This window comes from Chromobacterium sp. W521, from assembly GCF_052805975.1.
Map to the genome: position 1 here is coordinate 57,672 of NZ_JBRBAF010000001.1, position 219,898 is coordinate 277,569.

Genomic DNA, 219,898 nt, shown 5'->3' on the forward strand with positions numbered 1-219,898 from the left:
ACGGTTGATCGGGTCCACCGCGCCAAAGGGTTCGTCCATCAGCAAGACCGGCGCGTCGGCCGCCAGCGCGCGGATCACGCCGATGCGCTGTTGCTGGCCGCCGGACATCTCGCGCGGATAACGCTGCAGGAAGCGGTTGGGATCCAGGGCCACCATACTCATCAGTTCGCGCGCGCGCTCGCGGCAGCGCTTCTTGTCCCAGCCCAGCATCCGCGGCACCACGGTGATGTTGTCCTCAATGGTCATATTGGGGAACAGGCCGATTTGCTGGATCACGTAGCCGATCTGGCGGCGCAGCGTCACGCTGTCGATGCCGGCGGTGTCCTCGCCGTTGATCAAGACCTTGCCGGACGTGGGTTCGATCAAGCGGTTGATCATTTTCATCGTGGTGGTCTTGCCGCAGCCGGACGGGCCCAACAACACGCAGATCTCGCCTTCCGGCACATGCAGATTGACATTGTCCACCGCCTGGAAGACCTGGCCGTTTTTCTGGGTAAATTGCTTGCAGAGGTTTTGCAGTTCAATCATCAACGAATTCCTTTCGGGGTCAGCGCGCGCTGAGCGCGCAGCAGCAACCAATCCATCGCGACGGCGAGCACGCTCACCGCCACCGCGCCGGCAATCAGCTTGCGAATGTCGCTCTGGCTGATGCCGTGCAATATCAGAGTGCCCAAGCCGCCGGCGCCGACGATGGCGGCTATCGCCATCACGCCGATGTTCAGCACCACCGCGGTGCGGATGCCGGCAAAGATCAGCGGCGTGGCCAGCGGCAGTTCCACCCAGCGCAAGCGCTGCCAGAAGGTCAGCCCCAAGCCGCGGCCGGCCTCGCGCACGCCGGGTTCAAGATGCGTCAGCGCGGTATGGGTGTTGCGCACGATGGGCAACAGGGAATACAGGAAGGCGGCGGTGATGGCCGGCACCGCGCCAATGCCCTGCCCGATCATGGAAAACAGCGGCACCATCAAGCCGAACAAGGCGATGGCCGGAATGGTCAGCACCACGGTGGCCAGGCCCAGCACCAGGCCGGCCAGCGCCTGGAAGCGCACGATCAGCACGCCCAAAGGCACGCCCAGCAGCACCGCCAGCCCAACGGCGATGCCCACCAGTCTCAGGTGCTGCTCGGCCAAAATCGCGATTTGCGGCAGGTTTTGCCAGATGAACTGGCAGGTTTGCAATAGGGTTTCCATGCGGCCTCCTTTAGATCAGGCCGCGCTGGCGCAGGAACTCGCTGGCGACTTCCTTCACCGGACGGTGTTCGATGTCCACCTTGGCGTTGAGCTCGGACATGGTGTCGTTGTCCAGCAACGCCGCCAGCTTGTTCAGTTCATCGGCGAGGCCGGGGTTGCGCTCCAGCGTGTCGCGGCGCACCACCGGCGTGGCGGCGTAGGCCGGGAAATAACCCATGTCGTCCTGCAGCACCACCAGATCAAAGCCTTTTACGCGGCCGTCGGTGGTGTAGACCAGGCCGGCGTCGACGAAGCCGTCGCGGATGGCGTTGTACACCAGGCCCGGATCCATCTGGCGGATTTGCGGACGGCTCAACTCCATGCCGTAGAGCTGCTCCATCGGCTTGAGGCCGTCAGGACGTCCGGCGAACTCCATGTCGAAACCCAACTGCCAGCGCTTGGAGCCGCCGTTGTTTTCATTGACCCGCCGCGCCAGATCGGACAGCGTGCGCACGCCCTCGGCCTCGGCGCGCTCGCGTTTCATCGCCAGCGCGTAGGTGTTGTTGAGCGGAGCCGGGTTCAGCCAGATCAACCCCAGGGGCTCGTCCAGCTTCTTGACCGTGGCGTAAGCCTCCTCGTTGCTCATTTTCTTCTGGATGCCGTGATGAATGATCAGGCCGGTGCCAGTGTAGTCCCACACCAGATCCAGTTGGCGGTTCTCCAGCGCGTTGCGCAGGATCACCGTCGCCAGGTCCGCCTTTTGCGTGACCTGGTAACCCTTGCTGCCCAGATACTGCGTGGTGATATCGGACAGCAGGTGCTGTTCGGTGAAGTTCTTGCTGCCCAACACCAGGCCGGCGGCAAAGGCCGGCGCGGCGCTCAGCAAGGCCGCCAGCGTCAGCGCGCGGCGCGCCAGCTTGCGCCAGGGCGAGAAGAAAAGTGCTTGTGTCATAGATGTCCTCCGTGCGAGCGCCCGCCGGAACGGGCGACAGGGGGGTATTCGAATCAGGCCAGGCCGCGGGCGGCGGCCAGACGGCCCAAACCGGCCAGCGTCATGTCCAGCGTCAGCGCGATCAGCGCGGTGCCGCCGGCGCCCAGCAGCAGCGCGGTATGGTTGTTCAGATAGATGCCTGGGAAGATCAGCTCGCCGTAGCTGCTGGCGCCGATCAGGAAGGCCAGCGGCGCGGTGCCCACGTTCAAGGCCAGCGCCACCCGCACGCCGGTCAGTATCACCGGCAAGGCGTTGGGCAGTTCCACCCGCCACAACCGTTGACGCGGGGTCATGCCCAGCGCGTCGGCGGCTTCCAGCAGCGCCGGCTGCAGGCCGGCCAGGCCGGCGTAGGTGTTGCGCACAATGGGCAGCAATGACGCCAGGAACAGCGCCACGATGGCCGGCGCGTCGCCGATGCCGATCAGGGCCATCGCCAGCGCCAACACCGCCATGGGCGGCAACGTGTTGCCGATATTGAAAATCTGCATCCAGTGCTCGGCGCTGCCCCGCAGCCGCTGGCGGCTGAGCAACACGCCGCTGGGCAAGCCCACGGCCAGGGCCAGCGCCATGGAGACGCCCACCAGATAAAGATGTTGCCGGCCCAGGTAGATCAGATCTTCCCGGTACTCGGTCCATACGGCTGGGCTTACACCGTAAATCAATCCCGCCGCCGCTACGGCGACCAGGATCAGCCCGATCATGCTGCGCTTGCTAAACGCTCTTTTGTGCATCTGCGTCCTCCTTGGCGAAAGCAATGGCCGGCAAGGCCACGGCGATCCGCTGTAATGATCGCGACAACTAGAGAGCTGCCAGTAAATAGACATCCGGCGCGGGCCGGACATGAGGTGCGTTTAAACGCGAGGCTCGACGGCGCGAAACCGTCGATTTTGAGTGGCGCGGTGTGCGCCTGATGAAAAACCTAATAAGTTATAACACTGTTTGTATCGAACATGCAAATTTTCTAATGTTCACGACAACACTTAAAGAGCAAGGGCAAAGCATTGAAAAAGCAATCTTTCTTTTTGTTCACATCAAACAAAATAGATAATTTGGCCGCTCTCCTTCGCCCAGCCCTATAAGGTACGCGCGCGTTGGCCCGCCCGCGCCGTCCCAACGGCCACTTGCCGCCGCCCGGCCCCGAAGCCAGAATGCGCTGTTTCGTCCGTTGCAACAATCACGGCAAAAAATATGGATCGATTGCATTTGATGACTGTATTCATCGCGGTGGCGGAAGCGGAAAGCTTCGCCGGCGCGGCGCGTAAACTGGGCATGTCGCCGCCGGCGGCTACGCGCGCGGTGGCGGCGTTGGAGGCGCGGCTGCAAGCCCGCCTGCTCAACCGCAGCACGCGGCATGTGCGCGTTACCGAGGCCGGCCAGCGCTATCTGGAAGACGCTCGCCGTGTGATCGCCGCGGCGGACGAGGCCGACGAAGCCGCCTCCGGCGGGAATGCGCCGCCGCGCGGCTTGCTGACCATCACCGCGCCGGCGCTGTTCGGCCTGCGCTACGTGATGCCTGGGATCAACGACTACCTGCTGCGCCATCCCGAGGTGACGGTGGACGCCTTGCTGCTGGACCGCGTGGTCAACCTTCTGGAAGAAGGCGTGGACGTGGCCGTCCGCATCGGCGATTTGCCGGACTCCAACCTGAACGCTCTGCGCGTAGGCCAAGTGCGGCGGGTGGTCTGCGCGGCGCCGGCCTATCTCGCTGAACGCGGCGCGCCGCGCTCGCCGGCGGACTTGCTGCGGCACTCGCTGATCGCCTCTCGCGGCGTGGGCTCCAGCCACGAATGGCGTTTCAGCGACGGCGGCAAACCGCTGAGCGTGCGTCTCAAGCCCAGGCTCACCGTCAGCAACAACGAGGCGGCCATCGCCGCGGCGGTGGCGGGCCTGGGCCTTATCCGCCTGCTGTCTTACCAAGTGGCGCCGCAATTGGCCGCCGGCCAATTGCAACAGGTGCTGGCCGAATACGACGACGCCAGCCAGCCCATCCACATCCTGCATCAAGAAGGCAGACTGGCCTCGGCCAAAACCCGGACCTTCATCGACTTGATGGCGGAGCGGCTGCGCGGCCACCCCGAGCTTCGCTAAGAGCCTGTTCAAAGCCTCGCGAGCAAGGGTGAGACAAGGCGAAAACGGCTGAGAAAGCGGAATGTACAAGTGGTACATCAGCATTTCGAAGCGGGTTTCAACGCCGTATCGCCGACGCGCAGCAGATTGAAAACAGGTTCTAACATACGCCATCGCCTCTCTTCTCACTCGTTCAAGGAGACCTACCCATGTTGACCCCGCTTAAGGATAAAAGCGTACTCATCACCGGCGGCACCGCCGGCATCGGCCTGGGCCTGGCCCGGGCTTTCGCCCGCGCCGGCGCGCGCGTGGCCATCAGCGGCCGCAGCCGGGACAAGCTGGACGCCGCGCTGGCCCTCCTGCGCGCCGAAGGCCTGAACGCGTCCGGCCATATCGCCGACGTGGGCCGCCCCGAGGATGCCGCCCGCCTGATGGCGGACACCGCGACGCAAAACGGCTTGGACGTGCTGTGCTGCAATGCTGGCGTGTTCCCGTCCGCGCCGCTGGAGAGCATGAGCGCGGAGGAGTGGGACCAGGTGCAGCACACCAATGTGCGCGGTAACTTCCTCTGCGTGCAGGCGGCGCTGCCCTATCTGCGTCAAGCTGAATACGGCCGCGTCATCCTGACCTCCTCCATCACCGGCCCGGTCACCGGCTACGCCGGCTGGAGCCATTACGGCGCCAGCAAGGCGGCGCAACTGGGCTTCATGCGCAGCGCGGCGCTGGAGCTGGCGCGTGACGACATCACCATCAACGCGGTGCTGCCGGGCAATGTGCTGACCGAAGGTTTGCGCGAGCTGGGCGAGGACTACCTGGACAAAATGGCCGCGGCGGTGCCGCTGCGGCGGCTGGGCAGCGTCGACGACATCGCCAACGCCGCGCTGTTCTTCGCCAGCAAGGAGGCGGGATTCATCACCGGGCAGACCCTGATCGTTGACGGAGGCCAGGTCTTGCCGGAGTCGCTGGACGCGCTGGCCGGCTAGCCCTGATAGACATCCGGCCGGTGCAGCTCCATATAGCGTTCCGGATGCTCCAGCGCGGCGAAGCCGAACGGCCGGTACACCGGATGCGCGTTGGAAGTCACCAATACGATGCGCCGCAGCCTGGCCAAGGCCGGCTCGGCGGCGACGCATTGCATCAACTGGCGCGCATAACCCCGCCCGCGGCATTCCGGCACCACGAACACATCGCATAGATAACCGAAGGTGGCCAGATCGGTCACCACGCGGGCAAAGCCCACCTGCCGTCCGTCCAGATACGCGCCGAAGCACAGCGAGCCTGCGATCGCCTGCTCCACGGTGGCGCGAGGAATGCCCTTCGCCCAGGGGGCGTGATCATGCAGAAAAGCGTGGATCAGCGCCACGTCCAGCCTGTGCTTGTCGGTGGAGATGTCCAGTTCCGGCTTTCTCATCGCGGCGCGGCTCCCTTGCTCAGGTGGACCCGCGCCAGCCAAGCGCGCAAGACGCCCAGTTTGCCCGCGTAGGTGTTCAGCGCCAGCGCCGCCACGATCAAGGCCGACGCGACGATGCTGAGCGCGTCGTAGCGCTCGTTCAGGATCAGATAGCCGCCCAGCAGGCCGAACACCGGGCTGAGCAGCGAAAACGGCGCCACCAGCGTGGCCGGATACAGGCTGAGCAGTTTGCCCCAACTGCCCAGCGCGAACAGCGTGCCGATCAAGGCCAGGAACAACAGCGCCAGCGTGGCGGTCCAGCCGAAGCCGGCCAACGCGGCCCAAGCCGCCGCCGGGCCGCCCTCCAGCGCGAAGGACAGCAGCAGCAGAGGCAGCGGCGGCACCAGGCTCATCCATACGGTAAAGGCGAACATGTCCACTTTACCGGCCCGCTTGAGCTCCACATTGCCCCAGGCGAAGCCGGCCGAGCCGATCAAGGCCAGCGCCAGCGGCAGCAAGGGCAAGGCGTCATGATAACGAGCGTAGCCCAATAGCAGCACGCCCAGCAGCGCCAGCGCCATCACCGCCTTTTGCAACCTGGATCGCGTCTCGCCCAGCAACAGGCTGGCCAACAGCAAAGTGATGAACACCTGCAACTGGGCCAGCACTGACACGATGCCGGCCGGCATGCCCAGCTTGATGGCGGAGAACAGACAGGCGAACTGGATCACCCCCAGGCACAGCCCGGCTCGCAAATACCAGCGCCAGGGCAAGGGCGGCCGCGAAAACCACCAGGCCCCGGCGGCGAACACCACCACGAAGCGCAAGGCCGCCAGCAAAAGCGGCGGGCACTCGGTCAAGCCTATCTTCACCACGATGAAGCTGAGGCCCCAGATGGCCGCCACCAGCACCGCCAGCAATACGTGTCCTATCTTCATGATGTCGTCGCCTCTTGCTCCAGCGCGGCGATCGCGCGCCGGCAAGCTTTCAGGAAAAAATCCAACTCCGTCTCCGCCACGTTCAGCGGCGGCAGCAAGCGCAACGCGGCGGCGTCGTGGGCCGCCGGCGCCGTCAGCGCGCCTTCTTGCAGCAATTGCAACCACAGCAGGCCGGCCGCGCCCTCGCCCAGCCGCTCTTGCGCCGCCGGGCCGGCGCGCAGCGCCAGCATCAATCCCACGCCCTCCAGCTCAAAGCCCTCCAGCCCGGCTCCGCGCCAGCGTCGCCGCAAAGCTTCGCCGCGCTCCCGCGCCCGCGCCGGCGCGTCCAATTGGCGCAGCAGGCTCAGCATGCGCAGTCCGCAGCACAACGCCAGCCGGTTGCCCCCAAAGGTGGAACCGTGGATCTTGGCGCAGCCGGGCCGGGCGAACACCGCCTGGTAAATATCTTCGCGAAACAACAGCGCCGACACCGGCAGCACGCCGCCGCTCAGGCCCTTGGCCGCAATCAGCATATCCGGCGCCGGCGCGCCCAGCGCCTGGTAAGCAAACCAGGCGCCGCCGCGGCCCAGGCCGGACAAGGCCTCGTCGTAAATCAGCCGCGCGCCGTGGCGGCGGCACAGTTCAGCCAGCTCCGACAAGGCCTCGCCGCGCCAAGCGCGGGCCCCGGCACTGCCCTGCACCGGCTCCAACAGCACCGCGGCCACGTCGCCGCGCGCCAGTTCGGCAGCAGCCGCGGCCAGATCGCCCCAGGGCAGCACCGCGCAGTCCTCGCTCCTTGGCAGCCCCTGCCGCCAGAAATCGCTGCCCGCCAGGCTGGTGGCCTCCAGCGTAAGACCGTGAAAGCCGCCGTCGAAACTCAGCGCGCGCCGGCGGCCGCTGGCCATGCGCGCCAGCTTCAGCGCGCCCTCAACCGCCTCGGCGCCGGTGCTGGCGAACAGGGCCTTGCCGTCGGCGAAGCCTGCTAGCGCCAGCAGTTCCGCCGCCAGATCGCCGGCCAAGGCGGAAAACCCCAGCGGATGGAGATTGGGCGCGGGATCGAACAGGTCTTCGGCCAAGCCGGCCAGCAAGGCTTGCGGCCGATGGCCCAATACCGCCGCGCCGTAGCCGGCGACGAAGTCCAGCCAACGCCGGCCGTCCTCCAGCCGCAGCCAGCAGCCCTCTGCCTCCAGCGGCCGGGCGTCCAGCCCGCATTGCCGCAACACGTCCAGCCAAGCCGGGTTGACGCTGGCCGCGTAGGCCGTTTGCGTCGCCTCGCGCTCAGCCGGCGACGGCATAACTGTCCAGCGAGCAGACGGCCAGTTGCGACTGCGGGCCGTAAAAATCCGCCACCTGGTCCATCGCCCGCAGATTGAGCTCCAGCAGATACGCCAGATTGGCTAGCGCGCGCTGCTGCGTCAGCGGCGACAAGGCGCTGATTTCGCGGAAAAACAGCCGCGACAACGCCGCGTGATTAAGCTCGACGTTGAGATCGTCGTGGCGCTTGGCCACGCGCTGGTAATCGGCGCGAAACTCCACCAGCGATTCCAGCCGCTCGTGCACCGGGTTGTCCACGCCCAGCATGCCCTCGGTCACCATGATGGAGCTCAGATAGCCGATGGGATCGTAGCGGCCCAGCACGGTGAAGGCGTCGACATAGGCCTGAAACAGCGGCAACGGCAATGCCTGATCCAGCCAGGCCGGCGGCACCCCCAACGCTTCGCAGGTGGCGCGCTCGTAGACCTCGTGGCCCAGCTCTTCCTGGAAGTAACGGTAAACGCGTTGCTTCAGCGGGCTGCGCAGCCGCTTGGTCATCAACGGCGCGATGATTTCGACGAAGCGCTGAGTGACATGGTATTGCTCGATGAACAAGCCTTGCACCAAGGGACCGAAGCCGGCGTCCTCGGCGTTCACCCGGCTTACGTAGCGCGATTCGCCCAGCTGAGCCAGGCCGTCCAGCGCAAACTGCTCGGCGCGACGCATGAAGTTGACGCCGCTGTCCACCGTGGACGCCGGCTCCCGGCTGAGCAGCCTACGCCGCGCCTGAGACTTGGGCGCCAGCAGCAGCAAGTCCGCCAGGCACAGCAAATAGGCTTCCAGGTGCGCCGGGCAGTAGAAGCCGTCGCTGGCGGGGTCTTCCTCCGCGCGAGCCTCCCGGCGGCTGAGCCCGACAAAGCCGGCGCCGTCGGCAAAGCCGTTGAGCACCCGCCGCCACAGCGTCAGCGCCTGCGGCAGGTTTTCGGCCAGATACAGCTTTTGCAGGTAGAAGGTTTGCAGCGCGAAATTGTCACGCCACTCCGGCGCGCCCACATCGTCAATGCAAAAAGCGTCGGCCCGCGGCGCCGGCTCATCCAGCAAGCGCAGCATGCTCAGCACCACCGGCGCGTAAGCGCCGCGCGCGTCCGCGGCGGTGGCCGCCAACAACTTGTCTACGCAGCGCCGGATCATCTCGCTCCACTGCCTGCGCTGCCGCTCCAGCGCCGCCGGGTCCGCCGGCGCGTCCCGGATCAGCGACAAGGCGTCCAGTTGCTCCGCCAGCGACAGCTGCCAGGACGGCGCCGAACCGGCGTGGATGTCAAACCAAATCTCCGCGTCCGGATTGGCCATGGCCAGCACGCTGTCCAGCACCCGGCCGCCTTCCACGCCGGAAAACTGGATTTCGTACTCCTTGGCGTCCGCCGCCAGCACCACGGTCTGGCCGTCGTCGGCCAGGTGAGCGCTGAACGGCACCAGATGCGGCGCGCGATAATGGGTGACTTGCCAGGCTTCCATCGCTCTCTCCTTGACTGCCGTCTCGGGGGCTACTGCGGGGGCTTACAAATACAGCCGCGGCATCAAGGCGTCCGGCCGGCTGTAGTAATCAACGATTTCCTCATCCTGCAACGCCATGGTTTCTATGGTCAGCACCAGGTTTTTCTCCACTACCAGCTGCTCCTCGCGGCTGATGGCGCTGATGTCCTGCAACAACTCTGCGGTGATGTCGTCGTGCCCCAGCGTGTCGTTTAGGTAGGCGTGGCGCAGCAGCGGCTCCCAAAAGCCCTTGTCCAGCCCGGCGCGCTCGCAGCAACGCACCAGCGCGCGGTTGAACTCGTCGCCGGGCATTTCGAACAGAAACAACACACTCTTGAACGACAACAAATGCTGACGCGCGAACACGCCCAGCGCCGCGCACAAGGCGAAGGTGGACGGCAGCGGCTGCAGGTGGTCCAGCCCTTCCACCTCCATATCCACGCTCGCCAGGCTTTCCGCCAGCATCTGGTCGTGATCCAGTTCCGACACCAGGAAGCGCTGGATGCTGCGCTGATTCTGCCGGCTGTCCGCGTGCGACAGCGCCGAAGCGATCAGGCCCGGCGCCGCGCGCACCAGATAGTAATACTCCAGCGCGTAGCCGATCAGCACATTGCGCGGCGCGCTGCCGTCGGACAACATGCCGTAAAGCCGGGAATGGCCGCGCTTGCGCATCGCCCGCTGCGCCAAGTTGCGCAGCCGGGTGTTGAATTCGCAGCCGGACAGCGCGTCGTCCGGCAATTCAAAGCTCGCCTCGGTCACCAGGCCCAGGCGGTCCAGCTCTTCCAGCAGACCGGGGATCGTCCCCGCCAGTTCGGGATGCGCGGCGCGCAACGCGGCCATGCTGGCCGGCGCGCGCTGCAGGTCGTCTAGCAAGGCCAGTAATTGCAGACGGCCTTCGTCGGCCACTTGCAAATCGCAGGACTGCTCGCGGTACAGCAAGGCCACGCCGCCGTCCTGCTGCTGGATTTCCACCCCAGGCCGCAGCGCCGGAAAGCGGAACAGGTCATGGGTGCCGGGTCCGTGCATATTGCCTCCTCAGTAGTGCTCGATGCGGCGCAGCAAGGTGTCGGCGTGCAGATAGTGCCGCCAGACCGCGCTGTAGAAAGCGTCGTAAAGTTCGACGAACAAATGGGTTTGCGCCAACAAGCGCCGTGCCGTTTCCTGATCCACCACCGGAATCTGCGCGAATATCTTGCGGGTCAGGCTGCCGTGCTCGCCCTTCAGATTGATGTCCGAGTGCGCCTTCACCGGGCGCAGAAACTCCGCGTCCACGCCCAAACGGTAGGCGGCGTCCAGGAAGGAGTCCTGACGAATGTCCTTGCCTTCCAGAATGCCCAGCGTGGTGAAGAAGAACAGCGGATCGTTGTGCGACCAATACGCCAGCGCGTTGCACAGCGCCATGGTCTGCGGCAGCGGCACGGTGTGCGCCAGATCCTCGCGGCTGACGCCGATGCGGTTCAAGGCCTGCAACAGCAGCTCGTCGTGGCCATATTCCTCGGCGAAGAAAGCGTTCATCGCCAGCCGCACCTGAGTATTGGGCACATAGGACAGCACCGGCGCGTCGAAATAGCTTTCGCGGAACAAAAAGTGATAGTTTTCAATCACCATGCCATGGAACACCCGCTCCGGGATGTCCCCCGGCTGGCTGGCGTTCTGGCAGTGAGTCCAGAATGGATTGCGGTACAGCGTTTGGTACAACAGGCGGTTGGACAGGTCCTCCACCTCCAGCAGCACCTCCAGCCCAGTCTTGCCTCGGGCCGGCGCCAGCGGGCGGATGACACCGTAGTTTTCCAGGCTAACCAGCAGACGCCGCACTTCGTCGGCGGATTGACGCGGCAGAAGGCGCTCCGCGTCCAACTGGCTGCAGCCCCCGGCCAGCCTAGCCATCAGCGCGCTGACCTCCTCCGCGTTGGCTAGGCCCGCGGAAATTTCCAACTCCTCGTCGCCGGCGGTCTTGACCACCAGCGGCGTCTGCGAAATGACCTCGCCGTTCAGGCAAAAATGGAGATCGGACGGATGGGACACGAGGACGTCTCCTCTGAAAGATAAGCGCGGCCGCCGGCAAGCCGGCGGCGCGGAATCCGGGTCGGTCAGGGCTTTACGCCTGAAACGGCAGCCCCGCGATACCCGATTACAAGTGAACCGGTACCAGGACCGGACGCGGATTGCGGGGTTTGACCACGACCACCGCTTCTTGCGTGCTGGCTTGCATTTGGCTCTCCTTGGCTTAAGAGAAAACAAAAACGCCCTTTTGCAGGCTCTCCTATCTTATGCCTGTCGCCGCACCGCAGAAACGGCAAAAAACTGACACAAATAACTGTTTTTAAATGAGGTTTTTAAAATAAAGCGACGCCATCGAAACGGCGCATTGCGAATGCGGACGCGCCCGCGCCGCAGCGCACGATTGACGCCGGGCGAACAATCTATATGCTGGCAAAGTCTTCCGTTCCCTCCTCGGCCGCCGTTCCCTGCGTTGAACTCCACCCAAACGCATGTCGGTTCGCCAAACGGCGGGAATTGGACAGATAAACAAATAGAAAGCCCTAAAGGGCCTGCCAAGCACTCTCGAAGAAGGCGCTCGCCGCCCTTCATCGCTCTGCAAATAGGGAAATAGAAATGAAAATGACCCAACCGAAACTGTTGGCCGCGGCCTGCTGCGCCGCTTTCGCCGTATCCGTTCAGGCCGCCGGCACCCTGGTTTACTGTTCCGAAGCCAGCCCGGACGGTTTCGATTCCGCCCAGTTCACCTCCGGCACCACCTTCGACGCCGCCGGCCACGCCATGTTCGACCGCCTGGTGGGCTTTGAAAAAGGCTCGACCAAGGCCATTCCCAGCCTGGCCACCTCCTGGAGCGCCTCGCCGGACGGCAAGATCTACACCTTCAAGCTGCGCCAGGGCGTGAAGTTCCACACCACCGACTATTTCAAGCCGACGCGCGACTTCAACGCCGACGACGTGGTGTTCACCTTCATGCGCATGTTCGACAAGAACCACCCCTTCCGCAAAGCCTACAACACGGAATTCCCTTACGCGGTGGACACCGGCCTGGCCAGCAACGTCAGCGCGGTGGAAAAAGTGGACGCGCAAACGGTGCGCTTCGTGCTGAAGGAGCCGGACGCCGACCTGGCGATCAAGATCGCCATGCCCTTCGCCTCCATCCTGTCCGCGGAATACGCCGACCAACTGCTCAAGGCCGGCCGCGCCGCCGACATCAACCAAAAGCCGGTGGGCACCGGCCCCTTCATCTTCAAGCGCTACCAGAAAGACGCGCAAATCCGCTACGCCGGCAACAAGGCGTACTGGGACAAGGGCGCGGTCAAGGTGGACAATCTGGTGTTCGCCATCGCCACCGATCCCTCGGTGCGCTACCAGAAGATGAAAGCCGGCGAGTGCCAGATCATGTCCTACCCGCGCCCCAGCGATCTGGCGGTGATGAAGACCGACCCCAAGCTGAAGATGCTGACCGCGCCCGGCTTCAATATCGGCTACCTCAGCTACAACATGGACAAGCCGCAGCTGAAAAAACGCGAGGTGCGTCAAGCGCTGGACATGGCGATCAACCGCCAGGCCATCATAGACGCGGTCTACCAGGGCCAAGGCCAGGCCGCCAGCAATCCGTTCCCGTCCTCGCTGTGGTCCTACAACAAGAGCCTGAAGAACGCGCCCTACAATGTGGCCGCCGCCAAGGCGCTGCTGGCCAAGGCCGGTTACCCCAACGGCTTCGAGCTCAGCCTATGGGCGATGCCGGTGCAACGGCCGTACAACCCCAACGCCAAGCTGATGGCGGAGATGATCCAGTCCGACTGGGCCAAGATAGGCGTGAAGGCCAAGATCGTGTCCTATGAATGGGGCGAATACCTGAAGCGGATGAAGCGCGGCGAGCACGACGCCGGCCTGATGGGCTGGACCGGCGACTACGCCAGCCCGGACAACTTCCTGGGCGTGCTGCTCAGTTGCGAGGCGGTGAACGGTTCCAACTACTCGCGCTACTGCGACAAAGAGTTCGACACGCTCGTGGTCAAGGCGCGCACCCTGAACGATCAGGCCGAACGCGCCAAGCTGTACTCGCAGGCGCAAACCATCTTCAAACGCGACCTGCCGTGGACCACCATCGCCCACTCCATCGTCAACCAGCCTATGCGCAAGGAAGTGACCGGCTTCAAGATCAGCCCGTTCGGAGACTATGAGTTTACCGGCGTTAGCGTGAAGTAAGCCTCTACAGGGCGCCGCCGGGCGGCGCCCTAAAACTCATCTAGGCCACGCTTACATGCCGGCCGCTGCCAACAACTCCGATAACGTCAAACCGCTCAACTGCATCATCGCGGCGATGATGGCGATCAATACCGCAAGCAGCGCCAGCGCGAACAAGAGGCCAATTCCGGCTGCCCGCCATTTGGAAAACACCAAGCCGCCGCTTGCGCCGTGCGCGGCCAGCGTCGTCTCAAAACGTTGCTTGGCCAGCATTTGCATGACCACCGTCTGCGCAACGGTAAAAACCATGCCAGGCACACTGTCGGGCAAAACCAGGCTAAGCGCCAGCATCGCAAACAGCAGGCCGACACCCAAACCCCAGACCTTCTTTAACTGATCGCGCTGCCCCAGCATCTTGCAGTTTTCCGCCATCAGCCAAGCGCCTGCCAAGCTGGAGCCAATAAAAGTAGCAATCGCTACCCCCGCCGGACTGTTCAATTTATATGTCGGCGCGGTGTGGTCAGCGGTGAAGCCAATATCTGTCATGTCTTTTCCTCTTAAAAAATGACGAGAATATTAACAGTTTCTTGGCTACGCCGTGGCGGCTCATGCAGGCAAGCAGAATTTGAACTTGGCACTCGACATGCGAACTCCACTGCGCGTCGAAGACAAGCACTTCCACGCCTTCAACCTGGGCAATCCACACCACGTTAGTGTCCGCGTTGGCGCAACCACGTCTGCTGCCACGCTGTGTCCATTCGGATAGGCCGTGGCAGGGAACGCCTAGTGAGTTACCGGTCTTTAATCGAGTGCGCCCGTCTTCCAACCTTGTCACGCGCCTGTCCAAGCATCGCCGGACAGGTTTCCAAGCGCTGACTTGGAGACCGCAATGACTCCCTTTTCCCCATCGACTTTCGTCCCCCCTGCCGCCCAACTTCGCCAGCTGTCCCAAACCCTTGACGCTCCCTCACGGCCAGCACAGAGTGTCGCTGGCCGTTGCCGGGACAGCCGCTAGCGGACGCGCGGCAGGAACAACTCGGCCAGCATGCAGCGGCAGCTGCCTCCGCCCACCGCTTCAATGGTGGGGATGGGGTTCACCACCGGCTGGCCGTGGCGCTCCAGCACTTTTTGCTGCGCAGGCGTGAAGCCCTTCCAAGCCTGCTCCGACATCGCGATCAGCGGCTGGCCGCCGGCCCCGCGCAGCTGCAGGATATTGCCGCAGAAGCTGCGTTCCACCTGGGCCAGGCTGATATCTATCACCTCGTGATGCTCACCCAGCGCGCTCAGCACTTGCCGCCGCTGCTCCGGCCGGTGCAGGCTTTCGGAACAGATCACCGCGAAGCCCTCGCCCACGCTCATCATCACATTGGTGTGGTAGATGGGGACGCCGCGGCTGTCCACGGTATCGAACAGGTGTACCGCCTCCAGTCCGCGCCGGCGCGCGTAACGATACAAGGCGCTCGGGTGGCAGCGCTGTGAACGCGCCGCGTACACACGCTTGCGCGGGTGATCGAACACCATCACCCCGGTGCCCTCCAAAATCAACTCCTCTTCCAGCGCATGGCCGGCCCACACCACTTGCTCCACGTCGTAACCATGGTTCAACAGCAACTGGCACAGCTCTTCCACTCGCCGCTCCCGACGGCGGTTCAGCGTGTGCATCGGATAGACGTGCAGGCTACCGTCGGCGCTGGTGGTGAACCAGTTGTTGGGAAACACGGCGTCCGGCGTCGGATAGCCGTCCGGGCTTTTCTCCAGCACCAGCACTTCGACGCCGTGATCGCGCAGCCGCTGCGCCATGGCGTCGAATTCGGCCAGCGCCAGCGCGGTGATCTGGGCCGCCGGCAGTTGCAGCCGGTGCTGGAACACGTTGTCTGCCCCGGTTTGTTCATTGAAGGCGAAGTCGTGAGGACGCACCATCACAACGGCGCGGGCCAGTTGGCCTTGTCTCGCGCGGAGCCAGAGCGGCTCCAGATTTTCTTGCGGCGCCGCATCTGCGGCGGCGATAGCTTGGGCTTGCATGGTGGGCGACTCTTGGGTGGGTGGTTGCATGGCCGCCCGCGGGCGGCAAATCATTCTACTGACAGTACGCGTTCCGGCCATGCCGTAAACATGACGCTAACGTTCAAGCAAGCGACACGCGCGCGCCGGCGTCTGCCCGGCCCAGAATGCGGCACAACTCCATGCCGGCCTGGGCGTAGCGCAGCGGGTGACTGACGTAGAGCAGGCCCACAGCCGGGCTGAGCACCGGCGTGACGCGGTTTTCCAGCGGGTCTATCAGTTCCAGCAGCGGTTGGCCGCGCTTGACCTCCGCCCCAACCGCGCAATGGCGCAGCACCAGGCCGGGCGTGGGCGCGCTCACGCTGGCCATGCCTCGCCAGGTCCACGGCTCGGGCACCGGCGGCGGCACAGCCGGCGCGACGCCGCCGATGTGGCCCCGGAGTTGAAGATAGGCGTACAGCGCCTCCGCGTCCCGCCGCGCCTGGCCGTGGTCCAGATCGCCTTGCCCGCGCAGCTCCACCGTGGCCGCCACGCAGCCTAGCGGCAGCGGTTGCGCCGGCCCCAGTTCGCCGGCCAGCCGCCACCAACTCTGCCCGCAGGATTCCTCAAAGGTCGTGCCGCCCGGCGCCTCATTCAACACCACCGCGGCCACGCCCAGATAACGCGCCAGCGGCTCCAGCGCCGGCCAAAACGGCGCGTCGGCGTATAAATGCAGCAACGCCTGGCTGTCGCAATGCAGGTCCAGCACCAGATCGCTGTCCAGCGCCAGCCGGCTTAGCTCCAGACGCAAAGCGTCCAGCTCCGTGACAGGCGTTTGCGCGTCCAGCGCGGCGCGAATCCGGGCGCGCACCGTCCGTAGATTGGCGTCGGCATCGCGACCCAGCCCGGCTTCCAAACCGGCGCGCAGCAGCGGGTGGAAATCGGTGAAACGGCGATTGAAGTTTTCGCCGCTGCGCAGTTCGAAACGCCCCGGCTGCTGCTGTAACAAGGCCTGGGCCAGGCCGATGGGATTGGCCGCCGGCACCAGCACGATTTCGCCGCGCAGCAGGCCGGCCGCCTCGGCCTGGTCCAGCAGCCGGCGCAGATGGTGGATCACCAGCATGCCGGGCAGCTCGTCGGCGTGCAGGCTGGCCTGCAAATAAGCCTTCGGCCCGTCGCCGCGCCGGCCGTAGTGCAGACTCAGCAGTTCGCGCCGCATGCCTATGCTGGCCTGCGGCAAAACCCGGCTGACGATTTCCATAAAGCGCCTTCCTTTTTCATGCCGTTCAATTGAAAAACCCATGGTGGTCGCGCCGCCTTGACACCACCGCCCGCCAAGGCTCAAATCAACGGACAGCCCCACCCATCCCTAAGCCCGCCATGAATGAGAAGAAACCGAGCCTGGACCGCATAGACCTGAAAATTCTCGCCGCCCTGCAAGAAGACGGCCGCATGTCCTTTCAACGGCTGTCCGAGCAGGTCAACCTGACGCCGCGCCCCTGCCTGGAGCGCGTTCGCCGCCTGGAAAAAGCCGGCGTGATCCGCGGCTACCGCGCCGTGGTGCAATTGCCGGCGCCGGTTTACCCCGTCATCGTGGCGGCCCAGGTGGCGCTGGCCGATCACGCCTTGTCGCAACAAGCCTTCATCAAGGAGCTGCAGCGCAGCGAGGCCGTGCTGGATGCCTGGCTGGTGGCGGGCAGCTTCGATTTTCAGGTTCGCATCGGCTGCCGCGACATCCAGCAGTACCGCGAGCTGGCCGAACAATGGCTGGCCAGTTCCGCCTTCAAGATCGACAAGATCATCACCATCACCGAGCTGCAGGAGATCAAGCGCAGCGCCGGCCCTCTAGGCTGAGCGCGGCTGCAGGAATTTCAGCCAGCGCCGCTCCGCCTGGCGGAAGCTCGCCAGCAGCGCGAAGGTGCAGCCCAGGTAGATCGCCGCCGCCATCAGGAACGGGAAAAACGGCGCGTAAGTGGCCGCGTACAAGGCGCGCGCCACACCGGTGACGTCCAGCAGCGTCACCGTGGACGACAAGGCGGTGGCGTGCAGCAGAAACACCATTTCATTGCTGAGCACCGGTATCGCGCGCCGTAGCGCGCCGGGCAGAACGATGCGGCGTATGGTTCGCGCCCGCGACATGCCGAAGGCCTCCGCCGCCATGATTTCCTCCCGCGGATAGGCCGCGAGCGCGCCGGCCAGAATCTCCTGGGCGTAGGCCGCGGTGTTCAACACATAAGCGAGCACGGCGCAGAAGGTGGCGTCGCGAAACAGCAGCCAAAACGGGTCTTCCGCCTGCCAGCCGTCTATCACCCAACTGAATTGCGACACGCCGTAGTAGATCAGCATCAATTGCATGAACAAGGGCGTGCCGCGAAAGAAATAACTGAACGCGGCCACCGCCCATCGCAACGGCACCGGGCCGTAGACCCTGAGCAAGGCCAGCAGCACCGCCAACAGCATGCCCAAGCCGCCGGAGATCAGGAACAGCTTTGCGGTAACCGCCAAGCCGCTCCATTGGCCGCCGTCTCCCCACAGATAGCCGGGCAAAGCGCGCAGGATTTCGTCGAGCGTCATTGTTTTCCCCTCAGAGCAAGCCGCGGCTGTAACGCAGCCCCAGCCAGCGGAACACGCCCCCGGAAGCGGCGGTGAACAGCAAATAGACCAGGCAGACCAGGAAATAGAACAGGAAAGGCATCTGGGTGGCGCGGCCGGCCTGCTCGGCGAGCCAGGCCATGTCTTCCAGGCCAATCAACGACACCAGCGCCGCCGACTTCATCAACGCCAGCCAGTTGTTGTTGATGCCGGGCAAGGCGTGGCGCAGCATCTGCGGAAACAGGATGCGCCGGAACAGCTGCCACGGCCGCATGCCGTAAGCGACGCCGGCCTCCAACTGGCCGCGCGGCACCACCAGGAAAGCACTGCGGAAAGTTTCGGTGTAATAAGCGCCGAAAATGAAGCCTATGGTCAGCACCCCCGCCAGGAATTTGTCGAACTCCACCGCGGGCAACCCCAACACTGCCAGCAACAGATTGAAGACCTTCTCGCCGCCATAGAACAGCAGCAACATCATCACCAGCTCCGGAATGCCGCGAATCACCGTGGTGTAGGCGATGGACGCCGCGCGCAGCCAGCGCGGGCCAAACAGCTTGACGCAAGCGTTGGCGAGGCCAAACAGCAGCGCCAGCCCCAGCGCGGCCAGCGCCACGCGCAGGCTGAGCCAGGCCCCGGTCAGCAATAGGGGCAAATAGGACGCCACCATGGCCGCCCTCCTTGTGAAACGGCCGGCGAACGCCGGCCGGGGAAACGGACGTATGCACGCGGCTCAAAGCCTAGCGAGCAAGGGGGAGACAAGGCGAAGACTGCGAAGAAAGCGGGATGTACAAGTGGTACATGAGCATTTCGAAGCTGCCCTCACCGTTGCAAGTCTCACGAAGCGCCGCAGACCTTGAACAGGCTCTTAGTGGTAAATATCGAAACCGAAGTACTTCTTGCGCACGCCTTCATACACCCCGTTGGCGCGGATGGCGGCGATGGCGCGGTTGATCGCCGCCTTCAGTTCCGGATCGCTCTTGCGCACCGCGATGGCCACCGGGTTGGATTCGCCCAGTTTGGAGCCGGCGAAAGCGAACTGCTTGCCGCGCTCGGTGCGTAGAAAGCTGGTTTCGGCCTGGATATTGTCCTGCAAGGCGGCGTCGATGCGGCCGGAGGCCAGATCCAGATAGACGTTGTCCTGATTGGCGTAGGTAACAATCTTCACCTTGCCGCCGCCCCAATTGGCCTTGGCGTACTGCTCATGCACCGAGCCGGACTGCACGCCCACCGTCTTGCCGGCCAGCGACTGCGGCGTGGGCCGCAACGGACTGCCCTTGCGCGCCACCAGCTGAGAGGCGGACGCGTAGTATTTATCGCTGAAGTCCACCTGTTTTAGCCGTTCCGCCGTTACGTTCAACGAGGCGATGACGGCGTCGAACTTATTGGCGTTGAGCGCGGCAATCATGCTGTCGAACGGCTGCTTGACGAAGACGCAACGAGCCTTGAGTTCGGCGCAGACGGCTTTGGCGATGTCCGGATCGAAACCGGTGATCTCCCCGTTGGGCGCCAGCACGTCGAACGGCGGGTAGCCGCCGTCCACGCCCCAGCGGATCTGCTTGATGTCCTTGGCCAGTACAGGGCCTGCGCTCAGCGCCAGCAAAAGCGCAATCTTGATGGTTTTCATCTTTTTCTCCTTGAGAGCCTGTTCATGGCCGGCTACGCGTCGGCGACAGGTTCTGAATCTCCCCGGCTCTGCGGCCAGTGGCGAATGAAACGACGCTGCTTTTAGAACGTGTTTACGATCTCGCGAGCTAGAGCGCGACAAGGCGAAAATGGCTGAAAAAGCGGAGTGTACACACGGTACATGAGCATTTTGAATGCCGCTTTCAACGCCGTATCACCGACGCGCAGCAAATCGTAAACAGGTTCTTAGAAACGCAGGGACATGCAGGTCAAGCCCCCGTCCATCTTGCGGATTTCGCTGGTGTCGGTCTCGATGATGGGCAGGCCCAGCGTCTTCAGCTTACGCAACGTGTCGGGGTAACCGCTTGGCGTGATCAGGGTGTCGTTGATCCACAAGGTGTTGCCGGCGTATTCCTCGTCCTTGGCCAGCACGATCTGCTGATAACCGTGGAATACCGGATCGTCTGCGCGGTCCTCGGACAAGATCAACGTGTTGCGGCCCACGTAGTTGACGATGGACTTCAAATGCAGGCCGGCGCTGACTTCCACCGCGGTGACGACGTAACCGAACTTTTCCACCGCGGCGGCAAACTGGCTGATCCCGGCCTCGTTGGTGCGGCTGGTCAGGCCGACGAAGAAACGCTTGTCTATCATCAAGACATCGCCGCCGTCCATGCGCGCGTCGCCGTTCATCCACACCGCGTGGCGGAAGCGGGACACCAAGGGCGCGATGCTGCTCACCTCGCCGCGGCGGGCCGGCGCGCCGGGCTGGGTGATCACCGCCAGTTCCGGCATCAACACCGCGGTGTCTTCAACGAAATGGGCGTCGGGGAAATCGGGCTGTGCCGGCAAGGTGCTGACGGTCAAACCCAGGCGCAACAGGATATCCACGTAATCGCGGAATTGGGAGCGCGTCAGCGCCGGGTCCGGCGCGCCGATATTGGCGGTGGTCAAACCGCCGGCCACGGTGTCGGCAGGCAGGCGGGTGATCGCATGGGTGAAATGCATGGGCAGGCTCCTTGGTCAGGCGGCCCAGCAACCGGATGGTTGATGGGGACGGCACGGGGCCGTTCTCGCTCGAACCATTCTAGGCAGCGCCCTGGGCCCGCGTCGGTCGTATGGGGCGACGGCGGCAGCCGGTTTCGGCTGTTTTGGAGCGGAGGGCAGCCGCTTTGCGTGGCGACCGCCAAACCTGGTCATATCCTACTCAACTAAACCAATGGCCAGTCGTTTAAATTCTGTTTTTGTTTGAAATTAAGCATATTATTTCAAGGGCTAGAGCAAAAATGCCGTACATCAAACTATCCATCCTCCTTCTTTTTGCGCTCTGCACCGTCTACATCCATTATCGCGGCTGTCAACGCTTGGGGTTCTGGCGGCAGTTGACCGACCACTCTACCTTCATGGCGCCGATCAACTGCTTCTGCTACCTGTTCTCCACCCTACCCGCGCGCCCCTATTTGCCGCTGCAGCGCTTTCCGGAGCTGCGGACGCTGAACGATAACTGGCAACGTATCCGCGCCGAGGCGCTGGCCTTGTCCGACGACGGCGCGATCAAGGCATCCGATCGTTACGACGACCTGGGCTTCAATTCATTTTTCAAGACCGGCTGGAAGCGTTTCTACCTGAAATGGTACGACCAGCCGCACCCGTCGGCGGCCAAGCTGTGCCCGTACACCACCGGGCTGCTGCAAAGCATTCCCTCGGTCAAGGCGGCGATGTTCGCCAGCTTGCCGCCGGGCAGCCGGCTAGTGCGCCACCGCGACCCCTTTGCTGGTTCGGTGCGCTTCCATTTGGGCTTGTCCACACCGCAAAACGAGGCCTGCTACATAGAGGTGGACGGCGAACGCTACAGCTGGCGCGACGGCGAGGCGGTGATGTTCGACGAAACCTATCTACACCACGCGGAAAACGCCACCACTGAGCAGCGCATCATCCTGTTCTGCGATATCGAGCGCCCAATGCGCTTCCGGCTTGCGGCGTGGGGCAACCGCCTGATCAGCCGCCTGCTGCTGGGCGCCGCCAGTTCCCCCAATCAGGACGGTGACCGCACCGGCGCGCTCAACCGCCTGTTCCGCTATGTGCAGGCGGTGCGGCTGTTTGGCAAGCGCATCAAGGCGCAGAGCCGTCTTGGCTATTACGCGCTGAAATGGCTGTTGTTCGGCGGCTTGTTGCTGGGCTGGCTGCTGAGCTGAGCCACGCTATAGATGGAAGAAGGCCCGCGCGTTGCCGTCCAGCAGTCGCTGGCTGTCCTCCTCGTCCGTCACCGTGTCGCGGATCAGGCCGCCCAGCATCTGTTCGCCCAAGGGGAACGGCGCGACCAAGCCCAGGAGCATTTTCAGCGCTCTGCTGTTTTCCGGCGGCTGTCATCGCCGTCGCCCTACTGCTGGACCTGAACCAAGGCAGGTTCCGCTAACCGCTGCCTTGTAGAACCTGTTTACGGTCTGCTGCGCGTCGGCGGAATGAATAGAAAGGCGCATTGAAAACCGCTTGGAAATGCTCATGTACCAGGCGTACATTCCGCTTTCTCAGCTGCTTTCACCTTGTCTCGCTCTTGCTCGCAAGATCGTAAACAGGTTCTCATCGCGCCGGCGCGGCGCCATCCGCTCCAAACCCCAAATCTCCCTCATTGAAACTCATTTCCATCATCTCCCCGGCGCCGTCCCGGCAGCTTACCGCGAAGTCCGGTTGCTCCGGACTCTTGCTGCCAGGGTGCAGTCTGATCGCCGTGACTTCCATGCAGTCGCGCACCAGTGTCGCTTTGCGCCCTACCTCTGCCAACGCTGGCGCCCAGCGGCAGAAAGCGCCGCCCGAGAAAGACTCGGCGCCGCACAGCTCTCCTGCCGCTTGCTCGGCGCCCGGCAACACCACGCCGGCAATGTCCTTGAGCTCCGTCTCATGCCTGGCGGCTGCCATCTGCTGATTGGGCCAAAGCGTGTACGCCAGCCCCGCCGTACCGGTCAGCAAAACGCCCAGCACCACGCCCACATGCGTCCATTGCAAAGGGGAAGCGGGCTCCGGCTCCTTCCGCGGCAGCGGCTGCGGATACATTTCCAGATACGGCGTCTAGCACAGCGGACATGCGTAGTCCGGCGCCCGCTGGTCGCGCGGCGAATCCCCGCGCAAGTATCCGCAGTGTAGGCACTGTTTCTTTTCCATTGGCACTTCTCCCCAGGTGGAGGTCAGCCACGCTCGCCGGCGCTTTTAGAGCTGCTTCCCAAATGATTGACGCTCCCCATGCGTACGTCCTGACATGCTAACAAAGAAATGCCATTGCAGTTTCACATCGCCGTCGCGACTCTTGCACTAGCGCTTTGGCCAGGTGCAATCCAATGGAATTGCCTGCCGGCGCGCACTCGCCTGGCCGGGGCGCAATGGCGCTCCAGCAGGCTTGTGAATGGTGCTCCAACGCACGCCAATATTAAACCGTTTAATTAAAACAAATATTTAACTTTATTTCTTATAGGAGGTGTGCTACTTTAATTTAAACAATATGAAATAGTAGTTTTAACAAAACAAACAAAGTCAAGCTCCGCTAAGTGCTTGTGAATAGCCGTGATAGATATGATATGGCTGCCGTACTATAGTGGTTTTAACAAAACAAACAAAACCAAGCCCTGCTGTGTGCTCGTGAATCGTTGTGATGGAGATAATATGTTTACCGTACTAACAATTTTTGGCACCCGTCCGGAAGCCATCAAGATGGTGCCTGTCATCCACGCGCTGCAAGACTGCCAGGGCGTGGCGTCCAAGGTATGCGTGACCGGCCAACACCGCGAGATGTTGGATCAGGTATTGGACTTTTTCGAAATTCACCCGGACTTCGACCTGAAGCTGATGCAACAGGGACAGAGCCTGGCGTCTTTGACCGCCAGGCTGGTGGACGCTGTCGACAAAGTCTTAGAGGAAGCCCAACCCGATGTCGTGCTGGTGCATGGCGATACGGCCACCACGCTTGGCGCCAGCCTGGCCGCGTTTTACCGCCGGATTCCGATTGGGCATGTTGAAGCGGGATTGCGCACCGGAGACCTGTATTCGCCTTGGCCTGAGGAAATGAACCGCCGCGTCACCGGCATTCTGGCGTCCTGGCATTTCGCTCCAACGGAGGAGTCCCAGCTCAACCTGCGGAATGAAAAGGTTGACCCGGATAGGATCTTCATCACCGGCAACACCGTTGTCGACACCTTGCTGTTGGCGGTAAAGAGGCTGGAGCAACAGCCGGATCTCAAGGCCGGCATCGCCTCCCAGTTTGCCTTCCTGCGCCCGGAGGCCAGAGTGATACTGGTCACCGGCCACCGCCGGGAAAATTTGGGGGAGAGGTTTGAAAGCTTCTGTCGCGCGCTGGTGCAGCTGGCCGAGCGCTACCCCGACGTGGACATCGTCTACCCGGTGCACCTCAATCCCAATGTGCGCAAGCCGGTGTACGCGCTGCTGTCCAAGGTGAACAACATTCATTTGATCGACCCGCAACAATACCTGCCCTTCGTCTATCTGATGGCCCGCTGCCACCTCATCATCACCGACTCCGGCGGCATACAGGAAGAGGCGCCGGCGCTGGGCAAACCGGTGCTGGTCACCCGGGACACAACGGAAAGACCGGAGGCGCTTGCGGCCGGCACCGCCATGCTGGTGGGCACGGAGACAGCGCTCATCGTCCAACACGCCAGCGCCTTGCTCGATGACGAGGCGGCTTATCAACGCATGTCTCAAGCCCATAACCCCTATGGCGACGGCGACGCTGGCAGACGCATCGCCGGCATTCTCTCGTCGCTGCCGCGTCAGCGGCAGGCGGCGAACACAGCCAGTCGGACCGTCGATGCGTTCGCTCCCGTACCGGGGAGATAAGCATGCCCCCGCGATTCCTACTCTGGTTGATCCTGCTGATGTGCTGCTACCCCGCCTGGTCCGCCGTGGATCCGTCCAAACCGGTCGCCAGCCACCCGCATCGCCACGGCGCGGCCACGTCTAAGGAGAGCCAGGCCGCCATGGCGGCTCTGCCCATAGACCCAGACGAACGCCCCTCCTCTGTCAGCCCCACCGTGAGCATCAAGGGGGCCTCGGACAACGCCGATCTGCGCCATACCCAGCAGTTGATTCTGGATCAGATCGAAGAAGCCCGTCACCGTACCGTCAGCCAGGAGGACGACCCCCTGCTGCGGCGCGAAACCGCAACGCCGTTCATCTGGCCTTTGCGCGCGCTGAGCTTCGTGCTCTACGGCGTGGTTCTCTTGGTCGTGGTGTACGCGGCGCGGCATATGGCGTTCACTTTGAACCGGCTGTTCGGCCACCAGCGCCATCCTTATCTGGACATTGAAACCGCGCAATGGCCCAAGGTCACAGTCTTCATCGCCGCGCACAACGAAGAGGCCGTGATTGCCGATGCAATGGAGGCGCTGCTTGAGTCCGACTATCCGCCTGGGCAAATGATCATCATGCCCGTCAACGACCGCTCCACGGACGGCACTCGCGCCATCATAGACCGCATCGCGGCGCGCAGACCGGACGCGATCAAGCCGTTTCACCGCACCCAGGGCAAACCCGGCAAAGCCGCGGCGCTGAAGGATGCGACGGCCTTGATCGACACCGAGATTTTCATCGTCTTCGACGCCGACTACCTGCCAAGCCGCGGCCTGCTCAAACAATTGATCGCGCCGTTCTTCGATCCGGAAGTCGGCGCCGTGATGGGCCGCGTGGTGCCCTTGAACCCGGGCGCCAACCTATTGACCCGCATGCTGGACATGGAACGCGCGGGCGGTTATCAGGTGGACCAGCAGGCCAGGATGAATATGAAGCTGGTGCCGCAGTACGGCGGCACGGTCGGCGGCATACGCGTCGCCGCGCTCAACAGCGTCGGCGGCTGGCACGACGACGTGCTGGCGGAAGACACCGATTTGACCTACCGCCTGCTGATCGGCGGCTGGCTCACGGTCTACACCAATCGCTCCGAGTGCTACGAGGAGGTGCCGGAGAGCTGGCCTGTTCGCATCCGGCAATTGATGCGCTGGACGCGCGGCCATAATCAGGCGCTGGCGCGGCATGTCGGCCGTCTGCTGAGCACCCGAGGAGTGCAGCGGCGGGAAAAACTGGACGGGCTCCTGCTGTTGGGCACTTACGCCATGTCTCCGCTGCTGCTGCTCGGCTGGGCCATCACCTTGGTGCTGTTCTTTTTCGACAGCATGCTGCCATCCCCTGGCCTCCTGCTGATCCTGGCCCTGGTCTGCTACAGCGCGATGGGCAATTTCGCCGCCTTTTTCGAGATCGGCGCCGCCTGCTATCTGGACGGCAACGGCAAAAGACTGCGTATTTTGCCTTTCGCCATTCTTGGCTTTTTGGTCAGCCTGGTCACCATTTCCCGCGCCACGCTGCAGCAGTCGCTGGTCGAGCCCTTCAAGAAAAACAGAACGCTGCATTGGGATAAAACCAAGCGGTATCGGAGACAGCCGGGATGATGGCCATACTTTACGTGCTTGGCGTGGCGCCGCTGATCGCGCTGCCGCTCTTGCCCGGTCTATTGGAGTTGCTGCGCAAGACCGACGCCTCCGCGCTGGGCATCAACCGGCTGCACACCGGCACCGCCGACGTCTTCGCCCGCAACTACCGGCAACGGCTGGAAACGCTGGACTTGGGCGAGCGGCGGCAGGACTGGAACGCTCGCCTGGACGCCATCGGGCCGGAAAACCGCCCGGTTGTGGACGAGGAGGTCTTGGCCGCGGGCGAGTTGCGCATTCCGGCGCGCTTCAGTTTCCTGAAAGAAATCCATTGCGACGACAATGTCGTCACCGGTCCTGGCGTGATCCTGCGCAGCGTCTTGGCCGACGGCGATCTGAACCTGGGACGGAGCAGTTCGATTCTGCGTTGGGCCGGCGCCCGGAACGTCCGCATCGAGCCGGACAGCCTGTTGTTCGGGCGCACCGTGGCGGAGGACACTCTGGATATTTCGGGACCTGTCCGCTTCCAACGCCTCCAGGCGGCAACCATCCGCATGGGAGAAACCCCGCGCCATCAGCCCCCGGCCACGCCGCTGCGTGAGGTGGATATCGAAAGTTTGGAAACGCCCCACCCCTTTAACGCGGAAATGCGCCGCGCGGTAATGGACGGCGATTTCCTGCTGCCGGAAAACAGCTTGCTACGCGGACACTTGGTGGTGCGCGGCGGCTTGAGCATCGGCCCCGGCTGCCGGATTGAGGGCAGCGTCAAAGCCAGCGGACCCGTCCGCCTGGCCAGAGGAGTGGTCGTGGACGGCGCCGTTGTTTCCGATGACTCCATCATCTGCCGCGAGAACTGCCTTTTGCTGGGCCCGGTTGTTGCCGACCGGATTGTCGTCATTGGCGCCCATTCCGTATTGGGCGCGCCGGACTCGCCCAATACCGTTTCCTCGCGCTTGGTGCTGCTCACGCCGCCCCTGATCGCTCACGGCACTATCTGGGCTCGCATCCGCGGCAAGGTGCGCGGCCGATGAAGCATCTATGTTTACTGCTGGCCTTGTGTTGCGGAACAAGTCAAGCCGCGGACAGCGCATTCAAGCTGCCGGGCTACCAGGAAGAGGACGGCGCCATTCTGCTGCAAGCGCATGGACGCCATGTCGACCCCTATTTCGCCATGAAAGCCTTGCTGACGGCCGAGGAGCTGGGGCTGTCCATCGCTCCGGCCACGGACGCTTGGGTGGCGTGGCTGGCGCCCAGGCAGGAGCGCAACGGCAGCTTTCCCCGCTTCGAGCGCCAAACGGACGGTGCCTGGCGCCGAACGGCCGACGCCGACGCCGACGACTCCACGCTGGCCATGTGGATTTCCCTGCTGAGCCGGCGGTATGGGCAACAGGAGATGCCCCCGCCGCTTCAGGCATCGCTGGCGCGCGCCAGGCGGGCGCTGTGGCGGCTAAGGCAAACCCGCAGCGGCATTTATGACTATGCCGCGGGCGTCAAGCTGGGCTACCTGATGGACAACGTCGAAGTTTACGCCGCGCTGCGCGACGACTGCGCCAGAACAGGCGCCAGTTGCCGGAGGATGCGGCAGTTGGCCGCAGCGCTTCCCAAAGCGTTTTGGGAGACGAAAACCCGACGCTGGCGCGTAGCCAGCCGCGACCTTCCCCCTGTCGCCTTCTACCCGGAAGCCGCCGCGCAACTGTTCCCCAAAATGGAGGGCATGCCGGCGATGCCGGGGCAAGCCTCCTTCGACGCCTGGCTGCAGGGCGAAGGCCGGCCCTGGCTTGCTCAGGACAAGGCGCATCTGGACTTCCCATGGGGCGTGCTGGCCCTGGCCGCGTTAAGAGACGGCCGGGAGGACGCAGCGCGCGCCTGGTTGCAGAAGGCGGCACCCGCGCGAGGAACGCCGCGCTGGAATGTGCTGGAGGAGGCGGTTTTTCAAGGATTAGAGCGCCGTCTGGCCACAACGGCGGAGCAAGAACAAAGGTTGGAAAAATGAATAAGATTCGATCCAGTCCCCGCTGGGTGTTCATCATCCTGCTGCTGGGGCTAATACTGGCGGCAAGCGCGATCTGGCACAGCTTGCGCGCAAAACAAACGCCACCGCCTCAAGCCTTCATCGCCTTGCTGCTGCCGGACAAACCGGCCAGCGGCAAATACTCGCTGGCATGGCAAGACGCCGCCAGCGAAGGCGGCGTGGCGATGATGCAAATCACCGCCAGCCAACTGGTGGACATGGAACCGGAGCAACGCGCCCGTCTCCGCGGCATCATCTTGCCGGACACGATACACCGCTATGTCGATGCGGCGCTGACCGGAGTGCTGGAGGAGTACGTGCAGGCCGGCGGCGCTCTATGGATCAATTACGACGCCGCCAGCGAAAACGCCGGCGGCCGCTTTTTGGACAAACCGGCGCTCTCGCGCCTCGTGGGCGTGGACTATCTGCTGTACCGGGAGCTGGGCAAGCAGATGGTGCGCAGAGATTTGATGTTGATGCCGCCCTCCGCCGTTGCCGAGCTGGGCATCACGCCCGGCCGCTTCCAGCCCTATCCGGACGGCAAATCCGCCTTGCTGCAAGCCTCGACCTACGGTTACGACCAGGCGGCGTTCAGCTACCTGGCGACCCGCGGCAGCTTCCCGGGACGCGTGCTGGCTCAAGGGCCGGACGGCACCTTGATTGCCGGCGTGCGCGCTTATGGCCGCGGCAAGGTCTTGTTCGTCAACCTGCCGGTCACTTTTCTCAAAATACGCACCGACGGTTTGTGGCTGCAGTCCTACCTGCACTTCTTCAATAGCCAAGTTCTACATCTGCCCCAATTGGCCTCCGTGCCGGACGGCGTGGGCGGGCTGGTAATGAACTGGCACGTCGACGACGCCAACGCCATACCCTATCTGGACTTGCTCAAAAAACTGGGTTTTCTTGAGCAAGGCCCTTATTCCGTCCATTTCACCACCGGGCCGGACACCAATCAGCCCGGAGACCACCGAGGCATGGACCTCGCCCATAACCCGAAGGCTCAGGACTGGGTTCGTCGCTTGAGCGAGCGGGGTTACGAAATCGGCGCGCACGGCGGCTGGGCGCACAACTACTTCGCCTTCAACATCAATGAACATAACGGCAAACGATGGGAACCCTATCTCGCCAACAACAAGAAAGATCTTGAAAAGCTCACCCAACAACCTCTCACCGAGTATTCCGCGCCCAACGGCCACCATCCGGACTGGGTAACCGCTTGGCTGCGCCAACACGGCGTGCTGGCTTATTACTACGTGGGCGACCTGTCCATGGGGCCCACTCGAGCCTATATCGATCCGGCCAACATGCATGGCCGGCCCTGGGCCTTCCCGGTATCGGCCAACGGCGGCATCGCCTCCTTCGAAGAAGCCGTGCGCAATAAACTGCCCAGCGCCCAGATGACGCTTTGGCTGCAGGACATGACACGCTTCGCGGTGCAACAGCGTGTGGCGCGCCTGGTTTATTTTCACCCCCCGGGTGTCTATTTCTATCAGCAAACCGTCCGCGAATGGCTGGCCCAAACCCGGACTTTGGGCAAACAGGGCGTGTTTCATTGGTACACGATGACCGAGCTGTCCCGTTTCCTGTCCCAACGAGAACTGACCCAATGGCAAGCCGCGCCGGCGGAAGGCCGGGACGCGTCCTGGATCAGCGTAAGCGCGCACAACCCAAAGACCTTGGCGCGGCAAAGCTGGCTGCTGCCCAAAACCCCAACCCCGCCCGTGCTGCGGTCCGGCCAGGCCGATATCGAAGCGCTGCCGGACGCTTGGCGAGTCACCGCCCGATCCGGGCAGGACCTTAGATTTGAATACGTGCAAACAGCGAGCAACACTTTGGAGAGCCGCCATGCTCAGTAAACGACTAGCGCAAATCTGCCTTTGGGCACTGTGTCTTACCGGCCAAGCGCACGCCGACGAGATGGCGGCCCCTGATGCGCCGGAAACGGCGCCCGCTCCCGCAGATGTCGAGACAGAGTCCCCGCCGTCAGCGCCGGAGCCGTACTCATGGGCGCGCAGCATCGAGATCGGCGCGCAACACTCCCGTCTCACCGGAAACAACCCTGCCTGGGACGGCGTTTATCTGTCCGGCGTCTGGCAAACCGACGCCGGCAACGTCTTCGATTGGACCGCAGAGCAGGACAGCCGCTTCGGCGAACGGGGCATGGCCTTGAACGGCGGCTGGAACCACGACATCAACCCGGACTGGTACGGCAGGCTGGAGTTGGGGCGCAGCAGCAGCGGCACCTTCTGGCCCGGCACCCACTACGGCGCGGCCATCAACCGGAAATGGCTGCCCAACCGCAATCTGGTCACCACCTTCGGCCTGGCCTACAACGACAATCGCCAAGGCTATAGCGACCGCATTCTGACCTTGGGCATGGCCTATTACTTCGACGCGCCCTGGGTCGTGGAAGGCGGCGTGCACCGCACCTTGAGCAACCCCGGCAGCGTAAGCTCCATGCAGGGTTACGGCGCGGTGACTTATGGGCGCGACCGCTGGCGCCTGATCACCCTGGCCGTCAACGCCGGCGGCGAGGGTTATATGCCAATCGGGGTCAATCAGCCCAAGCAGAGCTTCGACAGCCAGCTCTATCAACTGAGCTGGAGGGAGTGGATAGGCACGCATTGGGGCATCCATGCCGCCGTTGAACGCTACCACAGCCCCTACTACGAGCGTACCGGCATCACTACCGCCGTGTTCTGGAACCTGCCATGAGCCTTCAAGAACGTCTGAAACATTTCAAGGCGCTGCGCCACACCGGCCATGGGGGCGAACTCATCTCCCTGCACCGGGCCATGCGCACAGAATCCTTCCAACGTCTTCGCTGGCTGGAGATCCTCGGCATTCCGCTGCTGTTCAACCTGTTGCTGCTCGCCTTCCTGCCGCAAACGCTTGCGCTATGGCGGCTCGTCACGCAATGGAGCATAGAGGTTACCGGCGTGCCGGCCCAGCTCTCCAGCCTGGAGATACTGAACGGGCAAATACCGGGCTTATTGTTGCCGTGGCTGGATCTGCCGGCCTCGGTGCCCTCGTTCTGGCAATGGTGGGGCAACGGTCTCGCCGGCCTGCTGCTGCTGTTGCTGTCGTTTTTGATCAGCCCGGAAAACATGCCGATGCGCTACTTGCTGCGCTTGTTCGTCATCATCCATGGCTGTTCCTGCGTTTACTTTGCCCTATTGCCGGCGGCCTTCAACCACTCCCTTCCCGAATATCACAGCTCCTGCCTGACATTTGTGCTCACCTTGCTGTTTTTGATGCCCTGGGTGCACGCGCTGACCTTTCACGTGCTGGAAAAACCGCTCTGGCACAAGTTTGCCCTCACCGGGGTCTCCCTGGCCTATTTGCTGCTTGAGGCTCCGCTGCATTACTTCGCCGCCGCCCTGGTGCTGCACTACGGCTCGCTGCTGTTCATGCCCCTGCTGTTCATACTGGGCAGCCTGATGATGGAGGTCATGATGATGATTGCGCTATACGCCTGGGCGATGAGTTGGGAGTAAGAACGGCAAATCCCCTGATGCGAAATATATCCGCGGCCTCTCATTCAAACCGCGCGGCGCGTGTATCCTGTGGCGTGGATCGCAATCAAGACAGGGAGGACGCATGGGTTTCAGCGCAGATGAAAAAAACAAGATGGTGGCTTTGAAAGGCGTGGGCGCCACCGTTGTGTCCAGACTGGAGCAAATCGGCTTTTCTTCCTTGGCGCAGTTGGCGGACCAGGACCCGGCCTTGCTGACGCGCCAGATCGCCGACATGATGGGCTCCAGCTGCTGGCACAACAGCCCGCAAGCCAGGGCCGCCATCCAGGCCGTTGTCGATCTGGCCCGCGCGGAGCGCCGCCTGGCCGCGGCGATGGACCTTGACCCGATTGCCCGATAGACGGGCGGCAGTTTGAGTCGACAACGTGGATGCTATGGCGGAGGAGTCATTGCTGCGGGTTGCGATATTAAAGAGAGGTATAAGACGGTGCTGGGCGGCAGGCCGGCCAAGCCGTTTTGATGAGGTGCTGCGAACAGCCTGATCATCCGGTATAGTCTTTTTATTCAAAGCCGAAGACGTGGCAAAGACTAGCGGAGTAAAAACCGGGTATAAAACCGGGTACAAAAAACAAACATCAAAGCTCACGTCAAGCAAATTCAAGGACTTAAGCCAATCATGCTGTTGATGATCGATTATTGCCATTAGCAGATCACTTCAGATCACCTCATATCACACACCCAATCAAGCCGTTGCTATATAAAGCGTTTTCATATCATGCATGATCAAATCAGATCATGACAGCTCAGAAAAAAGGGGGTATTTTGTGGGGTATCAAATCCCAGTACCCCCTTTTTCATGGCACTAACCGACGTCAAAGCCCGACAGACAAAGCCAGCCGAGAAACAGTTCAAACTCAGCGACAGCAATGGCCTGTACCTACTGGTCAAGCCAAACGGCTCAAAGCTCTGGCGGTACAAGTACCGCATGCGCGACGCCGAGGGTGTGGTGCGGGAAAATGTGTTCGCCATTGGCGAATACCCTGCCATGTCACTGTCTGAGGCAAGGGCGGAACGCGACAAGGCCAAAGAGCTAATCAAGTCTGGCAAGCATCCATCTCAAGTTCGGCGCGCCGAAAAGTCTTCCCAGATTGCCGAGGACGCCCATACTTTCGAAGTCATCGCGCGCGAGTGGCTTGAAAAGAAGAAGGCTACTTGGAAGCCATATACATACAAGCAGGCCACATACGCGCTAGAAAAGAATGCATTCCCAGCGTTCGGCGCCCTTCCCTTGCGCGACGTGTCATCGGCCATCCTGTTGGGGGTGCTCCAGAAGATGGAAAAGCGCGGAGCGGTCACATTGGCTATTCAGGTCAGACAATGGTGCTCTGCTATTTTTTGCTACGGCGTGGCGACACTGAGAGCAGACTTTGACCCAGCATATGCACTCAAGGGAGCTTTGCACCGGCCACCTGTCACACACAGCCGCGCACTCACCGAAGAAGACATAGCTGATCTGAAAGCAAAGCTGACGAAATATGGCGGCAATCAAACCACTATCGCCGCAATCAGATTGCTGATGTACTGCTTCACCCGGACGGCAGAAATCCGGATGGCAACATGGGAAGAGTTTGATCTGGATCGAGCGGAGTGGCGCATCCCTGCAGGTCGAATGAAGATGAAGCGGATGCACGTCGTGCCGCTCTCGCGGCAGGTGGTAGAAATTCTCAGGGGGTTGAACGGGATTACTGGCGCTGGGCAGATTCTTTTTCCGAATCTGCGACGGCCAAGCGAGCCCATCAGCGCGACGACCATAAACCGCGCGCTAGAGCATATGGGATACAGTTCAGGTGAGGTGACCGGGCACGACTTCCGAGCCACGGCCTCCACGCTGCTGCATGAGAAGGGATTTTCTGCATTGGCTATTGAGCGCCAGCTGGCGCATGCAGAGAGAAATAAAGTGAAGGCGGCGTACAACCATGCAGAGTACATGGATGAGCGCCGCCAGATGATGCAGTGGTGGGCCGACTATATCGACTCGATAATACCGAAAGAAATACCAGCCGTTGGTCAAGCGGCCCTGGCCTGACTCGTCTCGGAGATCCACGCGTTAACCTCACTCTCCAGCCAGCCGCTTGCCCTGCCGCCAAGCTTTACCTGCTTTGGAAATCCCCCCTGCCGAATGCGCCGGTAAATCGTTGGCAAAGACAGACCTGTCCTGGCCACAACTTCCTGAATTCTCAAATATCGATCAACCATTTCTTCTCTCCAAATAGTTAGGGCCGCCATCTGGCAGCCCTCAAAACACAATTTCCGGATCGGCCCACCGGCCGCCCCACTCCGCCGTTTTGTCCGGTAGCCACTCGCTACGGGTGCAGCTCGTTCCCGGCGTTGGCTCAGGCCGCTCCGGGCCCAGGTAGATGACCTCAGCGCCACGGCGCTGGGTGTAGCGGTAGATGGGCGGTTGCGGGTCAGCGATTAGCTTGTTTAACGACTTCACGGGCAATTCCGTCATCAATGATCCTGTCTGCGCAAGCTTCGAACTTGCGCTGAGACCCGCCATCGTCAAAGTCGTACCGTTCAAATGCTTGCTGAAACCATGCCTTCTTCAGCAGCCAGCGATATCGCGCCGCGTCCTGCTCCAGCTCGGCGATGCGGTCGAGAAGCGCCAGGACTGTGGCCGGGTTGGCTGCAGCAGCAAAAGCCGCATCTCGCTCGCCATCCGCAATGAAGTTCGAGTTGCCGGACAGCAGTACTTTGGGCCCGATGTCGGTATCGACGCAGACATCATATGGCCCCACAACTTGCCGACGTTTTCCTGTTTTCCACGGCCCGGGCGTTGCCGCGCGCGCCAGGCTGGCCAGCTCGGCCAGTTGTTCATTGGTGATCATGCCGCCTCTCCTTTCTTAATGGGTGCCCACCACCCGCTCCGGCATCGGCCGGTGTAGCCGCACTCTCTGCAACCAGAGCCGGTTCCGTTATAGTGGTCGCGCCCGTGGTAGCATCCGCTGCATGCCTGACTCCACCTTGCGGATTCGCGAACCTCGCCGTCGATAATCGCGTAAGCCTTCCGACGGTCCAGTCGCTGGCCCGCAATCCTGTCTGCTTCTTCGAAGGTGCTTGGGCGGTCGTCACACTTGATTAACCCGTTCTCCACCGTGGTACTGAAGCGCTTGATTACGCTGCCGGCCATCACTCACCCCCTCTCGCATGCGATTGAATAAGAGCAACAAAGCCGCCTGCTTCATCGCGCGCTTTTTTGCAGCCCGGGCAGTGGCAACCAAGAAACCAGTTATCCTTCTGATATTCGTGCTGCGGCTGTCCTGGCCTCCATCCTTCGCAGTCTTTGTGGCCGCAAATGCAAGCCTTACTCTTCATCAATCGCCCCCTTTCGCCTCGGCCGGAGCCTTAGCCTGTGAAAAGATCGCGATCATTGTAGTTTTCTCCCAATTGATTCGATTGCTGCGACCGCTTGGGCTAAGTCTTCCGGTATCGGCGCATTACCGTGGGCTTCACAGCGCCAGTGCGGATTTACTCCCGGCCCTTTCCCTCCGGTACGAAAAACTGTCGCGCCGTTCATTGGACCTTGGCCGCAAACCTCGCATACCATTGTGAATTTAGTCGCCATGGCTTCTGTCCTTCGCCTCGGCCAGCAAACGCGCCCCAGCCTTGCGGATGTTGACGCTAACATCGCCAATATCGATGGTGTCGTCCGGGTCTTCCTTGTCCCACTCCTGAGCAAGCAACTCGACGATCTGCTCAGCTGTGATGGCCGGCGCTTGCTGAACTATCAAGGAATCCTTGACGGTTGCCGCCTGCGCGGCCTTGGCGGCTGCGATGGCGGAATTAACGGTCCGCAGATGGTCTTCATCGTGGGCTTCCCATGTGTTGCTCTGCCCCGGTACGAACTTGAATGCCACCAAGCTGTTCCTTGCCAACTTCAACGCCTCCAGCAGCTGCTTTTCCAGTTCAGTCATTGATTTTTCTCCGATTCGGCCCGTACTTCGGCAATAAAGTCCGGCTCCAAGCCCGTGTTTATCATCAGGCAGAAAGCCACGGCGGCGCATCCACACAGCACGGCCACGCCGGCCAAAGCTAGGACTATGAGCTTAAGAAGCATCTGCCGCTTCTATCTGCGCGTTGATCAGTTCGTCCGTCAGCTCGCCGGCGCGGTCGGCCGCTATCACCGCGCGCGCGGCGTCGATCAGGTTCTGTTGCATCACGCAATCTCCTTGAAAAGGTCGTTCTGATGTAGCGCGGCGCTGCATGCGGGGTTGAGCCATAGAACCTCGGTGCGCTCCAGTGCGCCGTCGGCGAGCGCGCGCCTTGTGGAACGCTCCCAGCCGGCGTACAGCTCGTTGTAGAGCGGCGAGTCATAACCGCTTAGCACCACCATGCCGGCGCATTCATGCAGGACCTGCGCCAAATGGGCGTGATCTGCATCAGTCATTTCGTGCCGGTAGCCCTTGCCGCTTCTTGTTACCGAGTTCGAGCGGGTGTCAAGCACATACGGCGGGTCGCAGTAATGTAGGGTCTGCGGCGAGTCATGCTGCAGAATGACGTCAGTGGCCTGGCGGTTCTCAATTACGACGCCGGTCAGACGTTCCAGCATCCCGGCCAGTGCCGCGGGGTAGTTCGACCAATCGCGCGCAGGGTGGGCTGATTTCCGGTTGCCATTGGCGCGAAATCCACTAGCTGCGCCGCTGGCTGTGTCTGACCCAAATCCCATGAACGATCTGGCGCAGGTCCTCCGCGCTTGCTCTACCGGATCTGCCGACGGCTCGTATGAAAGCTCAAACTCGGCGCGGGCGTATGGCGTGAGCCGGAGAAGATGCTGTAGCTGCGCGGATTGTTCCGGGTCACGCAGCACGCGGAACAGGCCGGCAATCTCCGGGTCCAGTTCGTTGTAAATCTCGACCAGCTTCGCGCGGGGCTTGCGCATGAGAATGGAGCCGGCGCCGCCGTATGGCTCGGTGTAGACCCGATGTTCTGGGAAGTGTTGGATGATCCACGGTGCTAGCATCCATTTGCCGCCGTGGTAGCGCAGCGCTGGGCGGGTGACGGCCATGGTCACGCCTCCACTTTCTTGAACGAGATTCGCCACACATATGGGTTCGCATCCCAGCTGCCGGCTCCGTAGAGCTCTTCCCATAGCAGCTTGAACCATGTGATTGGGTCGTGAGGATTGGGCTTGCCGTCTACCATTGGCGGCCAGCCTTCGTCCTGCGCGTCGCCGTAAGTGATGTCCTGCAGCCGCTCGACCCTGATGTCAGTTATCTCCAGAACCAAGCGGCAGGCTGCCCGCGGCATGTGGATCGATGGAATCCACTTTTCAACAACGCAGTGCGCGCCGTCGTCTTCGTCGGCACGGTATGTCAAACGGCAGCCGGCATCGGCGTAAGTCTCCCGCACCCAAATCCTGTCGCCGGGCTGGCCGTAGGGGCACACGAGGCCAAACTCACCATCACCCCAGTGCGCGCCAAACACTTCCGGGCCTGGCACCAACTCACCGTTTCGGGAAACGATGGCCGGCTCGTATCGCTCAACCGTGACTGTAGAGCCTTCGCTGGGCTGCACCTTCATCATCCGCCGCGTCATGGTCTTTGCATCCGCCAGGACTGCGCGAACCATCGCGCCGGTGTACAGCATCGGGTGTTCTTTCATGCTCACTCCCAATAAGTAAGGGCCGCCGCGGCGACCCATCGAAGAACAATCCGGCCATCTCGATAGCCGGTGTGGACTCAGCGGCCGGTCACGTGGTGGTCTTCTTCAGCGCTTGCGAGCAGTTGGCGTCGTACCAAGCCTGGGCGTTCTGGCTGTTCGGCGCGTCCTCGCTGGGGATCAGGTCAGGACCGTCAAGAGAGTTCTCGATCCATTCCATTGCCGCATCCGCGCCTTCTCCGTGCTTCCACTCAATCCACGCGGCTTGCATCGCCGCGAGGTTGTCGTGAAGTAGCCACTGCCATTTTTCGGATTCTTCCTGGTGCCGTTTGGCGGCAAGCTTTGCACCGGCAATAAGCGCAGTAATTGCGATGGACATGCACTCGGGGCTGCAGTCTGTACTAGCCGCCCGCTCTACTTCTTCGGCCAATTGGATCAGAGGGTTCATGGTTAAAACTCCGTCGATGCAAACAGGTTCGGAACCGCCTCGCCGTTGTCCACGATCTGCTGCAAGCGCGCGCGGAAGCTGATGGTCGGGCTACGCATGCTGTCCTCAATGTGATATTGCAGGCTGTCCAGCTCCCTGGCTGTCAATGCGCGCGGAGCATCGTCCTCGCCATTCAGATCCCTGTAGTAGGCCTGCGCCTCTTGCTCGGAGCGCGCGACAACCCAGTCGCAGTCGTTCATCTCGAAGATTCGGATGCCGTTGATGCTGTTGTTCATGGTCTGCTCCTCGGAGGGGTTAAAAAGCCCGCTAGCGTGGGCTTCGTTCAGGCCGGCCAGGGCAGCGCCGGTGTCGGGTGCTTCAATCAGGTGGGACATTTCCATTCCTCCGGGCCTTCGTTGTCTTCGTTCATCTCGATGTTGGTCTTCTCCCAATCGCCGGTCCGGTAGAACGCGGTCGAGTGCTCCAGCTCCTCGCCCAGTCGGCGGATAGCCCACGCGATGGCCTCATGCGTTGCCGTGCGGCAGTCGTGGCCGTGGCCTGGCTCCGCCGGCCGGTCAAAGTGGAAAATCTCGACTTTGTCAGCGGTGATGACGATGCGTAGCGGCTCGTCGGGCGGATCTTGCGTTTGCTGCGGGTCCATACACTCACCCCAAAAGCAAAGCCGCCCACTTGGGCGGCTGGTTGATCGGCTGGTTGATCGGAGCGCCGGGATTGAGCCGGCGCCAGGCAGCGAGGTCGTCTTCGGTCATGGGCTCACCTTCTTGTAGATCTTGAGCTGCCGCTCCCTCCGCACAATCCGCAGCAACCCAGCGTTGACAGCATCAGTGCAGATCAGCCGGGCGGACTCGATGCTCAGACACAGCAACTTAGCCACGTCCGCGCTCGTGAACTCGCCGCGCGGCATGTCTTCGACCCGGTGCTCAACACGATCCAGCGAGTACCGCGCACCCGCGGGCCGCCGCTTCTTCGGCTCAGGCTTATAGAAGAGGTGTGCGAGGCCGGGCACGATCCGGGGCTCGCTCTTGATGTCGGGGTACATCACGCCGCCCTCCCCAGCCGCAATGCCAGGTTTTCAGCCATCAGTTGCATGGCATGACGATGCAGCAACATGTTTGCAAGCATCAGGTTGTCGCACAGCAGCGTTTTCTCGACGAGCGCACCGTCCATGCGTTTGGCTTCTTCAACGCTGTCCCGAAAATCACGGGTAATAGCATCGCGTTGCTCGGTCATCACAGCCAGCGCGCGGCGCTCCAGATGCAGGGTCATGTCCACTGCAGCGAGCTTTGCCTTCACAATTTCCAGTTCATCCAGATCAACCATGATCAATCCTCCAGGCCGCCCAGAACACGGACAACGTCCGCGATCAGGCTGCCGAGTTCTTCCGACATGATGGTGAGCGTCCCTTCAAGCAGGGACTCGCGGTCTTCGCCGGCCTGGCTGGCCTGGTCTTGCAGCAGATCCAGGAACTGGATGCGCCGCAGTTGCAGGGTGTCGGTCAGCTGAAAGCGGATCTTCTCCTGCCAGATCAGATCTATCCGGGTCACTTGCTTACCGGTGTCGATGTGCTGGCGGATCTCGTCCGCGGTCAGGTCGATGTGACTCACCTTCACCGTTGCTCCGTTCTCGCCGCAATCCTTCAGCACCGCATCGCTGCCCAGCTCGAAGCCCTGCGGCGCCGCGCCGGCGGCCAGCCAATCCGTCATCGCGGTGTGCGGTGCGATCCTGGTGCGCGGCAGCGTGGCGGGGAACGGTGGCAAGGCCTCGCGCAGCTTGCTGACAAAGCCCTCGGCGCGCGCCGACGTCGCCGACGCCACCACCAGAATCTTGCTGGTGTTGTCGGCATAGCCCATCAGGCTTGACTGGCGTGTGAACGCCCGCGGCAGCAGGTCATCGGTGATCTGTTCTTTCAGCGCCAGCTTTTCCTTGCGGTCGACCGTGCGCAACTCCTTGGCCTCGATCTCGGCCACCTTGGTATCGACGGCCTTGCGGATCACCGCCGTCGGCAGAACCTTGTCTTCTCGCTTCAGCCGAACGAAATGCCGCTGTTGGAGACTCATCACCGGCACGCTGTGGAACGATGCGATCTCGCCCCAGCCCTCGCCAAACCAATCCAGGCCTGCAGGCTGTGTGAAGGGGCGCTTCTCCAGCGCGGCAGTCAACAGCGCGCTGTCGACACTGGCACCGAGGCAGTAGAACGATGCTTGTTTAAACCAGGTCATTCGAATTTCCTTGATGGGCGGCGATCAGCCGCATGAATTAAGACGCGGCGACCTCGATCGCCAGCTTCGGCCCGCCGGCGCCGGTCGCTACCAGCAACCAGCCTTCGGTGCCGTTACGTGCAACAGCTAGACCAAGAGTTGAAGCAACCGATTTGAGTCGCGTCTCGACATCTGCAACACCCCATCCGTTAACACGCAAGAACGGCGTGGCCGGCGGGTGGAATGCCGCCGAGGCATCAACACCCACGGCCACTAGTTCTAAGGCGATGGTTTCGACCAGTTCGAAGTCCTCGCGTCGGTCCTCCAACTGCTGCAGCGACTTGATCAGCTGCTGGCTGGTGTGCTTCAGCGCAGCAGAGAACAAACATTTGCGGAACATGACTACCCCCACTGCCCGGCCACGGCGAGGACAACCACCACGGCGGAGCAAACAAGCAGGTTGATGAAGGCTGATCTCACAGCGCGACCCGGCGGATGGTGTGAACCGGCTGACCGTGCCGGCTCACGAATTCGAAATGCAGGCGCTTGCCCTGGCGGCGGAGATGCGCGGCAACTTCGTCGCTGATCCAGCCAATGATGATTTCGGTGAAGCGCATACCACCTCCCGTTAAGCGGCCTCGGCCTGTTTCTGCTCTTTCCAGAAGCCTGAAACCAAGTTCTCCGGCTTCGCACCGGCAGAAACTGTTGCGTGGATACTCCAGTCCAAAAGACGAATCCGAATGCCGGCGAATATCCCGTAGCCCTCGCCAGCCTCGATGCCCCGGCCAGCCTCGATGCCCCGGCCAGCCTCGATGCCCCAGCCAGCCTTGATGCCCCAGCCAGCCTTGATGCCCCGGCCAGCCTCGATGCCCTCGCCAGCCTTGATGCCCCGGCCAGCCTCGATGCCCTCGCCAGCCTTGATGCCCCAGCCAGCCTCGATGCCCTCGCCAGCCTCGATGCCCCAGCCAGCCTCGATGCCCCGGCCAGCCTCGATGCCCCAGCCAGCCTCGATGCCCCGGCCAGCCTCGATGCCCTCGCCAGCCTTGATGCCCCGGCCAACCTCGATGCCCTCGCCAGCCTTGATGCCCCGGCCAGCCAGCAAATACCCTTCAACCTTCAGATGGCCTTTGATGATGACGTGGCCAGCAAAGAACAAATTCTTCCCAGTCCACTCGCCTTCAATTTCAAGAACAGAATCGACGCTGCCAACCTTCGACATCAACCAGCTTGCATCGCCAGCGTGATCAAGCTCAGCGGCTTTATTGAGCACGTCCTGATATTCAGCAGCGCCCTCCGGGAACGCCTCAATAAATCGATCAACGCCGTCGCGGCACGCGCCCCATTCTTTGAGCATGTCGATAGTGATTTGCATGGTTTCTCCAGCTTGAAAAAGAAGCCCCGCACGAGGCGGGGCTAAACGCAGGGACGATAGGGTTGGGGCCACACTGGCCCCGAGAGCCGTTTTACTCAGGCCGTCCGCGCCTGTTTATTGCGAGTGGCCCAGGTGGGACATTCACGCAATTAGTCGTCGTAGCCGTCTGGGTCTCGGTACTGGAATTCACCGTCAAAGTCGGTGCGGTCGAAGATTACCTTCACCTGCTGGCTGTACAGCTGCAGCAACATGCGGGAAATGCCAAACATGCGACCGGCAATCAGTCCCTCGGTGATCTTCACGTCGTCAACGTGAATGGTGGTGACGTGGCCGTCGCCATCAAAGCACAGCTTGTACTTGCAGGAATAGCGCGACTTGTTTTCCTCTGGGTCAATGCTCACGCTCATGTAGCCGCGCAACGCGCTGCTGTCCGGATAGCTCTGGTTGATGATGAAGGTCGGGTAACTGTTTTTCTCGGCGTAGCTTTCCGACGTGTCATTGAAGTCGTCAAACAGCATCTGCAACAGCTCGCCAATCTTCATTTCGGCCGGCAACGGCTTGGTGATTTCTTCCAGCATGGGGTTGATCACCTTGGCGGCTTGGTCGGCCATCATGCCGTTCAGCTTGGCTACAACAGCCTTGGACACGAAGTCACCGAAATAGCCCATGTCGGCGTAAGTCTTCGGCATGTGGCCGGTAATGTGCTGCTCCAGGCCTTTGCGGAAGTCGCTGTTATAGCGGAACTGCCCTTCGATAGCCGACTGAACAGCCTCGCCCACATGCTTTTCGATGATGGGCTGCAGCGCCTCGGGCGCCAACTTGGCGGCGATGGCATCGGCCACCATTTTTTCGATATCGATGTTCAATTGCATGGTTGATACCTTTTCTTGTCTTGCAAAAAGAAGACGCCCGACTGGAATGAGCACGGGCGGCAAGGAGAAGCAGGGGGAATTTGTGCCGGTTACGTTGTCCGGCGCCAGGTGACTGCCCGGCCGTCTGCGTTGCCCTTTCGCCGCCCTTGTCATCGGGCCTAGCTTCAATAGGGGGCGGTAGCTGCCTGTCCTGCGCTTTCCGTGGGCTACGACTCACCTCCACCCGTTCGCGTCCTTTGCTCGGTTGCCTGGCCGTGGTCACCAGTCTTGCTACTGCACATTGAAGCGGGCCGGTGCTGTGATCTCCGGCATTGTTCCTTCCAGGTGGAAAATCTCGCGGCGGATCGGACACCGCCGGCCACCCTTCTAGTCGCGCATCAGCCTGCGCATTCCGCTTCAATGTGCCGCCTCGTTTAGAAGCGGCTCTTGTTCCGACCACCCTGCTCCCATCCTCTGCGTCTTGGCCACCTTGGGGCCCTCCCGCTCACCGCCTCCGCTTCATCGCGCAGCGCCGCTGGTCGCATCAGTTTGCATGCTGGTCGGCTGCCGCTCGTTTGCAGTTCTCTTGCCAGAGGCCTGCGCCGGCGAGCGGCGTCCGTATTTGTAGGTTGTTTGAGATCGGTGCCCGGTGTGCTGGGCTGGTGACCCAAGTATCACAATCGTGTTAGATGAAGTCAACACATAAGTGTTATTTGCTGACAAAAAAAACTCTCCCCGTGTTGTTAAGATTCCACACAATTGTGTTTAGCTGACGAACGCATCACCCTTGCTTGACGACATTGGGATGGGTTTTACAAGGCTCGGCATGTAAAATGCCAACGTCACACAGGTCATTGAGATGAGTGCTGTGAAGAAATGAAAAGCTGGAAAGACCGTACCCGCGAAGTGATGCTCACCAAGGGGTTGACCCAACGGGTTGTCGCAGCCCACATGAGCCGCTCCCAGAGCACACTCGCGTGCTGGATGAATGGCCGAAACACCCCAAACATCAACGATATGAGCTCTTTGGCAGAAGCTTTGGGGGTTGATGCTGCGTGGCTGACATATGGCATTGAAGCCAGGGAAAATCCGGTGATTTGCAGGGTTTTAGAGGCCCTACACGGGATGAGAACCGCTGATTTAGAAAAGGTAGCGGACATACTTGAAGCCTTGAAGGCAACCTCCCGCTCAAACGAAATCGACAACATGGGAAATTGAGCAATGCTTTTGAAAACCCTTGTAACCGCTTTACTTGCGATACCTGGACAAGACAGCAGCGCTGGGCAGTAGTATGTAGCCAATACGCCATAATTATTACAGTAAAAGGCAGACTAAAATGGCAGAGAGCCGCCAAAAGGGAAAAGCAACAATTAAGGCAACAGGAACGGGGGCCAAAGAGTCAAAAGCCCCATCTGAAAAGTATGGTCATACCAAATTAAGATTTGATCCGTCGTTAGATACAGCAAAACTCGTCGCTGGAGTATCAAGAGAAATGCGCGACGCCCTTAGGGGCACACATTGGCGATTTACCCCCAATCCATCCGGTGAAGAAGCCAAAACACCGCCTCGAAATGAGCCATCATTAGAGCAAAGCCTTGCGTCCACCTCTTACGAGCAACATAATCAAGACATGAGCACCGCACCAACACGTGAAGAACTGGACGCAAAACTCGAGCTGATCGAGACCAGGCTTGACTCTAAAGTCCAACGCATCGAGGACAAGATGGATGGGTTCTTGGCCGCGAGCAAAGAGACCCAAGACTCCATCAAGAGCCTAAAAACGACGATCATTGTGACCGCCCTCTCGACAGTGCTTGCAATTGTTCTTGGGGTTGCTGCCTTCAATTCAACAGTATTGAGCAACATGGTCGCCTCATTCGAGTCCGGCAAGAACACAGCCCAAGCCATCGACAAGGCCCAGACAGAACTTCAGAAGAGAGAGGCGCGGCTTGACGAGATCGACAAGAAGCTGGACAAGCTGATCGCGGCACCTCCGCCGCAGAAGTAACCAAGACAAGCCCGCCGAGTGCGGGCTTTTGCCTGCCCTACAATGTCAATATTACGACCCAACTTGTCAGCATACGAGCAAACCCATAGCCCATCATTTCGGGCATGGAACAGTACGGTGAGCGCATTAGAGCAGCGCGCGAAGCACGCGGGTGGACGCAAGAGCAGTTGGCAAGGAAAGTCGGCATTGGCCGCTCCACACTCTCAACCATTGAAAGCAATGGCCTGGACACCACAACCGAGGTGTTCTTCTCCCTGGCGAAAGCGCTCAACTTGAACCCGAACTGGCTGTACGCCGGCAAGGGCCCCCGAGAACCCGTTGTTCCATCTGAGTCTGCCTATGTCTCCGCAGAGTCCTTGGATGACCTCGCGGAGAAGCTTCTAGACCGCGGGCCCGAAGACGTCGGCCGGCTGATCACGCTGCTTCTTCAAAAACAGGCCGAGCGCCGCAAGCCAATCTGACCGCACTGTTGCGCATTAGCGTCACTCTTTTTGCTACAAAAGTGTGCGCCAGCACTACCTGGCACTGCTATTGTTAAAACTAAGTAAAAACGCTTAACATGCGCACGTGCCAGAAGAGACTTTCCACGCAAGACTGCGGGCAGCCATCGAGTCCCGCGGCACAACAGTCACAGCCGTTGCCTCCCACCTCCAGGTACACCGGTCTACTGTAAATCGCTGGTTAAAATCCCAAATGCCTGACGACGAACAGATTTCCAGACTCGCCGCATACTTGAACGTCAGCGTTGACCACCTCCAGCGCGGGTCTGAGATCGATCACGACCACATGATGCGCTGCCAGATCCTTTTTGCCCTGTCTACTGACCTTGATACCAGCCACGTCAACGCGATGATCACCCTCGCCGAGGGTCTTCTTGCTACAAAAATGTAGCAAAAGTGAACAGCAACAAATCTGTACTGATTTCGCGTTTTGCATGCTTCAGTCGCACACTACTCCCACAGCCTAGGACATGGGCGGCAGATAACGAACGGAGTGGAAATGACTTGTGGAAGCGCGGCAGCACCTTGTATTCATGCTCAGAATTGCCATCACTACCGGGCAGTCATCAACTGCCATGACGATGACGACCGACCGGTTGCTCAGCTGCTGGTCAGCCTGCTCAAGAGTGGGGAGTTCATCGTGCAGAAGGTAGGAAACACCGAATCGATCATGAAGAGGTTCGGGCTGTAATCGTGAGAAGGCGCCGGCCTACGGCGCCTTTTTCTTTGATGCGTGATCCATCACTTTGGCGAGGAAGGCGTGCAGCTTTTCGGTGTCCATGGCGCCAACGGCTTCAGCCAGCTCGTCCAGATTCTTGGCAACGATGGTCTCACCTGCCCCCAGCGCGGGGTCAGTTTTCAGGATCAATTCTTTCTCGCCTTCGCCCGTTTCCAGCCACTCATAGCTGACTCGAAGAGCTTTGGATAGCTCGAGCGTATACCTCGACGATCCATTGCGATTCTCGATATTGCCGATAGTCGACTGGTTCTTGGCCCCGATCAGCTTTGCTAAATCGGTTTGGCTCATGCCGAGCTCAATTCTCCGAGCGCGGACTCTTTCACCGTATGTGTTCATACGCAACATGCTATCCACTTCGCGAAACACGATGGTGTTCAAAAGTGGAGAGAAACTATTGGCGAAATTAACACGTATGTGTTGTAATGGATTCATGGACTGGACCAACATCATTTCATCCCTCGTTTCGTTGGGTGTAGATCGCGAGACGATTGCCAAAGAGGCAGGATGCTCTCTCTCTCTCATTAACGCCTTGGCACAGGGCAAGAGGGGAAAGCGTCTGTCGTTCGAAATAGGCACCAAGTTGATCAACCTGCAAAAGCGGGTCATGTCCGCTGCTGTTGAGTGAAGTATGACAAAAGCCCGTCCCTTAAAAAATGATCATTTTTTAGGAATAAACACAAATGAACGTGAATGACGCTGTTCACAAAACCGTTCATGCCAACGGTGGGGCAAAGGTCATCGCCGAACGCCTGGGCAGCCCGGAGGGGGTTATCCGCGCAAAGGCAAATCCCAACGATGACAGCCGCTGGTTCTACCTGCCTGAGGCCGTGGAGCTGATGAGCCTGACCGGTGACCACCGAATTCTGCAGGCCATGGCCGATGAGTTCGGCTATCTGATCTCCCCCATGCCGGATTCGGTGGACAACGCCGACCGCGCTCTGCTCTCGCTGCTGACGGATGCCACAAAGGGCAATGACTCCGAAAAAGACATCCACCGGTCTGTTGTTCAGCTTCGCAGCTTCATCGGAGCGGATATGCGAAAGAAGATCAACAAGCTGCAGGGCTATTTAGCCAGGCTGGCACATGAAATCGATGACTGACGCCTCGGTCCACTTCCGCAGCGACACCGACGAGTGGCCGACACCGCAGCAGTTGTTCGACGAACTGCACGCTGAATTCCAGTTCACCGTTGATGTGTGCGCCACGCCGAGCAACGCCAAATGCCCGCGTTACTACACCCGGGCGGACGACGGACTCTCACAGTCCTGGGTAAGCGAAACGGTATGGATGAATCCGCCATTCGGGCATGGCATCAAATTTTGGATGGAGAAGGCGTTGAAGAGCGCGCGCGCCGGCGCCATGGTGGTTTGCTTGGTCCCAGCCAGGACAGACACCCGCTGGTGGCACAAATACGCAATGTGGGCGTCCGAGATCCGTTGCTTGGACAAAAGGCTGCAGTTTGATGGCAGCCGCGCCAAAGCTCCATTCCCGGCGGTGGTGGTCGTTTTCAGACCCAATCACCTGGGCGCAGCGAAGTTGGTGGCCTTGAAGGTGCCTGGCGCCCGCAAGTTGAAGCCGGCAACGGTTGAAGCAGTCGCCGGCCGGCGCCGGAACAAGTACGAGGGATAAGCAATGTCGACAAGCAAAGTCTTGGAGCTGCCGGTGTTGGAAAGGGGGGTGTAATGAGCGTAAAAGTGATGAATGCGGTGTTTGACCGCTTCCCCGAGGGTGGCGGCTTGATGGTGTTGGCCTTGAAGCTGGCAGACCACGCCCACGATGACGGATCGCACATCTACCCTTCCGTCCAGAGCCTGGCACAGAAGACCCGTCAGTCTGGCCGAACCGTTCAGCGGCAGCTGGATCGCCTAGTACGCGCAGGCTGGTTGATCCTGATGTCCGAGACGCGTGGCGGCCGCGGCATCACCAACGAGTACTGCATCAGCCCCGATTGGCTAGCCGGCGAGGACATCTCGCTCACTGAAAAGGGTGACATTTTGTCATCGGACGAAAAGGGTGACATTTTGACGCCCTTTCAAAAGGGTGACATTTGCGACAAAAAGGGTGACATCCAGAGCATAAAGGGTGACATCTGCGACAGAAAGGGTGACACAGCTATGTCACCCGAACAGTCAAGAACCAAAAGCAACAGTCAATTAACCACCAATACCGCGCATGAGCTCCCCTCGTGGCTGCCGGTGGATGCCTGGACCGCATTCGTCGAGATGCGCAAGAAACTCCGTAAGCCGATGACCGACCATGCTGCCCGCCTCGCCGTGGACAAGCTGGTGTCGCTCCGCGCAGAGGGCCACGACCCCCGCGCTGTGCTGGAGCAGTCGGTGTTCAATTCCTGGCAGGGGTTGTTCCCGGTGAAGTCCGACTACGCCGAGCCGGCGCACCGCCGCCCCAACGACCTCCCCAAAGACTACGGCAAAAGCGGGAAACTGTGATGAGCGATCTGACCCACATTGGCGCCGCCCTGGGCGCATTGAGCCAGGGGCAGCCGCCCCGCAAGGAAATCTGCGAGCGCCATGGCGAATTCGAGTCCCGGAACCCGATAGGCCGCGTCTGGACCCGCTGCCCGATCTGCGCCGAGGAAGCCAAGACCGCCGAGGAGGCAGCCCAACGCGCCATTGATGCCCGGTTTGCCGAGGAGCGCAAGCGCACCGACTGGCTGCGCGCCATTGGGGACTCTGGCATCCCTCCCCGCTTCCAAGACCGCGGCCTGAAGAACTACCGGCCGGATTGCGAGGGGCAGCAGACCGCCCTCGCATTCTGCGAGGCCTACGCCGCCGAGTTCGAGGCCGGCCACTCCGGACGCTGCGCCATCTTCCTGGGCGAGATCGGCACCGGTAAGACTCACCTGGCCTGCGCTATTGCCCTGCGCATCATGCACCGCTTCAAGCGCACCGCCGTTTTCACCACCCTGGACGACATGGCGCGCCGGATCCGGGAGGCGAAAAGCTTCTCCAGCGCTATGAGCGAAAGCGCCACGATTGGGCTGTTCACCTACCCCGACTTGCTGATTATCGACGAAGTAGGCATCCAGTCCGGCACGGAAACGGAACACCGCTCGCTATTCGCCGTGGTGAATGGCCGCTACGAGGCGCGCAAGCCAACGATATTCCTGAGCAACCTGGACCGCGACGGCATCAAGGACTGCATCGGCACTCGCCTCTTCAGCCGCCTGAAGGAAGATGGCTGCGAGGTACTGGTGTTCGACTGGGAAGACTACCGCGCGAAGGAAGCCGCATGAGCGCCACCGCCCGCCCCTCCAAAATCGTCCCGCGCCCTGGCTTTGACCCTATCTGCACCGGCCGGCGCCAGGACTTCCGAGAGAACAAAGATTGGCTGGCCGCCGTCGGCACTATCCGCAAGTGCGTGCGCTGCGGCAGCTCCGGGGATGTTCAAGTCGCACACCGCAATGAAGGCAAAGGTATGGGGCTGAAGACACCCGACTGCCTCACTGCGGCGCTCTGCATCCACTGCCACGACTCAATCGACAACGGCAACCGCTGGACGCTGGAGCACCGCCGGCGCGAGATGGACCGCGCCATCGTCCAGACGCTGGAGCTGCTGGTGTTGGCTGGTGTGGTGGTGATCGACAAGGCCCGGCTAAAGGAGATTGCCAAGTGAGCGAGTGGATCAGGACTGACGAAGACACCCTCGAATGGAACGGGTATCGGATTGAGCGCCTGGGCAATGAGTCTGCCGCGGGCGCACTTTACCGCGCTTTTGCACCGAATGGCGTCATGTTGGCCGTTGGCGCCGGCCCGAGCGACGATTTCAAGAAAGCCTGCGAGCAGCACGCCGCAGACAAGGCCAAGGGGAAATGATGCTGAACTTCAAGAAACAGCCCAGCAGCAAAGCACGAGTGCAGGCTCTTGGCCGTCTCCCCGCTGGTGTGATGAACAAGACCGAAGCAGCTTACGCCCAGGCCTTGGATCAGCGGCGCTTCGCCGGCGAGGTTGCCTGGTTCAAGTTCGAGGGCGTCAAGCTGCGGCTGGCTGACAGCACGTTCTATACGCCGGACTTCGCTGTGATGCTCGCCAATGGCCAGATCGAGATGCACGAGGTCAAGGGCTACTGGCAGGACGATGCGCGGGCCAAGATCAAGATCGCCGCTGATCAATACCCGTTCCGGTTTATCGCGGTGCAGGTCAGGGCTAAGAAAGACGGTGGTGGCTGGTCCATCGAAGAGTTCTAACAATAACGATACTCGGGGGAGCTATGAATTTTTCGTCGGTAAAAAGTTTGGTGGGCTGGGCTTTTCAAATGGAAACGGTGGTGATGGTTCAGGTGCAGAAGTACGGCTCAACCACCTCTGCCGCCTTTGACGGCCTGTCGCCTTACGACCTGAAGACACAGGCGGCCATGGTCATGGCAAAAATCAACCGCCTGCCAGTCGAGCAGCGCGCGGTGCTGTGGGCGCTACACGTCCAGCGCGACACCGAGATGATCTACCTGACCACCCATACCCCCTGCCGCTTCGGCTACAAGACCGATCTGGACATCATCCGCAAGTGGGCCACCGGCGCCGGCCCCGGCTGCCGCAACCTGGCCGATCGTCACGGCACAAGCCACATGACGCTGCACCGCTACGAGAAAACCGTTGTCCGCGACCTGGAGCGCATGATGCATCAGGCGTATGCCGCACTGGAGGAATCGCTTGCCGGCATTCTGCAAAACCTGAGGTACAAGGCCACCGCGGTGGCGTGAGGTTGACACCACAGGCTGGCGGGGCTACATTCCGCGGCAAGAGACTGAAAACTCTTGAACGCCGGAAGCTCCCACGCCCGTCAGCCGTGGATTTTTTACGCCCGTAGTCCGTCTGGACTGCGTGCATCGGCTTAGGCCGGGAGGGCGGCAGCTATACAATACCCGCAAGGGGAAATCTGCCCGCTGTGCGTTCACAGTTTTCAGCCTCCCGGCCGCCCATATGGCGGCGGTCAATCCGACTGAAAACGGAGAACGATCATGACCCCCATTACTGTCTCATTCCAAGGCAATACCCTATTCATCGTCGAATACAACGGCGAAGCCTACACTCCCATGAAGCCCATCATTGAAGGCATGGGACTCGCATGGCAAGTTCAGCACCGAAAATTACTGGAGAGATTCAAGTCAAGCATCACCGAAATGGTGATGGTTGCCGAGGATGGAAAACAGCGGGCAATGACTTGCCTTCTTCTGCGTAAGCTCGCGGCGTGGCTCTACAGCATCAGCCCCAACAAAGTTCGCCCCGAACTGCGCGACCGCATCATCCAGTACCAGGCCGAATGCGACGACGTGCTCTGGCAGCACTGGACCCAGGCCAAGAGGGCTGAGCCCCTGGCTCGCTCGCCTCTCATCCCCTCTGACGCGGTAATCTACTCGGAAGGCGTGGTGCGCGACGTGTACAAGCACGCCTGGGCGGGCTACATGGCGATCGTCAATATGCACCTGAGCAACCGCGCGGAAACTGAAATTGATGCCATGCACAAGCTTTGGCTTGGGACATACCCTGATGAAATTACCAATGGCATCATGCTGGATATCCAGTTTGCTGGGTATCGAGCACTAAATGATAGGCAGCGCCTACCCCGCTGAATTGACCTTGCAATATGGAAGGGGCTCCGTCCCCTTCTGACACTTACGAGACAATGAATTTTTAATGGAAATCGATACCACCTTTATCCAAATAGTGATTGCTTTTCTCGGCATATTTGCTCAGTTATGGATAGCAAAAAGAAATAGAATTCAACTTAGAAATCAAGCAAGCAAAAACATTGATGTTCAACGCCTTGTATCAAATAGAAGCACAGCATCATTTGTTGCAGACAAACGGCAAAAATGGATTGACGAATTAAGGTCTGACATCGCACCATACCTCGCCCTGACACAGGAGATTGTTTGCAAATGGAATATAGTTCGGGAGGAGATGGATCGGCTTTATAGGGTTCAGAGACAACCACCCAATGACATCGAGGAAGATAAAGCGAACAATAGATGTATCTCTTTGATAGATGATTTCAACAAAGATATTGGTGTGCGCGATAGAGAACATCAAGAAAAACACTTTAAGATACTACTACGCTTGAACGCAAAGGAAGCAGATCACATTCTGCTCAGAGACTGCTTGAATAATATACGCAAAAAACTAAAAGAGTTACAGCTTTTTGAATCACAGGAAAGTGCAACGGTTAATTCAAGAGAGGTTGAGAGCTTGATCGAAGAAGCTATGCAGATATCAGAGGTGATTCTGAAACGAGAGTGGACAAGAGTAAAGCAGGAAGTCGCTTTCCCTGAGAAGCTGATTGAAGATGTCAAGAAGTCTATGGCGTGATGGCATAAGCAGAAAGGCCCGCTTTCGCGGGCCTTACCTTTCTTACTGTGTGACGTTTTCCGCCAGGTCAGCAGGTTTCACCTTAGAGGCTGGTGTGCCTGTAGGCTTTGCTTCTACCGGCAAGCGCTCCAGATTTCGCAGGTTGCGCTCAATCCGGATGAAGATGGACAAGAACACGATCAGCAAGAATGCGCCGAAAGCACCGCCCGCATAGTAGAGCGATTGCAAGCCATTCGCCTTTTCCATCTGGTAAGTCGTCATGGCGTTGGCGTTCTTTTCATTGGCCTCGTCTAGTTGCTGTTTGAACTTATTGGTATAGCCTTGAATGAAGTCATCAAAAATAGAAAACGGGTTACTTGCAGGGGCGGCTTTCATAACAGTCTGATCAGAAGATGCTATTTCGAAGGTCTTGGCTAAGCCTTCCAGGTATTTTTCGGCATGCTCTCCCGATGCATACTCCTTGATCCGGCTATCCTCCTTGAAAACGTTGATAAGAGATTCCCGATCAACAACAGTTCTCCCGAAACTTTTGCCATAACGAACAATGGCATCCACCATGCGACCATAGTATTTGTCGTGCGGGTTGGCTCCATTCGCTCTAGCGCTGCTTTCTGTGCCTCCCTTAGTGGACTCAGACGGTTTTCGAGTGATATCTGAGATGACATCTTTGGGCGCGACAGCCGGCTCAATCTTGATAGGATCCGGCGCTTTTTGCAGAAGCTTGGCGGCCCCCGTGAGTTGGATAACAACACCGATTAGAAGCAGACCCGCTACCCCCAGGACAACAAACCGCAAGATCGCCAGGTAGGCATTCTCAAGTTTTTGCAGCATCACAACCCTCCAGTCACTAGAGAAAAAACGACAAAAGCATACACCAAAGACATGGCCGCGTCTGGTTGGGTGGTGACATCAGGACGTGAAACCACTGAGGAAAACTAGCCGAAAGCCTATTTCAAGCGGGGTTACCTTGACAGGCTGGTGTTACAGAACTATCATTTTTACAGCAGCCCGAACTACGTCCAGAGTTCGGGCTTTTTGCATTTTTATCGCAAATTATATGGCATACCTCAACCAAGACTGCCATGACGGAAGGTATCATGCTCATTCCACTAAAACCCAAGAGGCAACGCATGATTACCTACAAAGACCTGACTGAGCGCTATTCTCAATACGATGAAGCTAGAAGCAGATACTGGCGGCGCTTGGGTAATGCAGCCAATCAGCTGACTATTGAGCTGACTGAGTCACTCCAACTGCCCGCCCCCTCTTATCGAGATGAAGAAAAGATCAATCGTTATGTTGATATTGGGAGATACGAAAATGAAGTATTCGAAAGTCTCCACCCTCAACTTATCCCTGGCGACAATGATCTTTCTCTGAGATTCGTGATTCGGGTAGTTTTAGAGACCTCGCCCAACAGCTTTCCTAAGTTGGGATACATCCAGGCCGTTGAGTTTCGCGAAGAGAGTCAGCGCCTTCGCGTTACCCTTCCCGACGGAGATGGCTGGTCAACGTTCATAACTACCCAAGACGTTCCAGGCAGGTTTACCCCTGTGATTGAACAACTGAAGCAAATGATCTTTAACCGTCTCGACGTTGGCATATTTGATTAACCACCAAATGCGCCATGTTGTAGATCGACCTAAAATGCCCCGCCTCCCTGCGGGGCTTTGTCGTTTCTGGAGCCACGAATATGCACATGGAAAAGGCCAAGGCCGTCTACGACGCCTGCCATCTGCGCGAAGGGCAGCATGTGCTGATGGTCTCTGGCCGAGCAGCACGCGTCGCCGTCATCGGGCCGAAGACGATCCGCTTCGACTACCTGGAGCGCAATCAGCCGGACGACTACATCGTCATCCCACGCCACAAGATACCTGAGCTCGTTCGGGTGTGACCACAGGAGAGTCCTATGTTTCAGTCCCTGATAGAAATCGCCACCGCCGCTGCTAAAGTTGTGGCAGCCCCAGTTTCTGTTGCCGTCACTGCAGCTGATGCATTGGCCAAGCCCGTCGCGGCTGTCGCCAAAGAGGGCGCCAAAGTGGTCGAGTCCCTGGCTGACGATATCAAGTCGGCAATGAAATAACCACCTTCTGGGCCAGACCGAGCCCAACGAAGGCCCTACTGAGTAAAAGTATTAATTCTGAGAGGGGCGTCGATGTCTGCGCCGTTTATCTCCGTCAGCACCAACGTCCAGCAACTGCGCCGCAAACTGTCCATGACCGCCCGCGACCAACTGCCGTTCGCCACGGCTCAGGCGCTTACAGCAGTCGCCAAGATTGTCCAAGCCGGCGAGACGGAGCAACTGCGCAACAAGCTGAAAAATCCATCGCCGTTCACGCGCAACAGCGTGGGCATGCGCGGCGCACGCAAGAGCAACCAGGAGGCGATGGTCTTCATTAAGGACCAGGCAGCACGGTATCTCGCACCCTACGAGACTGGCGGACAGCACGTTCTCAACGGGCGAGCGCTGTTGAACCCGAAGGACATCAAGAAGAACGCTTACGGCCAACTATCGCGTGGCACGCTGGCAAGGCTCAGGTCCCGGCCGGACATCTTCATTGGCAAGGTGAAGACCAAGCGCGGCATCGTGAATGGCGTGTGGCAGCGGCCAGTTGATCCACGGCGCGTGACGCTGCTGACCGGCAAGCGCAAGAAGCTGCGCGGATTGAACGAGGTGATGGACGACAAGCGCGGCCATCTCAAGCTGCTGATTCGGTTCGGTGATGCGCTGCCGGTGGAGACTCATCTGGGTTACCACGAGCTGGCCGCGGCCCTGGTCAACCGTCACTTCAATCGTGAGATGGGGCGCACGCTGGCAAAGGCCCTGGCGTCAGGACGGTAGTTCCAATGGGTCCTTCCTAGAGGGTGGAGTTCCACGGGCATTGCGCGCCGTGATGCATCCCTAGCTATCAACTTTTGAAATTTGGGTAACAGGTAACAGATGGCGCTCGTCAAACAGTCCGAGTTTGCAGAAATGCACGGCGTCAGCCGGAAGACCGTAACCACCTGGAAGCAGCGTGGGTGGCTGGTTTTCGTGGGTGAACTGGTGGACGTGGATGCGTCGAATGCACTGCTGAAAAAGTACCGTACCGCCGGGGTTGGGTCTGTTACCTCATCGCAAGAAGGTAACAAGTCGGGTAACAAAACCAGCCAGGTAACAGAGGTAACAGTGCTGCCCGGCGAGACTGCAGCCTCAGCTGCGGATCGCATCATTTCCGTAAGAGGCGCCCCATGGGATACGGACGAAGCGAGGCGGGTAAAGGAAAACTACCTAGCGCTTCTGCACCAGCTTGAGTACGACCAGAAATCAGGTGCTGTTGTTGCAGTGGATGAGGTAGTGGCAGTTGTGGCTAATGAGTATGCCAAGGTACGCACCAAGCTGATGGCTATACCTGCTGAGCAGGCACCGCGGCTGAACCAGCTTAAAACTGTTGCTGAGGTTCAGGACCACCTGCTGCAGATTATTACTGAAGCGTTGGAGGAATTGACCCGTGACGGAGGCGACGCCTGACGCTGGGCGCTATGCCGTCGGGCGTGCAGCCCTCAATCATGGCCTGATAGAGGCCCGCCGGAGGAGTCTGCAACCTCCGCCGAAGCTGTCGCTTAGCCAGTGGGCAGAGCGATATGCAGTATTGTCCCGAGAAACCAGCGCCCAGACCGGCCGCTTTCGTGCTTTTGGGTACCAGGTTGGCATGATGGACGCTGTCACCGACCCAACGGTAACAATGATTACTGTCAAAAAATCAGCCAGGGTGGGTTACACAAAAATCCTCGACCATGTGATCGGGTTCTACCTGCACCAGGATCCGTCCCCGATATTGGTTGTGCAACCCAGAGTGGAGGATGCGGAGGACTATTCCAAGACAGAAATCGCTCCCATGCTGCGCGATACGCCGGTATTGGCAGAGATAGCCGGTGATCCTAAAGCTAAATCGACCGATCAGACGATCCTAAAAAAGGTGATGTCGAACGGATCAAGTATCAGTCTAGTTGGAGCCAATAGCCCAGGCGGCTTCCGCAGGATAACAGCTCGGATAGTCTTGTTTGATGAGGTAAACGGCTATCCGACTGGAGGTGCTGGTGCTGAGGGTGATCAGATCAAGCTGGGTACGAAACGGTCTGAAACATTCTGGAATCGAAAAATCATCCTAGGTTCAACGCCGACGGTAAAAAGCGTCAGCCGAATTGATAAGTCTTTCGACGAATCAGATCAGCGCTACTTCTACGTTCCCTGCCCATGTTGCGGAGAAATGCAGCGCCTCGAATGGGGTGGAGAGGACACCCCGCATGGCATCAAGTGGGACAAGGACGAAAATGGCGTCGGATTGCCAGAGACGGCGCATTATCGCTGCGTGAATGGTTGTGAAATCGACGAAGCTGACAAACCGGATATGGTCAAAGCTGGCACGTGGCGTGCAACCAAGCCATTCAAGGGGCATGCAGGATTTCACATCTGGGCAGGGTACTCGCTGTTCCCAAACGCTTCCTGGAAAAACCTGGTTGCCGAGTGGCTTTCCGTCAAAGATGATCCGCTGGCACGCCAGACTTTCATCAATCTCGTCTTAGGCGAATCGTACGAAGATAAGGGAGACAAGGTTCTAAGCGAGGAAAAACTGGCCGCTAGGGCTGAGGTCTGGGCCGGCGAAGTTCCTGAAGGGGTAGCGGTCCTAACTGCCGCCGGTGACGTGCAAGATGATCGCGTTGAAATTGAGATTGTGGGCTGGGGACGAAACGAAGAGCGTTGGTCGATTGACCACGAGGTTTTCCACGGCGATCCAGGATCAGATGAGTTGTGGGATCGAGTCGACATTCATCTGCGCCGCCGCTGGGTTCGTGCAGACGGGCGCCCATTTGAGGTCATGGCAGCCTGCATCGACTCCGGGGGCAGTCACACCCAAAAAGTTTATGAATTCTGCAAAGCCCGTATTGGCAGAAGAATCTGGGCGGTGAAGGGCGAGTCTGCGCGTGGTGGTGCACGATCACCAGTCTGGCCAACGAAGAAACCCAGCCCGCGCAACAAGGCGACATTCAGGCCAATCATCATAGGCGTCAATACGGCCAAGGATGTTATTCGTCATCGTTTGGCGCTGGAGCAACCTGGTCCAGGGTATATGCATTACCCCGCAGACCGGGACATAAACTGGTACGCGCAACTCCTTGCGGAACGGCTCATCACTAAGACTATAAACGGCCATCGCGCTCGAATCTGGGATCAACTTCCCGGCAGGGCGAATGAGGCCCTTGACTTGGCCGTGTACTCGTACGCCGCGCTCTGCGGACTTTTTCACCTTGGGTTGAAGTTGAATCGCGAGGCCGACAAAACCGCCATTGCGCCAGAGCACCCAGTCCCAATCCCAATCCGCGACGTTCCTCCCCTCATAACAGATCGAGCGGAGCCACCCAAACGGATGAAACTCGCCAGCAGGCTGGCGTGAGAGGACCTATGTTCGACTCCGGCATTCTGCAGGGCATGACGCCTCAGCAGTTGCAGCAAGCCCTGGCTAACGCACAAAACGCTTACTTGGCACTTTGTAGCGGAAGCCAGGGCGAATCCTTTTCTTACACCCAGGGCGACGGCAGCAAAACCGTCACGTTCACTCGAACCAACCTTGCCCAGCTGTCCGCGCTCATTCGGCAGTTGCAACAGGCTTCGGGGATTGTGAGGGTAGGCCGCCGCCCTGCCCGATTCAGGTTCTGATCATGAAATCACCCGTCCAAATCCTGGGGCCGGATGGATATCCTATTCCGCCCAGGCGCCCATCTGCACTGGTTGGGCCTAGCGGCGCACCTTACGACGCCGCGGACATCATGGGTGACCATATGGCGTCCTGGCGGCCGCCGCTTTGGAGTCCAGACACCGAACTGAACATGTATCGGGACCGCATTGTGTCTCGCGTACGGGATCTGGTGCGAAACGATGGCTGGGCCGCTGGTGGTGTCACTCGGATTTTGGATAACGCCATCGGCGCCAATTTCCGTCCGATTGTGAAGCCGGACTATCTGGCCCTGGCCGCGCTCACCGGCAACAAGGAGTTCGATGCCAAATGGGCGGATGAATTCGGCCGTGTAGTCGAGGCGTGGTGGCGTGTGTGGGCCAATGACCCCGGGCGCTATTGTGATCTTGAGAGAAACCTCACCGTCTCGCAAATCATGCGGCTGGGTTTCCGTCACAAGCTGGTGGATGGCGATGCCCTCGCGCTGATGCATTGGAAGGAAGACCGGATCGGCCGTGGCCGCGCGCGGTTCGCCACTACGGTGCAGTTGGTTGACCCGGACAGGCTCAGCAACCCTCAGCAACAATTTGATCAACACCGCACACGCGGCGGGGTAAAGCTCGATGACGATGGCGCCGCCGTCGGCTACTACATCCGAAAAGCCCACCAGGGCGACTGGTTCAGCGCAGCTGACTCCATGAGCTGGGAGCTAGTGGATAGGGAAACCAGCTGGGGCCGTCAGATCGTTGTTCACGACTTTGACAGCGACCGTGCGGGTCAACACCGCGGCGGCGCCGGCATCCTCACCCCTGTGGTGCAACGCCTGAAGATGCTGATCACCTACGACAGCAAAGAGTTGGACGCGGCGATTATCAATGCGATTTTCGGTGCCTATATCGAAAGCCCATTCGATCACCAGTTCGTAGAGCAGGCCCTTGGCGAAAACGACGAACTGAATGCCTACCAGCAAGGGCGCGTCGATTTTCACAATGATCGGCGCATTCAACTTGGCGGCGCGCGGATGCCCATCCTGTTTCCTGGTGAGCGCATTAACGCAGTCACGGCGGCCAGGCCGGCGAGCAACTTCGCCGACTTTGAAAACGCTGTGTTGAGGAACGCTGCTGCGGGTATGGGTATATCCGCTCAGCAGTTGTCGCAGAACTGGTCTGACGTGAATTACAGCTCGGCACGCGCATCGCTGCTGGAGGCCTGGAAAACACTCAGCCGCCGGCGGAGCGACTTCGCCATCGGGTTTGCTCAGCCCATCTTCAATGCGTTCCTCGAAGAGCTTTTTGACGAAGTGGAGCTGCCGTTGCCGGATGGTGCGCCTGATTTCATCGATGCCCGTGCGGCCTACTCGCGCTGCACATGGATGGGGCCGGGCCGCGGTTGGGTTGACCCGGTAGCGGAAAAACAGGGGGCAATCCTTGGAATGCAGTCCGGGCTATCCACGCTTGAGGCTGAATGCGCGGAGAACGTCGGCACCGACTGGGAAGAAATGCTGGACCAGCGCACCCGCGAATACGAGGCATTCAAAGAGCGCGGTTTGCCCTTGCCGCCATTCATGGTGCTCGAAACGGCTACTGAAGCCACAAAGAAACCGGAGGTGCTATGAGGTTTGCACACCTCGCCCAGCGCATGTTTAACACGCCGCTGGCGCTCCACCCAGCCAAAGCCGAAGTCATTATGGCGTCGCTGGCCGAGCGGCTGGGGCTGACTCAAGTAGTCAACGTCAACAGCGATACGCTTGCCTCGGCCATGGAGTCGCCCTATGCGGCCCCTGGTCGCAACCCTCGCGCCGGCTACGAAGTGGTGGAAGGCGTGGCAATCATACCGATACAGGGCACGCTGGTTCAAAAACTCGGTACGTTGCACCCCTACTCCGGCATGACGGGTTACGACGGTATTCGGCAAAATTTTCTGATGGCCCTGGCCGATGATGCCGTGAGCGCAATCATGCTGGACATCGACTCGCCTGGCGGCGAAGTGTCTGGTTGTTTTGACCTGGTTGACACGATCTACGCCGCACGTGGGGCCAAGCCCATTCACGCGATCTTGAATGAGTCGGCCTACTCCGCCGCTTACGCCATCGCCAGCGCTGCGGATCGCATCACCGTGCCACGCACCGGCGGAACAGGCTCCATCGGCGTGATTTGGATGCATGTTGACTGGAGCCAGGCGCTGGCCGATGGCGGGTTTCGCGTCACCTTCATTACCCATGGCGAAAGCAAGGCTGATGGCCACCCGGAGATCCCTCTCAGCAAAGAGGCGAGACAGCGCTTCCAGGATGACATCGATGCCATGGGTGAGCTGTTTGACAAAACCGTAGCCAGGAATCGCGGGCTGACTGAAAAGGCTGTCCGCGAAACTCAGGCGAAAACCTATCTCGGGGCCGAAGGCGTTCGCCTTGGACTCGCAGACACAGTCGCGGCCCCCGACGCCGCTTTCCGGGCCCTGCTTCAAGAGCTGGCCGCCTGAATCAACAAGGAATGAACATGCAAAAACCCCTGATGGCACGGGCAGCAGGTTTCGCACATCTGCTGGGCCTCAGCCCGAAATCGAAGCGCGCCGAAAACGAGGAGGATGAAAAGAAAGACCTCCGCCGTGCGGAAGAAGATGACGAGTCCGCAGAGGACGAGGACATCTCCGAGAAAGAGCGCGAAGAAGATGCCGAGGACGGCGAAGAAGACGCAAAGAAAGCGAAAAAAGCCAAGAAGGCACGCAAAGCCACCAAAGCGGAAGATGACGAGGAAGACGACGAAGAATCGGAAGAGGATGAAGAAGACAAGGAGCAGGCCGCGCGCCGAGCCGAACGCGCCCGCTGTGCCGCAATCTTCCGTTGCGCCTCCGCCGGCGTCCGCCCCGACATGGCTGCCCATCTGGCATTCGAAACTGGCATGAGCGCGAAGAAGGCTATCGCCATGCTAGACGTTGCCGCGGCGGGCGCCCAACGGCGCAGCCCGCTCTCCGAACGGATGGCGGGTTTGAAAAACCCTGCCGTTGGCTCTGGTAGTGCCGAGGCGCCGGATGCGAGCTCGCCGAAAGGTGTAGCCGCCATGATCAACGCCGCCGCTGAAAAAGCACGCGGCCGTTAAAAAGGGAATGCAATGACCCTCCCCGTCCAATCGATTGGCGGTAACCCGCAACAGCCTAGCATTTCCGCCCAAACCTACATCCCCGATCAGTTGATAGCCGGACCGCTTCAGCTGGTAACCGACAATGCGTTGATCGCCAGCGGCCAGGGCGTACTCGCGCGCGGCACCATTCTGGGCGTCGTTACCGCCAGCGGCAAATACATCGTCTCGAAACAAACCGCCACCGATGGCAGTCAAGTGCCGTCGGCGGTCTTGGCCGATGTTGTGGACGCAACCAGCAACGACGCCAATGGCGGCATTTATCTGCAGGGCGAGTTCAATGGCACCGCGCTGATTTTCGACTCCAGTTGGTCACTGGCGGCTCTGAAGCCTCTGCTGCGCCCTCTGGAGATTTACGTCAAGACGTCCGTCAGCGCTGCCGACCCGTCCTAAACCAACCGAAACCCCGAAAAACCCGCCGACCGGCGGGTTTTCTGCTTTCTGGAGATCCATATGCCCGGTGGCCTGATTTACGACACCAATACCCTGATCCAGGTGGTGCCGAACCTGAAGCGAGCGCAGAGCTTTCTGCTCGACACCTTCTTCCCCAATATCGTGATGTCCGAAACCGAGTTCGTTTCGATCGACGTCGACGTCGGCAAGCGGCGCATGAGCCCTTTTGTTTCCCCGCTGGTGGAGGGCAAGCTTGTTGAGCAGCGCCGTTACCAAACCAATGTGTTCAAGCCGGCGTACATCAAAGACAAGCGGGCACCCGACCTGCGCAAACCGGTACGCCGCCAGATTGGCGAGCGTATCGGTGGGGAGTTGTCCGCCGCCGAGCGCGAGATGGCAAACCTGCAGTTCGAGATGGAGGATCAACTTGACATGTTGACCCGCCGTCTGGAGTGGATGGCCGCCCAAGCCCTGCTGCTGGGCAAGGTCACCATCAGCGGCGACGGTTTCCCGACCGTGGTCGTGGATTTTGGCCGTGACGCAAGCCTCACGACGGCGCTGACCGGCGGCGCGCAATGGGGTCAGGCTGGCGTAGTGCCGAGCCAAATGCTGGAAACATGGGGTCACCAGGTCCTGAAAAAATCCGGTGGCGTTTGCACCAATCTGGTATTCACCACCTCGTCCTGGCTGAACTTCATTCAGGACCCGGTGGTGAAAACCGCAATCTGGTACCCGGGTAGCGGCCAGGGCAATACCGTGCAGATCGGTGCCCAGACCCAGCGCGGCGCGGTGTACAAGGGCCGCTGGGGTCAGTACGACCTGTGGCTCTACAACGACTGGTATGTCGATGACAACAACGTCGAGCAGCCGATGTTGCCGGACGGCACCGTCATCATGTGCGGACCGGACATGCAAGGCACCCGCGCCTTCGGCCAGATTCTGGATCCGGCATTCAACTATGCAGGACTGCCGTTCGCCCCGAAGACCTGGATGCAAGACGACCCGGCTCAGCGGCTGATCATGATGCAGTCCTCCCCGATCGTCATCCCGTCCCAAGTGAATGCCTGCTTCGCCGCCACCGTGTGCGCGCCGCAGGTGAACTAAGGAATCGCCATGGCAAAAAGCGATATCGTTAAAGTGATCGTGGCGGTCGGCACCGTGGCGATCGATGGCGTCAAGCACACTGTGGGCAAAGAGGTCGAGGCCGTCAGAGACGAAGTCAAGCATCTGCTGGACAGCGGCATTCTGGTTGAGCCCTCTTCCGCCACCGTGGTGACGCCATCGGATGGTGCGCCGACCGTCAAAAGAGCCGCCAAGCAAGGTGATGGCCCGTCCGCCACCGTGGTGACGCAGTGATCGACTGGGACAAACGCGTCCTCACCCCGTTGATGTCCGTGTTTGGCGAGCCGGTGACGTACACCACCGTCACCGGCCAGTCTCTCGGCATCACCGGGGTGTTCGATGAGGCCTACCGCGCGGTCGACGGCTTGGGCAGCTCGATCTACACCTCCACCGCCCAGCCGGTGCTGGGCATCCGCGCCGCCGAGCTGCCGTTTCCGCCGCAACAGGGCGACCAGATCACTATCCTGCGGACCAATGTCACCTACTCGGTGGCTGATGTTCATCCCGATGGGCACGGCGCCATCAAGCTGATGCTGAACTTTGTGTCCGGAGGCTGACATGCTTTACCGCACTCAATTGCGCAATGCGGTGGTAGCGGCTTTGCAGGCGGCGAACACCCTGGCGGGACAGAAGGTTTATGCCCCGCGCGACCTGCCGGTCACCCCGCCAGGCATGCCTCTGATCCTGGTGCAGACCCCTATGGAGCGAAAACAGGGCCGCGGCCCTGTTGGCGCGCCGCAGTTCCTTACCACCGCAACGGTGGCGGTCAACGCCAGGGTGTCGGCAGCCAGTGCCGGCCAAGTGGAGAGTCTGCTGGACACGCTGTGTGATCAGATTGAAAACGCGGTACTGACTAACTCCGCCGTATTGCGCATGGTTCAGCAGGTGCTGGCGGTGGAAACCGAGATCGAGGTCAGCGCCCAGCAGCGAGATCATCTGGGCGAAGCCTGGATGCGTTTCGACTTCGAGTATCCCGAGCTGTTTGCCTTGCCCGTCACTCAGCCGCTCACCGACATCAATGGCACGGCCATCGCCACCACCGGAAATGGAGTGACTCCGCCGGTCGAATTCGATTTTCACATTCCTCAGGAGTGATCCATGTACGTCAAACCCAAGGACGGTTTCGCCATCCGCGACCCCGACCTGCTTGACCTGTTGCCGGCCGGCGGCCGAGAGGTGCCCGACACCGACTACTGGCAGCGCCGTCTGCGTGATGGCGATGTCGTGCAAGCGGCGCCGGAGGCTTCGGCCCAGGCAGCCCCATCCGTCAAGAAAGGCGGTGATAAATGACCATCCCGTTCAAGAACATCCCGCAGCAAATTCGGGTGCCGCTGTTCTATGCCGAACTGGACAATAGCCGCGCCAACACGGCGCAGGCCAACCAGCGCGCGCTGATCATCGGCCAAGTGACTGCGGCCGCTATTACGGCAGGAACGGTGCCGAACATCCCGGTGATCAGCCAGGGCGTGACCGATGCCCAAACCGTGGGCGGTCCCAACTCCATGCTGGCACTGATGACTGCCTGGTATCGCAAGAACGACCAGTTCGGTGAGGTCTGGTACCTGCCGCTGGCCGATGATAGCAATGCCACCGCAGCCAGCGGCAGCATCACCATCGCCAGCGCGCCCACTGCCGGCGGCACGCTCTATCTGTACGTGGCCGGCATCCGCTATGCCATCCCGGTGCTGCCCACCCAAACGCCGGCGCAAATCGCGGCATTCATCGCCACCACTCTGTCCGCGGACGCGGGTTGTCCGGTGCAAGCCACCAATACGGCAAACAGCGCGGTGGTGACGATTACGGCGGTCAACAAGGGGCCGTGCGGCAATGACATCGACCTGCGGCTGAACTACCTCGGGCCGATCGGCGGCGAAACCATGCCGGTGGGCCTCGGCGTGCAGATCACGGCGCTGACCGGCGGCGCCACCGCGCCCAGTCTGTCGGCGGCCTTGGCCAACCTGGGCGACCAGCCTTTTGACTTCATCGTCTGCCCGTATAACGACACCACCAGTCTGTCGGCTCTGCAGCAGTTCATGAACGATCAAACCGGCCGCTGGAGCTACGCCAAACAGCTGTACGGTCACGTGTTCACCGCGTTGCGCGGCACCCTGGGCGCGCTGACCACCTTCGGCGTCACCCGCAACAATCAGCATGAAACCGTGATGGGCTTCAACGACAGCCCGACGCCGAACTGGCTCTGGGCGGCCGCGCTGGGCGGCGCCGTGGCGGTGAGTACGCGCGCCGACCCTGCCCAGCCCTTGCAGACGGTTCCGCTGGCCGGTGTGCTGGCGCCGCCGGTGCAAAGCCGCTTCCAACTGACCGACCGCAATACCCTGCTCTACGACGGCATCAGCACATTCACGGTGGCACAGGATGGCGCCGTCGCCATCGAGAACCTGATCACCACCTACCAGAAGAATGCGTTCGGCAACCCCGACAACAGTTACCTGGAAGTGGAAACGCTGCATACCCTGGCCTACGTGATGCGATTCCTGCGCACCATGGTCACCAGCAAGTATGCACGGGTGAAGCTGGCCGCAGATGGGACCCGCTACGCGCCGGGATCCAACATTGTGACGCCCTCCATCATCAAGGGGGAACTGGTAGCCGCGTACCGACAGTTGGAATCGCAAGGGCTGGTTCAGAATGGTGATGCATTCAAGTCCGGCCTGGTTGTTCAGTTGGACCCCAGCAACCCGGGCCGCGTCAATGTGCTGTTCCCGCCGACGCTGATCAACCAGCTGCGCATCTTCGCGCTGCTCAACCAATTCCGGCTGCTATAAGCCGCGCAATGGAACGCCGCCTTTGGGCGGTGTTTCGCATTTCTGGGAGCAAACATGGCAGTAGACAACACTTACCTGCTCGCCGGCACCTGCCAGCTGAGCGTCAATGGCACCTCGTATCTGGTGGCCGGCGACTTCGGCTACAGCCCGGCCAAAGTCAAACGTGAAACGCTGACCGGCAAAGACGGTGTGCACGGCTACAAGGAAGAGCCGGTGGCCGGCTACATCAAGGCCAAGCTGCGCGATAGCGGCGGCCTGACCGTCGCTCAGCTCAACCAGATGACCAACGTCACTGTCACCCTGCAGCTGGCCAACGGTAAAAATATCGTGGGCCGGAGCATGTGGACGGTGGAATTCCCGGAAGTCGATTCGGTGGAAGGCACCATCGATGTGAAGTGGGAAAGCTCCAGTGTCGAGGAGGCCTGATGGTGGACGAAAACAAACCCGAAGTGCCGGATGAGCTGACGCTGACGCTGCGCAAGCCGATTGATTTCGGCAGCGAACAGATCCATGTGCTTGAGCTGCGCGAGCCGACGCTGGACGAGTTGGAGAAGTTCTCCAAGGAATACCAGAAGAACGGCCATATCGCGGGCAGCAAGTTTCTGATCTCGCTGGTCAGCGGCCACCCGGTGGCTGCCATTGGCCGCATCGGCGCGCGCGATTACAAGGCCGCCGAGGAGTATCTGGCAAATTTTGTCTGATCGCCCCAGAAGGCTCCATGCCATCCAATTGGATGGACATCGTGGCCGAGGTCACCCGGTTTTACCGCTGGGGGCCTCGTGATGCCTGGGGCCTGACCTGGTCGCGCCTTTCCTGGTGGCGATCGCAAATGCTGAGGATGTGTGATGGCGGGAGCTGACAATCAATTTCGGATCCGCATCACCGCGGACGACCAAGCCGGCCCGATTATCCAGAAGCTGGAAGGCCGGCTTGGGAAGTTCGCCGCTAAAATGGCGCTTGGCAAGAAGGTGGACGACCTGTCCAAATCCCAGCTTGAGCAGCGCGTCACCCAGCGCTTTGAAGGCTTGGCCAAGAAAATCCAGTCCGTTGGCAGCGCGCTGGGCAATACCGCCAGCAATCTATCGGCGCCGGTATCGGCCATCGCCGGCGGCGCCATTGTTGCCGGCATCACCGCCTCCGCCAGCAGCTGGGCCAGCTATGGTAACTCCGTGCTGCGCACCGCGCAAATGACCGGGGTTGGCACGGATGAGCTGCAAAAGCTGCGCGGCGCAGCCAAGCTGGCCGGCATTGAAGCCGAGCAGTTGGACGGCGGTATTGGCGCACTGGGCACCACGCTCAACGATGCGACCAATGGCCGCAACATGGCCGCGCTGGCCATGCTCAACCGCCTGGGCATTACCATCCGCCACACCAAGGATGGAGCGATCGATACTTCCGCCGCGCTGAAGGACTTGGCCCAGGTGATGGCCAACGACAAGATGTCTCCGCAAACCAAGGCAATGATCGCCGGCCAATTCGGTGTTCAAGGCCTGATGCCGATGCTGATGGACGGGCGCAAGAAGTTGGAAGACGACATGCGCAAAACCGAGAAGATGGGTGCCGTCCAATCTCCGGAGAAGCTGAAAGAGGCTGACGCGGCCAAGCGCAGCGAACGTGAAGCCGGCCTAGGGCATCAGCGCGCCAGCAACTGGCTTGGCGATTATGTGGGCCCGATCTACGGCAAGATCATGGAGAGCGCGGCCAAGATGCTGTCAGAGCATCCAGGCATGACGCTGACGGGAATGGCCGGCGTAGGGCTCGGCGGCGCTTGGGTGGTCAAGAAGGTGATGTCCAGCCTGGGGGAGCGCCTGATCTCGTCTGTGGCCACCAGCCTCGGCAAGGCCGTCGCCGGCGAAGCAACCGCCACAGCAAGCCAATCCGCGGCCAAGGCCGGCCTGGACAAGATCACCCGAGCGACGCTGCCATTCTTTGGCGAACTCGCGAGCCGCATCTCCATCGGTCTGAGCTTGCTGCTGCAGTCCGATGAGCTGAACGTCGGTGAAAACGCGATGGTGCTGGCCAATCAAAAGCGCTATGGCATTGGCTCGAGAAGCTGGCATGGTCTTGACCTGCAAAGCAAGGAATTCGCTGACCTGAAGGACAAGGCAAAAAAGGCATACCAGCCCACGCTTGAGTTCGGAGATGAGAAAGCGCTGGAGTATATAAAGCGTTACATCAAAGAGAACCCGAATGCCAAGCCGGCCGGGTGGACGGAAGATGAGGAGGCGCCCGCCACCCCGGGACAAAAGCTGAAGCAGGCGGCGCAGCCGGCTCCACCGCAGAAGGCGCAGAGCACAAAAGCCATGCCGCGCGGAATCCGCAACAATAACCCCGGCAACCTGCAGTTTGTTGGCCAGACCGGCGCCGTCAAAGAAGGCGGCGCTGGCGGCCGGTTTGCCGTTTTCAATTCACCGCAAGCCGGGCTGGATGCAATGGCGAAGCAGCTCAAGCGCTACTCCAACTCCGGGCTTAACTCTGTGAGCGACATTGTGCAGAAATGGGCGCCGAGTTCCGAGAACAACACAGCGGCCTATGTTTCGGCAGTGGCCAAGCGCATGGGGGTTAGCGGTAGCCAGTCGCTGGACATGAGCCGTCCCGAGGTGATTCGGTCGCTGATGGACGCCATGATCGTTCACGAGAACGGCAACAATCCATACTCCCAAAAAATGCTGGAAGCTTCCGCTGCGTCGGCGGTGACATACACAGGAAGGTCAGGAAGTGGAAAGGCGGTCAAGCCCTTGGCCTCGCCTGTCGCGGCGGCCTCCTCGGCCGTCACGGGCAATGCCGCGGTAGTGGAGCCTTCGCAGAAAATGCTGATCGAGCAACTGAAGTCGCTGCAAGACGCTGTCACCAAACTTTCCGACATGAAGGTGCAGGTGGCGGTCAGCGGTCTACCGGCCGGCGCGCGCGCCACGGCAACAGGAGGCTCCGCAGTAGCGAGCAATACCCCGCGATACAGCTACCCGATGCCGGAGATGATAACGCCTTAGCGCATGCTGCAAGAAACATTGGTGTTGCCATTGACCTCCTCAAAGGAAGCAATTGATTTCTTCAGGGACTCTTCGGAGTTTTTTGAGGCGTCAATAACCCCAGCCTCGATGGTTGCCAATGCTGTACGAGCACCAAACAGATTAAAACAGCGCTCTTTGGCATTCATCGAGTTGGCGATATTGACCAGGAAGTCATAGCTTGGGCTGCTGTCTTTGAAGGCATCAATCATGGCATGCGATGCACTGCGAAGCTCAGCCACGGTGACCTTGCGCGCACTGATGGCAATGCCATTCTTATAGGTCTTTATGGTGTAAAAGCTGGGAGCTGACTCAGCCGAAAGATGAACGAAGGCCAGAGATAGCACAAGAAAAGCTTTGGGTAATGAAGTCATATGGGGTGTTCAGCCTTAGGCCACATAAAAACTGACCAGCTACAGTTTCCTTAATTATGTATCGGTAATATTTTATCCATTTTCACAAGGCATGCAATGAGCTTCCAAGACGTCCTGAACACAGTCAGCCGAGCCGCCGGCGCGCTGGATGGCGTTGTCTCCGCTGCCGGCCAACTGACCAATGCTCTGGGGCTGGGGGGGCAGTCTTATTGGGACCAACTGCGCCCGGCCAGCTATCGCGGCATTCCGTTTGCTGTGCTGGCCTCGGATGTAGAGCTTGGGCGCCGGCTGGCTGAGCACGAGTACCCAAACCGCGATGTGCTGTGGGTGGAAGATCTGGGGCGCCGCGGCCGGCGTATCAACATGATCGGCTTTCTGGTTGGCGACGATGTCATCAGCCAACTGCAGCAGATGGCTGCCGCCGCAGAGCAGGAAGGCCGCGGCGAGTTGGTCCACCCGACGCTGGGCACGCTCTATGTCAGCTTGGGTCCGATGCGCGTGTCAGAGCGCTGGGACCAGGGGCGCTATGTCGAGTTGTCGATGCAGTTCATCGAGGCCGGAGACCGCGAATTTCCGGGCGAGCAACAGGACACGGCCAGTTGGCTGCACGACCTGGCGGACCAGGCCGGCCTATCCGTTGAGGCTGATTTTGTGGCCGGGCTGATCAACCAGGTGAAGCAAGGCGTAGCCGTAGTGCAAGCCGTGGTCAATGTCGCCGCGCAATGGGTCACTCGGATCAATCAGGTGGTCAATGCAGCCAAGAGCATTTACAACTCGGTTGCTGGCATTGCGGGCCAATTGCAGCGCATGGACAGCTTTGCCAATCGCTACGGTGATCCGCGCGGGGTGGCTGCGCCCAGTAGCCCAACCCCCTCGCCCACCCGCCGAGCAGTCGCCGCCAGTGCCGTGCAGCGTCAAACCGTCGCGGTAGCCGCTGGCGCCGTGGCAACAGCCGCGGGCAGACTGGGCGCTCAGACATCAGCCATCCAGCCCTTGCCGGCCGCGGTAACGCAATCCGTTCAGACGCTGTGCGCGTCCTGCGCCAGCCCCATGGATGCAATCAATGTGCTGACTGCGCTGCATCAAATGCCGATGCCACAAAACGTCGACACATCGCCCATGGGGAAAGCCATGACCACGGCACAGCAACTGACCGTGACCATGATGCGTCGCGCGGCGGTCATTGGTGTGTGCCGATCGGTCGCCGACTATCAGCCGGTCAGCTATGACGACGCAGCGGCATTGCGGGCACGGGTTGCCCTGCTGGTGGAAAACGAGGCTGTAGCGGCTGCAGATGCCGGGGATATGGCTAGCTATCTTGCATTGCGCAATTTACGCACTGCGGTGGTTGCAGATTTGACGGCAAGAGGTGGGTCTTTGGCGCGCATCACGCAAGTGGCGATCCCGCAACCGATGCCATCGATGGTACTGGCTCAGCGCCTATATCGCGACCCCGCGCGCGCAGCGGAACTGGCGAAACAAGCCGGCGCCATCCATCCGTTGTTCATGCCGACGCAGTTCAAGGCGCTGGCTCAGTAGAAATTGGGTTTTCCGGCATGGGGTAGGTGATGTTTTTGTACTTCTCGGCTTGCTGCTTTGACCACTTCTCGCGCATCTGCGGCGTGATCCCCTCCTCGCTCCATCTTTGCCCTTTTGGTACCACCTTCTTCTGACAGTAGAAGGTCGAGGGATGGCCGATGTTGTTGTTGTGGAGCACCCAGCGCGGACCGGCCTGCTGACATGCGGCCTCGGTCTTATAGAGGCCCTGCGGCACCACGCCGCCTTGCCAGCCGTCGGCCATCACCATCACCAACAAAAATCCAATCATTGCGGCCTCCGTCATGACATCGAGTTGAGAGTATGGACGATCTTACCCTGGTTACCAATGGACAACGCATATCGGGATGGACATCGATCACCGTCGTCCGCGGGATTGAGCGGTTTCCATCGGGCTTCAATATCAGCATGACCGAGCGCTTCCCCGGCGAGTTTGGGAAATTGCTGCTCTATCCCGGTGATCCGGTGCAGGTGCTGCTGGGCACCGATGTGGTGGTGACAGGGTATGTCGATGATTTTACACCCACGCTGAATGCGTCGACTCACTCCATCGCCGTGAGCGGGCGCGGCAAGTGCCAGGACCTGGTGGACTGCAGCCATTTCTATCAGGGCTGCCAGATGACCAACATCACTCCGCTGGCGATGGCTATCAAGCTGGCCACGCCATACGGGATCAATGTGTCGTCCGATGTGGGAGCCGGCGAAGCGGTTCCTATATGGCAACTGCAATGGGGCGAGACCCCCTACAACATCCTGGAGCCGGTTGCTCGCAACAGCCAGATGCTGATTTACGAAAACCCCGACGGTTCACTGCGTCTGTCGCAAGCCATGCGCCCGGCCGCCGGACAGCGTTATCCCGCCCTCGCCGAGGGCGTCAACATCGAGTCCATCACCATGCGCTGGTCTATGTCGCAGCGGTTCAGCCAATACATTGGCCGCAGCTTGCCGATGGACACGATGAGCGATGCCGGCACTGGCCCGGATGTGATTGCCATCGTCACGGATCCCGGAGTGCCACGCCTGCGCGTGCGCAGCATCATTGCCGAAACCGGTGACACAACCGACTACCAGATCACCAAGGCTAGAACCAACTGGGAAGCAGCCCGCCGCGCCGGCCGGAGCCTGCAAGCCACATTGACGGTGGATAGTTGGCGCGACGATTCCGGCAACCTGTGGCAGCCCAACACGATAGTGACGTTGACCGCGCCAACGGTGCATGTTCCACGCGTCAACTGGCTGGTATCGGATGTAACTTATCGGCGTGACGCCACCGGCACACATGCGGATTTGGTGGTGATGCCACCGGAGGCGTTTGCTGTCCAGCCCATTAATCTGTTCCCAACTATGCGCGATGTCGTCGCCGGTGTGGCCAATGGAGGCAAGCCATGATTCAACAAATAGAGCGCCTGGCACGCCGCATCTGGATGTTGCTGGGGCGCGGACGCATATCGGCGCCGGCCAACGATGTAGGCCCCATCCAAATCCTGCAGGTGCAGCTTGGCGCGGACGAAACACGGGACCACTTGCGCCGCGCGGCTGAATTCGGGTTTACAAGTCACCCGCCGGTGGGCACGGACGCCATTGTGCTGTTCCCTCAAGGTGACCGTAACAACGGCGTGGTGGTGGCCACCAATCATCAGGGCAGCCGGATGAAGGGGCTTCAACCGGGCGAGGTGGCGATCTTCGACAACCAGGGTCAGTCCGTCTATTTGACCCGGGCCGGCATCGTGATAAACGGCGCCGGCCTGCCGCTGACCGTGAATAACACACCGACAGTGACGGTCAATGCTGCAACCAAGGTGCAGCTGAATACACCCGAACTGGATGTCAGCGGACAGATCAAGGCCGGCGGTGACATCACCGATAACGCTGGCAGCAACGCCCACTCCATGGCTCAGATGCGATCCATCTACAACGGCCATGACCATGCCGTACAGGGCGTTCAAAGCGGCGGGTCAACTGTTACCACCCAACACCCCAACCAACAGGAATAAGCATGGATATCTCCACCGTGTGGGTGGCGGGCACTCATGGCGACTGGGCTCAGGCCGGGCCAGGTCTGTTATCGGGCAATGACCTGCAGTCCGCCATCCTGATCAGCCTGTTCACTGATCGCATCGCGGGTCCGGATGACGCTGTACCTGATGGCAGTGGCGACCCGAGAGGCTGGTGCTTGGACGATGCGAAGCCGATCGGTTCTCGGCTTTGGCTGTTGCAACGCTCCAAACAAACCCGAGAGACAGCCAACCGCGCGCGCGACTATATCGTCGAGGCCCTGCAGTGGCTGATTGACGACGGGGTGGTGGCCAAATTCGATATCACTGTGCAGTGGGTTGCGGCCTCCACGCTGGGCGCCCAGGTCGTGGCCTACAACAGTTCGGGCGCGCGGACTCCGCTGCAATATAAGTGGGCCTGGAATGGAGTGAGTTGATGCCCTACGTGAAACCAACACTGACCGCATTGCGCCAGCAGGTGGCGCAGGATATTGCCGCCACCGTGCCCGGAGGCGATGGCCTGCTGCGGTTCAGCAACCTGGGCGTAATGGCTGCCGCGCAGGCGGCCATGGCTTATGGCCATTACGACTACATCGACTTTGTAGCCAAGCAATCCACGCCGTGGACCGCCACTGGTGAGTTCTTGCAGGGCTGGGGGGCGATGAAGGGGGTTTACATCAAGCCGGCTGCCGTGGCCAGCGGCTCTGCAACATTCCCGGGGCAAGTCAACCAAACATTGCCTGCCGGCACACTGATCAATCGTGGCGATGGCCAGCAATATGCCGTCACCAGCGACGGCGCGGTCGGATCGAGTGGCACGGTAACCGTTCCAATCGCCGCCGTTGCTGACCCGACTGGTTTGGTTGGCGCGGTAGGTAATACCCCTGCCGGCACTCTCCTCTCGCTTGCTCAGTCCGTCCCTGGCATTCAGGCTTCCGGCTACGCCGCGACGGCGCTGACTGGCGGCGCGGATCTTGAAGATGACGAAGCGTATCGCGCCCGCGTGCTTTCTGCGTGGCAATCCACTCCGCAGGGCGGCGCGCGTAGCGATTATGAGATGTGGTCGCTGGCCGTGCCGGGCGTCACGCGCGCGTGGTGCGCGCCGAATGGATTCGGCGCCGGCACGGTGGTTGTATACGTCATGCTGGATGGCGCGGAATCCGCAAATGGAGGGTTCCCAGTGGGAAGTAATGGAGTATCCCAATTTGACCAGGGGCCGGGCGGCGTGCCGCGCGGCGTGGTAGCGACCGGCGATCAGCTCATTGTGGCCAACGCCATTGCACCATTGCAACCGGTAACCGCGCTGGTTTATGTGGTGTCCCCCATCGCTCAGCCGGTGTCGTTCACAATCAAGGGCGTGCCGCTGGCGTCACAAACAGCCGTCAGCTTGGCAATAGCCGGCGTGTTTTTCCAGTATGGCAAGCCTGGCGGCAGCATCCCGTTGCAGCTGATCTGGTCTGCTATTGCTACGGTTTCCGGTGTAAGCGATTTTATCGTGGTCTCTCCGGCTGGGTCCGACATCACCAGCCCAGTCGGCAATTTGCCTGTGCTCGGCGCCATAACCTGGCAGTGAGGTTCTATGCCACTTCCCAATTACACTGCTCTGGATTACCAGGGTGCGTTGCAGCGTTTGCTTCCACGCGGGCGTGTGTGGCCGCGCGATCAAAATGCCGTGCAGTCCAAGGTGTCGCTAGCATTGGCTCAGATTTATGGCCGCACCCATAGCCGGATCAACAATCTGCTGGTGGATGCGTTCCCGGCATCGTCAACAGAACTTCTGCCCGAATGGGAAGCAGCGCTGGGCCTGCCTGATCCGGTCTTGGGGCTTGCAACCACGATGGCCGGTAGGCGCCAACAAGTAGTAGCCAAGCTGACCGCCACGGGCGGCCAGTCCGCGGCGTACTACCAGTCGGTGGCCGCTGGCTTGGGGTTTTCCATTACCGTCACCAATTACGCGCCATTTCGCTGTGGGCAAAGTAGTAGCGGCCAGGCGGTTGGTGCGGTGGATTGGCACCATACCTGGTCCATCACCGCTTCCAGCAACACCATAAACCACTTCGCTGCCGGCGCTAGCGCATCAGGCGAACCGCTTTCTGTTTGGGGCAATGCCATTCTGCAGTCCATTCTGCAGCGTATTGCACCAGCTCACTCCATCCTGCAGTTCAGATACTCCACGTGAGGAAACCATGTTCCAGATCGACAACTCTACTGCGGCAACGCAGCTGCCAACCATATCAAACCCGGGGACGCCGGGTTTTTTTACGGATGGCAATCCGGCAACAGGTCAAGCACCGACCATTGTCCCTGCTGAGTGGCTCAACACAGTCATGATGGAGTTGTGTAATGCGGTAATCGCAAGTGGGCAAACTTTGACGAAAGGGAAATTGAATCAACTGGCGCTCGCGATTCAATCTCAGGGCGCCCCATTTGCGATTGATACCGGAACGGCAAACACCTACGTTGTCAATTTCACGCCGGCGTTTACCTCTCGAACCGAAGGCCAGGTGATCCGCTTCAAGGCAAAAACGGCAAACACAGGCGCCAGCACACTGAACGACGGAATCGGATCGGTTCCGTTGGTCGGTGGCGCGCACTCTGCGCTGCAGGGCGGTGAAATTGTCGCGAATGGCGACTGCTGGGCTCAGTGGAATAGCAGTGTTGGTTCTGGCGGCTCATACGTTCTTCTCGTGTGCACTGGTGGGGCTTCGCAGGTGGCGGCTGCAACGCAAAATTGCCATGCTGTTAATTTAGGGCAGCTTAACAGCGCCCTATCCAGCAAAGCTGGCATTGCTACTACCTTGGCGGGATACGGAATTACTGACGCACTGCCTTTGAAGAATTCTGTGGGGATTACGACTCAAGACTGGAATACTCTCACATCCCCAGGAATTTATGATGTGCAAAATGGCAGCGGCGCAAACATGCCGAGCGCTTATCGATACGGGGTATTGCTGGTTGCCAATGCTTTTGAATTTAACGCCATCGGCCAACTATACATGGCAAACAGTGGAGAGGTTTGGTATAGGGGGGGCTGGGCAAAATCAGGATGGTCGTCGTGGAAACGTCTTGACGCTAATGCTTGGGGTGACATAACAAATAAACCAACAACTCTGGCTGGCTTTGGCATCACTGATGCTGCGGCATTAACTGGCTCTGCCACTCAAGTATTTTCTGTTGCAAATGCAACGCAAAACTCCCATGCAGTGAACCTTAGCCAGTTAAATGGAATTATTGGAACGGCACCAGCCAACCTAAACACTTTGCAGAAAATAGCCGCATCAATAAACAATGATCCAAACTTCGTTGGAACTGTAAATTCATCTATCAGTGCAGTTATTGCTCCTGGCAGTGTAGTTCATTTTGCTAGATCAACCCCGCCAACCGGATGGATTGCTGCGGACGGCTCCGCAATTTCGCGATCAACATACGCAAATCTTTTCAGTGCAATTGGAGTAACCCACGGCGCCGGAGACGGATCAACGACATTTAACGTCCCGGATTTGCGTGGGGTGTTTTTGCGTGGAGTAGATAATGGGCGCAACGTAGATCCAGGTCGAACTTTAGGAAGCTGGCAAAATGATGCCATTCGGAACATAACAGGCTCGATTTCAACTCCTGGCGGTGTTTCGCAGTTCCTTGGTGAACAAGTGACGGCCACCGGGCCGTTCACTATAAACGGCAACAATTATTCACTTCCAATCGCAGACGGGGCAGGTCCAAATTCTGGTCCGTCGTTAATGGGTTTTGATGTCTCTCGTGTCGTCCCGACTGCAAGTGAAAACCGACCTGTGAACGTGGCGCTACTCGCATGTATCAAATATTAAGGAGATAGTGTGCCTGCAAAAACCGTATATTCATATGACCCGAAGACGGGTATTTTCGCCGGCGAAACAACGGCATTTCAATCGCCATTAGACAAAAACGTAGTCTGGCTGATGCCCGCGAACTCAACAGAAGAAGCCCCGCCAGAAGCTTCAGGCAATCAATCTGCTGTATATGCCGCAGGCGTGTGGACACTTGTGCCAGACTTTCGTGGCGTCCCACTCTGGAGTACTGCGACGGCGCAGCCCGTTTGTGCCGAGCTTGGTGATACGCTGGAGAGCCTTGCTGCGACTCCACTGCCTCCGCCGCCTTTTGGAGTGTGGTCAAAAGACAAGTGGTCAGTAGGTCCTGGCGCTCTAACAGCAGCGGTGCAATCTCAGCTCCAGATACTGCAATATGCATGTCAGTCTGCCATCACTGCCGGATTCATATCTAGCGCGCTGGGGAAACCCAACCATTACGGATCGCTTCAAACAGATCAGATCAACCTGCAAATTCAGTTTGCAGCAAGTCAATCTAGTAACCCGCCGTCCGCCTATTACATCTACTGCAGCCCAGCACAGATGCAAAACCCGCCGCTGGTGCAGCACACACAGGCGCAAATGCTGCAAGTGCTTGCAGACTTGAATGCATGGCGCACGGCGCAGCAGCAACAGTACAGTACGCTGGTACAGCAAGTGCAGGCCGCAAAAACGGTGGCAGCCGTACAGGCGGTTAACTGGAACTGATCCGGTACATAAATTAGAAAACAGCCCGCCGCGCGCGGGTTTTTTTACGCCCGCGGAGGATAAATGGACTGGGCTTCTCTCGCAACAATTGGATGTACTGCGGCCGGCGGCGCTGGAACAGTTGTTTGGTACTTATTCAACAGCTCAAAAGATGACAGCAGAAAAAACAGTGCTGAAATTTCGGAATTGCAAAAAGAACTTGCTGCGCACAAATTATATGTTGCCGAGCATTACGTCACTAGCAACGAATTAAGCAAAGCTATAGAAACGCTTAGCAAAGCCATTGATGCTGTGTTCCTGAAGCTTGACCGCATTGACGGGAAGCTAGACGGAAAAGCCGATAAGGCTTAAATCATTCGTCACTTAAAACCGCCTTCTGGCGGTTTTTTTATTTGTGGAGCCACAGCATGGAAAAATGCCGCCACGGTCTAGACATCGAAAAAGCATGCAGCCGCTGCGTCGGCGAGGCAATGCAGACTATGCCTGCCGTATCACCACAGCACCAGCGCATGGTTGAGCTTGCAAATCGCATCGCCGCGCCTGCCAATGAGCACGAGCACACCGACACTTTGAGCGAGGATTTGTTCTACCCAGATCACCCGCCGCGCACCGAGTCGCACACATTCAAAGCCACCAAGGCCGCCGGTCACAAGGCCAAGCTGCCCTGCGCGATCAGCGGGCACACAGAAGGCACCGAATACCATCATCTAGCCATCGAGTGGGCGTTCACCAGTGGCGTCGACTGGAGCGTGGTCAAGGGCGTGGCCACTGACGAGATTACGCAGCTGCCGGTGCTGGATCTGGACACCGACCAGCCGACCGGCGATACCTTCGCTGCCAAGGATTCGCTGCTATGGGCTCTGTGCAAGCTGGCAGAGATCCGCGGCTTCGACTGGCACGCCTTCGACCCGGACAAGCCCGAGACCTTCGTCGACAGCATGCAGAACATGTTGGTGCTGCACAGCAAATTCCACCGCCACAAGAACCACGGCATCCATGCGTTGAGCTTCCCTGTCTGGATCTTCCAGGCTTTCCCGCGCATGCCTTGTTTCGTGTTTTCGGCCGACGAGTTGCAAACGGCCCATTCCAATCAAGAGGTTACCCATGTCAAAGCTGCTTGAAGCGATCACAGACGATAACGGTCAGTTGGAACCGGCCTACATCTGGGGCGGCATCGCAACCGTCATCGGTCTTGGCTTGCAGATCTACTGCACTGTCAAAGGAAAGCCGTTTGATCTGCAGGGCTACGGTATCGGCGCCGGAGCGCTGATCGCAGGCCTGGGCCTGGGCAAGAAGATGGGGGCGAAGCCGCAATGAAAACATCCGCCAACGGCATCAAGCTGATCCAGCAATTCGAAGGCCTGCGCCTCAAGGCTTACCAGGACGCGGTGGGCGTCTGGACCATCGGCTACGGCCACACCGGTCCGGACGTGACGCCGGGCCTGGTCATCACCCAGGCCCAAGCCGACGCACTACTGGCGCGCGACCTGAGCCGCTTTGAAAGCGGCGTCACCCGGCTGGTTCAGGTGCCACTGAACCAGAACCAGTTCGACGCGCTGGTCTGCTTCAGCTTCAACCTGGGTCTTGGCGCGCTGCAAGGCTCCACTCTCCTCCGCTTGCTGAACGCTGGCGACTACGCCGGCGCGGCAGCACAGTTTCCACGCTGGAACAAGGCCGGCGGCAAGGTCTTGCCAGGCCTCACCCGTCGCCGCGTGGCAGAGCAGGCGCTATTTCTGGGGAAATGAGATGAACTGGAAACTGATCGTCGCCGGCCTGGTGCTGGCGGCAGTGGCGTGGCTCGGATGGGACTTCAGTCAGCGCGGCGCCGAGCGCGACACAGCCCAGACGCAGGTCAAACAGGCTCAGGCCGCGCTGGCAGCCAAGGCAAAGCAGGATGCTGTGAGTGCCAAAGCCGACGCATCGGCCACCGCCACTGCACAGCAAACCCAAATCGTCTACCGGACCATAAACAAAGAGGTCACCAAGTATGTGGAAACCCACCCTGCTAACTGCGCTCTGCCTGCTGGCTGGGTGCAGCTCCACAACGCCGCTGTCATTGGCCGGCTTCCCGACGCCGCCAGCGCAGCTCATGATGCCTCCGGAACAGTTGCAGATGCTGAATGAAGGCGCAACCGAGAACGACGCGCTGCAGGTTGTTACCGGCAACTATGAGGTTTGCCGGCGCACTGCCGACAAACTCGGCGGACTTCAAGATTGGGTGAAGCAGCAAGCCGCGGTCCAGTAGCTATGCTGGAATCTGGCCACAACCGGATTCCAGCATGCCACCCGAAGAGATCCTTGAACGCGCGGCAATCGCGTTTGACCACCTGGGCCGGAGTAAGACCCTCACGCTCGGCCAGGGCGCGCGGATCGTGGCCTCTTTCCGCGGTGTTGAGCCCCTGAGCGGTGACCTGTTCCCCGCCGATGACCGGCAGCTTGAATTGGCGACGTGGATGCTGATGCTGATCGGTGAGACGGATAGATTGCTGGAGAGGTATCGCGGACTTGGATTGCCTGGGCAGCTGAAAATGGCGGAGGTGCCATTGCTGCAGGCTGCGATCAAGGAACGCTATAGAGGGGTGATGGACGGCAGGCCGGCCAAGCCGTTTTGACGATGTGCTGCGAACAGCCTGATCATCCGGTATAGTGTTTTTCATCCCAACCCCCAGCAGCAGTCTTAAAGCCCAGCAAAACCATTTGGGGGTACAAAAGGGGGTATCAAACACACGGCAAGTCAATTGCCTACAGCAAATTCAAGGACTTAAGCCAATCATGCTGTTGATGATCGACAACTACGACTCCTTCACCTACAACCTGGTGCAATACTTCGGCGAGCTGGGTCAAGAGGTCAAGGTGTACCGCAATGATGAAATTTCCTTGCAGCAAATCGAAGCGCTGCAGCCTAAATACCTGGTGATCTCGCCCGGCCCCTGCACGCCCAACGAGGCGGGTGTGTCCGTGCCGGCCATCCAGCACTTCGCCGGCAAGCTGCCCATCATGGGCGTGTGCCTGGGGCATCAGGGCATAGGCCAGGCTTTCGGCGGCCGCATCGTCCACGCCAAACAACTGATGCATGGCAAGGTGTCGCCGGTTAAACACCGCGATATCGGCATGTTCCGCGGCCTGCCCAACCCAGTGACCTGCACTCGCTACCATTCGTTGGTGATCGAACGCGAGACGCTGCCGGACTGTCTGGACGTCACCGCCTGGACCGACGACGGAGAGATCATGGGCGTGCGCCATAAAACGCTGCCGATCGAGGGCGTGCAGTTCCACCCGGAATCCATCCTCACCGATCACGGCCACGCGATGCTGGACAACTTCCTGAAAGAGTTCGCCTGATGAAGAGGGTGTTAATGCTGAGCGCCGCCCTGGCGCTGTCCAGCGCGGCGCAGGCCGGCGCGCTGGACGACTGCATGCGGACCGAGGCGCAGACTCCGGCGGTATCCGCCTGCCTGCAACAGCGGCTGAGCAAAGCCGAAGCCGAACTGACTCAAAGTGAAAACCGCGCCTCCGCCGCGATGCGCGAGCTAGACCATATCACCGGCAACCGCTACGGCGCCCGGCTGGCGCTCAGCCAATCCAAGCGCGCCTTCAAGACCTATCTGGACAAGCAATGCCGCTGGGTGGCGAGCAGCTACGCCAGCGGCAACGGCGCGGACCAGGCGCAAGCCGCCTGCCGCGCCGACCTGATCGAGCAGCGCCTCTCCCAGCTGGCGGCGCACGCCGGCCATTGAATCTCCGGACGGCGCGCCTCCACGCGGCGCCGCCCACGCAAGCAAAAGGACTTCCCGATGATTACCCCGCAGGCCGCGCTGAACCGGCTGATCGACGGCAACGAACTGTTTTATGACGAAATGCTGGACTTGATGCGCCAGATCATGCGCGGCGAACTGACGCCGGCGCAAACCGCGGCCATCCTGATCGGCCTGCGCGTCAAGGTGGAGTCGGTGCTGGAAATCGCCGCCGCCGCCACTGTGATGCGCGAGTTCGCCACCCCGGTGCCCATCAGCCAGCGCGACCACTTGGTAGACACCTGCGGCACCGGCGGAGATAAATCCCACACCTTCAATATCTCCACCACCTCCGCCTTCGTCGCCGCGGCGGCAGGCGCGCGCGTGGCCAAGCACGGCGGGCGTTCAGTGTCCTCCAGCTCCGGCAGCGCCGACGTACTGGAGTCGCTGGGCGTCAAACTGAGCTTGAGCGCCGAACAAGTGGGCCGTTGCGTCGACGAAATCGGCATCGGATTCATGTTCGCGCCCAACCATCACACTGCGATGCGCCATGTGGCGCCCATCCGCAAAGAGCTGGGCGCCCGCACCATCTTCAACATCCTTGGGCCGCTGACCAATCCGGCCGACGCCGAGAATCAGTTGATGGGCGTGTTCCACCCAGACTTGGTGGGCATTCAGGCTCGGGTGCTGAAACAATTGGGCAGCCGCCACGCGCTGATCGTGCACGGCCTGGACGGCCTGGACGAGCTGACCTTGTCCGGCCCCAGCATGGTGGCTGAACTAAAGAACGGGCAGATCGAGGAATACCAGCTGGATCCGCGCGAACTGGGCCTGGATTTCGCCGAACTCAAGCAACTGCGGGCGGACACCGCAGCCGCCTCTCGCGACATCCTGCTGGCGGTGCTGGACGGCGAAACCGGCCCCGCGCGCGACATTGTCTGCCTCAATGCCGCCGCCGCCATCTACACGGCCGACGTTTCCCCTACCCTGGCCGACGGTGTTACCATGGCGCGCGAAGCGCTCGACTCCGGACAAGCCCGCGCCAAGCTGGACCAATTGATCAGCCTGAGCGCCGCGCTGGCCGCCTGAGCCCCCGATTTCCGACGCGGAGCGCTGTCGCTCCGCGCCCATCCTTCATTTCGATTGCATAAGAACGCCATGAGCAAATTGTCCAAAGATATCTTCAAGGCCTATGACATCCGCGGCATCGTCGGCAAGACCCTGACCAACGACGTAGCCCGCCAGATCGGCCAGGCCATCGGTTCCGAAGCCAAGGCCCGCAAAGTGAAAACCATCGTGGTAGGCCGCGACGGCCGCCTGTCCGGCCCGGACCTGTGCCAAGCGCTGGCCGAAGGCATCCAGGCCGCCGGCGTCGACGTGATCGACGTCGGCCGCGTCGCCACCCCAATGCTGTACTTCGCCGCCCATGAGTTGGGCTCGGTGTCCGGCGTGATGGTCACCGGCAGCCACAACCCGCCGGACTACAACGGCTTCAAGATGATGCTGGCCGGCAACACCCTGGCTGGCGACGACATCCAAAAACTGTACCAGCGCATCGTCGACGGCGATCTCGCCAGCGGCGAAGGCGCTTACGGCACCCACGACATCGCCGAAGCCTATCTGGACCGCATCACCTCCGACATCAAGCTGGAACGCCCGCTCAACATCGTGGTGGACTGCGGCAACGGCGTGCCTGGCGCTTTCGCCCCGGTGCTGTTCCGCCGCCTGGGCTGCCGTGTGCGCGAACTGTTTTGCGATGTGGACGGGAACTTCCCCAATCACCACCCGGATCCGGCTAAGCCGGAAAACCTGCAGGACGTGATCGACGCGCTGCAGAAAACCGACGCTGAAATCGGCCTGGCCTTCGACGGCGACGGCGACCGCCTGGGCGTGGTGACCAAGGACGGCACCATCATCTGGCCGGATCGCCAGTTGATGCTGTTCGCCGCCGATGTGCTGGAGCGCAACCCCAAGGCCAAGATCATCTACGACGTGAAGTCCACCCGCCTGCTCAAGCCGTGGATCAAGCAAAACGGCGGCGTGCCGGTGATGGCGCGCACCGGCCACAGCTTCATTAAAGCCAAGATCAAGGAAACCGGCGCCTTGCTGGCCGGCGAGATGAGCGGCCACGTATTCTTCAAGGAACGCTGGTACGGCTTTGACGACGGCATGTACGCCGGCGCCCGCCTGCTGGAAGTGCTGTCCCGCGTGGAAAACCCAAGCGAGCTGCTCAATGCGCTGCCCAATGCGGTGTCCACGCCGGAACTGAACCTGAAGATGGCCAAGGAAGGCGAAAACCACGCCTTGATCGCCAAGCTGCAGGCTTCCGCCCGCTTCGACGGCGCAGAGGAGGTCAACACCCTGGACGGCCTGCGCGTGGAGTATAAGGACGGCTTCGGCCTGGCGCGCGCCTCCAACACCACGCCGGTGATCGTTCTGCGCTTCGAGGCCGACAACGACGCGGCGCTGGAGCGCATCAAGGGCGACTTCCGCCGTGTGCTGGGCACCGCCACCGACGCCAAGCTGCCGTTCTGACGCCCGCCGTTCAAAGGCATTGCCCGCGCTCCTCGCGAGCGCGAATCAACACCGCCGGGGACATGGCCGCAGCCATGTCCCTGTTGTATTGAAAGGAAAACCATGTACGCCCAGGCTGCATCCAGCTTCAACACCTTGCGCGACCTGCTGCGCTTCGCCGTGTCGCGTTTCAACGACGCCGGTCTGTTCTACGGCCACGGCACTCAGAACGCCTACGACGAAGCTGCCTACCTGACGCTGTCCGCGCTAAAGCTGCCGATGGATCAGCTCGAGCCCTTCCTCGACGCCAAGCTGCTGCCCACCGAGGTCCAGGACGTGGTCGACATGATCGAGCGCCGCGCCGAGCAGCGCGTGCCGGTGGCCTATCTGACCCACGAAGCCTGGCAAGGCGATTTCAACTTCTACGTGGATGAGCGCGTGCTGGTGCCGCGCTCCTTCATCTACGAGCTGCTGGGCGAGCCGCTGCAACCGTGGATCGAACACCCGGAACTGGTCCAGCGCGCGCTGGACCTGTGCACCGGCTCCGGCTGCCTGGCCATCCAACTGGCGCACCACTATCCGGACGCGGAAATCGACGCGGTGGATATTTCCCTGGACGCGCTGGAAGTGGCGGCCATCAATGTGCAGAACTATGGCCTGGACGAGCGCGTGCAGCTGATCCACACCGATATGTTCGAGGGCCTAGAGGAAAAGTACGACCTGATCATCTCCAATCCGCCCTACGTCGACGCCGAATCGGTGGACGCGCTGCCACCGGAATATCTGCACGAGCCGGAACTGGCTTTGGGCTCTGGCGAAGACGGTCTGGATGCCACCCGCGAAATCCTGCGCCGCGCGCCGGACTTCCTGAACGACAAGGGCGTGCTGCTGGTGGAGATCGGCCATAACCGCGACATGCTGGAAGAATGCTTCCCCACCTTGCCTTTCATGTGGATGGAAACCGAGAGCGGCGACGGCTTCGTATTCCTGATCACCCGCGAGGATCTGGTGGCCGGCCTGGCCGCTGACGCTCAGTAAAGCCTGTTCAAAGCCCACTGCGTTTCAGCGCATAGTGGATGAGCGCATGTAAACGCCAAGCTTCGCCAAACGAAAAACCGGCGGCCCCCTTGCGGGGGTCGCCGGTTTTTTGCGACCGCTAGCCTTTGGACTGAGCCGCTCCCGGATGCAGTTCGCGCCAGATTTGCTCCGCGCGTTCCGTCGCCGCCGCTTTCTGCCCGGCGTTCAACTGCCGGTAGTCCTTGGTGGTCAGGAACCAGTCCGCGCTCAACGTGTCTCCGGCCCGCCGCGCCACCAGGTTCCAGGCCGCGGCCTCCAAGGGCTGCCGCTCCAGCAGATAGCTCTCCGAGATCATCGCCGCCGCATGACGGTTGCCCAAGCGGTACGCCTGCTGCAAAGCGGCGCGCGCCTCCTCGCGGTAACGCATTTCGGGCTCAAAGTCCGGCCGCCGCGGCTTGCCGTCCAGCTCGAACAGATAGCGCTCAGCCAGGTGAGTCAAGGCCTGGACATTGCCGGCGGCCGCCAGCTTGCGCAGCTCGGCCAGCGGCATCCGGTAGAAGCGCTCGTCGATGGCGTAGCCCAGCTGGCGCAAAGCCTGTTTGCGCTGGCGTTCGGCCGTGCTCTCCGGCAAGGGCTCCGCCGGAGCGGCGGCCGGAGCCGGCCCGTCGCCCACCGCGAAGCTCAGCCCCTGGTAAGCCCGCGCCGGCGCCTCCCTCTTGACCGGCTGAGCGGTTGTCCCCGCCGCCCCGGCGACCAAAGCCGCCGGGGCCGGAGCGCTCAGGCCCAAGCGCGCGCGAACCGGCTCAGGCAGGCTGACCCAGGTCAGGCCCAGTAGAGCCAGCCCGCCGGCCAGCCCCCACGCTCGCTTGCCCATCGTCGATCAGATCGAGTTCAGGCAAGCGTTGAGGCCATTGGCGTGGCCGTAGCGCGAATAGTAATCGCGCTGAGACGGTGTGCCATGTTCGCCGTAATCGGCTGCGTTGCGCGCCGAAGCCACCGCGTTCTCGATAAAACTCGGATAACGCAGATTAGTTTCGGCGTACTTGGCGAACGTCCCTCCCACGCAATCGGCCTGCAACTCCTGCATCGGCGCCTGACGGTAGATATTGTGGGTGAACTGGATGGAATGGCCCCATTCATGCGCCAAGATGAACTTGGCCACGTAATTGCCATAGCTGTTTTCCTGCTGCTGCAGGAAGCCGGTGCCCACACTAATGGTGTAAGGCCCGCATGCCATCGCGCTCAGCTGAGACTCGCGGCAAGCGTACTGGTTGACGTAGACCGTCGGCCGCGCGTAGCCGCCAAGAAAACCGCGAATCTCGTTGGCGCTGGACTGGATGTAACTGTTGTTCACCGGAGCGGCCGCAACCTGGACGGATGCGCCGGCCAATACAGAAACCCCAATCAAACCGGCTTGGATCAGACTTCTCATGACTAACTCTCCTTATGTTGTTCACAACGGAGATTTAGTTATGGTAAATGATTTGGTATTTACAAAATTATTTTGCAATTCCATATGCATAAATAAGCAGTGAAAAATTACCTTGTCACGACTAACGGCATATGAAAAAGTGATGGGTTGCTTAAAAGCAAGCCATCACTTTCAAAATAAGGCGCCAACTCCCATCCCAGCTGCTCAGGCCATCCCCTCGAAACCGTAATTGCGCAACAACATGAACGCGGTGAACAGCATCACCAGGCCGATGACGCAGTCCAGCACCCGCCAGCTTTGCGGACGCTGAAACAGGGGCGCCAGTTTACCGGCGAAGCAGCCGATCGCGCCGAACCACAGCACGGAGGCGCTGAGGCTGCCCAACAGAAAGGATGGCGCGGCACTCTCTCCATAAATGGCGGACACGCCGCCGATCAGCACCACGGTGTCCAGCCAGGTATAGGGATTGAGCAAAGTCACCGCCAGCACGGTGCGAATGGCGCGCTTGCGATCTTTCTCCACGCCGCCCGCCAGCGACATCGCCCCAGGCGTCAAGGCGGAACGAAAGGCTTTGTAGCCCAGCCACAGGATGAAGCCCGCGCCCAGCCAGGTCACCGTGATAATGAAGCCGGGAATCGCATTGAGCAGTTTGCCCACGCCCATTACCCCGCAGGCGATCAGAAACACGTCCGCGACAATGCAGATCGCCACAATGGGCAGGATGTGGCTGCGGCCTATGCCCTGCCGCAATACGAAGGCATTCTGCGGCCCAATGCCGACAATCTGCCCGATGGATAGCCCAAGGGCAGACAGATAAACGCTAAAATTGAACAAAAGCCGCTCCCGAAAATTTTCAACACAGACTAAAGGAGCGGCATAACAAAGTAAAACTAATAAAAATTATTATATATAAGTGGAATTAATACTTGCTCGCCGCTCCCAATCCGCCATCCACTCCGGTAACTGCTTAGGGTCCACCGGCGGCGAAATCTCGTAGCCCTGCCCGTCCAGGCAACCTATTTCCAGCAGACGGTCCCAGATCGCCCGGCTTTCCACCCCCTCCACCACCAATTTGCGGCCAGTGTAGTGGGCAAAGGACACCATGCTGCGGATGATGGCCTCGTTACCCGGCGTATCCAGCAGCAGCCGGACAAAGCGCTGGTCTATCTTGATGGTGTCGAAGGGTAGTTGCTGCAAATGCACCAGCGAGGATGCCCCGGTACCGAAATCGTCCAAGGCGATGGACAGGCCGAGATCGCGGCAATGCTCCAACTTGGCGGTGATCTGCTCCGCCTCCTGCTGGGTCACGCTCTCCAGCACTTCCAGCTCCAGGTAGCCGGCCGGCAGCGGATAAGCCTGCAACAAAGCCTGGATGCCAGGCACAAAGCCCTCGTGTTTCAAAGTGATGGCGGAAAGATTGACGCTGACCGGAATGTGACGGCCGTCCGCCAGCCATTCGCCTGACTGACGCAGCGCCTCGCGCAGCACCCACCAATCCAGTTCCCGCATCAAGTCGGTGTTCTCTATCGCAGGGAAGAAGGCCCCCGGCATTTCCAAGCGGCCATCACGGCGCCAGCGCACCAGCGCCTCCACGCCTTCGATGCGGTTGTTGCGCAGATTGATCTTGGGCTGATAAAACAGCGCCAGTTCATCGCGGGCGATGGCCTGCGCGAAAGCGTTGCGCACCGCGTGCATGTGCTGGATCTCTTCGTCCATGGTCACATGGTAATAACGACAATGGCCGCCACCCGCCTCCTTGGCCCGGCTCAACGCCAGCTCGCCGCGCCGCAGCAGCGCGGAGGCGTCGCTGCGGTCGCTCACCGGCTCCACCACAATACCCATGCTGCATCGGGTGTGAATCACCACGCCCATGCAATCCACCGGCTGCTGCAGGCTGCCCATCAGGCTGTCCACCAGTTGGTCCAAGCGCTCGTGACGGTCGCTGCAAGCGACGAAGCGCGAGGCGCCCACCCGGCCGACGTAGCCGTAGGGATAGATGCAGCGCCGCAACCTATTGGCCACCTCGCACAACACCGCGTCGCCGCCCTCGTGGCCCAGGCGGGCGTTGATTTCGTGAAAACCTTCGATGGACAGCACCAGCACCGCCAATTGCGCGTTAGCGCGGCGGATCTGCAACTGCTTGTTGATGTGCTCTTTCATCAGGTGACGGTTGGGCAGACCGGTCAACGGATCGTGAAAAGACAGGAAAGCCAGTTCGGATTCGGCGCGATGGCTGCGCTCCAGCGCGTCCTGGCGCTCCAGCGCGCGGCTGATCTCCCTCGCCATGGTGTCCACCAAGGCCACCTTGGTATCGTCGAAAAAGCCCGGCAAACCCGAATACAGCGATAAAGTGCCGATCACCTGTTCGCGCAAGGTCAACGGCGCCACCAGCGCGCTGCGCACATTCCGGGCGTTGAGCACCCGCATCCACGGCTGCATCGACGGATCTTCGCCGCAATCGTTGACCACCTGCACCGCCAGGCCGCGGATGGCCCGACCACTGGGCCCGCGGCCATGCAGGCTTTCGGAATGCGCAGAGACTTGCAGCCAGGGGATGAAGGCTTCGGCGTGAGCGCCGGCCATCGCGGCGGGACGCACGCTTTGCGATTCGGCGTCCAGCAGGCCAACCCAGGCATGGGAGAAATCGCCCTCGCGGACGCAAACGTCGCAAATCGCCTGAAACAGCTCGCGACGCTCGGAACAGCGCACCAGGGCCATGCTGACGCCGCTGAGAGTGGCGTACAAACCGGACATGGTCTGCAAATGGCGGTGCTTGCTGTCCACCGCTTCCTGCAAGGACTGCTGGTGACCGTGCAACTGCAGCATCTGGTCCAGCAAAATGCGCTTGCGCAGCAGCCTAGAGAGCGCGGCGAGCTCGTCCAGATCCAGCCCGGCCTCGGCCAGCCGCGCCAGGAAATGCGCCTGACAGCGCTCGTAAGCGCCCACCACCCACATCAGCCCCACGCCCAGCTGGCGCATCAAGCGCCCCTGCTCCACCACGCGCCAGGCGGCGCGGCCGCTCACAGGACGGGTCAGCATCCGCTCGCAATACTGCAACAAGGCGTCCACCAGGGAGTCGATGCCGCCCGGCAGGCGCTCGCTCAGCAGCGCCAGCGTGTCCGGGCATTTCAACGCGTACCAGTAAAACTCCTTGCCCAAAGCCTCCTTGCGCGACAACAAGAGCGGAGCATGGACGGTAAGCTTCGCCATATGATCCGCCCGAACCCCGATAAAACGGCACATGCCATCCAATAGTGCCTTATTATCTGCTTGCATCTTCAACATGCCTGTCATTGGCCATGAGCCGCCGGCGCCAGCCGATCAGAACCGTCGCCGCCAGCCGCTCTAATTATTTTTATGCCGCCACCGCGTGCAGGCAAACCTTTGCACCGTCCGTGTTCGGACGAAGCAGCACAACATGCCATAGGTGGCGGCGATAAGGCAAGAAACACCGTGGAATTATCACGGCGAGGACGTCAATACATGCTTGATCCTAAACAACTGGAAACCTTATCGGCCGTAGCCGAAACCGGGGGCTTCGACAAGGCGGCCAAAAAGCTGTTCCTGACCCAGTCCGCCATTTCCCAACGCATCCGTCAGTTGGAAGAACAGCTGGGCCAGCCGGTGCTGACCCGAACCATTCCGGCCGAGCCCACCGAGGCCGGCCGCCAGCTGCTGCAATACTTCCGCCAGATCAGCCTGATGGAAAACCATTTGATGAACACCCTGTTGCCCAGCGGTCCGCGGCAGGAGTTCACCACTCTCGCCATCGCCGTTAACGCGGACAGCCTGGCCACCTGGTTTTTGCCGGCGGTGCGGCCGGTGCTGGACAGCCAGCCAGTGCTGCTGGACATCATGGTGGATGATCAGGACTATACCCACGAGTTGATGCGCGCCGGCCATGTGGTCGGCTGCGTCAGCACCCGGCCGCAGCCGATTCAGGGCGGGGACAGTTTGTTCCTCGGCCACATGCGCTATCTTTGTGTCGCCACCCGCGATTTCGCCCGCCGCTATTTCCCGGACGGCGTCACCGAGTCCGGGCTGGCCGCCGCGCCCACCATTCTGTACAGCCGCAAGGACGATGTGCATCGAGAGTTTCTCTTGCACACCGTGTCCTATCACGGCGGCTTTCCCTATCTGACCGTGCCCACGCCGCAGGGCTTCGTCGAGATCACCCGCCAGGGCCTGGCTTACAGCCTGCTGCCCGAGCTGATGCTGGACGACGACATCGCCGCCGGCCGGCTGATCGATCTGTTTCCGCAACAGCATCTGGACATTCCCTTGTATTGGCACCACTGGAGGGTGGAGTCGGAATTGTCTCAGGCGCTGGCCGACGCGATGGCGCGGCATTGCCAAGCGCACCTGCGCCAATGATCAGTCGAGGCCGCTTGCGCCAGGCCGGATATTGACAGCCCGGCCGCGCCCGGCGCAACATGCCACGCCAATAGCAACGGAGGCAATATGACCGGCAACGCACCCAACAACGAGCAATGGGCCGAGTTGGAAATGGCCGCCCGCCTGGCCGCTCGCCAGGCTTATGTCCCTTACAGCAAGTTCGCCGTCGGCGCCGCCATCCTGGACGGCGCCGGCAAGATCCATATCGGCTGCAACGTGGAGAACGCCTCTTACGGCCTGACCAATTGCGCCGAGCGCACCGCGGTCTACGCCGCGCGCGCCAACCACGGCATCCAGGATGTGCTGGCGGTCTGCATCTACACGCCCACCCCCACACCCACGCCGCCCTGCGGCGCCTGCCGTCAGGTGCTGAACGAGTTTGGCCCGGCCATGCGCGTGCGCGCCATCTGCGACGGCGAGGACCTGATAGACACCACGCTGGAAGTGCTGCTGCCGGGCGCCTTCGGGCCCAAGAACCTCAAAAACGCGAGCTAAAGCCCGCTCACGGCGCGCGCGGCGCCGGACTTACCTGGTAGCCGCGCTGCCGCAGCAGCTTGACCAGCCCCTGCGGTCCGGCCAGATGCAAGGCCCCCACCGCCACCAACAGCCGCCGTGAAGACGCCAGCTCATCAATGCGGCGCGCCATCGTCAGGTTGCGGCGGTCCAGCATCTCATGCTGGGTCCAGGCGCTGAGCCGCGGATAGCCCGGCAGCGCCACCATGGCCTGCAGGGCGTCCAGATCGCCGCGCTCCCAGGCGGCGATCAGCTCGCGATAGTAACGCTCCGCTTCAGGCTTGTCCTCCCAATCCGCGGTCTGGCGCACCCATTCGCGCAAGGCCGCCGCCGACATCTCAAACAGCATGCGCCCCTGCTCGCCCGTCGTCTCCAACGCCAACACCGGGCGCAACGCCCGCCGCGCCATCTGCAGCAACATCGTCTCGCTGCCCTCCTGCGCCGCCTGACCCAGCCGCTGATAATCGTTCAGCGTCAACTGCATCAGCCACATCGCCGGGGCCAGGCTCTGCGCCTGCGCGCGCTCAACGCCAATCCGCCGCAACTGCGCCAGCAACAAGCGCCGGCTGTCCGGGCCCAGTTGCCGCCACTGCCGGGCGGCGGCTCGCTGCGCCAGCGCCAACACCTCGGCCGACGCGCCCGGCGCGTCCACATCCAGCTCCAATACCAAGGCCTCGCTCTGCGTCATCGCCTGTTTCAAGCCCCAGTCCGGCGCGTCGGAGCCGGGACGGCCCACATGCATGGTGCCGTACAGATAATGGGTGCGGCCTTGTTTGCTGAAGGTGAACAAAGGGCCGTAGGCCGGCTCCGCCGCGGCCAGCGCCGCCGACAAGAGGAAGCAGAGCGCCAAGCAGCCGCTCCACAGGAAATGCCATCGTTTCATGTCTGCCATCCGAATCAAAACCGCTCAAGGATACCAGTTCGACGCGCCGGCCCCTCCCGTTTTCAAGTCCTTCCCACGCATACCGACCGTCACTTGCAAGCGCCGCTTCAAATAAGTAGTTGCCCCGAGACAAAAACCATTCTTTAGGACAGTTCGAAGCCGTCGCGGTTTGCTAATCCGAATACACCGCCTCACCGCCAGCCTTAGCTCCTCCCGCCACGGCCGCGCCGGAGCGGCGTTCGCATCAAGGAGAACGACATGGCTCGCGTCCGCAAAGACATCTTGAAGATGAGCAACCCCTGGGACCCCATCGTGCTGTGGTACGCGCGCGCAGTGGGGGAAATGCAGAAACGGCCGATCAAGGATCCCACCAGCTGGCGCTATCTGGCCGCCATTCACGGCTTCGACCCCCAGCTATGGCAGCAACACGGCTACCTGCAAGCCGGTGAAGCGCTGCCCAGCGCCGCCGACCAGAACACCTACTGGCGGCAATGCCAGCACCAGAGCTGGTACTTCATGCCCTGGCACCGCGGCTATCTGGCCGCCTTCGAAGCCATTGTGCTGGCGGAGATCGTCAAGCTAGGCGGCCCCGCCGACTGGGCCTTGCCCTACTGGAACTACAGCGACAGCGCCAATGCCAAGGCGCGCGACCTGCCCACCTGTTTCCAGTCCAAGACCTTGCCGAATGGCAGCGCCAACCCGCTGTGGCTGGCCCAACGCTACGGCTGGAACAATCAACCCAATCACATCACGCTGCGCCCGGAAACCGTACAGCTCACCGCTTTGAAAGACGCGCAGTTCGTCGGCACTGCCAGCGGCATCCCGCCGGGCTACGGCGGGCCGCAAACGCCGTTCTGGCACGGCGGCGGCAATAGCGGCGGGCTGGAAAACCTGCCGCACAACCCGGTGCACACCAATATCGGCGGCCGCAACGGCTTGATGTCGGACCCGGACCTGGCCGGCCTGGACCCGGTGTTCTGGATTCACCATTCCAATATCGACCGTCTATGGCAGGTATGGCTCAACCGCAACCCCGCCCACCAGAACCCCAGCAGCGACAATTGGCTGGAGGGCCCGGTCAACCGCAAGTTCGCGATGCCGCGCCCCAACGGCAGCGGTTACACCTTCGTCGCCAAGGATATGCTCAACACTCAGGCGCCCAATCTGAACTATGTCTACCAAGACGTTTCGGATCCTCTGGGCGGCGCCAGCCGTGTCGCGCAGCGCATGCAGACGCTGGCGGCCATCCATCCCGACATCGCGGCGGCAAGCACCATGGCGAACAATCCGAAAACCGAACTGCTGGGCGCCAACGCGGCGGCGATCAAACTGGGCAACAGCACCGTTCACGCGCAGATGCAACTGGACAACGACGCGAAGAATAAGGTGCTGAGCAGCTTCCAGGCCAGCCAGGCCGCCGCCAGCCAATTGAAGGCCCAGCCAGGCGCCGCGCCGCAAGAGCCGGACCGTGTTTTTCTCAGCCTGGAAAACATCCGCTGCAAAGTGGACGGCGGCACGTTCAACGTCTATGTCGGCCTGCCTCAGGACGCCGACCCGGCGCAGCACCCTCAGAACCTGGCCGGCACCATAGCGTTGTTCGGCGCGCGCAAGGCCTCTTTGGCCGAGCACGGCGGCAACGGCGTCAGCCAGACGCTGGAAATCACCGACATCGTGGACCGCATGTGCCAAAACCAAACGCTGGACACGGCGCCGATGGGGGTGCAACTGGTGCCGGTGTCCGACATAGAGGACGACGACGAGGTGACGATAGGCCGCATCAGCGTCTACCGCCACGGCCAGTAAGCGCTCATTCCCGGCCGCCCTCGCGGCCGGGCCTCCTCCTTCCGCCACCGGGGGCCTCATGCCCGTCAAAACCCTTGTCGCGGCGTTCAGGGACTTGCCCTGGCCGCTGTGCTGCGCCAGCGTCCTGGGCTGGCTCGGTCTGATCGGCCTGGAGCGGCAACTGGCCGCGCCCGGCTATTGCGGCGTCTGGACGCCCAGCCGCCCCGGAGGCGGCTGGGAGGCGGTGTTGAGCGCGCTGTGGTTGAATCCGCCGGCGCTGCTGCTGCCGTCCTGGTCGCTGATGCTGCTGGCGATGATGTCGCCGTTGCTGGCCGATCCGCTGCGGCTGCTGTGGCTGCGCAGCTTGGCGCGCAAACGGGCGCAGACCTTGGCGCTGTTTCTCGGCGGCTATGCGCTGGTCTGGCTGGCGGCGGGGCTGCCGCTGCATCTGTTCGGTCTAGCGCTGTTGACTTTCAGCCCCTCGCCCTGGCTGGCCTTCGCCGTCGCCTGCGGCACGGCTTGGCTGTGGCAAGCGTCTCCGCCGCGCCGACATTGCCTTCAAGCCTGCCACCGCCAGCCCCAACTGCCCGCCTTCGGCTGGCCTGCGGCGGCGGCGGCCTTGCGCTACGGCCTGTCCAGCGGCGGCTGGTGCGTTGCCTCCTGCGGCGTATGGATGCTGCCGCCGCTGCTCGCGGGGCCAGGACACCTGCCGATGATGGCGACCGTCGGCCTTTGGCTGTTGCTGGAGCGGCGCCGGCCGGACAGCGCTCCAACCACCCCGTTCATTCCAAAGCCATTACGGCCCGCAGGGCGTAAACGCCTGACTGCGATCTGAGCGCCGGAGCCAAATTCAACTCATAAGCCAACGGCCCGCATAAGCGGGCCGTCAGGGCGTAAAGCCGGCGCAGCCGGCTCAGAAACTTGAAAACCGGCTTTATCGGCGTTCGTCCAAAATGGCCTGCGCCACCGCCTCCGCCACCTTGATGCCGTCCACCCCGGCGGACAGAATCCCCCCGGCGTAGCCTGCGCCCTCGCCGGCCGGGTATAAGCCGCGCACGTTCAAGCTCTGGCAGTCATCTCCGCGGGTGATGCGCAGCGGCGAGCTGGTGCGGGTTTCCACCCCGGTCAGCACCGCGTCGTGCATATCGTAGCCGCGGATCTTCTTGCCGAACTCCGGCAGCGCTTCGCGCATCGCCTCGATGCAATAATCCGGCAAGGCCCCGGCCAGGTCCGTCCAATGCACGCCGGGCTGATAGGATGGCGGCACCGAGCCCACCTGAGTGGACGGCCGGCCAGCCAGAAAATCGCCCACCAGCTGCGCCGGGGCTTCGTAAGTGCCGCCGCCCAGCACATAGGCGCGGCTCTCCAGTTCGCGCTGGAAGGCGATGCCGGCCAGCGGATCGCCCGGGTAGTCGTCCGGGCTGATGCTGACCACCAAACCGGAATTGGCATTTCGTTCGGCGCGCGAGTATTGGCTCATGCCATTGGTCACCACCCGGCCCTCTTCCGAGGTGGCGGCCACCACCTGACCGCCCGGACACATGCAGAAGCTGTACACCGCGCGGCCGTTGCTGGCGTGATGCACCAGTTTGTAATCCGCTGCGCCCAGGAGCGGATGCCCGGCGTATTTGCCCCAGCGCGCCTTGTCGATCAAGGTCTGCGGATGCTCGATGCGGAAGCCCACCGAGAACGGTTTGGCCTCCATGTACACGCCGTGACCGTGCAGCATCTCGAAGCTGTCGCGCGCGCTGTGGCCCAACGCCAGCACGATGTGATCGGCGCGGATCTGCTCGCCGCTGGCCAGGGTCAGGCCGCGCGCTACTTTGCGCCCGTCCGGGCCGGCTTCCATGTGGATGTCGACGACACGCTGCTGGAAACGGATTTCGCCTCCCAGCGCCTCGATATCGGCGCGCATTTTTTCCACCATGCTCACCAAGCGGAAGGTGCCGATATGCGGCTTGGCCACGTAGAGGATTTCCTCCGGCGCGCCGGCTTTGACGAACTCGGTCAGGACTTTGCGGCCCAGATGACGCGGATCCTTGATCTGGCTGTACAGCTTGCCATCGGAAAAGGTGCCGGCTCCGCCTTCGCCGAACTGCACATTGGATTCGGGGTTCAACACGTTCTTGCGCCACAGGCCCCAGGTATCCTTGGTACGCTCGCGCACCTTCTTGCCGCGCTCCAGCACGATGGGCTTGAAGCCCATCTGCGCCAACAGCAGCGCGGCGAAGATGCCACAGGGCCCGAACCCCACCACCACCGGGCGACGTTCCAGGTTTTCCGGCGCTTGTCCCACATAGTGGTATTGGGTGTCCGGCGTCGGCATCACATGCTTGTCGGACTTGAAGCGGGCCAGCAGGCGCGCTTCGTTGGCCACGTCGATGTCGACGATGTAGGCCAGGTTCATCATGCCCTTGCGCGCATCGTAACTGCGCTTAAAGACGATGACCTGGCGGATATCCTGCTCCGGCACGCCCAGATAAGCCGCGATCGCGACGTTAAGTTCTTCCGGGGCGTGGTCCAGCGGCAGTTTCAATTCGGTAATGCGCAACATCTTGAATTCCAGTACGGGTTGGTGTCTATTCAACGAGGCGGTATTGTAGCTGCAAACCGCTCCCGTCCCTATCACCTAGACGCAAACTTCCCGTAAAAGCCTGTTCAGCATCTACTACGCTTCGTGAAGCGTTGCACGGCGAGTACAAGCTCGAAATGTTCATTTACCTCTCGACCATTTCACTTTTTCGCTTGTTTTCGCCTTGCCTCGCCCTGGCTCGCGAGACTTTGAACAGGCTCTAAAAATCCACGTTCCCTTCCGGCGCTACACCTGGAAACCGGCCACCGTCTGGCGCAGGCCACCGGTCACCTCGTCCATGCTCTGGATGCCGCTGGACGCCTGGGTGGCGGCGGCGGCGTTGCCCGCGGCCACTTGGGCGATCTGCTCCACATGGCGGGCGATGTCCTGGCTGGCAATGCCTTGCTCCTGCAGGGCATGGGAAATATCGCGCACCACCTGCACCACTTGACCGGCGCTGCCACGTATCTGCTGAATCATCTCTCCGCCCTGCTCGGCCAGCGCCAGCCCGGCGCGCACCCGCTCCACGGTCTGGCTCATATTGGCGCGCGACTGGTCGGAGCTGAGCTGGATCTCGTCTATCATTCCGGCGATCTCTTCCGTGGCCTGCGCGGTGCGTTCGGACAGCTTGCGCACCTCATCCGCCACCACCGCGAAGCCGCGGCCGGTTTCACCCGCGCGCGCCGCCTCGATGGCCGCGTTCAAGGCCAGGAGATTGGTCTGGTCCGCGATATCCTTGATCACCTGCATGATGCTGGAGATGGTGGCGGTCTTGTCCGCCAGCGCAGAAATCGCGCCGGCGGTCAGGTCCACCGTCTCGCTGATGCCCTTCATCTCCGCCACCGCCTTGGCGATCACCTCGCCCCCTTCGTCCGACAAACTGCCGGACTGCTGCGATACCTGCCGCGCATCCTGAGCGTATTGCGAGATGTGATTGATGCTGACCGTCAGCTCTTCGATCGAAGCCGCCATCGAGGTGGCGCTTTCGCTTTGCTGCTGGGAGTTGTCCGCCACCGCCTGCGCGCCGGACACCACCTCCTCGCTCAAACGCCCCAGCTCACCGGCGCTGGCCACGATGTCCGCCACCATCTGCCGCAAAGCCTGCTGCATATGAGCGATATTGGCCATCAAACTGTCCTTGTCGCCCGCCCGGACCGGCACGGGCACATCCAGCCGTCCGCCGGCGATTTCTCGCACCACGGCCGCGGTCTGCGCTGGCTCCGCGCCCAGCTGCCGCGTCACGCTGCGGAACAGCCACCAGCCCAAACCGCCACACACCGCGGCGATCAACAGCACCTGGACCGCCACGCCCAGCAGTTGCACACGCAAAGCCGCCCATACGTCGTCCATATACAAGCCGGTGCCCACCACCCAGCCCCAGCGCGGGCTGGACTGCAAATACGCCAGTTTGGGTTGCGGCTCCGCCGAGCCGGGTTTGTCCCAGACAAATTCCGCAAAGCCCTTGCCCTGCCCCTGACGCAGGGTCTGGTCGAACTTGTCGCCCAGGCTGCTGCCGCTGGAATCCTTGACCGCGTGCATGTCCTTGCCCACCAACTTGGGATTGACCCCGTGCGCCAGCCAGATCAGCCCCTTGTCCAAGGTGAAGAAATACTCCTTACCGGCAAAACGCAGCCGGGTCAGCGCCAGCAGAGCCTGCCGCTGCGCCTCTGCCTCCGGCAAAACGCCGGCAGCTGCCTGCTCCTCGTAATTGGCCACCAGGCTCAAGGCGTTTTCCACCTGCCCGCGAATCAAATCCTGCCGATCGGCCATCATTTGCTGGTGCATGCTGCGCAGCACCAGGCCCCCCAGCAGACAAGTCAACGCAATCACGCTAAAAATCAATAACAACAAACGCTGCTTCAAGGAAAGGCCCGCTCGCATGGTGTCTCCAAAAATCGCCGACGATGCGGCAAACCGGGCGCAAGCTCGCCGCGCGGCCCGGTTTATCCGCCGTATTTATTAAGCAAACCCAAATAATACACTCGTCATTACTCTGCCGACCATATTTAATGCCATGCGCTTGATTTGCGTCAGTCGGAGATGGCATGGCCAGGAATATGGGGAGCATGGCTTTGCCGCGCCCATCAAATTTTGTTTTACAAATGTAATATCAACAAATAAAATATACACAGATGTAAAACATGGATGAACAGATGAAGCCGTTTCCCGCCACCCTCGCCCTTGCCGGCGCGCTCATGCTTAGCGCCTGCGCCCAAATGGACGCCGTCAAACCTGCATCTCAGCTTAAAACGCCGCCCGCATTGAACGCGCCCTGGGCCGGGATGCCCTCCGCGGACTGGTGGCGGCAATGGCGGGATCCTCAGCTGGAACAACTGATCCGCCTGGCCTTGCAAGACAATCCAAGCCTGCGCGCCGCCGAAGCGCGGCTGCGTCAGGCCCAGGCGCTAAGCGAGGTCAGCGCCGCGGCCGTCCAACCGCAAATCAACGCGCAATGGCAAAGCACCCGGCAGTTGCATGCTGAAAAAAATCTTGTCCCGCCGGCGGGCCACGGCAATTACGACTGGCAAACCCGCGCCGCCGTCAATCTCAGTTACGATCTGGACGCGTGGGGACGGGAACGCCAAGCCTTGTCGGCGTCGCTGAGCGACGCGCAGATGGCCGCGGCCGACGCCCGACTGAGCGCGCTGAACCTGGAAACCGCGGTTATCCGCGCTTATCTGCAACTGGCCGAGCAATACCAGCAAAAAGACCTGGCCATAGCCGCGCTGCAACAACAGCAGGCGCTGCTGGATCTCAGCCTGAGCCGCAAGGCCGCCGGGCTGACCGCGCAACCGGAAGTGGAGCAGCAACGCGGCAAGCTGCCGGCCGCCCGCGCCCAGCTGGAACAGATCGACGAACGCATCGCCACCCTGGGCAACCAGCTGGCCGCGCTCAGCGGCCAAACGCCCGACACCCAAAACCGTCCGCGACGCCCAACGCTGCGCCTGGATCAGCCGCTGGACCCTCTCGCCGCGGTGCCGGCCCAATTGCTGGGCCGCCGGCCGGACCTGAGCGCGCAACGCTGGCGGGTAGAGGCCGAGGCCGCGCGCATCAAGGTCGCGCGCGCCGCCTTCTACCCCAACATCAACATCAGCGCCTTCGTCGGCTATCAGGCAATAGGTTTTGCCGATCTGTTGTCTCCTGCCGCGGCTTTGCGCGGCTTCGCGCCGGCGATCAGCCTGCCGATATTCGAAGGCGGCCGCCTGCGCGGCCAATTGCGCGCCCAAACCGCCGCCTACGACCAGGCGGTGGAAAGCTACAACGCCGTCTTGATCAACGCCTTGAGCGAAACCGCCAGCGCCATCGTCCGCGCCCGCTCCGCGGACCAGCAGAGCCGGCAGGCCGAACAGGCGCTAGACGCCGCCAGCCGCGAGCGGGCACTGGCCGAGCAGGCTTACCGCGCCGGACTCAGCGATCAGAGCGCGGTGCGACAGCTGCGGCTGAGCGAACTATCCGCCCGGCAAAAGCGCGCGCAGGCCCAAGCCCAGCGCCTGGACAGCTACGCCGCGTTGATGGCCGCGCTGGGCGGCGGCATTGAACCCCAAACCCCCATCGCCGACGGAGAAGTCAAATGAGTCACTTCGAAGAAACCCGCAAGCGCCTGCTACGCGTCAAGACCAGGATTCCGGAGTTCCCGCTATCGCTGCTCACACTGACGCGGCTGAACTATCACGTGCAAAAGCGCATCCAGGACCTGACCAACGCCGCCCTGCGCAAACATGGGCTGACCGAAAGCAGCTACTTGGTGCTGGCGGTGCTCTACGGCTCCGAACAAGAAACGATGACGCCTGGCTCGCTGGCGGAGACCTGCTCGCAAAAACCGGCCAATATGACCCGCATCTGCAACGATCTGGAAAAGCAGGGCCTGATCCGTCGCGGCGGGCTCAGCGACGACCGCCGCGCGGTCACTGTCACCCTCAGCGAGGCCGGCCGTGATCGCATCCGCAAACTGCTGCCCGATGTATGGGGCAATCTGGGCAATACATTCGACGGCTTCAGCGCCGAGGAGATGCAACAGCAGGAGCAGTTCTATCTGCGCCAGCTCGGCAATCTGAACCGTGCGGTATCCAATGATGACCACGGCTAGCCTCACCGCCCGGCGTCGTTTGCTGGGCCGAGCGCTACGCAGCGCAGGTCAAGACTGGCTGCGCCTGGAGGGCGAGCGCTGGATCTTCATCCTCAAAACGCTGCTCGCCGGTTTCGCCGCCTTGTGGCTCGCCTTCCGCCTGGGCTTCGACTCGCCGGGCACCGCGCTGATCACCGTGCTCATCGTCGGTTCGCCGCAAAGCGGCCTGGTACTGGAAAAAGGCTTTTACCGGTTGCTGGGCACCCTGGCCGGCTGCGCCGCGGCCTTGATTCTGGTCGGCATGCTGGCCTCGCAACCGATCTTGCTGCTGGCGGCGCTGTCGCTATGGATAGGACTGTGCGCCGGCTGCGCCACCTTGTATCGCAACTCGCGCTCCTACGGCTTCGTGCTGGCCGGCTATACCGCCTGCATCATCGCGCTGCCGGCCATAGGCCATCCTCTGACGGTGTTTGATCTGGCGGTGACCCGAGTCTCGGAAATCTCGCTGGGCCTGATCTGCAGCGCGGTGGTCTACGACATCGTGTTTCCGCGCTACCAGGCCGAACAGGTGGTCAGCAATGTGCGCGGCCGCTATCTGCGATTCATTCTGCTGTGCCAAGACGCGCTGGCGCAAAAACTGCACGCCCGCGACCTGGAACAAGCCCAGCTCAAATTCGCCGCCGACATCGCCGCGCTGGAGGCCGGCCGCGCCACCGCTTTCTTCGAAGCCGGCAACGTGCGTTCGCGCAGCAACCAGCTGCACGCCTTCAACGCCACCTTCATGGCCGCGCTGACCACTTTTCACACGCTGCACCGGCAAATGGAGCGGCTGCGCCGCGACGCCGATTCGCCGCTGCCTGGCCTGCTGCTGCCCTTGTTCTCCGAAGTGGCCGTCGTGCTCAGCGGTCCCGACGGCCCTGCGCGCAACGCCTCGGAAGCCCAGGACACGGAGAAGCAGTTAGGGCGCCTCCGCGCCGGCTGGCCGCGCCGCATCGAGGCCGCGCGCGCTCACTTGCCAGGCGGCGAGCAAGCCGAGCACTGGCGCATAGACTTTGACACCGCCACCGAGCTTCTGACCCGCTTCATTGAGGAAATGCACGCCTTCGTCGGCGTCTACCACGGCTTCGCCAGCAAGACGCCGCAGCAAATCAGCTCGCTGGCGGCCTATGTGCCGGGCACCCCGTTGCCGGTGGCCGTAGCCGGCGGCGTGCGCGCGGCGCTGACCCTGGGCACCCTGTCCATCGCCTGGTACTGGCTGGCCTGGCCCAGCGCGCTGGAAGCCGTGCTGCTGGCTACCGTGCTCTGCGGCCTGGCCGCCTCCTCGCCGCGGCCGGTGCTGATGGTGAAACAGTTCCTGACCGGCTTCGCGCTGGGCACCCCGCTGGCCTATATCAGCTTGTTCTGGCTGCTGAGCCAGGGCAACGACTTTCCAATGCTGATGCTGGGCCTGCTGCCCTTTCTGGCGCTGGGCAGCTATCTGAAATGCCTGCCCAAGTACGCCGGCGTCGGCGCCGGCATGACCATCGTGCTGGCCAATGCGATCAACCCGCAAAACCAGATGAATTACGACATCGTCGCCTTTCTCAACAACGGCATCGCCCGCATTCTGGGATTGGCGCTGGCGGCGGCCTTTTTCCAACTGGTGCTGCCCGAACACACCATGGGTTCGCCGCGTCACATCGCCGCCGCCTTGTGGCGAGAGGCGCGCCGCGCCTGCGACGCCAAGCTGCCGCACTTGAAGCAGCGCTACGAGAACCGTATCCGCGATCTGCTCAATCTGCTGAACACGCTAAGCCCGGCCCAAGCCGAACTCAAGCAGGCGATCACCGCGCAGGCCATCACCCTGTTGGAGCTGGGCCTGGCGGTCATCAATCTGCGCACCCTGACCGCGGAATCGCCGTCTCCGCAGTTGCGCGCCGACCTGGAACATACCGTGGCGCAGCTGGCGCGCTATTTCGCCTCGCCGTCGCCGGAGCGGCTGCAACAGGCCATCGCCACCATGCGGGCGGCCGGTCCGGTTCTGCGCGCCCATCTGGCGCTGGCGGAGCCCGAACGCGCAGCGCGGATTCAACGCGCGCTGGCCGATCTGCACCTGATCCACACCTCATTGCTGGATGTGGCCGAAGCCGCCGCAAGCGCAGCGCAAGGAACTGACCATGACTCGTGAAATCGCCGTGTTCGGCATTCTGATTCCCACCCTGCTGCCCTTATTCCTGTTCAGCCTGCTGTGTCAGGCCGGACTGGACTGGCTGCTGGGCCGAGCCGGCGTCTACCGCCGGGTATGGCACCCGGCCTTGTTCCGCCTCAGCCTGCTGATCTGCGTGTTCAGCGGCCTGGCGCTATTGCTCTATTGAACGCGCCGCTCGCCCAGGCCTGGCCCGCAGGGCTTTGAACAAGCGCTGAAACCCTATTTCGGACAATCAAAATGCAAACCAACACCCTCATCCGCTATCTGACCACCTTGCTGCTGCTGGCGCTCGCCGTCTGGCTGGGCAAGGCGCTGTGGGACCACTACATGCACTCCCCATGGACTCGCGATGGCCGCGTGCGCGCCGACGTGATCACCCTCTCCGCCGACGTGGCCGGCCTGGTGACCCAGGTGGCCGTCAAGGACAATCAACCCGTGCATAAAGGCGACGTGCTCTTCGTCGTGGACCGCGCCCGCTACGCGGCGGCGTTGGCCCAGGCTGAAGCCGCGCTGGACGGCCAGCGCACCGAGAAAAACCGCCGCGGCAAGGAGGCGGCGCGACGAGACAGCCTGGACAGCGCCGTGGTTTCCGCCGAAAACCGCGAAACCGCGAGCTTCGCCGCCGCCGCCGCCGGCTCCCAATACCAGGCGGCGCTGGCCGCCCGCGATCTGGCCCGCCTGAATCTGGAGCGTACCGTGGTGCGCGCCCCGGCGGATGGCTACGTGACCAACCTCAATGTCCACGTCGGGGACTTCGCCGCCGTCGGCGCGCCCAAACTGGCGCTAATAGACCGTAATTCTTATCGCGTGGAAGGCTATTTCGAGGAAACCAAGCTGCCCTTGCTCAAGCCCGGCGCCAAGGTGGAGATCACCCTGCTCAGCGGCGGCCCGACATTGCGCGGCCACGTCGCCAGCATCGCCCGCGGCATCACCGACCGCGACGCGGGCACCGGCCGCGAACTTCTGGCCGACGTCAACCCCACCTTCAACTGGGTGCGGCTGGCGCAGCGGGTGCCGGTGCGCATTGAGCTGGACACACTGCCGGCTGGACAGGTTCTGGTGGCGGGCACCACCTGCACCGTGGTAGTGCGTTGAGTTCGCGGCGGCGATGAAAAAAAGGGCCGTCGGCCCCTTTTCATGTCCACGCTGAGCAGACTCTTACAGCCTGTTCAAAGTCTCGCGAGCAAGAGCGAGACACGGCGAGAACGGCTGAGAAATCGGAATGGTAGAGGGGTATATGAGCATTTTGAGCTTGTACTCACCGCACAACGCTTCACAAAGCGCAGCAGACTTTGAACCGGTTCTTACAGCCGCCGCGCTCGGAAGGTATCGCACTGCGCCATATCCCCGCTGTCGAAACCACGGCGGAACCAGCGCACGCGCTGCTCGCCGCTGCCGTGGGTGAAGGAGTCCGGCATCACCTCGCGGCCAGCCGAACGCTGCAAGGCGTCGTCGCCTATCCTGGCCGCGGCGTTCAGCGCCGCCTCTAGGTCGCCCTGCTCCAGAATTTGCCTCGCCTGATCGGCGTGGCGTCCCCACACCCCTGCGAGGCAGTCCGCCTGCAGCTCCTGACGCACCGACAAAGCATTGGCGCGCCGCTCGTCGCTACGCGCCATCTCTTCGTCCACCTTGGCGGAAATGCCAAGCTGATGCTGGACATGATGTCCGACCTCATGCGCGATCACATAAGCTTGGGCAAACTCGCCTGGCGCGCCCAATTCACGGCCCAGCATTTGGAAAAACGACAAGTCGATGTAGATTTTCTCATCCCCGGGGCAGTAGAACGGACCGATGGCCGCGTCGCCTCGGCCGCAGGCCGTGGGTGTCGCCCCGCTGAACATCACCAGCTTGGGCGGCCGGTAACGCTGGCCCTGAGCTTCGAACAAGGGCTGCCACACATCCTCGGTATCGGCCAGCATCACACGGATGAACTTGGCGTCGCGGTCGTCCGCCGCGCTCGCCCGAGCCGGCGCCTGTTGCTCGGCCGCCGGCTCCATTTCGCTGATCAGATTGATCACCGTTATCGGATTAACATCGAAAACCAACCAGGCCACCAGGCCGATCAGGACGGCGCCAATGCCGATCACCCCGCCGCCGTTACCGCCTTCGCCTCGGCGGTCTTCCACATTATCGCTTTCCCGGTTGCCATCCCAACGCATGCCTCGCCTCCCCTGGCTCAATCATCCTTCGCCCAAGCTTATCGCACGGGCAAAAAGAACATCGACATCAAAAAACGATGCATGGTACGCGTTTGAATTGAAACCCGCTAGCCGCCTTGGGCGAACGGGCTCAATGCTTTCATGCTTCGGCAATGCGCCTGAACAGGCTCTTAGAGCCTGTTCAAAGTCTCGCGAGCAAGAGCGAGACAAGGCGAAAACAACTGAGAAAGCGGAATGTACGAGGGGTACATGAGCATTTCGAAGACGTTTTCAACGCCGTATCGCTGAAGCGCAGCAGACTTTGAACAGCTTCTTACAGCAAACGCCAAACTCCCCACTGCACCGCCAGCGCGAACAAGGCGGCCAGCAGATCGTCCACCATCACGCCGAAACCGCCGCCCACGTGACGGTCCAGCCAACGGATAGGCCAGGGCTTGAGAATGTCGAAAAAGCGAAACAAGACAAAAGCCAGCAGCCAGGCCAAGGGCGTGGCCGGCGCGAAGGCCAGCACCAGCAGCATGGCTACGATCTCGTCCCAGACGATGCCGCCGTAGTCGTGCACGCCCAGCGCCCGGCCGCTGTAGCCGCAGATCCAGACCCCGGCGATGAACAGCGGCAGACACAACGCCGCCAGCACCAGACCTTGCACGCCCAGCGCGTGCAGGACAAAAAACAAGGGATAGGCGGCCACCGTGCCCCAGGTCCCAGGCGCCTTGCGCGCCAGGCCGCAGCCGAAACCGAAAGCCAGGAAATGGGCGGGATGGCTCAGAACAAAGCGCCAGTTCGGCTGCAGCTTCAGGGTTTCCGTCTCATTTGAAATGGTCATAGCCGGTGCTTTCCAGTTGAATGATGTTGCCGGCACCGTCCAGCAGGCTGACGCCCTGGCCCGCCGCGATGCGGCCGATGCGGCTCAAGCGGCAGCCCGCCGTCTCGGCGCAGGCTTCGATCTGAGCCCGGCGCCCGGCCGGGGCGGTGAATGCCAGTTCGTAATCGTCGCCGCCCGCAGCCAGGCAATCCAGCCATTGCTCACGCGCGGCCTCCGCCAGCGGGTGCGACGGCAAGGCGTCCGCCCATACTTCCACCGCCGTCTGAGAAGCGGCGGCGATATGGCCGAGGTCCGACAGCAGGCCGTCGGACACATCGGCGGCGGCATGCGCCAGCGGCAGCAAAGCCAGGCCCAGGGCGATGCGCGGCTCCGGGTATTCCAGCTTGCGCCAGGCCGCCTCGCGCAAACCGTCCGGCAGCGGCGCGATCTTGCCCAGCCGGCTGCGCACCGCCATCGCCCCCAAACCCAGCTCGCCACTAACCCAAACATCGTCGCCCACGCGGGCGGCGGCGCGGCGCAGCGCCTGGCCTCGCGGAGTCTCCCCTCCCACGGTGACCGAAAGCGTCAGCGGGCCGCGCGTGGTATCGCCGCCGATCACATCGACCCCGTAACGCTCCGCCAAGGCGAAAAACCCCCGGGAGAAGCCGGCGGCCCAGGCCTCGTCCATCGCCGGCAGAGCCAGCGACAACACCACCCAGCGCGGCGCGGCGCCCATCGCCGCCATATCGGACAAATTCACCGCCAGCGTTTTATGACCCAGCGCCTCCGGCTCGACGTCGGCGAAGAAATGACGCCCTTCCACCAGCATGTCCACCGATACGTGCAGATCGCAACCCGGCGTCGGCCGCAGAATGGCGGCGTCGTCTCCAACGCCCAGGACCGCGCCGCCAGCCGGACGCGTGAAATAGCGGCGGATCAATTCAAATTCATTCATCACGATCTTTCTGCTCGGCCGATGCAAAAACACCCGCGGTCGCGGGTGTGTTCCAATCTGACGGCGCCGGCGACAAGGCCTCAGTTTTGGCGACGCGCCTTCTGCGACGCCACTTCGTCGGCGCGCACTTCGGCGGCCAGCTTGTCCAGCACGCCGTTGACGAATTTATGACCATCGGTGCCGCCGAAGGTCTTGGTGATTTCAATGGCTTCGTTGATGATCACCGGATACGGGGTTTCCGGATGCTGGGTCAGTTCCAGCGCAGCCATCAACAGCACGGCGCGTTCTACCGGGCTGACTTCGTCTTCGGCGCGCTCGTAGTAGCGGCCAATCTGGTTGGACAGCGTGCCGACGTCTCTGAGCACACCGTACAGGATTTCGCGGAACAGGGCCTCATCGGCCTTGGCGAAGTATTCATTCTCGCGCAGATGCTTTTCGATCAGGGAGGCCGGACGATCCGGGTTCAACTCCCATTCGTAAATGCCTTGGATGGCAAATTCGCGGGCGCGGCGGCGAGCGGTTTTCATAGAGGTGTTCCTTGTAAAGAGCGGTGAGCCGGGCACGCCCGGCTCCGGTATCTTGGCGGGAGCCGATCAGCCGCGCAGGATGCGCTTCCGCAGATTCGCCATCTCCACCGCCACGGCAGCGGCCTCGCGGCCTTTGACTTCCATGCGCACTTCGGCCTGCTCGTCGGTTTCGGTGGTCAGAATCGCGTTGGCGATCGGGATGTCGAAGTCCAGGCCCACGCGGGTCACGCCCGCGCCGGATTCGTTCGACACCAGTTCGAAATGGTAGGTTTCGCCGCGGATCACCGCCCCCAGCGCCACCAGCGCGTCGAAGCGGCCGCTCTTGGCCATGGTTTGCAACACCAGCGGCGCTTCCAGCGCGCCCGGCACCGTGGCCAGGGTCACGTCCTCAGCGGCCACGCCCAGCCGGGCCAGCTCGCCCAGGCAGGCATCGCGCAAGCCTTCGCAAACCGGGGTGTTGAAACGCGACATCACAACGCCGATTTTCAGGCCCTTGCCCATCAGATCGGGTTCTATACGCTGGATAGCTTGAAGCATCTTGTTCCTCGCGGCGGAATCACTACGGAAAACCGGAGATTCTACCTCAATCCCCGGACCTTAGCCATTGCGCCGCCGCTCATTCCTCGTCCACGTGGAAGGCCCGCGGCTGACAAAAGCCGGTCACTTCCAGGTCGAAGCCGGTCATGGACGACAAGCTCACCGGGGCGGTCATCAGCTTCATCTTGCCCACGCCCAGCGCCTTGAGCATTTGCGCGCCGATGCCGAAGGTCTTGCTGTCCCAACGCTGCTTCTGCTGCTCCAGGCCCAGCGCGCGCTGCGCCAAGTCCTCGCCGGTTTCATCGCGGTACAGCAATACCACGACGCCGTGACCGGCTTCCTCTATCATTTCCAGCGCATTCGGCACTGTCCAGGAATGCTGGCTGCACAAGGGCGCCAATACGTCGATCACGGACAAGGGTTCGTGCACGCGCACCAGGGTTTCGCGCTGCGCCTCAATCTCGCCCTTGACCAGGGCCAAGTGAGTGGCGCGGGTGGTGATGTCGCGGAACACATGCAAGTCGAAGGCGCCGAACGGGGTGTCCACCGGTCGTTGCCCCACCTTCTCCACCAGCGATTCAGTGCGGCTGCGGTATTGAATCAAGTCAGCGATGGTGCCCACTTTCAAGCCATGCTCGCGCGCGAACTCCACCAGTTCGGGCAGGCGGGCCATGGTGCCGTCGTCATTCATGATTTCGCAGATCACGCCGGCCGGCTCCAAACCCGCCAGCATCGCCAGATCGCAGCCGGCTTCGGTGTGGCCGGCGCGGATCAGCACGCCGCCTTTTTGCGCTTTCAGCGGGAAGATGTGACCCGGCTGCACCAGGTCCGCCGGCTTGGCCAGCCGCGCCACCGCGGCTTGCACGGTGCGGGCTCGGTCCGCCGCGGAAATGCCGGTGGTCACGCCTTCGGCGGCCTCGATGGACACGGTGAAGTTGGTGCTGTACGGAGTCCCGTTATTGCTGACCATCAGCGGCAGGTTCAACTGCTGGCAACGCTCCTCCGTCAGGGTCAGACAGATCAGCCCCCGGCCGAACTTGGCCATGAAGTTGATCGCCTCCGGGGTGACGAACTCCGCCGCCATGACCAGGTCGCCTTCGTTCTCGCGGTCCTCGGCGTCCACCAGCACCACCATCTTGCCGGCCTTGATGTCGGCGATAATGTCCTGAATCGGGGAAATAGTCATACCATCTTCCTTCGTAAGCACTTGTTTTTGGCGCGGGCCGCCGCCCGCCTGAATTCATTTTCAAAGCCTGTTCAAAGGCTCGCACTTGCTCGCGAGACTCTGAACAGGCTCTCAGCCAGGCAATAGGTCCAGGCTGACATAATCTCCATGGCGATGGATGTCGCCGTCGCGCAAGCGCAAGGGCTGGGCGAACAAAGGCCCGTCCATTGCCAGGGTGTGAAATTCGCCGGCCTCGGCGCAAGGATCCATGCCTTCCGCCAACATCCGGTCCACCCACTCGTGGCTCAGCTCCCGCCCCAACCACTCTTCGCCGGCCAGCCGGGTATTCACCACCACGATGCGGGCGCGGAAGCCGGCATCGATGAATTCTCGCACCAAAGCGGCGCGCGCTTGCTGCCACAGCGGCAGCCACGCTTGCAGGCCGGCGGCGGCGCAAACCTTTTCCTCCCACTCGCGGTGGGCGTCCAGATCGATGTCGCCGAACACCGCGGCCTCGCAACCGTCGGCGCGGGCCTCTACCAACCGGGCGATGAACTCGGCCTCATAGCCGTCCCAACTTGCGCGCCCCACTCGCAAGGGCAAACCCAGCGCCGCCGCCTGCAACTCCAGCACCTCCGGGCGCAAGCCGTGCGAGCGCGAACGCTCGCCGCGCTCGTCCGCCATCGTCAGCAAGGCTTGCGGATGGGCGCCGGCTCGCACCGCGCGCCATAGCGCCAGGCAGGAATCCTTGCCGCCGCTCCAGGAGGCCAGCACGCGCCGGCCAACCATGTTCACGCCGCGGCTCCTCGCTGGGCCAGCACCCGCTCCACCGTCTCAACGATGGCCTGAGTCTGCGGATCCACTTCGATATTGATCAAGTCGCCCACTTTGCGCGACTTGATGATGGTGCGCTCCAGGGTTTCCGGAATCAGGTGCACGCAGAAGCGGTTGTCCGTCACCTCGCCTATGGTCAGGCTGATGCCGTCAATACCGATATAGCCCTTGGCGAACACATATTTGATGTGTTCCGCCGGCAATTCGAACCATACGGTTCGGTTATTGGGCAGATCGATCACCCGGGCCACCTTGGCCATGCACAAAATATGACCGGACATCGCATGGCCGCCGATCTCGTCGCCAAAGCGCGCGGCGCGCTCGATATTGACCAGACTGCCGGTTTGCAACAGGCCGAGGTTGGTGACGCGCAGGGTTTCGCGCATTAGATCGAAGGAAACTTGATCGCCGTTGATGGCGGTGACAGTGAGGCAGCAGCCGTTGTGAGCCACCGAGGCGCCCAACTCCAGGCCGGGCAGCAAGGCCGCCGGCAAACGCAGCGTATGGGTGCGGAAGTCCTGCTTCTCCGTGATGGCGATCACTTCCGCCACCCCTTGGACGATACCGGTAAACACGAAGACGCTCCTTTGCGAGGGATTTGGAGCGCCATTGTAACGCAAGGAGGGGCGCGCGGCCCCTCCTAGTCTCAAATCAAACGCAAGCCGCGTTCCCTCAGAAACGCCAGGACACGCTGGTGCGGATCGCCCGCCCCATGCCTTCCGCGCCCTCGGTCAGATAAGGGATGTATTGAGTGTTGAACAGATTGTCCACCGCCAATCGCGCCTCCAGCCCCTTGAACCGGTCCTTGGGCTGCCAGCCCAGTGACAGGCCGAACAACGAATAGCCGTGCTGCGCGGGATAAGCATAAGGTGAATTGACCAATACCCGGTCCTGCTTGCGCACGAACTTGCCCTGCCCGCTCAAGGACAGGCCGATCTTGTTCCAGCGATAGCCAAGATTGGCCACCGCCTTGCGCGGCGGGATATTGGTGATGGGCTCGTCCCTGCCCCACGGGTCCATCAGGCTATGATTGCGTTCGCCTTTGGTCGACGACAAGGACAAGCTGCCGAACCAGCCGCCGGCCTGATAACGCCCTTCCAGCTCAAAGCCCTGAATCACATAGCCGGGCATATTGCGATAGAAGCCAATCACTGGCGGCAGCGGCGCTCCCGGCGCATCTCCCCGGTTTGGTCCCAGGCGCTGCGCGATATCGTTTTTGACGGTTTGGCGATACCAAGTCAGCGCTGCGGACAGATTGTCCCCGGACGTGAGCACATTGCCGCGCTCGTACTCTAACCCCAGCTTGACCGCGTTCAACGTTTCCGGCTGTAACTGGCGGCTAGTCGCCGTCGTGCTGCCCAAAGTCTGGGTATCGTATACCTCGTCCACGCCCGGCGCGCGCCAGGTGCGGGTATAGCCGGCGTCCAGCGTCCAGCCCGGACGGAAGTTCCAACGCGCGGCCAAACGCGGCGACCAGCCGGAATACGCCAACCCGCTGTAATCGTGTCCCTTGGCTGGATCGTTATACGCGGAAGCCAGGTTTTCCCGCCCCTGTATCCATACATGGTCGTAGCGCAGAGAAGGCGTCAGCGTCAGACTTTCCAAGGGCTGCCACTGATGCACCCAATAGGCGGATCGCACGGTTTCCTCGCCCGGAGGCTGGTAGCGCGGATTCAGATAACCATAGTTGTAAGCCGGATCCTTACGCTTATCCGGGCGGTAAAACAACGCATCCAGCGTCTTGTGCGCCCAGCTCACGCCCATAGTGACTTCCTGACGCGCCCAGCCGGAACCGAAGCGGGCGATATTGCGCAGCTCAAGGCGCCGGTCGCGCTGAGTCACCCAACTCTCGTTCCCGAACAAGGATGAGAAGGCGTAGATACTTGCCGTCGGCGGCCGGGTATCGTGCTGATAACGCCGCGACTGCGCATAGCTAAGCTGCAAATCCAGCCAGGGCGAATCGCTGACGAAGGTCCAGTCCGCGCTCACCGTCTCATTTTGCTGCTCGCGCCACACACTTTGGCGAAGCCAAGCGCCTTCCCAGCCGTACTTCTTGATGTCGGCGGCGTTTGGCGCCGGGATATCCCCGCGCTTGGCCGCCCACGGCGTGCGCCGCTCCTCCTCCTGGCTCACCCAACCCAAGCGCAGCCGATGGCCGGGCGCCGGACGCCAGGCCAGCTTCAGCATGCCGCCTTCCAGATCATTGCCGGAAAACATCATGCCCGTGCCATCGCCCTTCTTGCCGTCGCCGGCGCGCGATCGGGTCATATAGGCCAGGATGTCGGCCTTACTGCCAGGGCCGCCCGCATAGGCGGCCAGAGACTGGCCGAACTGATTGCCGTTGTCCTGATACATCAGCTTGGCGAAGCCGCCCACTGACTTGCCCGGCCGCAGCAGCTCGGCCACGGTCTTGGTTTCCGCCTTGACCACAGCGCCGAACGCGCCGTTGCCGTAGAACGGAGAATGTCCGCCCTTGAGGACCTCAACCGAACCCAGCAACTCCGGATCGATAAAAGACGTCCCCTGCTGATACTTGTCAAAGCCCTGCGGCGCGCCGTCCAGGGACACCTGCACATGCTCGACCGACTCAAAACCCCAAACATTGATGGTCTGACCGCCGGGGCGCTGCGAGCCGCCGGCATTGACACCGGGCAACGCGTCCAGCACTTCTGCCAGGGAACGGGCTTGCGGCCGCTCGATTTCCTCGCGGTCCAGCTTATTGCTGCCCACCCGCGCCTGCGGGCCGTCGGCGGTGACGTGAACGGTATCCAGGCGCGCCGGCGCTTCGGCGGCCCAGACGCTTGGCGCAGCCAGGCAAGCCAGGCTCAGAACCAGAGCTTTGGTACGGAAGCGCGGCGGATTGGGGGCACGGAAAATAGAATCGGGGCAAGGCGGAGAAAGACGAGAGCAAGGCATCACGGTTTTATTTTGTTAATGATAATCATTATCAATACTAACATAAAACTTCCACCGTAAGGCAAGTCCGGTAAAATACCCGGCTTTATCGAATTCCAATACAAGCAATCCCATGTCCGCCGAACTCGCCCGCATCGCCGAAGAAGTGTCCCACCGCCGCACCTTCGCCATCATCTCCCACCCTGACGCCGGTAAGACCACGCTCACCGAAAAGCTGCTGCTGTTCTCCGGCGCCATTCAGATGGCCGGCACCGTCAAGGGCAAGAAAGGCGGCAAGTTCGCCACCTCCGACTGGATGGAAATCGAGAAGCAGCGCGGCATCTCGGTGGCGTCCTCGGTGATGCAGTTCGAATACCGCGACCACACCGTCAACCTGCTGGACACCCCCGGCCACCAGGATTTCTCCGAAGACACCTACCGCGTGCTGACCGCGGTGGACAGCGCCCTGATGGTGATCGACGCCGCCAAGGGCGTGGAGGAGCAGACCATCAAGCTGCTGAACGTCTGCCGCCTGCGCAGCACGCCCATCGTCACCTTCATGAACAAGTACGACCGCGAGGTGCGCGACAGCCTGGAGCTGCTGGACGAAGTGGAGAACGTGCTGAAGATCCGCTGCGCGCCCATCACCTGGCCCATCGGCATGGGCAAGGCCTTCCGCGGCGTCTACAGCCTGCTGAACGACGAGGTCATCCTGTTTGAACCGGGCGCGGAAAAGCTGATCACCGACGTGGAAGTGATCAAGGGCATAGACAACCCGCGTCTGGACCAGCTGTTCCCGCTGGAAATGGAACAACTGCGCATGGAGATCGAACTGGTCAAGGGCGCATCCAACGAGTGGAATCTGGATGAATTCCTGGCAGGCGAACTGACCCCGGTATTCTTCGGCTCCGCCATCAACAACTTCGGCGTGCGCGAAATCCTGGACGCGCTGATCAACTGGGCGCCCGCGCCGCAGCTGCGCGACGCCACCGTGCGCGAAGTCGCGCCCACCGAAGGCAAGTTCTCCGGTTTCGTGTTCAAGATCCAGGCCAATATGGACCCCAAGCACCGTGACCGCATCGCCTTCCTGCGCGTGTGCTCCGGCAAGTTCGAGCGCGGCATGAAGATGAAACACCTGCGCCTGAACCGCGACATCGCGGCCTCCAGCGTAGTGACCTTCATGTCCCACGACCGCGAAATCGTGGAAGAGGCGTTTGCCGGCGACATCATAGGTATTCCCAACCACGGCAATATCCAGATCGGCGACAGTTTCTCCGAAGGCGAAGACCTGACCTTTACCGGCATTCCCTTCTTTGCGCCGGAACTGTTCCGCAGCGTTCGCATCAAAAACCCTTTGAAGCTGAAACAACTGCAAAAGGGCCTTCAGCAACTGGGCGAAGAAGGCGCGGTGCAAGTATTCAAGCCGCACAGCGGCGGCGACCTGATTCTGGGCGCGGTGGGCGTGCTGCAGTTTGAAGTGGTGGCCTCGCGCCTGGCGGCCGAATACGGCGTGGACGCGATGTTCGAATCCGCCAGCATCTGGTCCGCGCGCTGGTTCAGCTGCGGCGACCGCAAGAAGCTGGACGAATTCGTCAAAGCGCTGCAGATCAACATCGCCACCGACGCCGGCGGCAACCTCGCCTACCTGGCCCCCAACCGCGTCAACCTGCAACTGACTCAGGAACGCTGGCCGGACATCGTATTCCACGAAACCCGCGAACACGCGGTCAAACTCAACGACTGAAGCTGAAACCGACGACCCCATGGAGCCCAAGGCCACCTTGTTCGACTTGATAGGCTATCTGCGCGACAACTACTCGCACGAAATAGCGCGTTCGCTGATCCTGATCGCCGCCCTGCTTATCATCCGCCTGGTGGTGGACCGGCTGCTGGCGGCCAACAACAGCATAGCGATCGAGTCGAAGCGGCGTTGGTCGGTGAACACTCGCAACATCCTCTTCGTCTCCGGTCTGGCCGGCATCGGCCTGATCTGGGCCAGCGAGCTGCAAACCATCGCGGTATCCATGCTGGCCTTCGCCGCCGCGCTGATCCTGGCCACCAAGGAACTGATCATGTGCCTGTCCGGCGGTCTGGTGCGCCAGACCTCCAACAGCTACAGCCTGGGCGATCATATCGAAGTGGGCACGGTGCGCGGGCGGGTGGTGGACATCGGCCTGCTGTCCACCACGGTGATGGAGATCGGACCCAATCACAGCTCGCACCAGATGACCGGGCGGGCGCTGACCTTTCCCAACAGCCTGCTGCTATCCACGCCGGTGATTCGCGAAAACTACATGGGCGACTATGTGATGCACATCGTCAACGTCCCCATGGCCTACTCCGTGCCGCCCATTCGCGCCGAGCGCCTACTGATGGCGGCGGCGGAAGAGTCCTGCCAGCCTCATCTGGAAGTGGCGCGCCAGCACATGGAAGACATGGCCAAGCGTAATCTGGTGGACATTCCGTCAGTGGAACCGCGCATCGCGCTACAGCCCATCGACGAAAAACGCTATCAGTTGATCTTGCGCATCGCGATACCGGCCCGCGACCGGCATCGTATTGAACAGACCATCTTGCACCACTTTCTGGCGCAATGTTTTCCCGAACAGGGCGATACAGCCCCGGCCTAAGACAGCGGGAAGCGCGCGCGCAAATAATTAGAGCAAGAACTCCAAATTTGCGTTAGAATGGCGCATCCCGAATGTCATTGAACAGCCCAAGCGCATCATGAGCAAAAACAGAATCAAAACCTACGACCGCATCATCCAGGAGAGCCTCAAGCTGTTCAACGAGCAGGGCGAGCGCAGCATCACCACCAATCACATTGCCGCGCATCTGGGCATCAGCCCGGGCAACCTGTACTACCACTTCCGCAACAAGGAAGAGATCGTCTATCAAATTTTCCTGATGTACCGCGAGTTCATCAATCAGCGCCTGGCGGTGCCGGAAAACCGAGAAATGACGGTAGACGATCTGGTTAACTACCTGGATACCGCCTTCTTGGCGATGTGGCAGTTCCGCTTCATGTTCTACGACCTGCCAGGCATGCTGGCGCGCAACCCGCAAATGCAGTCGGAGTACCATCAGTTCGTCAACACCGAACTGAAAAACATCCTGGCCGAACACTTCCGCGAATTCATCCGCCTGGGTTTGCTGGAAATGGACGAGGAAGACATCGAACCGGTCAGCATCAATATCTGGCTGGTGGTGAAGTTCTGGTTCGCCTTCGAACAAACCGCGCGCCCCAAAGCGCCGATCACCGAGGAATCCGGCCACCGTGGCGTGCTGCAGGTGCTGGCCCTGCTCAAACCCTATGTGCAGGATCAGTATATGGGCGCCTTCCGCGCGCTGTGCGAACGCCACAAGGTTTGATCGCCGACACCGGAAAAAGCAAAGCCGCGTAAACGCGGCTTTTTTCATGCATCGACGCTTGGAATCCGATTACAGACTACGCCCCAAGGTCGCCGCCAAGGGCCGCAGCTCCGCCATCAGCGCGGCCAGCCCCTCAGGCGTCAAGGCCTGATCGGCTTCGCACAAGGCGGCCTCCGGCTGCGGGTGCATGTCCAGCAGCAGGCCGTCCGCGCCGGCGGCCAAAGCCGCCTTGGCCAGCGCCGGCACCAGCCAGGCTTTGCCGGCGGCGTGACTGGGGTCGACAATCACCGGCAAATGAGTTTCGCGCTTGAGCAAGGGAATCGCGCTGACATCCAGCGTGGCGCGATAGGCTGGCTCGAAACTCCGAATCCCGCGCTCGCAGAACACGATGTTGTGGTTGCCGCCGGCTGCGATGTATTCGGCAGCCATCAACCAGTCGCCCAAGGTCGCGGCAACGCCGCGCTTGAGGATAACCGGCTTGTTCAAGCGCCCCACCTCCTTCAACAGCTCGACGTTTTGCATGCTGCGCGAACCAATCTGGATGATGTCCACGCCCTGCTCCAAAAACACGTCCAGCATGCGCACGTCGGCCAACTCGGACACCACCGGCAGCCCCTCGGCGCGGCCGGCTGCGATCAACTGCTCAATGCCCTCAACCCCCAGGCCTTGAAAGCCGTAAGGGCTGGGATGCTGCTTGAACACGCCGCCGTGCAGCAACCGGCAACCGGCGGCCCGCGTCGCCGTTGCGGCCTGCGCGATCTGCTGCGCCGACTCCACCGCGGACGGTCCGGCAATCACCTGCAAGGCTTCGCCGCCGAAGGCCAGACCTCGCGCCTGCACCACGCTGTTCTGCGGGTGAGTCTCCCGGGAGACGATGCGGTACTCGCGCACCACCCGCATCGCCCGCTCCACCCCCGGCATCGACTCGAACATTTCCGGCGACAAGCTGCGTTCGTCCCCCACCGCGCCGATGATGGTGCGCTCCGCGCCGCGCGACACATGCTCGCTAAGCCCCGCGCCTCGTATCTTGGCCACCACGGCAGCCACTTCGCTTTCCGGCGCCAGCCGGTTCATGATGATGATCATCCGCTATCCCGTTCAAAACCCTTCATGACCGCCTGCGCCAACGCCCAGCCAAACGACGCCCCAGCCGCGACCAGAACGACGGCCGCTGCGCGCCTCGCCGGACAAACCCGGCCAGCGCATGCGCCAGCCGCCACGGAGCCGAGGCCCGCAAGCGCTCGAAGATTCGCTCGCGCCAGTAAACGAAGCCATTATACAGCCGCGCAAACCAGGACACTCGCATCAGCGTCGGCCGGGTCAGCGTAAACAACCGCGCCGCCAGCGCGGTGCCTCCCACCTTGGCCAGCAGAATAATCAGCACGCCCAGCAGCGCGTGCCCCCGCCCGATCAGGAACAGCGCCGCCAGTTTGACCGGCAGCAACAAGGCCGCCGGCAGCGCGAATATCGCCAGGGCAGCCCACGGCGGCAAGACGGCGATGCGCCGCTCCAGCGCAGCCAGCGGCGGCCAGGCCGCCAAGCGCCCCAGCGCGGCGGACAGCTCGTCCCAGGCGTACTCTTCGAACAGGATGATCAAGGCCGCCAGCAAGGCCAGCGGCCAGGTCAACACCCGTTTCAGCCGGCGCCAGCCCTGCGCCGCCGTTTCTCTCGCCCGCATCTTGGCTTCAGCGCCGACTCAAGCCTTGGCCAGGTCCAGCCACTTGGCGACCTCCCGCGGCTGGTAAGCGCGCATATCCGACAACAGCGCAGACAAGTCTTCGTTGATGCGGAACAGATCCATATTGCCGGGACGGGCGAAGCCCTCCGCCACCGCGTGCTCCATCATCCGATGCAAGGGCTGATAATAGCCGGCGGCGTCCAGCAGCCCCACCGGCTTGCCGTGCAAGGACAACTGACCCCAGGTCAAGATCTCGAATAATTCGTCGAAGGTGCCGAAGCCGCCCGGCAGCGCGATGAAGCCGTCGGACAACTCCGCCATCAGCGCCTTGCGCTGGTGCATGGTTTCGGTGACATGAATTTCCGTCAAGCCGGTATGCGCCACTTCTTTGGCCTTGAGAAACTCCGGAATCACGCCGATGACTTTGCCGCCGGCCGCCAGCGCGGCATCCGCGGCCACGCCCATCAAACCCACTTTACCGGCGCCGTAGACCAGAGTGATGCCCTGTTCGGCCAAGGTGCGGCCAAAGTCCTGGGCGGCCGCTTCGTATTCGGGCTTGACGCCCTTGTTGGAGCCGCAAAACAGGCAGATAGCTTTCATTCTTATTTTTCCCCTATCAAACATTAACGTCAAAAACACAACGGGCCGCTGCGCGGCCCGCTTGCATCCTCATCCTAAAATTCAAAGCACCGCGAGCGGATAAGAGCCCAGCACTTTGACAAAGGAAGTGCACTCGGCGAGCCCCGCCAGCGCCTGCTGCACATTGGCGTCGTCTCGATGCCCTTCCATATCAATGAAGAACACATAGTCCCACAGGCCCGCGCGCGACGGCCTGGACTCGAATTTGCTCATCGACACCCCATTGCCGGCTATGGGCGCCAGCAACTGGTGCACCGCCCCAGGGCGGTTGGGCGCGGACACCACCACCGAGGTCTTGTCCTGGCCTGTCACGCCCACGTCTTGCAGCCCCAATACCAGGAAACGGGTGGTATTGTTGGGCTCGTCCTCGATATTGGACGCCAGCTTCAACAGCGCGTAGCGCTCGGCCGCGGCCTGACCGGCGATCGCCGCCGCGCCCTCGTCTTCGGCCGCCAGCCGCGCCGCTTCGGCGTTGCTGGCCACCGACACCCGCTCCACCGCTTCCGGCAGGTTCTTGTTCAGCCACTCATGACACTGCGCCAGCGCCTGAGCATGCGCGTAGACGCGACGGATGCCGTCCAGGCCCTCCACCTTCCGCAGCAAATGGTGGTGGATGCGCAGCACCACTTCGCCGCAAATCTTCAACGGACTGGTGACCATCAGGTCCAGCGTGCGGCCCACCGCGCCTTCAGTGGAATTCTCCACCGGCGCCACCACGTAATCCAGACCACGCGACTCCACCAGACGAAAAGCCTCGTCGATCGAACTACAGGCCACCGTGCGCGCGGCGTGGCCGAAATGCTTGAGCGTGGCCAACTGGCTGAAAGTACCTTCCGGCCCCAGATAGGCGATGGACAGCGGCTTTTCCAGCGCCAGGCATTCGGACATCACCTCGCGGAACAAGCGCGCCACCGACTCGCCCGGCAAAGGTCCGGGATTGAGTTCTTTGACGCGGCGCAACACCTGCGCCTCGCGCTCGGGCCGATAGATGATGCCGCCGCCCTTGATCTCGCCGATCTCACGCGCGTGAGTGGCGCGCTGGTTCAGCAGATTGAGGATTTCCACATCGATGTTGTCGATGGCATCGCGGTGCTGTTTAAGTAAATGTTCCGACACGGCTTCCAGTCTTTCTCTATTGCATGCATCCTGTAGAGACGCGCGCGTCCGGGTTTGAACACGCGGCTCCCGAAACACCCAGTTTCCGCGAGATGAGCCACGCTCGCAAGCCTTTGTCGCGATAAAACGCAAGAGACCAACCAACTCTTAGAATCTCTTCAAAGCCTCGCGACTTACGTCGAAGCAAAACGAAAAGAGCTGGGCAAGTGGAATGCATACGCGCCCCATGGGTATTTCGAAGCGGGTTTCAACGCCTCTGTCTAACTCTCCCGCCGACGCGCAGCAACTCGTGAACAGGTTCTTAACCAAAACAAGTCCATACCCGGTTGGCCAGGTCCACCACGAAATCGGCGCGCAAATACATCCCGGTCAGCCAGGCCAGCAGCAGCGCCGCGCCGACGGACAACAGCACAGCCCTCATGCGTCCTCCTTGGCAAAACCGGTCGACGGCGTTTCGCGCACCGGCAGATTGGCCGCGGCGGCCAGCAGGCCCAGGGCTATCGCCAGCATCCATACCAGATCGTAATTGCCGAGCAAATCATAGAGCGCCCCGCCCAGCCACACCCCCAGGAAACTGCCCACCTGGTGCGAGAAAAACACCGCGCCGGACAGCAGACCCAGGTGACGCACGCCGAACATGCCGGCGATCACCCCATTGGTCAACGGCACCGTGGACAGCCACAAAAAACCCATCGTGGCGGCGAACACCGCCACTGAAACGCCGCTAAGCGGCAGCAATAGAAAAACCGCGATCACCACGCTGCGCATCAGGTAAATGAAACTGAGCAGGCTGGGCTTTGACCAACGGCTGCCCAGTTCGCCAAAGGCCATGGTGCCGAATATATTGAACAGGCCGATCAAGGCCAGCGCCAGACTAGCGGTGCCGCCGCCCAAGCCGTGGTCGCGCAGATAGGCCGGCAGATGCACGCCGATGAACACTACCTGAAAGCCGCAGACGAAATAGCCGGCCATCAGCAGACGGAAGCCGCGTTCCGCCCAGGCGGCGGCGAAGGTGTCCGCCATCCCGCGCAACAAATGCTGGGCCGCGGCGGTTTGCGCCGGCCGGTCCTCGCGCGCCAGCCAGCCGGACAAGGGCAGCATCAGCGCGGCGCAAGCGGCCAGGATCAGCAGCGCCGGCAGCCAGCCCAGGCCGTCGATCAAGCCTTGCTCCACCGGGATCATCGCAAACTGGCCGAAAGACCCCGCCGCCGCGACGATGCCCATCGCGCGCGAACGGTAGGCCGGCGACACGCTGCGCGCCACCACGCCAAAAATCACGCTATAAGTGACACAGGACAAGGCCAGACCAAGCAAGACGCCGGCCGATAGGGAAAACAGCAAGGGTGTGCCGGACACCGTCATCAAAGCCAGGCCGGCGACATAAAGCAAGGCGCCGCCCAGCAGCACCTTGCCGGAACCATGCCTGTCCGCCAGCGCGCCGGCGAAGGGTTGAGCCAGGCCCCATACCAGGTTTTGCAGCCCCAGCGCGAAGGCGAAGGCTTCCCGGCTCCAGTCGAAGGCCTGGGTCATCGGCGGCATGAAGAAACCAAAGCCATGGCGTATGCCCATGGCCAGCGACACAATCAGGCCGCCGGTCAGCAGCAATCGCTTGATGGAATCGTTCATCGCTAGTCTCCATGCGAAATAACAGCGGCGCGGCTGTTGTGATCATAGGGCAAAACCGGCTCGACCAATACAAAACCGGCCAGCTGACGCTGGCCGGTATTCGCTTCAAACCTTAGCTAACAGAGATTCAGCGCGCCGGCACCGCAGCCAACACCGCCTTCAGCAAATGCCAGGCCTTGCCCACCGACTCCACCTCCACCCGCTCGCCCGGCGCATGCGCGCCGCGGATGTTGGGTCCGAAGGACACCATGTCCATATCCGGATACTTGGAACCCAAGATGCCGCACTCCAGGCCGGCATGGATCACTTGCACCTGGGCCTCGTCGCCGAACTCGCGCGCATAGACTTGCTGGAACAAGGCCAGCAGCTTGGATTGCGGGTTAGGCGCCCAGCCCGGATAGCCGCCTTCCATCTCGACTTTGCAACCAGCCAACAGGAACAGGCTTTCCACCTCGCGCGCCAGCATCCAGGTACCGGAATCCAGCAAGGAGCGCACCATCAGGTTGGCGAACAACTTGCCCTCTTCCACCACCACCACGCCCAGGTTGTTGGAGGTTTCCACCACGCCCTGGACGCGCTGGCTCATGCGCTTGACGCCATGCGGCGCCGCGTGCAAGGCAGCGAAGATCGCGCCTTGATCCGCGCGCGACATCACCTTGTCCAGCTCGATCCGCTCCTGCACCACGGTGACGCCCTCGTCGACGCCAGCCAGTTCAAAGCGCAGCAGGCTCTGGAACGCATCCAGCTTGGCCGCTACCTTGTCCGCATCCGCGGCCGGGAAAGCCACTGCGGCGAAAGCCTCGCGCGACAAGGCGTTGCGCGCGGTACCGCCCTTGAACGAAGACACGCGCAGATCGGTTTCCGCTTCCAGCTCTCGGATCAGACGAATCAGAATCTTGTTGGCGTTGCCGCGGCCCAGATGAATATCGGCGCCGGAATGGCCGCCGCGCAGGCCTTTGATCACCAGGCTGGCGGCTTGATAGCCAGCGGGAACGTCCTCGCTCGCATAGCCGCGGCTGACGTTGACGTCGACGCCGCCGGCGCAGCCCATGTAGAACTCGCCCCACTCTTCGGTATCGATATTGATCAGGTACTGGCCTTGTAAAAGACCGGTGCCCAGACCCAGCGCGCCGCCCATGCCGGCTTCCTCATCCAGTGTCAGCAGCACCTCGATCGGCCCGTGCGGCACGTCCTCGCTATTCAGCACCGCCATGCCCAGCGCCACGCCGATGCCGTTGTCGGCGCCCAGCGTGGTGTTTTCCGCCACCAGCCAGCCGTCTTGCAGCGCCGGACGAATCGGATCCTTGAAGAAGTCGTGCTCGGTGCCGGTGTTGGCCTGGCACACCATGTCCAGATGGCCTTGCAACACCACGCCGATGCGGTTTTCATAGCCTGGGGTCGCCGGTTTGCGAATGATCAGGTTGCCGACCTCGTCCACCACGGTGTCCAGGCCGCGCAGTTCCGCCCACCCCTTCAGGTAATCGCGCAATTGCTGCTCATGCTTGGACGGACGCGGGATTTCACACAAGGTCTGGAAATGCTCCCAGACGACTTTGGGTTCTAGTTCTGCAATTCGGGTCACGGAAAGTCCTCTAAATCATCAAGATGCGATAGCGGTTCGGGCTATGGCCGAACGCGCCGCGCCCGGCGCGGCAACGTTGGAATTCAGACTGTCCACTTTATCACGCCCGCATGCGCGGCGTCATGTGGGAAACTCATGCCAAAAGCGTCTAATCCGCTGAATCGCTTGACCGAAGTCATGAGTCCTCCTGCAAGCAAGGCCATGCTATTTGCCAGCTGTGACAAAGCCGCTATCCTCCGACACTGAAAATCCCTCTCGTCCGTTTGCCAAAGCCTGTTCAAAGTCTCGCAATCTGGAGCAAGACAGGGTGAAACCTCTTAGAGCAGCTAACAAAACTCAGTATTACGGCTGAGGCAAGGCGTGCCGACGCAGGCCGTACTTGAGTACGGCAAGTCGGCGCAACGCAGCATCAGGAGTTTGTTAGCCACTCTTAATAAAAAGAAATGGCCATGCGATGCATGAACATTTGAGCTTGTGTTCCACGCCGTATTGCTGAAGCGCAGCAGATCTCGAACAGGTTCTTTAGAAAGGCCTCCCCATGCACCGCTATCCCGATCAAGACATCGCCGCCATCTACCGGGTGATAGAACAACGGCGCGACATGCGCCATTTTCTGCCGGACCCGGTAGACCCGGCGCTGCTGCGACGGCTGCTCGAAGCCGCCCACCACGCGCCCAGCGTCGGCTATATGCAGCCGTGGCGCTTCATCCGCATCGCTAACCGCAGCCTGCGCGAGGAAATAGGCAAACTGGTGGACGCCGAGCGCCTGCGCACCGCGGATCAATTGGGCGAGCGCCAAGCAGAATTCCTGCGCCTGAAAGTGGAAGGCATCCGCGACTGCGGCGAAGTGCTGGTAGCCGCGCTGATGGACGGCCGCGAACGCCATGTGTTCGGCCGCCGCACTCTGCCGGAAATGGACTTGGCCTCGGTGGCCTGCGCCATCCAGAACCTGTGGCTGGCGGCCCGCGCCGAAGGCCTGGGCATGGGCTGGGTGTCCTTGTTCGACCCGGCCGCGCTCTCCGCGCTGCTGGGCATGCCGGAGGGCGCAAAACCCATTGCCGTGTTGTGTCTTGGCCATGTCGCCGAGTTCTACGCCCAACCCATGCTGGAACAAGAAAAGTGGGCCAGCCGCCAGCCTCTGGAGCAATTGGTGTTTGAAGACCGCTGGCGCGACTGAGCCAAAGCTGGCGGCGCGACCATTGAAGCACGCGCCGCCGTCATGCTAGCCTGCGGAGCATGGAACATGCTCTGTACGACTTTCTCGACCAGCACCAGATCCGCCGCCAGCGCTTCGACCACCCCCCGGTCTACACCTGCGAAGAGGCCGCGCGCCTAGCGCCCGGCCTGCCGGGCGCGGAATGCAAAAACCTGTTTCTATGCGACGCCAAGGGCCGCCAGCATGTGCTGTTGGCGGTGCCTGCCGACGCTGGGGTCGACATCAAGGCCCTGGGCGAATTGCTGGAACTCAAGGGCCTGCGCTTCGCCTCGCCTGACCGCCTGCAACGTTGCTTGGGCCTGACGCCGGGCTCGGTGACGCTTTTGGCCGCCTTCAATGACCGCGACCGTCAGGTCTCCGTCGTCATCGATCAGGCGCTGAGCCGCCGGGACGCCATCCTTTGCCATCCGCTGGTCAATACCAGCACGCTGGCGCTGCCCATGGACGAGCTGATGCGCTTTCTGGACCTGACCGGCCACCCGCCGCGCATCGTCGACGTGCCCCGCAGACAAAACCCAGCAGAGAAGGACTGAACGACACGGCTTGTCAACGCCACGGCTGTTCCTGCATGATGGTCGTTTCTTTCGACTTGGCCGGATTGCAGACTCAAGCATGTCAGACATACTCAACACCATCATTGCCACCAAACGCGAAGAAATCGCCGCAGCCTTGCCGCAGCGGCCTCTGAGCGCGGTGCGCGCCGCAGCGGAAGCGCTCAGCGGCGATCGTCGCGATTTTGTCGCCGCGCTGCGCGCCAAACACGCGCTGGGCCAAGCCGCGGTCATCGCCGAGATCAAGAAAGCCAGCCCGAGCAAAGGCGTGATCCGCGAAGACTTCCGTCCGGCCGACATCGCCGCCAGCTACGCCGAACACGGCGCTGCCTGCCTGTCGGTGCTGACCGACCGCCAGTATTTCCAAGGCGACGCCGCCTATTTGCAGGCCGCCCGCGCCGCCTGCCGCCTGCCGGTGCTGCGCAAGGACTTCATCGTCGACCCCTATCAGGTGTACGAAGCCCGCGCGATGGGCGCCGACTGCATTTTGCTGATCGCCGCCGCGCTGGAGTTGCCTCTGATGCGCGAGTTGGAAGCCCTGGCGATGGAACTGGGCATGGCGGTTCTGGCCGAAGTGCACGACGCAGACGAACTGGAACAGGCTCTGCAATTGAGAACAGAACTGATCGGCGTCAACAACCGCAATCTGCGCAGCTTCGAAGTCAGCCTGGCCACCACGCTGAAACTGCTGCCTCAAATTGAGAACGGCCGTATCGCCATCACGGAAAGCGGCATCGCCACCATCGACGACGTGCGGCTGATGCGCAGCCACCAGGTCCATACCTTCCTGGTGGGCGAAGCCTTCATGCGGGAAAAAGAACCGGGAGAAGGTCTCTCCCGGCTGTTTCAGAACGAAGAAAACCGCTAAGCCGCCGACTATTGCGGCGGGACGATAGCGTCCAGCCGCAATTGCTCCTGCGGATTGAAGCGCTGGGCGCGCCAGCCGGCCAAGGCCTGCCGCCTCTGCGCGGCGTCCAAACCGGCAACCGTTTGCAAGCGCTGCGCCTCTAAGCGGTAAGCCTCCACCCTGGACTGCCACTGCGCTTGCTCGCGATCCAACTGCGACAAACGATCGGCGGCGGCCTGGCCCACCATGCCGGCGCGCAAGGCGTACAGCTCCTGTTCGCCTCCGCCCTTCTTCCGCAAAGTCTCCTCCGCCTCGGCCAAGGTCAAGTGCTTGACCGGTTCCAAGCGCGCCGCGCGCAGATCCGCCGGCAAGCCCGCCTCCAAGGCCTTGAGCCGCGCGGCTTTCTGCTCGGCGCTCAGGCTGACGTCGGCGGCAATGCGCAACCGCTTGACGGTGAAGTCGTCGTAAAGGTCTTCCTCTCCAAACAAGCCGGCCACTTCGCTCTCCGACAGGAACTGCAAACGCAGCGCCCTCATCTGCTGCAAACGCTCGGCCACGCCGCCCGCCGCCGCCTTGCCATCGCTCAAAGCACGACGATAGGCGACATAGCGGTCGAACAACTCCAGCGCCTGCTTAAGGGCCGCTCCGTTCAATTGCGCCTGCAAGGCCTGTTGCACCGCCTTGCGGACCGCGGGCAGATCTCGCTCCCCCAACGCCGCCAATTGGTAATCGAACAAGCGTCTCAGTTCCGCGTCCACCCTCAGCGCCCCGCTCGTCTCCGCGCTCGCCCGGCCGTCGACCTGAGTGCCGCGCAACGACGGCGCCGCCTGCGGCGCGGAGCCGCCGGCCTGGGCCGCCACCTCATCAGCGCCAGGCCGCCCCAGCCAGACCAGCCCGCCCAACAGCAGCGCGCAAGCCCAGCCCACCCAGGCGCGCCGCATCATAGCCCCGTATTCTTCAAGCGGTTGGCCTGTTGCCGATACAAACTCACCGGACTGACCTCGAACAAGCTGACCAGGCCGAAACTCTGGTTGATCTCATTCATATGGTTCATCCGGTAATTGTCGCGGATCACCTGCCCCAGCCGCGCCGAGCAAGCGCTGACCAGGCCATCGGTGGGCGTGAAACCAAAAGCCAGGCCCAGCACGCCCATCGGCGCCGATAGCGGGTCCAGAATATTGGTGACGGTGGCCGAGCCGGTCCAAGAGTAATAACGGATGCCGTTGACCTGGTAATCCCCCTCGCCGCAAGCGCTGGTCGGGACCCCTTGCGGGAATTTGGCGCTAAAAGCGGCGGAGCCGGCGGTGGTCAAGGAATCCAAGGCGCCCACCGGATATTGCGGCTGGCCTGAAGTACCGGCGAAGAACTGAATGACCGTGCCCAAAGCCTTCGCCACGGCAACCGCCACGGCCTCGGACACCGAGCCCGAAGGCGCCACGCCGCGTACGATGTCGGCCACCACCGACCCCTTGTTGACGCCGCCCACCGATGTAACCGACGCCACCAGGTCCGGCCTCACCCCAGCCACGTAGCGCGCCGTTGGCGCGCCCTGGCTATGCCCGATCAGATTGACCTTGGCGGCGCCGGTGATGGCAATGATTTTTTGCACCTGTTGCAACAACTGCTCTCCGCGAGCCTCGTTGCTGTTCAGCGCGGACACTTCGGCCACGAACACCTGCGCGCCGTCTGAACGCAAGGCCGCCGGCACTTGGTAGAAGTAATCCACTCCCAGTAATTGGCCGAAGCCGAACAAACCATGCACCAGCACGATGGGATAGCGGGTCTGGGTATAGCCGCCGGCGGCGTAAGCCGTGGACAGCGGCAGCCATAGTCCCAGGCACAGCAATGCTCCGTGAAGCAACTTCTTCATGGTGTTTCTCCTCTAGTCGATGAAATGCGGGCTGAGTATTTGCTCTTATTTGCATGCCCAAGATTGTTAATAGGGGAAAGCCGCTGAAAACACCAGAATTATTCAAACGTTTGTATTTTTACGTCACACATCAACAACAGAAAATACAACAACTTAAAAATTCAACCGTCCAAAAGATTAGAAACCAGCTGACTAAACAGACAGCTGCACAATAAAAAACGCTATATGGCCGCAGCCATATAGCGTTTTTGGTTTGCCCGAGCGCTGCCCGGACTTCGCTCAGTAGTCGGAACCCAAGTACAGATAGGCAGTGGGCTTGCCGCCCCTCGCCGTGCCGACGCCAACGAAGAACGGCCCGATAATGGTGTCCGCGGCCAGGAAAACCGAGCCGGCGGGGATCCAGTTAGTATCTTGCGACGTAAAATCTTCAGCCCGCACTCGGCCCCAAATCTTGCCTAGCTCCATCGAGATGCCAGCGTAAACGCCAGATCCAATGGCGGACGGCAGGCTGGACGCTCGCCAATACAGCATGGAGCGGAAAAGGGACGAGCGATCGCCGATCAGTTCGGATTCCTGATAACCGCTCAGGTTCAAAAAGCCGCCCAGCGATCTGGGCAAGGTCTGGGCATCCTCTCTGTCCTTAAGATTCAAAGCCCCCTTGTTCTTGGCGCTCAACCTTATTGTGATGCTGCCCAGCGTCTTGGCGTACTCCAAGGTCGTATTGTAACTGGTCAGATTGACATCGCTGCCCCAGGACGGAATGCTCTTGGTCAACCGGCCACTGAAGAAGTAGCCGGAGCGCGGCCAGCGCGGGTTGTCGAACTGGTCGACTATCAGGCTGGTGCCCACCCCGGTATCCCGAAAGTTTGGCGGCACAAAGCCGGGAAACCACGATACTCGGGAACCAAAGTGATTATCGTCCCGGTACGCGCCAATCCGCCACTCGCCGTACTGCCCCAAAGCCACGCCGCCATCCAGCCGCACGCTGCCCACATCGTTGTTCCACTCTGTATTCAACGAATGGTCAGCGTTATAAATCGGCAGAAAGTCCTGTCGATAGCCCAAGGACACGGCGCCGAATACCGGGCTGCCCTCGTACAGCGGCTGGTACCACTCGGTCTTGAACAGCTTGTTCTGGCCTATGGAGGCATCATTGCGCCAGGCGCCGCCGGCGCTGTTGGCGTTGCGCCATTCATGCGAGGCCAAAAAGTTGAAATTGCTCTCGCCCGGCGTCGCGCTGTTCAGGTTCAAGCCAAAACGAAGGAAGTTAGGGCCAATGCTGCGTTCCAGCGGCGACACCGTCATCACATTGCGGCCGGACACATTGTCCACGCGGTAGGTCAGCCGGTCGTAATCGCCTCCGGCGAACACGCCGCGCAAGCGGGACTGGGCGCTGCTGATCGGCTCCACCACCGAGGAGAAGGCCAGCGATTTGGCCAATTGCTCCGGCTTGGTGAACTGGCCGGGCTTGCCCTCCACCTGGATCTTGTCGATCAAGGGGAAATGCGGCCGCACCAGTCGGCGTTTCCACGCCGCGTATTCCTCTTCGGATACCGAATAGGCCGACAACTGCTTGGCCAGCGCCTTGGCCGCCTCCTCCCCTCGCTGAGTGATGGCCTGGTGTTCGCTGAAGGAGGCCGAGGTATAGCCGCTCAGATCCGGCTTGATCACCAGATCGCGCTTGTCCAGCTTGCGCAGTTGTTCCTTGGCGTTGCGGCTGACCATCAAATTGGAGGTCTGCGCCACCACATCGAACAGGCTATTGATCTCTTTCGCCTTCATCAAGGGCGTGGACACATCGACGACGATCACCCGGTCCGCGCAGCGGCCTTTGACATCCTGAATAGGCAAGTTGCGCGCCAAACCGCCGTCCACCAGCAAGCGGCCATCGTCGTCCTCGATCAGATCGAACAATCCCGGCACCGCCATGCTGGCGCGCAGCGCTCGCGCCAGCGAGCCTTGGGAAAACACCACCGGCTCGCCAGTTGCCAGATCAGTGGCGACAGCCCGGAACGGAATGGGAAGCTGATCGAAACTACCCACCACGCGGTCACGTGTCAGCTTATGGATGTACAGCTCGATTTCCTGCGAGTTGATCGCACTGCGCGGTACTTTCAGCCCGTCTTTTTTCAGGCCGAAGGTAATGTCCAGATAGTTCTTGTAATCATCACGCTTGCGGTCGTACGGCACGTCCGCCCGCGTCGGCTTGCCGGACAACAAGGCATCCCAATCAGCGGCGTCGAATTCGTGCTCCATCTGCGCCAAAGGCAGTCCATTTGCATAAATACCACCAATCAGGGCCCCCGCGCTGGTTCCCGCGATACAGGCGATGGGAACCCGCAAACGCTCCAGCTCCTTCAGCACCCCCAGGTGGGCAAAACCCCGCGCGCCGCCGCCGCCCAGCACCAAACCCACACCCTGCGGCGGATAAACGCCAAGCTCTTCTGTTCCGTCCGCCCTGGCCGTTTGCGACAAAACCCCGAGCAACAGCAGCGAGGCCAGCCACTGTCGCTGATTCCAGCGATTGTTATTTGTAAGCATATGGGTAAATAATGAGAATTACCGTTTCACCCGCGCCTGCGCGTGGCGTAAGATATAGCAATATGCCAATGAAAACATAATTTCCTATAAAGCCGGGCTAAATGTTTGACTTCAAATCACTTGTCAGTTCCCTACTGAACAAAAACACGACTGCCTCCGAAGTGGCGCAGTCCGCAACCCTATTAGTGCGCGACTTGCCCGAAGCCGAATATTTCGGCGCCTTGGTGGAAATCATCAAAGCCGTCGCCAAAATCAATACCGACACCGAGATCTCGCTGAAAGAGCGGGTCAAAACCCTGGTCTACGTCGACGACAAGGCCAACAATATCCACCGCCAGCTATGCCAGGACTACTTGCATTCCAAAGGCGGCAGCAAAGGCTATCTTCCCACCATCCTGGCCTACTGGCACGAACTGTCCTCCGCCTACCAGATTTGCTTGCGGCTGTACAAAAGCCACCCCAACGCGGTGCCGGAAGACGAAATCCGCATCGTCACCATCCGCGGCCTGCATCATCAGATGCGGCTGATCGCCTGGAATTCGCTGCGTTACCTGAAGCCGGAAGGCGCGGCGTGGCAAAACGGTTTCCGCTTTTTCAGCCAAGCCGAGGAAAGCGGCTTTTCCCGACAGCCTATCAAGCTTTACCTGAACAGCCCGGATGAGTTCAGCTGTGAACAGTTGCTGATTCAGGCCGGAATGCTGTTCCTGGCTCAGACCGACAATATGCTGCACAAGGAAATCGTCGCGGTCGACCAATTGCTGATGATGCTGAGCCAGGGCATTCCGCTGGACAAGCAACCTCCGGTGGAAGAACCTATTTTCGTGTACAACCTGTCGATGCCCGAGCCGCCGCAAGCCATGCTGCGCGGCATGGCCGGCAAATGGCACCGCTATTGGTCCGCCTACGAAATCACCAGCCGGCTGGCGGATCTGATGTTTGATCTGGACAGACGGATCCCTCCCGCCCTAGAGGCCATGAACGGCGACCTGGAACGCGAGGAATGGGCCATTCTATGCGAAAAACTGGCCATCCGCTGGTCTACCGACGGCGGCAAGTCGCTGCGCAAGTCGGAGCGCTCCCTGCATGCGTCCAACGCCCATGTCAGCATCGGCTTTGAACGCGTAGCCTATCAAGTCAAGGTTCAGGACATGCCGACGCAGGACCCCGAGCGCGCCAGCGATTGGCGCATCAACGACATCAGCTCCACCGGCATGGGCCTCACCTTCATCGGCAAGGCGGTGGAGCAGTTGGCCATCGGCCGCGTCATCCTCGTTAAGGCGGACAACCATCCTCAATTGCTGGGCGTGATCCGCCGTATTCTACGCCAGAGCAACGGCACCAAGGTTGGCATAGAAATCCTCGGGCAAAACCCTGTTGGCGTATCGCTGCTGGACCCTGAGCATGCGGACTCGCCGCCCTCCACCGCCATCTACATTACCCAGCCCAATTCCCGCAAAGGCCAGCGTTACTTTCTGATGCCCAAAGCGCTGACGCAGCCGGACAAGCAACTGGTGCTGGCTGCGCAGGGCAAGTCCTATCAAATTCGCCTCAAAACGCCCCAGCACGAATACGAGGACTGCAGCCACAGCGACTTCGACACCCTGTCCAAAGTGGATTAAGCCTTGCCCGCCACGGGCTGGCGCGTAATAAAAAACCGGCTTGCGATTGCAAGCCGGTTTTTTTAAGCGGGCAAATCAAGCTTACAACACTTCGATGATGCCGGCGGCGCCCATGCCGGTGCCGATGCACATGGTCACCATGCCATAGCCCTTTTGCCCGGCGTCACGCATGCCATGCACCAAGGTGGCGGTGCGAATGGCGCCGGTAGCGCCCAGGGGATGGCCCAGGGCGATGGCGCCGCCATGCGGATTCACCTTGGAAGTATCCAGCTCCAGATCGCGGATCACCGCCAAAGCCTGAGCCGCAAACGCCTCGTTCAGCTCGATCCACTTCAGATCGTCCTGCTTCAGGCCGGCCTGGTTCAAGGCGGCGGGAATCGCCTCTTTCGGACCAATGCCCATGATTTCCGGCGGCACGCCCTTGACCGCGAAGGTGACGTAGCGACCCAGCGGCGTCAGCTTGAACTCCTTGAGCACGCGCTCGGACACCAGAATCACGGCGCCGGCGCCGTCGGACATCTGCGAAGAGTTGCCGGCAGTGACCGAGCCCTTGGCGTCGAACACCGTTTTCAGCTTGGCGAGGCCCTCCAGCGTGGTCTCGCGACGCGGACCTTCGTCGGTGTCCAGGACTCGGGTTTTAACCGCCACTTCGCCGGTTTCCAGGTTGGGCGTGCGATACGTCGCCTCCAGCGGCGTAATCTCGCTCTTGAACTTGCCGCCGTCAATCGCGGCCAGAGCGCGGCGATGCGATTCCACTGCGAACGCATCCTGATCTTCACGCGACACACCCCACTGCTGCGCCACTTTCTCGGCGGTCAGACCCATGCCGTAAGCAATGCCGTAGTTTTCGTCCTTGGCGAAGATTTCCGGGTTCAACGACACCTTGTTGCCCATCATCGGCACCAGAGACATCGACTCGGCTCCCGCGGCGATCACCACGTCGGCCTCGCCCAGGCGGATGCGATCGGCGGCCATCTGCACCGCGTTGATGCCGGACGAGCAGTAACGGTTGATCGTAATGCCGCCCACGGTATTGGGCAGGCCGGCCAACAGCACGCCGATACGCGCCATGTTAAGGCCCTGCTCCGCTTCCGGGAAGGCGCAACCCACCACGCAGTCGGAAATCAGTTTCGGGTCCAGATTCGGCACTTGGGCCAGCGCGCCGGTAATCACGTGCGCCAGCATATCGTCCGGGCGCACATGACGCATCATGCCGCGCGGCGCCTTGCCCACCGGGGTGCGGGTGGCGGCGACGATGTAAGCTTCTTGTACTTGTTTGCTCATTTTCGATTCTCCTGTCGGCCGCCTGATCGGCTTTGCGGCGATCAAGCGGCCTTTCATCTGGCTATTGGCCGCGCTTGCGGGAGGATTCGTCGCGAGCGGGCCGAGATCGAAGCGAGAAGCGCAGCCGTACATGGGGTACGGCGAGCATCACAGCATTCAATATCGGCTCGCGCAGCAGAATCGTCCCCAAGCACTTAGTTGCGCAGCGGCTTGCCGGTAGTCAACATATTCGCAATGCGGTCCTGAGTCTTGGAGTTTTTCAGCAAGGTCATGAAGGCCTTGCGCTCCAGGTCCAGAATCCACTGCTCGTTGACCAGGGTGCCCGCCTCGACGTCGCCGCCGGTCATTACGTCGGCAATCAGCCCGGCAATGAAGAAGTCGTGCTTGGAAATAAAGTTGCCTTCCAGCATGTTCACCAACTGGCCCTTGACCGACGCAGCGCCGCTGCGGCCCGCCACCGGGAAGCCCTTGACCTTGAGCGGCGGACGATAGCCGGCTTCGGCCAGCGCGATCGCCTGCTGCTTCGCCACGTGCAACAGCTCGTAGGCGTTGAACACGACCGGGTCGCCATTGCGGAAGAAGCCGATTTCCTGCGCTTCGAAGCCGCTGGTGGCCACTTTGGCGGTAGCGATGGCCATGAAGTAATCCTTCAATGCGGCCAACACGTCGCCGCGCGCTTCTTGCGCGGCGCGCAGAGCGAACTCCTTGCAGCCGCCGCCGCCCGGCAGCAGGCCGACGCCCACCTCAACCAGACCAACGTAGGACTCCAGCGCCGCCACGGTCTTGTCGCAGTGCATCGCGAATTCGCAACCGCCGCCAAACACATAGCCCTGGGTAGCGGCCACCGTCGGCACCTGGCAGTAACGCAGGCGCATCGAGGTTTCCTGGAAACGGCGCACCGTCGCGTCAATCGCGTCCCAATCGCCCATCATGAAGGCCGGCATCATCGACTGCAGATCGGCGCCGACGGAGAACGGCTCCTCGGTCTGCCAGATCACCAAGCCTTTGAAACGGTCTTCGGCGATATCGATAGCTTTGTTCAAGCCCTCGATCACAGCCGGGCCGATGGCATGGGCCTTCGATTTGAACGACACCACCAGAACCTCGTCGCCGGTGGTGAAGGCGCGCACGCCCTCGTTCTCGAACACGGTTTCACCCAGCGGAGCGGACGCTTCGCCCAGCACTTTGGCAGGCGCCAGCTGACGCTGGTACACATCCAGCCTGGAACGGCCCACCAACTTGTTGCCGGCGGGGTCGAAAGAACCTTCGGCGAAATGCACGCCGGCGCGGTCGCCCTGCAATACCCAGGCCGGCAGCGCGGCGGCGCTCAGCGCCTTGCCGGCTTTCACGTCCTCGTCCAGCCACTTGGCCACTTGTTGCCAGCCGGCGGCTTGCCAGGTCTCGAACGGACCCACGCTCCAGCCGAAGCCCCAGCGGATGGCAAAGTCGACGTCGCGCGCGCAATTGGCGATATCGGCCAGATGGTGGGAGATGTAATGGAACACATCGCGGAAACATGCCCACAGGAATTGCGCCTGCGGATGGCTGCTTTCGCGCAGTTTCTGGAATTTTTCCGCCGGGTTGGCGATCTTCAAAATGTCCTTGACCGCGTCGTCGCCCTTCTCGCCGGCACCAACGTATTCGCCCTTGGCCGGATCCAGCACCAGCATGCGCTTGCCGTCTTTTTTGTAGATGCCGGCCTTGGTCTTGGCGCCCAGCGCGCCGGCCGCGATCAGCTTCTGCATCCACTCCGGAGTCTGGAACAGACCGTGCCACGGATCTTGCGGCAGAGTGTCCTGCATGGTCTTGACCACGTGAGCGAAGGTATCCAGGCCCACCACGTCGGCGGTGCGGAAGGTGGCCGATTTGGGGCGACCCAGGCGCGGACCGGTCAGATCGTCCACCACGTCGAAGCGAATGCCGAACTTGGCGGCGTTGGCGATGGTGGCCAGCATCGAGAAGACGCCGATGCGGTTGGCGACGAAGTTGGGGGTATCCTTGGCGCGAACCACGCCCTTGCCCAGGCTGGACACCAGGAAGCGCTCCAGATTATCCAGAATGTGCGCGTCCGAAGTCAGGCAGGGAATGATTTCCACCAGATGCATATAGCGCGGCGGATTGAAGAAGTGCACGCCGCAGAAACGCGGGCGCACATTGTCCGGGCAGCTTTGCGCCAGCGTGTTGATCGACAAGCCGGAAGTATTGGTGGCGAAAATGGTGTGCTCGCCCAGATGCGGCGCCACTTTGTGGTACAGGTCCGCCTTCCAGTCCATGCGTTCGGCGATGGCTTCGATCACCAGGTCGCAATCCTTCAAGAGGTGCAGGTGGTCGTCGTAGTTGGCCGGCTGAATGTGGTTGACGGCATCCTTATTGGCCAAGGGGGCCGGCTTCTGCTTTTTCAAGCCTTCCAGCGCCTTGAGCACGATGCCGTTCTTGTCGCCTTCCTTGGCCGGCAAGTCAAACAGGATGGTCGGTACTTTGGCATTCACCAGATGGGCGGCGATTTGAGCCCCCATCACGCCAGCGCCTAGCACGGCTACCTTGCGTACGTTGAACTTGGTTTGAGACATGGTTTCCTCGTTTTGTTGAAACACAACATGAGACAGGCCCCTCTCGCCTGCTCAGCCTGCTTCAAGGACGGGCGTTGTTCGTCCTTGCGCTGAGTCGGCGGCGCGCCGCCGCTGCAGCCGGCACAACTGACCGGCCGGGAAGTGATTATGATAAAGCCCGGCCCGCCCGGAACCCTGGCGGCGAAGGCATCGCCTCATCGCCGATGGATATCCGTCAATCTACTGAAAAACCGCGCTGGCAGCCACTATGGCGGCGACTCAAGCGCAGCTGGAAAAAGCCTGTATTGAAAAATATCAAACACTCGCTTTTCTCACAAATAAGTCTAACCCAATTTGGGCAAAAAAACAGGGGGTAAATGGAAAAATAGAGGGAGAAAACAGGTGGAAAACTCGACGCACCGCAAACGTAAAAACCGGGCGAGCGCCACCGCGCCCGCCCGACCTGAAATCCGCGCGCCCTGCGGCGCCGATTCAATTAAAACCGATAGTTATATTGTAGACCGACCAACTGCAGATAGGTCTTGTAGCTACCCTTCACCGTGCCGCCGTTGCCTGTGCAAGCCGCGCCGGTTGTCGGGCTAGTGCCGGCCGGGCTGCAGCCGTCGGTGTAGTTCACATTGGCGTTGGTGAAGTTGATGAAGCTATAGGCGAAGTCGACCGAGCTTTGCTTATTGATCTTGTAGTTGGCGCCCAGCGACAGCCACAAGCGGTCACTATCCGGCAGCGCCGGGTGACGATCTTTATCGGACTGCAACGGCGACTGCTCCCAAGCCACGCCGCCACGGAACAGCCAAGCATCGCTGTACTGGTAATTGGCGCCCAAGGACACGCGCCAGGTATCACGCCAGTTCTGGTGAATCACCATATCGCCCTGAGCCACACCGCCCACCGTGGACTGCTGAATCACAATCTCTTTCATTTGCGAGTTGGCGACCCAAGTCACATCGCCCATCACCGCCCATTTCGGATTCAGCTGATGGAAGAAGTTGGCGGATGCGGTTTCCGGCGTGGTGACATCCACCTTGGCCGTAGCATCCGGGTGCTTGCCCTTAGCCACCGCGCCAGCTCCGTTTTGTGGCAAACCGGGAATAGCGTTATTGGTGACATTGTTGAATGTCCAAGTGGATGAGCCGCTCAAGGACTGCTTAATGCTGGAGCGGTAAGCCAGGCCAAAGCGGGTGTTCTCATTCAGCTGGAACATATAGCCGATATTCCAACCGAAGCCCCAGTCGTCACCCTCAACATGCGCCAGGCCATCACCATTCACCGCAGCCGCGCCAACTGCGCCACGGGCTTGGGCCAGAGCAACTGCCTGCGAAGCGCCACCCGCCAGTGCTTGCTGGTAGGCCGTCTGGAAAATACGGGCATTCACACCAGTGGAAGCGTCAGCCATTTGGTCCAACGACGCATTCATGTACTGGGCGGAAATGCCGAAGCCAAAGGAATGGCGGTCATCCAGCTTGAAGGACATCGACGGGTTGATGTTGAACGATTGCAGATTCACACTCTTCAGCGCGTAACGGCCAGCCCAGTCAAAGCCATAGTCCAACTTGGCGCCATAGGGTACGAATATGCCCAGACCCAGATTGATCTTGTCGTTCAGTTTGTGCGACAGGTAGAAGTTAGGAGCTGCCACCGCCTTGGGCGCAAAACTACCACCATTGCTGCCACCAGCCGGTTGGGCAGTGGCGCCGGGGATCAACACGGCCCGGGTAGAGCCACTGTCGGTGTACTCGGAATGCGGCACCACCAGAGTGGCGCCACCGGAAATCTGGGTGCCCTCCAACCGCGACAAACCGGCCGGGTTGGCGAAAATGGTGGAAGGATCGTTGGCCTCGGCGCCGTTGGCATGCGCCGTGCCCTGGCCGGACACGCTCTGCGAACCAAACTGATAACCCGAGGCCACGGCCTGGGTGGACATTAGACCGAATGTTGCGCCCATGACCATCACGGACAGGCTGAGGTGCTTGAGTTTCATGTTCTCCCTCTCTCTTTGGCGTTGCTATAGTGTTCTTAGGTGTTAGATGACCAATAAAAAGCAGTGGTCATATTTGATGCTACCAGAGAATTAGAGCAATTCCACAAGGTTTTGGAGTGTTTGTTCCAAACAAACGTTTAATGAGACATTTCTGCAACAAGCATATTAAAAAGCGTCGAACAACGCTAAATTTCACCCAAAATACGCGATTTACCATCATTATCAATCGCCACATATGTGGCAACCACTTCGGTAATCGCCTCATGCGAGCCATCTATGCGCTCCGCCTCGACGGTGATTTTCAAGGTGATGGATTTCTGGCCGATTCGCAGCCGCTCGACATAAAGGTCCACCACGTCGCCCAGCAGAATGGGCGCGGCGAACTGAAAGGTATTGACCGCCACCGTGGTCACCGGGCCGCGCGACAAGCGCTCGGCGTCCAGGCTGCCGGCCATGTCGATCTGATTCATCAGCCAACCGGCCTGGACTCGACCGTAAGCATTGGTGCTGGTTGGCAGCGCGCGCACGCGCAGCGTGGGAATCCGGACTTCAGGGCGGTCCATGCTCACTCCTTTGTTATTGCTCGTCGCTCGGCTTTGGCGACTTTCGTCATTTCACGCCAGCGGCCGTCATCGCAGCCGCTGGCGTGAAATGCCGGGACGAATCCCGGCAAATCTTACCCCTTACGCTCAGAAGATCAAGCGCTGCAACAGCTTGTCATCATGTTGCTCCAGCATCTTGTCGAAGTCGTCCACCATGATCACGTCGCGCTTGAGCTTGCGCGCGCGGCTGACGGCGTCGAACTCGGCCTGATTGAGCAAACCGGCCGCCAAGGCTTCCGCCAGGCGCTCGCGCGCGGTAACGGAAACAAACTTGCCGTCGCGCGCCAGTTTGCGCAGCTTTTGCTCCAGCGGCTCGGTGGCCAGCACGGCCTCCAGCGCGTGAGCCAGCACGCCCACGGCATCGCCCTCTTCTTTTGGCAGATACATGCCGCGCGTCAGCCGTTCACGCGTCGCGCCGGGCTCCATCATCGCGCGCGCCACCTGGGTGCCGACGCGGTCGGACGCCGGCTTGAGCGTCAGGCCCCACGGGAAGATCAGCTTGCGCAACACCACGGCCAGCATGCGGCTGGGCAAGTTGGCGAGGAAGCCGTCCATCGCCTGCTGCACATCGTACAAAGCGTTTTCCACCGACCACTGCAAGACCGCCAGGTCTTCCTTGGGCGCGCCGTCGCGCTCGAAGCGCTTCAAGCAGGCGGAGGCGATGTAAAGGCCGGAGAGCATGTCGCCCAGACGCGCGGACAACTTCTCGCGGAATTTCAGGCTGCCGCCCAGGCTGAACATCGCCATATCGGACAGCAAGGCGAAAGCGCTGGAGAAACGAGTCAACCGACGATAGTAAACCCCCACTTCGCCGCCGCGCGGGGCGCCGACGAAACGCGCCCCGCTCAAGCCCAGCCACAAGGAACGAACCACATTGCTGATCACAAAGTTGATGTGACCCGTGATGGCGGCATCGAACTCCTTGCCATCGTTGGCCATGGCCGCCTTCATCTCGCGCAACACGAAGGGATGGCAGCGGATGGCGCCCTGACCGTAGATAATCATCGAGCGCGTCAGGATGTTGGCGCCTTCGACGGTGATGCCGATCGGAATCGCCTGATAAGCTCGCGCCAGGTAGTTGCGCGGCCCCAGCACCACCGCCTTGCCGCCATGAATGTCCATCGCGTCGTTGATGGCTTTGCGCATGCGCTCGGTGTTGTGGTACTTGAGGATGGCCGACAACACCGACGGTTTCTCGCCGGTATCGAGACCGGTCAGCGCCAAGTCTTGCGAGGCCTCCATCTGATAGGTGTAGCCGCCGATGCGCGCCATCGCCTCGTCCACACCCTCGAACTTGCCGATGGGCAGGCCAAACTGATCGCGGATGCGCGCGTAGGCGCCCGTGACGAAGGTGCTCATCTTGCCGGAAGCCACCGACATCGCCGGCAGGGAGATGCAACGACCCACCGACAAACATTCAACCAGCATGCGCCAACCCTGTCCGGCGAACTCGCGACCGCCGATGATCCAGTCCAGCGGAATGAACACGTCCTTGCCCCAGGTCGGACCATTCATGAAGGCCGCGCCGCCGGGGAAATGGCGCCGGCCGATGGCCACGCCTTCGTGCTCGGTGGGGACCAGCGCGCAAGTGATGCCCAGGTCTTCCTTATCGCCCAGCAGATGCTCCGGGTCGTACATCTTGAACGCCAGACCCAGGATGGTGGCCACCGGAGCCAGAGTGATCCAGCGCTTTTCCCAGCTGACGCGCAGGCCGAGCACATCGTCGAAACGCTCGCCGGTGCGCGGATGGGTGTAGCTGCCGCGGCAGACGATGCCGTAGTCTGGGATGCTGCCGGCGTCCGAACCCGCATAAGGGCTGGTCAGCGCGAAGCACGGGATTTCCAGGCCCTTGGCCAGACGGGGCAGATAATAGTCCTTCTGCTCCTCCGTGCCATAGTGTTGCAGCAGCTCGCCCGGCCCCAGGGAGTTGGGCACCATCACCGACACCGCGGCGGTGCCGCCGCGGGTGGCGATCTTGGTGACCACCTTGGCGTGGGCGTAATTGGAGAACTCCAAACCGCCGTACTGCTTCTTGACGATCATGCCCAGGAAGCCGTTGTCCTTGATGAACTGCCACACTTCCGGCGGCAGATCCTTCAACTCGTGGGTGATCTTCCAGTCGTCGATCATCGCACACAGCTGTTCGGTGGGGCCGTCGATGAAGGCCTGCTCTTCCGGCGTCAGCTTGGGATCGGGGAAAGACAGCAGACGATTCCAGTCCGGCTTGCCGGAGAACAGGTCGCGATCCCACCATACCGTGCCGGCATTGATGGCTTCCTGCTCGGTCTGGGACATCGCCGGCGTGATTTTCTTGAACACGCCGAACACCGGCCCGGTGAACACGGCGCGGCGCAGCGGCGGAAGATTGAGAACGGCGGCGACCACCGCGAAAACAGCCCAGGCCGCCGGCGGCAGCGGGCAGTGGAAGATAAACTGGAGCGCGGCGAGCCAGGCGGCCAGCCCCACGGTCCAGGCCAGAACAGGCGCGCGGAAATACGCCAGCGCGCCCAGCAGCACGACCAGAACAACGGCAGATATCATTTTGTTTTACCCTCGTGTTGACCCTTCCATTCCGGCGGCAACAGCAAGGGACGCGGCCGCGATCGGCACGTCCTGCCCTGCGCTCCGGAATCAGCCTTCCATGGGCGCGACCAGGCCAGCCATGACAAAGGGCACGAGGTATTTGACGATCATGTCCGGATCCCGCGCGCTGACGATCTGACTTCGAGTAAAGATCTTCAACACATCGTTGCCTGCAAAGGCATTGAACATGACGCTGAACGCAAGATGCATTCTCCAGGCCAACTGCTCCGTGTCCAGCAAGGGCAAGGCGCGCTGAAACGCGCGACTGTAACGCTGGACGAACACGCTGTACTGCTGGGAGATGGTTTCACGCAACAGACGATGGTTTTCCACCAAGGTGCGCGACAACAAGCGCACGAACATCGCCCCGCCGCGCGACGGGTCCTTGGACAGCGATAGACAAGGGCGTATGAACGACAGCACCAAGCCTTCCACCGACAGTTTCTCCTCCGAGGCCTCCGCCTCCAGCTTATCCAGTTCCGCCAGGCAGTCCGCTATCAACGGGGCCAGCCTGCGCATGAACACGGACTCGAACAACGCATCCTTGGAGCCGAAGTGGTAATTCACCGCGGCCAGGTTTACCTCGGCTTGCTGGGTAATCATGCGCAGCGAGGTCGCTTCGAAACCGTGCTCCACAAACAAGCGTTCTGCAACGTCCAGAATGCGGGTGGCGGTATCGGGGCGGCTTGCTTCCATGTTTTCCAGTGCCTTTTTTGTATTTGCTGGTTTTATGGTCTTGCTCATTTCAGCTTTCGAACAAGCGTTTCAAACTTACGTTTTAATTTGATGAATGTCAAGACATGTCTCGACAGCGCTCGGGCCAAACTCAACAGGGCGGCAACAAAAGCGGCAGTCCGTATTTTAGACTGCCGTTTGAATGAAACACATGTTGAAAGCGTTTAGTCAAGGCCGCGTGCCAAATCCCGCTTCAGGTCTTCGACATGCTCCAGGCCCACGGCTACCCGCAACAGGCCTTCCACGATCCCGGCCTTGGCTCTGGCCTCCGGCGTGATGCGGGCATGCGTCGTGGACGCTGGATGGGTGATGGTGGATTTGACGTCGCCCAGATTGGCGGTACGGGAAATCAACTGCACCCGGTCAACCACTCGCCAAGCCTCCTCCCTGCCGCCCTTGACCACGAAGGACACCACCGCGCCGCCGCCGCTTTGCTGGCGAAGCGCCAGCTCGTGTTGCGGATGACTGGCCAGCCCCGGATAGAACACCCGCTCCACCGCCGGCTGGGCTTCCAGCCAGCGCGCCAACTCCAGCGCGCTGGCGCTGTGCTTTTCCATCCGCAAATGCAGGGTTTCCATGCCGGAGAGCAGCGTCCAGGCATTAAACGGGGCCAGCGTGGGGCCGGCGGTACGCACATGCAGATAAATCTGTTCGATCAACGCATCGCTGCCCACTACCGCACCGCCCATCACCCGGCCATGCCCGTCGAGATATTTAGTGGCGGAATGCATCACCAGATCCGCCCCCAGTTTCAACGGCTGCTGCAAGGCCGGAGAGCAGAAGCTGTTGTCCACCACCAGCAAGGCGTCGTGCTGATGCGCAATCTGGGCGATGGCGGCGATGTCGGCGATTTCCGTTAAAGGATTGGACGGCGTTTCCAGAAACAACAAACGGGTATTGGGCCGCGCGGCGTCGCGCCAGGCTTGCAGGTTTGTGGCGTCGACAAAGGTGGTTTCCACGCCAAACTTGGCCAGCAGGCCGGCGAACAGATTGGTGGTGGAGCCAAACAGGCTTTGCGAAGACAAGATGTGGTCGCCGGCCTTGAGCAGGCTCATCATGATGGCCTGGATAGCCGCCATGCCAGTGGCGGTGGCGATGGCGCGCTCGCCCCCCTCCATCAGCGCCAAGCGCTGCTGAAAGGCGGCGACAGTGGGATTGGTGAAGCGGGAGTAGGTATAGCCGTCCAGCTCGCCCAGAAACATGGCCACGGCCTGTTCCGCCGAATCGTAGGTGAAGCTGGAAGTCAGATGCAGGCTTTGGCTATGTTCGCGATATTCGCTGATTTCGCGACCGCCGCGGATTGCCAGTGTTTCCGGGTGCCAACAGGCTTGTTCGGTATTGTCGGATGCCATTGAAGAGTCTCTACGGGTGCTTCAAAGATAAAGCCAGCGCCCATATTGCCTGAAAACCCGCCGTTTGCTAAATGCCTGCCGGGCATAAAGCCGCCGGCCCGGCGGCATTAGGCAGGCCAGCATCCACTTAATTATTCGATCAACAGCATATGAGCGCGTACCCAATCCCGATCCGCCGCCTCGAAGTGCCACCACTCGGTGGCGATGCCGCTGAAGCCGGCTTGGCTCATGCAATGGCGCAACAGCAAGCGATTGGCCAATTGCGCCTCGCTCAGCCTCCCCGTCCGCCGCAACTCCGGCTCGCGCTGCGGCTGCGCCAGCTCGGTGAAGTCGTCAAAGCCGGTGCCCATGTTCAGTTCCCGCCCGCCGTCATCCTCCACGCTTAGGTCCACAGCCATGCCGAAGCTGTGAATCGAGCCGCGCGCGGGGTCGGCTACGTAGATGCGTTGCGGCGTGTCCTTGACGATGTCCCACAACACTCGCTGCACCCTCCCCGGCCTCAGCGCGTCGAAAACCCGCAAATGGAAACCCGGCCGTTGCCTGCGCAACTCGCGCGCGGCCATGGCCAGGCGCTCGGCGGCGCGGCGATGCAACAGCGCCTGCGCCGCGTCGCCGTAAAGATTCCGTCCCACAAAATTATTGGCGCAGGCATAGCGCAGGTCCAGTCTTACCCCGTCGATATCCGCAATCGACAGGTACTCCGGATGCGCCGCCAACTCCTCCATGGCGATGACCGCTTTCATTCTCTTCCCACTCCCCTTCATTTATCCTCCAGCCATCTCCCGCGCCAGCCGCTCGGCGCTGCCCAGGGCCAAGGTAAAGCCCAAGGCGCCGTGTCCGAGATTCAGCCAGAGATTAGCCGGTCCGCCAGGCGCGCGTCCTATCATGGGCACCCCGTCCGGCGTGGCCGGCCTCAAGCCGGCCCATTCCGTAGCCTGTTCCAAACAGCCCGCCCGCGGCCAATCGCGCTTCACTTGCCGGCGCAAGCCGGCCACGCGCCGCGGATCCGGGCTTTCGTCGTAGCCAACCAGATCCGCCGCCGCCGCAACCCGCAGACGCCCGTCTATCGGCGCGTACAAGGTCTTGCGTTCGAAGTCTGTGACGCTTAGAACCGGCAAACACTCTCCCGCGGGCATGTCCAGGCTGTAACCCTTCAGCGGATAGAGCGGCAGCCGCAGGCCCAGCTTGCGCGCCAACGCCGCGCCGCCGACGCCGGCGGCCAGCACCAGATGCCGGCAGGGCAAGACCTCATCGGACAGCAAGACTTGCCGCACTCGCCCCTGAGCCATTTCGAAACCGCTAACTTCCCGACCAAAGCGGAACTCAACATCCAGGCCTTCCTCAAGCATCCGCCGCTGCATGGCCAGGCAGAACAGCCGACAATCCGCCACTTCCTCGTCAGGGGTATGCACGCCGCCGGCTATCGGCCCGCTTAGTCCGGCCAAGGCCGGCTCCAAATCATGGCAAGCATCCGTATCCAGCAGCTGCTGGCACGCACCCAGCTCGCTCATCGCCGCCACGCCTTGACGCGCATACTCCAGCGCCGCCGCGCTGCGGTACAGCACCAGCTTGCCGTTGCGCCGCCAGGCAAAGCCGCCCAACCCCTCCTCGCGCAGCCCTTCAAGCAACACGCGGCTTTCTTGCGCCAAACGCCACAACTGAGCGCTGCCGGCGCGATTGGCTTTACGGTTGCAAGCGCGATAAAAGCGCCACAACCACTGCCATTGAGCCGCGTCCCAGCTTAGACGCAAACGCATAGGCGCATCCGCGCTCAACAGCCAGGCCAGCGCCTTGGCCGGCACGCCCGCATCGGCCAGCGGCGCGACATACCTATAGCTTAGCTGACCGCCGTTGGCGTGGCTGGCGCCGGCCGCCGCCTCGCCGCGCCGCTCCAACACCGTGACCGGCCAGCCCGCCCGCGCCAGCCGCCATGCGCTGCACAGGCCAATTACGCCGGCGCCCACGACAAGCACTCTCGATCCCCCCATCACCGCCCCCTCGCAAAGTCCGTCGAAACCGCGAAGCCGGCCCGCGCCGGGAACCAATTGCCATGGTCTTGGACCGACAGCGGTAGATGACGGACAATTCGCATGCCGCGAACAAGAATTCAGGATAGCGTAAATGACAAAATCGATCCTCTCCCTTTCCCTGTTGCTGGCCGGCGCCTTGCCTGCCGCCGCGCTGGCGGCCAAGCCGCTGGTCTTTTGCGCGGAAGCCTCGCCGGAAGGTTTCGACCCCGCGATGTGGGACACCGCCTCCACTTACAACATTGTCAAGCCCGTCTTCCAGGGGTTGACCGAATTCAAGCGCGGCGGCGTGGCGCTGCGCCCAGGTCTGGCGGAAAGCTGGAGCGTGTCGGCGGACGGGCTGGAGTACACCTTCAAACTGCGCCGCGGCGTCAAATTCCATCACACCGAGTATTTCAAGCCCAGTCGCGACTTCTCCGCCGACGACGTGGTTTTCACCGTCAACCGTTGGATCCGGCCGGACCTAACGTTCAATCAGGCGTTCAAGACCCCGCTGACCGGCCCGGACGGCTACGGCCTGGTCAAGCTGATAGCCTCGGTGCAAAAGCTGGATGCTCACACCGTCAAGATCCGGCTAAAGGAGCGCAACGCCACCTTCCTGACGTTCTTCGCGATGGGCTTCGCCGGCATGCAGTCGGCTGAATACGCCCAGCAGCTGCTGCAGGCCGGCAAGCCCGCGCAGATCAACCTGCTGCCCATCGGCACCGGCCCCTACCGCTTCAAGAGCTACGCCAAGGATTCAACCGTGCGCTATGAGGCCAATCCTCAATACTGGGGCGCGCCGCAAAAAACCCGCAGCCTGATCTTCGCCATCGTCACTGACCCGCAAGTACGCATCCAGAAGCTAAAGGCGGGCGAATGCCAAGTGGCCGCGGCGGTGCGCGAGTCCGATCTGGACACCTTGAACACCGACAAGAACATCAAGATCGCCGCCACCGGCGCCAGCAATATTTCCTACCTGGCCTACAATCTGAAACGGCCGCAGTTCGCCAAACGCGAAGTGCGCGTGGCGCTGGACATCGCCATCAACCGCGACGCCCTGTTCAAAGCGATGTTCCCCAAGGGCGGCGCCACTCAGGCGGTCAACCCCTATCCGCCGTCCACCTGGAGCTGGAACCCCAAAACCCGTAATGAATACAACCCGGCCAAGGCCAAGGCGCTGCTGGCCCAAGCCGGCTACCCCAACGGCTTCACCCTGGATTTATGGGCGCTGCCGGTACAGCGGCCCACCAACCCCAACGGCAAACTGATGGCGCAGATGATCCAGCAAGACTGGGCCAAGATAGGCGTCAAGGCCAATATTCGGTCCTACGAATGGGGCGAGTACCTGAAACGCGCCGCCGCCGGCGAACACGATGTCTATATGTCGGGCCTGACCAGCAACTCCGGCGATCCGGACGACTTCCTCTGGAACGCCCTGTCCTGCAGCGTCAGCAAGGGCGGTCAGCGCTTCTGCAATCAGGAGTTCGATAAGCTGCTGCTGCTCGGCCGGCAGGCCACCGAGCAGAAGCAACGCACTCAGTATTATTTGAAAGCCCAGGAAATTTTCAAATACGAACGCCCCTGGATCACCATGGCCCATTCGCGCATTTACATTCCGATGCGCAACAATGTGCAGGGTTTCGTGATGAATCCCAATGGCTCTTTTGACTTCGAGGACGTATGGCTCAAATAAACCCGGCCTGGCCCACCCATTTCGCCAGCCACCGTTACCAGAGTTTGCGGGCCGGCCCGCGCCTGATCGTCACCGGCGCCGTGCACGGCAACGAGGTTTGCGGCGCGCTGGCCATCCGTCGCGTGATAGCCGAACTGGAACAAGGCGCGCTGGCGCTCCGCGCCGGCCGGCTGACTCTGGTTCCGGTGGTCAATACGCTGGCTTTCCAGCTGGGTCAGCGCGGCGGCGAACGCAACCTGAACCGCAATCTCGCGCCCAGCAACGCGCCGGGCGACTTCGAAGATCACGTCGCCAACTGGCTGTGCCCCTTGCTGTCGGAACATGAGGTTTTGCTGGACCTGCATTCCTTCCAGTCCCCCGGCCGGCCTTTCGTCTTCCTCGGCCCGCGCGACAACGCCGGCGAGCTCGAACCCTTCGCCCTGGCCGCGCGGGAAGAGGCTCTGGCGCAGCGGCTGGGCGTGGCCCGCGCAGTGGACGGCTGGCTGTCCACTTACGCCCTGGGCGTGAGCCGCCGCGGCAAGACGGCCGGCGGCGATGCCCGATACGGCGTGGGCACCACCGAATACATGCGCCAACAAGGCGGCTGGGCGCTGACGCTGGAATGCGGCCAACACGACGACCCCGCCGCGCCGGATGTCGCCTACCAGGCCATCGTCAATACGCTGGCCCATCTGGGCATGATGGACGCGCCGCCCCCCACACCTGCTGCTCTGGAAGCGCTGAGCCTGTATGAAGTGGTGGACAAACTTGACGATGGCGACCGCTTTGCCCGCGACTGGACCAGCTTCGATCCGGTGAGCAGAGGCGAACTCATCGGCTGGCGCGCAGACGGCAGCCCGGTGACGGCCATAGACGACGGTCGCATCGTCTTCCCCAACCCTCAATCGCCAAGCGGCCAGGAGTGGTTCTATCTGGCTCGCCCTTCCAACCGGTTTTAAGCCTCTCTTCCTTGCTCCGGGCTGCGTTCGCGCGGCTCGGTACTTCCACTTAAGTATTTGTTCTTCATAAAAACTGACCTTAAGTTCAGTTTGCCGCCGCCCCCAACTGCTACACCGATAAACACTGCCGGGCTTTGTCCGGCAGCCCTTTGCGGGCGGCCCGCTCTCATCCGCCCGTCATCTCGTTAATCAGCGCTAAGAACGTGTTTACGATCCCGCTAGCAAAAGCGAGACATGGCGAAAACGGCTGAGAAAGCGGAATGCACATACGGCACATGAACATTTCGAAGCGGCACTCACCGTGTCGTGTCTCACAACGCGCAGCAGATCGCAAACAGGTTCTCAAGGAACAGGTCGACTCATGAGCCATCTTCCCACGCATCAAGTCTTGCCTTACGGCGTCGCCATCCACCAAGCGATTGCGGAAGGCAATCTGGCGCAGATGAAAACCCTGCTGGAACAAGGCGAACAACACTTGCGCCAATACGGCGATCTGCACGCCGCCGTCGATCAGTTGAAGCAGGAAATCTCCCGCCTGGAACGACGCTAAGAACACTCTCGCGATCCAGCGAGCCCGCTCGGCTCGCCCGGCAGGAACATCACCTAACTCTCCGGAGGTTTTATGTCAGACACCGCACAAACCGATATCGGCTTGTTTCCCGTCAGCTACCTCATCGGCACCGGCATGGAAGGCGCGCAACGGCTTACGCTGAACCTGCTGGTCGCGCCACCGCGCAGCGCCGTGACCGGCGACGCCCACATCACCCAGGCCACCAATCCGCCGCTGGACGTTCACTCCCACGTTCACGGCGACTACACCTACCTGACGGTGATGCCGCCCAGCGAAGGCCGCATTCTGATCACCGCCCAAGGCCACAGCGGCAACACGGTCAACTTCAAACTGCACTTGGTTCTGAGCCAGGACTGGAAACAGGGCGTGGCCAATTACAGCTATCTGAACGGTTCCGCGTGGGTGGAAGTGGAAAACGCGCCGGCCAAGCTCAACCCGGAACTGAAATCGCGCTATTTCCCGTTGCCGCTGGGACCCGGACCGGTGATTCTTCCCAACCCGCCCATCAATGCGCTGTACGGCGTGCCTATTCAAAGCGCCATCGCCAGCGGCGACCTGGCTCACATGAAAACGCTGGCCTCCTACGCCCGCCAGCAATTGGACGCTCAGCCGCAACTGCGCAAGGAACTGGACGCGCTGAAATCGGAAATCGCCAAGCTGGAACGCAAATAGGCTAGCGCCGTCTCTCCCCCATCCGCCAAGGAGTGCTCCATGTCAGCAACAGGATTGTTCCATACCCGTTACATCGTTTCCGCCCCGGTGCTGGGCGCACCGGTCCTGACCCTGGACCTGCTGGTCAACACGCTGCAGAAAAAGGTCAGCGGCCACGCCAGCATTTTCCAAAGCGTCAGCCCGCCGCTGCAATTCCAGGCCAATGTCTGGGGCCATTACAGCCAAGCCAAACTGGACCCGTCCGCCGAGCACCACATCGTGCTGTCGCTGGACGGCAGCCCCAGCTCTCCCAACAGCCAGATCGCCGAAACCTTCCACTTGCAAGGCATTCTCGACCAGAACTGGAAGGACGGCCACGCCAGCTACCGCTTCTTCTACCAGAACGCTTGGCACACCGTGGCGCACGCCATCGTGACAGAGGCCCCGGCCGTGCATCCGGAGCCGCGCTCCGGCAGCAAGCCCTACCCCCACCCCATTCCGCTCTACGCCGCTGCGCTTCAGCAATCCCGCTCCAGCGACAATCTGGCGCAGATGAAGTCGCTGGCCATTCAGGCGGAAGAGCAGTTGAAGCAGCACGACAATATCGAAGCCGCGCTGAAGCAGCTGCATGCGGAAATCGCCCGCCTAGAAGGCCGGCATTAAACGGCGCCGCACGCTAAGAACATGTTTACGATCTCGCGAGCCAAGGTGAGGCAAGGCGAAAACGGCTGAGCAAGCGGCGTGTACACACGGTACATGAGCATTTTGAAGTTGCACTCGCCGAGCCACGTTTCACCACGCGTAGCAGATCGTAAACAGGTTCTAAGCAGTTCAAAGTCCAGGGGCGTCCAGCGGACGCTCCTCGCCCCCTTCCAAGGACCCGCTCATGCTCGATGACCGCCCCGCCGTCCGTCCCGCCCGTTATCTGGACGACGAAGACTTCAAGCGTTACGTCCCGGTGCACGTGGTTTGGGAAATCACGCTGGCCTGCGACCTGAAATGCCTGCACTGCGGCTCCCGCGCCGGCCACCGCCGCCCCAACGAGCTGTCCACCGCCGAATGCCTGGAGGTCATAAACGCGCTGGCGGCGCTGGGCACGCGCGAGATCACCCTGATCGGCGGCGAAGCCTATCTGCGCAAGGACTGGACCCAATTGATACGCGCCATCCGCGGCCACGGGATGTATTGCGCGATCCAGACCGGCGGCCGAAATCTGAACCCGGCCCGCCTGCAACAGGCGATAGACGCCGGCCTCAACGGCGTCGGCGTATCGCTGGACGGCCTTGCGCCCTTGCACGACAAGGTGCGCAATGTGCCGGGCGCTTTCGACAAGGCGGTGGACGCCTTGCGCCGCGCCAAGGCGGCCGGCCTCGCCGTCAGCGTCAATACCCAGATCGGCGCGGCCACCATGCCGGACTTGCCGGCGCTGATGGACCAGATCATCGAACTGGGCGCCACCCACTGGCAGATCCAGTTGACGGTGGCGATGGGCAATGCGGTGGACAATGACGAGCTGCTGCTGCAACCCTACCAACTGCTGGAACTAATGCCCTTGCTGGCGCGGCTTTACCGCGAAGGCGTGGAGCGCGGCCTGCTGATGAATGTGGGCAACAATATCGGATACTACGGCCCGTACGAGCGCCTGTGGCGCGGATTTGGCGACGAGCGGGTTCACTGGAGCGGCTGCGCCGCCGGCCAGACCGTGCTGGCGCTGGAGGCGGACGGCACCGTCAAGGGCTGTCCATCGCTGGCCACCGTCGGCTTTTCCGGCGGCAATGTTCGCGATATGAGCCTGGACGACATCTGGCACCACAGCGAGGGCATCCACTTTGGCCGCCTGCGCTCGGTGGAGGATCTATGGGGCTATTGCCGCGGCTGCTACTACAACGACATCTGCCGAGGCGGGTGCACCTGGACCTCCCACTCCCTGCTGGGCAAGCCCGGCAACAACCCCTACTGTCATTACCGCGCGCTGGAGCTGGAAAAACAGGGCCTGCGCGAGCGCATCGTCAAACTACAGGACGCCGCGCCCGCCTCCTTCGCCGTTGGACGATTCGACTTGATCACCGAAGACATCGCCAGCGGCCAGGAAGTCAGCCGAATCAGCCGCAGCGGCCAAGTCATCGCGCTGACTTGGAAAAACAAGGGCAAAATCGCGCCGCGCGAAGGCAAGCCGCCGGCCAAGCTGGCGCTGTGCCGGCAATGCCAGCAATACATCCATCCCGACGAAACCTGTTGCCCGCACTGCTCGGCGGACATCGCCGCCGCCGACCGCGACTACCAGCAAGAGCAGGCAAAACGTCAGCAGGTGATCAACAATCTGCGTCGCTTATTGGGCTTGCCGGCTGATTAAACCTCGCGACGTCGGCGACGAAGCGCGCTTTTATGCCAAAAAACTGAGATACACGGCCACAGCCATCCACTAGCCATAGCTCATTTGACGGAAATCGGTCTACAATCGCGGCTTGCCTGACTTACCACGCCGCCATGGGAGCCGATGTCCGCATGACCTGTTTCGCGCCGTTCGCCCTATCACTGGAAGCCGCCGCTTCCGCCTCGCCGGACCCGCGCCATGAGCGATAAGCCGAGGCGCCCGTCGCTGCAGGACATCGCAGACCGGGTAGGCACTTCCAAAATGACGGTCAGCCGTTACTTGCGCAACGCCAGCCTGGTATCGGACGCCACCGGCCAGCGCATCTCCAGCGCGATGGAGCAATTGGGCTATATCCCAAACCGGGTGCCGGACCTGTTGGCCCGGGCCAAGAGCCGCGCCATCGGCGTGTTGTTGCCGTCGATGTCCAACCAGGTGTTCTCCAACCTGGTTCACGGCGTCGAGTCCGTGACTCGGGAGGCCGGTTACCATACGCTGTACGGTCATTACTGCTACGACGTCGAACAAGAAACCCGGCAAGTGGAGCAGTTGCTGTCTTTCCAGGTGGATGGGTTGATCCTGTGCGAAACCATCCACTCCGAACGCACCTTGCGCATGCTGCAAGTGGCGGCGATTCCGGTTGTGGAAGTGATGGAACTGCCGTCCCAGCCCATAGACCTGGCCGTGGGCCTGGACCATCAGGCCGCCGCCGAAGACATGACCCGGACCATGATCGCGCGGGGCAAGCGGCGCATCGCCTATCTGGCCGCCCGCCTCGACCGCCGCACCCGGCTGCGCGCCGCCGGCTACCGGGCGGCGATGGAACAAGCCGGACTGGTTCCGCTGGAGATACAGACCGAGCAACACTCCAGCTTTCAGCTAGGCGGCGAGATGTTGCGCCAAGCCATGGCCGCCGCGCCGGACCTGGACGGCGTGTTCTGCACCAACGACGACATCGCCGCCGGCGCCTTGCTGGAAGCCCAGGCCATGGGCATGGCCGTGCCGCAGCGTATCGCCGTCGCCGGCTTCAACGCCTTGGATATCGGCTCCGCCTTGCATCCGCGGCTGGCCAGCGTGGTCACGCCGCGCGAAGCGATTGGCCGGCTGGCGGCGCAACGCTTGCTAGGCCGTATCCACGGCCAGCGTTACACCGATCCCGTCATTGACCTGGGTTACACCCTAAGCCTGGGCGGCAGCGTCTAGGCCAGTGCCGGAATACGACACTCGCCCCTCAAAAAAACCTTTATTTATCAAGACAAAACCCCCAAATCGTCACAGCCGAGTCAAGGCCGGCGCTCAAAACGCTTGCCTGCGCCTTGCAAAGCCGACATATTGTTATCGGCGTAATGTTACCGGTAACAATCACGATCCGCCTTCAAACAATTCGACAACTCATTGGAGTGGCTTCATGAATTCCACACCACATCAGGTTTACGTGCTGATGGGCGTTTCCGGCTGCGGCAAATCCGCGCTCGCCGCGCAACTGTCCCAGCGCCTGACATGCGCCGTACTGGACGGAGACTTCCTGCATCCTCGCGCCAATATCGACAAAATGGCCGCAGGAACGCCGCTGGATGACGCCGATCGCCACCCCTGGCTCAACGCGCTCAGCGACGCCGCCTACGCCATGCAACGCAGCAACGCGCTGTCCATCATCGTGTGCTCCGCGCTGAAACGGCGTTACCGCGACCAGCTGCGCGCCGGCAACCCGCAGTTGTCCTTCCTTTACTTGAAAGGCGATTTCGATCTGATCCTGCAACGGCTGCAAGCCCGGCAAGGCCATTTTCAAAAGGCCGATATGCTGGCCTCGCAATTTGCCGCGCTAGAGGAACCCGGGCCGGACGAAACCGATGTCCATACTCTGGACATCCGCCCCGAGCTGAACCGCGTCGTCGCCGACGCGATGCGCCTGATCCAGTCCCGCCAGGAGCGCTGACATGTCCATTGCAACCCTCGTATTGACCGCGCTGGGCTCGGTTGCCCTGTTGTTGTTGCTGGTGATGAAGGCTCGCTTGCATGCGTTCATCGCGTTGATGCTGGTCTCGATCGGGGCCGGCGTGGCCTCAGGCATGCCGGTGGAAAAAATCGCCGACACCATGCAAAAAGGCATGGCAGGAACCCTAGGCTTCCTCGCCGTGGTGGTGGCCCTGGGCGCGATGTTCGGCAAGATACTGCATGAAACCGGAGCGCTCGATCAGATCGCCGGCCGGCTCTTGAGCAGCTTTGGCGAACGGCGCGCGCATTACGCGCTGGGCGTGGCCGGGCTGGTCTGCGCGCTGCCGCTGTTCTTCGACGTCGCCATTGTGCTGCTGATCGGCGTGGTGTTCGCAGTGGCTCGCCGCACCGGCGGCAATGTGGTCAAGCTGGCCGTGCCGCTGTTCGCCGGCGTGGCCGCCTCGGCGGCCTTCCTGCTGCCCGGCCCCACCCCCATGCTGCTGGCCTCGCAGATGCAGGCGGACTTCGGCTGGATGATCGTCATCGGGCTGGCCTCGGCGATTCCCGGCATGTTGCTGGCCGGCCCGCTGTTCGGCAGTTTCATCAGCCGGCACGTCAGCTTGGCCCTGCCGGACGACATCAGCGAGCCGACGCTGGAGCGCGACCGCATGCCCTCCTTCGCCTTCAGCCTGACGTTGGTGCTGTTTCCTCTGGTCATGGTGGCCTGCAAAACCCTGGGCAGCCATCTGGCGACGCCGGGCTCGACCGTCTTCCATTGGCTGCAGTTCATCGGCCATCCGTTCAGCGCCATCCTGGCCGCCTGCCTGATCGCCATTTATGGCCTGGCTGTCCGTCGCGGCATGGAGGCGGAACAGGTCATGCGCATCTGCAGCGCCGCGCTGCAACCGGCCGGCATCATTCTGCTGGTGACCGGCGCCGGCGGGGTATTCAAACAGGTACTGGTGGATTCCGGCGTGGGGCCGGCGCTGGGCAACGCGCTGATCGGCGCCGGCCTGCCCATCGCCGTCGCCTGCTTCGCGCTGGCGGCCGCGGTCAGAATCATTCAAGGATCCGCCACTGTCGCCTGCCTGACCACGGTGGGACTGGTGCTGCCGGCCATCGAGACCATGGGCTTGTCCGGCGCGCAGCTGGCCGCGCTGTCCATCTGTATCGCCGGCGGCTCCATCGTGCTCAGCCACGTCAACGACTCCGGCTTCTGGCTATTCGGTAAATTCACCGGCGCCAACGAGGCTCAGACTCTGAAAACCTGGTCGCTGATGGAGACGATACTGGGCACCACCGGCGCGCTGGTGGGCATGGCGGCCTTCACCATGTTGTGACGCGCAGCATGCGCCTTGGCAAGCATGGCAACCGGGTACGATACTCACTGAAACACGCTTGAGTAGCCCACCTCCATGACGGACGCCCTCTGCATCACACTGCTTGCCATGCTGGACAACAGCGCGGCTCTTGTCGCGCTGTTCGACCGGCACGACATGCTGCGCTACGCCAACACCGCCTTTCGACAAAGCTTCTTCCTGACGCAGGAGGAGTGCCTGAGCTGGGCGGAACTGATGCGACGGAACTACCAGCAAAAACAAGGCTCGCGGATAGAGACCGACGATATCGAAGCCTGGTTGCGCTCCGCCTGTTCGCGCCGCGGCAAGCTGCCTTATCGCGCTTTCGAGGCTGATTTATGCGACGGCCGATGGATGTGGATGACGGAAACGATGAGCGCGGACGGCTGGATGCTGTGCCAAGCCAGCGACATCACCGAGCTGCGGGCCGACAAACGCGAGCTGCGCCAGGCCCGCGATGTGGCCTTGCGCGCCGCCCAGACCGATCCAATGACCGGCATCAGCAACCGCACCCATTTGATGCAGTTGCTCCAACTATTGCTGCAGCAAAGGCGTGAGCACTCGGCGCCGGCCTGCCTCGCCATCCTCGACCTGGACCACTTCAAACGCATCAACGACCTTGAGGGCCATCCAGCCGGCGATCAGGTGATCTGCAGCTTCGTCCAGACCGTGCGCGCTCAGCTACGGCAAAGGGATGGTTTTGGGCGTTTGGGCGGCGAGGAATTAATGCTCTTGCTGCCGCAAACCTCGCTGCTTGAAGCAGAACAGTGCTGTGAACGGATTCTCGCCGCCGCGCGGCGGGACCGTCCGCTGGCGGCCAAACCGGAACTAGGCTACACCTGCTCGATCGGGCTGACCGAACTGCGGCCAGACGACGACGTCGCCAGTTGCTACGCGCGGGCCGATGAGGCGCTTTACCACGCCAAGGGCAGTGGACGCGATTGTTTAAGCAGTAGCCGCTAAGCGCCTGTTTACGATCTGCCCGCATCGGCCAAATCGTAAACAAGCTCTAAGTTCAGCCGGCCGTAGCCAACAGATCAGACGTTCTCCAGCGCTCGAAACGCCGCTGGGCCGCCGTCACGCTGGACGCGGTCAGCGTCAGGCCGCCGCAAGCCGGCGCCCAGTCTTCACCGCGTTCCGGAGCGTCGTCGAAGGCCAGCAAGTGCGGGGCGTCTCCCGCCGCCATGCCCGGCCCCAACAGCACCGCGCCGTCCGGATTGCCGGCGCTTTCCACCAGGCCCACCCGCCCCTCGCTCAACAGCATCGGGAATCGATGGCTGGCGGCCACCGCCTGGCGAGCGTCGCGCGCGATCTGCAGCTTGTCGGCGTCGCCAGGCTCCAGCAGCACCGGGCAAGGCAGAGCCGATGCCAGCTCGCGGTGAATCTGGCTCTCAATCACGGTTGGCGGCAGCAGCGCCGCGCTGACCAGATCGCTCAGATACGCCATCTCATTAAGTTGAATCAAGACATGCGCCAAGGGCACGCCCGCGGCCAAGCACTGCAAATAAACCCTTCTTTGCTCCAACAACGCCTGCCTTCCGCGTCCCGTCGTCGCGCCGGCAAGCGGTTGGACCAGCACGCTCCAGCCCCCCTCTCGCAACTGCCACGCGGCCAACTGCCCTGCCTGCTCCAACAACGCCGGCAGCGGCAAACGCAACAGCAGCAGGCGCCGCGAACCGGTTCCGGCCAATGCCGCTTGGGCCGCGCGGCGCCCGCGCGTCACCGTCTCCCGCGCGCTATCGTCCGCCATCGCGTCGGCCATCAGTTCGCGCGGCGAGGGTAAACGCCGCAAGCTCATCGGCTCCGCCGCCTGCGCACTATCGGGAACGCCGTCCATGCTGTCGCTGCCTTCGGAATACATTGTCATTCTCCATCCTGCGCCTGCCATGCAAGCGGTTCAATTGGCGGCTACGATATTTTTATTGAGAATGATTGTCAATTGCGTTTTTAACAAAATTAGTCCAATCGCCCGGCATGAGACCCCGTCTTTCGCCTTCGCATTGCCTGACTTCATGCGCCCCTTTGCATCCCCGCCGCCCCCACGCAGCAACAGAAAAAGGCGCAAACATTAACGAAGATGCCCAAAACCTAAGTCTCTGCCCCAGCGAAGTTCTAGAGCAAAAATGTGAAATCAATATCATCTGTGCGTAATATCACCGTATTGCAATAGATAACGATTATCATTTATATTCGCCATCGACGCTCAAAACGAGCCATCCCCCACCTACCCAGTGGACTCAGGAACAGCGATGAACCAAACCTCACTCGATCCAGCCTATAGCGGCGAACACAATCTGTTGGCCGCCTACCAGGCCGATTCCGCCTTCTTCTTCGCCTCGCCATGCCACACTCTCCTGGCTGAAGGCATCCAGCAAGTGATCACCGAAACCGACCCCAGCGCCGCCATTGCCGCCGCGCTGGCCTCCCAGCCGGACCCGGCTCAGGCCGTAGTGGTCGGCGCCATTCCCTTCATGCCGGAACAACAACCCTGGTTGTTCGTGCCGCGGCGCGTGCGCCGCGCCAACGCGCTGAAACAGGAACAACGCAGCGCTCTGCGCCAACCTTTGCAGGCCGATTGCCAATTGACCCCGCAGCCGGCGCCGGCCGCTTACTGCCAAGGCGTCAGCGACGCGCTGGCCCGCATCGGCAGCGGCGCGCTGGACAAGGTGGTGCTGTCGCGCACCTTAGAGCTTTCCGCCCAACAAGCCATAGATCAGCGTCAATTGCTGCTCAATCTGGCCAGCCAGAACCAGCACGGCTACACCTTCGCGGTGCAGCTGAGCGCGGACGACGCGCCGCGCCGGGCGCTGATGGGCGCCAGCCCTGAGCTGCTGCTGGCGCGCTACGGCCGGCAAGTGATCACCAATCCGCTGGCCGGCTCCGCCGCGCGCAGTCCGGACCCGACTGAAGACCGCCGCCGCGCCGACGCCCTGCTGGAATCCGGCAAGGACTTGTACGAACACAAGCTGGTGATCGACGCCGTGGTCGAGGCCTTGGCGCCGTATTGCCGCAATCTGCAAGTGCCGGCCGGCCCGTCCCTGGTGTCTACCGCCACCATGTGGCACCTGTCCACCCGCATCAGCGGCGAACTGATCGACCCGACCGTGGGCTCCTTCGAGTTGGCCCGCGCGCTGCACCCCACCCCGGCGGTATGCGGCTTCCCGGCGGACCCGGCCCGCAAGCTGATCCGCGAGATCGAACCCTTCGACCGCGGCTTCTTCACCGGCATGGTGGGCTGGTGCGACGGCAACGGCGACGGCGAATGGGCGGTCACCATCCGCTGCGCCGAAATCGCAGAGCGCACGCTGCGTCTGTTCGCCGGCGCCGGCATCGTCACCGGCTCGCTGCCGGAAAGCGAACTGGCTGAAACCGCGGCCAAGTTCCGCACCATGCTGCGCGCGATGGGCCTGGCAGACTTGGCGGAGGCGGCATGAGCGAGCAACAACTGGACTGGACCCCTTGGCCGGAAGACTTTGCCCGCCACTACCGCGAGGCCGGCTATTGGCAGGGCCAGACCCTGTTTTCCATGCTGGCGGCCCAGGCCGAGCAACAACCGGAAAAGCTGGCGCTGGTGGCCGGCAAGCAGCGGCTGAACTACCGCGAACTCAAGCTCTACGCCGAACGCCTGGCTGCCGGCCTGTACGCCCGCGGCCTGCGCCCCGGCCAGCGCGCCGTGGTGCAGCTGCCTAACTGCGCCGAGTTCTTCATCGTCGCTTTCGCGCTGTTCCGTCTCGGCATGCTGCCGGTGTTCGCGCTGCCGGCGCATCGCCGCGCCGAAGTATCTTACTTCTGCCAGCACACCGACGCCGCGGTCTACATCTGCGCCGACCAGCACGGCGGCTTCGACTACCGCGCGCTGGCGGCCGAGCTGCTGCCGCTGGCGCCCTCGCTGCAACACGTGATCGTGGCCGGCGAGGCCGGCGACTACACCCCGCTCAACAGCCTCTACCTGATGGACCAGCCGCTGCCCGCGGAGCCGGACGCCAGCGGCCTGGCCTTCTTCCAGCTTTCCGGCGGCAGCACCGGCGTGCCCAAGTTGATTCCGCGCACTCATGACGACTATCTGTACAGCTTCGCCGCCAGCGCCGAAATCTGCGGCCTGAGCCGAGACAGCGTCTATCTGTGCGTGCTGCCGGCCGGCCACAACTTCCCGATGAGTTCGCCCGGCAGCTTCGGCGTGTTCCACGCCGGTGGCACCGTGGTGCTGGCCTCCGGCCCCAGCGTCGACGAATCCTTCGAGCTGATTGAGGCCGAGTCCGTCACTATCGCCGCGTTGGTGCCTCCGCTGGTGCCGCTGTGGCTGGACGCCGCCGCCAAGCAGCCGGGCAAGCTGGCCAGCCTGCGCCTGCTGCAGGTGGGCGGCGCCAAGTTCGGCCCCGAGCTCGCCGCCCGCGTCGAGCCCGCGCTGGGCTGCAAACTGCAGCAGGTGTTCGGCATGGCGGAAGGCCTGGTCAACTACACCCGGCTCGACGACGGCCCGGAACGGGTGCTACACACCCAGGGCAGGCCAATCAGCGCAGACGACGAAGTGCGCATCGTCGATGATGAGGACCAGCCGGTGGCGCCGGGCGAAGTCGGCCATCTGCTGACGCGCGGCCCCTATACCATCCGCGGCTACTGGCGCGCCGCCGACCACAATCAGCGCGCTTTCACCGCCGACGGTTTCTACCGCACCGGCGACCTGGTGAGCATGAACGCCGACGGCTATCTGACGGTGGAAGGCCGCGCCAAGGATCAGATCAACCGCGGCGGCGAAAAGATATCGGCCGAGGAAGTGGAAAACCACCTATTGGCCCACCCGCTGGTGCGCGACGTCGCCATCGTGGCGATGAGCGACCCCTATCTGGGCGAGCGTTCCTGCGCCTTCATCATCCCGCGCGAGCAACAGGCGATCCGCCTGCCCCAAGTGGCGGCCTTCCTGCGCGAGCGCGGCCTCGCCGCCTACAAGATTCCGGACCGGCTGGAGCTGGTCGACACCCTGCCGCAAACCAGCGTCGGCAAAGTCAGCAAGAAAACCCTGCGCCAGATGTTGGAACAGAAACTGGCCGCACAGCCCACCCAAAGGTCACAAGCATGAGCATTCCCCGCATCGCCCCCTACGCCATCCCGTCCCAACTGCCGGAAAACCGCGTCAACTGGACGGTGGCGCCGCAGCGCGCCGCGCTGCTGATCCACGACATGCAGGAATACTTCCTGGATTTCTATGATCGAGACGCCGAGCCTGTGGCCACCGCGCTGCGCAATATCGCCGCCATCCGCGCGCGCTGCCGCGAACTCAACATCCCCGTGTTCTACACCGCCCAGCCGGCGGAACAGGCCGACAGCGACCGCGGCCTGCTCAACGATATGTGGGGCCCCGGCCTGCCGGCGCGCCCGGAACGCCACCCCATCGTGGCCAGCCTGAGCCCGGCCGCCGACGACACCGTGCTGACCAAGTGGCGCTACAGCGCCTTCCAGCGCTCGCCCTTCCTCAACCTGCTGCGCCAACAAGGACGCGATCAGCTGATCATCTGCGGCATCTACGCCCACATCGGCTGCATGAGCACCGCGCTGGACGCCTTCATGTACGACATCCAGCCCTTCTTCGTCGCCGATGGCCTGGCCGACTTCTCCGCCGAACGCCACGCGATGGCGCTGGAATACGTCGCCCAGCGCTGCGGCGTGGCCCTGGATAGCCAGCGCCTGCTGAATCAACTGGCCGCTCCGGCCAGCGCCGCGCCCAGCGCTGAAGCGCTGCGCGTCGCCATCGCCGAGCTGTTGCAACAGCCGGCCAGCGACATCGGCCTGGACGACAATCTGCTGGACTGGGGTCTGGACTCCATCCGCCTGATGAGTTTGCTGGAACAGTGGCGCGCGCTGGGCGCGGAAATCGACTTCATCGAGCTGGCGCAACAACCCAGCGTCAACGCCTGGCAGGCGCTGCTGGCGCGCCAGCTGGACAGGGTGGCCGCATGAGCGCCAGCTATCCGGAATTCCGCGGCCGGCTGGCCGTGGTCAGCGGCGCGGCCCAGGGCATAGGCGCGGCGCTGGCGCGCTCGCTGGCGGACCAGGGCTGCCGCGTGGCGGCCCTGGACTTGCGCGCCGACGGCCTGCAGCAGCTGGCGCTGCACGCGCCGGCTCACGCCGACGGCCGCATCATTCCGCTGCCGCTGGACATCCGCGACGGCGCGGCGGTGGAACAGGCGGTGGCGCGCATCGAGGACGAGATCGGCGCCATCGACATGCTGGCCAATGTCGCCGGCGTGCTGCGCCTGGGCACGGTGGAGCAACTCAGCGACGAGGACTGGCTGCAGAGCTTCGCCGTCAACACCCACGGCGTGTTCTTCCTCAGCCGCGCGGTGGCGCGGCGCATGCAGGCGCGCCGCCAGGGCGGCATCGTCACCGTCGGCTCCAACGCCGCCGAAGTGCCGCGCACCCAGATGGCGTCCTACGCCGCGTCCAAGGCCGCCACCACCCAGTTCAGCAAATGCCTGGGCCTGGAGCTGGCCGAGTTCGGCGTGCGCTGCAACATCGTGTCGCCCGGCTCCACCGACACCGCGATGCAGCGCCAGCTGTGGAGCGACGACGCCATCCCGCCGGCCATCCTGCAAGGCTCGCTGGAGCAGTACCGCACCGGCATCCCGCTGCGCCGCATCGCCACGCCGCAGGATGTGGCCAATGCCGCGCTGTTCCTGCTGTCGGATCAGGCGCGCCACATCACACTGCATAATCTGTATGTGGACGGCGGCGCGACGCTGGGGATCTGAGGGACGGTCTACGATCTTTCCGAGTGGGACCATTGCCTCAAAACATTGAGTCCGCTACGCGGATAATGATTTAGGGCCGGTTCCGCCGTGACCGAGCGAGGCAAGCGCAGCGTCGCGAGGGAATAAAACGGAAAGGGGGATTTGCGCGGCCAAATCTCCCTGTCACTGAGCGAATCAAAGATTCGCACGTAGTCCCCTAAAGGCCGCCCTGCAAGCCTGGCCTACGGCTTCCCGCCGGGTCCCGTCAGCAGGCTTGAAGGGACCTGGGCGCATCGGATACGTGATTTCCTATTTAGCCAACAAAGCCTCAACGCACTGGGAAAATCATGAACAGGTTCTTACGTGCCTATTCACGATCCACAAAGAAAAACGGGCAAAACCAGATGGTCTTGCCCGTTTTCACGTCGCCGCGCCAAGCGCTGCGCGGCTCCGGTTGATCAGTTCACCGGGCAGCGATTGGCGGCGCGGTAATCCACCACCTTGATCTTGCCGCTGACGATGTCCTTGCGCGCCTGCAGAATCTTCTTCTCCATCTCAGGCGTGATCAGCGAACGGTTGTGCTGGTCCAGCGCCCAGTCCACACCGTTTTCCTTCAGGCCCATCAGCTTGACGTCCGGCTTCCACGCGCCGTTCTTGGCGTCGCGCATGGTTTCGTACACCGCATTGTCCACGCGCTTGACCATGGAGGTCAGCACCACGCCCGGCTGCAGATAGTTCTGGTTGCTGTCCACGCCGATGTAGAACTTCTTGGCGCCCTTGGCCGCCTGGATCACGCCCATATTGGACAGCGCCGCCGCGGCGAACACCACGTCCACACCGCGATCGAACTGGCTCTTGGCCAGTTCGCCGCCGCGCGCCGGGTCGTTGAAGGCGGCATGGGTGGTGCCGATCATGTTCTGCATCACCACCGCCTTGGGATTGGCGTACTTGGCGCCCTGGGCGTAGCCGCAGCCGAAGGCGCGGATCAGCGGCACATCCATGCCGCCCAGATAGCCCACCTTGCCGCTCTTGGACTTGAGCGCGGCGGCCATGCCCACCAGGAAGGAACCTTCCTGCTCCTTGAAGGCGATGCTCTGCACATTCGGGCCCTTGGCCACCGAATCCACCAGGGTGAACTTCACCTTGGGGAATTCCTTGGCCACGGTCTCGATGGATTGGCTGTAGGCGAAGCCCACCGCCACCACCAGATCAGCGCCCTTGCGCGCCATATTGCGCAGCATCTGCTCTTTCTGAGCGTCGTTGCTGACCTGGCCTTCGCGGTAGTTGATGTGGAATTCTTTCTTGAAACGTTCGGCGCCGTTGAATGCCGCTTCATTGAAGCTCTTGTCGAACTTGCCGGCCTGATCGTAGATCACGGCGACAGTGAAATCCTTGGCTGCAACCGGGCCTGCCAGCAAGATGGCAGCGGTTGCGCCTGCGATGTGTTTCAGCGCAAACGTCATGTTTTATCTTTTCTATGTGGATTACAGTCGATGCGACAGCGCCGCGAGCGGCGTTGCCGGCGCTTCAAGCGAAAGACGGAGGGGGAAACCGAGTGGACCGCGGCTGCCTAAGCAGACGGGACGAAACAGAACCACGCCGCTGCGAAAACCGCAGCGGATACAACGCGCCAATTGAAGCTGCCGGATTGTAGGCAGACCGCCGCCGGCTGTAAACCGGCGTGGCCGATTCCTGCAACAACAGGTCGAAAAACGGACAGCCCGCCATAAGAGCCTGTTTACGATCTACTGCGCTTCGTGAAGCGTTGCACGGCGAGTACGGCCACGAAATGCTCATGCACCACGCGCACATTCCGCTTTCTCAGCCGTTTTCGCCTTGCCTCGCTCTTGCCCGCGAAACGTTCAACAGTCTCTAACCAGTACGACGGGCCATCGACAACCCGCAACGCCCGCTCAGCGCGGGAACAGCTGGCCTATGTCCTTGGCCTCCCAGTGCGGGAAGTATTTGCGCACCAGCGCGTTCAACTCCAGCTCAAAGGCGCGCAGCCGCTGCAATTCGTCCTGCGGCGCGGCAACCTGCTCTGTCCTGGCCTCCGCAATCATGCCGGCGCCGGCGGTGGCGTTGCTCAACCGGTCTATCACGATGAAGCTGCCGGTGCCGCGACAGGCGGCGTAGGCGTCTATCACCGCCGGCGCGTTCAAGCTGATGCGGCATAGCGCAATCTCGTTCAGATGCAACGCCTCCGCAGGCTTCCTCTCCAGGGTGTTGACGTCCACCTGGTGCAGGATGGCCTCCACACGGCCCGTGACAAACTTGCCGGCCAGCTTGAAGCCGTACTCCTTTCCAGCGCGCAGCGGCGCATCCTGCATCCACACCAGATGAGCGTCCAGGCTTCCGGTCACCGCCGGAGGCGCTTGATCTGCGCGCACGATCATGTCGCCGCGCGACACGTCGATCTCGTCCTCAAGCGTCAGCGTGATCGCCTCGCCGGCGCCGGCCGCGGCCAGTTCGCCTTCGTAGGCCACCAGCGCCTTGACCTTGCTGCGGCGGCCGGAAGGCAGCGCCACGACTTCGTCGCCGGGACGGATCTCGCCTGCGGCGATCGTGCCGCAGAAGCCGCGGAAGTCCAGATTGGGCCGGTTCACGTACTGCACCGGCAGGCGGAAGGCTTCCAGCGCCACGTCGCTGCTCACTTCCACCGTTTCCAGCAGCTGCATGAGCGTCGGCCCCTGATACCAGGGGGCGCCCTCTCCACGGCCAACCACATTGTCGCCGCGCAGCGCGGAAATCGGCACGAAGCGGATGTCCGGGATCTCCAGGCCCTCGGCGAAGGCCAGGTACTCGTCGCGAATACGCTCGAACACCGCCGGGTCGTAATCCACCAGGTCCATCTTGTTCACCGCCACAATCACATGACGAATGCCCAGCAGGCTGACGATGAAGCTGTGGCGGCGGGTCTGAGTCTGCACCCCGCGCCTGGCGTCGATCAAGATGATGGCCAGATTGCTGGTGGACGCGCCGGTGGCCATATTGCGGGTGTACTGCTCGTGGCCCGGGCAGTCGGCAATGATGAATTTGCGCTTGTCGGTGCTGAAATAGCGATAAGCCACGTCGATGGTAATGCCCTGCTCCCGCTCCGCTTGCAAGCCATCCACCAGCAAGGCCAGGTCTATCTCCTGGTCGGTGGTGTTGTACTTCTTGGAGTCTCGCTCTATCGCCGCCAGTTGATCCTCGAAAATCAGTTTGGAATCATGCAGCAGCCGGCCGATCAGGGTCGATTTTCCGTCGTCGACATTACCGCAGGTGATGAAGCGCAGCAGGTCCTTGTTTTCGTGCTGGCGCAGGTATTCCAGAATATCGCCGGCGATCAGATCGGATTGGTGGGTCATCAGAAATATCCTTCCATCTTTTTCTTTTCCATCGAGCCGGCGCTGTCGTGGTCTATCACCCGGCCCTGGCGTTCGGAGGTGCGGGTCAGCAGCATCTCCTGGATGATGTCGGGCAACGTGGCCGCCTGGGACTCCACCGCGCCGGTCAGCGGATAACAGCCCAGGGTGCGGAAGCGAACCTGTCTGGTTTCGATGCCGGCCTTCTCTTCCGGGCTCAGATATTCCAGTATCCGCTCATCGTCTATCATGATCAGCGTGCCGTCGCGCTCGATCACCGGCCGTTCGGCGGCGAAGTACAGCGGCACGATCTCGATATTTTCCAGGAAGATGTATTGCCAGATGTCCAGCTCGGTCCAGTTGGACAGCGGAAACACCCGTATGCTCTCGCCCTTGTCTATCTTGCTGTTGTAGATGTTCCAAAGCTCCGGACGCTGGTTCTTCGGGTCCCAGCGGTGATTGCGGTCGCGGAAGGAGTAGACCCGCTCTTTAGCGCGGCTCTTTTCCTCGTCGCGGCGCGCGCCGCCGAAAGCCGCGTCGAAGCCGTATTTGTTCAAGGCCTGCTTCAGGCCCTCGGTCTTCATCACGTCGGTGTGCTTGGCGCTGCCCGCGGTGAACGGGTTGATGCCGGCGTCCACGCCATCCTGGTTGACGTGGACGATCAAGTCCCAGCCGTACTCGCGCGCCTGCTTGTCGCGCAGCGCGATCATTTCCTTGAACTTCCAGGTGGTGTCCACGTGCATCAAGGGGAACGGCGGCTTGCCCGGCGCAAAAGCCTTCTTCGCCAGATGCAGCATCACCGCCGAATCCTTGCCTATCGAATACAGCATCACCGGGTTTTCGAATTCCGCGGCCACTTCGCGAATGATGTGAATCGACTCCGCTTCCAACTGCTTGAGGTGAGTCAGCCTCTGATGACCGATGTCCATGCTTCCTGCCCATCCTGTAGATGCGTTCAAATCTACCGAAAGCCCATAGGCGCATCAAAACCGATTGGATATATCAATATGCTCTTAGCAAATCAACAATTAGTCCAAAGGGCAATAAGAATACCCAAGCAACCGCAGAGGAATCTTCGGCTCGCGCCCCAATAACTGTCTACATTAGTACAAACACGCAAGCCGCACGGAGACAGCGATGAACGCCGCCGCAGAGCCGGAATACCAAATCGTCGCCACGCTGAACTGCCCGGATGGCTTGTCGGTGCTGCTGGCCAGCCGCGACGGCGAAGCGCTGGCGCTGATGGAGTCCAAGTCGGAGTTGCCGGACACGCCGCCGCGCCCGGCCTTCCGCCACCCCTTGCTGCAAGCCTGGCAGGGACAAGTCCGCCTCGACGACAAACACTACGCCGTCTACCGACAGGACACGCTACAGCCCTTGCGCCTGAAAACGCTGCAGGCGCTGCCGCTGGCCGAACGCATCGGCCTGGCGTGCGACATCCTGGAACCGCTGATCCACCTGCACGCCAGCGGGAAATGCCTGGGGCGGCTCTACCCCGAAACGGTGTTGGCCGACATCCATCAACGCGTCGCGCTGCTAGGCGAGCACGCTTGCCAGACGTTGAGCCCGGAACGCTTGCGTCAGGAACTGCTGCAGGCCGAGCAATTACTGCGCTGGCTAATCAGCGCCGGCGCGCCGGAACGAGAGTGCGACCCGGAATTGGAGCAATGGCTGGCCGCGCTGCGCGACCCGGCGGCCGACGCCGGCGCCTGCCGCCGCGCGCTGGCCGGCCTGCAAGACTGGCTGGCCCGCCATCAGCGCTTTAATCGCCAGGAAGGCGGCCGCGCCGCGCTGGACCACCTGCTGCAACGCATGCGCCACTCGCCGGACTTCCCGGCGCTGTCGCAGGCGATCGCCGCCATCAACAAGAGCAACAACGCCGACAGCGAGCGGCTGCAAGCGCTGTCCAGTGCCATCCTCAAGGATGTATCGCTGACCAATAAACTGCTGAAGGTGGTGAATTCCGCCAATTTCAGCCAGTACGGCGGCGCGGTCAGCACCATTTCCCGCGCCATCGTGATCCTCGGCTTCGACACCATACGCAATCTAGCGCTCAGCCTGCTGCTGTTCGAACACCTGCACAACCGCGCCCATGCCGACGAGATCCGCGACGTGGCGATCAAAACCCTGTTCACCGGCCTGCTGGCGCGCTCGCTGGCGTCGGCCTGCGGCGTGCGCGAGGCGGAAGAGGCCTTGATTTGCGGCATGCTGCAAAACTTGGGCGAACTGCTGTGCGTCAATTATTTCCGTGACGAATACCGGCAAATCCAAATGCTGATCGACGCCGGCGCCGGCGTCGACCAAGCCGCGCACCAGACGCTGGGCGCCCATTACGCCGACCTGGGCGCCGCCACCGCCGCGCTGTGGCGCTTCCCGGAACGGATTCTGACCGGCATGGAGCCGATGCCGGCCGGCGCGGTGCGTCAGCCGCAAACCAGCGAGATGCGGATGAAGGCCTTAAGTTCGCTGTGCCGCGAACTGGTTTGCCAGCTGACTCAGAGCGGCATTGATCAAGCCGAGGCCAGCCGCAAGCTGCTGCAACGCTACAGCCGGGCGCTGGCGCTGGAGTGGGCGCCCCTGGAGCAGCAGCTGGCGCAGGCGCAGACCCTGCTATCCGCCTATCTGGTGGAGCTGGGGCCGGAGGCCGGCCAAGGGCCGCGTTCACAGGCCTTGCGCCAGGCCAGACTCAACAAGAGCGCGCCGCCGCCCGCCGCCAGCGCGCCTCCGCCAACGGCGCCGGACCCCACCCGGCTGCAAGCCACCGCCGGCTCCGCCGGCCGGATCGCCGTGCTGTCCGCTGGCGTTCAGGACATCACCAACACCCTGCTGGGCGATTACAAACTCAATGACCTGCTGCGCATCATTCTGGAAACCATGTACCGCGGCCTGGGCTTCGACCACGCGCTGATCTGCGCGCGCAGCGGGACCGACCTGCCGCTGCAAGCCCGCTTCGGTTTCGGCGAAAAGGTGGAATTGCTGCTGCCGGCGCTACGGGCCGACATCGATAGCGGCGACAGCCTGTTCCGCAAGGCGCTGGAGCGCAACGCCGACATGCTGATAGACGACATCGACGCGCCGGCCATCGCCCAGCACATCCCGGCCTGGTATCGCCAAATGAGCGTGGCCCACACCTTCGTCTTGCTGCCGCTGTCCTTGGACAAACGCAAGCTGGGCATACTCTACGGCGACCGCCGCCAAGCGGGATCGTTGGCCATCGCGCCGGAGCAACTCAGCCTGCTGAAAACCTTGCGCAATCAGGCCTTGCTGGCTATTCGCCAGCAAGCCGCGCGCTAAGAACCTGTTTACGATCTCCTTCGCGTCAGCGGGATTTTAGACAGGCGCGCTCAAAAGCGCGCCTTGCCGCTGCGTCTCCGCGAGGTGTTCCAGCGACTCTAAACCACCTCGCCGGCAAAACCGTCCAAGGCCTCCAGCAGGCGATCAACGTCGGCAAATTCGGTGTCCGGACATAGCAACAACATATTGTGGAAAGGGGTGATCAGGAAACCGCGGTTGAGCAGGTAGAGATGAATCACCCGCTCCAACGCCTCATCCTGCATCGCGCCCGCCTCGCCGCCGTTGCGCGGCGGGCGCGGGGAAAACTGGAACTCGCAGCGCGCGCCGACGCGGCTCACACACCACGGCAGCCGCCAGCGCTCTATCCAGTCCTGCAAACCGTCCGCCAGATGCTGCGCCAACGCGAACATCCGCTGGTAGGCGGCATCGCTCATCACCTCGGCCAAATTGGCGCGCATCGCCGCCGCGGCCAGCATATTGCCGCTCAGCGTGGTGCCGATGCCGGAATGACCGGGCGCGGCGGAGCGCTTTGCGCGCTGCGCCCGCTCCGCCAGTTCCTCGCTGAACCCATAGACCGCGCACGGCAGCCCGCCCCCCAGCGGCTTGCCCAGCACCAGCGCGTCCGGCTTCAAGCCGTAAGCCGCGCCGTAACCGCCCGGCCCGCTGCTGATGGTATGGGTTTCATCCAGTAGCAGATAACTGCCGTAGCGGCGGATCAAATCCTGCGCCGCGCTCCAGAAGCCAGGCTCCGGCAACACCATGCCGATATTGGTCATCACCGGCTCGGCCAGCACGCAGGCCACCCGCTCATCGCTCAGAGCCCGATCCAACGCCTCCAGGTCGTTGAACTCCACTACTCGGGTATACGCGGCCGGATCATGCGTCTGCCCCAGCAAACTGGCTCGCCGCCTTGGCCGGCCATCGATCAGATCGACGAAGGCGTCGTCCACCGTGCCGTGGTAACAGCCGTTGAACACGATGATCCGGTCCCGGCCGCTGGCGGCGCGCAGCCAGCGCAGCGCGAAGCGATTGGCATCACTGGCGCTGAGGGCGAATTGCCAGTGCGACAGACCGAAGCGTCGCGCCAGTTCCTCCGCCACCCACACCGCATCCGGCGACGGCAGCATCGCGGTCAAACCGCGCGCGGCCTGATCGGCGATGGCGCGCGCCACCGGCTCCGGCGAATGGCCGAACATCGCGCCGGTGTCGCCCAGACAAAAATCCAGATATTCATGGCCGTCCACGTCGCGCAGCCGCGCCCCCCGAGCCTCTTCCACATAGAGATTGAACGGGGTGGACCAATCCGCCATCCAATGCAATGGCGCGCCGAACAGCAAATGCTTGCCGCCGGCGGCGGACAGCTGCCGCGAGCGCGGACGCCGCTCGGAAAACATCGCCAGCTCCTGCCGGTGCAGGGCCTGAGTCTTGTCGAAATCGACGCCGTGACGCAAAGCCATGAAGCTCTCCTTAGGAGGGGAAGACTGCGCGTCAGTATATCCAGATGTGGTGAACGGAGGCAGCGTCGCCAACGCCTCCCGGCACAAGGAACAGCCCGAACGCAACGAAGCCCGGCCAAGACCGGGCTTCGTCGCCGCCGTGACGGCGAGCTTTACAAGGGCAGATGGCCCGCCAGCGAGTTGATTTTTTGCAGCGCGCGGCGGAATCGGCTGTGCGCGCGGGACACGGTGGATTCGCTGATGTCCATTTGCTGGGCCGCGAAGTAACCGGTCATGCCCTCCACCTCCATCAGCCACACCGCTTCGCGTGAGCGTTTTTTCAGGCCGATCAGATCGGCCACCTGGTTGAAATCGTCAAGCTTCATCGCGCTGCTCTCCTCAGGCGTTCGCCTTCGCATCATGACAATCCATGCAGTGGGCGGCTTTCTCGACAACGACGTGGCCGCGCGTTCCGCGCGACACTACCAGTATAGAGGCTTGCAAAAAAAATGCAGGCAACGCTCCGTAGAAACACGCAGTCGCCGCCTATTGCGCTGGCGTGGACGCAACAGGCCTCAGCCCTGCCTCATCCAGCGCAGCACGCCGCCCGCGGCGGCGCGTCCGGTGGAAAAGCAGGCGGTCAGCAAATAACCGCCGGTGGGTGCTTCCCAGTCCAGCATCTCTCCGGCGCAGAACACGCCCGGCATCGCCTGCAACATCAGGTTCTCGTCCAACGCGCCGAAAGTCACGCCGCCCGCTGTGCTGATCGCCTCATCCAGCGGCCTCGGCGCCAACAGGCGCAGCGGCAGCGCCTTGATGCCCTCGGCCAGCTTGGCCGGGTCGTTGAAAACCTCCTTGTCCAGGCATTCGCGCAACAAGCCCATGCGCACGCCCTTCAGGCCCAGCCGGCTTTGCAAATGGCTGGACATCGAGCGCGAGCCGCGCGGCCGCGCCACTTCACCCAGGATGCGCTGCAAGCTCCAATCCGGCATCAGATCCAGATAGCACAAGGCCGCGCCGCTGCGCGCGATTTCATCGCGGATGGCGCCGGAGCAGGCGTAGATCAGATTGCCTTCCACGCCGCCGGCGGTGACGACGAATTCGCCGCGGCGGCTGAACGGGTGGCCAACGGCCGGATGGAACTGCAAGGTCACCGACTTCAACGGCGCGCCGGCGAATTTGTCGGCGAAATACTCGCTCCAGCCGGCGTCGAAACCGCAATTGGACGGCTGTAGCTTGGACACCTCCACGCCACGCTCGCGCAGCATCGCCGCCCAGCTTCCGTCCGACCCCAGCTTGCGCCAGCTTCCGCCGCCCATGGCCAACACCACGGCGTCGGCTTCGGCCAAGCGCTCGCCGTCCGGCGCCGACAGCCGCAGGCGGCCGCGCTCGTCCCAGCCCAGAAAACGGTGACGCACATGGAAGCTCACCCCCGCCTCGCGCAAACGCGTCAGCCAGGAACGCAGCAGCGGCGCCGCCTTCATCTCCTTGGGAAACACCTTTCCGGAACTGCCGATGAAGGTTTCTATCCCCAGGCCGTGCACCCAGGCCCGCACATGTTCGCCGTTGAATACGTCCAGCATCGGCCGCAACTCGGCGCTGCGCGCGCCGTAGCGCTGCACAAAGCTGGCGTGGGGTTCGGAATGGGTGATGTTCATGCCGCCCACGCCGGCCAGCAGGAATTTGCGGCCGACCGACGGCATCGCGTCGTAGACATCGACCCGCACGCCCGCCGCCGCCAGTTGCTCGGCAGCGGCCAGGCCGGCCGGTCCGCCGCCGATGATGGCTACGCGGCGTCCGCTTGTGTCACCCATATACTGCGCTCCTTGAAATCCATGGTGATGAAGATGCCCAACTGCGGCGAGGGCGGGATTTTCACAGAAAACCGCCTCAAACCCAAGCCTAATCGTTTTAACTATAAGTTTGATTTAAACCAACATTCCTACGTCATCAAATCACTACCATCGCGCTGCGACCCATTTCAATAAACCTATAGCGGCAATCGCGCGATTCTACAAACACACCAGGAGAACGGACCCGCCGTCCGCACACGCATGCGCAAATTTTCCGATTGGCCGATCTGGCTGAAACTGACCATGGCGGTATGGTGCTGCCTGGTCCTGGCCTGGAGCGGGCTGATTGCCTGGGAAACCAGCGTCAGCCGCGACATCGCGGTGGAGCAGGCGCAAGACCTGGCCCACAGCATGAACGAAATGACCATGGCCGGACTCACCGGCATGATGATTACCGGCACCGTGGGCCAGCGCGACGTTTTTCTGGACCAAATCAAGGAACTCTCCGCGGTGCGCGACCTGCGCGTGATACGCGGCCCGGCCGTCAGCAAGCAGTTCGGTCCCGGCAACGCCGGCGACAAGAGTCTGAGCGGCGACACGGTGGAACAACAGGCCTTGCGCGACGGCAAGCCCCATATCCAGATCGAATCCACCCCGGCGCTGGGCGAGCACCTGCGCGTGGTTTACCCTGCGTTGGCGTCGCGCAACTACTTGGGCAAGAACTGCATGATGTGCCACCAGGTGGCGGACAAGACGCCGCTGGGCGTGGTCAGCATGCGCATCTCACTGGAAAAACCCTACGCCTCCGTCAGCCGTTTTCGCGATCAAAGCATTCTGTTCGCCATCCTGGCCTCGCTCCCCCTGATGGCGGTGGTGTTCCTGCTGGCTCGCCGCCTCGTCACCCGGCCGCTGCAAGCGATGTCGACCGGCCTCGCGGAGCTGGCTCAGGGCGAAGGCGATCTCACGCGGCGGCTGCCGGTGCGCAGCCGCGACGAAATCGGCGATACCGCGCAACGCTTCAACCAGATGCTGGCCGCCATCGCGGAGCTGGTGCGCCATGTAGGCGCTTCCGCCGGCGCGGTGTCGCAGTCCTCGCGCCAGTTGGCCGACGGCGCCGCCCACCTGGCGGAAAGTTCTCACAGGCAAAACCGTCAATCCCAATCCGCAGCCGACGCGGTGGAGCAACTGGCCAGCCATATCGGTGAAATCGCCGGCAAGGCGGAGGATGTCAGCGCCGAGGCCGACCAGAGCCTGCAACGCTCCGAGGACGGCCGCTCCAGCCTCTGCCAGCTTCAACGCGAAATCAGCCAAGTGGAGCAAGCGGTGCGGTTGATGGCTCAGGCGGAAACCGAACTGGCCAGCTCCACCTCCAGCATCACCAATATGACCAAGGAAGTGCGCGAAATCGCCGAACAGACCAATCTGCTGGCGCTGAACGCGGCGATTGAGGCCGCGCGCGCCGGCGAGCAAGGCCGCGGTTTCGCGGTGGTCGCCGACGAGGTGCGCAAGCTGGCGGAGAAATCGGCCCGTTCCGCCAGCGAGATCGACGCAGTGACCGGCGCGCTGAACCAGAAAACCGACGCGGTGCGCGCCGCGGTCAACGCCGGCCTGTCCTCGCTGACCGCCAGCCGCCAGTCCGCCGACAGTGTGTCCAGCGTGCTGGACGCGGCCAACCAGTCCGTAGCCGAGGTGCGTCAGGGCCTGCGCCAGATCGTCGCCGTCACCGAACAACAGCGAGCCGCCAGCCAATCCGTGACCGGCAGCATCGACGCCATCGCGGAGATGGCTCAAACCAACGACCAAGAAATCGGGCAAACCGTGAACGCCGCCGAGCAACTGGAGCAATTGGCGCAGCGGCTGACGGAATCGGTATCGCGCTTCACAGTCTGAACGGCGCCGGCGGCGGACATCCGATTTGGCCGTTGGCCGCCGGCCTGTTACACTCGCAGCCCGATACCGTAATACGCCAAGTCATTGTGAAAAAAGCCGCTTTCTCTATCCTGCCCCTGCCCGCCGCCCTATTGTCCAATCTGGACAGCCTGGGCTACCACAGCATGACCGCCATCCAGGCCGCCAGCCTGCCGGCGATCCTGGACGGCCAAGACCTGATCGCGCAGGCCAAGACCGGCAGCGGCAAAACAGCGGCTTTTGGGCTGGGCATCCTAGCGCGACTGAATCCGCGCTGGTTTGGCGTGCAGGCACTAGTGCTCTGCCCTACCCGCGAACTGGCCGACCAAGTGGCGCAGGAAATCCGTCGGCTGGCGCGCAGCATAGACAATGTCAAAGTAGTGACCCTGACCGGCGGCAGCCCGATGGGGCCGCAGATCGGCTCGCTGGAGCATGGCGCCCACATCGTGGTGGGCACGCCTGGCCGGCTGCAGGACCACCTGTTCCGCGGCTCGCTGAATCTGTCCGGCGTCGGCACCCTGGTGCTGGACGAGGCCGACCGCATGGTGGACATGGGCTTCATCGAGGAAATCGTCGGCATCGTCCGCGCCTGCCCGCGCCAGCGCCAAACCTTGATGTTCTCCGCCACCTACCCGGAAGACATCCGCAAGATCAGCGCGCAATTCATGCGCCGCCCGCAGGAAATCCAGGTGGAGTCGCTGCACGGGGGCGAACGCATCGAACAATGGTTCTACAAGATCAAGCCGGAACAGCGGCTGGAAACCGTCACCACTATTCTGCAACACCTGCGTCCGACTTCCGCGCTGGCCTTCTGCAACACCAAGGAACGCTGCAAGGAGCTGGTTCGCGACTTGCAGGCCCGCGGCTTCAGCGCGCTGGCGCTGTACGGCGACCTGGAGCAGCGCGAACGCGACCAGATCCTGCTGCGCTTCGCCAACAAGAGCGCCACCGTGCTGGTGGCCACCGACGTGGCCGCGCGCGGCCTGGACATCAAGGAACTGGACCTGGTAATCAACGTCGACGTCACCCACGACCCGGAAATCCACATCCATCGCATCGGCCGCACCGGCCGCGGCGAGTCGATGGGCCTGGCGCTGACCTTGGCCGCCGACAACGACGACAAGCGGCTGGCGCTGATTGAAAGCTATCAGCAGGCGCCGCTGACCTGGGCCAAGCTGGACCAACTGACCCCGGCCCCTGGCGGTCCACTCCTGCCGCCCATGGTCACGCTGGAGATCGCCGGCGGCAAGCGTGAAAAGCTGCGCCCCGGCGACATCCTCGGCGCGCTGACCGGCGACGCCGGCTTTGCCGGCGCCCAGATAGGCAAGATCAACATCTTTGAATTCGCCAGCTTCGTGGCGCTGGACCGCGCCATCGCCGAGCAAGCGCTGGAGCGCTTGTCCGCCTGCAAGATCAAGGGCAAGCAGTTCAAGATGCGTCTGATTTGAACGCCAACGCGCCCCCGGCCCGACAAGCACTGCCGGGCCGGGGGCGTTTTTGCTAGAATACGTCTCATTAGCCGCAGACACGCACATCACCAGAATCCCATGAGCATCCAACTAAAAACCGCCCAAGACATCGAAAAGATGCGGATTGCCGGCCGCCTGGCGTCGGAAGTCCTCGACTACATCACCCCCTTCATCAAGCCCGGCGTCACCACCGAAGCCATCGACAAGCTCTGCCACGACTACATCGTCAATGTGCAGGGCGCGATCCCGGCGCCGCTGAACTACGCGCCGGACGGCCACAATCCGTATCCCAAATCGGTATGCACCTCGGTCAACCACGTGATTTGCCATGGCATCCCGAACGACAAGCCCCTGAAAAGCGGCGACATCATGAATCTGGACGTCACCGTGATCAAGGACGGCTACCACGGCGACACCAGCCGCATGTACCACGTGGGCAACGTCAGCGAACATGCCCGCCGCCTGTCCCGCGTCACCTATGAATGCATGTGGCGCGGCATCGACAAGGTCAAGCCGGGCGCCACGCTGGGCGACATCGGCTACGCCATCCAGCAGCACGCGGAAAACTCCGGTTACAGCGTGGTGCAGGAATTCTGCGGCCACGGCATCGGCACAAAATTCCACGAAGAACCGCAAGTACTGCACTACGGCCGCCCCGGCACCGGTCTGGAATTGCAGGCCGGCATGATCTTCACCATCGAGCCGATGATCAACCAGGGCAAACGCCACCTGCGCATGCTGGGCGATGGTTGGACCGTGGTCACCAAGGACCGCAGCCTGTCGGCGCAGTGGGAACATACCGTGCTGGTCACCGACAGCGGCTACGAAATCCTGACTCAGTCCGCCGGCACGCCGCCCAAGCCCGGCAAATAAAAGAAATGCTCAATCATCAGCCCGGCGCCGCCGGGCTTTTTAACGCCCATGCCCGCGCCATCGGACGCGAAGCGAATTTACCCGAAACCCGGCTTGCCCTGCCCCGCGCGGTTTCTTAAACTGAAGAAGTGAAACCACATCCAGCGGGAGCCGGCCATGGCACTGACCATCAATAGCAATCTGAGCGCGCTGCAGGGGCAGAACCAGCTGAACCAGACCCAGAAAGCCAAAGACAAGCTGCTGGCCCAACTCTCGGCCGGTAAAACCACCGACAACGCCGCCAACAACCCGGCCAACGCCGCCATCTCGGAAGCGTTGCTAGCCCAGATCAACGGCAACAATCAAGCGATCAACAACGCCAACGACGGCATCTCGCTGGCTCAGACCGCCGACGGCGCTCTCAACCAGCTGCAAAGCAATACCCAGCAAATCCAAGAGCTGGCGATTCAGGCCGGCAACGGCGCGCTCAGCGCCAGCAATCGCCAGGCGTTGCAGCAGCAAGTCGACCAACTGACCCAGGCCAATTCCGCCATTGTGCAAAGCACCGAATTCAACGGCACCCCTTTGCTGAACAGCAACGCCACCACCACCTTTCAGGTGGGCCCCAACGGCAGCGCGGACAACCAAGTGAACATATCCGGCGTCAATCTGGCCGCCGCGCCGGCCAGCGGCGGCTTGAACAGCTACAACGCCAATCTGAACGCCACCGGCACCATAGACATCAGCACCCAGGCCGGCGCGCTGGCCGCGCAGCAAAGCACCAACACCGATCTGAACACCTTGGCCAATACCCGCAGCACCCTGGGCTCGATCAGCAACCGTTTCGAGGCCAGCATCAACAACCTGCAAACCGCCTCGGCCAACACCGCCGCCGCCAATAGCCGTATCAGCGACACCGACTTCGCCGCCGCCACGGCGCAACTGGCCGCCAAGCAGATACTGGGCCAGACCGGCCTCGCCGCCCAGGCACAGGCCAATATCGGCCCCCGCGCGGCGCTGTCGCTGCTGGGCTGAACGCTTAGAGCCTGTTTTCGATCTCGCGAGCAAGAGCGAGACCAGGCGGAAATGGCTGCAAAAGCGGAATGCACACACGGCACATGAGCATTTTGAAGAGGGTTTCAACGCCCTATCGCCGAGATGCAGCAGATTGCAAACAGGTTATTACGCCGCATTACAAGCCCGGCCCAAAGCCCAGTATTCCTGGCGATTGAGCCGCCAAGCCTTGTTACACGCGGTTACAAGCGATATCATTGGCACACACGCTTTTCGCGCACTAAATCATCGGGCACCCTGCGGTGCCCTTTGTCTATCTGAAGGAGTTGCATATGTCGACAAGCCCGGCCATCACGGTGTCCTCTTTGGACTATGAGCGCCTCGCCGCGCTGCTGGAGGATTGCGAGAGCGGCCACCCCACCGCGGCCGCGCTGGAAGCCGAGCTGGAGCGCGCCGATGTGGTGGAGCCCTCCGCCATGCCCGCCGGCATCATCACCATGAACAGCTGCGCGCGGGTCAAGCTGGACGACGCCCAGGAAAAAACCCTGACCCTGGTCTACCCCCGCGAAGCGGACAGCGAACAGGGCAAGATCTCGGTGCTGGCGCCCATTGGCGCCGCCTTGCTGGGTCTGTCCGTTGGCCAAAGCATCGACTGGCCAACGCCGGCCGGCAGCATCCGCCTGAAGGTGCTGGAAGTCACCTACCAGCCAGAAGCCGCGGGCGAACTGCACCGCTGATAAAAAAAACCGGCCATCGCATGGATGACCGGTTTTTTTGCGCCGGAGTCAGGCGACGCCTTACCAGCAGCGTTGAATCGTTTGCGCCAGCTGCACCAGCCGGCCATGGAAGAAATGGCCCGCACCGGGAAACACCACGACCGGCAAGCCTTGCGGCCGGGCCCAACCCATCACCGCAGCCAGCGGAATCACCTCATCCTCCCCACCGTGAATCACCAGCGTGTCGGCCGGCACCTCCGGCGTAGGCGTCTCGTACTTACCCACCGCCACGCCCATCAGCAGTAATTTATCCGCCTCAATGCGCGCGCGGGTGCGCGCGGCGACAAAGCCGCCAAAGGAAAAACCCGCCAAGGCCAAGGGAAGGTCGCCCTGCTCGCGGCGAGCATGATCCACCACCGCAATGACATCCTCCACTTCGCCGATACCGTAATCGTGCTGCCCTTCGCTATCGCCCACGCCGCGCAGATTCGGGCAATAGCAGACATAGCCCAGCTGCGACAAGGCCTTGGCCGCGGTCTGCACCACCTTGTTGGTGTTGGTGCCGCCCTGCAGCGGGTTAGGATGGCAGATGACAGCGACACCGCGCGTCTCACCCTGTGCAGCCACCACTATGGTTTCCAGGCCCCCGGCCGGACCGGCCACCACTTGCTTGTTCATTGCCTTCAACATCAGATCTTCAACCTTTCCACCACGCGCCCGCCCACCATATGCTCGGCGACAATTTCGTCGATGTCTTCCTTATCGACGAAGGTGTACCAAGTTTCTTCCGGGTACACCACCATCACCGGGCCGTCGTCGCAACGCCCAAGACAGCCGGCCTTGTTGACGCGGATCTTGCCCTCGCCGGCCAGGCCCAGCGCCTTGACCTTGTCCTTCATGTAGCCCAGCAGTTCGCTGGAACCATGATTGTTGCAGCAATCCTCGCAGCCGGCGCGCTGATTGCAGCAAATGAATACATGCTTGTCGAAAAAGCTCATCAGTATCTCTCGTGAACAGATTCTTAGAGCCTGTTTACGATCTCGCGGGCAAGGGCGAGACAAGGCGAAAACGGCTGAGAAAGCGGAGTGTACACGCGGTACATGAGCAATTCGAAGCGGTTTTCAACGCTGTATCGCCGACGCGCGGCAGATCGTACAGGTTCTTAGGAGTCGCTATCGGCCCAGCCGCTAACCCCCAAGGTAGCGGCATTGTCAAACTTGGCGTACTTGCCGACAAAGGCCAGCCGCACCGCGCCGGTAGGGCCGTTACGGTGCTTTCCGATGATGGCCTCCGCCAAGCCCTTCACTTCCTGATTCTCAGGGTTGTAATACTCTTCCCGGTACATGAAGACGATCAAGTCGGCATCCTGCTCGATGGCGCCGGATTCCCGCAAGTCCGACATCATTGGCCGCTTGTTGGGGCGCTGCTCCACCGCACGAGACAGCTGGGACAGCGCGATCACCGGCACCTGCAGCTCCTTGGCCAGGCCTTTCAGGCCACGCGAAATCTCGCCCAGCTCGGCGGTACGGTTGTCGCCGCGGCCCGAGCCCGACATCAGCTGCAAGTAGTCGATCACGATCAAGCCCAGTTTGCCGCCGTGCTGGCGCGCCAGACGACGCGCGCGGGCACGCACTTCCAGCGCGGTCAGCGCCGCGGTTTCGTCGATGTACATCGGCGCCTCGGACAGCTTGCCTATCGCGTAAGTCAGCTTCTGCCAGTCGTCGTCGCCCAGTTTGCCGGTGCGCAGCGTATGCTGATCCAGCCGCCCCACCGAACCCAGCATACGCATCACCAGCTGCGCGCCGCCCATCTCCATCGAGAACACCGCCACCGGCAGATGCTGCTCCACCGCCACGTGCTCGGCGATATTCATCGAGAACGCGGTCTTGCCCATGGACGGACGACCGGCGACGATGATCAGATCGCCCGCTTGCAGGCCCGAGGTCTTGGCATCCAAATCGATGAAGCCGGTGGGCACGCCGGTGACCTCGTCCGGGTTCTCTCGGCTATAGAGCATGTCGATACGCTCCACCACCTCTTTCAACAGGCCAGGCATCTCCAGAAAGCCCTGCTTGGCCTTGGCGGTGGATTCGGCAATCTGAAACACCTTGCCCTCGGCTTCGTCCAGCAGCTGGGAGGCGTCGCGCCCCATCGGCGCGTAGGCGGCCTCGGCGATCTCAGTGCCCACCTGCGCCAGCTGGCGCATGATGGAGCGTTCGCGCACGATCTCTGCGTAGCGGCGGATATTGGCGGCGGACGGCGTGTTTTGCGCCAGCGTGGCCAGATAGGACAGGCCGCCGATATTGCCCAGCTCGCCGTTCTTGTCCAGGCTTTCGGAAACGGTGACCACGTCGGCCGGACGCGCCAGTTCCACCAGCTTGGCCACATGTTTGTAGATCAACCGGTGGTCATGGCGATAAAAGTCCGCCTCGGACACTACGTCGGCGATCTTGTCCCAGGCGCTGTTGTCCAGCAACAAGCCGCCCAGCACCGATTGCTCGGCTTCAATCGAATGAGGCGGCGTGCGAATCGCCGCCATCTCGCTGTCAAAATTCTCGTACGATTCAGTCATGTAGACTCGGAGTGATGGCGCGGACTAGCCGCGCGAATAAAGCAAGCCTGGATCAGGCAAAAACCGGATTTTAACCCGAAACCGTCGCTGGCTGAGCATGCGTTGACAAGCCCCCCGCGCGGCCCCAGCATCGAAAGCTCATTCCACAGGAGCAATCATGACGCCCGCCGCCCTCGTCCAACAGCAACTCGACGCCTACAACCAACGCCAGCTGGAAGGCTTTCTCGCCGTGTACGCCGACGACGTGACGGTGTACCGGCTGCCCGGCGCGGAGCCCAGCCTGCGCGGCAAAGCCGCTCTGGGCGACTTCTACGCCACCCAACGCTTCACCCTGCCCGGCTTGCACGCGGAGCTGGTCAAACGCATCGAGTTCGGCAACAAGGTGATCGACCACGAACGCGTCAGCGGCGTTGCCGAGCAGCCCTTCGGAGGTGGCGGCCGTTTATGAAATCATTGACGGCAAGATCCAGAACGTGTGGTTTCTGGCGGCGGACTAAGAACCTGTTTACGATCCGCTGCGCGTCGGCGATACGGCGTTGAAAACTGCTTCGAAATGCTCATGTACCGTAGGCAAGTCGGCGCAGCGCAGCATCAGGGGTTTATCAGCCACTCTAAGTCAGCAATGCATCCCGGCCACATAGCCCGACGACCAGGCCCACTGGAAATTGTAGCCGCCCAGCCAGCCGGTGACATCGACGACTTCGCCAATGAAGAACAGGCCGGGCACCGCGTTGGCCATCATGGTCTTGGACGACAAGGCTTTGGTAGACACCCCGCCCAGCGTTACCTCGGCCTTTTTGTAGCCCTGAGTGCCGTTAGGCTTGACGCGCCAGCCGTGCAACCGCTCCGCCAACTGCAGGCGCTGCTTGGGCGATAAATCCTTCAGCCGCTTATTGCATCCCTCGCGCTCCAGCCAGGCCTCGGCGAAGCGCTTGGGCCAGCCGAACTCGGCCAGCGCGTTGGAAATCAATTGCTCGCTGCCGGCCTTTTGTTCCAGCCAAGAGGCCGCGTCCGCATCCGGCAGCAAATCCAGCTCAAGGGTCATGCCAGGCTGCCAATAAGACGACACTTGCAGGATGGCCGGCCCGGACACGCCCTTGTGAGTGAACAACACGTTCTCGCGGAAACGACCCTTGCCGGCCCGCGCCTCCACCTCCAGCGACACGCCGGCCAGCGGCGCGAACGCTTCCGCATCCTCCACGTGGAAGGTCAGCGGCACCAGGGCCGGCGTCAGAGGCGTCAGTTCCAGGCCGAACTGCTCGGCCAGCTGGTAGCCGAACGGCGTCGCGCCGATCTGCGGAATCGACAAACCGCCGGTGGCCACCACCAGCGAGGCCGCTCGGAAACAGCCGGCGCCGGTGTCCAAGACGAAGCCGTCCGCTTCTCGACTCACTTTCAGAATCTGCGTTTCCATGCGTCTGTCCACCCCGCCCAGCCGACACTCTTCGTCCAGCATCGCGATGATGCGCTCACTGCCGTCGTCACAGAACAGCTGCCCCAGCTTCTTCTCGTGATAGCCGATACCGTGGCGCTCCACCATGGCGATGAAATCCTGAGGCGTGTACTGCGCCAGCGCCGAGCGGCAGAAATGGGGATTGGCGGACAGATAACAGTCGAAACGGGCGTGGAGATTAGTGAAATTGCAGCGGCCGCCGCCGGAAATGCGAATCTTCTCCGCCAGCTTGCGCGCGTGGTCCAGCAACAATACGCGCCGGCCGCGCTGGCCGGCCGTGGCCGCGCACATCAGGCCGGCGGCGCCGGCCCCGATGACAATAACATCATACTGCAATGGCGTTCATCCTTACTTTACTTTTTTAGTCAACTATTGGCGACCAACGGCTTAATCCAGTAAACTTGCGGCTAAAGCATCCGCTTATGCGGCTTACTTTCTCAACAAGGAGAGCATAATGGAACACAAACTGCCGGAACTGCCGTACGCGCTGGACGCGCTTGCCCCGCACATTTCCAAGGAAACCCTGGAATTCCACTACGGCAAGCATCATCAGACCTACATCACCAACCTGAACAACCTGATCAAGGGCACCGAGTTCGAAAACGCCTCCCTGGAAGAGATCGTGAAGAAATCCTCCGGCGGCATCTTCAACAACGCGGCCCAGGTATGGAACCACACCTTTTACTGGCTGGGCTTCGCCCCCAACGCCGGCGAAGAGCGCAAGCCCACCGGCGCGCTGGCCGACGCCATCAACGCCAAATGGGGTTCCTACGACGAATTCAAGAAGGCCTTCACCCAAACCGCCATTGGCACTTTCGGCTCCGGCTGGGCCTGGCTGGTGAAGAACACCGACGGCTCGCTGGACCTGGTATCCACCAGCAACGCCGCCACCCCGCTGACCACCGACAAGAAGCCGCTGCTGACCTGTGATGTGTGGGAGCACGCGTATTATATCGATTACCGCAACAGCCGCCCGAACTATATGGACAGCTTCTGGAAGCTGGTGAACTGGGACTTCGTCGCCAAAAACTTCGCCTGATTCGCCGCTGCCTGGCAGCGACCTGCAAAAAGGGACCTCGCGGTCCCTTTTTTCTTGCCTCAGCCCCCCGCACCCCGCATGCGTTGCAATAGCGCCGCCACTGAACGCAGCGCGAAAGCGTAAACGGACAACTGCGGATTGGCGCCGACGCTGCTGGGAAACACGGAGCCGTCCACCACGGTCAGATTGCCCAGCTGCCAATGCCGTCCCCACTCGTCCACCACCCCGGAATCCGCGTCGCCCGACATCGCCAGCCCACCCATCACATGAGCGCTGACCACCTTGGCCAGCAAGGGCTTGAGCGCCAGCCCCGCTATCGTTGTCCTAGCCTCGCTCCAGCTACGGGCCAGGCCGGCCTGCTCGTGCACCGTCAGCACCTGCCGCGCGCCGGCCGCGAACTGAATCTCGGCCATGCTCAACCAGGCACGGCGCGCGCCCTCCCACACCACCTCGTTCAAGGGGTAGTCCAGCTCCGGCGAACCGTCGCCGCGCAAACGCACCTGGCCGCCGCGGCTTTCCGAGTGGAAACCATCCCGCAACAAGGCCAGCGTCGCGTGCAGATGCGGCAAGCGACGCAGCAAAGCCGACTGCGCCGCGCCGAAACCCGGGAAAGTGATGCTGGCCAGCAAGGGATGGATGGGCGGCACTTCCAGCTTGTATCCCAAAGGGCCGTCCAAAGCGTGCTCATGCATGAAGTGGTCGCTGTACACCGTCTGCGGCGCGCCGTTGAACGGCTCTACCGGCTCAGGCATCAGCGCCGCGGACAGCAGCACGGGGTGTAGAAAGGTCCGTGTCCCGGTATGACCTCCGGGATCGATCAGGCCGCTGCGCAGCAGGATGGCCGGCGAACCGATGGCGCCGGCGGCCAGCACCACCTGAGCCGCCGTCACCTTGAAACGGCGTCCGGTTTCGCTCACCCCGTCCGCCGCCAGAAAGCGTCCTTCCAGCCCCTCCAGCCGAGTCCTGCCGGCATTGGCGCGCAAGCGGTCAACCCGCGCGCGGCTGATCAGCCTGGCGCCGTGTTCCAGCGCGGCGGGTATCGCCGTCACCAGCATCGACTGTTTGGCGTTGGTGGGACAGCCCATGCCGCAATAGCCCAGATTCCAGCAACCGCGCACATTGCGGCGGATGCGCTTGTAGGCAATGCCCAAAGCCTCGCAACCGCGGGCCAGCACCGCGTTATTGGGATTCGGATCCGGCAGCCAGTCGGCGATGCCCAGCCTCGCCTCGGCCTGCTCGAACCACGGCCGCATCGTCTCCTCGCTGACGCCGCCCAGCCGGTGCCGCTCCCGCCACCAGTTCAAGGTGTCCGGCGGCGTGCGGAAGGAGCTGGTCCAGTTCACCACAGTGCTCCCCCCAACAGCTTTTCCCTGCAAGATGGAAATCCCCTTGTCCGCTGTTTTACGACAGGCGGACTCCTGATACAGCTCAGGATAGGCCTTGGCTTCCAGCAGGCGGAAGTCTCGCGAGCTGTACAAACCACCTTCTTCCAGTAGCAATACATCCAGCCCGGCCGCGGCCAATTGCTCGGCCGCCATGCCCCCGCCGGCCCCGCTGCCGACAATCACGACATCCGCCCGCAGTTCCAGATCAGGCAAGGTCGCGCCGTCCTGCGCCTTCCAGCCCGCGGCGACGCCGGCCGCCACCGGGTCGGGTATCGTCGCGCGGCTCACGGCAGCATCTCCATCACCGCCGCCGGCTGCCGATAGCCCAGTGCCGGCCAGCTAGCCGGATTGCCGTACCAGGCCGCGTTCAGCAATTGGTGCAAGGCCTGGTAACCACTACGCAACAAGGGAAACGCGCTGCCTCGCCAGCGCTGCAGAAAGGCGGCGACGTCCTCCGCCGACGCTTGCCTCCACGGCGTGGCCACGCCGGCGATCCAGCGCCGTCCCCAAGGGTTGCCAAGCAGGTCCAGCAACTGACGCAGCTCAGCCCGCATGGCGGGCGGCAAGCCGGCCACCGCGCGATCCACCCCGCGCACCACGTCCTCTGGCGGTGCGACGCCCGGGCCCAAGACGGCCGGGGCGATCGCCGCCAACAACTGCGCGTCCAGCGGCGTCAGAGCGCGTAATTTCAAGGACGCGACCCAACCCTCCGCCGGGCCTTCCGGCTGCGGCGAGGCCAGCAAGGTGGCCAGCGCCAAAGCCACGGCGCCGCCTAGACCGGTTTTGAGCAACTGACGACGGCTCGGCATCTCAGCGCAACATCCATTTCAACAACCTCTCCACGCCGGCCCCGTAAGGCGCGCGCGTCAAGGCGGTGCCGGCCCAGCGGCTTTGCCGGAACACCGGCTTGAGCTTGGAAAACGCCATGAAGCCCTCCTTGGCGTGGCAATGCCCCATGCCGGACGGACCGACCCCACCGAAAGGCAGGTCCTCCTGCACCACCTGCAGAGCGATATCGTTGATCGCCACCCCGCCCGATACGGTTTCGCGCAAGGTCTTCTCGATGCGCAGCGCATCGTTGTCGAATAAATACAAGGCCAGCGGCCGCGGCCGCGCGTTGACGTAGGCCAACGCCTCGTCGAACTTGTCGTAACTCAGTACCGGCAGAATCGGCCCGAAAATCTCCTCCCGCAGCAGGGTCGCGTCCTGCGGGCAGCCCAGCACCAGGGTGAGCGGGAATTTGCGGCTGGGCCGCCAGTCTTCCGCCGCCGGGTTAATCTGCTCCACCTCGGCACCGGCCGCGCTCGCCTCTTCCAGCCATTGCAGCAGACGCTGGCAATGGCGCTCGTTGATGATGGCGCTGTAATCGGGATTGTCCGCCAAACTTGGGTACGCCCGGCGCGCCGCGCGGCGCAACTCTTCCAGCAAGGCCTCTCGGTCCTTGTCGTTGACCAGCACATAGTCCGGCGCCACGCAGGTCTGGCCGGCGTTCAACATCTTTCCGGCGACGATGGCCTCCGCCGCGTGGCGTAAATCGGCGCCCCTGGCGACGATCACCGGCGATTTTCCGCCCAGCTCCAGCGTCACCGGCGTCAGGTTCTCCGCCGCCGCGCGCATCACGTGACGGCCCACCGAAGTCGAGCCGGTAAAGAACAAATGGTCGAATGGCAGCCGGGTGAAATCCTGCGCCAGTTGGGCGTCTCCATTGACCACAGCGATTACATCAGGCCCCAGATAGCGCTCGGTCAGGCGCTGCAGCAGCGCGCCGGTGGCCGGCGTGTATTCCGACATCTTCACCATGACCCGGTTGCCCGCCGCCAACGCGGACACCACCGGCCCTAGCGCCAAGAACAAGGGATAGTTCCATGGCACCACCACGCCGATGACGCCCAAGGGCTGCGGCATCACGCTATTGCCGGCCGGCTGGAACCACAGCGACACTCCGCGTCGCTCCGGCCGCATCCAGCGGCGCAGCCGTCGGCGCGCGTAACGTATGGCCTCCAGCGAGGGGAACAACTCGGCCAGCCTGGTTTCCACCGCGCTGCGATGACCAAAGTCTTGACTGATCGCGTCGACGAAAGCCTGGCGGTTCTCCTGCAACATGCTCTCCAGGCATTTGAGCCAATCCTGGCGAAGCTCCAGCGGCGGAAACGCGGAGGTCCGACTGAGGCGATGCAGGCGGGAAAACTCCGCTTGCAGAAGATCATCCCGGCAAATGGGCATGGCGGCGGCATTCATTGTATTATCCCTAGGATAGCAGTATCCGAACGATTGTTTAGAGCCGTAGCTCTAAAACAAGAATATCATCGCCCACCCACGCTGTCACCCTCTTGCCGCGCCATGTTGATTGATTTTTTTTACGCCCTGCGCGACGCCGGCCTGCCGGTCACGCTGAAAGAATTCCTCACCTTGCTGGAAGCGTTGCAAAAGCGCGTCGCCTTTGGCGACGTGGACGCGTTCTACTATCTGGCGCGCACCACGCTCATCAAGGATGAAAAACACTTCGACCGCTTCGACCAGGTGTTCGGCAAGCATTTCAAAGACCTGTCGCAGACACTGGACGAGCTGAAAACAGGCATTCCGGAGGACTGGCTGCGCAAACAGGTGGAAAAGCACTTGTCAGAAGAAGACAAGCGCCGGCTGGAAATGCTGGGCTGGGAGCAATTGATGGACACCCTGCGCCAGCGGCTGCAAGAACAGCAGGAGCGACACCAGGGCGGCAATAAATGGATAGGCACCGGCGGCACCAGCCCCTTCGGCGCCTTCGGCTACAATCCAGCCGGCATTCGCATCGGTCAGCACGAATCGCGCCATCGTCGCGCGGTGAAGGTATGGGATCAACGCGAATTCCGCAATTTCGACGACTCGGTCGAACTGGGCACCCGCAATCTCAAGATCGCGCTGCGCCGGCTGCGCGAATTCGCCCGCGACGGCGCAGAGGAAGTGCTGGATCTGGACGCCACCATCGCCGCCACCGCCGGCAAGGCCGGCATGTTGGACCTGCGCATGCAGCGCGAGCTGCGCAACGCGGTCAAAGTACTGGTGCTGTTCGACATCGGCGGCTCGATGGACGATCACGTCAAGGCCTGCGAGGAGCTGTTCTCGGCGGTGAAGTCCGAGTTCAAGCATCTGGAGTATTTCTATTTCCACAACTGCGTCTACGAAGCCGTGTGGAAGGACAACGCCCGCCGCCACACCCAGACCTTCCCCACTTGGGACTTGATCCACACTTTCGGCTCCGATTACAAGCTGATCATCGTCGGCGACGCCACCATGAGCCCTTATGAAATCAGCTACCCCGGCGGCAGCGTCGAACACATGAACCAGGAAGCCGGCGAAATCTGGCTGCGCCGCCTGCTCGGCCACTTCAAACACGCCGCCTGGCTCAACCCGGTGCCGGAGGCGCACTGGGAGTACACCCAGTCGCTGCACATGCTGCGTCAGCTGATGTCCGGGCGCATGTACGGGCTGACACTGCAGGGCATTGATCAGGCCATGCGCGCGCTAAAGCGCAGCGCGCCTTGAATTTTAACTTTCCGACACAAATTATTACTTGAGCTTGCGGCGGCTTGTGTTCCAGAATGAAATCACAGGGGGCCGCCATAGACGAGTTTGCTTCCAGGCTTGTTCGCCGGCAATCGTCATCATCAATACTTCGTACTCAAGCCTCGGGGAGCCATGCCATGGAAATTTTGCTTTTATTCGCCCTCATCGCCGCTGTGGTCGTCGTCGCCAAGATGTTGAGCGGCCCGGTGGAAGACCAGGACCAACTGGCTCCGATCCGCATCCGCAACGATCAGGACCAGCGCCGTCGCTGACCCCCGCCCAAAGCAGAAGAAAGGAAAAAGCGCGCCGCAACCGGCGCGCTTTTTCATTATGATCGCACGGAGATTTTCACAGCTCGCGCTGCGGCACCAGCACCGTCCGGTTGCCGTTGCTTTCCATCGGGCTGACGATGCCCGCGGCCTCCATTTCCTCAATCAGGCGCGCTGCGCGGTTATAACCTATGCGCAGGTGGCGCTGCACAGAGGAAATCGACGGCTTGCGAGTGCGCATCACGATTTCAACCGCCTCGTCGTACAACGGATCACTCTCGCTGGCCGCCTGCGCCTTCGCCGTGGCGGCGGCTGACTCCTCCTCCGCCTCGCTCTCGCCGGTCAGCAACCCTTCCACATAATCCGGCTCGCCAAACTGCTTCAGATGCTCGACGACGGCATGCACTTCGTCGTCGGTGACGAAGGCGCCGTGCACGCGCTGCGGGTAGCCGGTGCCCGGCGGCAGGAACAGCATATCGCCCTGACCCAGCAAGCTTTCCGCCCCCATCTGATCCAGAATGGTGCGGCTGTCCACCTTGCTGGACACTTGGAAGGCGATCCGCGTCGGGATATTGGCCTTGATCAGGCCGGTGATCACATCCACCGACGGCCGCTGAGTCGCCAGGATCAAGTGGATGCCGGCCGCGCGCGCCTTCTGCGCCAAACGCGCGATCAACTCCTCGATCTTCTTGCCGGCCACCATCATCAAGTCGGCGAACTCGTCCACCACCACCACAATGAAGGGCAGCGCCTCCAAGGGCTCCGGCGTTTCCGGCGTCAAGCTGAACGGATTGCTGATGCGCTGACCCACGGCCTCGGCCTCGCGCACCTTGTCGTTGTAGCCGGCCAGATTACGCACACCCAGCGCGCTCATCAGCCGGTAACGGCGCTCCATCTCGCCCACGCACCAATTCAGCGCGTTGGCGGCCAGTTTCATATCAGTCACCACGGGCGCCAGCAAGTGAGGGATGTCGTTGTACACCGACAGCTCCAGCATTTTGGGATCTATCATGATGAAACGCACTTCGTCCGGCCGCGCCTTGTAAAGCATGGACAGAATCATGGCGTTGACGCCCACCGATTTGCCCGAGCCGGTGGTGCCGGCCACCAGTAGATGCGGCGCCTTGGCCAAGTCCATCGCCACCGGTTGGCCGGTAATGTCCTTTCCCAGCGCCAGAGTCAGACGCGATCGCGGTTGCTGGAATACCTCGGAGGAGAATATCTCGGACAAGCGGATCATCTGACGCTTGGGATTGGGCAGCTCCAAACCCATGCAAGTCTTGCCGGGTATGGTTTCCACTACCCGGATCGCCGCCAGGCCCAGCGCGCGCGACAAATCTTTCATTAGATTGACCACTTGGTTGCCGCGCACGCCTACCGCCGGCTCCACTTCGTAGCGGGTGATCACTGGGCCGGCGTAGGCGTCCACCACGCTGACCTTGACCTTGAACTCGGCCAGTTTCTCCTCGATGACGATGCCGCGTTCCAGCAGTTCCTCTTCCGAGCAAGTCACCGTCGCCTCGTCCGCCGGGCGTAGCAAATCCAGCCCCGGCAAGCCGTAATCATCGTATACCGGCCGCGGCTTGGGCGGCGCCGGCTCGGCCGCCAGCTCCACCTGCTGCTGCGCCTGTTGCGCCCAACTGCCGGACTCAGGTGCTGCGTCGCAAGGCAGCGCCTTCTCCGCCGGCGCCTCATCCGGCGCCGCGGCGACGGGGGGCTCGATCAAAACCCAAGGCAGTGGCTTGGCGGCCAGTTGCTGCGCCGCGGCAGCCACCGACGGCGGCTCCGCCGGCACGCTCTCGCGCTGTACCACGGCCGGCTTTTCTTCGTCCTGCACCAGTACCGAACGGGTCTGCGGCCAGCGCCACGGCGCCGGCTCGGCAGCGCGCGGCGCATCCGCCTCGGCAAAAACCGGATCTGGCGTCCTTGCGGCCACGACAGCCGGCGGCGGCTCGGGTGGGGGCGTCTGCACCTCGGCCAAAACAGCGGTGTCGGGCGTCGTAGGCCTTGGCGCGGGCAAATCCACCACAGCGGCGACTTCAGGCCCCGGCCGCGCGTCGAACACGGGTTCGACAAACGCCTCTGGCTCCGGGCGCGTCGCATCCGGCGCGCTCGCAGCCGCCTCAAGTTCCACAGACATCTCTGCAAGCATGTCGGGCATCTCGACAGCGGCGACGACTTCCGGCTCGGCCGGCGGCGCTGACGGCCTCGCTGGCGCCAACCAGCCGTGTTGAGCCGGCCGCGCGCTGGCTGGCAACTCATGCCGCACCACCGGGGGCGGCACGATTTGCGGCTCCGCCTCTTCCTGCGGCTTGACAGTCAGCGGACGGATGGCTGCCGGAAGGGATGCGGCCATGCTTTTGCCGCGCTTGGAATGAATATGGCGCAACTGCTCGCGCACCTCGCTGGGCTCAATCATCGGCAAGGCGGACGCGCCCTGCTCCTTGATGCTCTGCGTCAGTACCCGGGAGGCCTGACGGCGGCGATAGTCCGACTGCAAATTATGCTGCAGCTCATGCAAGCCAATCACTGGCAGTTCCTTGGCCTGCGGCTGATCCGCCGACGGCTGCCGCACGCGCTTGCGATATTCTCGAGACAGTTCCAGCGTAGGCAACTCAGGCTTGGCTTGAGGCGGCGCAGTCTGTCGTTTCGGCAACACGATGGTTTCACGCTCGGGCATGGCCAAAGGCGCTTCACGCTCCGGGGAAGGCTGCGGCGCGGCGGGTCTTGCCGGCTCCGGCTCGGCGGCGGGAGCCGCTTCGCGGGACGCCGCCGGTTCGGTTCGCTGCCCGGTTCGGGACTCCGCTGCGCTCAATCCGGCGTCGGCCTCTTCAGCGAAGTAGTCCGGCTCATGGCGCTCCGACGGCGACATGCCCAACAAGCGATCCAGCTTTTGGGTCCATTCGGACAAGACGACACGGCCGGTATACACCAGCCAAGCCAGCGCACCTAGCATCAACAGCAGCACACACAGCACAAACCACACAGTTCACAACCTCTGACGATGTCGAAAATTAACGGCCGAGCCCAAATCCAATGTCGGCCCGACTGCGGCGATTGTACCGTTTTTTATAGTGTTCGCGGCAGGCGCTCGTAGACGATGAATGCCCGTAAGTGAAAAAAATTAAGCCGCAGCGTGACGCGGCGGCTTAATTCCTGCTGACGGCGAAATCGGGCTAGGCGGCCAGTTGCAAGTACCCCTGCAGTTGGCCGTTGGCCAATAGGCGGCGCAGATGGCTGCCCGGCGTCGGTCCGGCGTAGGCGACGCCGGCCTGTTTGCAACGCAAAACCTGCCCAGTGGCCAAAGTCACAAGCTCCATTTCCAAGACCCAGGCTTGAACATCGTCCACGCCTTCAACCTCCGGCTCCAGCGTTGCGGTCAGGCGATAACGGCCATCGCCCGAATTCACATCCAACAAACCCATCAGCCCCAGATTGTTGCGCACATCGGCATCGTCCGCGTCAAAAGCCCCCGTCGCCAACACGGCGGCCGGCAGCTTGTCTTTAACAGTGTTTGCAACCATGACAGTTAATCCCCTTTGATGTTGTTATCGTTTGCCGCTTTTGGCCGGCCGCGGTTCAAAGCGCCGCATGGACGCGGCCGCCTAAGCAAATCAGCCGCGGAGACGGTAAACGCCGCAACATCATGCTGCATTTCATTGGCTCACTGCAATCCCTTGCCAGAAGCCTCTGCGTTGGGAGAGAGACAAACTGTCCTTTTTGCCACTTACTTACATTGCGGAACGGTTACGGCAAACGCGGATTCAGCGTATAGCGCCCGGTCAGGCTTGCCGATGCGAGCACATGGCCGTCGATGGCCGCCATGATGTTGGCCGGCGTCAGCGCCCCGGCCACCGGCAGGCTGGCCACGTCCAAAGCGTATACGGTGAAGACGTAGCGATGCTCCAGGCTGTCGTTCCACGGCGGGCAGGGACCATCGTAACCGTAATAGTCCCCCGCCATCGCCGCATCCCCGGCGAACCAGCCGGTGTAGTCATTGACGCCGTGACGCAAACCGCCCGGGGCTCCCGGGCCGCTCTTGCCGCGCGCGACCACACCCGCGCTGTGGCCGCCCTCGGCGATCTCGTTCTGTCCTGCGGGGATATCCAATAGCAGCCAGTGGTAGAAGTCCACTCGCGGCAGATCCGCCGGCACCTCCCTCCCCTCCTGATTGACGTCGTCTCCGCGCGACGGCACGTCCGGATCATGGCAGACCAACGCATACGAGCGCGTCCCCGCCGGCGCCCCGCTCCAGGTCAGATGCGGGTTGAGGTTGTCGGACAGCGCCACATGGCTGCCCGCGTCCGGCACGCAGAAGGCCAGGCGGCCCGGAATGCGTTCCCCGTCTTGAAAGCTGCGGCTGTGCAATTGCATGAATCTGCTCCTTGACTACGGCCGGCGATCGGCCGATTGAAAAAAAGCCCCGACAGGCGGGGCTTTGGCGATGCTTGATAACAAAACCGGCCAGGCTTAGCCCGCTTTCACCACCTGAGCGATGGCGGAAGCCACATAGGCCAGGTTCTTGCTGTTCAACGCCGCCAGGCAGATGCGGCCGGTGGATACGGCGTAGATGCCGAAGTCGGCGCGCAGGCGCTCCACCTGAGCCGCGCTCAGGCCGGTATAAGAGAACATGCCGCGCTGCTGGGCGACAAAGGAGAAGTCCTGAGCCACGCCTTCGGCCTTGATCGCCTCGACCAAGCCAACGCGCATCGCGCGAATGCGATCGCGCATGCCGGCCAGCTCGTCTTCCCACAGCTGGCGCAGTTCCGGATTGGACAGCACCGCGGCCACCACCGCGCCGCCGTGAATCGGCGGGTTGGAATAGTTGGTGCGGATCACACGCTTCAGTTGGGACAGCACGCGCGCGGACTCTTCCTTGCCGGCGGTGACGATGGACAAAGCGCCCACGCGCTCGCCATACAACGAGAAGCTCTTGGAGAAGGAGCTGGACACGAAGAACTGCAGGCCGGAGGCCGAGAACAGGCGCACGGCCACGGCGTCGGCGTCGATGCCGTCGGCAAAGCCCTGGTAGGCCATATCCAGGAAGGGAACCAGGCCGCGTTCGCGGCAAACTTGCACCACCTCGGCCCATTGCGCGTCAGACAGGTCGGCGCCGGTGGGGTTGTGGCAGCAGGCGTGCAGCACAATCACGGAACCGGCCGGCAGCTGCGCGAGGAAAGCGCGCATGCCGTCGAAATCGACGCCGCGGGTGGCCGCGTCGTAATACGGGTAGTTTTCCACTTCGAAGCCAGCGGACTCAAACAGCGCGCGGTGGTTTTCCCAGCTCGGGTTGCTGATGTAGACCTTGGCCGCCGGATTCAGGCGCTTCAGAAAGTCCGCGCCGATTTTCAAGGCGCCTGTGCCGCCCAAGGCCTGAGCGGTCACCACCTGCCCTGCCTTGATCAACTCGCTGTCCGCGCCGAACAACAGGTTCTGCACCGCGCTGTCGTAAGCCTGAGCGCCTTCGATCGGCTGGTAGCCGCGCGGCGGCATGGTTTCAAGACGAGCCTTCTCCGCGGCCTTCACCGCCGCCAGCAGCGGGATCTTGCCGTTGTCGTCGGAATACACGCCGACGCCCAGATTCACCTTAGTGGTGCGGGTATCGGCGTTGAATGCTTCGTTCAGGCCCAGGATAGGGTCGCGCGGCGCCAGTTCTACGGCGGAGAAGATCGAAGAGGTCATGCAAGGCTCCATTACTTTACGCAACAACCGGCCAAAAGCGCGCGCCCTGGCCGGCTGGACAAGAAAAACCGGATGGCCACAGTCTAACATGGAGAGCCGTTCTCCGGGCCGCCATCCGTCGCCGCAGCGTTTTGACAGCGCGACGCCCGGCCATTACCCTGACATTAGCCACCCAAGCATTCCGTTGCGGCAGCCACAGGAGCATGACTCATGAAAAAAGGCATCTTGCTGTTCTGGCCCTCCTTCATCATCGCCATCTTGGCGACTGGGGTATTCTTTTCCATTTTCGACCCTGCCGAGCTCAGTCTGCACGGCAAAATCCTCTTCAACGACAAGCTCTCGGCCTACTCGGTGTTTTTCCTGATTAGCTGGGCCTTCGGCGCGCTCAACACCAGCATTGTGCTGCTACTGGAAAAAAACGCCCGAGAAATAAATGGCTTCACGCCTCCGCCAGTGGTGATACCGGAAGACGACGTCGCCCAGCCCTGACCGCTTGCGCAAAAATAAAAAAGGAGCCTGTTGGCTCCTTTTTTATTTGCGTTCCGCTCAGCATCCGAGGCGCGCCTGAGCCGCGGCTCAGAACGAGCCTGCGATCTCGCGAGCTAAGGCGAAAAGACTGAGAAAGCGAATGCACACGTGGCACATGAGCATTTCGAAGCCGGTTTCAACGCCGCATCGTTGACGCGCAACAGATCGCAAACAGGTTCTCAGATCACGCCCAGGCCCTTGAGCATCACCACCAGAATCAACAGCGGCGACACATAGCGCAACACGAAGAACAGCGCCTTCAACAAGCCCTCGTTCTTCAGCTCGCCCTCATTGCTCAACGCCTGCTTCAACCGTTCGAAACCCCATACCCAGCCAACGAACAGGCAAAGGAAGATGCCGCCCAAAGGCATCAGCAGGTTAGAAGTCACAAAGTCGAACAGATCAAACAAGGTCATGCCGAAAGGCTTGAAGCCGGACAGCGTGCTGTTGGACAAGGCGCAGCCCGCCCCCACCAAGGCCAACAGCAGCAAATTGATCACGGTGGCCTTGACTCGGCTGATGCCGAAGCGTTCGCTGAAAACCGATACCGGCACCTCCAGGATGGACAGCATCGCGCCGGTGGCCGCGATCGCGGCCAGCACGAAGAAGGCCACCATGAACACATTGCCCAGCGGCATGCTGGCGAACACCGCCGGAATTGTGATGAACAACAGCGACGGCCCGGCCGCCGGCTCGAAGCCGAAAGCGAACACGGCGGGGAAAATGGCGATGCCGGCCAGAATGGAAACAAACAAATCCGCGCACATCACCCTGAATGTGGTGACGGGGATATTTTGATCATCGCGAAAATAACTGCCATAGGTGATCATGGTGCCCATGCCAATGGACAGCTTGAAGAAGGCCAAGCCCACGGCGGTTAGCACCACCGCGCCGCTGATCTTGGAAAAATCGGGGGTAAACAGGAAGTCCAACCCTTTGGCCGCGCCGGGCAGCATCAGGCTGCGCGCGCCGATCACCAACAACAGCAGGAACAACAAGGGCATCAGCTTCTTGGTCACCGCCTCAATGCCTTTGGACACGCCCATCAGCAGAATGCCGCCGATCAACAGCAAAACCAGCCATTGCCACAGCAAGGACTGCAACGGATCGGAAATCAGCGCGCTGAACGCCTGCGAAGTGGCCTTGGGGTCGCTGGACAACAAGCCTCCGCCCAAGGATTTGAACACGTAGGCGAACACCCAGGCCGCCACTTCCGAATAGAAAGCCATAATCAGGAAGGCGGCCAGCACGCCGAAGGCGCTGATCAGCCACCACGGCTGGCCGGCGGGCGCCAGCGTCTTCATCGCCGTCACCGCATCGGTCTTGGCTTTGCGACCCAGCATGATCTCGGCGATCATCACCGGCAGGCCCACCAGCAATGTGGCCAGCACGTACACCACCAAAAAACCGGCGCCGCCATTGGTGCCGGTCAGATAAGGAAACTTCCAGATATTGCCGAGACCCACGGCGGAACCGAGAGTCGCAGCCAATACGCCAAAGCTGGAGGTGAAGCCGTCTCGCGACTTGGCCGCGCCTCCCTGCCGCACAGATCCCACGTTCTGACTCATTTATTTTTTCTTTCTGACAACCGCCGCGCCAACGCCCACAGCCCCTTTGGACCGGACGTTGAGCGGCTTCTAACGCCACCATAAAACAAGCCCGCCTAAGGGATCCCCCTGGCGGGCAACTTGAGTGTTCGGCTTGTCGCCGGCAGCGATTTTGCTGCTATTCGGCCATCAGCGCAAAAAAATCTTCATGGTTTTTGCGCCAGCTCATCCCCTAAACGCCGCAACCAGGCCACGCACCGCTCCAGTTGTTCAATCTCGATGTATTCATCGGGCCGGTGAGCCTGTTCGATGTTGCCAGGCCCCAGCACCACGCAGGCGATGCCGGCCTCGCTGAACAGGCCCGCCTCGGTGGTGTAGGCAACGCCCTTGCCGCCGTCGCAGCCGCACAAGCGCGCCACGGTACGGCGCACCTCGCTGTTTTCCGACGACTCGAAGGCCGGGCTGTACACCACCTGCTCAATCTCTATCTCCGCCTCCGGCGCCACCTCCCTCATCTCCAACAGCAAGGTGGCCGCGTAGTCACGGACAGAGCTGACAAAACGCTCAGGTCCGTCGCCCGGCAGCCAGCGGCACTCGAACATGAACTCGCAATCCTTGGGCACGATATTGCAAGCGGTGCCGCCATGGATGGTGCCGGTCTGCAAGGTGGTGAACGGCACATCATATAAGGCCTGGCGATGACCAAACGAAGCCTCCGCGTCGGCCAGCTTGCGAATATGGGTAATCAGCCGCGCCGCGAACTCGATAGCGTTGACGCCTTGCGGCGTTAGGGAGGAATGCGCCGCGCGTCCTCGGACCTTGCACAGAAAATGGGCGATGCCTTTGTGCGCGATCACCGGCTGCATGCTGGTGGGCTCGCCGACGATGCAGCCGGACACCTTCACTCCGTCCGCCGCTAATCGGTCTATCAGACGCCCCACGCCCAGGCAGCCGACTTCCTCGTCGTACGACAGCGCGATGCCTATGCCCTGCCTTAAACTTCCGCGCTGGGCCAGCTCGACGAACCAGGGCGCCAGCGACAGGACGCAGGCGATGAAGCCCTTCATGTCGGCGGATCCGCGGCCATACAGCCGCCCTTCTCCTTTGTCAGTCAAAACGAAGGGATCGCTGCTCCAGACCTGGCCATCCACCGGCACCACGTCGCTATGGCCGGACAAGACCACCAACGGCGTTCCGGGCGCGCCGATGCGGGCAAACAGATTGGCCTTGCCGCCATCGTCGTTAAAAGTCAACGTCGACTCCACGCCCAGTTTCAGCAGATAAGCGCGCACCCATTCGATCAGCTGCAAATTGGAATGCCGGCTGGTAGTGTCGAAGCGGACCAGTTCCGCCAACAGTTCTTGCGCTGATTGCGTCATTACACACTCCCACGCTTGCCGCGGTATTTGAGATAGATGCCGCCCAGTCTGCCTGCGCGGCCAAGCTTCGGCAACCAACGCCGCCCCAGCCCCAGCGACAAAAACGCACGTCGCGCTTGGCAAAACGACTGCTTATCGTTAGAATGCGTCTTCTCTTGAGGCGGGTCTCCCCGCATTGCGCGATAGCGAACCTGGTCAGGTCCGGAAGGAAGCAGCCACAGTTATTTAGCGCAAGTGCCGGGGGTCAGGCTCGCCGCCCCTCCCCTTTTTTTCAGTCTCAAACGCCAAAACGCTTTACAAAAAAGCGACCACACAGTATCTTTTCGCGTCTCGCCCTTCAAATCCCATTGTCCTTGACAATAAGAATCCACTAACATTGCAAAAAACGAAGTTGGCACTTAACGGAACTTCATGAACTTTTTTGCATCAGAATTATTCCTGATGGATTTTTTTTGCTATTTTTAGGGTGCAGGGCACGAAACCTAAAAAATATTAGAACCAATATTCTTTGATACTGAGAGGAACACTCATGAAACTGTTTGAAAAGATCCCCAACCCGCGTGAAATCCGCCGCAAGCTCGGCCTGAACCAGCAAGAGTTCTGGAGCCGCATCGGCGTAACCCAGTCCGGCGGTTCCCGTTACGAGAGCGGCCGCAACATGCCCAAGCCGGTGCGCGAACTGTTGCGCCTGGTTCACGTTGAGCAGATCGACTTGTCCAAGGTTCGCCGCGAAGACTTCGAAATCGTCGAGTACCTGAAGGAAACCCACCCGGACCTGTACAAGAGCCTGCGCAAAGCGGTTCGCACCAAGCTGGAAGCTCAGGACGGCAGCGTGGAAGCCACCGCTGCTTGACCCTCTTCCGCGAGGAAAGCCAGCCCGCAGCAATGCCGGCTGGCTTTATTTTTACCCTAAGGATTGTCCGACAAGCAACGGCGCGCCACATCCCGCGCTAGCCGCGCGCCCGTCATGCCATCAGCCTAGTCCCCGGGGTTGCGCACCAGCAACACCGGCACGTCCGCCAGTTTAAGCACGCCTTCCGCCACGCTCCCCATCAGCAGATGCATCAAACCGCTCCAACCATGGGTACCCATCACTATCAAATCCGCCCCCCAGGCGCCGGCGTCGTCCACCAGCACCGCGGCGATTTTATCCCCCCAGCTTTCCAGGATTTTGCAATCCGCCGTCACGCCCAACTCCTTGGCCTTGGCCCCGGCCTGCCCCAGCACCTGCTCTCCCGCCTGCTTGATCGACTTTTGCAGTTCGGTCGCGTCCAGAAACTCAGTCCCGCCCCAGCCGAACTGGGCCAAGTCCACCACATGCACCAACTTCAGACTGGCGCCCACTTCCTTGGCCAGGTGGCAAGCTTCGTGCAACGCCAGATTGGAGGTCTCGCTATCATCCACCGGTACGAATATGCGCTGATACATGACTCTGCTCCTTGTTGTATTTGCCTTACACTTGCAGTCTATCAAACCAAGACACTGTCCTGTTGACTCAGGTTAAGACAAACAACTCAGCCAAACCACTCGCCCAAAGCCCACATCATGCCCAGAATCCAGCTTGCCATGCCTGAGCGCTTCGCCTTCGAAACCCGCATCGACATCCGAATCGGCGACGTCAACTACGCCGGCCATCTAGGCAACGACGCCGTGTTGAGACTGGCCCACGAGGCGCGTCTGCGCTTTTTACAAAGTCTAGGCTATCCGCACGAACTCAGCATCGAGGGCCTGGGCATTGTGGTGGCGGACACCGCAATCTGCTACCGCGCGGAAGCCTTCCACGGCGAGATGCTGCGCTTTGATTTGGCGGTGGACGACATTGGTCCGCGCGGTTTCGATTTGCTCTATCAGGCAAGCAATGACAAAACCGGGAAAGAAGTGGCAAGATTGAAGACAGGCCTAGTCTTCTTCGATTACGAAAGCCGCAAGCTTGCCGCCATGCCCCCAGCGTTTCTGGAGCGGCTGAGCGTCACATCAGAATAAAGGAAAGGCGTCATGAGAAAATACGCACTCAATAGCCCGGAAGCAATGGCGCGCCTGCTGGCTATGTTTATGATCACGGATGGCAATATGGACCCGCGCGAGCTGGAGCTGCTGGAAAAACTCCACGTCTACGACCTGATCGGCCTGCCGCGCAAGCAGTTCACCAAGGTGCTGGTGGATTACTGCGACGACGTCTCCGACGAAGCCAACGACGACGGCACCATCCACTTACTGGACGCGGAGCGCATCAACGGTTTGCTGGCCGAGGTGAGCGACCACCGAAAACGCATTTTGGCCTGCGTGCTGGCCATGGACATCAGCAAGTCCGACGGCACCATCAGCGAGCCGGAAATGGCGCTGCTGAGCCACATGATGAAAAGCTGGGGCATTTCGCTGGACGACCTGGAACGCGAATTCGCCCGTTGACCTCTTTCCCCGCCAAAGCAGCCATTTGCGCGGCTGCTTTGGCCATTTCGAAGCCTTCCCCACCCATGACGAGCAATACCCGATTTTCCGGAACAGACAACTATATCGCCACTGAAGACCTGATGATGGCGGTGAACGCCGCCATCACGCTGGAGCGCCCGCTCCTGATCAAGGGCGAGCCCGGCACCGGCAAAACCATGCTGGCCGAGGAAGTGGCCCGCAGCCTGGGCCGAGAACTGATTGTCTGGCCGATCAAATCCACCACCAAGGCCCAGCACGGCCTGTACGAATACGACGCGGTGTCGCGGCTGCGCGATTCGCAACTGGGCGACGCCCGCGTGCACGATATCCGCAACTACATCGTCAAAGGCAAGCTGTGGCAGGCTTTCGACGCCGCCTCCGCGCCGGTGCTGCTGATTGACGAGATCGACAAGGCCGATATCGAATTCCCCAACGATCTGCTGCGGGAACTGGACCAGATGGAGTTTTTCGTGCACGAGACCCAGGAATTCGTGCGCGCGCGCCAGCGCCCCATCATCATCATTACCTCCAATAATGAAAAAGAACTGCCGGACGCCTTCCTGCGCCGCTGCTTCTTCCATTACATCCGTTTCCCGGACCGGGACACCATGCAGGCCATCATCGACGCTCACTTCCCGTCGCTGCGCCAACAGCTGGTCAGCGAAGCGCTGGAAGTGTTCTTCTCCATCCGCGAGTTGCCGGGCCTGAAGAAAAAACCCAGCACCTCGGAACTGCTGGACTGGCTGAAATTATTGTCGGCGGAAGGCATGGACGCCTCGGCGCTGAAGCAGCGCCATCAGGACAACGCCCCGCCGCCGCTGGCCGGCGCGCTGTTGAAAAGCGAGCAGGATCTGCAATTATTCGAGCGCCTGATGCAGATGGCCAAACTGCGCCGCTAAGATGGAAACCCTGGAGCGCTTTGCCGCCTCGCTGGCGTTGGCCGGCCGCAGCAACCACACTTCCGCCGCCTACTTGCGCGACCTGGAACAGCTGGCGGCCCTGCTTCAGCCCACCCCTCTGGAACGTGCCGAGCACGCACAGCTGCGCAAAACCCTAGCCAAACTACACGCTCAGGGCCTGCATAGCCGCAGCCTGGCGCGCAAGCTCTCCGCCTGGCGCCGTTTCTACCAATGGTTGCTGGACAGCGGACAGCGTGCGGACGACCCCAGCCAAGGCCTGCGCGCGCCCAAACAGGACAAACCGCTGCCCAAGGCTTTGCCGGTGGACAGCACCGCGGCCCTGCTGGACCGCATCGACGACCCCGACGCGCTTTCCATACGCGACCGCGCGCTGTTCGAGCTGATTTACTCCTGCGGACTGCGACTATCCGAAGCGGTGGGGTTGAACCTGGAGGACCTGGACTTTTCAGACGACCTGCTGCGCATCCGCGGCAAAGGCGGCAAGGAGCGCATCGCGCCGCTGGGCGCCGAGGCGCGCGTCTGCCTGCAGCGCTGGCTGGCGCAGCGCCAGGCCGCGCCGGACGAGCGCGCGGTGTTCATCGCCCGTCACGGCGGGCGACTGGGCGGCCGCCAGGTGGAGAAACGCTTGCGCGACTGGGCGATCAAGACCGGCGCGCAGCAACACGTGCATCCGCACATGCTCCGCCATTCCTTCGCCTCCCACCTGCTGCAGTCATCCGGCGACTTGCGCGCAGTGCAAGAACTCTTGGGACACGCCAATCTGTCCAGTACTCAGATCTATACCGCGCTGGACTTCCAACACCTGGCAAAGGTCTACGACGGCGCACATCCGCGTGCGCGCAAGAAGCCGGAAAAAAAGGATTAAACGCCCTGCGAGCCAAGGGCGTGTTCACGATACTAGCGAACCAAGGCGAAAATGGCTGAGAAAGCGGAATGCACGCGTGGTACATGATCATTTCGAAGCCGCACTCACCGCGAGGCGTCTCACAGCGCGCAGCGGATCGTGAACAGGCTCTAAGAGCCGCTAACAAAACCTCGCAGAGAACCTGAGCTAAGGCGCGCCGACGCAGGCAGTACAAGTGGTACCACAAGGAGGCGCAACGCAGGATCAGGGGTTTTGTTAGCGGGTCTAAGCCAAACGGCTACGCTCGGCCACCAGCTCATCCAAGCGCTGCAAGGCGCGCATCACCGTTTGCGTGCGCACCTGGCCTCGATCACCGTCAAAGCGACAGCTGAACGCCTCATTCCAGCCATCTGGACCGGCAATGCCGAACCAAACCAGCCCCACCGGCTTGGCGGCCGTGCCTCCGCCGGGGCCGGCCACGCCGGACACCGCCACGCTCCAATCCGCGCCGGACAGGCTTTGCACCCCGGCAGCCATCTGCCGCACCACCGCCTCGCTGACAGCGCCGTGCTCCCGCAAGGCGCTGTCTTCCACCTTCAGCAGACCTTGCTTGGCCTCATTGCTGTAAGTGACCACGCCGTAGCCAAACCAAGCCGAGCTACCGGCAATGTCGGTCAGCGCCGCGGCGATCATGCCGCCGGTGCAGGACTCGGCGGCGGCGACACTCTCGCCCGCCGCCAGCAAACGCTCGCCTAAACGGCGGGCCAACTCCAGGCTTTCTTTCATGGCGCTTTCTCTTAAGATTGCCGCGATTTGAAATGGCGAATCAAGCCGTTGGTGGAGCTATCGTGCGCCAGCGCGTCGTCATCGGCCATCAGCTCGGGTAAAATCCGGCGCGCCAGCTGCTTACCATACTCCACCCCCCATTGATCGAAGGAGTTGATCCCCCAGATCACTCCCTGCACAAACACCTTGTGCTCATACAGGGCCAGCAACATGCCCACGCTGTACGGACTTACTTCATCCAGCGCCAGGGTGTTAGACGGCTGGTTGCCCGGGAACAGCTTCTGCGGCAGCAACATGTCCAATTGTTCTCCCGGCAGATGCGCCAGCTCACGCATCGCCTCGGCCTCGCCCTTGCCGCGCATCAACGCCTCGGTCTGAGCCAGGCAGTTGGCCACCAGAACCTGGTGCTGATCCGCCACCGGGTAATGGCTGCGCATCGGAATGATGAAGTCGCAAGGCACCAGCCGCGTCCCTTGATGCAGCAACTGGAAAAAAGCGTGCTGGCTGTTGGCGCCCTCCTCGCCCCAGATCACCGGGCCGGTGTCGAAATCCAGCGCCTCGCCGTAACGTCCGACGCGCTTGCCGTTGGACTCCATATCCAATTGCTGCACATGAGCCGGCAAGCGCCGCAAGCCGTGGTCGTAAGGCATGATGGCATGGGTGTGGGCACGGTAGAAGGTGTTATACCAAACCCCTATCAAGGCGAGCAGCACCGGCATATTGGCGGCGAACGGCGCGGAAAAGAAATGCCGGTCCATCGCGTGGCCGCCGGCCAGGAAGTCCTGAAAATGATCGAAACCTATCGCCAGCATCACTGGCAAGCCGATCGCGGACCAGGTGGAATAGCGGCCGCCCACCCAATCCCAAAAGCCGAACATGTGAGCGGGATCGATGCCGAAAGCCTCCACCGCCGCTTGATTGGTGGACACCGCGACGAAATGGCGCGCGATGTCGGCCTCGCTTCCAGCTTGCAAAAACCATTGCCGCGCAGCCTGCGCGTTCAGCAAGGTCTCCGGCGTGGTGAAGGATTTGGAGGCGATGATGAACAAGGTTTCAGCGGGGTCCAGCCGTTCCAGCGTGCGCGCCACATGCGCGCCGTCCACATTGGAGACGAAATGCACATCCAGCTCCGGCGTCGCGTACGCGGCCAGTGCTTCCTTCACCATCAGCGGGCCCAGGTCGGACCCGCCTATGCCCAGATTGACCACATGGCGGATGCGCCGGCCGCTGAAGCCTTTCCACTCGCCGCCGCGTACCTGCTCGCTGAACGCGCGCATCCGCGCGAGCACCGCTTGCACCTCGGTCACTAGCTCGCAACCGTCCAGCACCAGTGTCGCCCCAGCCGGCAAACGCAACGCGGTGTGCAACACCGCGCGGTCTTCGCTGACATTGATGCGCTCGCCGCTCCGCATTTTCTCCATCCAGCCGGCCAAATCGGCCTCCCGCGCCAGCTCGAACAACAGCTCAAGCGTGCGTTCGGTGATGCGGTTCTTGGAGTAATCCAGCAACAGGCCGTCCAATTCCAGCGAAAAACGCTGAAAGCGCTGCGGATCGGCATCGAACAGCTCACGCATATGCATGTGCCGGGTAGCGCGCTGATGTTGATGCAAACGGGCCCAGACCCGGGTGGAGTTAATGTCGGACGTGCGATGCGAAGCCATGTAGATTGCCGATGGAATAAAGTTCGCCAAAAGTAAAGGAGCAAGCCCCATCATGGAGCCGCCCCCGATTACCGCTTGAGCCGCTTGGCACTGACTCTTAAAACCCGTTTACGATCTCGCGAGCCAGGGCGAGACAAGGCGAAAACCGCTGAGAAAGCGGAGTGTACACACGGTACATGAGCATTTCGAAGCGGCACTCACCATGGGCCGTCTCACGACGCGCAACAGATCGTAAACAGGTTCTTAGAGCTTGAGGAAATGCTCGCGGTAGTAACGCAACTCCTCAATGGATTCCAGAATATCCGCCAGCGCCTCGTGTTTGCCGCGCTTGACCACGCCGCGCGCCACTTCCGGCTTCCAGCGCTTGCACAGCTCTTTCAAGGTAGACACATCCAGGTTGCGATAGTGGAAATACTCCTCCAGCTTGGGCATCCAGCGCACCATGAATCGGCGGTCCTGATGAATGGTGTTGCCGCACATGGGCGTGATCCGCGGCGGCACGTACTGAGCCATGAAGTCCAGCAGTATCTGCTCGGCCTCGGCTTCGCCCAAGGTGGAGGCTTTGACCTTCTCGATCAGGCCGCTTTTACCATGGGTATTCTTGTTCCAGTCGTCCATGCCGTCCAACACCTCGTCCGGCTGGTGGATCACCAGCACCGGCGATTCCGCCACCACGTTCAGTTGGCTGTCGGTAACGATCATCGCGACTTCGATGATGCGGTCGGTCTCAGGATTCAGGCCCGTCATTTCCATGTCGAGCCAGATGAGGTTCATTTGATCTTGTGTCATACTTGCCAATCTTTGCAAAACCCTGCCATTTTCCTTCATTGCCGCGCTGGCGGCAAACCTGACAGCAGATAACGGACTCCGATGACCGAGGCATTCAGCTCTCTCTTCCTGGCCGCGCTGGCGGCCACCCTCGCGCTAAAACTCTGGCTAGGCTGGCGTCATGCCCGCCACATTGCCCGCCACCGCGCGGAAGTGCCCGCGGCCTTCCGCGACGCCATCACCTTGCAACAACATCAGTTGGCCGCCGATTATTGCATCGCCAAAACTCGCTTCAGCCTGTTTTCCGCCTTGCTGGACAGTCTGGTGATCCTGGCGCTGACCTTTGGCGGCGTGCTGCAGTACTTAGCCGGCATCGCCGCCGACGCCAGCGCCTCGCCGCTGCTGTCCGGCCTGCTACTGATCGTGGGCGTATCGGTGCTGACCGGCTGCATCAGCTTTCCGCTCAGCCTATACTCCACCTTCGGCATCGAGGCCCGCTTCGGCTTCAACAAAACCACGCCCAAGTTGTTCATCATCGACCAGATCAAGGGCCTGCTGCTAGGCGCCGCCATCGGCTTGCCTCTGGTGACGCTGATTCTGTGGCTGATGGACATCTCCGGTCCGCTGTGGTGGCTGTGGGTGTGGCTGGTCTGGACCGGCTTCCAGCTACTGATGGTGGCGCTCTACCCCACGCTGATCGCCCCGCTGTTCAATAAGTTCTCACCGCTGCAAGACCTGGAACTCAAGGCTCGCATCGAAGCGCTGCTGCAACGCGCCGGCTTCAAAAGCCAGGGCGTGTTCGTGATGGACGGCTCGCGCCGCTCCAGCCACGGCAACGCCTACTTTACCGGCTTCGGCGCCGGCAAGCGCATTGTGTTTTTCGATACCCTGCTGGGGCAACTGGACCACGCAGAGATCGAGGCGGTGCTGGCGCATGAGCTGGGCCACTTCAAGCGCCGCCACATCGCCAAGCGCATCGCGCTGGCCTTTGCGCTGTCACTGGGCTTCCTGTTCCTGCTAGGCCAGTTGCTGGATGCGCCGTGGTTCTACGCCGGCCTGGGCGTTTCCACGCCCAGCACCGCAATGGCGCTCATCCTGTTCTTCACCGCGGTACCGGCCTTCACCTTTCCGTTCACGCCGCTGTCCAGCAGCCTGTCGCGCCGCCACGAATACGAGGCCGACGAATTTGCCGCCAACGAAACCGACGCCGGCAAACTGGTGTCAGCCCTGGTCAAACTCTATCGCGACAACGCGTCCACGCTGACGCCGGACCCGCTGCACTCCGCCTTTTACGACTCGCACCCGCCCGCCGCGCTGCGCATCAACCATCTACAAGGAAACCGCTGACATGAATCTGCTTGAACTGTCCTGCGAAGCCCAACACGGCGCCAACCCGCTGGCCGCCAGCACCGTCAATCAATTGATGGGCTCGCTGCCCGGCTGGAACATCCGCGGCATCGAACTGACCAAAACCTTCCCCTTCGCCGACTTCCACGACACCATGGCTTTCGTCAACGCGCTGGCCTGGATCGCCCATCGCGAAGACCACCACCCGGACATGTCCGTGCATTACAACCGCGTCGTCGTCAACTTCAGCACCCACGACGCCGGCGGCCTGACACTTAACGACTTCATCTGCGCGGCCAAGACCGAAGCGCTGCTGGCTCGCCCATGACAGGTCAGACTGGACAAATCATCCGCAGCCACGGCCGCCGTTTCATCGTCGAATCCGAGGGCCAAGTTTACGATTGCACCACCCGCGGCAAGCGCGTCGACTTCGCCTGCGGCGACTGGGTGGACATTCTGGTGCAAAACAAGGAACAGGCGGTCATCGAGCGCTCGCAGGAGCGCCGCAGCCTGCTCTATCGCCAGGACGACTGGAAAACCAAGGTCATCGCCGCCAATGTAACCCGCATCCTGTTCGTGATCGCCGCGGTGCCCAGCCCCAACGAGGAGCTGCTGGGCCGCTGCCTGATCGCGGCGGAAGCCGGCGACATCGACCCCGTCATCGTGGTCAACAAGGCGGACTTGCCGGAAACCGCGAGCTTGCTGCTCAAACTGGACCTGTACCGGCGCCTGGGCTACCAGGTGGTCACCCTGTCCGCCAAGCAGGATGTCGCGCCGTTGCTGCCGCTGCTGCAAGGCCAGACCAGCGTTTTCGTCGGCCAGTCCGGCATGGGCAAATCCACACTGACCAATGCGCTGCTGCCGGACGCCAACGCCCGCATCGGCGACATCTCCACCGCCTTGGACTCCGGCCGCCACACCACCACCCACGCCACGCTCTACCATCTGAACGCGGACAGCCACCTGATTGATTCCCCCGGCTTGCAAGAGTTTGGCCTCAAGCATTTGAAGGCCGCGGAACTGACCCGTTACTTCCCGGAAATGCGCCCGCTGATAGGTCAATGCCGCTTTCACAATTGTTCGCACCGCGTGGAACCGAACTGTGCCATCATGACCGCATGTGAATCCGGCGCCATCGTCAAGTCCCGGCTGTCTTTGCTGCAGCGTCTAACGGATGAACTTTCACCATCCAAGCCGTGACGAAAGGTATGCGTACTTTCCATTCACATACACGGGTAATTCATTTATCCTAAAAAACTGAAAGTCGTATCGCATAAGCATATCCAGACAGACAGCTAATAAGGAGCCAGCACCATGACTAAGCGAATCGCACTCGTAACCGGCGGCATGGGCGGTATTGGCACCGCCATCTGCAAAGCCCTCGCTGAAAGCGGTCACATCGTAGTCACCACCTACAGCAAGCCTGGCCGCGAGCAAGCCTGGCTCGCCGACATGAAGGGGCTGGGACTGAAGGATATCCACGCCTATCAATGCGATGTCACCGACACCGCAGCCTGCAAGGGACTGGCCGAAAAGGTGGCCAAAGACCTGGGGCCGATCGACGTGCTGGTCAATAACGCCGGCATCACCCGCGACTGCAGCTTCAAGAAGCAGACCAAGGAAGACTGGGACGCGGTGCTGCGCACCAATCTGGATTCGCTGTTCAATATGACCAAGCCGGTGGTGGATGGCATGAGCGACCGCGGCTTCGGTCGCATCATCAACATTTCGTCGATCAACGGCCAGAAGGGCCAGTTCGGCCAGACCAACTACTCCGCGGCCAAGGCCGGGATGCACGGTTTCACCATGGCCTTGGCGCAGGAAGTGGCGCGCAAGGGCGTGACCGTGAACACCATTTCGCCCGGCTACATCGCCACTGATATGGTGATGGCGGTGGCGGAAGACGTCCGCAACAAGATCATCGCCCAGATTCCGGTGGGCCGCCTGGGCAAGCCCGAGGAAATCGCCGCCTTGGTGACCTTCCTCGCCTCCGAACAGGCGGGCTTCATCACCGGCGCCAACGTGGCGATGAACGGCGGCCAGCACATGATGTAAACCGGGCCGCTGCCCGCCATGCGACGCCGCCCCGCCGGGCGGCGTTTTCTTTTTGTCCGTCCGCTGTGTATGCTATCGCCTTCCCAAGCCACACCCCGACATACCCATGGCAGAACACCTGATCGTCCACGGCGCAGACAAACAAGAGCGCTACCAAACCCTATTGCCGCAGGCGCTGGCGCTGATTGAATCCGAGACGGACCAAATCGCCGCGCTGGCCAACCTCTGCGCCGCCCTGCACAGCAGCTTTGATTGGCTGTGGACCGGCTTTTATCTGGTCAAGGACAAACAATTGGTGCTAGGTCCCTTTCAGGGGCCAATCGCCTGCACCCGCATCCCCTTCGGCAAAGGCGTGTGCGGCAGCGCCTGGCAGGCCGGCACCACCCTGGTGGTGGAAGATGTCGACGCCTTTCCCGGTCATATCGCCTGCTCATCCAGCGCGCGCTCGGAAATCGTGGTGCCGGTCCGCAACGCCGACGGCGAAGTGGTCGCGGTGCTGGACGTGGACTCCAGCGAACTAGCCAGCTTCGACGCGGTGGACACCGAATACCTGGAACGCATCGCAACGGGACTTACCCACCTGTTTTAAGACCCGCTAACAAAACCCCTGATCCTGCGTTGCGCCTCCTTGTCGTACCACTTGTACTGCCAGCGTCGGCGCGCCTTGGCTCAGGTTCTCTGCGAGGTTTTGTTAGCGGCTCTAAGAACCTGTTTACGATCTCGCGAGCTAAGACGAGACAAGGCGGAAACGAGCGAAAAAGCGGAATGTACAGGTGGCGTATGAACATTTCGAAGCGGTTTCAACGCTGTATCGCCCACGCGCGGCAGATCGCAAACAGGCACCAAGCGCTTGCCGCGCTTCAGTGATAAGGCGCTGGAAATACCTTCCGGGCATGAAAAAGCGCGCCGACAGGCGCGCTTTTTCATTATCAGACCGGCTTAACCGGCTAGAGCTGCAAACGCATTGAATCGCGCCCCTCTCGAGGCCGCAACCAAACTCGCCCCGCCAGCTCCAAAATCCAGAACACGACCAGACCGGACAGAATGGACAGATTTTTGCCCGTGACCATAGCCAGCAAGCCCTGCCAGAAAGACCCAGCGTCCGCCCAGCACAATCCACACCACACGAACAAGGCCAGCAAGGAGATCAGCGCCGGGGCGCGGTAGTATTCGCCGAAAGTCATATTGCCTCCAATAAAGACAATCCTATTTCGACAAACTAACAAAGCCCGCTACAAGCGACATCGTGGCAAGCACTTAGTAGAAACACGTGTCCGGAGCGCAATTAGCCTAATAGGGGCAATTGCAGCTGCCGGCCCAACCACTCGCGCAAGCCGGCCTCGTCCAACGTCAACAGCTCCTGACGCGAGACGGCCAGCAACTCCACCAGACGCGCCAGTTGCCGCTCGGCGCCCAGATTCATCTCTCCGGCCAGCCGGCTGTTCTCGCTGGCCATGTCCAGCAAGCGTGCCGAGGTCTGTTCCAATTGCACAGCCTGCCTCAGCGCGTCCTGCTCCAAAGCCGCGTTGCGCCCTTCCAGCCACTCCAGCCTCGCCTCCAGCCTGCCGTTGTCTCGCTCGCGCTCCGCGAGGCGGTCGCGCCACTCCCCCTCCAGTCGAGTCCGCTCGCGCCGGCTTTGTTGCAAAGCCTCTTCCTGGCGGGCCTGCGCCTGTTGCATGGCCCGGCGCTCCTCTTCCATTTGCTCGTAAAGCCTCAGCCGCAAACCTTCCAGACGCTCATAAGCCAGGGACTCGCGTCTGGCGGCTTCTTCGCGCGCCTCCTGCACCTTCTGCTCCGCGCGCTCCTCAAGCTCCTGCTGACGCTGCTCAGCCTGACGCCGGACCTCGGCCATCTCCTTCCGGGCCTGCTCCAGCCTCGCCTCCTGCTCCCGCCCCGCCCGCTCCAACATCTGACGCCGGGTTTCCTCTCCCTGCAAGCGTCCTTCCAGGTCCGCCAGCCGCGCGGCCCGCAACTCTAGCTCACGCAAGGCAGATTGCAGCTCGGCCTGGCGCGCAGCCAAGCTGTCCTTTAGCTCTCGAGTCTCCGCCGCGGCCTGCGCCACTGCGGTTTCCGCGTCCTGACGCAAAGACTCCAGCCGCCCGTCCGCTTCGTCGCAGGCCCGCTGCCACACCTGTTCGAAAGCTTCGGCCAGGCCGGCCGGCCAATCCGGCCGCCGTGACGAGATCGCCACCCGCGACAAAAACTCCTGTCGCCATTCTTTCAAGGTGTTGTTGATCGTCGTGTTGGAGCCCGCGCCGATTCTGGCCCGAACCTCTAGCACCGTCGGCCATACGCCCTCGCCCACCAGCTCGAACGCCGCCTGCCGGATACGCGAATAAATGTCTGTCGCCATGCCTGAAAATGCTCGTTTATCGTGGCCGACATTCTAGCAAAGCGGCACTTTAAAATATATTACGTATTACATTTGAAATTTAACAATTGGCGCCAGCACGCACGGCAAGAGTCGGCAAAAGAAAAAAGGCGGCGCGTCGCCTGCGACGCCCGCCCCTCCCGCCAACCCCTCGCCTTAGAACCTGTTCACGATCTCGCGAGCAAGAGCGAGACAAGGCGAAAACGAGCGAAAAAGCGGAATGTACTCGTGGTACATGAGCATTTCGAAACGGCACTCACCATGCGACGTCTCACGACGCACAGCAGATCGTAAACAGGTTCTTAGCCGCGAGCGGCCTCGCCCACGAAGATTTCCACTCGCCTGTTCTTCGCCCGCCCCGCCGCGCTGGCGTTGCTAGCCACCGGCTCATGCGATCCGCGGCCAGTAATGCTAATCCGCCCCTCGGCCACGCCACGCGCGGTCAGATAGTCGCGCCGGTACCGGTGTCCTTCTGTGTTTCGGACATATTCGCGCAGCCGGACAGGCTGCCGCTGCCCAGCGCCAATGCAACAAACATCACGATCAGTTTATTCATGCCCGGATCCTTTCCATTCAGTCCATTACCCGCGCCAGCTCATGCGGAACGCGCTTTCAGCATATACCCATTACGCCGCGGCCACCGCGCACCCCGGCCAAAAGGCAGGCGCAATCGACGACGCCCGCGCGACAAAACGCTTGATTCGGCAGCTAAAGCCTTCCCTTGCCGCGTCAATCCGCGTACCATCGCGCCTCGCTTTACGGGAGGGAATATGAACACGCAGACTACGGCCCGCGCCTGCGGCATTGACTTTGGCACATCCAACTCCACCGTGGGATGGCTGCGCCCGAACCAAGCCACTCTACTGACGCTGGAGGACGGCAAGATCACCTTGCCCTCGGTGGTTTTCTTCAACTACGAGGAGGATCATTCCGTGTTCGGCCGGCTGGCGCTGCAGGAATACATGGAAGGCTACGAAGGCCGGCTGATGCGTTCGCTGAAAAGCCTGCTGGGCTCCAACCTGATCGACAGTCAGACCGAAGTGCAAGGCAAGGCGCTCCCCTTCCGCCACCTGCTCAGCCTGTTCATCCAGGAGCTGAAATTGCGCGCCGACCGCGCCGCCGACCGCCCGTTCGAACAAGTGGTGCTGGGCCGACCCGTCCACTTTGTCGACGACAACCCCAAGGCCGACGCCGAAGCGGAGTCGACGCTGGGCGAGATTGCGCGCCAGGTCGGTTTCAAAGAAGTGTCCTTCCAGTTCGAACCCATCGCAGCCGCCTTCGACTACGAAGCCCGGCTGGACCGCGAAGAGCTGGTGCTGATCGTCGACATCGGCGGCGGCACCTCGGACTTCACCCTGATCCGGCTGGCGCCCGAGCGCCATCGCCTGGACGAGCGCCGCGACGACATCCTCGCCACCGGCGGCGTGCATATCGGCGGCACGGACTTCGATAAGCAATTGAGTCTGCACGGCGTAATGCCCCTGTTCGGCTTCAAAAGCCGCTTGCGCAATAACGCGGAGATGCCGTCCAGCCAATATTTCAACCTGGCCACCTGGCACACCATCAATTTCGCCTACACCCGCAAAGCCTGGATGGACCTGCAAGACGTGCATCGCGATGCCGCGCAACCCCAGGTTCTGGATCGGCTGTTCCGCCTGATCCAAGACCGCGCCGGCCACCGGCTGGCAATGCAGGTGGAAACGGCCAAGATCGCGCTGTCGGACGAAGCCTTCCACCAGTTGGACCTCGGCCACATAGAAGCGGGCTTGTGCTGCGAGTTGAGCCGCGATCAGTTCAACCAGAGCATCGACGCGATGCTGACCCAGATTGGCGCCACCGTGCGGCAATTGCTAACGGACGCCTGCACCCAGGCCGGCGACATCGACACTGTCTTCTTCACCGGCGGCTCCAGCGGCGTGCCGGCGCTGCGCGACAGCATCAAGCGCCTGCTGCCCCAAGCCCGTCACGTAGAGGGCGACCTGTTCGGCAGCATCGGCAGCGGCCTGGCGATCGAGGCGGCTAAACGCTACGGCTAAGAACCTGTTTACGCTCTCGCGAGCAGGGGCAAAATCTCAAACAGACGCCAAACCCATGCTTCAATAGAAAAAGGCCGGGCAATTTGCCCGGCCTTTTGCATGTCCGTTCCGCTTCAAGCATCGGGCTTGCCGCCCGCCGCCTTCTTACCCTTGCGCCGCGCCTCCGGCGGCAGCTCGAATTCAAACAGCTGAGCGGTGCGCCCGGTTTGCGATTGACAGGCTATCATCAGCGCGCGATTGATCGCCTCCTTCTTGCTGACGCCCCACCACTCTATCATCTTGTCCAGGGACTTCTGCGCGTCGCGGCTCAGCTCCACCGTCACCGACAGCTCCTGCAGACGACTGCGGCGCAGTTCGCGGCTGCGGCGCTTGCGCTCGGCCACGGTCATCGCGCGCTCGCCCAAGGGCTTGCGCCCCGGCTTTTTGCGGACGCCGCCAATCAGATCGAAGGTGTAGTGATCGCAAGGATCTTTCATGGCTTGAGTGACGGGTCACAGTCGTTGCTGAAGAGGGGCGCAAGGATAGCACAAAGCAAGCCCTGACGGGCATATCGCGCGTTCCGGCCGCAAAATATCCCATCGCGATGCGGCCGGCACAAAAAAACCCCGGCCTGGTGCCGGGGCAGACTCAATCAGCCGCCCTGAAGGCTGATCGAAAGCGACTCTACAGTTCCAGCATAGCCCTTGTTTCGGCTTTGCACAGCCCGCTTTGACGAAGCAGGATCTGTTTCAGTCGCTGCCGAACTCCCGCTCCAGTTCCGCCAAGGCCTGACGCGTCACCCGCACCGGCATCAAGGCCCGACGCAAAGGCTGAGCCTGCCCCAGCACCAGTTCCTCGAATTCCAGCTCGGTGGCGTCCTCGCCGGGCGCATCCTGCTTCACCCCCATGCGGTTCAAGTACAAGGTCCGCCATTCCAAGCGGAAATAATCCGCAGGATGCTCCAACACATGGCGCACGGTTTCCAACAGGCCCTCGAGACTCAGCGCGCCGCGCGCCTCGCGCAACTGCGGCTCGATCTCTTCCATGCGTCGCTGCACCCCATCGCAGGTGTCAGGCAGAGGGGATCCGTCCGAGGCTCCATCCACCACGGTGCCGGCCTCGCAACGCAGCACGCTCAAACGCAACTGTAGCCGCGACATCTCGTTGTCCAGCGTCTGACGCAGCTGCTCCAGCAAGCTCAAGCGCCGCGCAATCACCGTGGTCAACATCTCCTCGCTGCGCCGCGCGCTGCTCTCGCGCAGCAGCTCGCGCGACGCGCAGGGCATCGCCAAGCGATGGCCGTCAAAGCTCACCACTTGCTGCGGCACCTCGCGCCGCAACTCTCCCCCCTCCATCGCCACGCCCAGGCGGCCGGTTTCGCTGCGCACCATCGACAGTAAAGCCCAGGCCTCGTCGCCCTGGCTGGCGGACAAGAAAAAGTTGCGCAGGGGCTCGCTCTGCCGCAGGCAGGACAGCAGGCTGGCCGGTCCGGAAAACAACAAACCCAACCTCGGGTCCTGCGCAAAGCCGCGCAAGGATAATTCCAGCGGCTCCGGCATTCGGTTCGGCAACTCGGACAGATAAGCCTGGGTAACGCGCATGCCCGGCGCCAGCGCCTCCAGATAGCCGGGAGTCAGGCGCAAGCGCTTGTCCGTGCCGTCGATCAGGCACTCTATCGCCTGCGTCAACTCCCGCTGCTGCTGCCGGCTTTCGGCATCCAGCCCCCATCTTTGCAACAAGCGCCCTAACATGCATCCCCCTCTAGGCACCTGTTCACGATCCGCTTCGCGACGCGGCGCGCACGCCGTCTCGCCCTTGCTCGCAAGATCGTCAACACGTTCTAACAGCCGACCATCCGGCCGGATTAAAATGATTCGTCGTCGCGCAGATAGCGCCATTGGCCGGTGGGCAGATTGCCCAGCTTGACCTTGCCGATGCGAATCCGCTTCAAACCCACCACGCGCAGCCCCACCAGCTCGCACATGCGGCGAATCTGGCGTTTCTTGCCTTCGCGCAGCACAAAGCGCAACTGGTCCTCGTTCTGCCACGCCACCGTGGCAGGCAGCAATTTTTTACCATCCAGCTCCAGACCATGATTGAGCAGACGCAAACCTTCGTCGGAAAGTTCGCCTTCCACGCGCACCAGGTACTCCTTGTCCACGCTGGAGTTCTCGCCAATAAGCTGCTTGGCCACTCGGCCGTCCTGGGTCAGGATCAGCAGGCCCACCGAGTCGATATCCAGACGGCCGGCCGGCGCCAGCCCTTTCAAATGCTGCGGAGAAAACCGGCGACGGCTCTTGTCCTCCGTCCACTGGTTCTCCGGCTTGACCAGCACTACCGCCGGCTCGTAGCCATCCTCGGCTTGTCCGGACACATAGCCCATGGGTTTGTTCAATAGGATGGTGACGCGCGAGGCCTGCGCGTCCTGGGCCTTCTTATCCACCTCGATCAGATTGTGCGGCAGCACTTTCTGTCCGAGAACGGCCACCTCGCCGTCCACTTTCACCCACCCTTGTTCGATATAGCTATCGGCCTCGCGGCGCGAGCACAGCCCCAACTCGGCCATGCGTTTCGACAGGCGCACTGGTTCCATCATTTCGTTCCGTAATAAAAAAAGCGGCTTGCGCCCGCTGCGGCGCCCGCCCCGTCTCTTCAACCCAAGACAGGCGACCGGGCAACCCGCAACCACCGGCAAGTCCGCTGTTGCATTTGGCCGTATTGTAGGGGATGCCGCCGCAACTGGCTACGCGGCATCCGCGCCGCCCTTCAGCGCTCGTCCGGCAGCGGCTGGTTCAGCAAGCCGGTACCCCGCACTTCCTCGCGGGTGGACAGCCGCCATTGCAGCACCTTGCCGCCGGGGTCGAACAGAAGCACCAGCTCTTTGTCGAAGCGATTCTGCGCGCCGATCAAGGGCGCCAGATCAGTGAAGTTCTGCAATTGCGCCCGGTACTGGATGTAGCTGTAGACCCACAGTTCGCGCTCATTAGCGAACTTGATCTTGTCCTGCGGCTCGCCAAAAGCCGCCAGCACTTCGTGCCGCCCGCCGCCGCGCTGAAGCACGCGCTTCACCGCCGGCTCATCCACGCCCTCCAAATGCTGGCTGCCGCTGCTGACGCACGCGCTCAGCCAGCAAGCGCAACCCAAGGCCAATATCCATCCCATCTTCATTTGCCGCCCTCCGCCACCATGGGCTCCAGCTCCACCAGGGCGTCATCGGACCACTCGCCCACCTCCAGCGGCACCGAGTACAAATATTCGCGCGGATACGGCCACTGGAAAAACGGCGTAAACGGTTCGGCGCGGCCATACAGCCAGATCGCCGGCAGGGTGAACTGCCGGCCGCCCTCCTGCAGCGTGACGCTGAACACCGGCTTGTCCGCGATGAATAGATACTGGGCGCGCCCTTGCTCATAGGGGTTCTTCTCCCCCTGCAAGCGCGTCAGCCCTTTAAGCATGGCCTCGCCCAAGACCACCGAGGCGCGCCGCGCGCACGCCACCACATCATCCTGACACGTGGCATTGGGCGGCGGCAGGCAGGCTATTTTGCGCTCATCGCGCAGACTGACCCGACCCTGCGCGCCCACCAGGCACTCCAACCGCAAATCGCCCAGTCGCCGGACGTTGGCCGGCAGGCCGCTGCTGCGCACCACCGGCCGCCAGCTCAGCTCCGCCGGCGACAAGCTGGCCACCAGCCAGGCGTTGCGCCGTTCCAGCCCCGACAGTTGCGCCATGGTGAAGCTGTTGTCGCCGGCCAGGCGCACCAGCCCCCTGATGTTGCCGCCATCGCGCCAAGACAGGCTCACGTCCTGCCGCGGCGGGTGCGGATAAAGGCGGTAGCGCAGCTCGGCGCCCGGAGCCAGCGCGCGGAAGGCGTCAAACACCTCCCTGCCCTTGGCCAACTCGGCATACGCATACACAGACTCCTTGCCTTGGGCACGCAAACGCCCGGGCGTCTCGGCAGCCAGCGCGCCGGTCGCCAGCATGGCCAGCATAAGAGCAATGCAAGAGCGCCTTTTTCCATTCGGCATTGCCACCCCCTTCTAATTTAAAAAGCATTAAAGCAACCAAACAATATGCGTATTCGATTTTATTTTGTTGCGGCCTGAACAACAATGCACAACATTTCATTACAATGGCAAACAGCGAAAAGGCCCCACCATTCCATGCAAATTTCAGGAGGCAGACATGATCTGTTTCAAAGAATATGAAGACTACGATGGCATCGGCCTGGCCCAGCTGATCGCCCGCGGCGAGATTGCCGCCAGCGAGGCGACGGCGGCCGCCCAAGCCAGGCTGGAACGGTGGAATCCGGCGCTGAACGCGGTGTGCCTGCCGCTGCCGGAACTAGCCCAAACGCAATTGGCGCAGCCGCAGGGCGGCGGCCCGCTCGCTGGCAGCCCAGTCTTGATCAAGGACTTGCTGGCCGATATCGCCGGCGTCCCCACCCGCAACGGCAGCCGCCTGTTTGACGGCTATACCGCGCCGCGCGACGCAGACATTATCCAGCGCTACCGCCAGGGCGGCCTGATCTTCATCGGCAAAACCGCCACCCCGGAACTGGGCCTCAGCCCCTACACCGAATCCGAAGTCTACGGCCTCAGCCGCAACCCCTGGGATCTGAGCCGGACGCCCGGCGGCTCCAGCGGCGGCTCGGCGGCCGCGGTGGCCGCCGGCATCGTGCCCATCGCCCACGGCGGCGACGGCGGCGGCTCCATCCGCATCCCCGCCTCCAACTGCGGCGTGTTCGGCCTCAAGCCCACCCGGGGCCGCGGCCCGGCCGGGCCGGACTACAGCGAGGGCTGGCAAGGCCTGGTCTGCCAACACGCGTTGACGCGCAGCGTGCGCGACAGCGCGGCAATGCTGGATTTGCTGGCCGGCGGTCCGCGCGGCGGCGAGGCTTATTACTGGCCTGCGCCGGAGCAAAGCTTCTTCGCCGCGCACCAACGCGAGCCCGGCAAACTGCGCATCGCCTGGAGCAAGCGCCCCATTCTGGGCGGCGCGCTGCACCCGGATTGCGCCGCCGCGCTGGACGGCGCATTGGCCTTGCTGGCCGATCTGGGGCATAAGGTGGAAGAAGCGGCGCCGCCGTTGGCGTCTCCGGAGGAGTACAACCGCGCCATGCTGACGATCATCTGCGGGGAAATGGCGGGACTGGTGCGCGACATCGAGCACCGCACCGGCAAGCCGGCGCGTCACGAGCAACTGGAGGCGGCCAGCTGGGCGCTGGCGCGCTACGGCGAGCGCCTCAGCGCCGGTGAGCTGGCCTGGGCGCGCGGTTTCGCCTGGGAGCAGGCCAGGATCATGGAGACCTTTCATCAGCGCTACGACGTGCTGGCGACCCCTACGCTGAATCAGCCGCCCGCCCTGGTCGGCGGCCTGGGGCCCAGCGCGGCCGAGGCCGCGATCTCGCGCTGGATGCTGGGCAAGCTGGGCTGGGACTGGACCTTGCGCTTCGGTCAGTTGATCCCGGCCACCTCGCGCCGCCTGATGGAGTACCTGGGCTGGACCATTCCCTTCAATATGAGCGGACAGCCCGCGATGAGCGTGCCGCTGCACTGGAATCAGGCGGGGCTGCCCATAGGCGTGCAATTCGTCGCGCGCTGCGGCGACGATCTCACGCTGCTTCAACTCGCGCGCCAGCTGGAACAGGCGCGTCCATGGGCGCACCGGCGTCCGCCGGCGCCGCCTAGCCCTTGAATCCCGCCAGGGCGGGCCCCAGCTCGTCGGCCACGCGGCGGCTCAGCTCGGTCACCAGCGCCTGCAGGCCGGCCACGGCCGCTGCCGCGTCATTCGTCGCCAAGGGCCGGCTCTGCTGGAAATAACCGCTGGCCAGCGGTTTCTTGTCGCCCTGTGCCGGCAGGGCCTGCCACGCCACTTCCAGCGAGGCGTCGCGCCCCGGCCTCAGCCGCAGTTGGCGCACATCCAGCAATAAGCGGACATCCCCTCCGCCCATGCCCGGCTGCGGATAAGCGTACACGCTGGCCAAGCCCAGAGCGCGGGACACATCCGCCGCCACGGCTTGCGTCAGCATGCGGTCCAGCGGCCCGGCCCAGCGCTGCAGATCCAGCAACTCGACATTGCCTACCGCATCCTCCACCACTAGTTGCGGCCGCTCCAGCCCGGCCGGCAGCGAGGCTGGACCCACCATGACGCTGACGCCTTGCGCGGGATTGGCCGCCGCCGGCAGCGCCGGCCGCAGCTGGTGAAAGGTGGTGGGCGGCGAGGCGCAGGCGCTCAGCAGCGCCAGCATGATCAGACTCAACGCGATGGACTTCATTTTTTCTCTCCCTTGCCGCGTATCAACGCCTCCGGATGGCGGTCCAGGTAATCGGCCAGCGCGCGGAAGCTACGCGCGGTTTCCGACACCTCTTGCGCGGCGGCGCGCACGTCCTGCTGCAGCGGCGAATCCGCCTGCATCGCCTGACGCGTACTTTCCAACGTCTTTTGCAGGTCCTCCAGCGTTTTCACCGCCTGCGGCAACACCTTGCCGTCCATGTTCTCGGACAGTTTGCGCATGCCGTCCAGCGTCTGGTGCAGCGATTTCAACGATTGATTCAATTCCGCGCCTATGCTGTCGAACGGCACCTTGTCCAGGCGGCGCGCAATGCGCTGCAACACCCGCTGCAGCTCTTCCAGGTCGCCCGGCAGCGTCGGCAGCTCGGTCATGCCGTTGCGCACCGACACCTTGGCCGGCTTGGCCTCGGGGAAGAAGTCCAGCGCCACGTAAAGCTGACCGGTGATCAGGCTGCCGGAGCGCAGTTGAGCGCGCAGGCCGTTGCGCACCAGCGACTCCACGGAAATCTTGGCCGACAGGCTGTGGTCGCCGGACAGGGTGTTGAGCCGGCTGGGATAGGTGCGGATATCCACCGTCATGTCGAAGTCCTTGCGCGCCGGCGCGTATTCGATGCCGATGGCGGTGACCTCGCCAAATGTAATCCCGCGGAAATCCACCGGCGCGCCCACGGTCAAGCCCCGCACCGACTGACGGAACTTCAGCCGGAAGGATTGGGTTTCGCGGTCGCGATTCTGCAGCGCCTTCTCTCGGGTTTCGTTGAGCAAGAATAAGTATTTGGCGTCAGGCGCCTTGTCCGGCCCATCGCTAAGCGGAGTTTCGAAGGCGATGCCGCCCAAGGCGATCGCCGCCAATGACTGGGTATTGACGCTCAAACCGTTGGCGCCGATGGCCACGTCGATGCCGCTGGCGTGCCAAAAGCGGCTGTTGACGGTAACGAAGTGATCGTAAGGCGCATTAATGAAAACCGACAGCTTCACCGCGCTGCCCGCCGGGTCCAGTTCATAGCCCACCACCTGCCCCACCGGCACGCGGCGGAAATAGACCGGCGAGCCGGCGTTGAGCGAGCCCAGGTTGTCGGAACGCAACACGAACATCTTGCCCGGCAAGTCCGCGTTGATGATGGGCGGCACTTCCAGGCCCTTGAACTCGGTGCGGCGCTCCTTGCTCTTGCCCACATCCATGCCGATGTAGGAGCCGCCCAGCACCGTGCCCAGACCAGACACGCTGCCGCCGGAAATACGGGGCCGAACCACCCAAAAGCGGCTGTCCGCCACCAGATAATCGTCCACCTTCTTGCTCAGCTCCGCGGTCACCAGAATGGATTGACGATCCGGGCTCACCGACACCGCCTTTACCTCGCCGATCTCCACGTCCTTGTACTTGATCCGGGTCTTGCCGGCCTCCAGCCCTTCCGCGTTCTGAAAGGCGATGGTGATGGTGGGCCCGCGCGACAAGACCGCGTTCACCGCCAGCCAGCCGCCGATCACCGCCGCCACCACCGGAATCAGCCACACCAGCGACGGCGACCAGCGCCGCCGCTTCACCGGCACCGCGGCCGGCAAATCCTCGCCGGCTGCGGCCGGGTTTTCTGGTTGATCACTGCTCATCGTCTTCCTTTACCTGATCCCAGATCAGCCTGGGATCGAAACTCATCGCCGCCACCATGGTCAGCACCACCACCGCGCCAAAAGCTATGGCCCCCGGCCCGGCCTTGATCGACGCCAGCGACTGCCATTGCACCAATGCCACCATCAGGGCCACCACGTAAATATCCAACATCGACCACGGGCCTATCACCTCCACCACCCGATACAACCGCGTCCGCTGCCGCGGCGCCCAGCCGGAACCCAACTGTACCGTCGCCAGCAATAACAACAAGGCCAGAATTTTCAACAGCGGCACCAGCACGCTGGCGGTGAATACCACCAGCGCCAGCGGCCAGGAGCCGGACTTCCACAAATACACTACCCCGCTCATGATGGTGTCGTTCTGCATGCCCATGATGGTGGAGGTTTCCATGATAGGCAGCAGGTTGGCGGGCAGATAGGCCACCATCGCCGCCAGCAGCAGAGCCCAGCTGCGCTGCAGGCTGTGCGGCTTGCGCGAGTGCAGAGCGGCATGGCAGCGCGGGCAGGATTGAGCGCCTTCGCCGGCGCGGCATAACAAGCCACATCCGTGACACAGCCACAGGCCGGACTGGACGGCGGTTTTCACGCGGTAGCCCGACATTGCTGATAACGCTCCCACAAATCTTCCGGATTGAAACGGCTGGCGGTGGCCGCCATCAGCATGATCAAGGCGAACAAGGCCATCAGGCCCACGCCCACGTGCACGGTGGCCAGGCTGACCAGCTTCACCAAAGACACCAGGATGCCCAACAGAAACACCTCCACCATGCACCACGGACGGGTCAATATCTTCAGCCGCATCAGCCAGGGAAAGCCGCGCGGCACATGACCGAAGGCCAGCGGCAGCCGCACGTAAAGCATGCTGCCCAGCTCCAGCGACGGCATCACAATGCCGGTGAACATCACCAGCATGGCCACCGACAGCATGCCCTGGCGCTCCAGCGCCACCACCGTCTGCCACAAGGTGGCCGCGCTGCGGGCCCCGGCGGCCTCCAGCGTCACCACCGGATAGACGTTGGCCAACAGAAAGGCGATCACCCCGGTCAACAGCAAGGCCAGTTCGGCATCCTGTCGCTGCGCGCCGTAATGGCGCACCAGCGCGCCGCAGCGCGGGCAGCAGGCCCGCCCCTCGCCCCTCAACGGCACCCGCATCAGCAAGTCGCAATCATGGCAGGCCGTCAGTTTGGAATCCGCATCCGGTCGCGACATCAGTAACCGCCCTTCGCCTTGCGTTCCGCGGTAAAGCTCCACCACAGCCGCGCCTCGCCAGTGTCCATGTAGTGCACCACCGACATCAGCGTATCCAGCACGCACGGGTCCTGCCGGGTTCCGGTCAATTCGCACAAACGATGGTAAAGCCGCAAAGGCTCGGCGCCGCGCAACTGCGACGGCTGCTCAATGCCGAGCAGGCGCAGGTCGTCGGCCAGGCTGGGGCCGATATTGGGCAGCTCGCGCAAATGCCGCGCCCGCGCGGGGGGCGGACAACGTGATGGGTGCATAAACTCTCGGCGAGGGTCAGGACATCCCGCATGATAAAGGACGCCGCACCAGAGTTCAAAAGCAGGCTTGGCCTCGATGCCTGCTCAAGGTCGCGAGGACAAAAACAAGGCGGCCGGGAAAGCGGCGTTTAACGCCCTTCCCAAGCCGTACCGCCAAAGCGCGGCCAGCCTTGCACAGCGGATCAACCGTGGAAGATGTCCCAGCCCAGCTTGAGGATGAGCGTACTGGTCAGCAACAGGAACAACACCCGCACAAAGCCCGTGCCTTTCTTCATCGCCACCCAGCTTCCCACCATTGCCCCGGCCATATTGCAGGCCGCCATCGGCAGCGCGTACTGGAACAGCACGTGGCCGGCGGGAATGAAGAAGAGCAAGGCGGCGCAGTTGGTGGTCAGGTTCACCACCTTGGCCGATGCCGAAGCGTGCAGAAAGTCGAAGGCGAAAAAGCGGATAAACAGAAACATCAGGAAGCTGCCGGTGCCGGGGCCGAACAGGCCATCGTAAAAACCGATCGCGCCGCCGATGGCCATGCCTATCGCCATCTCGCGCCGCCCTATCGCCACCGGCTTGTGCAGGGAACCGAAATCCTTCTTCCACAAGGTGTACACCGCCATCACCACCAGCAGCGCCAGCACCATGGGCCGCAACACCGCTTTGTCGATCAAGCTGACTGTGGCCGCGCCCGCGATGGACATGAAGAAGGCCGCCGCCGCCGCCGGCA

The 219,898-nt window shown here is 61.9% G+C and carries 231 protein-coding genes and 1 other RNA gene (2 of these 232 only partly in view); 123 read left to right on the forward strand and 109 right to left on the reverse strand.

Features of this window, described 5'->3' with window-relative positions; genetic code table 11:
• The 4 genes in view from ACUXV1_RS00245 to ACUXV1_RS00260 are tightly spaced (at most 53 nt apart) and all read right to left on the reverse strand, a layout consistent with a single transcriptional unit that may run on beyond the window.
• A protein-coding gene (locus ACUXV1_RS00245) for an osmoprotectant ABC transporter ATP-binding protein OsmV (protein WP_043631709.1) crosses the window boundary here: on the reverse strand, positions 1 to 528 show its beginning. It extends 621 nt beyond the left edge of the window; only the first 528 of its 1,149 coding nucleotides appear in the window; the start codon lies at positions 526 to 528; its stop codon lies beyond the left edge, outside the window.
• Positions 528 to 1,187 carry an ABC transporter permease gene (locus tag ACUXV1_RS00250; RefSeq protein ID WP_052370254.1) on the reverse strand — a complete coding sequence of 220 codons (660 nt, stop codon included), beginning with the start codon at positions 1,185 to 1,187 and terminating at the stop codon, positions 528 to 530. The genes ACUXV1_RS00245 and ACUXV1_RS00250 overlap by 1 nt, the downstream gene beginning before the upstream one ends.
• Positions 1,188 to 1,197: 10 nt before the next feature.
• Positions 1,198 to 2,118, reverse strand: a complete 921-nt coding sequence (locus ACUXV1_RS00255) for a glycine betaine ABC transporter substrate-binding protein (RefSeq protein ID WP_446014442.1) — start codon at positions 2,116 to 2,118, stop codon at positions 1,198 to 1,200.
• Positions 2,119 to 2,171: 53 nt separating this feature from the next.
• The gene (locus ACUXV1_RS00260) at positions 2,172 to 2,888 is read right to left on the reverse strand and encodes an ABC transporter permease (protein ID WP_019101917.1); all 717 of its coding nucleotides are present in this window, start codon (positions 2,886 to 2,888) and stop codon (positions 2,172 to 2,174) included.
• A gap of 457 nt (positions 2,889 to 3,345) precedes the next feature.
• On the opposite strand from ACUXV1_RS00260, the gene ACUXV1_RS00265 reads away from it, so the two are divergent.
• Positions 3,346 to 4,245, forward strand: coding sequence for a LysR family transcriptional regulator (locus ACUXV1_RS00265; protein WP_446014440.1), 900 nt, complete (start codon positions 3,346 to 3,348; stop codon positions 4,243 to 4,245).
• Between the two features lie 188 nt (positions 4,246 to 4,433).
• The gene (gene fabG / locus ACUXV1_RS00270; protein ID WP_114152941.1) at positions 4,434 to 5,207 is read left to right on the forward strand and encodes a 3-oxoacyl-ACP reductase FabG; all 774 of its coding nucleotides are present in this window, start codon (positions 4,434 to 4,436) and stop codon (positions 5,205 to 5,207) included.
• Here the strand turns inward: fabG and ACUXV1_RS00275 are convergent.
• Genes ACUXV1_RS00275 through ACUXV1_RS00300 form a run of 6 tightly spaced genes read right to left on the reverse strand, consistent with a single transcriptional unit; the run spans position 5,204 to position 11,343 of the window.
• Positions 5,204 to 5,635: a GNAT family N-acetyltransferase gene (locus ACUXV1_RS00275; protein WP_043590648.1), complete on the reverse strand. Its 432-nt coding sequence runs from the start codon at positions 5,633 to 5,635 to the stop codon at positions 5,204 to 5,206. The genes fabG and ACUXV1_RS00275 overlap by 4 nt on opposite strands.
• Complete coding sequence (locus ACUXV1_RS00280; protein ID WP_446014437.1) at positions 5,632 to 6,552, reverse strand: EamA family transporter; 921 nt, start codon at positions 6,550 to 6,552, stop codon at positions 5,632 to 5,634. The genes ACUXV1_RS00275 and ACUXV1_RS00280 overlap by 4 nt, the downstream gene beginning before the upstream one ends.
• Positions 6,549 to 7,826 carry an aminotransferase class III-fold pyridoxal phosphate-dependent enzyme gene (locus ACUXV1_RS00285; protein ID WP_446014435.1) on the reverse strand — a complete coding sequence of 426 codons (1,278 nt, stop codon included), beginning with the start codon at positions 7,824 to 7,826 and terminating at the stop codon, positions 6,549 to 6,551. Before ACUXV1_RS00285 ends, ACUXV1_RS00280 begins: the two co-directional genes overlap by 4 nt.
• Positions 7,810 to 9,300, reverse strand: coding sequence for a hypothetical protein (locus ACUXV1_RS00290; RefSeq protein ID WP_446014434.1), 1,491 nt, complete (start codon positions 9,298 to 9,300; stop codon positions 7,810 to 7,812). Before ACUXV1_RS00290 ends, ACUXV1_RS00285 begins: the two co-directional genes overlap by 17 nt.
• A 42-nt stretch (positions 9,301 to 9,342) precedes the next feature.
• Positions 9,343 to 10,344 (reverse strand): hypothetical protein, encoded by a 1,002-nt coding sequence (locus ACUXV1_RS00295; RefSeq protein WP_043631698.1) that lies wholly within the window; start codon positions 10,342 to 10,344, stop codon positions 9,343 to 9,345.
• A gap of 9 nt (positions 10,345 to 10,353) precedes the next feature.
• Complete coding sequence (locus tag ACUXV1_RS00300) at positions 10,354 to 11,343, reverse strand: iron-containing redox enzyme family protein (RefSeq protein WP_337883232.1); 990 nt, start codon at positions 11,341 to 11,343, stop codon at positions 10,354 to 10,356.
• A 591-nt stretch (positions 11,344 to 11,934) separates the two neighbouring features.
• Here ACUXV1_RS00300 and ACUXV1_RS00305 point away from each other — a divergent pair.
• Entirely contained in the window at positions 11,935 to 13,530 is a 1,596-nt protein-coding gene (locus ACUXV1_RS00305) for an ABC transporter substrate-binding protein (protein ID WP_043631694.1), read from the forward strand.
• Between the two features lie 51 nt (positions 13,531 to 13,581).
• Here ACUXV1_RS00305 and ACUXV1_RS00310 read toward each other — a convergent pair whose 3' ends face one another.
• The 3 genes from ACUXV1_RS00310 to ACUXV1_RS00320 form a co-directional block, all read right to left on the reverse strand.
• The gene (locus tag ACUXV1_RS00310) at positions 13,582 to 14,055 is read right to left on the reverse strand and encodes a hypothetical protein (RefSeq protein ID WP_052370252.1); all 474 of its coding nucleotides are present in this window, start codon (positions 14,053 to 14,055) and stop codon (positions 13,582 to 13,584) included.
• A gap of 465 nt (positions 14,056 to 14,520) precedes the next feature.
• Entirely contained in the window at positions 14,521 to 15,531 is a 1,011-nt protein-coding gene (locus ACUXV1_RS00315) for an arginine deiminase-related protein (protein ID WP_446014431.1), read from the reverse strand.
• 103 nt (positions 15,532 to 15,634) lie between these two features.
• Positions 15,635 to 16,750 (reverse strand): succinylglutamate desuccinylase/aspartoacylase family protein, encoded by a 1,116-nt coding sequence (locus ACUXV1_RS00320; protein WP_446014430.1) that lies wholly within the window; start codon positions 16,748 to 16,750, stop codon positions 15,635 to 15,637.
• 119 nt (positions 16,751 to 16,869) lie between these two features.
• On the opposite strand from ACUXV1_RS00320, the gene ACUXV1_RS00325 reads away from it, so the two are divergent.
• Positions 16,870 to 17,343, forward strand: a complete 474-nt coding sequence (locus ACUXV1_RS00325) for an Lrp/AsnC family transcriptional regulator (RefSeq protein WP_019101901.1) — start codon at positions 16,870 to 16,872, stop codon at positions 17,341 to 17,343.
• Here ACUXV1_RS00325 and ACUXV1_RS00330 read toward each other — a convergent pair.
• From ACUXV1_RS00330 to ACUXV1_RS00345, 4 genes are all read right to left on the reverse strand, one after another.
• Positions 17,335 to 18,063 (reverse strand): ABC transporter permease, encoded by a 729-nt coding sequence (locus tag ACUXV1_RS00330; protein WP_114152951.1) that lies wholly within the window; start codon positions 18,061 to 18,063, stop codon positions 17,335 to 17,337. The two genes, ACUXV1_RS00325 and ACUXV1_RS00330, sit on opposite strands and share 9 nt — an antisense overlap.
• A 10-nt stretch (positions 18,064 to 18,073) precedes the next feature.
• Complete coding sequence (locus ACUXV1_RS00335) at positions 18,074 to 18,748, reverse strand: ABC transporter permease (protein WP_446014428.1); 675 nt, start codon at positions 18,746 to 18,748, stop codon at positions 18,074 to 18,076.
• Positions 18,749 to 18,946: 198 nt separating this feature from the next.
• On the reverse strand, positions 18,947 to 19,705 hold the full coding sequence (locus tag ACUXV1_RS00340; protein WP_043631688.1) for a transporter substrate-binding domain-containing protein: 759 nt from the start codon (positions 19,703 to 19,705) through the stop codon (positions 18,947 to 18,949).
• Between the two features lie 245 nt (positions 19,706 to 19,950).
• Complete coding sequence (locus ACUXV1_RS00345) at positions 19,951 to 20,712, reverse strand: dimethylarginine dimethylaminohydrolase family protein (RefSeq protein WP_043631687.1); 762 nt, start codon at positions 20,710 to 20,712, stop codon at positions 19,951 to 19,953.
• Between the two features lie 278 nt (positions 20,713 to 20,990).
• Between ACUXV1_RS00345 and ACUXV1_RS00350 the strand changes: the two genes are divergently transcribed.
• Entirely contained in the window at positions 20,991 to 21,899 is a 909-nt protein-coding gene (locus ACUXV1_RS00350; protein WP_446014426.1) for an aspartyl/asparaginyl beta-hydroxylase domain-containing protein, read from the forward strand.
• Positions 21,900 to 21,905: 6 nt separating this feature from the next.
• Here ACUXV1_RS00350 and ACUXV1_RS00355 read toward each other — a convergent pair whose 3' ends face one another.
• Together ACUXV1_RS00355 and ACUXV1_RS00360 are read right to left on the reverse strand one after the other, a co-directional pair.
• Positions 21,906 to 22,040 (reverse strand): hypothetical protein, encoded by a 135-nt coding sequence (locus ACUXV1_RS00355; protein ID WP_255524767.1) that lies wholly within the window; start codon positions 22,038 to 22,040, stop codon positions 21,906 to 21,908.
• Between the two features lie 244 nt (positions 22,041 to 22,284).
• The gene (locus tag ACUXV1_RS00360; RefSeq protein ID WP_446014424.1) at positions 22,285 to 22,707 is read right to left on the reverse strand and encodes a hypothetical protein; all 423 of its coding nucleotides are present in this window, start codon (positions 22,705 to 22,707) and stop codon (positions 22,285 to 22,287) included.
• 651 nt (positions 22,708 to 23,358) lie between these two features.
• Here ACUXV1_RS00360 and wecB point away from each other — a divergent pair.
• The 9 genes from wecB to ACUXV1_RS00405 all read left to right on the forward strand — a co-directional run bounded on the left by wecB (position 23,359) and on the right by ACUXV1_RS00405 (position 33,705).
• Positions 23,359 to 24,549, forward strand: a complete 1,191-nt coding sequence (wecB, locus tag ACUXV1_RS00365; RefSeq protein WP_446014423.1) for a non-hydrolyzing UDP-N-acetylglucosamine 2-epimerase — start codon at positions 23,359 to 23,361, stop codon at positions 24,547 to 24,549.
• A gap of 2 nt (positions 24,550 to 24,551) precedes the next feature.
• Positions 24,552 to 26,153: a glycosyltransferase family 2 protein gene (locus ACUXV1_RS00370; protein WP_446014422.1), complete on the forward strand. Its 1,602-nt coding sequence runs from the start codon at positions 24,552 to 24,554 to the stop codon at positions 26,151 to 26,153.
• On the forward strand, positions 26,150 to 27,163 hold the full coding sequence (locus ACUXV1_RS00375; RefSeq protein WP_081555810.1) for a hypothetical protein: 1,014 nt from the start codon (positions 26,150 to 26,152) through the stop codon (positions 27,161 to 27,163). The genes ACUXV1_RS00370 and ACUXV1_RS00375 overlap by 4 nt, the downstream gene beginning before the upstream one ends.
• Positions 27,160 to 28,125 carry a hypothetical protein gene (locus ACUXV1_RS00380; RefSeq protein ID WP_446014421.1) on the forward strand — a complete coding sequence of 322 codons (966 nt, stop codon included), beginning with the start codon at positions 27,160 to 27,162 and terminating at the stop codon, positions 28,123 to 28,125. The genes ACUXV1_RS00375 and ACUXV1_RS00380 overlap by 4 nt, the downstream gene beginning before the upstream one ends.
• Positions 28,122 to 29,999 (forward strand): polysaccharide deacetylase family protein, encoded by a 1,878-nt coding sequence (locus ACUXV1_RS00385; protein ID WP_446014420.1) that lies wholly within the window; start codon positions 28,122 to 28,124, stop codon positions 29,997 to 29,999. The genes ACUXV1_RS00380 and ACUXV1_RS00385 overlap by 4 nt, the downstream gene beginning before the upstream one ends.
• The gene (locus ACUXV1_RS00390; protein WP_446014419.1) at positions 29,989 to 30,858 is read left to right on the forward strand and encodes a YaiO family outer membrane beta-barrel protein; all 870 of its coding nucleotides are present in this window, start codon (positions 29,989 to 29,991) and stop codon (positions 30,856 to 30,858) included. Before ACUXV1_RS00385 ends, ACUXV1_RS00390 begins: the two co-directional genes overlap by 11 nt.
• Positions 30,855 to 31,640, forward strand: a complete 786-nt coding sequence (locus ACUXV1_RS00395) for a hypothetical protein (protein WP_446014418.1) — start codon at positions 30,855 to 30,857, stop codon at positions 31,638 to 31,640. Before ACUXV1_RS00390 ends, ACUXV1_RS00395 begins: the two co-directional genes overlap by 4 nt.
• A 103-nt stretch (positions 31,641 to 31,743) precedes the next feature.
• A complete protein-coding gene (locus ACUXV1_RS00400) occupies positions 31,744 to 32,019 on the forward strand; it encodes a recombinase RecA (protein ID WP_446014417.1) in 276 nt (91 codons plus the stop codon).
• A gap of 456 nt (positions 32,020 to 32,475) precedes the next feature.
• Positions 32,476 to 33,705: a tyrosine-type recombinase/integrase gene (locus ACUXV1_RS00405; protein WP_446014416.1), complete on the forward strand. Its 1,230-nt coding sequence runs from the start codon at positions 32,476 to 32,478 to the stop codon at positions 33,703 to 33,705.
• Here ACUXV1_RS00405 and ACUXV1_RS00410 read toward each other — a convergent pair.
• From ACUXV1_RS00410 to ACUXV1_RS00480, 15 genes are all read right to left on the reverse strand, one after another.
• Positions 33,687 to 33,905 carry a helix-turn-helix transcriptional regulator gene (locus ACUXV1_RS00410; protein WP_446016822.1) on the reverse strand — a complete coding sequence of 73 codons (219 nt, stop codon included), beginning with the start codon at positions 33,903 to 33,905 and terminating at the stop codon, positions 33,687 to 33,689. The genes ACUXV1_RS00405 and ACUXV1_RS00410 overlap by 19 nt on opposite strands.
• Before the next feature lie 182 nt (positions 33,906 to 34,087).
• Positions 34,088 to 34,507 (reverse strand): ead/Ea22-like family protein, encoded by a 420-nt coding sequence (locus ACUXV1_RS00415; RefSeq protein ID WP_446014414.1) that lies wholly within the window; start codon positions 34,505 to 34,507, stop codon positions 34,088 to 34,090.
• A gap of 726 nt (positions 34,508 to 35,233) precedes the next feature.
• Positions 35,234 to 35,593, reverse strand: coding sequence for a hypothetical protein (locus ACUXV1_RS00420; protein WP_446014413.1), 360 nt, complete (start codon positions 35,591 to 35,593; stop codon positions 35,234 to 35,236).
• 242 nt (positions 35,594 to 35,835) lie between these two features.
• The gene (locus ACUXV1_RS00425; RefSeq protein ID WP_446014412.1) at positions 35,836 to 36,684 is read right to left on the reverse strand and encodes a DNA adenine methylase; all 849 of its coding nucleotides are present in this window, start codon (positions 36,682 to 36,684) and stop codon (positions 35,836 to 35,838) included.
• 2 nt (positions 36,685 to 36,686) lie between these two features.
• Entirely contained in the window at positions 36,687 to 37,280 is a 594-nt protein-coding gene (locus tag ACUXV1_RS00430; RefSeq protein ID WP_446014411.1) for a hypothetical protein, read from the reverse strand.
• 88 nt (positions 37,281 to 37,368) lie between these two features.
• Positions 37,369 to 37,725, reverse strand: a complete 357-nt coding sequence (locus tag ACUXV1_RS00435) for a hypothetical protein (RefSeq protein ID WP_446014410.1) — start codon at positions 37,723 to 37,725, stop codon at positions 37,369 to 37,371.
• Between the two features lie 2 nt (positions 37,726 to 37,727).
• On the reverse strand, positions 37,728 to 38,099 hold the full coding sequence (locus ACUXV1_RS00440) for a hypothetical protein (RefSeq protein ID WP_446014409.1): 372 nt from the start codon (positions 38,097 to 38,099) through the stop codon (positions 37,728 to 37,730).
• The gene (locus ACUXV1_RS00445) at positions 38,087 to 38,365 is read right to left on the reverse strand and encodes a hypothetical protein (protein ID WP_446014408.1); all 279 of its coding nucleotides are present in this window, start codon (positions 38,363 to 38,365) and stop codon (positions 38,087 to 38,089) included. Before ACUXV1_RS00445 ends, ACUXV1_RS00440 begins: the two co-directional genes overlap by 13 nt.
• 105 nt (positions 38,366 to 38,470) lie before the next feature.
• The gene (locus ACUXV1_RS00450) at positions 38,471 to 38,764 is read right to left on the reverse strand and encodes a hypothetical protein (RefSeq protein ID WP_446014407.1); all 294 of its coding nucleotides are present in this window, start codon (positions 38,762 to 38,764) and stop codon (positions 38,471 to 38,473) included.
• Positions 38,764 to 39,045 (reverse strand): hypothetical protein, encoded by a 282-nt coding sequence (locus ACUXV1_RS00455; protein ID WP_446014406.1) that lies wholly within the window; start codon positions 39,043 to 39,045, stop codon positions 38,764 to 38,766. Before ACUXV1_RS00455 ends, ACUXV1_RS00450 begins: the two co-directional genes overlap by 1 nt.
• A gap of 2 nt (positions 39,046 to 39,047) precedes the next feature.
• On the reverse strand, positions 39,048 to 39,944 hold the full coding sequence (locus ACUXV1_RS00460) for a recombination-associated protein RdgC (RefSeq protein ID WP_446014405.1): 897 nt from the start codon (positions 39,942 to 39,944) through the stop codon (positions 39,048 to 39,050).
• 37 nt (positions 39,945 to 39,981) lie between these two features.
• Positions 39,982 to 40,323: a hypothetical protein gene (locus ACUXV1_RS00465; protein WP_446014404.1), complete on the reverse strand. Its 342-nt coding sequence runs from the start codon at positions 40,321 to 40,323 to the stop codon at positions 39,982 to 39,984.
• A gap of 76 nt (positions 40,324 to 40,399) precedes the next feature.
• Entirely contained in the window at positions 40,400 to 40,540 is a 141-nt protein-coding gene (locus ACUXV1_RS00470; RefSeq protein ID WP_446014403.1) for a hypothetical protein, read from the reverse strand.
• 11 nt (positions 40,541 to 40,551) lie between these two features.
• Complete coding sequence (locus tag ACUXV1_RS00475) at positions 40,552 to 41,295, reverse strand: hypothetical protein (RefSeq protein ID WP_446014402.1); 744 nt, start codon at positions 41,293 to 41,295, stop codon at positions 40,552 to 40,554.
• Between the two features lie 149 nt (positions 41,296 to 41,444).
• Positions 41,445 to 42,167, reverse strand: coding sequence for a hypothetical protein (locus tag ACUXV1_RS00480; protein ID WP_446014401.1), 723 nt, complete (start codon positions 42,165 to 42,167; stop codon positions 41,445 to 41,447).
• 855 nt (positions 42,168 to 43,022) lie between these two features.
• On the opposite strand from ACUXV1_RS00480, the gene ACUXV1_RS00485 reads away from it, so the two are divergent.
• The 4 genes from ACUXV1_RS00485 to ACUXV1_RS00500 all read left to right on the forward strand — a co-directional run bounded on the left by ACUXV1_RS00485 (position 43,023) and on the right by ACUXV1_RS00500 (position 45,045).
• Positions 43,023 to 43,364: a helix-turn-helix domain-containing protein gene (locus ACUXV1_RS00485; protein WP_446014400.1), complete on the forward strand. Its 342-nt coding sequence runs from the start codon at positions 43,023 to 43,025 to the stop codon at positions 43,362 to 43,364.
• Positions 43,365 to 43,482: 118 nt separating this feature from the next.
• Positions 43,483 to 44,154 carry a hypothetical protein gene (locus ACUXV1_RS00490; RefSeq protein WP_446014399.1) on the forward strand — a complete coding sequence of 224 codons (672 nt, stop codon included), beginning with the start codon at positions 43,483 to 43,485 and terminating at the stop codon, positions 44,152 to 44,154.
• A gap of 104 nt (positions 44,155 to 44,258) precedes the next feature.
• Positions 44,259 to 44,615: a helix-turn-helix domain-containing protein gene (locus ACUXV1_RS00495; RefSeq protein ID WP_446014398.1), complete on the forward strand. Its 357-nt coding sequence runs from the start codon at positions 44,259 to 44,261 to the stop codon at positions 44,613 to 44,615.
• 106 nt (positions 44,616 to 44,721) lie between these two features.
• Positions 44,722 to 45,045 carry a helix-turn-helix domain-containing protein gene (locus tag ACUXV1_RS00500; protein WP_446014397.1) on the forward strand — a complete coding sequence of 108 codons (324 nt, stop codon included), beginning with the start codon at positions 44,722 to 44,724 and terminating at the stop codon, positions 45,043 to 45,045.
• Positions 45,046 to 45,363: 318 nt separating this feature from the next.
• Here the strand turns inward: ACUXV1_RS00500 and ACUXV1_RS00505 are convergent, their stop codons facing one another.
• The gene (locus tag ACUXV1_RS00505; protein ID WP_446016823.1) at positions 45,364 to 45,915 is read right to left on the reverse strand and encodes a helix-turn-helix transcriptional regulator; all 552 of its coding nucleotides are present in this window, start codon (positions 45,913 to 45,915) and stop codon (positions 45,364 to 45,366) included.
• Between ACUXV1_RS00505 and ACUXV1_RS00510 the strand changes: the two genes are divergently transcribed.
• From ACUXV1_RS00510 to ACUXV1_RS00560, 11 genes are all read left to right on the forward strand, one after another.
• Positions 45,824 to 46,018 (forward strand): hypothetical protein, encoded by a 195-nt coding sequence (locus ACUXV1_RS00510; protein WP_446014396.1) that lies wholly within the window; start codon positions 45,824 to 45,826, stop codon positions 46,016 to 46,018. The two genes, ACUXV1_RS00505 and ACUXV1_RS00510, sit on opposite strands and share 92 nt — an antisense overlap.
• A 55-nt stretch (positions 46,019 to 46,073) precedes the next feature.
• Entirely contained in the window at positions 46,074 to 46,493 is a 420-nt protein-coding gene (locus tag ACUXV1_RS00515) for a phage regulatory CII family protein (protein WP_446014395.1), read from the forward strand.
• The gene (locus tag ACUXV1_RS00520; RefSeq protein WP_446014394.1) at positions 46,477 to 47,022 is read left to right on the forward strand and encodes a DNA N-6-adenine-methyltransferase; all 546 of its coding nucleotides are present in this window, start codon (positions 46,477 to 46,479) and stop codon (positions 47,020 to 47,022) included. The genes ACUXV1_RS00515 and ACUXV1_RS00520 overlap by 17 nt, the downstream gene beginning before the upstream one ends.
• Positions 47,023 to 47,075: 53 nt before the next feature.
• Positions 47,076 to 47,840, forward strand: coding sequence for a helix-turn-helix domain-containing protein (locus tag ACUXV1_RS00525; RefSeq protein WP_446014393.1), 765 nt, complete (start codon positions 47,076 to 47,078; stop codon positions 47,838 to 47,840).
• On the forward strand, positions 47,840 to 48,646 hold the full coding sequence (locus ACUXV1_RS00530) for an ATP-binding protein (protein ID WP_446014392.1): 807 nt from the start codon (positions 47,840 to 47,842) through the stop codon (positions 48,644 to 48,646). Before ACUXV1_RS00525 ends, ACUXV1_RS00530 begins: the two co-directional genes overlap by 1 nt.
• Complete coding sequence (locus tag ACUXV1_RS00535) at positions 48,643 to 49,026, forward strand: hypothetical protein (protein WP_446014391.1); 384 nt, start codon at positions 48,643 to 48,645, stop codon at positions 49,024 to 49,026. Before ACUXV1_RS00530 ends, ACUXV1_RS00535 begins: the two co-directional genes overlap by 4 nt.
• Positions 49,023 to 49,226, forward strand: coding sequence for a hypothetical protein (locus ACUXV1_RS00540; protein WP_446014390.1), 204 nt, complete (start codon positions 49,023 to 49,025; stop codon positions 49,224 to 49,226). Before ACUXV1_RS00535 ends, ACUXV1_RS00540 begins: the two co-directional genes overlap by 4 nt.
• Positions 49,223 to 49,597 carry a DUF1064 domain-containing protein gene (locus ACUXV1_RS00545; RefSeq protein ID WP_446014389.1) on the forward strand — a complete coding sequence of 125 codons (375 nt, stop codon included), beginning with the start codon at positions 49,223 to 49,225 and terminating at the stop codon, positions 49,595 to 49,597. The genes ACUXV1_RS00540 and ACUXV1_RS00545 overlap by 4 nt, the downstream gene beginning before the upstream one ends.
• A gap of 23 nt (positions 49,598 to 49,620) precedes the next feature.
• A complete protein-coding gene (locus ACUXV1_RS00550; protein ID WP_446014388.1) occupies positions 49,621 to 50,109 on the forward strand; it encodes a hypothetical protein in 489 nt (162 codons plus the stop codon).
• 258 nt (positions 50,110 to 50,367) lie between these two features.
• Entirely contained in the window at positions 50,368 to 50,979 is a 612-nt protein-coding gene (locus tag ACUXV1_RS00555; protein WP_446014387.1) for a phage antirepressor N-terminal domain-containing protein, read from the forward strand.
• A gap of 64 nt (positions 50,980 to 51,043) precedes the next feature.
• Positions 51,044 to 51,715 (forward strand): hypothetical protein, encoded by a 672-nt coding sequence (locus ACUXV1_RS00560; RefSeq protein WP_446014386.1) that lies wholly within the window; start codon positions 51,044 to 51,046, stop codon positions 51,713 to 51,715.
• A 42-nt stretch (positions 51,716 to 51,757) separates the two neighbouring features.
• Here the strand turns inward: ACUXV1_RS00560 and ACUXV1_RS00565 are convergent, their stop codons facing one another.
• The gene (locus ACUXV1_RS00565) at positions 51,758 to 52,546 is read right to left on the reverse strand and encodes a hypothetical protein (RefSeq protein WP_446014385.1); all 789 of its coding nucleotides are present in this window, start codon (positions 52,544 to 52,546) and stop codon (positions 51,758 to 51,760) included.
• A 299-nt stretch (positions 52,547 to 52,845) separates the two neighbouring features.
• Between ACUXV1_RS00565 and ACUXV1_RS00570 the strand changes: the two genes are divergently transcribed.
• The 20 genes from ACUXV1_RS00570 (at position 52,846) to ACUXV1_RS00665 (ending at position 67,851) form a co-directional block, all read left to right on the forward strand.
• Positions 52,846 to 53,328, forward strand: a complete 483-nt coding sequence (locus ACUXV1_RS00570; protein WP_446014384.1) for a hypothetical protein — start codon at positions 52,846 to 52,848, stop codon at positions 53,326 to 53,328.
• Between the two features lie 80 nt (positions 53,329 to 53,408).
• Positions 53,409 to 53,609, forward strand: coding sequence for a hypothetical protein (locus ACUXV1_RS00575; protein ID WP_446014383.1), 201 nt, complete (start codon positions 53,409 to 53,411; stop codon positions 53,607 to 53,609).
• 15 nt (positions 53,610 to 53,624) lie between these two features.
• A complete protein-coding gene (locus ACUXV1_RS00580) occupies positions 53,625 to 53,798 on the forward strand; it encodes a hypothetical protein (RefSeq protein ID WP_156038778.1) in 174 nt (57 codons plus the stop codon).
• 72 nt (positions 53,799 to 53,870) lie between these two features.
• Positions 53,871 to 54,557, forward strand: coding sequence for a hypothetical protein (locus ACUXV1_RS00585; RefSeq protein ID WP_446014382.1), 687 nt, complete (start codon positions 53,871 to 53,873; stop codon positions 54,555 to 54,557).
• A 99-nt stretch (positions 54,558 to 54,656) separates the two neighbouring features.
• A complete protein-coding gene (locus tag ACUXV1_RS00590; RefSeq protein ID WP_446014381.1) occupies positions 54,657 to 55,226 on the forward strand; it encodes a hypothetical protein in 570 nt (189 codons plus the stop codon).
• Entirely contained in the window at positions 55,207 to 57,150 is a 1,944-nt protein-coding gene (locus tag ACUXV1_RS00595; RefSeq protein ID WP_446014380.1) for a phage terminase large subunit family protein, read from the forward strand. The genes ACUXV1_RS00590 and ACUXV1_RS00595 overlap by 20 nt, the downstream gene beginning before the upstream one ends.
• 35 nt (positions 57,151 to 57,185) lie before the next feature.
• Entirely contained in the window at positions 57,186 to 57,413 is a 228-nt protein-coding gene (gpW, locus tag ACUXV1_RS00600) for a gpW family head-tail joining protein (protein ID WP_446016824.1), read from the forward strand.
• A gap of 2 nt (positions 57,414 to 57,415) precedes the next feature.
• Positions 57,416 to 59,044, forward strand: a complete 1,629-nt coding sequence (locus tag ACUXV1_RS00605) for a phage portal protein (protein WP_446014378.1) — start codon at positions 57,416 to 57,418, stop codon at positions 59,042 to 59,044.
• The gene (locus ACUXV1_RS00610) at positions 59,041 to 59,907 is read left to right on the forward strand and encodes a S49 family peptidase (RefSeq protein ID WP_446014377.1); all 867 of its coding nucleotides are present in this window, start codon (positions 59,041 to 59,043) and stop codon (positions 59,905 to 59,907) included. Before ACUXV1_RS00605 ends, ACUXV1_RS00610 begins: the two co-directional genes overlap by 4 nt.
• Before the next feature lie 17 nt (positions 59,908 to 59,924).
• Positions 59,925 to 60,524, forward strand: coding sequence for a hypothetical protein (locus ACUXV1_RS00615; protein WP_446014376.1), 600 nt, complete (start codon positions 59,925 to 59,927; stop codon positions 60,522 to 60,524).
• 12 nt (positions 60,525 to 60,536) lie between these two features.
• Positions 60,537 to 60,956 (forward strand): head decoration protein, encoded by a 420-nt coding sequence (locus ACUXV1_RS00620; RefSeq protein WP_446014375.1) that lies wholly within the window; start codon positions 60,537 to 60,539, stop codon positions 60,954 to 60,956.
• A 60-nt stretch (positions 60,957 to 61,016) separates the two neighbouring features.
• Positions 61,017 to 62,060, forward strand: a complete 1,044-nt coding sequence (locus ACUXV1_RS00625) for a major capsid protein (protein ID WP_446014374.1) — start codon at positions 61,017 to 61,019, stop codon at positions 62,058 to 62,060.
• A gap of 9 nt (positions 62,061 to 62,069) precedes the next feature.
• Positions 62,070 to 62,312, forward strand: a complete 243-nt coding sequence (locus ACUXV1_RS00630; protein WP_446014373.1) for a hypothetical protein — start codon at positions 62,070 to 62,072, stop codon at positions 62,310 to 62,312.
• Positions 62,309 to 62,635, forward strand: a complete 327-nt coding sequence (locus ACUXV1_RS00635; RefSeq protein ID WP_446014372.1) for a head-tail joining protein — start codon at positions 62,309 to 62,311, stop codon at positions 62,633 to 62,635. Before ACUXV1_RS00630 ends, ACUXV1_RS00635 begins: the two co-directional genes overlap by 4 nt.
• Position 62,636: 1 nt before the next feature.
• Positions 62,637 to 63,173 (forward strand): hypothetical protein, encoded by a 537-nt coding sequence (locus ACUXV1_RS00640; RefSeq protein ID WP_446014371.1) that lies wholly within the window; start codon positions 62,637 to 62,639, stop codon positions 63,171 to 63,173.
• A gap of 3 nt (positions 63,174 to 63,176) precedes the next feature.
• Positions 63,177 to 63,368 (forward strand): DUF2635 domain-containing protein, encoded by a 192-nt coding sequence (locus ACUXV1_RS00645; protein WP_446014370.1) that lies wholly within the window; start codon positions 63,177 to 63,179, stop codon positions 63,366 to 63,368.
• Complete coding sequence (locus tag ACUXV1_RS00650) at positions 63,365 to 64,861, forward strand: phage tail sheath subtilisin-like domain-containing protein (protein WP_446014369.1); 1,497 nt, start codon at positions 63,365 to 63,367, stop codon at positions 64,859 to 64,861. Before ACUXV1_RS00645 ends, ACUXV1_RS00650 begins: the two co-directional genes overlap by 4 nt.
• Before the next feature lie 54 nt (positions 64,862 to 64,915).
• Positions 64,916 to 65,287 (forward strand): phage tail tube protein, encoded by a 372-nt coding sequence (locus tag ACUXV1_RS00655; RefSeq protein WP_446014368.1) that lies wholly within the window; start codon positions 64,916 to 64,918, stop codon positions 65,285 to 65,287.
• The gene (locus ACUXV1_RS00660; protein ID WP_052370300.1) at positions 65,287 to 65,562 is read left to right on the forward strand and encodes a phage tail assembly protein; all 276 of its coding nucleotides are present in this window, start codon (positions 65,287 to 65,289) and stop codon (positions 65,560 to 65,562) included. Before ACUXV1_RS00655 ends, ACUXV1_RS00660 begins: the two co-directional genes overlap by 1 nt.
• 144 nt (positions 65,563 to 65,706) lie before the next feature.
• On the forward strand, positions 65,707 to 67,851 hold the full coding sequence (locus ACUXV1_RS00665) for a hypothetical protein (RefSeq protein WP_446020041.1): 2,145 nt from the start codon (positions 65,707 to 65,709) through the stop codon (positions 67,849 to 67,851).
• Here the strand turns inward: ACUXV1_RS00665 and ACUXV1_RS00670 are convergent.
• Complete coding sequence (locus tag ACUXV1_RS00670) at positions 67,848 to 68,243, reverse strand: hypothetical protein (protein ID WP_446014366.1); 396 nt, start codon at positions 68,241 to 68,243, stop codon at positions 67,848 to 67,850. The two genes, ACUXV1_RS00665 and ACUXV1_RS00670, sit on opposite strands and share 4 nt — an antisense overlap.
• 96 nt (positions 68,244 to 68,339) lie before the next feature.
• On the opposite strand from ACUXV1_RS00670, the gene ACUXV1_RS00675 reads away from it, so the two are divergent.
• Complete coding sequence (locus tag ACUXV1_RS00675) at positions 68,340 to 69,782, forward strand: DNA circularization protein (RefSeq protein WP_446014365.1); 1,443 nt, start codon at positions 68,340 to 68,342, stop codon at positions 69,780 to 69,782.
• On the opposite strand, the gene ACUXV1_RS00680 is transcribed toward ACUXV1_RS00675, so the two are convergent.
• The gene (locus ACUXV1_RS00680) at positions 69,763 to 70,071 is read right to left on the reverse strand and encodes a hypothetical protein (RefSeq protein WP_446014364.1); all 309 of its coding nucleotides are present in this window, start codon (positions 70,069 to 70,071) and stop codon (positions 69,763 to 69,765) included. The two genes, ACUXV1_RS00675 and ACUXV1_RS00680, sit on opposite strands and share 20 nt — an antisense overlap.
• 32 nt (positions 70,072 to 70,103) lie before the next feature.
• On the opposite strand from ACUXV1_RS00680, the gene ACUXV1_RS00685 reads away from it, so the two are divergent.
• The 19 genes from ACUXV1_RS00685 (at position 70,104) to prmB (ending at position 83,630) form a co-directional block, all read left to right on the forward strand.
• Entirely contained in the window at positions 70,104 to 71,189 is a 1,086-nt protein-coding gene (locus tag ACUXV1_RS00685) for a phage baseplate assembly protein (protein ID WP_446014363.1), read from the forward strand.
• Positions 71,186 to 71,794 (forward strand): phage baseplate assembly protein V, encoded by a 609-nt coding sequence (locus ACUXV1_RS00690; protein WP_446014362.1) that lies wholly within the window; start codon positions 71,186 to 71,188, stop codon positions 71,792 to 71,794. The genes ACUXV1_RS00685 and ACUXV1_RS00690 overlap by 4 nt, the downstream gene beginning before the upstream one ends.
• A gap of 2 nt (positions 71,795 to 71,796) precedes the next feature.
• Positions 71,797 to 72,231, forward strand: a complete 435-nt coding sequence (locus ACUXV1_RS00695; RefSeq protein WP_446014361.1) for a phage GP46 family protein — start codon at positions 71,797 to 71,799, stop codon at positions 72,229 to 72,231.
• Positions 72,231 to 73,367: a baseplate J/gp47 family protein gene (locus ACUXV1_RS00700; RefSeq protein WP_446014360.1), complete on the forward strand. Its 1,137-nt coding sequence runs from the start codon at positions 72,231 to 72,233 to the stop codon at positions 73,365 to 73,367. Before ACUXV1_RS00695 ends, ACUXV1_RS00700 begins: the two co-directional genes overlap by 1 nt.
• 6 nt (positions 73,368 to 73,373) lie before the next feature.
• Complete coding sequence (locus ACUXV1_RS00705) at positions 73,374 to 73,973, forward strand: YmfQ family protein (RefSeq protein ID WP_446014359.1); 600 nt, start codon at positions 73,374 to 73,376, stop codon at positions 73,971 to 73,973.
• A 7-nt stretch (positions 73,974 to 73,980) separates the two neighbouring features.
• Positions 73,981 to 75,618, forward strand: coding sequence for a tail fiber protein (locus tag ACUXV1_RS00710; protein ID WP_446014358.1), 1,638 nt, complete (start codon positions 73,981 to 73,983; stop codon positions 75,616 to 75,618).
• A 9-nt stretch (positions 75,619 to 75,627) separates the two neighbouring features.
• Positions 75,628 to 76,344: a hypothetical protein gene (locus ACUXV1_RS00715; RefSeq protein ID WP_446014357.1), complete on the forward strand. Its 717-nt coding sequence runs from the start codon at positions 75,628 to 75,630 to the stop codon at positions 76,342 to 76,344.
• Positions 76,345 to 76,407: 63 nt separating this feature from the next.
• Positions 76,408 to 76,695, forward strand: coding sequence for a hypothetical protein (locus ACUXV1_RS00720; protein ID WP_203389783.1), 288 nt, complete (start codon positions 76,408 to 76,410; stop codon positions 76,693 to 76,695).
• Between the two features lie 158 nt (positions 76,696 to 76,853).
• Positions 76,854 to 77,465, forward strand: a complete 612-nt coding sequence (locus ACUXV1_RS00725) for a hypothetical protein (protein ID WP_446014356.1) — start codon at positions 76,854 to 76,856, stop codon at positions 77,463 to 77,465.
• Positions 77,449 to 77,661 (forward strand): hypothetical protein, encoded by a 213-nt coding sequence (locus ACUXV1_RS00730; protein ID WP_043632632.1) that lies wholly within the window; start codon positions 77,449 to 77,451, stop codon positions 77,659 to 77,661. Before ACUXV1_RS00725 ends, ACUXV1_RS00730 begins: the two co-directional genes overlap by 17 nt.
• Positions 77,658 to 78,089, forward strand: a complete 432-nt coding sequence (locus ACUXV1_RS00735; RefSeq protein ID WP_446014355.1) for a lysozyme — start codon at positions 77,658 to 77,660, stop codon at positions 78,087 to 78,089. The genes ACUXV1_RS00730 and ACUXV1_RS00735 overlap by 4 nt, the downstream gene beginning before the upstream one ends.
• A gap of 1 nt (position 78,090) precedes the next feature.
• Positions 78,091 to 78,468: a hypothetical protein gene (locus ACUXV1_RS00740; RefSeq protein WP_446014354.1), complete on the forward strand. Its 378-nt coding sequence runs from the start codon at positions 78,091 to 78,093 to the stop codon at positions 78,466 to 78,468.
• On the forward strand, positions 78,458 to 78,589 hold the full coding sequence (locus tag ACUXV1_RS00745) for a hypothetical protein (RefSeq protein WP_446014353.1): 132 nt from the start codon (positions 78,458 to 78,460) through the stop codon (positions 78,587 to 78,589). Before ACUXV1_RS00740 ends, ACUXV1_RS00745 begins: the two co-directional genes overlap by 11 nt.
• 34 nt (positions 78,590 to 78,623) lie before the next feature.
• On the forward strand, positions 78,624 to 78,956 hold the full coding sequence (locus ACUXV1_RS00750; RefSeq protein ID WP_446014352.1) for a hypothetical protein: 333 nt from the start codon (positions 78,624 to 78,626) through the stop codon (positions 78,954 to 78,956).
• Between the two features lie 160 nt (positions 78,957 to 79,116).
• Positions 79,117 to 79,686 carry an aminodeoxychorismate/anthranilate synthase component II gene (locus ACUXV1_RS00755; protein WP_043631660.1) on the forward strand — a complete coding sequence of 190 codons (570 nt, stop codon included), beginning with the start codon at positions 79,117 to 79,119 and terminating at the stop codon, positions 79,684 to 79,686.
• On the forward strand, positions 79,686 to 80,081 hold the full coding sequence (locus ACUXV1_RS00760; protein WP_446014351.1) for a lysozyme inhibitor LprI family protein: 396 nt from the start codon (positions 79,686 to 79,688) through the stop codon (positions 80,079 to 80,081). Before ACUXV1_RS00755 ends, ACUXV1_RS00760 begins: the two co-directional genes overlap by 1 nt.
• 57 nt (positions 80,082 to 80,138) lie before the next feature.
• Positions 80,139 to 81,167: an anthranilate phosphoribosyltransferase gene (trpD, locus tag ACUXV1_RS00765; protein ID WP_043631657.1), complete on the forward strand. Its 1,029-nt coding sequence runs from the start codon at positions 80,139 to 80,141 to the stop codon at positions 81,165 to 81,167.
• 69 nt (positions 81,168 to 81,236) lie between these two features.
• Positions 81,237 to 82,613 carry a phosphomannomutase/phosphoglucomutase gene (locus ACUXV1_RS00770; protein ID WP_043631654.1) on the forward strand — a complete coding sequence of 459 codons (1,377 nt, stop codon included), beginning with the start codon at positions 81,237 to 81,239 and terminating at the stop codon, positions 82,611 to 82,613.
• Between the two features lie 102 nt (positions 82,614 to 82,715).
• Entirely contained in the window at positions 82,716 to 83,630 is a 915-nt protein-coding gene (gene prmB, locus ACUXV1_RS00775; RefSeq protein ID WP_114153421.1) for a 50S ribosomal protein L3 N(5)-glutamine methyltransferase, read from the forward strand.
• Between the two features lie 118 nt (positions 83,631 to 83,748).
• On the opposite strand, the gene ACUXV1_RS00780 is transcribed toward prmB, so the two are convergent.
• The 4 genes from ACUXV1_RS00780 to ACUXV1_RS00795 all read right to left on the reverse strand — a co-directional run bounded on the left by ACUXV1_RS00780 (position 83,749) and on the right by ACUXV1_RS00795 (position 88,335).
• Entirely contained in the window at positions 83,749 to 84,483 is a 735-nt protein-coding gene (locus tag ACUXV1_RS00780) for a hypothetical protein (RefSeq protein WP_446014350.1), read from the reverse strand.
• Positions 84,484 to 84,489: 6 nt separating this feature from the next.
• A complete protein-coding gene (locus ACUXV1_RS00785) occupies positions 84,490 to 85,041 on the reverse strand; it encodes a hypothetical protein (protein ID WP_081556980.1) in 552 nt (183 codons plus the stop codon).
• 204 nt (positions 85,042 to 85,245) lie between these two features.
• Complete coding sequence (locus tag ACUXV1_RS00790) at positions 85,246 to 85,875, reverse strand: LysE/ArgO family amino acid transporter (protein WP_446014349.1); 630 nt, start codon at positions 85,873 to 85,875, stop codon at positions 85,246 to 85,248.
• 69 nt (positions 85,876 to 85,944) lie between these two features.
• Complete coding sequence (locus ACUXV1_RS00795; RefSeq protein WP_143330399.1) at positions 85,945 to 88,335, reverse strand: EAL domain-containing protein; 2,391 nt, start codon at positions 88,333 to 88,335, stop codon at positions 85,945 to 85,947.
• A 189-nt stretch (positions 88,336 to 88,524) separates the two neighbouring features.
• On the opposite strand from ACUXV1_RS00795, the gene ACUXV1_RS00800 reads away from it, so the two are divergent.
• Positions 88,525 to 89,415 (forward strand): LysR family transcriptional regulator ArgP, encoded by an 891-nt coding sequence (locus ACUXV1_RS00800; protein WP_107732593.1) that lies wholly within the window; start codon positions 88,525 to 88,527, stop codon positions 89,413 to 89,415.
• A gap of 87 nt (positions 89,416 to 89,502) precedes the next feature.
• Positions 89,503 to 89,931: a cytidine deaminase gene (locus ACUXV1_RS00805; RefSeq protein WP_019100671.1), complete on the forward strand. Its 429-nt coding sequence runs from the start codon at positions 89,503 to 89,505 to the stop codon at positions 89,929 to 89,931.
• A gap of 7 nt (positions 89,932 to 89,938) precedes the next feature.
• Here the strand turns inward: ACUXV1_RS00805 and ACUXV1_RS00810 are convergent, their stop codons facing one another.
• On the reverse strand, positions 89,939 to 90,832 hold the full coding sequence (locus ACUXV1_RS00810; protein WP_446014348.1) for a TraB/GumN family protein: 894 nt from the start codon (positions 90,830 to 90,832) through the stop codon (positions 89,939 to 89,941).
• Between the two features lie 258 nt (positions 90,833 to 91,090).
• On the opposite strand from ACUXV1_RS00810, the gene ACUXV1_RS00815 reads away from it, so the two are divergent.
• A complete protein-coding gene (locus ACUXV1_RS00815; protein WP_446014347.1) occupies positions 91,091 to 92,635 on the forward strand; it encodes a tyrosinase family protein in 1,545 nt (514 codons plus the stop codon).
• Positions 92,636 to 92,693: 58 nt separating this feature from the next.
• On the forward strand, positions 92,694 to 93,449 hold the full coding sequence (locus ACUXV1_RS00820; protein ID WP_114153416.1) for a copper chaperone: 756 nt from the start codon (positions 92,694 to 92,696) through the stop codon (positions 93,447 to 93,449).
• Between the two features lie 99 nt (positions 93,450 to 93,548).
• On the opposite strand, the gene ACUXV1_RS00825 is transcribed toward ACUXV1_RS00820, so the two are convergent.
• Both ACUXV1_RS00825 and ACUXV1_RS00830 read right to left on the reverse strand, forming a co-directional pair.
• On the reverse strand, positions 93,549 to 95,168 hold the full coding sequence (locus ACUXV1_RS00825; RefSeq protein ID WP_446014346.1) for an NAD(P)/FAD-dependent oxidoreductase: 1,620 nt from the start codon (positions 95,166 to 95,168) through the stop codon (positions 93,549 to 93,551).
• A 264-nt stretch (positions 95,169 to 95,432) separates the two neighbouring features.
• Positions 95,433 to 97,067 carry a methyl-accepting chemotaxis protein gene (locus ACUXV1_RS00830; RefSeq protein ID WP_019100677.1) on the reverse strand — a complete coding sequence of 545 codons (1,635 nt, stop codon included), beginning with the start codon at positions 97,065 to 97,067 and terminating at the stop codon, positions 95,433 to 95,435.
• A gap of 272 nt (positions 97,068 to 97,339) precedes the next feature.
• Here ACUXV1_RS00830 and ACUXV1_RS00835 point away from each other — a divergent pair, with 272 nt between their 5' ends.
• The 5 genes from ACUXV1_RS00835 to ACUXV1_RS00855 all read left to right on the forward strand — a co-directional run bounded on the left by ACUXV1_RS00835 (position 97,340) and on the right by ACUXV1_RS00855 (position 102,535).
• Positions 97,340 to 98,761, forward strand: coding sequence for an efflux transporter outer membrane subunit (locus ACUXV1_RS00835; protein WP_446014345.1), 1,422 nt, complete (start codon positions 97,340 to 97,342; stop codon positions 98,759 to 98,761).
• Positions 98,758 to 99,273, forward strand: a complete 516-nt coding sequence (locus tag ACUXV1_RS00840; RefSeq protein ID WP_019100679.1) for a MarR family winged helix-turn-helix transcriptional regulator — start codon at positions 98,758 to 98,760, stop codon at positions 99,271 to 99,273. Before ACUXV1_RS00835 ends, ACUXV1_RS00840 begins: the two co-directional genes overlap by 4 nt.
• Positions 99,260 to 101,419, forward strand: coding sequence for an FUSC family protein (locus tag ACUXV1_RS00845; RefSeq protein ID WP_446020043.1), 2,160 nt, complete (start codon positions 99,260 to 99,262; stop codon positions 101,417 to 101,419). Before ACUXV1_RS00840 ends, ACUXV1_RS00845 begins: the two co-directional genes overlap by 14 nt.
• Positions 101,409 to 101,606: a DUF1656 domain-containing protein gene (locus ACUXV1_RS00850; RefSeq protein WP_019100681.1), complete on the forward strand. Its 198-nt coding sequence runs from the start codon at positions 101,409 to 101,411 to the stop codon at positions 101,604 to 101,606. The genes ACUXV1_RS00845 and ACUXV1_RS00850 overlap by 11 nt, the downstream gene beginning before the upstream one ends.
• A 71-nt stretch (positions 101,607 to 101,677) precedes the next feature.
• A complete protein-coding gene (locus ACUXV1_RS00855; protein ID WP_043631625.1) occupies positions 101,678 to 102,535 on the forward strand; it encodes an efflux RND transporter periplasmic adaptor subunit in 858 nt (285 codons plus the stop codon).
• 209 nt (positions 102,536 to 102,744) lie between these two features.
• Here ACUXV1_RS00855 and ypfJ read toward each other — a convergent pair whose 3' ends face one another.
• The 9 genes from ypfJ to ACUXV1_RS00900 all read right to left on the reverse strand — a co-directional run bounded on the left by ypfJ (position 102,745) and on the right by ACUXV1_RS00900 (position 111,338).
• Positions 102,745 to 103,599 carry a KPN_02809 family neutral zinc metallopeptidase gene (gene ypfJ, locus ACUXV1_RS00860; RefSeq protein ID WP_114155359.1) on the reverse strand — a complete coding sequence of 285 codons (855 nt, stop codon included), beginning with the start codon at positions 103,597 to 103,599 and terminating at the stop codon, positions 102,745 to 102,747.
• Between the two features lie 313 nt (positions 103,600 to 103,912).
• Complete coding sequence (locus ACUXV1_RS00865; RefSeq protein WP_446014343.1) at positions 103,913 to 104,425, reverse strand: phosphatidylglycerophosphatase A family protein; 513 nt, start codon at positions 104,423 to 104,425, stop codon at positions 103,913 to 103,915.
• Positions 104,409 to 105,359: a thiamine-phosphate kinase gene (gene thiL / locus ACUXV1_RS00870; protein ID WP_043631619.1), complete on the reverse strand. Its 951-nt coding sequence runs from the start codon at positions 105,357 to 105,359 to the stop codon at positions 104,409 to 104,411. Before thiL ends, ACUXV1_RS00865 begins: the two co-directional genes overlap by 17 nt.
• 80 nt (positions 105,360 to 105,439) lie before the next feature.
• Entirely contained in the window at positions 105,440 to 105,886 is a 447-nt protein-coding gene (nusB, locus tag ACUXV1_RS00875) for a transcription antitermination factor NusB (protein WP_019102386.1), read from the reverse strand.
• A 66-nt stretch (positions 105,887 to 105,952) separates the two neighbouring features.
• Positions 105,953 to 106,423, reverse strand: coding sequence for a 6,7-dimethyl-8-ribityllumazine synthase (ribH, locus tag ACUXV1_RS00880; protein WP_043590598.1), 471 nt, complete (start codon positions 106,421 to 106,423; stop codon positions 105,953 to 105,955).
• A 79-nt stretch (positions 106,424 to 106,502) separates the two neighbouring features.
• Positions 106,503 to 107,609 carry a bifunctional 3,4-dihydroxy-2-butanone-4-phosphate synthase/GTP cyclohydrolase II gene (gene ribBA / locus ACUXV1_RS00885; protein ID WP_019102388.1) on the reverse strand — a complete coding sequence of 369 codons (1,107 nt, stop codon included), beginning with the start codon at positions 107,607 to 107,609 and terminating at the stop codon, positions 106,503 to 106,505.
• Between the two features lie 111 nt (positions 107,610 to 107,720).
• Positions 107,721 to 108,377, reverse strand: a complete 657-nt coding sequence (locus tag ACUXV1_RS00890) for a Dph6-related ATP pyrophosphatase (RefSeq protein ID WP_043631614.1) — start codon at positions 108,375 to 108,377, stop codon at positions 107,721 to 107,723.
• A 2-nt stretch (positions 108,378 to 108,379) separates the two neighbouring features.
• Positions 108,380 to 108,997 (reverse strand): riboflavin synthase, encoded by a 618-nt coding sequence (locus ACUXV1_RS00895; RefSeq protein ID WP_043631612.1) that lies wholly within the window; start codon positions 108,995 to 108,997, stop codon positions 108,380 to 108,382.
• Between the two features lie 97 nt (positions 108,998 to 109,094).
• The gene (locus ACUXV1_RS00900) at positions 109,095 to 111,338 is read right to left on the reverse strand and encodes a TonB-dependent receptor domain-containing protein (RefSeq protein ID WP_446014342.1); all 2,244 of its coding nucleotides are present in this window, start codon (positions 111,336 to 111,338) and stop codon (positions 109,095 to 109,097) included.
• Between the two features lie 112 nt (positions 111,339 to 111,450).
• On the opposite strand from ACUXV1_RS00900, the gene ACUXV1_RS00905 reads away from it, so the two are divergent.
• The 3 genes from ACUXV1_RS00905 (at position 111,451) to ACUXV1_RS00915 (ending at position 114,689) form a co-directional block, all read left to right on the forward strand.
• Complete coding sequence (locus ACUXV1_RS00905) at positions 111,451 to 113,061, forward strand: peptide chain release factor 3 (RefSeq protein ID WP_043631609.1); 1,611 nt, start codon at positions 111,451 to 111,453, stop codon at positions 113,059 to 113,061.
• A gap of 19 nt (positions 113,062 to 113,080) precedes the next feature.
• The gene (locus tag ACUXV1_RS00910; RefSeq protein WP_081557086.1) at positions 113,081 to 113,947 is read left to right on the forward strand and encodes a mechanosensitive ion channel domain-containing protein; all 867 of its coding nucleotides are present in this window, start codon (positions 113,081 to 113,083) and stop codon (positions 113,945 to 113,947) included.
• 97 nt (positions 113,948 to 114,044) lie between these two features.
• Entirely contained in the window at positions 114,045 to 114,689 is a 645-nt protein-coding gene (locus ACUXV1_RS00915; RefSeq protein WP_019102235.1) for a TetR/AcrR family transcriptional regulator, read from the forward strand.
• A gap of 69 nt (positions 114,690 to 114,758) precedes the next feature.
• Here ACUXV1_RS00915 and aroF read toward each other — a convergent pair whose 3' ends face one another.
• The 6 genes from aroF to ACUXV1_RS00945 form a co-directional block, all read right to left on the reverse strand.
• Positions 114,759 to 115,775 carry a 3-deoxy-7-phosphoheptulonate synthase gene (aroF, locus tag ACUXV1_RS00920; protein WP_446014341.1) on the reverse strand — a complete coding sequence of 339 codons (1,017 nt, stop codon included), beginning with the start codon at positions 115,773 to 115,775 and terminating at the stop codon, positions 114,759 to 114,761.
• A gap of 22 nt (positions 115,776 to 115,797) precedes the next feature.
• Complete coding sequence (locus ACUXV1_RS00925; RefSeq protein WP_446014340.1) at positions 115,798 to 116,367, reverse strand: hypothetical protein; 570 nt, start codon at positions 116,365 to 116,367, stop codon at positions 115,798 to 115,800.
• A gap of 18 nt (positions 116,368 to 116,385) precedes the next feature.
• Positions 116,386 to 116,967 (reverse strand): LOG family protein, encoded by a 582-nt coding sequence (locus tag ACUXV1_RS00930; protein WP_337882285.1) that lies wholly within the window; start codon positions 116,965 to 116,967, stop codon positions 116,386 to 116,388.
• Between the two features lie 81 nt (positions 116,968 to 117,048).
• A complete protein-coding gene (gene pheA / locus ACUXV1_RS00935; RefSeq protein WP_043590587.1) occupies positions 117,049 to 118,122 on the reverse strand; it encodes a prephenate dehydratase in 1,074 nt (357 codons plus the stop codon).
• Positions 118,123 to 118,539: 417 nt separating this feature from the next.
• On the reverse strand, positions 118,540 to 119,748 hold the full coding sequence (locus ACUXV1_RS00940; protein ID WP_337882286.1) for an MFS transporter: 1,209 nt from the start codon (positions 119,746 to 119,748) through the stop codon (positions 118,540 to 118,542).
• A gap of 127 nt (positions 119,749 to 119,875) precedes the next feature.
• Positions 119,876 to 121,330: an aminoacyl-histidine dipeptidase gene (locus ACUXV1_RS00945; protein ID WP_446014339.1), complete on the reverse strand. Its 1,455-nt coding sequence runs from the start codon at positions 121,328 to 121,330 to the stop codon at positions 119,876 to 119,878.
• Between the two features lie 538 nt (positions 121,331 to 121,868).
• Between ACUXV1_RS00945 and bluB the strand changes: the two genes are divergently transcribed.
• The 3 genes from bluB to trpC all read left to right on the forward strand — a co-directional run bounded on the left by bluB (position 121,869) and on the right by trpC (position 123,965).
• Positions 121,869 to 122,507, forward strand: coding sequence for a 5,6-dimethylbenzimidazole synthase (bluB, locus tag ACUXV1_RS00950; protein ID WP_019102227.1), 639 nt, complete (start codon positions 121,869 to 121,871; stop codon positions 122,505 to 122,507).
• 59 nt (positions 122,508 to 122,566) lie between these two features.
• Entirely contained in the window at positions 122,567 to 123,079 is a 513-nt protein-coding gene (locus ACUXV1_RS00955) for a prolyl-tRNA synthetase associated domain-containing protein (RefSeq protein ID WP_446014338.1), read from the forward strand.
• A gap of 79 nt (positions 123,080 to 123,158) precedes the next feature.
• Positions 123,159 to 123,965 carry an indole-3-glycerol phosphate synthase TrpC gene (gene trpC / locus ACUXV1_RS00960; protein ID WP_446014337.1) on the forward strand — a complete coding sequence of 269 codons (807 nt, stop codon included), beginning with the start codon at positions 123,159 to 123,161 and terminating at the stop codon, positions 123,963 to 123,965.
• An 8-nt stretch (positions 123,966 to 123,973) separates the two neighbouring features.
• Here trpC and ACUXV1_RS00965 read toward each other — a convergent pair whose 3' ends face one another.
• The 3 genes from ACUXV1_RS00965 to ACUXV1_RS00975 form a co-directional block, all read right to left on the reverse strand.
• A complete protein-coding gene (locus ACUXV1_RS00965) occupies positions 123,974 to 124,888 on the reverse strand; it encodes a lipase secretion chaperone (protein ID WP_446014336.1) in 915 nt (304 codons plus the stop codon).
• Positions 124,885 to 125,814: an esterase/lipase family protein gene (locus ACUXV1_RS00970; protein ID WP_446014335.1), complete on the reverse strand. Its 930-nt coding sequence runs from the start codon at positions 125,812 to 125,814 to the stop codon at positions 124,885 to 124,887. Before ACUXV1_RS00970 ends, ACUXV1_RS00965 begins: the two co-directional genes overlap by 4 nt.
• Before the next feature lie 279 nt (positions 125,815 to 126,093).
• Positions 126,094 to 128,355 (reverse strand): patatin-like phospholipase family protein, encoded by a 2,262-nt coding sequence (locus ACUXV1_RS00975; protein WP_446014334.1) that lies wholly within the window; start codon positions 128,353 to 128,355, stop codon positions 126,094 to 126,096.
• Positions 128,356 to 128,540: 185 nt separating this feature from the next.
• Between ACUXV1_RS00975 and ACUXV1_RS00980 the strand changes: the two genes are divergently transcribed.
• Entirely contained in the window at positions 128,541 to 129,974 is a 1,434-nt protein-coding gene (locus ACUXV1_RS00980) for a PilZ domain-containing protein (protein ID WP_446014333.1), read from the forward strand.
• An 81-nt stretch (positions 129,975 to 130,055) separates the two neighbouring features.
• Here ACUXV1_RS00980 and ACUXV1_RS00985 read toward each other — a convergent pair whose 3' ends face one another.
• From ACUXV1_RS00985 to ACUXV1_RS01025, 9 genes are all read right to left on the reverse strand, one after another.
• Positions 130,056 to 131,258: an acetyl-CoA C-acyltransferase gene (locus ACUXV1_RS00985; RefSeq protein WP_019102934.1), complete on the reverse strand. Its 1,203-nt coding sequence runs from the start codon at positions 131,256 to 131,258 to the stop codon at positions 130,056 to 130,058.
• Between the two features lie 194 nt (positions 131,259 to 131,452).
• Positions 131,453 to 133,828, reverse strand: a complete 2,376-nt coding sequence (locus tag ACUXV1_RS00990) for a 3-hydroxyacyl-CoA dehydrogenase/enoyl-CoA hydratase family protein (protein ID WP_446014332.1) — start codon at positions 133,826 to 133,828, stop codon at positions 131,453 to 131,455.
• A gap of 475 nt (positions 133,829 to 134,303) precedes the next feature.
• Positions 134,304 to 135,806 (reverse strand): OmpP1/FadL family transporter, encoded by a 1,503-nt coding sequence (locus ACUXV1_RS00995; protein WP_043631571.1) that lies wholly within the window; start codon positions 135,804 to 135,806, stop codon positions 134,304 to 134,306.
• A 185-nt stretch (positions 135,807 to 135,991) separates the two neighbouring features.
• Positions 135,992 to 136,369, reverse strand: coding sequence for an acyl-CoA thioesterase (locus tag ACUXV1_RS01000; protein ID WP_043631568.1), 378 nt, complete (start codon positions 136,367 to 136,369; stop codon positions 135,992 to 135,994).
• Positions 136,370 to 136,495: 126 nt separating this feature from the next.
• Positions 136,496 to 138,949, reverse strand: a complete 2,454-nt coding sequence (locus ACUXV1_RS01005) for an acyl-CoA dehydrogenase (protein WP_446014331.1) — start codon at positions 138,947 to 138,949, stop codon at positions 136,496 to 136,498.
• Between the two features lie 90 nt (positions 138,950 to 139,039).
• Positions 139,040 to 139,687, reverse strand: a complete 648-nt coding sequence (locus ACUXV1_RS01010; protein WP_019102939.1) for a TetR/AcrR family transcriptional regulator — start codon at positions 139,685 to 139,687, stop codon at positions 139,040 to 139,042.
• A 203-nt stretch (positions 139,688 to 139,890) separates the two neighbouring features.
• Positions 139,891 to 141,078: an O-succinylhomoserine sulfhydrylase gene (locus ACUXV1_RS01015; RefSeq protein ID WP_446014330.1), complete on the reverse strand. Its 1,188-nt coding sequence runs from the start codon at positions 141,076 to 141,078 to the stop codon at positions 139,891 to 139,893.
• A gap of 131 nt (positions 141,079 to 141,209) precedes the next feature.
• On the reverse strand, positions 141,210 to 141,821 hold the full coding sequence (locus tag ACUXV1_RS01020; RefSeq protein WP_446014329.1) for a M15 family metallopeptidase: 612 nt from the start codon (positions 141,819 to 141,821) through the stop codon (positions 141,210 to 141,212).
• Positions 141,822 to 141,842: 21 nt separating this feature from the next.
• Positions 141,843 to 143,066 carry a D-amino acid dehydrogenase gene (locus ACUXV1_RS01025; protein ID WP_446014328.1) on the reverse strand — a complete coding sequence of 408 codons (1,224 nt, stop codon included), beginning with the start codon at positions 143,064 to 143,066 and terminating at the stop codon, positions 141,843 to 141,845.
• A gap of 133 nt (positions 143,067 to 143,199) precedes the next feature.
• On the opposite strand from ACUXV1_RS01025, the gene ACUXV1_RS01030 reads away from it, so the two are divergent.
• The 10 genes from ACUXV1_RS01030 (at position 143,200) to ACUXV1_RS01075 (ending at position 153,567) form a co-directional block, all read left to right on the forward strand.
• Positions 143,200 to 144,780, forward strand: coding sequence for an ABC transporter substrate-binding protein (locus ACUXV1_RS01030; RefSeq protein WP_446014327.1), 1,581 nt, complete (start codon positions 143,200 to 143,202; stop codon positions 144,778 to 144,780).
• Positions 144,768 to 145,718, forward strand: a complete 951-nt coding sequence (locus ACUXV1_RS01035) for a succinylglutamate desuccinylase/aspartoacylase family protein (RefSeq protein ID WP_446014326.1) — start codon at positions 144,768 to 144,770, stop codon at positions 145,716 to 145,718. Before ACUXV1_RS01030 ends, ACUXV1_RS01035 begins: the two co-directional genes overlap by 13 nt.
• Before the next feature lie 361 nt (positions 145,719 to 146,079).
• Positions 146,080 to 146,268: a DUF1843 domain-containing protein gene (locus ACUXV1_RS01040; RefSeq protein WP_043631543.1), complete on the forward strand. Its 189-nt coding sequence runs from the start codon at positions 146,080 to 146,082 to the stop codon at positions 146,266 to 146,268.
• A 72-nt stretch (positions 146,269 to 146,340) separates the two neighbouring features.
• On the forward strand, positions 146,341 to 146,961 hold the full coding sequence (locus tag ACUXV1_RS01045) for a DUF1842 domain-containing protein (RefSeq protein ID WP_337882296.1): 621 nt from the start codon (positions 146,341 to 146,343) through the stop codon (positions 146,959 to 146,961).
• Positions 146,962 to 147,000: 39 nt separating this feature from the next.
• Positions 147,001 to 147,603 (forward strand): DUF1842 domain-containing protein, encoded by a 603-nt coding sequence (locus tag ACUXV1_RS01050; protein WP_446014325.1) that lies wholly within the window; start codon positions 147,001 to 147,003, stop codon positions 147,601 to 147,603.
• A 223-nt stretch (positions 147,604 to 147,826) separates the two neighbouring features.
• Positions 147,827 to 149,293 carry a GDL motif peptide-associated radical SAM/SPASM maturase gene (locus ACUXV1_RS01055; protein WP_446014324.1) on the forward strand — a complete coding sequence of 489 codons (1,467 nt, stop codon included), beginning with the start codon at positions 147,827 to 147,829 and terminating at the stop codon, positions 149,291 to 149,293.
• A 219-nt stretch (positions 149,294 to 149,512) separates the two neighbouring features.
• Positions 149,513 to 150,514, forward strand: a complete 1,002-nt coding sequence (locus ACUXV1_RS01060) for a substrate-binding domain-containing protein (RefSeq protein WP_194426257.1) — start codon at positions 149,513 to 149,515, stop codon at positions 150,512 to 150,514.
• A gap of 205 nt (positions 150,515 to 150,719) precedes the next feature.
• The gene (gene gntK / locus ACUXV1_RS01065) at positions 150,720 to 151,247 is read left to right on the forward strand and encodes a gluconokinase (protein ID WP_114153979.1); all 528 of its coding nucleotides are present in this window, start codon (positions 150,720 to 150,722) and stop codon (positions 151,245 to 151,247) included.
• Between the two features lies 1 nt (position 151,248).
• On the forward strand, positions 151,249 to 152,586 hold the full coding sequence (gene gntU, locus ACUXV1_RS01070; protein ID WP_446014323.1) for a gluconate transporter: 1,338 nt from the start codon (positions 151,249 to 151,251) through the stop codon (positions 152,584 to 152,586).
• A gap of 75 nt (positions 152,587 to 152,661) precedes the next feature.
• Positions 152,662 to 153,567, forward strand: a complete 906-nt coding sequence (locus ACUXV1_RS01075; protein ID WP_446014322.1) for a GGDEF domain-containing protein — start codon at positions 152,662 to 152,664, stop codon at positions 153,565 to 153,567.
• Positions 153,568 to 153,619: 52 nt separating this feature from the next.
• Here the strand turns inward: ACUXV1_RS01075 and ACUXV1_RS01080 are convergent, their stop codons facing one another.
• Complete coding sequence (locus ACUXV1_RS01080; protein ID WP_446014321.1) at positions 153,620 to 154,471, reverse strand: hypothetical protein; 852 nt, start codon at positions 154,469 to 154,471, stop codon at positions 153,620 to 153,622.
• Between the two features lie 382 nt (positions 154,472 to 154,853).
• Between ACUXV1_RS01080 and dhbC the strand changes: the two genes are divergently transcribed.
• From dhbC to ACUXV1_RS01100, 4 genes are read left to right on the forward strand one after another with little or no spacing between them, the layout of a single operon-like run.
• A complete protein-coding gene (gene dhbC, locus ACUXV1_RS01085; protein WP_446014320.1) occupies positions 154,854 to 156,038 on the forward strand; it encodes an isochorismate synthase DhbC in 1,185 nt (394 codons plus the stop codon).
• A complete protein-coding gene (locus ACUXV1_RS01090; RefSeq protein WP_446014319.1) occupies positions 156,035 to 157,681 on the forward strand; it encodes a (2,3-dihydroxybenzoyl)adenylate synthase in 1,647 nt (548 codons plus the stop codon). The genes dhbC and ACUXV1_RS01090 overlap by 4 nt, the downstream gene beginning before the upstream one ends.
• A complete protein-coding gene (locus tag ACUXV1_RS01095; RefSeq protein ID WP_446014318.1) occupies positions 157,678 to 158,559 on the forward strand; it encodes an isochorismatase family protein in 882 nt (293 codons plus the stop codon). Before ACUXV1_RS01090 ends, ACUXV1_RS01095 begins: the two co-directional genes overlap by 4 nt.
• Positions 158,556 to 159,350: a 2,3-dihydro-2,3-dihydroxybenzoate dehydrogenase gene (locus ACUXV1_RS01100; RefSeq protein ID WP_446014317.1), complete on the forward strand. Its 795-nt coding sequence runs from the start codon at positions 158,556 to 158,558 to the stop codon at positions 159,348 to 159,350. The genes ACUXV1_RS01095 and ACUXV1_RS01100 overlap by 4 nt, the downstream gene beginning before the upstream one ends.
• 437 nt (positions 159,351 to 159,787) lie before the next feature.
• Here ACUXV1_RS01100 and ACUXV1_RS01105 read toward each other — a convergent pair whose 3' ends face one another.
• The 3 genes from ACUXV1_RS01105 to cysD form a co-directional block, all read right to left on the reverse strand.
• Positions 159,788 to 160,792, reverse strand: a complete 1,005-nt coding sequence (locus ACUXV1_RS01105) for a BMP family lipoprotein (protein WP_446014316.1) — start codon at positions 160,790 to 160,792, stop codon at positions 159,788 to 159,790.
• Between the two features lie 450 nt (positions 160,793 to 161,242).
• Positions 161,243 to 162,679, reverse strand: a complete 1,437-nt coding sequence (gene cysN, locus ACUXV1_RS01110; RefSeq protein WP_043631495.1) for a sulfate adenylyltransferase subunit CysN — start codon at positions 162,677 to 162,679, stop codon at positions 161,243 to 161,245.
• Positions 162,679 to 163,605, reverse strand: a complete 927-nt coding sequence (cysD, locus tag ACUXV1_RS01115) for a sulfate adenylyltransferase subunit CysD (protein ID WP_019102169.1) — start codon at positions 163,603 to 163,605, stop codon at positions 162,679 to 162,681. The genes cysN and cysD overlap by 1 nt, the downstream gene beginning before the upstream one ends.
• A gap of 208 nt (positions 163,606 to 163,813) precedes the next feature.
• Between cysD and ACUXV1_RS01120 the strand changes: the two genes are divergently transcribed.
• Positions 163,814 to 165,970, forward strand: a complete 2,157-nt coding sequence (locus ACUXV1_RS01120; RefSeq protein ID WP_446014315.1) for an HDOD domain-containing protein — start codon at positions 163,814 to 163,816, stop codon at positions 165,968 to 165,970.
• 98 nt (positions 165,971 to 166,068) lie between these two features.
• Here ACUXV1_RS01120 and ACUXV1_RS01125 read toward each other — a convergent pair whose 3' ends face one another.
• From ACUXV1_RS01125 to ACUXV1_RS01135, 3 genes are all read right to left on the reverse strand, one after another.
• Positions 166,069 to 167,427 carry an aspartate aminotransferase family protein gene (locus ACUXV1_RS01125; RefSeq protein ID WP_446014314.1) on the reverse strand — a complete coding sequence of 453 codons (1,359 nt, stop codon included), beginning with the start codon at positions 167,425 to 167,427 and terminating at the stop codon, positions 166,069 to 166,071.
• A gap of 152 nt (positions 167,428 to 167,579) precedes the next feature.
• Entirely contained in the window at positions 167,580 to 167,792 is a 213-nt protein-coding gene (locus ACUXV1_RS01130; RefSeq protein ID WP_019100111.1) for a sigma factor-like helix-turn-helix DNA-binding protein, read from the reverse strand.
• Between the two features lie 189 nt (positions 167,793 to 167,981).
• Positions 167,982 to 169,220 carry a TIGR03862 family flavoprotein gene (locus tag ACUXV1_RS01135; protein ID WP_043590545.1) on the reverse strand — a complete coding sequence of 413 codons (1,239 nt, stop codon included), beginning with the start codon at positions 169,218 to 169,220 and terminating at the stop codon, positions 167,982 to 167,984.
• A gap of 240 nt (positions 169,221 to 169,460) precedes the next feature.
• On the opposite strand from ACUXV1_RS01135, the gene ACUXV1_RS01140 reads away from it, so the two are divergent.
• The 5 genes from ACUXV1_RS01140 to rnk all read left to right on the forward strand — a co-directional run bounded on the left by ACUXV1_RS01140 (position 169,461) and on the right by rnk (position 175,179).
• On the forward strand, positions 169,461 to 171,089 hold the full coding sequence (locus ACUXV1_RS01140) for a methyl-accepting chemotaxis protein (RefSeq protein ID WP_043590544.1): 1,629 nt from the start codon (positions 169,461 to 169,463) through the stop codon (positions 171,087 to 171,089).
• An 86-nt stretch (positions 171,090 to 171,175) separates the two neighbouring features.
• The gene (dbpA, locus tag ACUXV1_RS01145) at positions 171,176 to 172,555 is read left to right on the forward strand and encodes an ATP-dependent RNA helicase DbpA (protein ID WP_043590708.1); all 1,380 of its coding nucleotides are present in this window, start codon (positions 171,176 to 171,178) and stop codon (positions 172,553 to 172,555) included.
• A 66-nt stretch (positions 172,556 to 172,621) separates the two neighbouring features.
• Entirely contained in the window at positions 172,622 to 173,449 is an 828-nt protein-coding gene (gene map, locus ACUXV1_RS01150) for a type I methionyl aminopeptidase (RefSeq protein ID WP_254894682.1), read from the forward strand.
• A 156-nt stretch (positions 173,450 to 173,605) separates the two neighbouring features.
• Positions 173,606 to 174,463 carry a flagellin N-terminal helical domain-containing protein gene (locus tag ACUXV1_RS01155; RefSeq protein ID WP_446014313.1) on the forward strand — a complete coding sequence of 286 codons (858 nt, stop codon included), beginning with the start codon at positions 173,606 to 173,608 and terminating at the stop codon, positions 174,461 to 174,463.
• Between the two features lie 311 nt (positions 174,464 to 174,774).
• The gene (gene rnk / locus ACUXV1_RS01160; RefSeq protein ID WP_043590541.1) at positions 174,775 to 175,179 is read left to right on the forward strand and encodes a nucleoside diphosphate kinase regulator; all 405 of its coding nucleotides are present in this window, start codon (positions 174,775 to 174,777) and stop codon (positions 175,177 to 175,179) included.
• Between the two features lie 60 nt (positions 175,180 to 175,239).
• Here rnk and ACUXV1_RS01165 read toward each other — a convergent pair whose 3' ends face one another.
• From ACUXV1_RS01165 to dnaB, 3 genes are all read right to left on the reverse strand, one after another.
• Complete coding sequence (locus ACUXV1_RS01165; protein ID WP_446014312.1) at positions 175,240 to 175,848, reverse strand: alpha/beta hydrolase; 609 nt, start codon at positions 175,846 to 175,848, stop codon at positions 175,240 to 175,242.
• On the reverse strand, positions 175,848 to 176,156 hold the full coding sequence (locus ACUXV1_RS01170) for a (2Fe-2S) ferredoxin domain-containing protein (protein WP_043590538.1): 309 nt from the start codon (positions 176,154 to 176,156) through the stop codon (positions 175,848 to 175,850). Before ACUXV1_RS01170 ends, ACUXV1_RS01165 begins: the two co-directional genes overlap by 1 nt.
• Before the next feature lie 164 nt (positions 176,157 to 176,320).
• On the reverse strand, positions 176,321 to 177,730 hold the full coding sequence (gene dnaB / locus ACUXV1_RS01175; protein WP_043590536.1) for a replicative DNA helicase: 1,410 nt from the start codon (positions 177,728 to 177,730) through the stop codon (positions 176,321 to 176,323).
• Between the two features lie 157 nt (positions 177,731 to 177,887).
• Between dnaB and ACUXV1_RS01180 the strand changes: the two genes are divergently transcribed.
• Positions 177,888 to 178,178 carry a nuclear transport factor 2 family protein gene (locus tag ACUXV1_RS01180; protein WP_446014311.1) on the forward strand — a complete coding sequence of 97 codons (291 nt, stop codon included), beginning with the start codon at positions 177,888 to 177,890 and terminating at the stop codon, positions 178,176 to 178,178.
• Between the two features lie 168 nt (positions 178,179 to 178,346).
• On the opposite strand, the gene ACUXV1_RS01185 is transcribed toward ACUXV1_RS01180, so the two are convergent.
• Complete coding sequence (locus ACUXV1_RS01185) at positions 178,347 to 179,519, reverse strand: NAD(P)/FAD-dependent oxidoreductase (RefSeq protein WP_043590534.1); 1,173 nt, start codon at positions 179,517 to 179,519, stop codon at positions 178,347 to 178,349.
• Positions 179,520 to 179,637: 118 nt separating this feature from the next.
• Here ACUXV1_RS01185 and ACUXV1_RS01190 point away from each other — a divergent pair, with 118 nt between their 5' ends.
• Positions 179,638 to 180,222: a superoxide dismutase gene (locus tag ACUXV1_RS01190; RefSeq protein WP_019100123.1), complete on the forward strand. Its 585-nt coding sequence runs from the start codon at positions 179,638 to 179,640 to the stop codon at positions 180,220 to 180,222.
• A 59-nt stretch (positions 180,223 to 180,281) separates the two neighbouring features.
• On the opposite strand, the gene ACUXV1_RS01195 is transcribed toward ACUXV1_RS01190, so the two are convergent.
• Genes ACUXV1_RS01195 through ACUXV1_RS01205 form a run of 3 tightly spaced genes read right to left on the reverse strand, consistent with a single transcriptional unit; the run spans position 180,282 to position 183,845 of the window.
• A complete protein-coding gene (locus ACUXV1_RS01195) occupies positions 180,282 to 181,895 on the reverse strand; it encodes a GMC family oxidoreductase (protein WP_325097011.1) in 1,614 nt (537 codons plus the stop codon).
• Positions 181,892 to 182,416 carry a hypothetical protein gene (locus ACUXV1_RS01200; protein ID WP_019100125.1) on the reverse strand — a complete coding sequence of 175 codons (525 nt, stop codon included), beginning with the start codon at positions 182,414 to 182,416 and terminating at the stop codon, positions 181,892 to 181,894. The genes ACUXV1_RS01195 and ACUXV1_RS01200 overlap by 4 nt, the downstream gene beginning before the upstream one ends.
• Position 182,417: 1 nt before the next feature.
• Complete coding sequence (locus ACUXV1_RS01205) at positions 182,418 to 183,845, reverse strand: coniferyl aldehyde dehydrogenase (protein WP_118267819.1); 1,428 nt, start codon at positions 183,843 to 183,845, stop codon at positions 182,418 to 182,420.
• 102 nt (positions 183,846 to 183,947) lie between these two features.
• On the opposite strand from ACUXV1_RS01205, the gene ACUXV1_RS01210 reads away from it, so the two are divergent.
• On the forward strand, positions 183,948 to 185,132 hold the full coding sequence (locus ACUXV1_RS01210) for a vWA domain-containing protein (protein ID WP_446014310.1): 1,185 nt from the start codon (positions 183,948 to 183,950) through the stop codon (positions 185,130 to 185,132).
• Between the two features lie 158 nt (positions 185,133 to 185,290).
• Positions 185,291 to 185,425, forward strand: a complete 135-nt coding sequence (locus tag ACUXV1_RS01215) for a hypothetical protein (RefSeq protein ID WP_019100128.1) — start codon at positions 185,291 to 185,293, stop codon at positions 185,423 to 185,425.
• Between the two features lie 76 nt (positions 185,426 to 185,501).
• Here ACUXV1_RS01215 and ACUXV1_RS01220 read toward each other — a convergent pair whose 3' ends face one another.
• From ACUXV1_RS01220 to ACUXV1_RS01235, 4 genes are all read right to left on the reverse strand, one after another.
• Positions 185,502 to 188,408, reverse strand: a complete 2,907-nt coding sequence (locus ACUXV1_RS01220) for a DNA translocase FtsK (RefSeq protein ID WP_446014309.1) — start codon at positions 188,406 to 188,408, stop codon at positions 185,502 to 185,504.
• Between the two features lie 190 nt (positions 188,409 to 188,598).
• Entirely contained in the window at positions 188,599 to 188,946 is a 348-nt protein-coding gene (locus ACUXV1_RS01225; protein WP_043631470.1) for a hypothetical protein, read from the reverse strand.
• Positions 188,947 to 189,169: 223 nt separating this feature from the next.
• On the reverse strand, positions 189,170 to 189,796 hold the full coding sequence (locus ACUXV1_RS01230; protein ID WP_446014308.1) for a YbhB/YbcL family Raf kinase inhibitor-like protein: 627 nt from the start codon (positions 189,794 to 189,796) through the stop codon (positions 189,170 to 189,172).
• 96 nt (positions 189,797 to 189,892) lie between these two features.
• Positions 189,893 to 191,092: an amino acid aminotransferase gene (locus ACUXV1_RS01235; RefSeq protein WP_275888035.1), complete on the reverse strand. Its 1,200-nt coding sequence runs from the start codon at positions 191,090 to 191,092 to the stop codon at positions 189,893 to 189,895.
• 222 nt (positions 191,093 to 191,314) lie between these two features.
• Between ACUXV1_RS01235 and ACUXV1_RS01240 the strand changes: the two genes are divergently transcribed.
• Positions 191,315 to 191,593, forward strand: coding sequence for a hypothetical protein (locus ACUXV1_RS01240; protein WP_043631460.1), 279 nt, complete (start codon positions 191,315 to 191,317; stop codon positions 191,591 to 191,593).
• A 218-nt stretch (positions 191,594 to 191,811) separates the two neighbouring features.
• Here the strand turns inward: ACUXV1_RS01240 and ACUXV1_RS01245 are convergent, their stop codons facing one another.
• Both ACUXV1_RS01245 and argE read right to left on the reverse strand, forming a co-directional pair.
• A complete protein-coding gene (locus ACUXV1_RS01245; protein WP_052051967.1) occupies positions 191,812 to 193,200 on the reverse strand; it encodes a sodium-dependent transporter in 1,389 nt (462 codons plus the stop codon).
• A gap of 185 nt (positions 193,201 to 193,385) precedes the next feature.
• A complete protein-coding gene (gene argE, locus ACUXV1_RS01250) occupies positions 193,386 to 194,558 on the reverse strand; it encodes an acetylornithine deacetylase (protein ID WP_446014307.1) in 1,173 nt (390 codons plus the stop codon).
• Positions 194,559 to 194,717: 159 nt separating this feature from the next.
• On the opposite strand from argE, the gene ffs reads away from it, so the two are divergent.
• Both ffs and ACUXV1_RS01260 read left to right on the forward strand, forming a co-directional pair.
• An RNA gene (gene ffs / locus ACUXV1_RS01255) (signal recognition particle sRNA small type) lies at positions 194,718 to 194,816 on the forward strand.
• A gap of 271 nt (positions 194,817 to 195,087) precedes the next feature.
• The gene (locus ACUXV1_RS01260; protein ID WP_019100137.1) at positions 195,088 to 195,411 is read left to right on the forward strand and encodes a helix-turn-helix domain-containing protein; all 324 of its coding nucleotides are present in this window, start codon (positions 195,088 to 195,090) and stop codon (positions 195,409 to 195,411) included.
• Positions 195,412 to 195,536: 125 nt separating this feature from the next.
• On the opposite strand, the gene ACUXV1_RS01265 is transcribed toward ACUXV1_RS01260, so the two are convergent.
• Positions 195,537 to 195,986 carry a universal stress protein gene (locus tag ACUXV1_RS01265; protein WP_019100138.1) on the reverse strand — a complete coding sequence of 150 codons (450 nt, stop codon included), beginning with the start codon at positions 195,984 to 195,986 and terminating at the stop codon, positions 195,537 to 195,539.
• A 117-nt stretch (positions 195,987 to 196,103) separates the two neighbouring features.
• Between ACUXV1_RS01265 and ACUXV1_RS01270 the strand changes: the two genes are divergently transcribed.
• The 4 genes from ACUXV1_RS01270 (at position 196,104) to xerC (ending at position 198,773) form a co-directional block, all read left to right on the forward strand.
• Positions 196,104 to 196,541, forward strand: a complete 438-nt coding sequence (locus tag ACUXV1_RS01270) for an acyl-CoA thioesterase (protein ID WP_114152394.1) — start codon at positions 196,104 to 196,106, stop codon at positions 196,539 to 196,541.
• Between the two features lie 12 nt (positions 196,542 to 196,553).
• Entirely contained in the window at positions 196,554 to 196,967 is a 414-nt protein-coding gene (locus ACUXV1_RS01275; protein ID WP_039753403.1) for a hypothetical protein, read from the forward strand.
• A gap of 65 nt (positions 196,968 to 197,032) precedes the next feature.
• On the forward strand, positions 197,033 to 197,887 hold the full coding sequence (locus ACUXV1_RS01280) for an AAA family ATPase (protein ID WP_194426241.1): 855 nt from the start codon (positions 197,033 to 197,035) through the stop codon (positions 197,885 to 197,887).
• Position 197,888: 1 nt separating this feature from the next.
• Positions 197,889 to 198,773, forward strand: a complete 885-nt coding sequence (gene xerC, locus ACUXV1_RS01285; protein WP_446014306.1) for a tyrosine recombinase XerC — start codon at positions 197,889 to 197,891, stop codon at positions 198,771 to 198,773.
• A gap of 264 nt (positions 198,774 to 199,037) precedes the next feature.
• Here the strand turns inward: xerC and ACUXV1_RS01290 are convergent, their stop codons facing one another.
• The 3 genes from ACUXV1_RS01290 to orn all read right to left on the reverse strand — a co-directional run bounded on the left by ACUXV1_RS01290 (position 199,038) and on the right by orn (position 201,988).
• Entirely contained in the window at positions 199,038 to 199,538 is a 501-nt protein-coding gene (locus ACUXV1_RS01290) for a CinA family protein (RefSeq protein WP_446014305.1), read from the reverse strand.
• A gap of 11 nt (positions 199,539 to 199,549) precedes the next feature.
• Positions 199,550 to 201,199 carry a glucose-6-phosphate isomerase gene (gene pgi, locus ACUXV1_RS01295; RefSeq protein WP_446014304.1) on the reverse strand — a complete coding sequence of 550 codons (1,650 nt, stop codon included), beginning with the start codon at positions 201,197 to 201,199 and terminating at the stop codon, positions 199,550 to 199,552.
• 243 nt (positions 201,200 to 201,442) lie between these two features.
• Complete coding sequence (orn, locus tag ACUXV1_RS01300) at positions 201,443 to 201,988, reverse strand: oligoribonuclease (protein ID WP_114155354.1); 546 nt, start codon at positions 201,986 to 201,988, stop codon at positions 201,443 to 201,445.
• Positions 201,989 to 202,069: 81 nt separating this feature from the next.
• Here orn and ACUXV1_RS01305 point away from each other — a divergent pair, with 81 nt between their 5' ends.
• The 5 genes from ACUXV1_RS01305 to ACUXV1_RS01325 all read left to right on the forward strand — a co-directional run bounded on the left by ACUXV1_RS01305 (position 202,070) and on the right by ACUXV1_RS01325 (position 205,958).
• Positions 202,070 to 203,314, forward strand: coding sequence for a M48 family metallopeptidase (locus ACUXV1_RS01305; protein WP_446014303.1), 1,245 nt, complete (start codon positions 202,070 to 202,072; stop codon positions 203,312 to 203,314).
• Between the two features lies 1 nt (position 203,315).
• The gene (locus tag ACUXV1_RS01310; protein WP_019100147.1) at positions 203,316 to 203,642 is read left to right on the forward strand and encodes a 4a-hydroxytetrahydrobiopterin dehydratase; all 327 of its coding nucleotides are present in this window, start codon (positions 203,316 to 203,318) and stop codon (positions 203,640 to 203,642) included.
• On the forward strand, positions 203,639 to 204,514 hold the full coding sequence (gene rsgA, locus ACUXV1_RS01315; protein WP_019100148.1) for a ribosome small subunit-dependent GTPase A: 876 nt from the start codon (positions 203,639 to 203,641) through the stop codon (positions 204,512 to 204,514). The genes ACUXV1_RS01310 and rsgA overlap by 4 nt, the downstream gene beginning before the upstream one ends.
• A 114-nt stretch (positions 204,515 to 204,628) precedes the next feature.
• Complete coding sequence (gene phbB, locus ACUXV1_RS01320; RefSeq protein WP_039753408.1) at positions 204,629 to 205,369, forward strand: acetoacetyl-CoA reductase; 741 nt, start codon at positions 204,629 to 204,631, stop codon at positions 205,367 to 205,369.
• A 106-nt stretch (positions 205,370 to 205,475) separates the two neighbouring features.
• Positions 205,476 to 205,958 carry a GAF domain-containing protein gene (locus tag ACUXV1_RS01325; RefSeq protein ID WP_446014302.1) on the forward strand — a complete coding sequence of 161 codons (483 nt, stop codon included), beginning with the start codon at positions 205,476 to 205,478 and terminating at the stop codon, positions 205,956 to 205,958.
• A gap of 358 nt (positions 205,959 to 206,316) precedes the next feature.
• On the opposite strand, the gene ACUXV1_RS01330 is transcribed toward ACUXV1_RS01325, so the two are convergent.
• Both ACUXV1_RS01330 and ACUXV1_RS01335 read right to left on the reverse strand, forming a co-directional pair.
• Positions 206,317 to 206,553, reverse strand: a complete 237-nt coding sequence (locus ACUXV1_RS01330; protein ID WP_043631418.1) for a hypothetical protein — start codon at positions 206,551 to 206,553, stop codon at positions 206,317 to 206,319.
• Between the two features lie 101 nt (positions 206,554 to 206,654).
• Entirely contained in the window at positions 206,655 to 207,722 is a 1,068-nt protein-coding gene (locus ACUXV1_RS01335; RefSeq protein WP_043631415.1) for a DNA-binding protein, read from the reverse strand.
• Between the two features lie 788 nt (positions 207,723 to 208,510).
• Here ACUXV1_RS01335 and ACUXV1_RS01340 point away from each other — a divergent pair.
• The gene (locus tag ACUXV1_RS01340; RefSeq protein WP_081555139.1) at positions 208,511 to 209,776 is read left to right on the forward strand and encodes an Hsp70 family protein; all 1,266 of its coding nucleotides are present in this window, start codon (positions 208,511 to 208,513) and stop codon (positions 209,774 to 209,776) included.
• A 113-nt stretch (positions 209,777 to 209,889) separates the two neighbouring features.
• Here the strand turns inward: ACUXV1_RS01340 and ACUXV1_RS01345 are convergent, their stop codons facing one another.
• From ACUXV1_RS01345 to ACUXV1_RS01365, 5 genes are all read right to left on the reverse strand, one after another.
• Positions 209,890 to 210,252, reverse strand: coding sequence for a hypothetical protein (locus ACUXV1_RS01345; protein WP_081555140.1), 363 nt, complete (start codon positions 210,250 to 210,252; stop codon positions 209,890 to 209,892).
• A 252-nt stretch (positions 210,253 to 210,504) separates the two neighbouring features.
• Positions 210,505 to 211,506 carry a hypothetical protein gene (locus tag ACUXV1_RS01350; RefSeq protein ID WP_446014301.1) on the reverse strand — a complete coding sequence of 334 codons (1,002 nt, stop codon included), beginning with the start codon at positions 211,504 to 211,506 and terminating at the stop codon, positions 210,505 to 210,507.
• A 113-nt stretch (positions 211,507 to 211,619) separates the two neighbouring features.
• On the reverse strand, positions 211,620 to 212,348 hold the full coding sequence (locus ACUXV1_RS01355) for a pseudouridine synthase (protein ID WP_019100157.1): 729 nt from the start codon (positions 212,346 to 212,348) through the stop codon (positions 211,620 to 211,622).
• A gap of 173 nt (positions 212,349 to 212,521) precedes the next feature.
• Positions 212,522 to 212,923: a hypothetical protein gene (locus ACUXV1_RS01360; RefSeq protein ID WP_446014300.1), complete on the reverse strand. Its 402-nt coding sequence runs from the start codon at positions 212,921 to 212,923 to the stop codon at positions 212,522 to 212,524.
• Positions 212,920 to 213,747 (reverse strand): hypothetical protein, encoded by an 828-nt coding sequence (locus ACUXV1_RS01365; protein WP_446014299.1) that lies wholly within the window; start codon positions 213,745 to 213,747, stop codon positions 212,920 to 212,922. Before ACUXV1_RS01365 ends, ACUXV1_RS01360 begins: the two co-directional genes overlap by 4 nt.
• A 193-nt stretch (positions 213,748 to 213,940) precedes the next feature.
• Here ACUXV1_RS01365 and ACUXV1_RS01370 point away from each other — a divergent pair, with 193 nt between their 5' ends.
• Positions 213,941 to 215,452 carry an amidase gene (locus tag ACUXV1_RS01370; RefSeq protein WP_446014298.1) on the forward strand — a complete coding sequence of 504 codons (1,512 nt, stop codon included), beginning with the start codon at positions 213,941 to 213,943 and terminating at the stop codon, positions 215,450 to 215,452.
• On the opposite strand, the gene ACUXV1_RS01375 is transcribed toward ACUXV1_RS01370, so the two are convergent.
• The 6 genes from ACUXV1_RS01375 to ACUXV1_RS01400 all read right to left on the reverse strand — a co-directional run.
• A complete protein-coding gene (locus ACUXV1_RS01375) occupies positions 215,442 to 216,032 on the reverse strand; it encodes a PqiC family protein (RefSeq protein WP_194426230.1) in 591 nt (196 codons plus the stop codon). The two genes, ACUXV1_RS01370 and ACUXV1_RS01375, sit on opposite strands and share 11 nt — an antisense overlap.
• Complete coding sequence (locus ACUXV1_RS01380; protein WP_043631397.1) at positions 216,029 to 217,657, reverse strand: PqiB family protein; 1,629 nt, start codon at positions 217,655 to 217,657, stop codon at positions 216,029 to 216,031. The genes ACUXV1_RS01375 and ACUXV1_RS01380 overlap by 4 nt, the downstream gene beginning before the upstream one ends.
• Positions 217,647 to 218,264: a paraquat-inducible protein A gene (locus tag ACUXV1_RS01385; protein ID WP_043631927.1), complete on the reverse strand. Its 618-nt coding sequence runs from the start codon at positions 218,262 to 218,264 to the stop codon at positions 217,647 to 217,649. The genes ACUXV1_RS01380 and ACUXV1_RS01385 overlap by 11 nt, the downstream gene beginning before the upstream one ends.
• Positions 218,261 to 218,887: a paraquat-inducible protein A gene (locus ACUXV1_RS01390; protein ID WP_043631395.1), complete on the reverse strand. Its 627-nt coding sequence runs from the start codon at positions 218,885 to 218,887 to the stop codon at positions 218,261 to 218,263. Before ACUXV1_RS01390 ends, ACUXV1_RS01385 begins: the two co-directional genes overlap by 4 nt.
• Positions 218,887 to 219,177 (reverse strand): helix-hairpin-helix domain-containing protein, encoded by a 291-nt coding sequence (locus ACUXV1_RS01395; protein ID WP_043631390.1) that lies wholly within the window; start codon positions 219,175 to 219,177, stop codon positions 218,887 to 218,889. Before ACUXV1_RS01395 ends, ACUXV1_RS01390 begins: the two co-directional genes overlap by 1 nt.
• A 182-nt stretch (positions 219,178 to 219,359) precedes the next feature.
• Positions 219,360 to 219,898: the 3' portion of a sulfite exporter TauE/SafE family protein gene (locus ACUXV1_RS01400; protein WP_446014297.1), read on the reverse strand. 226 nt of this gene lie beyond the right edge of the window; only the last 539 of its 765 coding nucleotides appear in the window; the start codon falls outside the window, past its right edge; the stop codon is at positions 219,360 to 219,362.

What these genes read in the sequence shown, in the direction of transcription:
- ACUXV1_RS00250 (WP_052370254.1), bottom strand. Translation starts at nt 1,187, where the DNA reads ATGGAAACCCTATTGCAAACCTGCCAGTTCATCTGGCAAAACCTGCCG.
- ACUXV1_RS00255 (WP_446014442.1), bottom strand. Translation starts at nt 2,118, where the DNA reads ATGACACAAGCACTTTTCTTCTCGCCCTGGCGCAAGCTGGCGCGCCGC.
- ACUXV1_RS00260 (WP_019101917.1), bottom strand. Translation starts at nt 2,888, where the DNA reads ATGCACAAAAGAGCGTTTAGCAAGCGCAGCATGATCGGGCTGATCCTG.
- ACUXV1_RS00265 (WP_446014440.1), top strand. Translation starts at nt 3,346, where the DNA reads ATGGATCGATTGCATTTGATGACTGTATTCATCGCGGTGGCGGAAGCG.
- fabG (WP_114152941.1), top strand. Translation starts at nt 4,434, where the DNA reads ATGTTGACCCCGCTTAAGGATAAAAGCGTACTCATCACCGGCGGCACC.
- ACUXV1_RS00275 (WP_043590648.1), bottom strand. Translation starts at nt 5,635, where the DNA reads ATGAGAAAGCCGGAACTGGACATCTCCACCGACAAGCACAGGCTGGAC.
- ACUXV1_RS00280 (WP_446014437.1), bottom strand. Translation starts at nt 6,552, where the DNA reads ATGAAGATAGGACACGTATTGCTGGCGGTGCTGGTGGCGGCCATCTGG.
- ACUXV1_RS00285 (WP_446014435.1), bottom strand. Translation starts at nt 7,826, where the DNA reads ATGCCGTCGCCGGCTGAGCGCGAGGCGACGCAAACGGCCTACGCGGCC.
- ACUXV1_RS00290 (WP_446014434.1), bottom strand. Translation starts at nt 9,300, where the DNA reads ATGGAAGCCTGGCAAGTCACCCATTATCGCGCGCCGCATCTGGTGCCG.
- ACUXV1_RS00295 (WP_043631698.1), bottom strand. Translation starts at nt 10,344, where the DNA reads ATGCACGGACCCGGCACCCATGACCTGTTCCGCTTTCCGGCGCTGCGG.
- ACUXV1_RS00305 (WP_043631694.1), top strand. Translation starts at nt 11,935, where the DNA reads ATGAAAATGACCCAACCGAAACTGTTGGCCGCGGCCTGCTGCGCCGCT.
- ACUXV1_RS00310 (WP_052370252.1), bottom strand. Translation starts at nt 14,055, where the DNA reads ATGACAGATATTGGCTTCACCGCTGACCACACCGCGCCGACATATAAA.
- ACUXV1_RS00315 (WP_446014431.1), bottom strand. Translation starts at nt 15,531, where the DNA reads ATGCAAGCCCAAGCTATCGCCGCCGCAGATGCGGCGCCGCAAGAAAAT.
- ACUXV1_RS00320 (WP_446014430.1), bottom strand. Translation starts at nt 16,750, where the DNA reads ATGGAAATCGTCAGCCGGGTTTTGCCGCAGGCCAGCATAGGCATGCGG.
- ACUXV1_RS00325 (WP_019101901.1), top strand. Translation starts at nt 16,870, where the DNA reads ATGAATGAGAAGAAACCGAGCCTGGACCGCATAGACCTGAAAATTCTC.
- ACUXV1_RS00330 (WP_114152951.1), bottom strand. Translation starts at nt 18,063, where the DNA reads ATGACGCTCGACGAAATCCTGCGCGCTTTGCCCGGCTATCTGTGGGGA.
- ACUXV1_RS00335 (WP_446014428.1), bottom strand. Translation starts at nt 18,748, where the DNA reads ATGGTGGCGTCCTATTTGCCCCTATTGCTGACCGGGGCCTGGCTCAGC.
- ACUXV1_RS00340 (WP_043631688.1), bottom strand. Translation starts at nt 19,705, where the DNA reads ATGAAAACCATCAAGATTGCGCTTTTGCTGGCGCTGAGCGCAGGCCCT.
- ACUXV1_RS00345 (WP_043631687.1), bottom strand. Translation starts at nt 20,712, where the DNA reads ATGCATTTCACCCATGCGATCACCCGCCTGCCTGCCGACACCGTGGCC.
- ACUXV1_RS00350 (WP_446014426.1), top strand. Translation starts at nt 20,991, where the DNA reads ATGCCGTACATCAAACTATCCATCCTCCTTCTTTTTGCGCTCTGCACC.
- ACUXV1_RS00355 (WP_255524767.1), bottom strand. Translation starts at nt 22,040, where the DNA reads ATGCTCCTGGGCTTGGTCGCGCCGTTCCCCTTGGGCGAACAGATGCTG.
- wecB (WP_446014423.1), top strand. Translation starts at nt 23,359, where the DNA reads ATGTTTACCGTACTAACAATTTTTGGCACCCGTCCGGAAGCCATCAAG.
- ACUXV1_RS00370 (WP_446014422.1), top strand. Translation starts at nt 24,552, where the DNA reads ATGCCCCCGCGATTCCTACTCTGGTTGATCCTGCTGATGTGCTGCTAC.
- ACUXV1_RS00375 (WP_081555810.1), top strand. Translation starts at nt 26,150, where the DNA reads ATGATGGCCATACTTTACGTGCTTGGCGTGGCGCCGCTGATCGCGCTG.
- ACUXV1_RS00380 (WP_446014421.1), top strand. Translation starts at nt 27,160, where the DNA reads ATGAAGCATCTATGTTTACTGCTGGCCTTGTGTTGCGGAACAAGTCAA.
- ACUXV1_RS00385 (WP_446014420.1), top strand. Translation starts at nt 28,122, where the DNA reads ATGAATAAGATTCGATCCAGTCCCCGCTGGGTGTTCATCATCCTGCTG.
- ACUXV1_RS00390 (WP_446014419.1), top strand. Translation starts at nt 29,989, where the DNA reads ATGCTCAGTAAACGACTAGCGCAAATCTGCCTTTGGGCACTGTGTCTT.
- ACUXV1_RS00395 (WP_446014418.1), top strand. Translation starts at nt 30,855, where the DNA reads ATGAGCCTTCAAGAACGTCTGAAACATTTCAAGGCGCTGCGCCACACC.
- ACUXV1_RS00400 (WP_446014417.1), top strand. Translation starts at nt 31,744, where the DNA reads ATGGGTTTCAGCGCAGATGAAAAAAACAAGATGGTGGCTTTGAAAGGC.
- ACUXV1_RS00405 (WP_446014416.1), top strand. Translation starts at nt 32,476, where the DNA reads ATGGCACTAACCGACGTCAAAGCCCGACAGACAAAGCCAGCCGAGAAA.
- ACUXV1_RS00410 (WP_446016822.1), bottom strand. Translation starts at nt 33,905, where the DNA reads ATGGCGGCCCTAACTATTTGGAGAGAAGAAATGGTTGATCGATATTTG.
- ACUXV1_RS00415 (WP_446014414.1), bottom strand. Translation starts at nt 34,507, where the DNA reads ATGATCACCAATGAACAACTGGCCGAGCTGGCCAGCCTGGCGCGCGCG.
- ACUXV1_RS00420 (WP_446014413.1), bottom strand. Translation starts at nt 35,593, where the DNA reads ATGACTGAACTGGAAAAGCAGCTGCTGGAGGCGTTGAAGTTGGCAAGG.
- ACUXV1_RS00425 (WP_446014412.1), bottom strand. Translation starts at nt 36,684, where the DNA reads ATGGCCGTCACCCGCCCAGCGCTGCGCTACCACGGCGGCAAATGGATG.
- ACUXV1_RS00430 (WP_446014411.1), bottom strand. Translation starts at nt 37,280, where the DNA reads ATGAAAGAACACCCGATGCTGTACACCGGCGCGATGGTTCGCGCAGTC.
- ACUXV1_RS00435 (WP_446014410.1), bottom strand. Translation starts at nt 37,725, where the DNA reads ATGAACCCTCTGATCCAATTGGCCGAAGAAGTAGAGCGGGCGGCTAGT.
- ACUXV1_RS00440 (WP_446014409.1), bottom strand. Translation starts at nt 38,099, where the DNA reads ATGTCCCACCTGATTGAAGCACCCGACACCGGCGCTGCCCTGGCCGGC.
- ACUXV1_RS00445 (WP_446014408.1), bottom strand. Translation starts at nt 38,365, where the DNA reads ATGGACCCGCAGCAAACGCAAGATCCGCCCGACGAGCCGCTACGCATC.
- ACUXV1_RS00450 (WP_446014407.1), bottom strand. Translation starts at nt 38,764, where the DNA reads ATGTACCCCGACATCAAGAGCGAGCCCCGGATCGTGCCCGGCCTCGCA.
- ACUXV1_RS00455 (WP_446014406.1), bottom strand. Translation starts at nt 39,045, where the DNA reads ATGGTTGATCTGGATGAACTGGAAATTGTGAAGGCAAAGCTCGCTGCA.
- ACUXV1_RS00460 (WP_446014405.1), bottom strand. Translation starts at nt 39,944, where the DNA reads ATGACCTGGTTTAAACAAGCATCGTTCTACTGCCTCGGTGCCAGTGTC.
- ACUXV1_RS00465 (WP_446014404.1), bottom strand. Translation starts at nt 40,323, where the DNA reads ATGTTCCGCAAATGTTTGTTCTCTGCTGCGCTGAAGCACACCAGCCAG.
- ACUXV1_RS00470 (WP_446014403.1), bottom strand. Translation starts at nt 40,540, where the DNA reads ATGCGCTTCACCGAAATCATCATTGGCTGGATCAGCGACGAAGTTGCC.
- ACUXV1_RS00475 (WP_446014402.1), bottom strand. Translation starts at nt 41,295, where the DNA reads ATGCAAATCACTATCGACATGCTCAAAGAATGGGGCGCGTGCCGCGAC.
- ACUXV1_RS00480 (WP_446014401.1), bottom strand. Translation starts at nt 42,167, where the DNA reads ATGCAATTGAACATCGATATCGAAAAAATGGTGGCCGATGCCATCGCC.
- ACUXV1_RS00485 (WP_446014400.1), top strand. Translation starts at nt 43,023, where the DNA reads ATGAAAAGCTGGAAAGACCGTACCCGCGAAGTGATGCTCACCAAGGGG.
- ACUXV1_RS00490 (WP_446014399.1), top strand. Translation starts at nt 43,483, where the DNA reads ATGGCAGAGAGCCGCCAAAAGGGAAAAGCAACAATTAAGGCAACAGGA.
- ACUXV1_RS00495 (WP_446014398.1), top strand. Translation starts at nt 44,259, where the DNA reads ATGGAACAGTACGGTGAGCGCATTAGAGCAGCGCGCGAAGCACGCGGG.
- ACUXV1_RS00510 (WP_446014396.1), top strand. Translation starts at nt 45,824, where the DNA reads ATGGACTGGACCAACATCATTTCATCCCTCGTTTCGTTGGGTGTAGAT.
- ACUXV1_RS00505 (WP_446016823.1), bottom strand. Translation starts at nt 45,915, where the DNA reads ATGAGAGAGAGAGAGCATCCTGCCTCTTTGGCAATCGTCTCGCGATCT.
- ACUXV1_RS00515 (WP_446014395.1), top strand. Translation starts at nt 46,074, where the DNA reads ATGAACGTGAATGACGCTGTTCACAAAACCGTTCATGCCAACGGTGGG.
- ACUXV1_RS00520 (WP_446014394.1), top strand. Translation starts at nt 46,477, where the DNA reads ATGAAATCGATGACTGACGCCTCGGTCCACTTCCGCAGCGACACCGAC.
- ACUXV1_RS00525 (WP_446014393.1), top strand. Translation starts at nt 47,076, where the DNA reads ATGAGCGTAAAAGTGATGAATGCGGTGTTTGACCGCTTCCCCGAGGGT.
- ACUXV1_RS00530 (WP_446014392.1), top strand. Translation starts at nt 47,840, where the DNA reads ATGAGCGATCTGACCCACATTGGCGCCGCCCTGGGCGCATTGAGCCAG.
- ACUXV1_RS00535 (WP_446014391.1), top strand. Translation starts at nt 48,643, where the DNA reads ATGAGCGCCACCGCCCGCCCCTCCAAAATCGTCCCGCGCCCTGGCTTT.
- ACUXV1_RS00545 (WP_446014389.1), top strand. Translation starts at nt 49,223, where the DNA reads ATGATGCTGAACTTCAAGAAACAGCCCAGCAGCAAAGCACGAGTGCAG.
- ACUXV1_RS00550 (WP_446014388.1), top strand. Translation starts at nt 49,621, where the DNA reads ATGAATTTTTCGTCGGTAAAAAGTTTGGTGGGCTGGGCTTTTCAAATG.
- ACUXV1_RS00555 (WP_446014387.1), top strand. Translation starts at nt 50,368, where the DNA reads ATGACCCCCATTACTGTCTCATTCCAAGGCAATACCCTATTCATCGTC.
- ACUXV1_RS00560 (WP_446014386.1), top strand. Translation starts at nt 51,044, where the DNA reads ATGGAAATCGATACCACCTTTATCCAAATAGTGATTGCTTTTCTCGGC.
- ACUXV1_RS00565 (WP_446014385.1), bottom strand. Translation starts at nt 52,546, where the DNA reads ATGCTGCAAAAACTTGAGAATGCCTACCTGGCGATCTTGCGGTTTGTT.
- ACUXV1_RS00570 (WP_446014384.1), top strand. Translation starts at nt 52,846, where the DNA reads ATGATTACCTACAAAGACCTGACTGAGCGCTATTCTCAATACGATGAA.
- ACUXV1_RS00575 (WP_446014383.1), top strand. Translation starts at nt 53,409, where the DNA reads ATGCACATGGAAAAGGCCAAGGCCGTCTACGACGCCTGCCATCTGCGC.
- ACUXV1_RS00580 (WP_156038778.1), top strand. Translation starts at nt 53,625, where the DNA reads ATGTTTCAGTCCCTGATAGAAATCGCCACCGCCGCTGCTAAAGTTGTG.
- ACUXV1_RS00585 (WP_446014382.1), top strand. Translation starts at nt 53,871, where the DNA reads ATGTCTGCGCCGTTTATCTCCGTCAGCACCAACGTCCAGCAACTGCGC.
- ACUXV1_RS00590 (WP_446014381.1), top strand. Translation starts at nt 54,657, where the DNA reads ATGGCGCTCGTCAAACAGTCCGAGTTTGCAGAAATGCACGGCGTCAGC.
- gpW (WP_446016824.1), top strand. Translation starts at nt 57,186, where the DNA reads ATGACGCCTCAGCAGTTGCAGCAAGCCCTGGCTAACGCACAAAACGCT.
- ACUXV1_RS00605 (WP_446014378.1), top strand. Translation starts at nt 57,416, where the DNA reads ATGAAATCACCCGTCCAAATCCTGGGGCCGGATGGATATCCTATTCCG.
- ACUXV1_RS00610 (WP_446014377.1), top strand. Translation starts at nt 59,041, where the DNA reads ATGAGGTTTGCACACCTCGCCCAGCGCATGTTTAACACGCCGCTGGCG.
- ACUXV1_RS00615 (WP_446014376.1), top strand. Translation starts at nt 59,925, where the DNA reads ATGCAAAAACCCCTGATGGCACGGGCAGCAGGTTTCGCACATCTGCTG.
- ACUXV1_RS00620 (WP_446014375.1), top strand. Translation starts at nt 60,537, where the DNA reads ATGACCCTCCCCGTCCAATCGATTGGCGGTAACCCGCAACAGCCTAGC.
- ACUXV1_RS00625 (WP_446014374.1), top strand. Translation starts at nt 61,017, where the DNA reads ATGCCCGGTGGCCTGATTTACGACACCAATACCCTGATCCAGGTGGTG.
- ACUXV1_RS00630 (WP_446014373.1), top strand. Translation starts at nt 62,070, where the DNA reads ATGGCAAAAAGCGATATCGTTAAAGTGATCGTGGCGGTCGGCACCGTG.
- ACUXV1_RS00640 (WP_446014371.1), top strand. Translation starts at nt 62,637, where the DNA reads ATGCTTTACCGCACTCAATTGCGCAATGCGGTGGTAGCGGCTTTGCAG.
- ACUXV1_RS00645 (WP_446014370.1), top strand. Translation starts at nt 63,177, where the DNA reads ATGTACGTCAAACCCAAGGACGGTTTCGCCATCCGCGACCCCGACCTG.
- ACUXV1_RS00650 (WP_446014369.1), top strand. Translation starts at nt 63,365, where the DNA reads ATGACCATCCCGTTCAAGAACATCCCGCAGCAAATTCGGGTGCCGCTG.
- ACUXV1_RS00655 (WP_446014368.1), top strand. Translation starts at nt 64,916, where the DNA reads ATGGCAGTAGACAACACTTACCTGCTCGCCGGCACCTGCCAGCTGAGC.
- ACUXV1_RS00660 (WP_052370300.1), top strand. Translation starts at nt 65,287, where the DNA reads ATGGTGGACGAAAACAAACCCGAAGTGCCGGATGAGCTGACGCTGACG.
- ACUXV1_RS00665 (WP_446020041.1), top strand. Translation starts at nt 65,707, where the DNA reads ATGGCGGGAGCTGACAATCAATTTCGGATCCGCATCACCGCGGACGAC.
- ACUXV1_RS00670 (WP_446014366.1), bottom strand. Translation starts at nt 68,243, where the DNA reads ATGACTTCATTACCCAAAGCTTTTCTTGTGCTATCTCTGGCCTTCGTT.
- ACUXV1_RS00675 (WP_446014365.1), top strand. Translation starts at nt 68,340, where the DNA reads ATGAGCTTCCAAGACGTCCTGAACACAGTCAGCCGAGCCGCCGGCGCG.
- ACUXV1_RS00680 (WP_446014364.1), bottom strand. Translation starts at nt 70,071, where the DNA reads ATGATTGGATTTTTGTTGGTGATGGTGATGGCCGACGGCTGGCAAGGC.
- ACUXV1_RS00685 (WP_446014363.1), top strand. Translation starts at nt 70,104, where the DNA reads ATGGACGATCTTACCCTGGTTACCAATGGACAACGCATATCGGGATGG.
- ACUXV1_RS00690 (WP_446014362.1), top strand. Translation starts at nt 71,186, where the DNA reads ATGATTCAACAAATAGAGCGCCTGGCACGCCGCATCTGGATGTTGCTG.
- ACUXV1_RS00695 (WP_446014361.1), top strand. Translation starts at nt 71,797, where the DNA reads ATGGATATCTCCACCGTGTGGGTGGCGGGCACTCATGGCGACTGGGCT.
- ACUXV1_RS00700 (WP_446014360.1), top strand. Translation starts at nt 72,231, where the DNA reads ATGCCCTACGTGAAACCAACACTGACCGCATTGCGCCAGCAGGTGGCG.
- ACUXV1_RS00705 (WP_446014359.1), top strand. Translation starts at nt 73,374, where the DNA reads ATGCCACTTCCCAATTACACTGCTCTGGATTACCAGGGTGCGTTGCAG.
- ACUXV1_RS00710 (WP_446014358.1), top strand. Translation starts at nt 73,981, where the DNA reads ATGTTCCAGATCGACAACTCTACTGCGGCAACGCAGCTGCCAACCATA.
- ACUXV1_RS00720 (WP_203389783.1), top strand. Translation starts at nt 76,408, where the DNA reads ATGGACTGGGCTTCTCTCGCAACAATTGGATGTACTGCGGCCGGCGGC.
- ACUXV1_RS00725 (WP_446014356.1), top strand. Translation starts at nt 76,854, where the DNA reads ATGGTTGAGCTTGCAAATCGCATCGCCGCGCCTGCCAATGAGCACGAG.
- ACUXV1_RS00730 (WP_043632632.1), top strand. Translation starts at nt 77,449, where the DNA reads ATGTCAAAGCTGCTTGAAGCGATCACAGACGATAACGGTCAGTTGGAA.
- ACUXV1_RS00735 (WP_446014355.1), top strand. Translation starts at nt 77,658, where the DNA reads ATGAAAACATCCGCCAACGGCATCAAGCTGATCCAGCAATTCGAAGGC.
- ACUXV1_RS00740 (WP_446014354.1), top strand. Translation starts at nt 78,091, where the DNA reads ATGAACTGGAAACTGATCGTCGCCGGCCTGGTGCTGGCGGCAGTGGCG.
- ACUXV1_RS00745 (WP_446014353.1), top strand. Translation starts at nt 78,458, where the DNA reads ATGCTGAATGAAGGCGCAACCGAGAACGACGCGCTGCAGGTTGTTACC.
- ACUXV1_RS00750 (WP_446014352.1), top strand. Translation starts at nt 78,624, where the DNA reads ATGCCACCCGAAGAGATCCTTGAACGCGCGGCAATCGCGTTTGACCAC.
- ACUXV1_RS00755 (WP_043631660.1), top strand. Translation starts at nt 79,117, where the DNA reads ATGCTGTTGATGATCGACAACTACGACTCCTTCACCTACAACCTGGTG.
- ACUXV1_RS00760 (WP_446014351.1), top strand. Translation starts at nt 79,686, where the DNA reads ATGAAGAGGGTGTTAATGCTGAGCGCCGCCCTGGCGCTGTCCAGCGCG.
- trpD (WP_043631657.1), top strand. Translation starts at nt 80,139, where the DNA reads ATGATTACCCCGCAGGCCGCGCTGAACCGGCTGATCGACGGCAACGAA.
- ACUXV1_RS00770 (WP_043631654.1), top strand. Translation starts at nt 81,237, where the DNA reads ATGAGCAAATTGTCCAAAGATATCTTCAAGGCCTATGACATCCGCGGC.
- prmB (WP_114153421.1), top strand. Translation starts at nt 82,716, where the DNA reads ATGTACGCCCAGGCTGCATCCAGCTTCAACACCTTGCGCGACCTGCTG.
- ACUXV1_RS00780 (WP_446014350.1), bottom strand. Translation starts at nt 84,483, where the DNA reads ATGGGCAAGCGAGCGTGGGGGCTGGCCGGCGGGCTGGCTCTACTGGGC.
- ACUXV1_RS00785 (WP_081556980.1), bottom strand. Translation starts at nt 85,041, where the DNA reads ATGAGAAGTCTGATCCAAGCCGGTTTGATTGGGGTTTCTGTATTGGCC.
- ACUXV1_RS00795 (WP_143330399.1), bottom strand. Translation starts at nt 88,335, where the DNA reads ATGACAGGCATGTTGAAGATGCAAGCAGATAATAAGGCACTATTGGAT.
- ACUXV1_RS00800 (WP_107732593.1), top strand. Translation starts at nt 88,525, where the DNA reads ATGCTTGATCCTAAACAACTGGAAACCTTATCGGCCGTAGCCGAAACC.
- ACUXV1_RS00805 (WP_019100671.1), top strand. Translation starts at nt 89,503, where the DNA reads ATGACCGGCAACGCACCCAACAACGAGCAATGGGCCGAGTTGGAAATG.
- ACUXV1_RS00810 (WP_446014348.1), bottom strand. Translation starts at nt 90,832, where the DNA reads ATGAAACGATGGCATTTCCTGTGGAGCGGCTGCTTGGCGCTCTGCTTC.
- ACUXV1_RS00815 (WP_446014347.1), top strand. Translation starts at nt 91,091, where the DNA reads ATGGCTCGCGTCCGCAAAGACATCTTGAAGATGAGCAACCCCTGGGAC.
- ACUXV1_RS00820 (WP_114153416.1), top strand. Translation starts at nt 92,694, where the DNA reads ATGCCCGTCAAAACCCTTGTCGCGGCGTTCAGGGACTTGCCCTGGCCG.
- ACUXV1_RS00825 (WP_446014346.1), bottom strand. Translation starts at nt 95,168, where the DNA reads ATGTTGCGCATTACCGAATTGAAACTGCCGCTGGACCACGCCCCGGAA.
- ACUXV1_RS00830 (WP_019100677.1), bottom strand. Translation starts at nt 97,067, where the DNA reads ATGCGAGCGGGCCTTTCCTTGAAGCAGCGTTTGTTGTTATTGATTTTT.
- ACUXV1_RS00835 (WP_446014345.1), top strand. Translation starts at nt 97,340, where the DNA reads ATGAAGCCGTTTCCCGCCACCCTCGCCCTTGCCGGCGCGCTCATGCTT.
- ACUXV1_RS00840 (WP_019100679.1), top strand. Translation starts at nt 98,758, where the DNA reads ATGAGTCACTTCGAAGAAACCCGCAAGCGCCTGCTACGCGTCAAGACC.
- ACUXV1_RS00845 (WP_446020043.1), top strand. Translation starts at nt 99,260, where the DNA reads ATGACCACGGCTAGCCTCACCGCCCGGCGTCGTTTGCTGGGCCGAGCG.
- ACUXV1_RS00850 (WP_019100681.1), top strand. Translation starts at nt 101,409, where the DNA reads ATGACTCGTGAAATCGCCGTGTTCGGCATTCTGATTCCCACCCTGCTG.
- ACUXV1_RS00855 (WP_043631625.1), top strand. Translation starts at nt 101,678, where the DNA reads ATGCAAACCAACACCCTCATCCGCTATCTGACCACCTTGCTGCTGCTG.
- ypfJ (WP_114155359.1), bottom strand. Translation starts at nt 103,599, where the DNA reads ATGCGTTGGGATGGCAACCGGGAAAGCGATAATGTGGAAGACCGCCGA.
- ACUXV1_RS00865 (WP_446014343.1), bottom strand. Translation starts at nt 104,425, where the DNA reads ATGACCATTTCAAATGAGACGGAAACCCTGAAGCTGCAGCCGAACTGG.
- thiL (WP_043631619.1), bottom strand. Translation starts at nt 105,359, where the DNA reads ATGAATGAATTTGAATTGATCCGCCGCTATTTCACGCGTCCGGCTGGC.
- nusB (WP_019102386.1), bottom strand. Translation starts at nt 105,886, where the DNA reads ATGAAAACCGCTCGCCGCCGCGCCCGCGAATTTGCCATCCAAGGCATT.
- ribH (WP_043590598.1), bottom strand. Translation starts at nt 106,423, where the DNA reads ATGCTTCAAGCTATCCAGCGTATAGAACCCGATCTGATGGGCAAGGGC.
- ribBA (WP_019102388.1), bottom strand. Translation starts at nt 107,609, where the DNA reads ATGACTATTTCCCCGATTCAGGACATTATCGCCGACATCAAGGCCGGC.
- ACUXV1_RS00890 (WP_043631614.1), bottom strand. Translation starts at nt 108,377, where the DNA reads ATGGTTGGCCGGCGCGTGCTGGCCTCCTGGAGCGGCGGCAAGGATTCC.
- ACUXV1_RS00900 (WP_446014342.1), bottom strand. Translation starts at nt 111,338, where the DNA reads ATGCCTTGCTCTCGTCTTTCTCCGCCTTGCCCCGATTCTATTTTCCGT.
- ACUXV1_RS00905 (WP_043631609.1), top strand. Translation starts at nt 111,451, where the DNA reads ATGTCCGCCGAACTCGCCCGCATCGCCGAAGAAGTGTCCCACCGCCGC.
- ACUXV1_RS00910 (WP_081557086.1), top strand. Translation starts at nt 113,081, where the DNA reads ATGGAGCCCAAGGCCACCTTGTTCGACTTGATAGGCTATCTGCGCGAC.
- ACUXV1_RS00915 (WP_019102235.1), top strand. Translation starts at nt 114,045, where the DNA reads ATGAGCAAAAACAGAATCAAAACCTACGACCGCATCATCCAGGAGAGC.
- aroF (WP_446014341.1), bottom strand. Translation starts at nt 115,775, where the DNA reads ATGATCATCATCATGAACCGGCTGGCGCCGGAAAGCGAAGTGGCTGCC.
- ACUXV1_RS00925 (WP_446014340.1), bottom strand. Translation starts at nt 116,367, where the DNA reads ATGCGGGCGAGAGAAACGGCGGCGCAGGGCTGGCGCCGGCTGAAACGG.
- ACUXV1_RS00930 (WP_337882285.1), bottom strand. Translation starts at nt 116,967, where the DNA reads ATGAAAGCTATCTGCCTGTTTTGCGGCTCCAACAAGGGCGTCAAGCCC.
- ACUXV1_RS00940 (WP_337882286.1), bottom strand. Translation starts at nt 119,748, where the DNA reads ATGAACGATTCCATCAAGCGATTGCTGCTGACCGGCGGCCTGATTGTG.
- bluB (WP_019102227.1), top strand. Translation starts at nt 121,869, where the DNA reads ATGCACCGCTATCCCGATCAAGACATCGCCGCCATCTACCGGGTGATA.
- ACUXV1_RS00955 (WP_446014338.1), top strand. Translation starts at nt 122,567, where the DNA reads ATGGAACATGCTCTGTACGACTTTCTCGACCAGCACCAGATCCGCCGC.
- trpC (WP_446014337.1), top strand. Translation starts at nt 123,159, where the DNA reads ATGTCAGACATACTCAACACCATCATTGCCACCAAACGCGAAGAAATC.
- ACUXV1_RS00965 (WP_446014336.1), bottom strand. Translation starts at nt 124,888, where the DNA reads ATGATGCGGCGCGCCTGGGTGGGCTGGGCTTGCGCGCTGCTGTTGGGC.
- ACUXV1_RS00970 (WP_446014335.1), bottom strand. Translation starts at nt 125,814, where the DNA reads ATGAAGAAGTTGCTTCACGGAGCATTGCTGTGCCTGGGACTATGGCTG.
- ACUXV1_RS00975 (WP_446014334.1), bottom strand. Translation starts at nt 128,355, where the DNA reads ATGCTTACAAATAACAATCGCTGGAATCAGCGACAGTGGCTGGCCTCG.
- ACUXV1_RS00985 (WP_019102934.1), bottom strand. Translation starts at nt 131,258, where the DNA reads ATGAGCAAACAAGTACAAGAAGCTTACATCGTCGCCGCCACCCGCACC.
- ACUXV1_RS00990 (WP_446014332.1), bottom strand. Translation starts at nt 133,828, where the DNA reads ATGTCTCAAACCAAGTTCAACGTACGCAAGGTAGCCGTGCTAGGCGCT.
- ACUXV1_RS00995 (WP_043631571.1), bottom strand. Translation starts at nt 135,806, where the DNA reads ATGAAACTCAAGCACCTCAGCCTGTCCGTGATGGTCATGGGCGCAACA.
- ACUXV1_RS01000 (WP_043631568.1), bottom strand. Translation starts at nt 136,369, where the DNA reads ATGGACCGCCCTGAAGTCCGGATTCCCACGCTGCGCGTGCGCGCGCTG.
- ACUXV1_RS01005 (WP_446014331.1), bottom strand. Translation starts at nt 138,949, where the DNA reads ATGATATCTGCCGTTGTTCTGGTCGTGCTGCTGGGCGCGCTGGCGTAT.
- ACUXV1_RS01010 (WP_019102939.1), bottom strand. Translation starts at nt 139,687, where the DNA reads ATGGAAGCAAGCCGCCCCGATACCGCCACCCGCATTCTGGACGTTGCA.
- ACUXV1_RS01015 (WP_446014330.1), bottom strand. Translation starts at nt 141,078, where the DNA reads ATGGCATCCGACAATACCGAACAAGCCTGTTGGCACCCGGAAACACTG.
- ACUXV1_RS01020 (WP_446014329.1), bottom strand. Translation starts at nt 141,821, where the DNA reads ATGAAAGCGGTCATCGCCATGGAGGAGTTGGCGGCGCATCCGGAGTAC.
- ACUXV1_RS01025 (WP_446014328.1), bottom strand. Translation starts at nt 143,066, where the DNA reads ATGGGGGGATCGAGAGTGCTTGTCGTGGGCGCCGGCGTAATTGGCCTG.
- ACUXV1_RS01030 (WP_446014327.1), top strand. Translation starts at nt 143,200, where the DNA reads ATGACAAAATCGATCCTCTCCCTTTCCCTGTTGCTGGCCGGCGCCTTG.
- ACUXV1_RS01035 (WP_446014326.1), top strand. Translation starts at nt 144,768, where the DNA reads ATGGCTCAAATAAACCCGGCCTGGCCCACCCATTTCGCCAGCCACCGT.
- ACUXV1_RS01040 (WP_043631543.1), top strand. Translation starts at nt 146,080, where the DNA reads ATGAGCCATCTTCCCACGCATCAAGTCTTGCCTTACGGCGTCGCCATC.
- ACUXV1_RS01045 (WP_337882296.1), top strand. Translation starts at nt 146,341, where the DNA reads ATGTCAGACACCGCACAAACCGATATCGGCTTGTTTCCCGTCAGCTAC.
- ACUXV1_RS01050 (WP_446014325.1), top strand. Translation starts at nt 147,001, where the DNA reads ATGTCAGCAACAGGATTGTTCCATACCCGTTACATCGTTTCCGCCCCG.
- ACUXV1_RS01055 (WP_446014324.1), top strand. Translation starts at nt 147,827, where the DNA reads ATGCTCGATGACCGCCCCGCCGTCCGTCCCGCCCGTTATCTGGACGAC.
- ACUXV1_RS01060 (WP_194426257.1), top strand. Translation starts at nt 149,513, where the DNA reads ATGAGCGATAAGCCGAGGCGCCCGTCGCTGCAGGACATCGCAGACCGG.
- gntK (WP_114153979.1), top strand. Translation starts at nt 150,720, where the DNA reads ATGAATTCCACACCACATCAGGTTTACGTGCTGATGGGCGTTTCCGGC.
- gntU (WP_446014323.1), top strand. Translation starts at nt 151,249, where the DNA reads ATGTCCATTGCAACCCTCGTATTGACCGCGCTGGGCTCGGTTGCCCTG.
- ACUXV1_RS01075 (WP_446014322.1), top strand. Translation starts at nt 152,662, where the DNA reads ATGACGGACGCCCTCTGCATCACACTGCTTGCCATGCTGGACAACAGC.
- ACUXV1_RS01080 (WP_446014321.1), bottom strand. Translation starts at nt 154,471, where the DNA reads ATGACAATGTATTCCGAAGGCAGCGACAGCATGGACGGCGTTCCCGAT.
- dhbC (WP_446014320.1), top strand. Translation starts at nt 154,854, where the DNA reads ATGAACCAAACCTCACTCGATCCAGCCTATAGCGGCGAACACAATCTG.
- ACUXV1_RS01090 (WP_446014319.1), top strand. Translation starts at nt 156,035, where the DNA reads ATGAGCGAGCAACAACTGGACTGGACCCCTTGGCCGGAAGACTTTGCC.
- ACUXV1_RS01095 (WP_446014318.1), top strand. Translation starts at nt 157,678, where the DNA reads ATGAGCATTCCCCGCATCGCCCCCTACGCCATCCCGTCCCAACTGCCG.
- ACUXV1_RS01100 (WP_446014317.1), top strand. Translation starts at nt 158,556, where the DNA reads ATGAGCGCCAGCTATCCGGAATTCCGCGGCCGGCTGGCCGTGGTCAGC.
- ACUXV1_RS01105 (WP_446014316.1), bottom strand. Translation starts at nt 160,792, where the DNA reads ATGACGTTTGCGCTGAAACACATCGCAGGCGCAACCGCTGCCATCTTG.
- cysN (WP_043631495.1), bottom strand. Translation starts at nt 162,679, where the DNA reads ATGACCCACCAATCCGATCTGATCGCCGGCGATATTCTGGAATACCTG.
- cysD (WP_019102169.1), bottom strand. Translation starts at nt 163,605, where the DNA reads ATGGACATCGGTCATCAGAGGCTGACTCACCTCAAGCAGTTGGAAGCG.
- ACUXV1_RS01120 (WP_446014315.1), top strand. Translation starts at nt 163,814, where the DNA reads ATGAACGCCGCCGCAGAGCCGGAATACCAAATCGTCGCCACGCTGAAC.
- ACUXV1_RS01125 (WP_446014314.1), bottom strand. Translation starts at nt 167,427, where the DNA reads ATGGCTTTGCGTCACGGCGTCGATTTCGACAAGACTCAGGCCCTGCAC.
- ACUXV1_RS01130 (WP_019100111.1), bottom strand. Translation starts at nt 167,792, where the DNA reads ATGAAGCTTGACGATTTCAACCAGGTGGCCGATCTGATCGGCCTGAAA.
- ACUXV1_RS01135 (WP_043590545.1), bottom strand. Translation starts at nt 169,220, where the DNA reads ATGGGTGACACAAGCGGACGCCGCGTAGCCATCATCGGCGGCGGACCG.
- ACUXV1_RS01140 (WP_043590544.1), top strand. Translation starts at nt 169,461, where the DNA reads ATGCGCAAATTTTCCGATTGGCCGATCTGGCTGAAACTGACCATGGCG.
- ACUXV1_RS01155 (WP_446014313.1), top strand. Translation starts at nt 173,606, where the DNA reads ATGGCACTGACCATCAATAGCAATCTGAGCGCGCTGCAGGGGCAGAAC.
- rnk (WP_043590541.1), top strand. Translation starts at nt 174,775, where the DNA reads ATGTCGACAAGCCCGGCCATCACGGTGTCCTCTTTGGACTATGAGCGC.
- ACUXV1_RS01165 (WP_446014312.1), bottom strand. Translation starts at nt 175,848, where the DNA reads ATGTTGAAGGCAATGAACAAGCAAGTGGTGGCCGGTCCGGCCGGGGGC.
- ACUXV1_RS01170 (WP_043590538.1), bottom strand. Translation starts at nt 176,156, where the DNA reads ATGAGCTTTTTCGACAAGCATGTATTCATTTGCTGCAATCAGCGCGCC.
- dnaB (WP_043590536.1), bottom strand. Translation starts at nt 177,730, where the DNA reads ATGACTGAATCGTACGAGAATTTTGACAGCGAGATGGCGGCGATTCGC.
- ACUXV1_RS01180 (WP_446014311.1), top strand. Translation starts at nt 177,888, where the DNA reads ATGACGCCCGCCGCCCTCGTCCAACAGCAACTCGACGCCTACAACCAA.
- ACUXV1_RS01190 (WP_019100123.1), top strand. Translation starts at nt 179,638, where the DNA reads ATGGAACACAAACTGCCGGAACTGCCGTACGCGCTGGACGCGCTTGCC.
- ACUXV1_RS01200 (WP_019100125.1), bottom strand. Translation starts at nt 182,416, where the DNA reads ATGCCGAGCCGTCGTCAGTTGCTCAAAACCGGTCTAGGCGGCGCCGTG.
- ACUXV1_RS01205 (WP_118267819.1), bottom strand. Translation starts at nt 183,845, where the DNA reads ATGAATGCCGCCGCCATGCCCATTTGCCGGGATGATCTTCTGCAAGCG.
- ACUXV1_RS01210 (WP_446014310.1), top strand. Translation starts at nt 183,948, where the DNA reads ATGTTGATTGATTTTTTTTACGCCCTGCGCGACGCCGGCCTGCCGGTC.
- ACUXV1_RS01215 (WP_019100128.1), top strand. Translation starts at nt 185,291, where the DNA reads ATGGAAATTTTGCTTTTATTCGCCCTCATCGCCGCTGTGGTCGTCGTC.
- ACUXV1_RS01225 (WP_043631470.1), bottom strand. Translation starts at nt 188,946, where the DNA reads ATGGTTGCAAACACTGTTAAAGACAAGCTGCCGGCCGCCGTGTTGGCG.
- ACUXV1_RS01230 (WP_446014308.1), bottom strand. Translation starts at nt 189,796, where the DNA reads ATGCAATTGCACAGCCGCAGCTTTCAAGACGGGGAACGCATTCCGGGC.
- ACUXV1_RS01240 (WP_043631460.1), top strand. Translation starts at nt 191,315, where the DNA reads ATGAAAAAAGGCATCTTGCTGTTCTGGCCCTCCTTCATCATCGCCATC.
- ACUXV1_RS01245 (WP_052051967.1), bottom strand. Translation starts at nt 193,200, where the DNA reads ATGAGTCAGAACGTGGGATCTGTGCGGCAGGGAGGCGCGGCCAAGTCG.
- argE (WP_446014307.1), bottom strand. Translation starts at nt 194,558, where the DNA reads ATGACGCAATCAGCGCAAGAACTGTTGGCGGAACTGGTCCGCTTCGAC.
- ACUXV1_RS01260 (WP_019100137.1), top strand. Translation starts at nt 195,088, where the DNA reads ATGAAACTGTTTGAAAAGATCCCCAACCCGCGTGAAATCCGCCGCAAG.
- ACUXV1_RS01265 (WP_019100138.1), bottom strand. Translation starts at nt 195,986, where the DNA reads ATGTATCAGCGCATATTCGTACCGGTGGATGATAGCGAGACCTCCAAT.
- ACUXV1_RS01270 (WP_114152394.1), top strand. Translation starts at nt 196,104, where the DNA reads ATGCCCAGAATCCAGCTTGCCATGCCTGAGCGCTTCGCCTTCGAAACC.
- ACUXV1_RS01275 (WP_039753403.1), top strand. Translation starts at nt 196,554, where the DNA reads ATGAGAAAATACGCACTCAATAGCCCGGAAGCAATGGCGCGCCTGCTG.
- ACUXV1_RS01280 (WP_194426241.1), top strand. Translation starts at nt 197,033, where the DNA reads ATGACGAGCAATACCCGATTTTCCGGAACAGACAACTATATCGCCACT.
- xerC (WP_446014306.1), top strand. Translation starts at nt 197,889, where the DNA reads ATGGAAACCCTGGAGCGCTTTGCCGCCTCGCTGGCGTTGGCCGGCCGC.
- ACUXV1_RS01290 (WP_446014305.1), bottom strand. Translation starts at nt 199,538, where the DNA reads ATGAAAGAAAGCCTGGAGTTGGCCCGCCGTTTAGGCGAGCGTTTGCTG.
- pgi (WP_446014304.1), bottom strand. Translation starts at nt 201,199, where the DNA reads ATGGCTTCGCATCGCACGTCCGACATTAACTCCACCCGGGTCTGGGCC.
- orn (WP_114155354.1), bottom strand. Translation starts at nt 201,988, where the DNA reads ATGACACAAGATCAAATGAACCTCATCTGGCTCGACATGGAAATGACG.
- ACUXV1_RS01305 (WP_446014303.1), top strand. Translation starts at nt 202,070, where the DNA reads ATGACCGAGGCATTCAGCTCTCTCTTCCTGGCCGCGCTGGCGGCCACC.
- ACUXV1_RS01310 (WP_019100147.1), top strand. Translation starts at nt 203,316, where the DNA reads ATGAATCTGCTTGAACTGTCCTGCGAAGCCCAACACGGCGCCAACCCG.
- rsgA (WP_019100148.1), top strand. Translation starts at nt 203,639, where the DNA reads ATGACAGGTCAGACTGGACAAATCATCCGCAGCCACGGCCGCCGTTTC.
- phbB (WP_039753408.1), top strand. Translation starts at nt 204,629, where the DNA reads ATGACTAAGCGAATCGCACTCGTAACCGGCGGCATGGGCGGTATTGGC.
- ACUXV1_RS01325 (WP_446014302.1), top strand. Translation starts at nt 205,476, where the DNA reads ATGGCAGAACACCTGATCGTCCACGGCGCAGACAAACAAGAGCGCTAC.
- ACUXV1_RS01330 (WP_043631418.1), bottom strand. Translation starts at nt 206,553, where the DNA reads ATGACTTTCGGCGAATACTACCGCGCCCCGGCGCTGATCTCCTTGCTG.
- ACUXV1_RS01335 (WP_043631415.1), bottom strand. Translation starts at nt 207,722, where the DNA reads ATGGCGACAGACATTTATTCGCGTATCCGGCAGGCGGCGTTCGAGCTG.
- ACUXV1_RS01340 (WP_081555139.1), top strand. Translation starts at nt 208,511, where the DNA reads ATGAACACGCAGACTACGGCCCGCGCCTGCGGCATTGACTTTGGCACA.
- ACUXV1_RS01345 (WP_081555140.1), bottom strand. Translation starts at nt 210,252, where the DNA reads ATGAAAGATCCTTGCGATCACTACACCTTCGATCTGATTGGCGGCGTC.
- ACUXV1_RS01350 (WP_446014301.1), bottom strand. Translation starts at nt 211,506, where the DNA reads ATGTTAGGGCGCTTGTTGCAAAGATGGGGGCTGGATGCCGAAAGCCGG.
- ACUXV1_RS01355 (WP_019100157.1), bottom strand. Translation starts at nt 212,348, where the DNA reads ATGGAACCAGTGCGCCTGTCGAAACGCATGGCCGAGTTGGGGCTGTGC.
- ACUXV1_RS01360 (WP_446014300.1), bottom strand. Translation starts at nt 212,923, where the DNA reads ATGAAGATGGGATGGATATTGGCCTTGGGTTGCGCTTGCTGGCTGAGC.
- ACUXV1_RS01365 (WP_446014299.1), bottom strand. Translation starts at nt 213,747, where the DNA reads ATGCTGGCCATGCTGGCGACCGGCGCGCTGGCTGCCGAGACGCCCGGG.
- ACUXV1_RS01370 (WP_446014298.1), top strand. Translation starts at nt 213,941, where the DNA reads ATGATCTGTTTCAAAGAATATGAAGACTACGATGGCATCGGCCTGGCC.
- ACUXV1_RS01375 (WP_194426230.1), bottom strand. Translation starts at nt 216,032, where the DNA reads ATGAAGTCCATCGCGTTGAGTCTGATCATGCTGGCGCTGCTGAGCGCC.
- ACUXV1_RS01380 (WP_043631397.1), bottom strand. Translation starts at nt 217,657, where the DNA reads ATGAGCAGTGATCAACCAGAAAACCCGGCCGCAGCCGGCGAGGATTTG.
- ACUXV1_RS01390 (WP_043631395.1), bottom strand. Translation starts at nt 218,887, where the DNA reads ATGTCGCGACCGGATGCGGATTCCAAACTGACGGCCTGCCATGATTGC.
- ACUXV1_RS01395 (WP_043631390.1), bottom strand. Translation starts at nt 219,177, where the DNA reads ATGCACCCATCACGTTGTCCGCCCCCCGCGCGGGCGCGGCATTTGCGC.